The organism is Rhizobium mesosinicum (assembly GCF_019511345.1).
Lineage (GTDB): Bacteria > Pseudomonadota > Alphaproteobacteria > Rhizobiales > Rhizobiaceae > Rhizobium > Rhizobium mesosinicum.
Map to the genome: position 1 here is coordinate 335908 of NZ_JAEUAK010000004.1, position 221335 is coordinate 557242.

Here is a 221335-nt window from a genome sequence, read left to right on the forward strand (position 1 = left end):
CCGGAATGACAATCATCGCAATCAGAGCAGAAAGTGAGGAGTAGCGGCTGATAAAGGCCGTCCCTAGCCAGACGACCGCAAAGAGCAGCACCATGAGGGGCGCGACGCCGAGCAGCGTGCCGATATAGGTGGCAACACCCTTGCCCCCCTTGAAGCCGATCCAGACCGGGAACAGGTGGCCGATGAAGGCGAAGAAGCCGGCGATGATGCCCGCTTCCTCTCCCGCGAAATAGGCCATGATCCAGGCCGCCGCGGCAGCCTTCAGCGCATCGAGCAGAAGCGTAGCCGCCGCGAGCTTCTTGTTGCCGGTACGCAGGACATTGGTCGCGCCGATATTGCCGGAACCGATACTGCGCACGTCGCCGAGGCCGGCGGCGCGCGTGAGGATAAGACCGAATGGGATCGAGCCGAGCAGGTAGCCAACGGCGACGGCGGCAAGCGCCAGAGGCAGGGTAATCTGCCAGGTGACAAGATCAGATATCATTTTTGTTCCCCAAGTCTTTTGCCGAGAGAATGCCCCGGAAGGGCAGGGCAGCCCTCAGTCCTGCAATGCGTGAACCAGTGCGCCCCCGACATAGGTCGCAACGGCCCGCCCGCTGAAGCGTGCATCCTCGAACGGCGTATTCTTCGAGCGGGAGAGAAGCATGTCCTTGGAGACAAGCCAAGGTTCTTCGAGATCGATCAGCGCGATATCGGCCTTGACGCCGGGCTTCAACGTGCCGGCATCGAGGCCGAAGATCTGCGCCGGTCGCGTCGACATCGCATCGATCAGCCGCATCAGGCTGACCTGCTCGCTGTGATAAAGCCGTAGTGCTGCCGCAAGCATCGTCTCCAGTCCGACCGCACCATCTTCGGCCTCGGCGAAGGGCAGGCGCTTCGTATCGACATCCTGCGGGTCATGCGATGAGACGATGATATCGATCGCGCCTTTTGCCAGCGCATCCACCATTGCAACCCGGTCGTCTTCGGAGCGCAATGGCGGATAGAGCTTGAAAAAAGTGCGGTATTCGCCGATGTCATTCTCGTTCAGCGCCAGATTGTTGATCGAGACGCCACAGGTGACCCTCACGCCGCGCGAGCGGGCAAGCTCGATCGCCTCGACCGATTCCGGCACTGAGATCATCGCCGCGTGGTAATTGCCGCGCGTCAGCTGCGCGATGCGCAGGTCGCGTTCGAGCGGGATCAGCTCCGCTTCCTTGGGAATGCCGGATAGGCCGAGCCAGCTTGCAAGCAGGCCTTCATGCATGACGCCATTGGCGCCAAGATATTTGTCACGCGTGGCGCAGGAAATGACGGCGCCGAATTCGCGTGCATAGGTCATCACCCGGCGCAGCACCTGCGTATCGGAGATGGTGGAATGCGCGTCGGTGAAGGCGACGGCGCCCGCCTGCATCAAGAGACCGATTTCCGTCATCTCCTCGCCGGCAAGGCCCTTGGTGATGGCTGCTGCCGGGTAGACGTTGATGACGGCCGTATCCCGTGCCGTCTTCTTGACGAACTCGACGAGCGCGATGTCGTCGATGACGGGATGCGTATCTGGCATCATGATGATGGAGGTCACACCGCCCGCAGCCGCAGCCCGGCTTGCCGAAGCGATGGTTTCGCGATACTCGCCCCCCGGTTCGCCGATATGGACGCGCGCATCCACCAAGCCAGGCGTTGCGACGAGGCCGGTGCAATCGCGCACGGTAGCACCTTCTGGCGCGCCCTGGTTCTGTGCATCCTTGCCGGCCGCGACGACGAGGCCGTCCTTGACGATAACAGTGCCGATTTCATCGACATTGCGGGAAGGGTCGATGATGCGGACGTTCTTGAGGACGAGATTGCTCATGCGCCCACTCCTGCGGTGCGGGGACCCTGGTTCTGGGAAACGAGCAGTGCCTCCATGACGGCCATGCGTACGGCGACCCCCATTTCCACCTGTTCGGCGATCACGCTCTGCGGGCCATCGGCGACCTCGGAGGCGATCTCCACGCCGCGGTTCATCGGTCCCGGATGCATGACCAGCGCATCTTCCTTCGCTGCCTTCAGCGTTTCCGCGTCGAGGCCGTAGAAATGATAATATTCGCGCACCGATGGCACGAAGGCGCCGGACATGCGCTCGCGCTGCAGCCGCAGCATCATCACCACATCCGCGTCCCTCAGCCCTTCCTTCATCGAATGGAAGACCTCAACACCCATCTCGGCAATACCGGCCGGCAGCAGCGTGGCAGGAGCGACAACGCGCACCCTGGCGCCCATAGCGTTCAGAAGCAGGATGTTCGAGCGCGCCACGCGCGAATGCAGCACGTCGCCGCAGATCGCCACGATGATCCGCGAGAGCCGGCCCTTGGCACGACGGATCGTCAGCGCGTCAAGCAGCGCTTGCGTGGGATGTTCATGCTGGCCATCGCCGGCATTGACGACGGAACAGGAGACTTTCTGGGCGAGAAGCGCCGCGGCACCGGCGCTGGAGTGGCGGATGATTAAGACGTCCGGCCGCATCGCGTTCAGCGTCATCGCCGTGTCGATCAGCGTCTCGCCCTTCTTTACCGAGGAGTTGCCGACCGACATGTTCATCACGTCGGCGCCGAGGCGCTTGCCGGCGAGTTCGAAGGAGGCTTGCGTTCGTGTCGATGCCTCGAAGAAGAGGTTGATCTGCGTCAGTCCCCGAAGGGTCGACGTTTTCTTCTCTCTCTGCCGGCTGATCTTGACGGCTTCGTCGGCCTTGTCGAGAAGATAGGTAATATCCTGCTCGGTGAGGCCCTTGATGCCAATGAGGTGGCGGTGGGGGAAAAAGACCATGACCCTGCCTCTTATTGTCTTCGCGGGGTCTATAAAGAGTGCGGGGGGAAGGGGCAAGCTTGTGCTGCACGCAAATCCTATGTTCCCCATGCATTTTCCGTCGAATCCCGCTACTGCATGATTCATTAAATCGGAATCGATTTAAGGATAAAATTATGCAGCAATTAAAAGTGCTACAGCGTCTTTCGCACGTCTGAAAGACGCGCGGCGCTGCAGAGCAGAAATCTGCGAATCACTAACTTCCGGTTTCCCTTTGCCGGGTTCATGAAATAGAAGCGAACGATGACCTCCGCAAACCGGACTGAAGACAAACTCGCCGAACTCAACCAGCCGAGCCTCTGGTCGGGAATCAACGCCTATCGATCCGATCCGCTGATCGTCGATCTGACCGCAACGCTGCCGCGCACTATCCGTGAAGACCTTGAAAACATGGGCCGCTTCGCCACCTCCCCGGAAGCGCAGGAACTGGCGCGCATGGCAAACCAGGGCACGCCGCAGTTGCGCACCCACGGGCCGCGCGGCGAACGTCTCGATATCGTCGAATTCCACCCCGCCTGGCATGCGCTGATGCGTCGTTCCATGGCATCCGGCCTGCATTCTTCCGTCTGGGATCCGCAGGCCGATACGGAGGCCAAGGGCCAGGCCCACCACATTCGCGCGGCCCGTTTCTATCTGACGGCGCAACTCGAATCCGGCCATCTTTGCCCGTTGACGATGACAAGCGCATCCGTTGCCGCGCTCTCGGCTTCACCGGCCGTTCAGAAGGATTGGGCGCCGAAGATCCTGTCACGCAAATATGACTCGTCCAACCGTCCGGCCATGCAGAAATCGGCCGTGACGATCGGTATGGGCATGACGGAAAAGCAGGGCGGCACGGATGTCCGCGCCAACAAGACCGCGGCCGAAAAAATCAGCGAAGGCATTTACCGGCTGTCCGGCCACAAGTGGTTCATGTCCGCGCCGATGAGCGACGCCTTCATCATGCTGGCGCAGACCAAGGAGGGCATGGGTTGCTTCCTGGTGCCGCGCCTGCTTGAGGATGGTTCCGCCAATGGCCTGCAATTCCAGCGCCTGAAGGATAAGGTCGGCAACCGATCGAATGCTTCGTCCGAAGTGGAATTCACCGATACGTTCGGCTTCCTTCTCGGCGGCCCCGATGCCGGCATCCGCACCATTCTCGACATGGTAACGCTGACGCGGCTCGACTGTGCTCTGGCTTCTTCGGGCATCATGCGCGCCTCGCTCGCCGAGGCGGTGCATCATACGCGCGGTCGCAGCGTCTTCGGCAAGATGCTGGTCAACCAGCCGATCATGACGCGCGTACTCGCCGACATGGCGCTCGATGTGGCAGCCGCCACGGCTCTTTCTTTCCGTCTGGCCGACGCCTTCGACAAGGCGCGCGGCAATGCGGAAGATGCCGCCTATGCCCGCGTCATGACACCGGTCGCCAAGTACTGGTGCTGCAAGATCGCCCCGTCGCTGATCTACGAGGCGATGGAATGCATCGGCGGCAGCGGGTACATTGAAGAACGCCCGATCGCCCGCCACTATCGCGAAGCACCGGTCAATGCAATCTGGGAAGGATCGGGCAACGTCATGGCGCTCGATGTGCTGCGTGTGCTGAACCGCGGCAAGGATCTGTTCGAGACGGTGTTTGCCGGTTTTGCGCGTGATCTCGGTCCGGCCGGAAAGAAGACGATCGATGTGCTGCGCGCTGCTATCGCGCTTTGCGAACAGGATGAGGGCGCTGCCCGCCTGCTCGTCGAGCAGTTGGCTCTCGTTGCCGGTGCCGCCGAGCTCTATCGGCTCGGGGCAGGGCGCATTGCCGACGCCTTCATCGAGACCCGCCTCGCGGGCGGCTGGCGCTCGACTTACGGCATGCTCGATTCCCGCTTCGACGCGAGCTATATCGTCGACCTGCTTTACCCGCCAGCTGCCTGATGCAGGTGTTTCGGAACGCACGGCAGGGCGACCTCGATCAGATCTACGGTATTTCGCTAGCGACCGGCGATGGCGGTCAGGATGCGAGCCACCTCTACCGTGATGGCCGCCTTGTCGGCCATATCTATTCTGCGCCCTATGTCGTGCTCAACCCGGAAATGACCCTCATTGCGGGGGATGAACTGGGCATCGCCGGCTATATCGTCGGCACCTACGATACAGCCGCCTTCGAAAGGCGGCTTGAACGCGAATGGTGGTCCGCGCTGCGCGATCAATATGCCGATCCGGCTGGCGATCCCTCTGGATGGACGGCCGACGAGCGCCGCAGCTTTGCGATCCATCATCCGCACACGATGTGGGCCGAGATCGTCGAGGCCTATCCGGCCCATATCCACATGAACCTGATGCCGCGCCTGCAGGGGCAGGGTGTTGGAAGCCGTCTTCTGGAGCATTGGATATCTGAAGCGCGTCAGGCAGGTGTGCGCGGCGTTCACCTCGGCGTCAATGCCGACAACCAGGGTGGCTTGCGCTTCTGGTCCTCCCGCGGTTTCGAGCGTTTGCTCCCGCCTCTCGTCCCGGAAGCGGAAACCTCCGTCTGGTTCGGCCGCACGCTCTAACCTAGCCCTTGTTTGCCACGGGCTGAGCACCCCTCATTCGACGGCAAAAAAAACCGGCCGCGTTGCCGCAGCCGGATTATGTCATTTATCGCCGAAAATCAGCTTTCAGAAGAAGCCACGACGCTGCCACCAGCCAGCCTTTTTCGGCTTGCCTTCGCCCTCGGCTTCCGCACCCTCGGTGCGGGTGGAGGTGACCGTCGGTTCGGAGGACGAGATATTGGAGCCGCGGTTGGCGCGAACAGGCTTTGCCTCTTCCTGTGCCGGCGTCGCTAGATCCGCAGAAGCTTCCGCTGCTTCCGGCTCTGCCTCGACGACGAGCGCCTCAGTGACGGGCACTTCAACAACGGGCTCTTCGACGGGCGAGGGTGCTGCGGCCTTGCGACGACCACGGCCGCGGGCCGGTTTGACCTCCTCGGCTACGCTTTCGCTGCCTTCGATCGCAGCCATCGCAGACTGGCTCTCGACGGTTTCTGCCGCGATGACTTCGATCACGTCTGCTTCCGTTTCGGGCGCTTCACCGCCGGCGCTATCATCGCCTTCATCCGCCTCACCGTCTTCTGCAGCTGCACTGGTCTCAGCGCCTTCGTCACCACGATTGCGGCGACCGCCACGCTTGCCGCGACGGCGGCGCTTGCGGCGCTGGGAGTCTTCGCTGTCGGCGCGGGCCTCGGCCGGTGCCTCGGCGGTGTCGCTGTCGCCCTCGCTGCCTTCGTCCTCGCCCTCATCGCCATCGTCAGCCTCGCCGGAGACTGCGTCGACAGCAACCTGCTGCTCACCATTGCCGTTGCGGCCACGGCGGCGGCGGCGGCGCTTGCGCTTGCGACCACCTTCGCCTTCGCTCTCTGCGCGGGCGGCCGGACGCTCGGCGGCAACAGGCTTTTCTTCGAGCTCTTCGTCCTCCTCCTCGTCATGCTCGATGAGGACATCGTCATCATCGTCGTCGGGGATGGCGGCGAAGTTGAAGAGGCTTTCGATCTTGACCGGATTTTCGACCGGCTCGCCGCGATCGATCGCGAAGTGCTGAGCACCCACCGAGCCGTCCGCATCGATGATGATCGCCACACCGAAGCGGGCTTCATAATCGACGATCGTCTGACGCTTATGGTTGAGCAGATAGAGCGCGATATCGGGCGTCGTGCGCACGGTGATATTGTGCGTCGTGTTCTTAAGCAGATATTCCTCGATGCCGCGCAGCACATGCAGAGCGACCGAGGACTGCGAACGGACATGGCCGGTGCCGCCGCAATGCGAGCAGACCTGCGTCGTCGATTCGAGAACGGAAGCGCGGATGCGCTGGCGCGACATTTCCAGAAGGCCGAAATGTGAGATGCGGCCGACCTGGATGCGGGCGCGGTCGTTCTTCAGGCATTCCTTCAGCTTCTTCTCGACAGCGCGGTTGTTGCGCTTTTCTTCCATGTCGATGAAGTCGATGACGATAAGCCCGGCAAGGTCCCGAAGGCGAAGCTGACGGGCGACTTCGTCTGCAGCCTCGAGGTTTGTCTGGAGAGCCGTGTCCTCGATCGAGTGCTCGCGGGTCGAGCGGCCGGAATTGACGTCGATCGAAACCAGCGCCTCCGTCTGATTCATGATCAGATAGCCGCCGGATTTCAGCGTTACCTGCGGCTGCAGCATGCGATCGAGCTGCGCCTCGATGCCGGAGCGAGAGAAGATCGGATGGATGTCGCGATAGGGCTGGACCACCTTGGCATGGCTCGGCATCAGCATCTTCATGAAGTCTTTCGCTTCACGATAGCCTTCTTCGCCGGAGACGATGATCTCGCCGATATCCTTGTTGTAGAGGTCGCGGATCGAACGCTTGATGAGCGAGCCTTCCTCGTAGACGAGGCAGGGTGCCGTCGAGGCGAGCGTCAGCGTGCGGACGTTCTCCCACAGGCGCATCAGATACTCGAAGTCGCGCTTGACCTCGACCTTGGTGCGGTTCGCACCGGCCGTGCGCAGGATCACGCCCATGCCCTGCGGCACCTCGAGCATGCGGGCGATTTCTTTCAGCCGCTTGCGGTCCTGCGGGTTGGTGATCTTGCGGGAAATGCCGCCGCCGCGCGCCGTGTTCGGCATCAGAACCGAATAGCGGCCTGCGAGCGAAAGATAGGTGGTGAGAGCAGCGCCCTTGTTGCCGCGTTCTTCCTTGGCGACCTGCACCAGCAGGATCTGGCGGCGCTTGATGACCTCCTGGATGCGGTACTGCTTGCGCGGCTTGCGCTGCACGCGGTCCGGGACCTCTTCCATCGCGTCTTCGGCGCCGACCGATTCGATGACTTCCTCTTCGCCATGGTCGTCGTCATCGTCGTCGTCATCCTGACGGCGCTTAGAAACGTCGACATCCTCGGAGATGGTATCGGTTTCGACCATCGCGGCCATCTCGCCGCCCGTCGAACCTTCGTCATCGTTGTCTGCGACCGATGCTTCCGGCGCCGCCGCTTCTTCAGCAACCGGCTCGGCTGCCTTCTTGCGGCTGCGGCGGGCGCGAGGCTTCTTGGCCGGGGCTTCTTCAGCGACGGGCGCAGCCTCTTCGGTGTGTGCTGCTACATCTTCCGCAGCAGATGCCTCGGGCTGTTCGACCGGAACGATGCCGATATCGGGCTGTTCCTGTGTCGAGAGATCGACGACCGGAGCGGTCTCTACATGCTCGACATCCTCGTCGCGGCGATGCTCCTCGGCTTCGGCGCGAAGCAGGGCCTGACGATCGGCAAGCGGGATCTGGTAATAATCGGGATGGATTTCGGCAAAGGCCAGGAAGCCGTGCCGGTTGCCGCCATAATCGACGAAAGCGGCCTGCAGCGAGGGCTCGACCCTCGTTACTTTTGCAAGATAGATGTTGCCGCGAATCTGCTTCTTGTGCTGCGATTCGAAGTCAAATTCTTCTATGCGGTTCCCGCGAACGACAACGACGCGCGTCTCTTCCTCGTGAGACGCATCGATAAGCATTTTGTCTGCCATGTAAGCTGAGCTCCTCGGCGAGGCCGCGAGAGCGCATTCCCGACTGCTATTGACACAGGAAGAATGCGGTCCGCCGTGGCCGCGCCGGATAATGAAAGTCGCGATTGGTGCGAGGGAGAGGGCAGCAGCCAGACCGCAGCCGGAACCGTTTTGTTCCGGGGGCTGTACACTTCAGATAAAACCTGCTGCGAAACCATCAACAACCAAGCGTGATCGACAATGACGAAGACCCGTTTCGGGTCCGATGAGTTTGCTCCCTGAGAGCGTGGTGGCTGATCCACCGATGAAATCCCAGCATGAGGCCGGAAAATCAGGATCCAGTTCTCGGGTAAAAATGCATTAGACGGCGGACGATTACCGGTTGTAGCGCCAGGTCCGGGGTCGGCTGGCTGCCTCGCGGCGACTCTATCCCGTCAACACTTTTACCCTAAAATTCGTTGTATGTTTTCTCTGTCACAATAGCAAGGGAAAAGCCAAATGTGCCATAATATTGATGGATTTCGTATCGCATAAACTTGTCGGGGATAGGCGATCCCGATTCGCGGGTCGGTGCGCTCGCTCGCCTCTAGCGGGCGTTCGCAGGGACGATGTAAGGTCCATCGCAGGAATAAATAGGGTGTGGCGGGCTATTGTTTAAGAGGTTTCGAATCGCGGCGGAGTTGTCGGCAGGGCGAAAACTGGGGTTTGCGGGGTGGCTTTTCGCCTTCGCATCGCTTTGCGCGGTTCCTGGCAGCGCAGCCGGTACAAAGAATTCCTTGCTGGCTTACGGAGCGCGTATAGTCGGCGATGAAGCGAGAACCCGCATCGTCATCGATTTCGACCGTGAGCCTCGTTTTTCCGTCCACTACATCGCCAATCCCGAGCGCATCGTTGTCGACCTGCCCGCAACCGCTTTCGGCTTTCCCGCCAAAGACCTGGAGGCGCGCGGCCTCTTCAAGGACATCCGTTATGGCGCCATGGATGAAGGAAGCGCCCGCATCGTGTTGACGGCGGCGCGCCCTGTCCAGCTCGCCCTTGCCAAGGTGCAGACGGATGAGAGCGGCAATGGCCACCGGCTGGTGCTCGATGCCGAGATGATCGACAAGCAGAAGTTCGCCGAATTGGTGAAGACCCAGTCCTGGAACGACCAGTCCGGCGCGGCTGAGACGACGAGCGCCATTCCCCAGCCGGAAAAGGCAGCACCCGGGGATTTCGTCATTGCCGTCGATGCCGGCCACGGCGGTATCGACACGGGGGCCATCGGCGTCGATACGAAGACCGAGGAAAAACTGGTGACGCTCGCCTTCGCCAAGGCGCTGGCCGATCGCCTGAACAAGGAGCCGGGCATCAAGGCTTTCCTGACGCGCGACGATGACGAATTCCTGTCTTTGTCGCAGCGTGTGCTGATCGCCCGGCAGAACCATGCTGGGCTCTTAATTTCCCTGCACGCAGATACGCTGAAGCAGAAAGATATACGCGGCGCGACGGTCTATACGATTTCCGACAAGGCCTCGGACAAGCTCGCCGCCGATCTCGCAGAACGCGAAAACCTTTCGGACCAGATTGCCGGCAAGGAGACGGTAACCGAGCCGCCTGAAGTCGCAGATATCCTTCTCGACCTGACGCGGCGTGAGACGCAGGCGTTCTCGATCTCGCTTGCCGAAAGCGTACTCGCATCCTTCAAAGATCAAATCGGCACGATCAATAACCCGCATCGCCACGCCGGTTTTCGCGTATTGCAGGCGCCGGACGTTCCGTCGATCCTGCTCGAACTCGGGTTCCTCTCCAATGTCGAGGACGAAAAGCGTCTGCTTGATGATGCTTGGCGGTTGAAGATGGCTGATCTCTTGACCGATGCGGTGAAGCATTATCGCGCGAGTGTAATGGCGAACGGCGGTTAGGCTCTGCGTCTCCAGGGCGTTGCCCGGAAGTGACACCTCGGCCGAAACCCGCGTCCCTGCCCAAAGGGAGGCGAAAGTGGCAGACCAGGCCCTATTTTGCTCACATTCGCGCCGTTACTCCGCTCTATAAGTTTCGCGTAAGTGAGACGAAATCGGCTTGTAGCGCCCACGCGCATGGAGTAAGCCGCGCAGCGTGCAAAGAGACATGATCTGTGCGATTGTGCGGCTGCGCCGATCTAATGATTAGAAATACCGGTAGCTGAAAAATATGGTTAGACTTCTTGGATATTTCTTCGGGATAGCCTGCGTCCTGTTCCTGGGTGCTGCGGCTGTTATTGCCGTCTATCTTGCTAATGTCGCGAAGGATCTTCCTGACTATGCGGTGCTCAACAGCTATGCGCCCCCAGTTACCACCCGCGTTCACGCAGGTAACGGTGCGCTCATGGCCGAATACGCCAAGGAGAAGCGCCTTTTCCTGCCGATCCAGGCCATCCCGGACCGCGTCAAGGCTGCCTTCCTTTCGGCCGAAGACAAGAATTTTTACAACCATCCCGGCGTCGATCTCACCGGTCTTGGCCGTGCCATCCTCGTCAATCTTCAGAATTTCGGCTCCGGACGCCGGCCGGTCGGTGCATCCACGATTACCCAGCAGGTGGCGAAGAATTTTCTTCTGACCTCCGACCAGACGATTGACCGCAAGATCAAGGAAGCGATCCTGTCCTTCCGCATTGAACAGGCCTACAGCAAGGACAAGATTCTCGAGCTTTACCTCAATGAGATCTTTTTCGGCCTGAACTCCTACGGTATCGGCAGTGCCTCGCTCACTTATTTCAACAAGTCGGTCACTGAGCTGACGGTCGCCGAATCCGCCTATCTCGCATCGCTGCCGAAAGGCCCGGCCAACTACCATCCCTTTCGTCATCCGGAGGCTGCGCTCGAGCGCCGCAACTGGGTTATCGACCGCATGGTCGAGAACGGTTATGTGAGCCAGAGCGACGGCGAGGATGCCAAGAAGCAGCCGCTCGGCGTCACCGCCCGCAACAGCGGACCGTCTCTTTTCGCGTCTGATTATTTCGCCGAGGCCGTCCGCCGCCAGCTTATCGATCAGTATGGCGAGAAATCGCTTTATGAAGGCGGCCTTTCGGTGCGCACTTCGCTCGATCCGCAGATGCAGCTCTTTGCGCGGAAGGCACTGCAGGATGGCCTGACCAATTACGACGAGCGTCGTGGTTTCCACGGCCCGATCAAGCAGATCAGCACGTCTGGCGACTGGGGTCCGGCGCTCGCCGAAGTACCCGCTCTTTCCGACGTGCCGGAATGGCGACTGGCGGTCGTGCTCGCCGTTTCTAATGACAGCGTCGACATCGGCCTGCAGCCACCCAAGGATGGAGGCGGCAAAGTCGCAGCCGAACGCGAGCGCGGTTCGATTGCAGCCAAGGATATGCAGTGGGCATTCCGCTCCGCCGCCGGCGACCGCAAGACGACGAAGTCGCCGGTCGGCGCCCTCTCGGCAGGGGATGTCGTTTACGTCGAGCGCCTCGGCGGCGACAATTCGACCTCCTACCGCCTGCGCCAGCCGCCGAAGGTACAGGGTGGTCTCGTCGCCATGGACCCGAAGACCGGCCGCGTTCTCGCCATGGTCGGCGGCTTCTCCTATGCCCAGTCGGAATTCAACCGCGCCACGCAGGCCATGCGCCAGCCAGGCTCCTCCTTCAAGCCCTTCGTTTATGCCGCCGCCATGGATAACGGGTACACGCCCGCCTCCGTCATCATGGATGCCCCGATCGAAATCGTTTCGGGCGGTCAGGTCTGGAGGCCGGAAAACTACGGCGGCGAAGTCAGCGGTCCCTCGACGCTACGCTCCGGTATCGAAAATTCGCGCAACCTTATGACAGTGCGCCTCGCCAATGACCTCGGTATGAATATCGTTGCCGAATATGCCGAGCGCTTCGGCATTTATGACAAGATGCCGCCGCTGCTCGCCATGTCGCTCGGCTCGGGCGAAACAACGGTGCTGCGCATGGTTTCGGCTTACTCGGTCATCGCCAATGGCGGCAAGCAGATCAAGCCGACGCTGATCGACCGCATCCAGGACCGTTACGGCAAGACGATCTTCAGGCATGAAGAGCGTCTCTGCGAAGGCTGCAACGCTGGCGACTGGCAGAACCAGGAAGAACCCAACATCGTCGATAACCGCGAACAGGTTCTCGATCCGATGACCTCCTACCAGATCACCTCTATGATGCAGGGCGTCATCCAACGTGGTACGGCTGCCGGTAAGGTCGATCTCTCGGGCCGCGATGTTGCCGGCAAGACGGGTACGACCAACGATGAGAAGGACGCCTGGTTCGTCGGCTTCACGCCCGATCTGGTTGCGGGCCTTTACCTGGGCTTCGATACGCCGGCACCGCTTGGCCGCGGCGGTACGGGTGGCGTTCTCTCAGCGCCGATCTTCAATGAATTCATGCAGGCGGCCGTCAAGGACATGCCGGAATCCAAATTCGTGGTTCCGGCCGGCATGAATATGATCGCGATCAACCGCAAGACCGGCATGGCGGCTGTCGACGGCGAGCCGGGCACCATCATCGAGGCCTTCAAACCAGGCACCGGCCCGGCTGACAGCTTCTCTGTCATCGGCATGGACGGCACGATGGCGCCGGAAGAAATCCTGCGCACGTCGCCCCAGGCAAACCAGGCGGTCCAGACCAACACGCCCGGCCTGTTCTGATTGAGACGGATTTTCTTTGCGCCCGCCACGGCTCTTTACATCCGCGGCGGGCGTCTCTATGTCACGAGCCTTGCAGAATACCCCGGCACTCACAGAATACCGAAGCAAAGAAGCAGGAAAATGCGAGCGGAAATCCAGAACATAGTCGATGAAACCAAGCAGGCTATCACCCTGCTGAGGAGGCATCTTTGACTGGGATCAGGCGGTAAGACGACTGGACTGGTTGAACAACAAGGCAGAGGACCCCAACCTCTGGAATGATGCGCAGGAAGCCCAGAAGCTTATGCGCGAGCGCCAGCAGCTCGATGACGGCATCAACGGAGTCCGGGCACTGGAGCAGCAGCTTTCCGAGAATATCGAGCTTGTCGAACTCGGCGAGGAAGAAGGCGACGAGAGCATCGTTAAGGAAGCCGAAGACGCGCTGAAGAGCCTGAAGGCCGAGGCTGCCCGTCGGCAGGTCGAAGCCATGCTGTCGGGTGAGGCGGACGGCAACGACACCTATCTCGAAGTCCATTCCGGTGCCGGCGGTACGGAAAGCCAGGACTGGGCGAACATGCTTCTGCGCATGTACACCCGCTGGGCCGAGCGCCAGCGCTTCAAGGTCGAGCTTCTGGAAGTCCATGACGGGGAAGAAGCCGGCATCAAGTCCGCGACCCTGCTGATCAAGGGCCACAATGCTTATGGCTGGCTGAAGACGGAATCGGGCGTGCACCGGCTCGTGCGCATCTCGCCCTATGACAGCAATGCGCGCCGCCATACGTCCTTCTCGTCGATCTGGGTCTATCCGGTCGTTGACGACTCGATCAACATCGAGATCAACGAAAGCGATTGCCGCATCGATACCTACCGTTCGTCGGGCGCCGGCGGCCAGCACGTCAACACGACGGACTCGGCCGTGCGCATCACCCACATTCCGACCGGTATCGTCGTCGCCTGCCAGCAGGAGCGCTCGCAGCACAAGAACCGCGCCAAGGCGTGGGAAATGTTGCGTGCCCGCATGTATGAAGCCGAGTTGAAGAAACGCGAGGAGGCCGCTAACGCCGAAGCCGCTTCCAAGACGGATATCGGCTGGGGTCACCAGATCCGCTCCTACGTTCTGCAGCCCTACCAACTCGTGAAGGACCTGCGTACCGGCGTCGCGAGCACTGCTCCCGATGACGTACTCGATGGTGACCTGAACGAGTTCATGGAAGCGGCACTTGCTCACCGCATCAGTGGCGCAGCCGATGCTGTCGTCGACGACGTCGATTAAGCGGCAAGGACAGATTGAGATAGAAAGCCCTGGAAACGGGGCTTTTTCTTTTCAAACGCCCGCCGGAATGTCTATTCCGTAAAAGAATGCTCCCGATAGCTCGGCGATCTCATCGTGGACAGCCGCACGCTCGATGCCGGCAGGATCGGTGAAGAGGTGCTCCGCAAACGAAAGGCCCAACGGACTGCCCTCTGGCAGAAAGACATAGTGCCCAAGCCCGCCCGGAAGCATTCTGAAGGTGCTCCGATCAAGCCGCGCATGCAGCCATTTTGAACATTCTTCGACAGGGGCCGTGTCGTCGGCGTCGCCAACCAGAATGAGGGCGGGCCTATCGATCGCCTTCAGGCTCTCTTCGCTGAAGCCACGCACCGATCTTCCCGGCGCGCAGACCAGCGCAGCCTTGATCCTGTCGTCGCGATAGGATTGCGACATCCGCGACCATGAATCGCGAAATGCCGTGCTGGTGCGAAGCAGCGACGGAATATGATCGGCAAGGTCGGGAAATTCCCTTGGGCCGCGCGGCCCTCCAGGCTTCAACCTGGATTGCTCGAACTGCGAAAATTGCGCGACCGCGCCAAGAAGCAGCATCACCGTATAGGCTCCTGCTGAAAATCCGGCGGCAAATATGCTCCGGGTATCCATATGCCCGGCAAGATCACCTTGCCAGTCTTTTCGGTAATCGAGCGTGAGGCTCAGATCGGACGCTCGCTCCCAGAGGCAGGCAAAGCCCTCGGCGTGATAGGCTTCGCCGCCGGTATTGCCGTGGTGGTTGACGCCAAGCGCGATAAATCCACGATTGACCAGGCGGCGGGCGAGCCATTCCAGCCCTGCAGCCGAGCCGCCGGTGCCGTGCGACAGCAGGACCAGCGGGTAGGGCCTCGTCGCCGGCTGAACGGGTGCGTCGCAGGCGACCGCGGCCCTTCGGAACCAGCTTCGTCCCGGGATTTCGGTTTCGATCGATCCCTCGGCTGCCGGATACCAGAGAGACCAGCGGACAGGTCTTGGGCCGGTCTCGTTCCAGTCCGGCCGCGTCTCGTCGTGGAGAACGCCTTCGCGAAAGCCGAGTTTCATGGCTTAGCTCCAATGAATGGACCTGCGACGCTCAGTTGGTCGCCTTCTCCACGGTAATGTCCCCGAGTTCGTCGATCAGCACCGTCCAGCCATCGGATTCGGCTGCTGGATCGGACTTCAGATAGACCGTGGCAAAAAGGCCCGGTTCCTTGATGAGGCCGCTCGAATTTTCAGGTCTGATGTCGGTGACATAGGGTTTGAGGTCGCTGATTTCCTGGAGTTCGACCGTCGAGATGATCGCAGGACCGGCATCGCTCTGCGCGATCTGCTGCAGAAAGACCTTGGAGGTCTTGTCCGGCTGGCGGACAGCGAAAAGCTTGTAATAGCCGTGCCGCTGCTCTTGCTTGGCATTCCCCTTGCTTACATTTTGGGTGCCGACGCTCTGCATGGTTGTCGGGGCGCGCTCGACCGGCAGCGAATTGCCATCGTCTTCCCAATAGCCGGTGCTGGTCGCGAAGATGATCGAAGCCGGCAGAATATCCTCATGCACGGTCTGAGCTTCGGCGGCGATCGCCAACCCCGAAACAAGGAGGCCCGTCATAAATGCTTGCCGCATCGCCGTCATCTCAATCCTCGAATTGTTCTGCCAGAATCCTGTCTGACCAGGAGCGGTCAGGATCGGAAAGGATGCGTGCGGTCATGTCCTCGGACTGGGCGATGCGTACATGCAGTATGGATTTGATCTCCGTATTGTCGGCAACCGCATTCACCGGCCGTTTCTCGGCTTCCAATATATGAATGTCCACCGTGACCCGGTTGGGAAGCAGCGCTCCGCGCCAGCGCCGGGGGCGGAAGGCGCTGACCGGCGTCATGGCGAGCAGGGGGGCGTCAAGCGGCAGGATCGGACCGTGGGCCGAAAGATTGTAGGCGGTCGAGCCTGCAGGCGTTGCCACCATGAGGCCGTCGCAGATCAGCTCCTCCAGCCGTACGTGGCCGTCGATCTCTACCCTCAGTTTCGCTGCCTGATAGGACTGGCGGAAAAGATAGACTTCGTTGATTGCAAGCGCGGACGACTTGCTGCCGTCGGCATTGGATGTCGTCATTTTCAGCGGATGAAAGGCATTCTCGACAGCGGCGCAGATGCGGTCATGCAGGTCTGCGGTTTTGTAATCGTTCATCAGAAAGCCGACCGAGCCACAATTCATACCGTAGACGAGCTTGCCGCTGTTCATCGTGCTGTGCAGCGTCTGAAGCATGAAGCCGTCGCCGCCGAGTGCGACGATGACATCAGCCTGGTTTGCGGGCACGTCGCCGTAAAGGCGAATCAATTCGTCTCGCGCGGCGAGTGCTTCCGTGGTCGGCGAGGCGATGAAAGAAAGCGTCTGAAATGAACGGCCCATACAATGCCCTTTGTTATGCTGCTCTAGGTAAAGGATAAAGGGCTCGTACGACAAGACGTTTTGCATTGCGGGTCAAGTTCGGTGATCTTATCGCCCAGACAGATCGGCCGGTGATTTCGATGATGAACACGTCCACATGAGTCCAGCGGGCTTTCCCAACCGCGGCGTTGATCGAGAACCCGCTGTGGATAGCTTCGCAGGGCTGCCGGAAATGGCAAATTTTCTTTACAAAAGATCAGAATCTGCTACTTCGCAGCCATTGCCCTTGTAGCTCAGTTGGTAGAGCACCTGATTTGTAATCAGGGGGTCGCGGGTTCGAACCCTGCCGGGGGCACCAGATTTTCTCAGCCGTTCCATCAGATGAACAGAGACTGAAGGGTCGCTTCAGCGGCGATTCAGGAGCATCAGGCCATCCTCGCTTCATCAGAAACGAGGAAGTGAGCCATGAGGATCTCCAGCCTTCTCCTAGCAGCCGCCCTTTCGGCCGGTACTTTGTTTTCCGCCGTTGCTCCGGCTGCCGCCATCCCTCTCGACCGTCCGGCAGCCCCGCTGCAGAGCGATGTGGTCCAGGTTCGCGGCGGTGATCGAGATTGGGGCGACCGAGACCGGGACGACCGCGATTGGGGTGATCGCCGTGACTGGCGCGAGCGCCGCGAATGGCGTGAACGTCGCTATTGGGGTCCGGCCTGGGGCTATGAACGCCGCTGGAGCCCGTGGCGTGAAGAGCGTTGGCGCGAGCGTCATTATTGGCGTCGCCATCATGACGGACCCTATTGGCTCTACCGGAGCTGATCGCTCACCGAGGCAAGCTGTTTTCCAACTCTTCATAAAAACCCGCCGCAACCTTCGAGTTTGCGGCGGGATTTTTATCTGGCATTCACACACTTCAAATTTTATCGACTGACTACCAGTCAATAACTTAAGATATTATATTGTCAGTTGTCGCGACGGAGTTCGGCATGTCTGCAAAAGCACTCCTGACCTCTCTCTTTTACGAGCAACATCCTCATCGATAATCTCCAGCAATTGCTTGCAGCAGGAAGCCGTGAGCGAGCCTGGTCACTGCGGGATCCCGCATTACCGCCATATTCCTGTTCAACGCTCTGCGCGGTGTCGTAAATCGGAATGCCATCGGCGACGATAGTGCCGAGCGAACAGAACTGCTCCGCAATATCGAGGAAAGTGTTCTGCGCCTCTTCCGGTGAGGCGATTTGCAGTCACTTCCGTGCGAGCTCGTTCACGCTCGATCGGCTATTGCACGGATGGAGGTGGATTTGATGGCGTCGTCGACGGTGCCAGGGGATCCGGCTGGCGGATCGGGTGAGACTTGTCCACCCAGGTGATGCTCAAAATGACCATGACCAGGACCGCGATGAACAGCACGCCGAAGATCAGCGGTCGAAATGCCATAATGCGGATTTCCTTTTGCCTGCGCCCCAAAGGTGAATGCATTGCCGATGATAGTGACCGGCAAGCTCTCTCCAAGTTGGAATATGGACCAGGGGCGAGGGGGGTCAACCGCGATTGCGGTCATCATTCCCTCTCTCCGCGACATATCAATAGTGATCTGCCGGCTGTGGCCTACGCCTTCAGGTGCAGCCCTGCTGCATAAAGGGCAATCGCCGCAGCATTCGATACGTTCAACGATTTGATGGCGCCGGGCATATCGAGCCGAGCGAGCGCGCTGACGGTCTCCCGCGTCTTCTGACGCAGGCCTTTGCCTTCGGAGCCGAGCACCAGCGCGATTCGACCGCCTGAGAACGTGCCCTCCAGCGGCGCCGGTCCCTCCGAATCGAGCCCGATCGTGAAGAAGCCGAGCTTGTGCAATTCGCCGAGCGCATCCGAGAGATTGGTGATCTGTATATAAGGTATGAGTTCCAACGCGCCGGAAGCCGATTTGGCAAGCACGCCCGATTCGGTCGGGCTATGTCTCTGCGTTGTGATAACGGCGCCCGCATTGAAGGCGACGGCCGATCGCATGATGGCGCCGACATTGTGCGGATCGGTTACCTGGTCGAGCACGAGAAGCAAAGGGCTGTCCTTCAGTGCTTCCAGCCGTCGGACGGGCAGGGGGCGTGTCTCCAGCATCACGCCCTGATGGATCGCTTCGGGGCCGAGCACCTTGTCGATATCCTGCGGCGAAACCATTTCGACGGGAATGCCGATAGCATCAGGATCGATCTCCAATCGCGCAAGCGCGTTCTGCGTCACCGATAGCCTGATGTTCTTGCGCTCAGGATTTTCAAGCGCGGCACGAACGGTATGAAGGCCGTAGAGGAAGACCTGGTCGGGGGCGAGCGCCGGCGGCTTCCAATCGTCTCCGCCACGCTTGCGTTTCTGTGGCGCGGGTGCCGGGATTTCACCGCGTTCGCGTTTGGCGTCACGGTGCGCGCGCCTCAACGTTGCGTAATGCGTGTCCTTTGCGGACTTGTCGGTAACGGGCGTGCCGCCGGATTTCTTATCTTTGCTCATGCGGCTTTATAACGATGGCGCCTGTTGCCGCATAGGCTTTCTTTCATGTGCCGGCTTTCAACAGGCGATGAAATTTTTCCTGTCTTTTCCATTGTCATCGTGTTGACAGACTGAAATCGTCCGGTCATATACGCGGCGCAGACGACGGGGCGGCAACGCTTCAAGGTCTGACGAACTTGGTCTTTACGATCCGGACGATAACTGGAGAGATGCCCGAGTGGTTAAAGGGGACGGACTGTAAATCCGTTGGCTCAGCCTACGTTGGTTCAAATCCAACTCTCTCCACCATTCGTCATTGGATCGGACCAACCCCGCGGGTATAGCTCAATGGTAGAGCAGCAGCCTTCCAAGCTGAATACGCGGGTTCGATTCCCGCTACCCGCTCCACCTTTCTTGCCGTTCTTGACGAATCACTCTGGCTTTCAGAACTCGAAGACGAGATTCATGAAATTGCCGATGATCCAGTAGCCGAGCATCCCTATGGCGATACCGGCGATGAAGACCGAAGACTGACCCGTGTTCTTTTTGACGCTCGTATCATTATCGTCGTCGCGCGGATAACCGAATGCGCGATGGTCTTCGATGAATGCCGAATAGTGGTTGGTGTAGCTCTCCGATTGCATTGGGTCTCCCTCCGAATATTAGAGGGATATCATGCAAGTTTTCCTGTTTGGTGAAATCAATTAGTAAAATGTAATATAATGTTGTCGGCGGACGTTGCGTTGATGACATCGCCCAGCACCTGGGTCGCGACCGCAGAAATCGCAGTCGCGCCGGCATCAGCAAGGTCGGAAGCGGACTATCTTTCGATTCTGCCTGAGATTTCAGGTGTTTTGTGACAGATGCCGACGAATCATCTTGTGGGTTGCGAATTGTCTCCCATATGCGCTGACACGCCAAGAATGGCGTCTGCAATTAAGTCTTGCGCAATTTCGCCGAAAGCCTTAAACGGCGGCACTAAACCGGTTCGCCGGGGTCACCCATTTACGTCCACAGGAAGCATTCAAATGGCAAAGAGTAAGTTTGAGCGCAACAAGCCGCACGTCAACATCGGCACGATCGGCCACGTTGACCATGGCAAGACGTCTCTGACGGCAGCGATCACGAAGTACTTCGGTGAGTTCAAGGCGTATGACCAGATCGACGCTGCGCCGGAAGAAAAGGCGCGCGGCATCACCATTTCGACGGCTCACGTCGAGTATGAGACGCCGAACCGCCACTATGCGCACGTCGACTGCCCCGGCCACGCCGACTATGTGAAGAACATGATCACCGGTGCCGCGCAGATGGACGGCGCGATCCTGGTCTGCTCTGCTGCCGACGGCCCGATGCCGCAGACGCGCGAGCACATCCTGCTCGCCCGCCAGGTTGGCGTTCCGGCGATCGTCGTGTTCTTGAACAAGGTCGACCAGGTCGACGACGCCGAGCTTCTCGAGCTCGTCGAGCTTGAAGTTCGCGAACTTCTGTCGTCCTACGACTTCCCGGGCGACGACATCCCGGTCGTCAAGGGCTCGGCGCTTGCTGCGCTTGAAGATTCCGACAAGAAGATCGGCGAAGACGCGATCCGCGAGCTGATGGCTCAGGTCGACGCCTACATCCCGACGCCTGAGCGTCCGATCGACCAGCCGTTCCTGATGCCGATCGAAGACGTGTTCTCGATCTCGGGCCGTGGTACGGTTGTGACGGGCCGCGTCGAGCGCGGTATCGTCAAGGTTGGCGAAGAAGTCGAGATCGTCGGCATCCGTCCGACCTCGAAGACGACGGTGACCGGCGTTGAAATGTTCCGCAAGCTGCTCGACCAGGGCCAGGCTGGCGACAACATCGGCGCTCTGGTTCGCGGTGTGAACCGTGACGGCGTCGAGCGCGGCCAGATCCTGTGCAAGCCGGGCTCTGTCAAGCCGCACAAGAAGTTCAAGGCCGAAGCCTACATCCTGACGAAGGAAGAAGGCGGCCGTCATACGCCGTTCTTCACGAACTACCGTCCGCAGTTCTACTTCCGCACGACGGACGTGACCGGCATCGTCACGCTTCCGGAAGGCACGGAAATGGTTATGCCTGGCGACAACGTCACCGTTGACGTCGAGCTGATCGTTCCGATCGCGATGGAAGAAAAGCTTCGCTTCGCGATCCGCGAAGGCGGCCGCACCGTCGGTGCAGGCATCGTCGCTTCCATCATCGAGTAATCGGATTTATCCCCGATTTTAGGAAGGACCCCGCTGGAAACGGCGGGGTTTTTTCGTTTCTAATAGCCCTCCGGCCGTTCATGAGATGTTGTAAAAATATCGTTAAGATTGGCTCGTTCAGCATTTTATTCATCTCACGTTCAGAAAGCGTTTTGCGATCCGGACTTTTTGGTTCAGACTCTCCTCTATAGAAAGGAGAGTAGGATGATTCACAAAGCTACATTCGTTGCGACGATTTTCGCGATGTATGTTTTCACGATGTTTTTCATCGCTGCAATTCCGCAAGAAGTTGTTCAGGCAGCTGGCGTGCAGATCGACGAAGTAAGCATCGTCAAGTAATTGCGTAGCAAGCCGCCGGAGCGTCCGGCGGTGATTGTAAATGGCAGGGCAGGCGCTTCCAGTTGGAAGCCCCTGGCCGGAGTAGGTTTGAACCTGCTGGCGAGACGCTTGCTTGCTCTTCGCGCGGAAGAGTTTATCTATGCCTCCGATTTCATGACGCGGAGGACTTTCCATGAAAAAGCGCATTCTCTTCACCGGCGGTTCGGGCAAGGCGGGACGCCATGCTGTGCCATGGCTCGTCAACGCTGGTTATGAGGTCCACAACGTCGACCTCGTGCCCCTCGAAAGTCCTGGTGTCACCAATCTCATTGCGGATATCACCGACAGCGGACAGATGTTCAATGCGCTCTCCATGCATCGGGACTTTCCGGATATGGATGCAGGCAAAGGCGTGCAGCCGTTCGACGCCGTCGTGCATTTCGCCGCAGTGCCACGCATCCTGATCAAGCCAGATAACGAAACCTTCCGCATCAACACGATGGGCACCTATAATGTCATCGAGGCGGCGGTGAAGCTCGGCGTTAAAAAGATCATCGTCGCCTCGAGCGAGACGACCTATGGCGTCTGCTTCGCCGAAGGCCATCGCGATTTCCACCAGTTCCCGCTGGACGAGGACTATGATGTCAATCCGATGGATTCCTACGGCCTCTCCAAGGTCCTGAACGAGAAGACGGCCCGCGCTTTTGCCGAGCGTTCAGGCTTCGATATTTACGCCTTGCGCATCGGAAACGTCATCGAGCCGCACGAATACGAGAAGTTTCCGACCTATTTCGCCAGTCCGGAAATGCGCAAGCGCATCGCCTGGAGTTACATCGATGCGCGCGACCTCGGACAGATCGTCCACCGCTGCATTGAGAAGGACGGATTGGGCTTTCAAGTCTTCAATGCTGCCAATGACAGCGTCTCGGCCAATACGCCGTCGCGAGAGCTCGCCAAGCGATTCTACCCGAATGTGCCGTTCACCCGTGAGATCGGCGAATATGAGGGCCTGCTTTCCAACCGGAAGATTCGCGAGGTACTCGGCTTCAAGGAAGAGCACGACTGGCGCAAATACGTGAAAGTCTGAGATTCCGGCTGGAAAAATCTTGCGGTCGGGCGCACTTAATTTCGTGTCCGGCCGTCGGAAGCGTTGCTGTCGACCGCTTCTCCCGGTTGCCTGCGGAGGAATGGTTCTGAAAATCGAAAATCGCTCTTGCATATCCCGAGCCGCCGTCTTAAAGGGAGCGCCATGCTTTTCACCCGGCTCAAGACCGCAAGGTCAACAGGCTGAATGCAAAGTGTAAAGGGGTATAGCTCAGCTGGTAGAGCGGCGGTCTCCAAAACCGCAGGTCGGGGGTTCGAGCCCCTCTGCCCCTGCCATTTTCCTTGAACGGACAGCGCGATGTATCGCAGCTTTGGGCAAGGATTGAACACATGGCGACAAATTTCGTTAAACATCGCTTTGCCTCTTGTGTATTCGGAAATCGATGTTTATTTAGGGTTCAACAGACACGCGGTGCGTGGGGCTGATAGTTTCAGCTTTACGCGCCGTAATTGCGTGGGCAGTCGATGGCATCCAAATCCAATCCGTTTTCGTTTCTGCAGCAGGTTCGCACGGAGACGTCTAAAGTTACATGGCCGTCGCGCCGCGAGACGATGATCTCGACGGTCATGGTGCTGTTTATGGTTGTTTTTGCTGCGCTGTTTTTCTTTGCCGCTGACCAGCTCATTGGCTGGGCGCTGAGCTTCGTGCTCAATACCGGCAACTGATACGGGTGGAGATGAAAATGGCGGCACGTTGGTACATCGTCCACGCATATTCCAATTTTGAAAAGAAGGTGGCTGAAGACATCGAGAACAAGGCTCGCCAGAAGGGGCTTGAGCACCTGTTCGAGAAGATTCTCGTGCCGACCGAAAAGGTGGTCGAAGTACGTCGCGGCCGCAAGGTCGATTCTGAGCGCAAGTTCTTCCCGGGCTATGTCATGGTTCGCGCCAACCTGACGGACGAGGCCTATCACCTGATCAAGAATACGCCGAAGGTTACTGGCTTTCTCGGCTCGGACAACAAGCCTGTTCCGATTCCGGATTCTGAAGCCGAGCGCATCCTCGGTCAGGTTCAGGAAGGTGTCGAGCGGCCGAAGGCTTCCGTTACCTTCGAAATCGGTGAGCAGGTTCGCGTATCCGATGGTCCGTTCGCCTCGTTCAACGGTACGGTGCAGGATGTGGACGAAGAGCGTTCGCGCCTGAAGGTGGAAGTGTCGATTTTCGGCCGCGCGACCCCGGTCGAGCTGGAATACGCTCAGGTCGAGAAGGTCTGATTTTTGAGATCGAGGTTCGGTCGCTTGTGTCTGATCCTCGTGCGGCAAATGCCGCATCGCGTGGAAGGTGAGGGGTCTTAGCCGGGCCTCAAGGATCCGAACCACGCAACCGCAGCCGCCGGAGCGATCCGGCATCAGGGCCGGGTGACCGGCCTCCAGTGAAAGGCAGAGAGATATGGCTAAGAAAGTTGCAGGCCAGCTCAAGCTGCAGGTCAAGGCAGGATCGGCAAACCCGTCCCCGCCAATCGGCCCTGCACTTGGTCAGCGTGGCATTAACATTATGGAATTCTGCAAGTCGTTCAACGCGGCTACGCAGGAAATGGAAAAGGGTATGCCGATTCCGGTCGTCATCACCTATTACCAGGACAAGTCCTTCACCTTCGTCATGAAGCAGCCGCCGGTCAGCTACTTCCTGAAGAAGGAGGCCAAGATCCAGTCCGGTTCCAAAACCCCGGGCAAGGGCGCAAAGGCTGGTTCGCTCACCAAGGCTCAGATCAAGACGATCGCCGAAGCCAAGATGAAGGACCTGAACGCAGCAGATATCGAAGGTGCAATGGCGATGATCGAGGGCTCTGCCCGCGCCATGGGCCTGGAAGTGGTGGGTTAAGACCATGGCAGGCAAGCGCACTCAGAAGATCAACGAAGGTGTTGATCCGACCAAGCTCTACGCTCTGACGACCGCCATCGGCATGGTCAAGGAACGTGCCGTCGCCAAGTTCGACGAAACCGTAGAGATCTCGATGAACCTCGGTGTTGACCCGCGTCACGCAGACCAGATGGTCCGCGGCGTCGTCAACCTGCCGAACGGCACCGGCCGTACGGTTCGCGTTGCTGTTTTCGCCCGTGGCGCTAAGGCTGACGAAGCCAAGGCTGCAGGCGCAGACGTCGTTGGCGCAGAAGAACTCGTTGAAATCGTCCAGGGCGGCAAGATCGATTTCGATCGTTGCATCGCAACCCCGGACATGATGCCGCTCGTCGGCCGCCTGGGTAAGGTTCTCGGCCCGCGCGGCATGATGCCGAACCCGAAGGTTGGCACGGTTACGATGGATGTCGCTGGTGCCGTCAAGGCTTCCAAGGGCGGCGCTGTCGAGTTCCGCGTCGAGAAGGCTGGTATCGTTCACGCCGGCATCGGCAAGGCATCTTTCGATGCCAAGGCTCTGGAAGAAAACATCCGTGCCTTCGCTGACGCCGTCATCAAGGCAAAGCCGGCTGGCGCCAAAGGCAACTACGTCAAGCGCGTAGCGCTCTCCTCGACCATGGGTCCGGGCGTCAAGATCGAAGTCGGCTCGGTCACCGCAGCTCCGGCTGCTTAAGTTTCATCGGGCTCCGGCCCGATAGCAAGAATTCCGGCCTCGCAAGGGGCCGGGATATTCCGGAGAAATCCGGAATCCTGTCCGAGATTGCAGGTGGTTTTCCCTTAATCACTTGGCCTGCATGAGACGGGTAAGACCCGAATTGCATGAAGTTCTGCTTCTAGGAAATCGGTTCGAGCCTTGGATGCCTTGTGCCTTCCTTGCCTTAAGTGGCTCGGAGCGCGAGGGGACAGGATCCTCAAGCGTCGCTTGGGATCTCTTTTGATCCCGGGAGGCAAAGGCAACCCGGTGGGTCCGTTCTAACGGTCCCGCCAACTGGAGATAGGCAGTGGAAAGAGCGGAAAAGCGCGAATTCGTCACGGAACTGAACGATGTCTTCAAGGCATCGGGCTCGGTTGTCGTGGCCCACTATGCTGGTGCTACAGTCGCACAGATGAACGATTTTCGTTCGAAGATGCGCGCTGCTGGCGGCACCGTCAAAGTCGCGAAGAACCGCCTGGCCAAAATTGCCCTTCAGGGTACGGAAGCGGAAGGGATTTCGAATCTCTTCAAAGGTCAGACCCTCATTGCTTACAGCAATGATCCGATCACCGCTCCGAAGGTCGTCATGGATTTCGCCAAGACCAACGACAAGATCGTGGTTCTCGGCGGCGCCATGGGCACGACAACGCTGAACGCCGAAGGTGTGAAGTCGCTTGCGACCCTGCCTTCGCTGGACGAACTGCGTGCGAAGCTGCTGGGCATGATCCAGACTCCGGCTACCCGCATCGCAGGCGTTGTTGCAGCGCCGGCAAGTCAACTTGCTCGCGTGTTCTCGGCCTACGCCAAGAAGGACGAAGCCGCTTAAGGCGGTTTTTCGCTGTACATACTCAACAGTTCGAACCGAACAAAAGGAAACTAGAAAATGGCTGATCTCGCAAAGATCGTTGAAGACCTCTCCTCGCTGACCGTCCTGGAAGCCGCTGAGCTTTCCAAGCTGCTCGAAGAAAAGTGGGGCGTTTCCGCCGCTGCTCCGGTAGCTGTTGCTGCCGTTGCTGGTGGTGCAGGCGGTGCAGCTGCTCCGGCTGAAGAAGAAAAGACCGAGTTCGACGTCATCCTCACGGATGCCGGCGCAAACAAGATCAACGTCATCAAGGAAGTCCGCGCCATCACCGGTCTCGGCCTCAAGGAAGCCAAGGACCTCGTCGAAGGCGCTCCGAAGGCTGTCAAGGAAGGCGTTTCCAAGGCTGAAGCTGCTGACATCAAGAAGAAGCTTGAAGACGCTGGCGCAAAGGCCGACGTCAAGTAATCTTGAACTGCTTTTGGGAGGCGGTATTTGCCGTCTCCCATTTGCCGTTTTTTTGAACGAATTACCCAAAAGCCGCGTGAAAACGGCTTTTGGGTAATGGGTTCTTCAAGAGCATGGTCTCGAACCGAGGCGCCAAGGCAATCCGGCCTGGCTGTTTCGGGAGGTGGGACGAGGTTGAACTACTCATTGGTTGACGGGATCGACTGGCCATCGGTTCCCGTCCGTTGCAGGCCCGGATGCAATTTTGAAGGAGCGACGATGGCTCAGACCCTTTCGTTCAATGGTCGCAGGCGCGTACGCAAGTTTTTTGGTAAAATCCCTGAAGTCGCAGAAATGCCGAACCTCATCGAGGTTCAGAAGGCGTCCTACGACCAGTTTCTGATGGTTGAAGAGCCCAAGGGTGGTCGTCCCGACGAAGGCCTCCAGGCTGTCTTCAAGTCCGTTTTCCCGATCACCGATTTCTCCGGCGCTTCCATGCTGGAGTTCGTGTCCTATGAATTCGAGCCGCCGAAGTTCGACGTCGACGAATGCCGCCAGCGCGACCTGACCTATGCTGCGCCGCTGAAGGTTACTCTCCGTCTCATCGTGTTCGATATCGACGAGGATACCGGCGCAAAGTCGATCAAGGACATCAAGGAACAGTCCGTCTACATGGGCGACATGCCGCTCATGACGAACAACGGTACGTTCATCGTGAACGGCACCGAACGCGTGATCGTGTCCCAGATGCACCGTTCGCCGGGCGTCTTCTTCGATCATGACAAGGGCAAGAGCCATTCTTCCGGCAAGCTGCTCTTTGCTGCGCGTGTGATCCCCTATCGCGGTTCCTGGCTGGATATCGAATTTGACGCCAAGGACATCGTCTATGCCCGTATCGACCGCCGCCGCAAGATTCCGGTGACGTCGCTGCTGATGGCCCTCGGCATGGACGGCGAGGAAATCCTCGACACCTTCTACACGAAGTCGCTCTACAAGCGCGACGGCGAAGGCTGGCGCATTCCCTTCAAGCCGGAAACGCTGAAGGGCGCAAAGGCGATCACCGAGATGGTCGACGCCGATACCGGCGAAGTCGTCGTCGAAGCCGGCAAGAAGCTGACCCCGCGTCTGCTCCGCCAGCTCTCCGACAAGGGCCTGAAGGCCCTCAAGGCGACTGACGACGATCTCTATGGCAACTACCTTGCCGAAGACATCGTCAACTACTCGACGGGTGAGATCTATCTCGAAGCCGGCGACGAAATCGACGAGAAGACGCTTGGCATCATCCTCGCGAACCACTTCGACGAGATTCCTGTTCTCGGCATCGACCACATCAATGTCGGCGCCTACATCCGCAACACGCTCGCAGCAGACAAGAACGAGAACCGTCAGGACGCTCTGTTCGACATCTACCGCGTCATGCGTCCGGGTGAACCGCCGACCATGGAGTCGGCCGAAGCCATGTTCAACTCGCTGTTCTTCGATGCGGAGCGTTACGACCTCTCCGCCGTCGGCCGCGTGAAGATGAACATGCGTCTCGATCTAAGCGTCGAAGACACCGTTCGCATCCTGCGCAAGGACGACATCCTGGCCGTGGTCAAGATGCTTGTCGAACTGCGCGACGGCAAGGGCGAGATCGACGACATCGACAACCTCGGTAACCGCCGCGTCCGCTCGGTCGGCGAACTGATGGAAAACCAGTACCGTCTCGGCCTGCTGCGCATGGAGCGCGCGATCAAGGAACGTATGTCCTCGATCGAAATCGATACGGTCATGCCGCAGGATCTGATCAACGCCAAGCCGGCTGCTGCAGCCGTCCGCGAATTCTTCGGTTCCTCGCAGCTCTCGCAGTTCATGGACCAGGTCAACCCGCTCTCGGAGATCACCCACAAGCGCCGTCTCTCGGCTCTTGGCCCGGGTGGTCTGACCCGCGAGCGCGCCGGCTTCGAAGTCCGCGACGTTCATCCGACGCATTACGGTCGTATTTGCCCGATCGAAACGCCGGAAGGCCCGAACATCGGTCTCATCAACTCACTGGCGACCTTTGCGCGCGTCAACAAGTACGGCTTCATCGAAAGCCCGTACCGCCGCATCGTCGATGGCAAGGTGACCAATGACGTGCTTTACCTCTCCGCCATGGAAGAGGCGAAGTACTACGTTGCTCAGGCCAACGCCGAACTGACGTCGGACGGTTCCTTCGTCGATGAATTCGTCGTCTGCCGTCACGCCGGCGAAGTTATGCTCGCCCCGCGCGACAGCATGAACCTGATGGACGTTTCGCCGAAGCAGGTCGTTTCGGTCGCAGCCGCTCTCATCCCGTTCCTGGAAAACGACGATGCCAACCGCGCTCTCATGGGCTCGAACATGCAGCGTCAGGCCGTTCCGCTTCTGCGCGCTGAAGCGCCGTTCGTCGGCACAGGCATGGAACCGGTCGTCGCCCGCGACTCCGGTGCTGCCATCGGCGCACGCCGCGGCGGCGTGGTCGATCAGGTCGACGCGACGCGTATCGTTATCCGCGCCACGGAAGACCTCGAAGCCGGCAAGTCCGGCGTCGATATCTACCGCCTGCAGAAGTTCCAGCGTTCGAACCAGAACACCTGCGTCAACCAGCGTCCGCTGGTGACCGTCGGTGACGTGGTCAACCGCGGCGACATTCTCGCCGATGGCCCGTCCACGGATCTGGGCGATCTGGCTCTCGGCCGCAACGCGCTCGTCGCGTTCATGCCCTGGAACGGCTACAACTACGAAGACTCGATCCTGCTCTCCGAGCGTATCGTTGCCGACGACGTGTTCACCTCCATCCACATCGAAGAATTCGAAGTGATGGCGCGTGACACCAAGCTTGGTCCGGAAGAAATCACGCGCGATATCCCGAACGTTTCGGAAGAAGCGCTGAAGAACCTCGACGAAGCCGGTATCGTCTATATTGGTGCCGAAGTTCAGCCGGGTGATATCCTGGTCGGCAAAATCACACCGAAGGGCGAAAGCCCGATGACGCCGGAAGAAAAGCTCCTGCGCGCCATTTTCGGTGAAAAGGCATCGGACGTGCGCGACACATCCATGCGCATGCCGCCCGGCACCTACGGCACGATCGTCGAAGTGCGCGTCTTTAACCGCCACGGCGTTGAAAAGGACGAGCGCGCGATGGCAATCGAGCGCGAAGAGATCGAGCGTCTTGCGAAGGACCGCGACGACGAACAGGCGATCCTCGACCGTAACGTCTACGGCCGTCTGATCGACATGCTGCGCGGCCAGTCCTCTATTGCTGGCCCCAAGGGCTTCAAGAAGGGCACCGAGCTGTCAAACGCCGTCATCTCCGAGTATCCTCGCTCGCAGTGGTGGATGTTCGCCGTCGAAGACGAAAAGGTCCAGAGCGAGCTGGAAGCACTCCGCGGCCAGTACGACGAATCCAAGTCGCGCCTCGAACAGCGCTTCATGGACAAGGTCGAAAAGGTCCAGCGCGGCGACGAAATGCCTCCGGGCGTCATGAAGATGGTCAAGGTCTTCGTCGCTGTTAAGCGCAAGATCCAGCCGGGCGACAAGATGGCCGGCCGTCACGGCAACAAGGGTGTCGTTTCGCGCATCGTGCCTGTCGAAGACATGCCGTTCCTCGAAGACGGCACGCATGTCGACGTCGTTCTGAATCCGCTCGGCGTGCCCTCGCGCATGAACGTCGGCCAGATTCTCGAGACGCACCTTGGTTGGGCTTGCGCCGGCATGGGTCGTCAGATCGGCGAGATGCTGGAGGCCTACAAGGCCGGTGGCAACATCGAGCCGCTCCGCAAGACGATCGGCGACGTTGTCGGTGATGGTCCGAAGGCCGAGCAGGTCAAGGATTTCGACGATGAATCGGTCCTGCGTCTGGCCGACCAGTGGAAGCGTGGCGTGTCCATCGCGACTCCGGTCTTCGACGGTGCGAACGAAGAGAACGTCAACGAGATGCTGCGTCTGGCAGGTCTCAAGGATACTGGTCAGTCGACGCTGTACGACGGTCGTACCGGCGAGCAGTTCGACCGCCAGGTTACGGTTGGCTACATCTATATGCTGAAGCTCAACCACCTAGTCGACGACAAGATCCACGCTCGTTCGATCGGCCCGTACTCGCTCGTCACCCAGCAGCCGCTGGGCGGTAAGGCGCAGTTCGGCGGCCAGCGCTTCGGCGAAATGGAGGTCTGGGCGCTCGAAGCTTACGGTGCAGCCTACACGCTGCAGGAAATGCTGACGGTGAAGTCGGACGACGTTGCCGGCCGTACCAAGGTCTACGAAGCGATCGTCCGTGGCGACGACACCTTCGAGGCCGGCATTCCGGAAAGCTTCAACGTTCTCGTCAAGGAAATGCGCTCGCTGGGTCTCTCGGTCGAGCTCGAAAATTCCAAGGTCGAGGACCTGCAGGCTGCAAGCCAGCTGCCGGACGCTGCCGAGTAACCACTTGATAGGGTGTGCGCCTTAATGGGGCGCACACCGTTCCCGCCGAGGCCCCGTAACGTGTTGGCCGGGCAGGGACGCTTTCGCCGCATTCTGCGGTTATTGTCGTTTAAGCGATGGTGCGGCTCGCGGGAATTCGCCGCCAACCTCGCAAGCTAAGGGCGCTTTCGCCCATGAAGGAGACAGGCATGAACCAAGAGGTCATGAATCTTTTCAATCCGCAGGTGCCTGCACAGAACTTCGATTCCATCCGGATTTCGATCGCTTCTCCGGAGAAGATTCTTTCCTGGTCCTACGGTGAGATCAAGAAGCCGGAAACCATCAACTACCGCACGTTCAAGCCGGAGCGCGACGGTCTCTTCTGCGCGCGCATATTCGGGCCGATCAAGGACTACGAGTGCCTGTGCGGCAAGTACAAGCGCATGAAGTACAAGGGCATCATCTGCGAAAAGTGCGGCGTCGAAGTCACGCTGTCGCGCGTTCGCCGTGAGCGCATGGGCCATATCGAGCTCGCCGCTCCCGTTGCCCACATCTGGTTCCTGAAGTCTCTGCCGAGCCGCATTTCCACGCTGCTCGACATGACGCTGAAGGATGTCGAGCGCGTCCTCTACTTCGAAAACTACATCGTCACCGAGCCGGGCCTGACCGCGCTCAAGGAGCACCAGCTCCTGACGGAAGAAGAGTACATGCTCGCCGTCGACGAATATGGCGAAGACCAGTTCACGGCCATGATCGGTGCAGAGGCCATCTACGAGATGCTGGCATCGATGAACCTCGAAAAGATCGCTGGCGATCTGCGCTCGGAGCTTGCCGACACCACGTCGGATCTCAAGCAGAAGAAGCTGATGAAGCGCCTGAAGATCGTCGAGAACTTCATGGAATCCGGCAACCGCCCGGAATGGATGATCATGAAGGTCGTTCCGGTCATCCCGCCGGACCTGCGCCCGCTGGTTCCGCTTGATGGCGGCCGTTTCGCAACGTCGGATCTGAACGATCTCTACCGTCGCGTCATCAACCGTAACAACCGTCTGAAGCGCCTTATCGAACTGCGCGCTCCGGGTATCATCATCCGCAACGAAAAGCGCATGCTGCAGGAATCTGTCGACGCGCTCTTCGACAACGGCCGCCGTGGCCGCGTCATCACCGGCGCCAACAAGCGTCCGCTGAAGTCGCTGTCCGACATGCTCAAGGGCAAGCAGGGCCGCTTCCGTCAGAACCTGCTCGGCAAGCGCGTCGACTATTCCGGCCGTTCGGTCATCGTGACCGGTCCGGAACTGAAGCTGCACCAGTGCGGCCTTCCGAAGAAGATGGCGCTCGAGCTCTTCAAGCCGTTCATCTACGCCCGTCTCGACGCCAAGGGGTATTCCTCGACCGTCAAGCAGGCCAAGAAGTTGGTCGAAAAGGAAAAGCCGGAAGTCTGGGATATCCTCGACGAGGTTATCCGCGAGCATCCGGTTCTTCTGAACCGCGCACCGACGCTGCACCGCCTGGGCATCCAGGCCTTCGAGCCCACCCTGGTCGAAGGCAAGGCCATCCAGCTGCACCCGCTCGTCTGCACGGCCTTCAACGCCGACTTCGACGGTGACCAGATGGCCGTTCACGTGCCGCTGTCGCTCGAAGCTCAGCTCGAAGCTCGCGTTCTGATGATGTCGACGAACAACATCCTGCATCCGGCAAACGGTGCACCGATCATCGTTCCGTCGCAGGACATGGTTCTCGGCCTGTATTACCTGTCGATCATGAACCAGAACGAGCCGGGCGAGGGCATGGCCTTCTCCGATCTCGGCGAGCTGCACCACGCCCTCGAAACCAAGGTCGTGACGCTGCATACCAAGATCCGCGGTCGCTTCAAGTCGATCGGCGAAGACGGCAAGCCCTACTCGAAGATCTATGAAACGACGCCGGGCCGCCTGCTTATCGGCGAACTCCTGCCAAAGAACGGCAAGGTGACCTTCGATATCTGCAACCAGGAAATGACCAAGAAGAACATCTCCAGGATGATCGACGCGGTCTACCGCCATTGCGGCCAGAAGGACACGGTCATTTTCTGTGACCGCATCATGCAGCTCGGCTTCAGCCATGCCTGCCGCGCCGGCATTTCGTTCGGCAAGGACGACATGGTCATCCCGGACACCAAGGCCAAGATCGTCAACGACACCGAAAATCTGGTGAAGGAATACGAGCAGCAGTACAACGACGGTCTCATCACCCAGGGCGAGAAGTACAACAAGGTTGTCGACGCCTGGGGCAAGGCAACCGAAAAGGTCGCCGAAGAGATGATGGCCCGCATTAAGGCTGTCGAGTTCGATCCGGCTACCGGTCGTCAGAAGCCGATGAACTCGATCTACATGATGTCCCACTCGGGTGCTCGTGGTTCTCCGAACCAGATGCGCCAGCTGGGCGGCATGCGCGGCCTCATGGCCAAGCCGTCGGGCGAAATCATCGAGACGCCGATCATCTCGAACTTCAAGGAAGGCCTGACCGTCAACGAGTACTTCAACTCGACGCACGGCGCCCGTAAGGGTCTGGCAGACACCGCCTTGAAGACCGCGAACTCCGGTTACCTGACCCGCCGTCTCGTCGACGTCGCGCAGGATTGCATCGTGACGCACGTTGATTGCGGCACCGAAACCGGCCTCACCATGACCGCCATCGTAGATGCCGGTCAGGTCGTTGCCTCGCTCGGCGCCCGTATCCTCGGTCGTACGGCTCTCGATAACATCGACCATCCGGTCACCGGCGAGCGTATCGTCGATGCCGGCAAGATGATCCTCGAGCCCGATGTCGCGGAAATTGAAAAGGCTGGCATCCAGTCGATCCGCATTCGCTCGGCATTGACCTGCGAAATCCAGACGGGCGTCTGCTCGGTCTGCTATGGCCGCGACCTTGCTCGTGGTACGCCGGTTAACATGGGCGAAGCCGTCGGCGTCATTGCCGCTCAGTCGATCGGTGAACCGGGCACTCAGCTCACCATGCGTACGTTCCATCTCGGTGGTACGGCAACCGTGGTCGACCAGTCGTTCCTGGAAGCCTCGTACGAAGGTACGGTGCAGATCAAGAACCGCAATGTGCTGCGCAACTCCGAAGGCAACCTTGTTGCGATGGGCCGTAACATGACCGTCCAGATCCTGGACGAGCGTGGCGTGGAGCGATCCTCGCAGCGTGTCGCGTACGGTTCCAAGCTGCATGTCGACGAAGGTGACAAGGTCAAGCGCGGTCAGCGTCTGGCAGAGTGGGACCCCTACACCCGTCCGATGATGACGGAAGTAGCCGGTACCGTTCAGTTCGAAGATGTTGTCGACGGTCTCTCGGTTCTCGAAGCGACCGACGAATCCACGGGTATTACCAAGCGTCAGGTTATCGACTGGCGTTCGACCCCGCGCGGTTCGGATCTGAAGCCGGCCATCGTCATCAAGGACGCCAGCGGCAATGTCGCGAAGCTGTCTCGCGGTGGCGAAGCCCGCTTCCTGCTCTCGGTCGATGCGATCTTGTCCGTCGAGCCGGGCCAGAAGGTCTCGCAGGGTGACGTTCTTGCTCGTTCGCCGCTGGAAAGCGCCAAGACCAAGGACATCACCGGTGGTCTGCCGCGCGTCGCAGAACTGTTCGAAGCCCGTCGCCCGAAGGACCACGCCATCATCGCTGAGATCGATGGTACGATCCGCCTCGGCCGCGACTACAAGAACAAGCGTCGCGTCATCATCGAGCCGGCAGAAGACGGTGTGGAGCCTGTCGAATACCTGATCCCGAAGGGCAAGCCCTTCCACCTTCAGGAAGGCGACTATATCGAAAAGGGTGATTACATCCTCGACGGTAACCCAGCTCCGCACGACATCCTGGCGATCAAGGGCGTGGAAGCCTTGGCTTCCTACCTCGTCAACGAAATCCAGGAAGTCTATCGTCTGCAGGGCGTTGTCATCAACGACAAGCACATCGAAGTGATTGTCCGCCAGATGCTGCAGAAGGTGGAAATCACCGATGCAGGCGACTCGACCTATATCGTCGGCGACAACGTCGATCGTATCGAGCTCGAGGACGTCAACGACCAGCTCATCGAGGAAGGCAAGAAGCCTGCCAGCGGCGAACCGGTTCTGCTCGGTATCACCAAGGCATCGCTGCAGACTCCGTCCTTCATCTCGGCCGCTTCCTTCCAGGAAACGACCAAGGTGCTGACGGAAGCTGCGATCGCCGGCAAGACCGACGGCCTCCAGGGTCTGAAGGAAAACGTCATCGTCGGCCGCCTGATCCCGGCCGGTACCGGTGGCACCATGACCCAGATCCGCCGTATCGCGACGGCTCGCGACGACCTGATCCTGGAAGAGCGCCGCAAGGGCTCCGGGGCAGGGGCCGCAACGCCGATGCTGCAGGATCTGGCGAACGAAAGCGCTCCGGCTGCCGAGTAATCGGCAGTCACGCATCTTTGACATTCAAAGCCGCCTGGAGAAATCCGGGCGGCTTTTGCTTATTAAGATCGTTAGAGATATGGCATCCGTTGAGGAGTGTGGTGCCGACGATGGTTTGAATAGCGATATAAAGACGGAAAGGGTATCGGCGGGAAAGACGAAGCCTCCACCAGCGTGCAGGCTCCATTTCTTGTATATGGGCTCAGCTGAAACGGATGATCGAAACCTCGCCATCCAGCGCACCTTGATAGGCGGAGGCATGTGGCTCTTCGGAGGGCACTTCGGTCAACATGCCGATCTGGTCGAGGTCGGCCTCGATGAAGCCTTCCTCCGCAAGCGCGTTCAGGGCTTCGCGCACAGCGCTGTCGTCATCGGCGGCTTTCAGCATGACATGCAGATCCACGCCCTCGCTCGTATCCGATTCATAGCCCTTGCCGATGATGATGAAGATCATCGGTCCGTCGAAATTGTTGTCGTTGTCCGGTGTTCCGATCATCCCTTTGTCCTTCGGCTCTATGAGAATCGCATATGCAGACCCCATATAAGGGCTTGATGTCTGCCATACTGATTCCTATCTGTTTTTGCTGCGATGCCCAAGTTTATCTTGCCGGGTATCCTTAATCGCCCTAAAGAGCCTGTAAACAGCGCGCTCACAGGGCTTTTCAAGTCGTTGGGACGGAGATTATTTCTTAACCGGCCTTGACGAACAGGGTGGAAACCAGTAGTACGCCCGCCATCAGATCCCATGTGAGGTTTGGCTGTTTGGGGCGACGCGCCCTGAAGATCGCCTCAAACAAGGTTCTATACGCACGTTGAAGTCATGATGCTGCACGCATGACGCATCTCTTTTGCGTCCTCTGCTCTATGTGGTCCATCTGCGGAAGCGGATCGGGCCATATTTTGCGCATTGAGGGAAATATGTGTGGCAATGCCGGAAACGGCGAAGTTCGAGCCCGCAAGGGTACTGAGACAAACGTAAGGGATGGTTGAATGCCTACCGTAAACCAGCTGATCCGCAAGCCTCGCCAGGCGAACGTAAAGCGTAATAAGGTTCCCGCTCTTCAGGAGAACCCGCAGAAGCGCGGCGTTTGCACCCGCGTCTACACCACGACGCCGAAGAAGCCGAACTCGGCTCTGCGTAAGGTCGCAAAGATCCGCCTCACCAACGGCTTCGAAGTCATTGGCTACATTCCCGGCGAAGGTCACAACCTTCAGGAACACTCTGTCGTCATGATCCGTGGCGGCCGCGTCAAGGACCTTCCGGGTGTCCGTTACCACATCATCCGCGGCGTTCTCGATACCCAGGGTGTCAAGAACCGCAAGCAGCGCCGTTCCAAGTACGGTGCGAAGCGTCCGAAGTAATTTCGCCCGGGCGGCATCGCCCGGAAGGCTTGAAAGTGAGTTTCCGGCGCTGCGCGAGGTCCTCCGCGTGGTGAAGCGCCTTAACAGTTAAAGAGACGAGAAGTATGTCCAGACGTCATAAAGCAGAAAAGCGCGAGATCAATCCGGACCCGAAGTTCGGTGACCTCGTTGTTACGAAGTTCATGAATGCCATCATGCTGGACGGCAAGAAGTCCGTCGCTGAAAGCATCGTATACGGCGCATTTGACTCCGTGCAGAACAAGTCGAAGCAGGAGCCGCTGACGGTTTTCCATTCCGCGCTCGACAACATTGCTCCGCATGTTGAAGTCCGTTCGCGCCGCGTCGGTGGTGCGACCTACCAGGTTCCGGTCGATGTTCGTCCGGAGCGCCGCCAGGCTCTTGCTATCCGCTGGCTGATCGCTGCTGCTCGCAAGCGCAACGAGACCACCATGATCGATCGTCTTTCGGGCGAACTTCTCGATGCCTCCAACAACCGCGGCTCCGCGGTCAAGAAGCGCGAAGACACGCACAAGATGGCTGATGCCAACCGCGCGTTCTCGCATTATCGCTGGTAATCCCGAACGATATCGAAAGGCAGTCCATTATGGCTCGCGAATATAAGATCGAAGACTACCGCAATTTCGGTATCATGGCGCACATCGACGCCGGCAAGACCACGACCACCGAGCGTATCCTTTACTACACCGGCAAGTCGCACAAGATCGGCGAAGTCCACGATGGCGCAGCCACGATGGACTGGATGGAGCAGGAGCAGGAGCGTGGCATCACGATCACGTCCGCTGCGACCACGACCTTCTGGAAGGGCCGTGACGGCAAGATGCGCCGCTTCAACATCATCGACACCCCCGGCCACGTCGACTTCACGATCGAAGTCGAGCGTTCGCTTCGCGTTCTCGACGGCGCCATCGCGTTGCTCGATGCTAACGCCGGTGTCGAGCCGCAGACGGAAACCGTCTGGCGTCAGGCCGAGAAGTACAACGTTCCACGCATGATCTTCTGCAACAAGATGGACAAGACCGGCGCGGACTTCTACCGCTCGGTCGAGATGATCAAGACTCGTCTCGGTGCCACCGCCGTCGTCATGCAGCTGCCGATCGGCGCTGAAAGCGACTTCAAGGGCGTTGTCGACCTGGTCGAGATGAACGCTCTGATCTGGCGCGACGAATCTCTCGGCGCCCAGTGGGATGTCGTCGAGATCCCTGATGACCTGAAGGCCAAGGCTGAGGAATATCGCGAAAAGCTGATCGAGACGGTTGTCGAAATCGACGAAGCTGCGATGGAAGCCTACCTCGAAGGCGTCATGCCTGATAACGACAAGATCCGCGAGCTCGTTCGTCGCGGCACGATCGATGTCAAGTTCCATCCGATGTTCTGCGGCACCGCTTTCAAGAACAAGGGCGTTCAGCCGCTGCTCGACGCTGTCGTCGACTACCTGCCGTCGCCGCTCGACATTCCGGCGATCAAGGGCATCGACTTCAAGACCGAAGCCGAAATCGAGCGTCATGCTGACGATGCCGAGCCGCTGTCCATGCTCGCGTTCAAGATCATGAACGACCCCTTCGTCGGTTCGCTCACCTTCGCCCGCATCTACTCCGGCAAGCTGGAAAAAGGCTCGTCGGTCATGAACACGGTCAAGGACAAGCGCGAGCGCGTCGGCCGCATGCTGCAGATGCACTCCAACTCGCGTGAAGACATCGAAGAAGCCTTTGCCGGCGACATCGTTGCTCTTGCGGGTCTCAAAGAAACCACCACGGGTGACACGCTCTGCGACCCGCTGAAGCCGGTTATTCTTGAGCGCATGGAGTTCCCGGAGCCGGTCATCCAGATCGCTATCGAGCCGAAGTCCAAGGGCGACCAGGAAAAGATGGGCCTCGCGCTCAACCGCCTGGCTGCAGAAGATCCGTCCTTCCGCGTGAAGACGGATCAGGAATCCGGTCAGACGATCATCGCCGGCATGGGCGAACTGCATCTCGACATCATTGTCGACCGCATGCGTCGTGAGTTCAAGGTTGAAGCAAACGTCGGCGCGCCGCAGGTTGCTTACCGCGAAACCATCACGCGCCAGACCGAAGAAGACTACACGCACAAGAAGCAGACCGGTGGTACCGGCCAGTTCGCGCGCGTCAAGATCATCTTCGAACCGAACCCGGAAGGCGAAGACTTCAAGTTCGAATCCAAGATCGTCGGTGGTGCTGTTCCGAAGGAATACATCCCCGGTGTTCAGAAGGGTATCGAAAGCGTTCTGTCCTCCGGCCCGCTCGCTGGCTTTCCGATGCTGGGCGTCAAGGCGACGCTCGTCGATGGTGCCTTCCACGACGTCGATTCGTCTGTCCTGGCGTTCGAAATCGCTGCCCGCGCCTGCTTCCGTGAAGCGGCAAAGAAGGCTGGCGCTCAGCTCCTCGAGCCGATGATGAAGGTCGAAGTCGTCACCCCGGAAGATTACGTCGGTGACGTTATCGGCGACCTGAATTCCCGCCGCGGTCAGATCCAGGGTCAGGAAAGCCGCGGTATCGCTGTCGTCATCAGCGCCAACGTTCCGCTGGCGAACATGTTCAAGTACGTCGATAACCTGCGCTCCATGTCGCAGGGCCGCGCACAGTACACGATGACCTTCGATCACTACGCGCCGGTCCCGTCGAACGTCGCAACTGAAATCCAGGCAAAGTATTCCGGTCAGAAGTGACCGGAATACCAATTGTCCGATAACAAGAATTAGCGCCCCTCGGGGCCAAAGAATGGAGGCCGAAAATGGCAAAGAGTAAGTTTGAGCGCAACAAGCCGCACGTCAACATCGGCACGATCGGCCACGTTGACCATGGCAAGACGTCTCTGACGGCAGCGATCACGAAGTACTTCGGTGAGTTCAAGGCGTATGACCAGATCGACGCTGCGCCGGAAGAAAAGGCGCGCGGCATCACCATTTCGACGGCTCACGTCGAGTATGAGACGCCGAACCGCCACTATGCGCACGTCGACTGCCCCGGCCACGCCGACTATGTGAAGAACATGATCACCGGTGCCGCGCAGATGGACGGCGCGATCCTGGTCTGCTCTGCTGCCGACGGCCCGATGCCGCAGACGCGCGAGCACATCCTGCTCGCCCGCCAGGTTGGCGTTCCGGCGATCGTCGTGTTCTTGAACAAGGTCGACCAGGTCGACGACGCCGAGCTTCTCGAGCTCGTCGAGCTTGAAGTTCGCGAACTTCTGTCGTCCTACGACTTCCCGGGCGACGACATCCCGGTCGTCAAGGGCTCGGCGCTTGCTGCGCTTGAAGATTCCGACAAGAAGATCGGCGAAGACGCGATCCGCGAGCTGATGGCTCAGGTCGACGCCTACATCCCGACGCCTGAGCGTCCGATCGACCAGCCGTTCCTGATGCCGATCGAAGACGTGTTCTCGATCTCGGGCCGTGGTACGGTTGTGACGGGCCGCGTCGAGCGCGGTATCGTCAAGGTTGGCGAAGAAGTCGAGATCGTCGGCATCCGTCCGACCTCGAAGACGACGGTGACCGGCGTTGAAATGTTCCGCAAGCTGCTCGACCAGGGCCAGGCTGGCGACAACATCGGCGCTCTGGTTCGCGGTGTGAACCGTGACGGCGTCGAGCGCGGCCAGATCCTGTGCAAGCCGGGCTCTGTCAAGCCGCACAAGAAGTTCAAGGCCGAAGCCTACATCCTGACGAAGGAAGAAGGCGGCCGTCATACGCCGTTCTTCACGAACTACCGTCCGCAGTTCTACTTCCGCACGACGGACGTGACCGGCATCGTCACGCTTCCGGAAGGCACGGAAATGGTTATGCCTGGCGACAACGTCACCGTTGACGTCGAGCTGATCGTTCCGATCGCGATGGAAGAAAAGCTTCGCTTCGCGATCCGCGAAGGCGGCCGCACCGTCGGTGCAGGCATCGTCGCTTCCATCATCGAGTAATTCATTCGGCTGCCCCACTGGAGCGGCCGATTCGATGACATTATTATGATGCAAGCGGCGCAAGCCGCTTGCTTATTACACAGAAATGTTGCAAATGGCGCGCGAGCGCGATTTGCGTACCGCTTTGGATGACGAAGCGGCGACTAAAACAAACAATAAGGTGGGCTAAAAGGCCCTGAAGAATGGATAGGGATGCCGCACGCGGCGTCGCTCTCGATCTTTGAAACCGGTGGTCCGCCTTAGGAAGAAAGAAAAACCCGTGTCTTGTCCAAAGATACGTGGAAAACAAACACAAGGATAACGTCGAATGAACGGCCAAAATATCCGCATTCGCCTGAAGGCGTTCGATCACCGGATTCTCGATGCTTCCACGCGCGAGATCGTGTCGACGGCGAAGCGCACCGGTGCAAGCGTCCGGGGCCCCGTTCCGCTTCCGACCCGCATCGAGAAGTTTACGGTCAACCGGTCCCCGCACATCGACAAGAAGAGCCGCGAACAGTTCGAGATGCGCACGCATAAGCGCCTGCTCGACATCGTAGACCCGACCCCGCAGACGGTAGACGCGCTGATGAAGCTCGATCTCGCCGCCGGTGTCGATGTTGAGATCAAGCTCTGAGCTTGCTCGAGCTGAGTTGGAAGGATTGAACCGATGCGTTCAGGTGTGATTGCACAGAAGGTGGGAATGACCCGCGTCTACAACGACGCCGGCGAGCATGTCCCTGTAACGGTACTGCGTTTGGATGGCTGCCAGGTTGTGGCCCAGCGCACCGTAGAAAAGAACGGCTATACCGCGCTTCAGCTCGGTGCTGGCCAGGCCAAGGTAAAGAACACGTCTAAGGCCATGCGCGGTAACTTTGCTGTCGCTAACGTTGAGCCCAAGGCCAAGCTTCAGGAGTTCCGCGTTTCGGAAGACCATCTGCTTGATGTTGGTACCGAACTCAAGGCCGGCCACTTTGCTGCGGGCCAGCTCGTCGATGTTACCGGCACGACGATCGGTAAGGGCTTTGCCGGCGCCATGAAGCGCCATGGTTTCGGCGGTCTTCGCGCCACGCACGGTGTGTCCGTTTCGCACCGTTCGCACGGTTCGACGGGTTCGCGCCAGGATCCGGGCAAGGTTTTCAAGAATAAGAAGATGGCTGGTCACATGGGCCAGACGCGCGTGACGACGCAGAACCTTGAAGTGGTTTCGACCGATGAAGATCGCGGTCTGATCCTGATTAAGGGTGCAGTACCCGGTTCCAAGGGTGCCTGGATCATCGTGCGCGACGCCGTCAAGTCGGCAGCGAAGTAAGGGAGCCAGACCAATGGAATTGAACGTCAAGACCCTCGAGGGAAAAGACGCTGGGAAGGTTTCCCTTTCGGAAGCGATTTTCGGCCTTGAGCCCCGTGAAGATATTCTCGCCCGCGTTATCCGCTGGCAGCTTGCCAAGAAGCAGCAGGGCACGCACCAGGCAAAGGGCCGCGCAGACGTCTGGCGCACCGGCGCCAAGATGTACAAGCAGAAGGGTACGGGCCGCGCTCGTCACCATTCGGCTCGTGCTCCGCAGTTCCGCGGCGGTGGTAAGGCTCATGGCCCGGTTGCTCGCAGCCACGAACACGACCTTCCCAAGAAGGTTCGTGCACTCGGCCTGCGTCATGCGTTGTCCGCTAAGATCAAGGCAGACGAACTGATCATCATTGATGATCTGGTCGCCAACGAAGCAAAGACGAAGGCTCTGGCCGGCGTATTCGCAACGCTGGGCCTCACCAACGCCCTCTTCATCGGCGGCGCCGAGCTCGACGGTAACTTCAAGCTCGCTGCCCAGAACATCCCGAACATCGATGTTCTGCCGATCCAGGGCATCAACGTTTACGACATCGTCCGCCGCGGCAAGCTCGTGCTTTCCAAGGCTGCCGTTGAAGCGCTAGAGGAGCGATTCAAGTGACCGATCTCCGCCACTACGATGTGATCGTTTCTCCTGCGATCACCGAAAAGTCCACGCTGGTATCGGAAAACAACCAGGTTGTTTTCAATGTCGCCAAGAAGGCGACGAAGCCGGAAATCAAGGCTGCAGTCGAGGCGCTCTTCGGCGTCAAGGTTACGGCTGTCAACACTCTGCTGCGCAAGGGCAAGACCCGTCGTTTCCGCGGTTTTGTCGGCAAGCAGCAGGACGTGAAGAAGGCTGTCGTGACGTTGGCCGAAGGCCAGACGATCGACGTCTCCACCGGTCTCTGAGGAATAAAAAGATGGCATTGAAAACTTTCAATCCGACGACCCCGAGCCAGCGCCAGCTGGTCATCGTCGACCGTTCGGGCCTCTACAAGGGCAAGCCGGTCAAGGCGCTGACGGAAGGTCTGACCAAGAGCGGCGGCCGTAACAACCTCGGCCGCATCACGGCCCGCTTCATCGGCGGCGGTCACAAGCGTACCTATCGCATCATCGACTTCAAGCGTCGCAAGTTCGACGTTGAAGGCACGGTTGAGCGTATCGAATACGACCCGAACCGCACGGCTTACATCGCGCTCGTCCGCTACTCTGACGGCGAACAGGCCTACATCCTCGCTCCGCAGCGTCTTGCTGCCGGCGACAAGGTCATCGCTTCCGACAAGGCTGTCGACGTCAAGCCCGGCAATACGATGCCGCTGCAGTACATCCCGGTCGGCTCCATCATCCACAACGTGGAAATGAAGCCGGGCAAGGGCGGTCAGATTGCCCGCTCTGCCGGTTCCTACGCGCAGCTCGTCGGCCGTGACCAGGGCATGGCGATCCTTCGCCTGAACTCGGGCGAACAGCGCCTCGTGCACGGCACCTGCCTTGCTTCGATTGGTGCGGTGTCGAACCCTGACCATGCCAACATCAACGACGGTAAGGCCGGTCGTACTGTTTGGCGCGGCAAGCGTCCGCATAACCGCGGCGTCGTCATGAACCCGGTCGACCATCCGCATGGCGGTGGTGAAGGCCGCACTTCGGGCGGCCGTCATCCGGTTTCGCCGTGGGGCAAGCCGACCAAGGGCAAGCGCACCCGGTCGAACAAGTCGACCGACAAGATGATCATGCGCTCGCGTCATCAGCGTAAGAAGTAAGAGAGGAAGTCCTCAATGGCTCGTTCAGTATGGAAAGGTCCGTTTGTTGACGGCTATCTTCTCAAGAAGGCTGAGAAGGTTCGTGAAGGCGGACGTGCAGAAGTAATCAAGATCTGGAGCCGTCGCTCCACGATCCTGCCGCAGTTCGTTGGTCTCACCTTCGGCGTCTACAACGGCAGCAAGCATGTTCCGGTCAGTGTCAATGAAGACATGGTCGGTCATAAATTCGGTGAATTCTCTCCGACCCGTACCTACTACGGTCACGGCGCGGACAAGAAGGCAAAGAGGAAGTAACGATGGGTAAGGCTAAAGCCGAACGCCGGCTGAAGGACAACGAGGCGCAAGCAGTCGCCCGTACGCTCCGCGTCAGCCCACAGAAGCTCAACCTGGTTGCCGCAGCTATCCGCGGCAAGAAGGTCGAGCGTGCACTCGCTGAGCTGGAATTCTCCCGCAAGCGTATCGCAGGCGCCGTCAAGAAGACGCTTGAATCTGCGATCGCCAACGCTGAGAACAACCATGACCTCGACGTCGACGCTCTCGTCGTCGCCGAGGCCTATGTCGGCAAGTCGATCGTCATGAAGCGCTTCCACGCTCGCGGCCGCGGCCGCGCATCGCGGATCGAACGTCCGTTCGCTCACCTGACGATCGTCGTTCGTGAAGTGCAGGCACAAGAGGAGGCCGCATAATGGGTCAGAAAATCAATCCGATTGGTTTCCGTCTTGGCATCAACCGTACCTGGGATAGCCGCTGGTTTGCGGACAATGCCGAATACGGCCAGCTCCTGCACGAAGACCTGAAGATGCGGAAGTTCGTCATGAGCGAACTGAAGCAGGCCGGTATCTCCAAGGTGGTCATCGAGCGTCCGCACAAGAAGTGCCGCGTCACGATCCACTCGGCCCGTCCGGGCCTGATCATCGGCCGCAAGGGCGCCGACATCGACAAGCTCCGCAAGAAGCTGTCGGACATGACGAACTCCGAAACGCACCTCAACATCGTTGAAGTGCGCAAGCCGGAAATCGACGCAACGCTCGTTGCTCAGTCGATCGCCCAGCAGCTCGAGCGCCGCGTGGCTTTCCGCCGCGCCATGAAGCGCGCCGTCCAGTCCGCGATGCGTCTTGGCGCCGAAGGCATCAAGATCACCTGCGCAGGCCGTCTCGGCGGTGCGGAAATCGCTCGTACGGAATGGTACCGCGAAGGCCGCGTTCCGCTGCACACCCTGCGCGCTGACATCGACTACGGTACGGCTGAAGCCGAAACCGCGTTCGGTATCTGCGGCATCAAGGTCTGGATCTTCAAGGGCGAAATCCTTGAGCACGATCCGATGGCTTCCGAACGCCGCGCGCTGGAAGGCGACGCACAGGGCCCGGCAAGCCGCGAACGCGACCGTGGCGATCGTCGCCGCGAACGCGACAACGCGTAATTAGCGCTGGCGAAAGATAAGCTCGGAGAAGTAAGAAAATGTTGCAGCCAAAGCGTACTAAGTACCGCAAGCAGTTCAAGGGCCGCATCAAGGGCGTTGCCAAGGGCGGTTCCGACCTTGCCTTCGGCGAATTCGGCCTGAAGGCTCAGGAGCCGAACCGCGTTAACGCTCGCGAGATCGAGGCGGCCCGCCGCGCGATCACGCGTTACATGAAGCGCGCCGGCCGTGTTTGGATCCGCGTGTTCCCGGACGTTCCGGTAACCGCAAAGCCTACCGAAGTCCGTATGGGTAAGGGTAAGGGTTCCGTGGAATACTGGGCATGCAAGGTCAAGCCCGGTCGTATGATGTTCGAGATCGACGGTGTCTCCGAGGAAATCGCGCGTGAAGCGCTTCGCCTCGGCTCGGCCAAGCTCTCGGTCAAGACGCGCTTCGTACAGCGCATCGCAGAGTAAGGAGAAGGCACGATGAAAGCCGAAGAAGTACGCGGCCTCACGGCCGACCAGCTCAAGGACAAGCTTGCCGACCTGAAGAAGGAGCAGTTCAATCTGCGCTTCCAGAAGGCGACCGGCCAGCTCGAGAAGTCCTCGCGCATCAACGAAGTCCGCAAGGACATCGCCCGCGTCAAAACCATTGCCCGCCAGAAGGCGGCAGAAGCAAAGGCGTAAAGGAAGAAAAACATGCCGAAGCGCATTCTGCAGGGCGTCGTCGTTGGCGACAAGAACGAGAAGACTGTCGTAGTTCGCGTTGAGCGTCGTTTCGCTCATCCGCTGCTCCAGAAGACCGTTCGTCGTTCCAAGAAGTACAAGGCCCACGACGAAAACAATCAGTACAAGATCGGCGATATCGTCTCCATCGAGGAGTGCGCACCGATCTCGAAGGACAAGCGCTGGACGGTCGTTGCCGCCCAGGCCAAGTAAGAATTTTGCGCGAGGCCTTGCGTCTCGCGGAAATTTCTGTATGAAGCAGCGTCGGAACGCTCGAATGCCGGGCGTTCTTTTGCTTTAAGCGCACGGAAGGTCCCATCTGGGAAACCACCCTGGCAATGATCTACCCCGCGCTATTCAAGCTATTGCCGCGTTTTCGCTGTCCTCGTGACGAGCGGCCGGTAGACAATTTTCATAAGCCGGAAGAGGGGGCTTTGCCCAACCATTCCGGTAAGAACAAGAAGGCGACCTGATATGATTCAGATGCAAACAAACCTCGACGTCGCGGATAATTCCGGCGCACGTCGTGTCATGTGCATCAAGGTGCTGGGCGGCTCGAAGCGCAAGTATGCCTCGATCGGCGACGTCATCGTCGTTTCGATCAAGGAAGCTATTCCGCGCGGCCGTGTGAAGAAGGGTGACGTGATGAAGGCGGTTGTCGTTCGTACCGCCAAGGACATCCGTCGTCCGGATGGCTCTGTCATCCGCTTCGATACCAACGCAGCAGTCCTCATCGACAACAAGAAAGAGCCGATCGGCACCCGTATCTTCGGACCGGTTCCGCGCGAACTTCGCGCAAAGAACCACATGAAGATCATCTCGCTGGCTCCCGAAGTACTGTAAGGAGCGGGAACGATGCAGAAGATTCGTAAGGGCGACAAGGTCGTCATGCTCGCAGGTAAGGACAAGGGTCGCACTGGCGAAGTCATCCAGGTCCTGCCGAAGGAAGATCGCGCTGTGGTTCGCGGGATTAACGTTGTAAAGCGCCACCAGCGCCAGACGCAGACTCAGGAAGCCGGGATTATTTCGAAGGAAGCTTCGGTCCACCTGTCCAACGTCGCCATCGTCGACAAGGACGGCAAGCCGACCCGCGTTGGCTTCAAGGTTGTTGACGGCAAGAAGGTCCGCGTGGCCAAGCGTTCGGGAGAAGTGATCGATGGCTGAGGCAAAGTACGAGCCGCGGCTCAAGAAGGAATATGTCGAGCGGATTCGTAAGGCGATGCAGGAGAAGTTCTCCTACGCCAACGAAATGATGATCCCGAAGCTTGACAAGATCGTTATCAACATGGGTGTGGGCGAAGCCACGGCTGACTCCAAGAAGCCGACCGTTGCTGCTGCCGACCTGGCTGCCATCGCTGGCCAGAAGCCGGTCATCACCCGCGCACGTAACTCTATCGCTGGCTTCAAGGTCCGCGAAAACATGCCGATCGGCGCGAAGGTCACCTTGCGCGGCGCCCGCATGTACGAGTTCCTGGATCGCCTGGTCAACATCGCGCTTCCGCGCGTTCGCGACTTCCGCGGCCTGAACCCGAAGAGCTTTGACGGCCGTGGCAACTTCGCCATGGGCATCAAGGAGCACATTGTGTTCCCAGAAATCAACTACGACAAGGTTGATCAGATGTGGGGCATGGACATCATCGTTTGCACGACGGCAACGACCGACGACGAAGCTCGCGCGCTCCTCACGGAGTTCAGCTTCCCGTTCCGTCAGTAACCGTAACGACGAGCGTAGAAAAGGAACCTGACATGGCGAAGACAAGCGCAGTTGAAAAGAACAAGCGCCGCCGTAATACGGTCGCAAACCAGGCCGCCAAGCGCGCTGCTCTGAAGGCGATCATCATGAACCAGGCTCTTCCGATCGAAGAGCGGTTCAAGGCCTCGATCAAGCTGGCATCCCTGCCGCGCGACGGATCGAAGACCCGCATTCGCAACCGTTGCGAAGTGTCCGGTCGTCCGCGCGCTTACTACCGTAAACTGCGCATGTCGCGTATCGCGCTGCGCGAACTGGGCAATCTCGGCAAGGTGCCGGGCATCGTCAAGTCGAGCTGGTAAGGAGCAGGTTAGATGACAATGACTGATCCGTTGGGCGATATGCTCACCCGTATCCGCAACGGTGCTTCGCGTCGCAAGTCGTCGGTTTCGACGCCTGCTTCCAAGCTCCGTGCACGTGTTCTCGATGTTCTCCAGTCCGAAGGCTACATCCGTGGCTATTCCGTCGTCGATTTCGGCAACGGCAAGTCCGAGCTGAACATCGAACTCAAGTACTATGAAGGCGCATCGGTGATCCGTGAGATCGGCCGTGTGTCCAAGCCGGGCCGCCGGGTTTATGTCTCGGTCAAGTCCATTCCGCAGGTCGCGAACGGCCTCGGCATCACCATCCTTTCGACCCCGAAGGGCGTGATGGCCGATCACCAGGCTCGCGAACAGAACGTTGGTGGCGAGGTTCTCTGCTCGGTCTTCTAAGACTGCGCAGGGTCTCCATAGCGAACAGACAGGATTGAAACATGTCTCGTATCGGTAAGAAGCCCGTTCAGGTGCCTGCTGGGATCACGGCTACGGTCGATGGCCAGAAGGTTACCGCTAAGGGCCCGAAGGGCGAGCTGTTTTTCGTCGCAAACGACGAAATCAGCGTGAAGCTCGAAAACAATGCGGTCGTCGTAGCGCCGATCAGCCAGACGAAGGAAGCTCGTTCGAAGTGGGGCATGTCCCGCACGATGATCGAAAACATCTTCAAGGGCGTCAAGGACGGCTTCGAGCGCAAGCTTGAAATCAACGGCGTTGGTTACCGCGCTTCGCTGCAGGGCAAGAACCTGCAGCTGGCGCTCGGTTTCAGCCACGACGTGGTCTATGAGCCGCCGCAGGGCATCACGATCGCTGTGCCGAAGCCGACGGAAATCGTCGTCACCGGCATCAACAAGCAGCAGGTCGGCCAGGTCGCCGCCGAGATCCGCGAATACCGCGGTCCGGAGCCCTACAAGGGCAAGGGCGTCAAGTATGCCGAAGAGCGGATTGTCCGCAAAGAAGGCAAGAAGAAGTAAGGATCACGCGAAATGGCTAGCAGGAAAGAAGCACTTGCACGTCGTGCCAACCGCGTGCGCCGTCATCTCAAGTCGGTGGCCAATGGCCGTCCGCGCCTGTCGGTTCATCGCTCGTCGAAGAACATCTATGCACAGATCATCGACGATGTTGCCGGCAAGACGCTTGCCGCTGCATCGACCCTCGACAAGGATCTGCGCGGTTCTCTGAAGACCGGTGCCGACACAGCAGCAGCTGCCCTCGTTGGCAAGCTCGTTGCAGAGCGCGCATCGAAGGCAGGCGTTACCGAGGTCGTATTCGACCGTGGCGCCTTCATCTATCACGGCCGTATCAAGGCCCTGGCAGATGCAGCCCGCGAAGGCGGTCTGACCTTCTAATAGTTTCCGGCCGAAGCTTTCATAGTCTTCGGCCGGATTTCACCGGACCGCAAATCGTTCCCCAGAGGAAGCCGATGCGGTCCTCGTTTTGTTTGCCGATTGCACCCGGAAAAGAAAAAGGAAGAGGACAATGGCACAGGAAAGAAGGCCGCAGCGGGAAGACCGCCAGAGCCGCGAAGAGCGCGATAGCGAATTCGTCGACAAGCTTGTCGCAATCAACCGCGTCGCCAAGGTCGTCAAGGGCGGCCGTCGTTTTGGTTTCGCAGCACTCGTCGTCGTCGGCGACCAGAAGGGCCGCGTAGGTTTCGGCCATGGCAAGGCACGCGAAGTGCCGGAAGCCATCCGCAAGGCAACTGAAGCCGCCAAGCGCGAACTGATCTTCGTACCGCTCCGTGACGGCCGTACGCTGCATCACGACGTTCACGGCCGTCATGGCGCCGGCAAGGTTCTGCTGCGCTCGGCCAAGGTCGGTACCGGTATCATCGCCGGCGGTCCGATGCGCGCCGTTTTCGAAACGCTCGGCGTTCACGACGTCGTTGCCAAGTCGACCGGTTCGTCGAACCCCTACAACATGGTTCGCGCTACCTTCGACGCTCTGAAGCACCAGGTTCACCCGAAGGACATCGCAGCCCAGCGCGGCATCAAGTATGCTACGCTCCAGGCTCGCCGTGCCGCTTCTGGCAACGCCTCTGAAGAATAAGAGGAGCTGACCAATGGCCAAGGCTACCAAGAAGGCTGAAGCGAAGACTGTTACGATCGAACAGATCGGCAGCCCGATTCGCCGTCCGGACGTCCAGCAGCGCACGCTGATCGGTCTCGGACTGAACAAGATGCACCGTCGCCGCACGCTGGAGGATACTCCGGCCGTTCGTGGCATGATCCGTGCAGTCCAGCATCTCGTTCGCGTCGTCGACGAGAAGTGAGTCCGGAGTAACGCTCATGAAACTCAATGAAATCAAAGACAACGAAGGCTCTACCCACAGCCGCAAGCGCCTCGGCCGCGGTATCGGCTCGGGCTCCGGCAAGACCGGCGGTCGCGGTGTAAAGGGTCAGAAGTCCCGTTCGGGCGTCGCCATCAACGGCTTCGAAGGCGGTCAGATGCCCATCTACCGTCGCCTGCCGAAGCGCGGCTTCAACAACATCTTCGCAGCCGACTACGTCGTTGTGTCGCTGGCACGCATCCAGGCTGCCGTCGATGCCGGCAAGCTCGACGCGAAGGCAACCGTTGATGCAGCTGCTCTGAAGGCCGCTGGCGTCATCCGCCGCGCCAAGGATGGCGTTCGCGTTCTCGCCGACGGCGAGCTCAAGGCCAAGATCACCCTCGAAGTTGCAGGCGCTTCCAAGTCTGCCGTTGAGAAGATCGAAAAGGCTGGCGGCAAGGTGACGCTTCTTTCTGCCGCAGCTGCAGAATAATAAACTCATGATATATCGCCCGGGGTGCTTCACACCGGGCGATTTTGCTCCCATATGTGAGCCTCACAAGAACCTGCTTGGACGCATCCGCGTCGAGACGGTAAGACTGAAAACGAGGGTGGGGCATAGGGTTGCGCCAGCGATCCGTCCGAAGCCCGGTTTTTAAAAGAAATTCATACTGATTCCGGTGCCGGCCGACTCGAGAGCGCCCGGAATTGGTAGCGCGGAGAAACGCATGGCTTCTGCAGCGGAACAACTGGCTTCAAACCTCAATTTTTCGACCTTCGCCAAAGCCGAGGATCTTAAGAAGCGCCTGTGGTTCACACTGGCAGCTCTCCTCGTCTACCGGCTTGGTACCCATATTCCGCTTCCAGGCCTCAATCCACAGGCATACGCCCAGGCCTTCCAGGGTCAGGCTGGCGGCATTCTCGGCCTCTTCAACATGTTTTCGGGCGGCGCCGTGCAGCGCATGGCGATCTTCGCGCTCGGCATCATGCCCTACATCTCCGCTTCGATCATCGTGCAGCTCATGACCTCGGTCGTGCCGGCGCTCGAAAATCTGAAGAAGGAAGGTGAGCAGGGCCGCAAGATCATTAACCAGTACACCCGCTACGGCACGGTCATCCTCGGCGCGCTCCAGGCCTACGGCATTGCCGTCGGTCTCGAGAGCGGCAATGGCCTCGTCGTCGATCCGGGCTGGTTCTTCAAGATTTCGACCGTTCTGACGCTGCTCGGCGGCACCATGTTCCTGATGTGGCTCGGTGAGCAGATCACCTCGCGCGGCATCGGCAACGGCATTTCGCTCATCATCTTCGCAGGCATTGCTGCCGGTCTTCCGACCGCTCTTGCGGGTACTTTGGAACTCGGCCGTACTGGCGCGCTGTCGACGACGCTCATCCTGGCCGTCATTGTCGTCGCAATCGCGGTCATTGCCGTCATCGTCTTCGTCGAGCGTGCGCAGCGCCGTCTGCTCATCCAGTATCCGAAGCGTCAGGTCGGCAACCGCATGTTCCAGGGCGATACCTCGCACCTGCCGCTGAAGCTGAACACCTCGGGCGTCATCCCGGCTATCTTTGCATCTTCGCTGCTGCTTCTGCCGGCGACGCTCGCAGGCTTTGCCAGCACGACGGCGATGCCCGCCTGGGCCACCTCCATCGTTGCAGCGCTTGGCCACGGCCAGCCGCTCTACATGGTCCTCTATGCAGCTCTGATTGCCTTCTTCGCCTTCTTCTATACGGCCATCGTCTTCAATCCGAAGGACACGGCCGACAATCTGAAGAAGCATGGCGGCTTCATCCCCGGCATTCGTCCGGGTGACCGTACCGCTGAGTATATCGACTATGTGCTGACCCGTATCACGGTGATCGGCGCTATATATCTCGTCTTCGTCTGCATCCTGCCGGAGATTCTGGTGTCGCAAACCGGCATCCCATTATCCCTTGGTGGGACTTCGCTTTTGATCGTGGTTAGCGTAACTCTTGATACGGTGGCACAGATCCAGGGCCACCTGATCGCACAGCAGTACGAAGGCTTGATCAAGAAATCGAAGCTGCGTGGAGGAAAGAGGGGGCGATGAGACTTATACTTTTGGGGCCGCCGGGCGCGGGTAAGGGGACCCAGGCCCAGCGGATCGTGGAAAAGCATGGCATTCCGCAGCTTTCCACGGGTGACATGCTGCGCGCCGCCGTTCAGGCCGGTACTGAAGTCGGCAAGCGCGCCAAGGCTGTCATGGACGCCGGAAACCTGGTCTCGGACGAGATTGTCAATGCGATCGTCTCCGAACGGATCGATCAGCCCGATTGCGCCAACGGTTTCATCCTCGACGGCTTCCCGCGCACGCTCGTGCAGGCAGATGCAACAGAGGCGATGCTGAAGGCCAAGGGTCTTGATCTCTCTGTTGTCATCGAATTCCGTGTCGACGACAAAGAGCTGGTCCGCCGCGTGGCAGGCCGTTACTCTTGCGCCGAGTGCGGCACCGTCTATCACGACTCGGACAAGATCCCGGCCAAGGAAGGCGTCTGCGACAAGTGCGGTTCGACCCACTTCAAGCGTCGTCCCGACGATAATGCCGAGACCATGACAAAGCGTCTCGAGGTGTACTACAAGGAAACCTCGCCGCTGATCGGCTATTATTATGCCAAGGGCAAACTGAAGTCCGTGGATGGCATGGCCGAAATCGATCAGGTTACGACCGAGATCGAACGCATTCTTTCCAAGCTTTAAAGCTTTGAAAATAAACTTGCGGGAGCGGTTGCTTTTTTGCACTGATTCCGCTAAACCGCGCCAACTCGCGACATTCCCTGCGATCGGCGCGGATTTCCCGAAGGAAGTCCGGGTTCGATCGTTTTGTGATGTTGCGAACCCGAATTAATCGAGCGGCCCCTGGCTGCATAACGAAGCCCTATTGCCGGATGGCAACTGGAATGCAAGGAGAATAGGCGTGGCACGTATCGCTGGCGTCAACATCCCGACTGCAAAGCGCGTCGTCATCGCGCTGACCTACATTCACGGGATTGGATCGAAATTCGCGCAGGAAATCGTCGAGAAGGTCGGTATTCCGGCTGATCGCCGCGTTCATCAGCTGACGGATGCTGAAATCCTTCAGATCCGCGAAACCATTGACCGTGACTATCAGGTCGAAGGTGATCTTCGTCGCGAAACCGCGATGAACATCAAGCGTCTGATGGACCTCGGCTGCTACCGCGGCCTGCGTCACCGTCGTGGCCTTCCGGTCCGTGGTCAGCGCACGCACACCAATGCCCGCACCCGCAAGGGTCCCGCAAAGGCGATCGCTGGTAAGAAGAAGTAATTTCCGGGAGACCGGAGTGAGGAGGCTGGCGGTTTGCGCCGGCCTCTTTTGAGTTTGGAGTGGAGTCATATAGGCGCCGCTCCGGTGTAGCCGCTGGGATTACGGCGGTGAAGAGATCAACGAAAGGAATACCATGGCTAAGGAAGCCGTCCGCGTTCGCCGTCGCGAGCGTAAGAACATCTCGTCGGGTGTCGCTCACGTCAACTCGACCTTCAATAACACGATGATCACCATCACCGACGCGCAGGGCAATGCGATTGCCTGGTCGTCTGCTGGCGCCAAGGGCTTCAAGGGCTCGCGCAAGTCGACCCCGTTCGCTGCCCAGATCGCTGCCGAAGACTGCGCCAAGAAGGCTCAGGAACATGGCATGAAGTCGCTGGAAGTCGAAGTCTGCGGCCCGGGTTCAGGCCGTGAATCGGCTCTGCGCGCGCTCCAGGCTGCCGGTTTCATGATCACGTCCATCCGCGACGTGACCCCGATCCCGCACAATGGCTGCCGTCCGCGCAAGAAGCGCCGCGTCTGATCATCGCTATCGTCACTGGTGAGCGCCTCGGCGCTCCCGGTGGTTTTCAAGCTCGGTTGCCACGATTGGATGGTGGCAACGAACGGAAGGCAAAATTATGATTCAGAAGAACTGGCAGGAATTGATCAAGCCGAACAAGGTGGAGTTCTCTTCGAGTTCGCGCACCAAGGCAACTCTCGTTGCGGAGCCGCTTGAGCGCGGTTTCGGCCTCACCCTCGGCAACGCGCTGCGCCGCGTGCTGCTCTCCTCTCTGCGCGGTGCCGCTGTTACGGCCGTGCAGATCGACGGCGTGCTGCATGAATTTTCCTCGATCCCGGGCGTTCGCGAGGACGTTACGGACATCGTGCTCAACATCAAGGAAATCGCCATCAAGATGGATGGCGACGATGCCAAACGCATGGTCGTGCGCAAGCAGGGTCCGGGTGTTGTAACGGCTGGTGACATCCAGACGGTCGGCGATATCGAAATCCTCAACCCCGAGCATGTCATCTGCACGCTTGACGAGGGTGCCGAGATCCGCATGGAGTTCACCGTCAACAACGGCAAGGGCTACGTTCCGGCCGATCGCAATCGCGCGGAAGATGCTCCGATCGGCCTCATCCCGGTGGACAGCCTCTATTCGCCGGTCAAGAAAGTGTCCTACAAGGTTGAAAATACCCGCGAAGGACAGGTTCTCGACTACGACAAGCTGACCATGTCCATCGAAACCGATGGCTCTATTTCCGGCGAAGATGCCGTCGCTTTCGCGGCACGCATCCTGCAGGACCAGCTTGGCGTCTTCGTCAACTTCGACGAACCGCAGAAGGAAACCGAAGAGGAAGCAGTCACCGAACTCGCTTTCAACCCGGCTCTCCTCAAGAAGGTGGACGAGCTCGAATTGTCCGTTCGTTCGGCAAACTGCCTGAAGAACGACAATATCGTCTACATCGGCGACCTCATTCAGAAGACCGAAGCAGAAATGCTCCGAACCCCGAATTTTGGTCGCAAGTCGCTGAACGAAATCAAGGAAGTTCTCGCTTCCATGGGCCTGCACCTCGGCATGGAAGTGCCGGCATGGCCGCCCGAGAACATCGAAGATCTCGCCAAGCGCTACGAAGACCAATATTAAGAACCAAAAAGGCAGGCTCTTCACGGCTGCCTTTCCCCGTCAAACAGCAGGCCTATCGCCTGCATGTGCCAGGAAACGGCAGGCCCGGTAACGAAGTAAGGGCACTGCATTAAAGGAGAATAGCAATGCGCCATGGTAAAGCCGGCCGCAAGCTGAACAGAACTGCAAGCCACCGCAAGGCGATGTTCGCCAACATGGCGGCTTCGCTCATCACCCATGAGCAGATCGTCACGACGTTGCCGAAGGCCAAGGAAATCCGTCCGATCGTTGAAAAGCTCGTCACCCTCGGCAAGCGCGGCGACCTGCACGCTCGTCGTCAGGCGATCTCGCAAATCAAGGACGCCGCCGTCGTTTCGAAGCTCTTCGACACGATCGCTTCGCGTTACGCCACCCGCAACGGCGGCTACCTGCGTATCATGAAGGCCGGCTTCCGCCAGGGCGACAACGCTGCTCTCGCCGTCATCGAATTCGTTGACCGCGACACCTATGCAAAGGGCGCAGCCGACAAGGCCCGCGTCGCTGCTGAAGAGCAGTCTGTCGCTGCCTGAGATTTCAGGTTTCAGAAAGCAGAAAAGCCGGGTCTTGCGCCCGGCTTTTTCGTTTGTGATGGTTTCGGTGAAGAGGTAAGGGATCAGCGTTGATCGCCGTTCGTTCAATCAGGCACGTGAATGCTTCGTTTGATGTGCTTGAGATTGGCGACGATCGTAAAGGTCATAATCACCAGCAGGCACCATGAACTCCACTTGCCGATATGGACGGTTGACCATGCTCCGAGTTGATTGGGATATCGCCAGACACCGAAGAACGTGCTGATGTTCTCAGCAAGCCAGATGAAGAAGCCGATCAGGACGAAGGCGAGGAGCAGGGGCATCTTCCGGTCGTGATCATAGGGCCTGAAGATGATGGTTGCGCGCGCGTAGAGGCCGAGTGTACAGGCGGCAATGTACCAGCGGTAATCGCCTGTATAATGGTGAGTGAAGAAATTGGCATAAATCGCCAATGCCATAAGACCGGCCATCCAATAAGGCGGATGATGTTTCACCCGCAGATCGAACAGACGCCATGCTTGGATGATGTAGCTGCCGACGGCTGCGTACATGAAACCGGAGAAGAGCGGGACGCCGAACAGTTTCGTGTAGGCGAAATCCGGATAGCTCCATGACTGGATGTTGCCCGAGGTCTTGAAGACCTCCAGTGCAAATCCGACCAGATGGAAGATCGAAATCGCCTTCAATTCATCCAGGGTTTCGAGCTTTGCCCAGATCATCCAGACCTGAATAGTAAGGGCTATGATCAGCAGCAGATCATAACGCGGGACACCGACGATGCCCGTACGCGGGACCAGGAATACCGCCAGAAAAAACAGGCCCGCAAAGAGGCAGGCCCGAGCTTCTTTAAGACCGAAATAGAGGAGTTCGACAACGAAGCGCTCGATACCTCTGCGTTGCAGATCGGTCGGCCGGTCGATCAAATGCCTATCCAGGAGAGGCAGCAATTCCGGATGTGCGGCGACTTTTGGCATATGACGGTGAGCGATCTTTGTTACGAGGCAGGGCGAAGCTACAGCTCAAGTTATAAGGTGACAGTAACAGCTTGATAGCTTGATGTTTGGAAATTAGGCAGCTGAAATCGGTTAGGATTGTGGTGACCTTTTGAATTTGCGCAAAATTATCGAACACGTCCAGATCCAGCGCTTCGCAGCTCTCCTGCTCACTATCGTTTCCGGTTCGACACTCAGGCGCTTCGGCTACTCCGTCGATCTGCCCTTCGTCGTCGTTAAATATGGTGGTTCGCTGCTTTGGGGATCGATGGTGTATTTTCTGCTGGCATTTGCTGTCGAATGCCTCAGCGCAGGAATCCGACCTGCAGGAATTGCCACCACCGCATTCGCTATCGCCATATGCGTCGAGCTCTTCGGCTCTACCACACCCCTTGGCTTGATGCCTTCAGGCTGACGACCGCAGGCGCCTTGCTGCTTGGGCGGGTATTCTCGCTCTGGAATGTGGTCGCATACGCTTTCGGAATAGTGCCGCCTATGCGCCTGATCCGGCGCGTAGGCAATCATCGCCTTCTGGGTCTTAAACGCGCGGCTTTACGAAGCCGATGAAGCCACCGCACGGCCGCCACGTGCGCGTCCTTGCCCCTTCTTCCGGCTCCGTCCGATCGGCTTGTAGGAGCGGTAGAGGATCAGCGCGATGATCAGCCCGACATAGATATATTGTTCGAGGCTGAGGATCTTCGTCGATAGTGCGAAGTGCAGCGCCGCGCATGCGCCGATGATGTAGACGAGACGATGGAGCCAGATCCAGTTCTTGCCAAGCCTGCGGATCGAGAAATTGTTGGATGTGATGGCAAGCGGGACGAGCATCGCCAATGCACCCATGCCGAACATGATGAAGGGGCGCTTCACGACGTCGTCGATGACGGCAGCGATATCCAGCGCTTGATCGAGTACCATGTAAACGGTGAAATGCATCAGCGCGTAGTAGAAGGTCAGAAGACCGAGCGCGCGGCGATAGCGCAGATAATTCCAGCCGAGGAGATCGCGGGCAGGGGTGACGGCAAGCGTCAGGATCAGAAAACGGATCGTCCAGATGCCGAGACAGAGCTCGAATGTCTTCACCGGATCGGCACCGAGCTGATCCGTCGCGCCGAGGTAGAAATACCAGGCGGCGGGCACGAGCCCGACGACATAGAGCAGCCACACGGAGGCAGGCTGCCAGCGCTTCGGAATGGCGAGCGAAAACGCCGTCATCAGAAATTCACCCTCAGATCCATGCCGTCGTAGAGGCTGGCAACTTCGTCGGCATAGCCGTTGAAGGGCAGTGTAGGATGGCGGCTTGCGCCGAAGAAACCGCTTTCGCCGATGCGCCGCTCGGTCGCCTGGCTCCAGCGCGGATGGTCGACTGCAGGATTGACATTGGCATAGAAGCCGTATTCCTGCGGGTTAGTGACCTGCCAAGTGTTCTTCGGTTGCTGATCAGTCAGCGTTATGCGCACGATCGATTTGATGCCCTTGAAACCGTATTTCCACGGCACGACGAGGCGCACGGGCGCGCCATTCTGGTTCGGCAGCGTCTCGCCATAGAGTCCGACGGCGAGCAGCGCCAGCGGGTGACGCGCTTCGTCCATGCGCAGGCCCTCGACATAAGGCCAGTTCAGCGACTGGAAGAGGCCGGCCTGGCCGGGCATCTCCTCGGGACGCACGACGGTCTCGAAGGCGACATATTTGGCGCTGCCCTGCGGCTCCACCTTGTCGAGAAGTGAAGCAAGCGGAAAGCCGTTCCACGGAATGACCATCGACCAGGCTTCCACGCAGCGCATGCGATAGACGCGCTCCTCGATCGGGAATTCCTTCATCAGCGCCTCGATATCGAAGGTGCCGGGCTTGTTGACCATACCGTCGACCTTGATCGTCCACGGCAACGGCTTGAACTTGCCGGCAAGTGCTGCGGGATCACCTTTGTCGAGGCCGAATTCGTAGAAGTTGTTGTAGGTGGTGACATCCTTGATCGGCGTCAGCTTCTCATCGACCGTGTACTTGCTCCTGACGGTCGTAAGCGCTGCCGCACTCGCCTTGCCGGCGCCGTAGAGCGTCATCGCGCCAAACGTCGCAGCGCCAAGAAATTCCCGGCGCTTCAGGTAAACCTCGCGCGGCGTGATCTCCGAGGAGCGGATCTTGGGCGGACGATAGGCTGGCATATCGAATTCCTCCTGAGCGGGGCAACCCGTGAATCTTTAGACGCAGATAGCGCGTTTCTGGTCTGTGTGTATGCCTTGAATCTTAGGGACGAAAAGCCAATTTTTTGTGTTCGTCCGTGATGGAATAGACCGTAACAAAAGTGTCCTGGCATCCGTATATGCCAGATGGTGCCGCCCGTACCGCTTTGGGCATTCCCGGTAGTGACAGCTTGGGCCGATTGGATTAGGACAATTCCAAAAAGCAGCGACTGCCCGGCCTTCGCAAATCCCTTGCCGCCCGGCATCGCCAGACATTTCCTGGATATTGAGGAAGACACCGATGCCAGCTTATCGTTCCAGAACCACGACCCACGGCCGCAACATGGCTGGCGCGCGCGGCCTTTGGCGCGCCACGGGCATGAAGGATTCGGATTTCGGCAAGCCGATCATTGCTGTGGTCAACTCCTTCACGCAGTTCGTGCCCGGCCACGTTCACCTCAAGGATCTCGGCCAGCTCGTCGCCCGCGAAATCGAAGCGGCCGGCGGTGTAGCCAAGGAGTTTAACACGATCGCCGTCGACGACGGCATCGCCATGGGCCATGACGGCATGCTCTATTCGCTGCCCTCGCGCGAGCTGATCGCCGACAGCGTCGAATACATGGTCAACGCCCATTGCGCCGACGCCATGGTCTGCATCTCCAACTGCGACAAGATTACGCCAGGCATGCTGATGGCATCGCTGCGCCTCAACATACCCACCGTCTTCGTCTCCGGCGGCCCGATGGAAGCCGGCAAGGTCGTCCTGCACGGCAAGACGCATGCGCTCGATCTGGTCGACGCCATGGTTGCAGCAGCCGACGACAAGATTTCCGATGAAGACGTCAAGGTCATCGAACGTTCGGCCTGTCCGACCTGCGGTTCGTGCTCCGGCATGTTTACCGCAAACTCCATGAACTGCCTGACCGAAGCGCTTGGCCTGTCGCTGCCCGGCAACGGCTCGACGCTTGCAACGCACGCCGACCGCAAGCGCCTCTTCGTCGAAGCCGGCCACCTGATCGTCGACCTCGCTCGCCGCTATTACGAGCAGGAAGACGAGAAGACCCTGCCGCGCGTAATTGCCTCCAAGCAGGCTTTCGAGAATGCCATGGCGCTCGATATCGCCATGGGCGGCTCCACCAATACCGTTCTGCACATCCTGGCAGCTGCGCATGAAGGCGAGGTGGATTTCACCATGGCCGACATCGACGCGCTGTCGCGCCGCGTTCCCTGTCTTTCCAAGGTCGCACCCGCCAAGTCCGACGTGCACATGGAAGACGTTCACCGCGCCGGCGGCATCATGTCGATCCTCGGCGAGCTGGATAAGGGAGGCCTTCTCAACCGTGACTGCCCGACGGTTCACGCCGAAACGCTGGGTGACGCGATCGATCGCTGGGACATAACCCGTACCAACAGCGAAACAGTCCGCAAGTTCTATCGCGCGGCTCCCGGCGGCATCCCGACTCAGGTTGCCTTCAGCCAGGAAGCCCGCTGGGACGAACTCGATACCGACCGCGTCGGCGGCGTCATTCGCTCGGTTGAGCATCCTTTCTCCAAGGATGGCGGCCTTGCCGTTCTCAAGGGCAATCTGGCGGTCGACGGCTGCATCGTGAAGACGGCAGGTGTCGATGAATCGATCCTGAAATTCTCCGGCCCGGCCAAGGTCTTCGAAAGCCAGGACGCGGCCGTCAAGGGCATCCTTGGCAATGAAGTCGTTGCCGGTGATGTCGTCGTCATCCGCTACGAAGGCCCGAAGGGCGGCCCGGGCATGCAGGAAATGCTCTATCCGACGAGCTATCTGAAGTCGAAGGGCCTCGGCAAGGCCTGCGCCCTGATCACCGACGGCCGCTTCTCCGGCGGCACCTCGGGTCTCTCGATCGGCCATGCCTCGCCGGAAGCTGCCAATGGCGGCACGATCGGCCTCGTGCGCCAGGGCGACATGATCGATATCGATATCCCGAACCGTACGATCAGCCTGCGTGTCAGCGATGCGGAGCTTGCTACCCGCCGCGCCGAGCAGGATCAGAAGGGCTGGCATCCGGCCGAGCCGCGCAAGCGCAACGTCTCGACCGCGCTCAAGGCCTATGCTGCCTTCGCAACCAGCGCCGATCGCGGCGCGGTGCGCGATCTCAACGCGCGATAAGCCGACTTGTTGCAGATTAGTTGGAGCAGCTGATTAAGAGTCAGCTGCTCTTTCATTTTCAGAGATGTCTCGTCTCGGCCGGCACTGTCCACCAGCTGTTGTTCCTGCCGTCGAAATACCGCACCGGCGCCTCCACAAGCTCGACGGGATCGAGGTCGTCAAGGCAGGCGAGATTGATCGAGACATAGGCGCCGCCCATTGCCTCGATGTACCCGTCGCCATACGCTGGCACACCGCAATTGGCGCAGAAGCGATGATGGCCCGAGAAGGTTCCGAACTGGTAGTCGCTGATGCCTGTCTCCTCGCACAACAGGCGGAAATCCTCTGGCTTGATATTGGTGCCCCAGTAGCGGAGCTTCCAGCAGATCGAGCAATTGCACTTTCCCGTCCCGGCCTGAATATCGATATCGGCCTCATAGCGGATCCGGCCGCAGTGGCAGCTTCCGTGATAGGTCTTCTTCATGTGTTCCTCCTTGCGCATCGCTATGCGATATGACAACATATTGTCATTATCAATGAATGACAGTATGTTGTCAATATGATCAAGAAACGAACGCCTGACGGCGATGCCTTTGCCGCCCTCTCCATCGCCGTGATCCGCCTTTCCTCCCACTTACAGGCTGAAGGCGATGCGCTTGCTAAACCTGCCGGGCAGACCAGTGCGCGCTGGCAGGTGCTTGCTGCGGCCGACCACGCGCCGATGTCGGTTGCAGATGCTGCGCGTGCGCTTGGCCTCGCCCGTCAAGGTGTGCAGCGTATCGCCGACCTCCTGGAAGGCGAGGGGCTGATTGCCTATCGCGTCAATCCCGTCCACCAGCGCGCCAAACTCATGGAACTGACGGAGGCGGGCAAGAGAGTTTTTGCTGATATCGCCACGCGACAGACGGTCTGGGCAAACGAACATGGCGCCATCTACGGCGAGGACCGGCTTCGCCAGGCAGCCGGCCTCATCAACGAGATGATCGCCGATTTCCAGAGCAAAAGAGATCAGGGCTGAACATCCTCAGAGCGGACGATTGATGTTCTTGTAGGTCTCGCCGAGTTGCTTCAAGCGTTCCTGATAGGCAGCACCAATACAGGCGGCATCCGCGCCACAGGCCTGCCGCTTCTTCAGCCACGCCGTCTGCTTGTCCTGCAGCGTACCGCGCGCGCCCATGGCCAGCAGCCCCGACAGCAGCTCGAAAGTGGTCACCATCTTCACATCTGCATCGTTGAGCGACCGGTCCTCGCAGATCACCTTCTCATCCGGCTGTAGCTCCTTCGCATCGCAGTTGAAGCTTGCCGCCCGTGTGCCTTCCGGTGCAAGGGCGAGGAGTGTGGCGCAGATGACGGCGGTTGGGACAGTGGTCTTCATAATCTCTCCAATTGTAAGGGCACTCTGTTTCGGCCTCACGGCAAAGATGATGCAACTGCGTTTCACGGCAAGGATCAAACCCATCGGCCCACTTTCAAGCTGATGTCCCTGCTCGGTGACTGCGTCCTGCATTTGAGCTTAGATATCAGTAGCCTGCTTGATTTTGCTGATTCAAATTCCCAAATCCGCGATCCTCTACCTTCCATGCTTCCGCCCTCTTTCCTTTCTAGCGTCGGGCGCTACAACATTTTTCGTAAGAGCATTTCAAAAGGATTCCCATGCACGGCCTGTTCAAGCACGCCTCCGTTTCGTTTCTGGCACTGACGCTCCTGCTGCCCGCCTACGCTCAGGCGCAGACCAAGACAGTGCCGGAAAGCCAGATGCAGATGCAGCTTTCCTTCGCGCCGCTGGTCAAACAGACCACGGGCGCCGTCGTGAATGTCTATGCTGAAAAGACCATTCAGCGGCAGTCGCCCTTTGCCGGCGATCCCTTCTTCGAGCAGTTCTTCGGCCAGCAGATGCCGAACCGCTCCGAGAAGCAGTCTTCGCTCGGCTCCGGTGTCATCGTCGAGGCGAACGGCACCGTCGTCACCAACAACCATGTCATCGAGGGCGCCGACGATATCAAGGTCGCACTGTCAGATGGTCGTGAGTTCCCTTGCAAGGTCGTCCTGCGTGACGACCGCGTCGATCTCGCGGTGTTGAAGATCGACAGCAAGGCTGACTTCCCGGCGCTGCCGATCGGCAATTCCGATGCAGTGGAAGTGGGCGATCTCGTGCTGGCGATCGGCAATCCCTTCGGTGTCGGCCAGACGGTCACCAGCGGCATCGTTTCCGCGCTGGCCCGCAATCAGGTCGTCAGGAACGAGTTCGGCTTCTTCATCCAGACGGATGCCTCGATCAATCCCGGCAATTCCGGCGGCGCGCTGATGAACATGAAGGGGGAGCTGATCGGCATCAATACGGCGATCTTCTCGCGTGGCGGCGGGTCGAACGGTATCGGTTTTGCCATTCCCGCCAATCTCGTCAAGGTTTTTCTCGCCTCAGCCGATTCCGGCGTCAAATCCTTCGAACGGCCTTATATTGGCGCGAGCTTCGATCCAGTGACCTCCGAAGTCGCCGATGCGCTCGGCCTGGACAAGGCGCGTGGAGCATTGATCGCCAAGGTGACCCCAGACAGCCCGGCAGCCAAGGCAGGCCTCAAGGTGGGCGAGGTCATCACCGCCGTCGACGGCATCCCGGTCGAACATCCGGATGCGCTTCTCTATCGGTTGACGACGGCTGGCCTCGGCAAATCCGTCAACCTGACGGTCATGGAAAGCGGGCATGAACAGCAGTTGACGCTTGCCCTTGCTCGCGCACCGGAAACCCAGCCTCGAGACCAGCGCACGATTGGCGGACGCACGCCGTTTACCGGTGCGGTCGTGGAAAATCTCTCGCCGCGGGTGGCTGATGAGCTCAGGATGCCGCTCGATTCAACGGGTGTCGTTATATCCGACGTCGAGGGCGGGTCGCCCGCTTCTCGGCTGGGTTTCGAGCCGAAGGACATCATCGTCTCTGTCAATGGAGCGGAAGTGAAGACCAGCCGCGATCTGCAGGAGATTGCCGATTCAGATCCTGGGCTCTGGCGGGTCGAAATCGAGCGCGATGGCCAGCGTATCAGGCAGTTCTTCCGATGAGCGACGATCTCTTCGCGCCGCGTGTTCCGGAGGAGGTCGCCAGCCGGCGGCCGCTTGCCGATCGCCTGCGGCCGAAGACGCTTGGCGAAGTCACCGGTCAGGAACATCTGACCGGTGAGGATGGCGTTCTGCGCCGCATGATCGAGAGCGGCTCGCTCGGCTCCATGATCTTCTGGGGCCCGCCGGGCACCGGCAAGACGACGGTCGCCCGCCTGCTGTCGGGCGAGGCCGGTCTGGCATTCGAGCAGATCTCGGCGATCTTCTCCGGCGTTGCCGATCTGAAGAAGGTCTTCGAAGCCGCTCGCATGCGCCGCATGGACGGCCGCCAGACGCTGCTTTTTGTCGACGAGATCCACCGCTTCAATCGCGCCCAGCAGGACAGTTTCCTGCCGGTCATGGAGGATGGCACCGTCATCCTCGTCGGCGCGACGACGGAAAACCCGTCTTTCGAACTCAATGCCGCCCTTCTGTCGCGCGCCCGCGTGCTGACCTTCAGGTCGCATGATGAGCAGAGTCTCGAGGAACTGCTGAAGCGAGCAGAGACGGTCGAGAGCAGACCATTGCCCTTGACCGAAGATGCGCGCGCCAGCCTGATCCGTATGGCCGACGGCGACGGCCGCGCCGTGCTGACGCTGGCCGAGGAAGTCTGGCGCGCCGCCCGCGAGGGCGAAACCTTCGATACCGAGGGGCTGACGCGCATCGTCCAGCGCCGAGCTCCTGTCTACGACAAGGCGCAGGACGGTCACTACAATCTGATATCGGCACTTCACAAGTCCGTTCGCGGCTCCGATCCCGATGCCGCGCTCTATTATCTCGCCCGTATGTTCGATGCCGGCGAGGATCCGCTCTATCTTGGACGGCGGCTGGTGCGGATGGCGGTGGAGGACATCGGGCTTGCCGATCCGCAGGCGCTGGTGATCTGCAACGCCGCAAAGGATGCCTATGACTATCTCGGCTCGCCGGAAGGCGAACTGGCCTTGGCGGAAGCCTGCGTCTATCTCGCGACCGCACCGAAATCGAACGCGGTCTATACTGCCTTCAAGGCCGCGACGATCGCTGCCAAGCAGAATGGTTCGCTCCTGCCACCGAAGCATATCCTCAACGCACCGACGAAGCTGATGAAGGGCGAGGGATATGGCGAAGGCTACCGCTACGATCACGACGAGCCGGATGCTTTCTCAGGCCAGGACTATTTTCCCGAAAAGATGGGTCGCCAGACCTTCTACGATCCGCCGGAACGCGGTTTCGAACGCGAGATTCGCAAACGGCTGGACTGGTGGGAAAAACTTCGCAAGGAGCGCAATCCGCGCTGAAATCGGGCAGCGCTAATCTCAGGCGCGCTTCTGTGTGGCCGGAGCAGTAATCAGCTTGACGGAAGAATCCGCCAGCCCGTGATGGCCTTCCATGTCGACAACGATATGCCAGTGGCCGCTTTCGGGGATGGCCAGCCTGACCGGCGATTTGCGCGCGACGCCGCCGATATATTTGAAATCGAGCACTTCGGTGAAACGCTGAAAATTCGGAGCCGTCATCAGCCGCACATTGTTCACGGCGCTCAGCGACACCTCGACGATCGTTCCGGCGCGCTGTTCCTTGATATCGTAATGAGTGAAGCGGAAGTTCGGTTTCGGCATTGGTCTCGCGGCATATGTAGTCTCTGCAAGCGGGACTCTATCAGGATGGCAGTTAAGGAAAAGTTGGAAATCCTGGGTCTGATGCCGTTCCTGCTGTTTCAAAATGGCAGGAACGGCACGGTATTTAGTGGATACTGCCGGCGCTGCGCGCAGGAGGTGCAAAATCGAGCACGATGCAGAAGACCGTCAACGCCTGGGCCGTGCGCTTCTCGGGCAAGATATAGGAATCACATAAAGATGCGGCCTCAGCCGCCGCGCTGGTTTTCCTTGTCGAGCTGCGTCACCAGCGCCAGTACAACTTCAGAGACGGGTGTCGGCACTTTGGCAGTACGCCCGAGTGCCACGACCATACCGACGAGCGGCACGATTTCCAGCGCCTTGCCGGCGAGCAGATCCTGCAGCATCGAAGTGCGCACCGGGCCGATGTGACGCGATTGCTGCAGTCTCTCCTCGATGGTGATACTGAATTTTGCGCCAAGCGCACTGCCGACCGCGCGCACTTCGTTCATGATCTTCCCAACCATGTCAAAAAGCGCGGGATCGGCCATGATGTCGGTCATCAACGCCCGTGTCAGCGCGCTGATCGGGTTGAACGCTGCATTGCCCGTCAGTTTGTTCCAGATCTCGTCGCGAATGCGCGGCGTGGTCGAGACATTGAGGTCGGCCTCGGCAAAAAGGCCGGCAATGGATTCGAGATCGGTCGACATCTCTCCGGAGGGTTCGCCGAGCACGAAGCGGCCTTTGTTGGAAAGGCGGATTTCGCCCGGATTGACGACTTCCGCCCCTTGCATCGCCACGCAGCCGATCACTCGTTCCGGGCCGATCAGGCGCCATAGTTTTCCGTCAGGATCCAGTTCATCGAACTGCAGCTCGGCATGGCCGCTTTGCGTATCGCGATGAAAGTACCACCAGGGAATCCCGTTTAGCACCATGACAACGCGTGTATTACCCTTCAGCAGCGTGGCCATGCCCTCAGCCGCCGGTCCGAGCTGATGGCCCTTGAGGCCAGTGATGATGAGATCCTGCGGCGGGAGCGTGGTCGGATCATCGGTTGCTGTGATCCGCACGTTAATCGGTTTGTCTGCATCGGCTTCATGCAGGGAAAGGCCGTTCTTCTGGATCGCTTCAAGATGTGCGCCACGGGCGACGACGGAGACAGTCGCATTGTCGCCGAGCCGGCTTGCAAGCTTGACGGCGATCGCGCCTCCAAGAGCGCCTGCTCCGTAAATACAGATCGATGTGCTCGCCATTCCTGTCTCTTCCTATTGCTGATGACGCGGTAGACATAGGTCATCGAAGTGGCAGGACGAATGAAAATCTCGACCTTTCGAACACTCTTCACGTGGAAATGAAAACAAGCGCGCCGGCGCGCTTGTTGTCGTCGTCGTGAAAGGTCAGGCCGTCTGTTCGAAGTCCGTGGAGACCGCGAGCTGACGCCACTGAGCCAGTTCCTTCTCCACGTTGGCATGTTCCTCTTCGATCTTGGCGACCGTATCTCTGCCGAAAGGCATGCGCAGCGGCGGGTTGGCGGCGTTCACCATTTCGATAATGCCGGCGGTTAGCTTGGCCGGGTTGCCCGGTTGAGCGTGGTTGGCGCTCGCCGCAAAGTCGCGCATGTTGCCGGCGGGCGTACCGACATAATCGGGGATGGAAGCGGGGCTGATCGCCAGCGAGTTGTCATGCAGGAAGTCCGTGCGGAAGAAGCCGGGCTCGATGATAGTGACCTTGATGCCGAACGGTTCGACTTCGGTCGCCAGCGATTCCGACAGGCCTTCGACGGCGAATTTCGTGGAGCCATAGATGCCCCAGCCGGGGAAGCCGTAATAACCGCCAATCGAGGAAAAGTTCAGAATATGGCCCGAGCGCTGCCGGCGCATATAGGGCAGCACGGCGCGGGTAACCTTCAAGAGGCCGAAGACGTTGGTGGCGTAGATCTTCTCGATTTCCTCTGCCGTTGCTTCCTCGACGGCGCCGAGCAGGCCGTAACCGGCGTTGTTGGCGAGGACGTCGATGCGGCCGAAGCGGGCAACGGCAGCAGTGGTGGCCTCTTTGGCCTGACCTTCATTGGTGACATCGAGAGCGACGGCAAGCAGGTTCGGATGATCGCCGAACTGTTCGGTGATGGTCTTTGGATTGCGGGCGGTGGCAACGACGGCGTCACCGGCAGCAAGAGCGTCCTTGGTCATCAGCGCGCCGAAACCACGCGATGCACCCGTGATAAACCAGACTTTCATGGCAGTTCCCTTTCCTTGAGACTGTTTGCTTCAGCAGTTCATTGCTGACGGAGAGGAATTTGACGCAAATCCAGCTCGTGTATAAGATTCGTTATTCGCGGGACTATGATGAGTGAAATTCAGCAATGAGAGCGGCAGAACTTTCCGAAATGGCTGCCTTCGCCGCTGTCGCCAGGCACAAGAGCTTCCGCAAGGCGGGAGAGGAGAGGGGTGTCACTGCCTCCGCCATCAGCCACGCCGTTCTCAATCTCGAAGATCGCATCGGCATCCGCCTTCTGAACCGCACGACCCGCAGCGTCTCGCTGACGGAGGCCGGTGAACTGCTTCGCTCCCATCTCGATCCGGCTTTCGCTGAGATCAGCTCCGCGCTCGATGCGCTGAATCGCTTTCGCGATACGCCTTTCGGCCGGGTGCGCATCAACGTGGCGAATTCCATCGCGCCTTTCGTCGTCGGCCAGATCATCTGCCCGCTGCTGATGAAGAACCCAAATCTGCAGCTCGAAATCGCCGCGACGGACCGCCTGGTGGATATCGTCGAAGAGGGCTTCGATGCCGGCATCCGCTTCGGCGAGCGTGTGACGGACGGCATGATCGCAGTGCGCATCAAGCCGCGCATACGTCTCGTCGTTGTCGGTTCCCCCGCCTATTTCGAAAACCGGTCGAAGCCACAGACCCCGCATGATCTGAAGCGGCATATCTGCATCCAGAATATGTTTCCGTCAGGCGCCCGTTACCCCTGGGATTTCGAAAAGGACGGCCAGGCGATCACCTTCCACCCGACTGGGCCCCTCTCCCTCGACGACCATGAATTGATGACGTCTGCGGCACTTGGCGGCGTGGCACTCGCCTATGTCTGGGAGGGCAGGGTGGCGCCGCTGATTGCGAGCGGCCAGCTCATCCAGGTGCTCGACGAATGGTGCCAGCCGGAAGAGCCGCTTTATCTCTATTACCCCAGCCGGCGGCATATGTCGGCAGGATTCCGGACGGTGATCGATGCGATCCGCGGCGATTGAATATTCGGAGTTTGTGGAATTCCTGTCGGTAGAAGACATTCATCTCCGATGACCGGACCGGTGCCAGGCGCCACGGCCCTCGCTCGAGGGGGGGCGCCGCTTCGCTCGCCCTCTCATCGCTGTACATGGCAGCGGTCTGACTAGCCTTCAACTCAAGCGCGATCCGAAACAACGAGCACACGCCGTCGTTAAAGGAACGACGCTTTTCCGGATGGAGTTCATCGATACGGAGAGACCAAGATGGCCGTCCGTTTCAACCATACGATCCTGTCAGCACGCGACAGCAAGGCATCAGCCGGATTCCCGGCGGAAATGCTGGGGCTGCCCCCCGCCCCGGCACTGGGGCCCGTTCCACATAGTCACCACCGACAATGACGCCAATCTCGACTACATGGACGTTGATAGCGAAATCGTCCGGCAACACTACGCCTTCCTGGTCGGCAACGGCGAATTCGAGGCGATATTCAGGCGGATTCACGAGCGGAACCTGCCTTACTGGGCGAGGTCGGCAACGGAGGAACGAGACAAACGATCACGACGGCGGACGCGGTCTCCATTTCGAAGATCCGAACGGACATCTGCTCGAAATTATCACGCGGCCCTATGGCAGCGGCGGCTGGAATCCCTGACTGAGATGGGTGAACCTCGAAACGTCGCAACCCGATGACGATGGCTGGAATCTAAACTCTGGCACAACAAGAAAATGCGGACTGCGACCCTGCAGCCTTTCCCGGCCGGAATGTTCCTATCTGATTAGGAAGGGGCCCAGGGATCAGTGGAAACTCCCTTTTGACTCTCGGTGGCGAAGTGGTGAAGATGCGCCGCACGAAGGAAGATCAGCGCCGGAGGGGCGAATGGGAAAGCCGGTTTTTTCTGCTGGCAATTGGTGGAAAGCAGGATATCGTCGGGCGCTGTTATCGGCCTTCGCTGCTGCGGTTCTATTTGCTTTTCCCGCGGCTGCGCAGGAAAAGCTGACGCAGGATATGCCGGCACAGACGCCGGCCTCGCATGAGCAGGTCGAAAAACTGCTGTCCCGCTGGCAGGAGCATTTCAAAGGCGCTGCAAATCTACGCGACCGCCGCACCGCGTTTCGTAATTTCATGGAATCGCTGCCGGAGCCGACGCGCATCCAGATCCGGAATGTCGATGCCGATGGGGTCGATGCCGAACTTATCTGGCCGGCGCGCCTTCACCACCCGATCGGTCGGCGCGTGATCCTCTTCATTCATGGCGGCGGCTTCTACAGCGGCTCCATCCGTAGCCACAGCCTGCTCGCCGGATCGCTTGCCAAGGCCGCGTCAAGCGATGTGCTGCTCATCGATTATCGGCTGGCGCCGGAACATAGCTATCCTGCACAAGTCAATGATGCGCTGACCGCCTATCGTTGGCTGCTCGACGGTGGCTACAGCAACGGAAATATCGTGGTGATGGGCGATGGTGCCGGCGGGAACCTCGCGCTCGAGGCAGTGCTGCGCCAGATGCGCTCCCGCCAGCCCCTGCCGGCAGCCGTCGTGGCGCTGAGTCCCATAACGGATCTATCCGCCTCAGGCGCGTCGGTCACCGCGAACGCCGCCAACGATCCGGTGCTGGATAAGGATGCGCTGGACGTGCTGCGTAAAGCCTATCTCGGCAACAATTCCGCGACGGATCCCGACATTTCTCCACTTTACGCCAATCTCACCGGTTTTCCGCCACTCCTGTTGCAGGTCGGCTCCGACGAGCTGCTGCTCGACGATACGCTGCGGTTGGCCGACAAGGCGCGCAAGGCCGGCGTCGACGTGACGGCTGAGGTATGGCCGGGAGTGCCGCATCAATGGCAGCTTTTCCCCTCGGTGCTCGATGACGCTGACAAAGCTGGCCAGAAGATCGCCGAATTCGCGATCGCGCATTTTGCAGACCCGCCGGCACAGTAAGGGCCAATCTACAACCACACGATTGCGGCCGTTACGAATGGTTTGAGTTCAACCCCTCGATCGGTCGGCCGATGGCGAGATTCTGACGAAGCTTGGGATCGAGCCGTTCGGCATAAGCGTGATCGGGTGCCGCACCCAGCGCATCCAGCATCTTGGAGAAGAAACAGCGCGCGGCCGCTGCCGCGGTGACATCGAAGATTTCCGCGTCATCAAGCCCATGCCGCTTCAAGCTATCAATGTCCTGCTGCGTAACCGACGTCGCGTCACGCGCCACCTTGGCGGCAAAATCCATGATCGCCCGCTCGGTGGCATCGATGGGCGCTTTTTCGCTGCCATCGGCGACGGCCGAAAGACTGTCATTGGTGAAGCCGTCGCGCAGCAGCACGGAACCATGGGCCAGCATACAATAGGATGACTTGAGCTCCCTGGCCGCCGCCAGCGTCACCAGTTCATAACGCCGCTGGCTCATATGGCCGCGAATGCTGGCAAGCAGCGTCCCCCAGTGCTCCATCACCTCGGGCCGGTGGCCGAAAGCCCGGTACATATTCGGCAGATAGCCGTAGCTCGCTTCGGCCGAGGCGTACATCGAAGCCGTCTTCTCGCTGGCGGAAGCATCTGGGGTACGAATGAAAGCCATGGCACGATCCTCCCTTGATCCCTGGGAGAATAGAGCGGCATCCGGCGACATCAATCTGCTCGCTCCCCGCTTTCCACAAAACGGGTGCCCGATGCTTCAGCCGGCCACCCGGCTCTGCCGCTGGCGGTAGAATGGCAGGATATGGCGTTCCGTCAGCGGCGCCATGATGATCTCGCCTGGTTCAGACGGCGATATCCAGCGGACCTCCTCGATCTCCGCCGTCGCTTTGATATCGGCATCCTTCACGTGCAGCAGGAAAACCTCGGCGACAACGAGATGATCCGGCTCATTGGCCGCCGGCGCCTGAAATTGCCCAAGGAATTCGAGTTCGACAGCCGTCACGATGACGCTGATTTCTTCAAAGAGTTCCCGCATCAAGGCTTGCTCGGGCGTCTCTCCCGGCTCGATCTTGCCGCCCGGCTGCATGAAGGCCGTAGTGCCGTGCTTGCGCACCAGAAGCGTGTGGCCGTCGCCCCGCAACAGGAGGGCGGCCGATATTCTGATCGTTTTCATCATGCACAAATTTGGCCGGATTCGCGGCCGCAATTCAACTGCCGTAGTCGGATCGGCAATTTGTCGAAACCCGCTTGACCACCTATATCAACGGCTCGGAAACAGGAAGTGGATGTGACAATGTTCCAGGCGTTATCGATCGAAGCCGCCAACAAGGCTGAGTTCTATCGGGAGCTTGCCCAGCAGCTGCAGGGCTTGCTCACAGGCGAGCCGGATTTGATCGCCAACGCCGCCAACATGTCCGCTCTGATGTACCATATGATGCCCGATCTGAATTGGGCAGGCTTCTACCTGCTCAAGGGCGAGGAGCTCGTGCTCGGCCCGTTCCAGGGCAAGCCGGCCTGTGTGCGCATCCCGGTCGGCCGGGGTGTTTGCGGCACCGCGGTCAAGGAGCGCGCCTCCATTCTGGTGGAAGATGTCCATGCGTTTCCCGGCCACATCGCCTGCGATGCTGCATCCCGCTCCGAGCTCGTTGTTCCCATCAGAAGCGGCGACGAGATCGTCGGCGTCATCGACCTCGACAGCCCGCTTCCCGCCCGTTTCGATGCCGAAGACCAGGCAGGCATCGAGCGCCTGGCGGAGATATTTACTGCGGCAACCCGCTTCTGAGCCGACTGGCTTGGCGACGATCCGTCGCTGAATTTCAGGTCGCATTTGATCCTGTATTCACCTTCGGCGAAATCGTGCTAGGTCACTGATCGAACGACGTTTGCGTTCAGGCTGGGCTGGTTGTTGGGAGAGGACCATGAAAAAGCTGATCAACGATCCTTCCATCGTCGTACGGGAGATGCTGGAAGGGGTCGTCGCACTCAGCCCGGAAACCATACTGCTGGCCGACGAAAACGTCGTCATCCAGTCCGATCTTCCCGAACCTGCCAGGCGTAAGGTCGCCGTTCTCTCCGGCGGCGGCAGCGGTCACGAGCCTGCACATGCCGGCTATGTCGGCAGGGGCATGCTGACGGCGGCCGTTGCAGGCGATGTCTTCACCTCGCCGAGCACCGACGCCGTTCTTGCCGGCATCAGGGCCGCAAGCGGCCCGGCTGGTGCGCTGCTCATCGTCAAAAACTATACGGGCGATCGTCTGAATTTCGGACTTGCGGCGGAGCTGGCGCGTGCGGAAGGAATTCCCGTCGAGATCGTTGTTGTCGCCGACGACGTTGCGCTCCGGGAAACCGTTCCTGCCGATCGCCGCCGCGGCATAGCCGGCACGGTTCTGATCCACAAGCTTGCCGGTGCTGCCGCCGAGCAAGGCCTGCCGTTGGAGGAAGTGGCCCGTAGCGCCCGGTCGGCATCCGAACAGCTTTCATCCATGGGCATTTCGCTTGGGCCTTGCACCCTGCCGGTAGTCGGCAAACCCGGCTTCTCTCTCGGTGAACAGGAGATCGAAATTGGTCTCGGCATCCATGGTGAGCAGGGCGTTCGCCGCATGCCGATCGCACCGGTCGACCAGCTCGTCTCGCTCGTTCTCGAAACGATCGAGGCCGATGGAAGGCTCAAGAGCGGCGATCGCGTCGTCCTGTTGGTGAATGGTCTCGGCGCCACCCCGCCGATGGAACTGTCGATCGTCGCTCGTTCCGCACTCGCTGCACTCGAAAGCAAAGGCGTCTCGGTCGAAAGGGCTTGGGCCGGCACCCTCCTGTCAGCCCTGGATATGCCGGGTTTCTCGCTCTCCATCCTGCATGTCGATATCAGGTCTCTCGAGCTGATCGATGCACCGACCTCTGCCGATGCATGGCCAGGGGGCGGGGCGGTCAACCGCAACCGCGTGCTCCCATCGTTGGGATCAGCAGAAGGCCCCATCGAATCCCGGAGGATTAGCCCCGCCGGCAAGCGACTTCAGAGGACGGCGCAGGCTGTAGCGATCGCATTGATCGCTGCAGAAGCGCACCTGACCGAACTAGACAGCATCACCGGGGATGGCGATCTCGGCGCCAGCATGAAACGCGGTGCCGAAGCCGTGCTGGCACTTCCCGACGCTGCCTTTGCGGATGTCGCAGGCGGACTGATGGCGATGGGCGATGCTCTCAGACGTGCCATCGCCGGCAGCTCCGGACCGTTCTACGCCGCCGCCCTGCTGCGCGCTTCACGCCAGCTCGCAGGCATCGAGACCCCGACATCAGCCGAGATGGCCGGAGCCTTCTCCGCCGCCGTCCAGGCCGTCTCCGATCTCGGCGGCGCAAAGGCCGGTGACCGGACGATGATCGACGCTCTTCGTCCGGCCGCAGATGCCTTCGTCGCCAGCCTCGCTCAGGGTCAGCCAACCCGTGAGGCATGGCAGGAGGCCATTGCTGCCGGAATTTTGGGAGCGGAAGCCACGAAGGCGATGCGGCCGAGACTGGGCCGCGCCAGCTATCTCGGCGACCGCGCCATCGGCCATCCGGATGGCGGGGCCGTGGCGGTTACGGTTTGGCTTAAGGCAATCGGGGCGGCTTGACGGCGCTAGAAGGCCAAACGTCCGGCAAGCATCGCCAGAGGAAGAATTGCGGCCGAAAACAGCAGGATGATGTTGTAGCAACGCGAATATCACGGAAAAGGCGGGGCGGTCGATCTCAGCAGACTGCGCAAATGACGAAATCTTGATCGACGGCGCAGTTCTCGGAACTTCGGTCCGGCCTATTTCCTTAGCCGACGCCGATATGCGCTGCATTCCGGTGTCGCGGATTTTCGGTATGGGGTCGATCAAATGTCTCAATTTCTAAAACTGTTGGTCATTGGCTCAACTGTCATGATGGCGATTATCGCTTCGTCCTGTACCACCAGCTCAGATAGCTCGATACAAACCGGTTCGATAGGGTATGGAGCCGAAAGCGCTGACTTTGGGCTCCGACCGGCGTGCCTCGGCGGATTTGGCAACGATCGCCCTTGCAGTTACTAGCGAGAAGCGAACGTTCATGCAGGATTCGAGAGCGGCTCGCCCCCGGTGAAAGCGAAGCCTGGTATATTGTCGCCGATGCCGTAGATTGACCGAAATCGCTAATCGCTCGACCGAGAAAAACCGATCCTGTTATGGGGTCGGCACATTTTCATAACCTATGGGAGCTGCATGATGGAATATCGTCGTCTAGGGAAGTCGGGTCTGCAAGTCAGCGAATTCTCCTTCGGATCGTGGGTCACCTTCGGCAAGCAGGTCAACGGCGGCGATGCCGTCGACCTCATGAAGCTTGCCTATGACAATGGGGTGAATTTCTTCGACAATGCCGAAGGATATGAAAGCGGCAAGTCAGAGATCGTCATGGGCGAGGCGCTGAAGTCGCTCGGCTGGAGCCGCGACAGCTACATCGTGTCCAGCAAGGTCTTCTGGGGAGGTCAGAAGCCGACGCAGCGTGGCCTGTCGCGCAAGCATGTAACGGACGCCTGCCACGCAGCGCTCAAGCGGCTCCAGGTCGACTATCTCGACCTCTACTTCTGCCACCGTCCGGATATCGATACGCCGATCGAGGAAACGGTCCGCGCGATGCACGATCTCGTTGCCCAGGGCAAGGTGCTCTATTGGGGAACGTCGGAATGGTCAGCGCAGCAGCTGACGGAAGCCTATGCCGTCGCCCGGGATCTCCGCATCACGCCTCCGACGATGGAACAGCCCCAGTATAACATCTTCGAACGCCAGAAGGTCGAAGCCGACTACCTGCCGCTCTACGATCTGATCGGCCTCGGCACCACCATCTGGTCGCCGCTCGCCTCGGGCGTCCTGACCGGCAAATACAATGACGGCATACCCGCAGACAGCCGTATGAACCTGCCTGGCTACGAATGGCTGAAGGAACGGTGGTCCAACGATACCGCCCGCGCCCAGCTCGAACAGGTTCGCCAGCTTGCCAGGCTCTCGAATGAGATCGGCCTCTCGATCACCCATCTCGCCCTTCTGTGGTGCCTCGCCAACAAGAACGTCTCGACCGTCATACTTGGTGCGTCGCGCGCGAGCCAGCTGCAGGACAATCTCGCCGCTCTCTCCCACAAGAGCAAGCTGACGTCTGACGTGCTGGAGCGGATCGACAGCATCGTCGGCAACAAGCCGGAAGCACCGCGCCGCTTTTGATCCCTTGGACGAGACCAAGTCTATCCGGCTCAGGCCTCCTTGCTTTTTTCAGTATTCCAATGAAAACGGCCGGACTTTTTGGTCCGGCCGTTTAAATTTCTGCTGCATTTCATTGTCGCAGCGCTTCAAAATGAATGCGCGCATGCACTCGCATTGGTTGATGTTGAACTTAAACCGGCTTCATGGGCGGCGATGGAGCTTCCGGACCTGCCGGTAGGCCAAGCTCATTTCGCGCGACTTCAAACTGGTTGTCCAGGAACTCAAGTAATTTCTCTCCAAGAAGAGTAAGCTCACTATCCGCTTCCGACCACTTGTAGATTGACCCATCCTGCAATGACAGGACTGCAAAATCATCGGGTCTGTTTTCGAGCGGATAACGTGTCGCAACTGTACTGAGAGCCGCCCTGACTAACTGGCCACTTAGACGGTGTTGCGTGTTCCAAAGGTGCACTGCGGTGCGACGCCCCTCAATCTCTAGAAGAAAATTAGGCGTAAATTCCACCTTGTAGAGCCGTTTTGGACTAGGAAAAAGCAGACTCTCAGTGGTTTCAAGCGTGCCACGGTTTTGTAGCTTCCATTCAAAGAAACGCTTTAGCCCGCGTCGTGCTGACTCACGCTCCGAAAGTTTGGTGATCTGAGACGTCGAATCGAGTGCTTGTTGGAAAGAAAGCTCGCCGAATGCGACTTGCTGCACCCTTGATTTGAGGCTTTTATGATAGTCGTATCCACCTTTGCTAGGTCGATATCGATCGCGCACGAGGCGCTTCTGCGGTTTCGGATTCGCGTTGATGAGTTTCAGAAAGGCAGAAAAACCGAACTTAGGAATTGGAGCCATTGCCCATCCTTTTCGTTGATAACTGCCGAAACCCAACTCGACTCTTGTACCCGACTCTCCATATAGTGACCTTGCTACAGGGTGGAGAACGTTACTTCGCCTCACGAAAGGCTTCAGCTTATTCGTGATCGCAAAAGCCGGATCCGAGAGGGTTCGGCTTTTGTTTTTTCAGATCGCGCAAACGCGACGGTATTCAGTTTCACCTCATTTCCAGGGTTTCCGATTTGTTCCCCAGTTCACTTTCCGGGCGGGAGTCCGCCCGGATTTGTAATTCTATTGTTGCTTCTGTCAGCTAGTTGCCTCAGATCCCGTAGAGCCGTTGTGACGTCTCGTCCGGCGATCTGAGCTTCTCAGGAAATCAGCTGCAGCCGCTCGTCGCACCGCACGTGTCGCACTTCTCGCAGGTGCCGTTGCGGACCATCGTGAAGTTCTGGCACTCGCTGCACATGTTGCCGGTATAGCCCTGCATGATCGAGCGGGCGCGGCGTTCGGCTTCCATCTTCTTGGCCTCCGTCTTGGCTGATGCAGCGTCCGCTGCGGCCTTGTCGGAGAAGAGGGCGGTCGCGTCGGTGCCGGCTTCTTCGAGCACTTCTTCGGCAATCTCTTCTGCCAGCTCCTTCGCACGCTCTTCATAGTCACGCTTGAAGGCCACGATTTCGGAGGTGGAGATGGCCGTTACCGGCTCCAGCTTGCGGACTGCTGCACCTGCAAACGAGGTCACCGAGCCGGTTGAGGAGGCGCGGGCAGGGGCTGCCGTTGCCGCTCCCTTGGGCTCGCCGGCTTGGCGTTCGCCGCCGGTGCCGGAAACGAGGGTCGGCTTGTAGCCGCGGGTCCAGCCGGTGGAGAGCAGGTTCGTCTTGCCTTCCTGGATGCCCTTGCCAAGCGCGGTGTTGGAGAAGTCCGACGTATCGACATGGGCCAGATCGTGACGGCCGAGGTAGGAAACGGCAAGTTCGCGGAACACGTAGTCGAGGATCGACGTGGCATTCTTGATCGCGTCGTTGCCGATGACGATGCCGGCCGGCTCGAACTTGGTGAAGGTGAAAGCCTCCACATATTCTTCGAGCGGCACGCCATATTGCAGGCCGAGCGAGATGGCGATGGCGAAATTGTTCATCATCGCGCGGAAGGCAGCCCCTTCCTTGTGCATGTCGATGAAGATTTCGCCGAGGCGGCCATCGCCGAATTCGCCGGTGCGCAGATACACCTTGTGACCACCGACGGCAGCCTTCTGGGTATAGCCCTGGCGGCGGTTCGGCAGCTTCTCGCGTTCGCGGGACACACGCTCGATCACCTTCTCGATGATCTTTTCGGTGACCGTCACGGCCTGAGCGGCAAGCGGCTGCTGGATCAGATCCTCAAGCGCATCCTCGTCGCTCTCGTCTTCGATCAGCGAAGCGTTGAGCGGCTGCGACAGCTTTGAACCGTCGCGGTAGAGGGCGTTCGCCTTCAGGCCGAGCTTCCAGGAGAGCATATAGGCGTTCTTGCAATCCTCGACGGTTGCCTCGTTCGGCATGTTGATCGTCTTGGAGATCGCGCCCGAGATGAAGGGTTGGGCAGCTGCCATCATGCGGATATGGCTTTCGACCGAGAGGTAGCGCTTGCCGATCTTGCCGCATGGATTGGCGCAATCGAAGACCGGCAGGTGTTCCTTCTTCAGGAAAGGTGCGCCTTCCAGCGTCATCGCACCGCAGACGTGGATGTTGGCGGCCTCGATGTCCTTCTTCGAGAAGCCGATATGCTCGAGCAGGCTGAAGCTCATGTCGCTGAGCTGCTCGTCGGAGACTTTCAGAGTATTCTTCAGGAAGTCGGCGCCGAGCGTCCATTGATTGAAGACGAACTTGATGTCGAAGGCGCTCTTCAGAGCCGCGTTGACAGCTTCCACCTTCTCGTCGGTGAAGCCCTTGGCCTTCAGCGTCGAGGGGTTGATGGCCGGCGCTTGGTTCAGGTTGCCGTGGCCGACAGCGTAGGCTTCGATCTCGGCGATCTGGCTTTCGGAATAGCCGAGCGTGCGCAGCGCATCCGGAACGGCGCGGTTGATGATCTTGAAGTAGCCGCCGCCGGCGAGCTTCTTGAACTTCACGAGCGCGAAGTCAGGCTCGATGCCGGTCGTATCGCAATCCATGACGAGGCCGATCGTGCCGGTCGGGGCGATGACCGAGACCTGCGCGTTGCGGTAGCCGTGCTTCTCGCCGAGTTCGAGCGCCTTGTCCCAGGCCGACATGGCATGAGCCGCAAGATCCTGATCCGGGTTTTCCTGATGGATCAGCGCGACCGGGTTGACCGAGAGAGCCTCGTAACCGGTTGTTTCGCCATGAGCGGCGCGGCGATGATTGCGGATGACGCGCAGCATATGGTCGCGGTTCGGCTCGTAGTTCGGGAACGGGCCGAGCTCGGCAGCCATTTCGGCCGAAGTTGCGTAGCAGATACCGGTCATGATCGCCGTCAGCGAGCCTGCAATGGCGCGGCCTTCAGCGCTGTCATAGGGGATGCCCGTCGACATCAGCAGGCCGCCGATATTGGCGTAGCCGAGGCCGAGCGTGCGGTATTCATAGGAGAGTTCCGCGATGCGCTTGGAGGGGAACTGCGCCATCATGACGGAGATTTCGAGCACGACAGTCCACAGGCGAACGGCATGTTCGTAGTCGCCGATATTGATGCGCTTGGTGGCCTTGTCCTTGAACTGCAGAAGGTTCAGCGAAGCAAGGTTGCAGGCCGTGTCGTCGAGGAACATGTATTCCGAGCACGGATTCGAGCCGCGGATCGGGCCGCCGGCAGGCGACGTGTGCCAGTCATTCATCGTCGTGTTGAAGTGGATACCCGGGTCGGCCGATGCCCAGGCGGCATACGAAATCGTTTCCCAGAGGTCACGGGCCTTCAGCGTCTTCATCACCCTTCCGTCCTTGCGGGCAGTCAGGTTCCAATCGCCATCTTCCTCGACGGCGCGCAGGAAGTTGTCCTTGATCGAGACGGAGTTGTTGGAATTCTGGCCGGATACGGTGAGATAGGCTTCCGAATCCCAGTCCGTATCGTAGGTCTTGAACTCCATGTCCTTGTAGCCCTGACGGGCAAACTGGATGACGCGCTGGACGTAATTTTCCGGAACCTGGTCCTTCTTGGCAGCTCGGATCTCGCGCTTCAGCGCCGGGTTCTTGGCCGGGTCGAAGCAATCGCCATTGTCGCCTTCGCAATTGACGCAGGCCTTCATGATCGCCTTCAGATGCTGAGCGACGACTTTCGAGCCGGTCACGAGAGCGGCAACCTTCTGCTCTTCCTTGACCTTCCAGTTGATGTATTCCTCGATGTCCGGATGGTCGATGTCGACGACGACCATCTTGGCCGCACGGCGGGTCGTACCGCCAGACTTGATAGCACCGGCAGCGCGGTCGCCGATCTTCAGGAAGCTCATCAGGCCCGAGGAGCGGCCGCCGCCGGAAAGCTTTTCGCCTTCGCCGCGCAGCATAGAGAAGTTGGAACCGGTACCGGAGCCGTATTTGAAGAGGCGCGCTTCCCGCACCCAGAGGTCCATGATACCGCCTTCGTTGACGAGGTCGTCTTCAACGGACTGGATGAAGCAGGCATGCGGTTGCGGATGTTCGTAGGCCGACTTGGACTTGGTGATCTTGCCGGTGAAGGGATCGACATAGAAATGGCCCTGGCCGGGACCGTCGATGCCATAGGCCCAGTGCAGGCCGGTGTTAAACCACTGCGGGGAGTTCGGGGCGACGCGCTGCGTGGCGAGCATATAGGCAAGCTCGTCCTTGAACGCTGCTGCATCTTCTTCCGAAGAGAAATAGCCGCCCTTCCAGCCCCAATAGGTCCAGGTGCCGGCAAGACGATCGAAGACCTGGCGGGCGTCGGTTTCCGAGCCGGTCTGTTCGTCTTTCGGCAGCGCCTTCAGCGCCGCGTCGTCGGCAACGGAGCGCCATAGGAAGGAGGGGACATCGTTCTCTTCGACCTTCTTCAGGCGGGCGGGAACGCCAGCCTTGCGGAAATATTTCTGCGCCAGAACATCGGTGGCGACCTGGGAGAACTGCGCGGGCACGTCGATATTTTCGAGGCGGAAGACGATCGACCCATCCGGGTTTTTGATCTCGCTCGTCGCCTTGCGGAATTCGATATCCGCATAGGCGCCTTGACCAGCCTTCGTAAACCGACGTTCGATGCGCATGTCCTTAACCTCTTGTTGGCACCCATAAGGGCGCAAAATTCCCGTCCGGCTACACGGTGTCCCGTCGTGCAGCCAGTGCTCGTTCCGTCTTGTGACAGGATTGTCATCCGGAGATGATTTTCCTGTATCTTGTGGTGAGGCTGGCTGCAAACGCTAAATATAGTGTTAACAGCTTATTTCTACCAGTCCCCGATGTCGTTTTTTGAGGCTGGAAAAAGGCGCAAAAATTTCCTCGGGCGTTACCGCCTTTGACGGCACAACACCCTGACTTTGCGTTCAATTTTCCTGGGAGAACCGGGCTCGTTACTTCCGGTTCAGTCGCCGCCGCAACATCTGACACATTAAGTTTGAAACAGCTGATTCCGTCAAGGGGTGGAACGTAACCGTTTGCTAACCACAACATCTTGTGGATGCCCTTGTGGAGACTGGGGAAAATCCGGGTAAACCTGAAAATACAAAGACTTGCGAGAACGATTTGATGAAGGAACGCGCGAATTGTCAGAAAAATCGACTGCGGCAAAAGTTAGGATGGCTTTTGGGGCGTAAATGCGCATGGCGATTCGGCAACGGAAAGTACCCCAGTTTAGAGGGCGTCGATGGCGATCGTGACCGTTGCGGTGCCGATCGGAACGCCCTTCTCGTCTGTGATGACGAAGCTTGCCTGAGTCTCCAGAAGCTGCGTTGATTCATCGCGCTCCGCCCGGCCAATATAGATATCCTGCGAAGCGAGCGAGAACGTTTTCAAAAACTTGTCCTCGTCACCCTGCCAGTAGTCCGTGGTGACGGCGCTCTGGCCGACATTGAGCCCGTGGCAGTCGGTGACGAAGAATTCGAGGATCGTTCCCTGCGAATCGTCCTGCTTCGACTTGAGGTATTGCGAGACGGACTTCGCCATCAGTGCCTTGACCATCTGCGGGTCGCCCTGCGCGACCTCCGCCCGGTAGGTCTCGTCCAGCACCCGCATATCCATTTCGCTGACATCACCGAATTTGCTGTTCTGCTCTTCGATCGCCTTCACGACGAGCGGCATTTCGGCCATCGGCCGGACGCGTTTTTCGACATATTCGCGCACGACGCCGACATAAGCCGGTTCAGCCCCCGCCGGAGTATAAAGAAACAGGCAGCCGACCAGCCCGGAGGCCGATGACATTCGAAACCTGCCCCAGCGTGCCATTACGCTTCCCCAACCCACTCAGCCGTATTTCGATGCCCGATCTTTCTGCGGGCAGTTGCTTGACCTTATGCTAATAAAATAAAATGGATGTTACCGGCTGGGGGCAGGAAGTAGCTGTCGGGAAGACGAAATTTGGAACAATTTCCAATTGTAAATTGAAAGCTGCTCTTTCGAATACGCGTCCTAACAATGGCTAGTCGCGTGGACCTTTGGCGATCGGCTCCTGATAGGTGAAGCCCATGTCCCAAGGGAAGTAGATCCAAGTGTCCTGGCTGACTTCGGTGACGAAGGTATCGACGGTTGGTACGCCCTTCGGCTTGGCGTAGACGCAGGCGAAATGCGCCTTCGGCAGCATGCCGCGCACCTGAGCCGCGGTCTTGCCGGTATCGGTGAGGTCGTCGACGACGAGCACGCCTTCACCGTCGTTTTCTGCGAGCTCGGGTGCTATGCCCTTCAGCAGTACCATGTCGCCCTGGTTGACGTAATCGTGATAGGAGGCGATGCAGACGGTTTCGATGAGACGGATGTTCAACTCGCGCGAAATGATTGCCGCCGGAACGAGGCCGCCACGAGTGATACAGACGATCGCCTTGAATTCCTGGCCGAGGCCGGCGAGCCGCCAGGCAAGCGCACGCGCATCGCGGTGGAACTGATCCCAGGAAACGGGAAAGGCTTTATCGGGAAGGGACATCGGGCTGCTCCGCGGCATGAAGAAACGACACGCCGTTTGCCGGCGACCGGGCGGACATCGGCTGGCAAAACGCAAATCGCGCAGCCGGAACTGCGCGATGGATGCCGAGGCCTGATATCATCGGTCGCCGCAATTAGCGGGATTTGGAGGCAAAAGGCAAGAGCAGCCTCAACGCGAGAGCAATGTCAGCGCTGTCATGGACTGCAGAAGCGTCTTCGTCGTCCCACCGAATATCGCCTGCCACAGCCAGGAATGTGTGTAGGCGCCCATGACGAGAAGGTCGATGCTATCGTCCGAAAGCCGGTTCTCGATAATGTGCGAGGCGTTCTTGTCACCGCTTTCGGCCGTGGCAAGCGTCACATTCACGCCGTGGCGGGCGAGCGTTGCAGCGATCTCGGCGCCTGCAGTCGTCGCCGATTGGGTTGCGGTTTCTGCCGGATCGACGGAGAAGATTTCCACGGCTTCGGCAGCCTTCAGGATCGGCAGCGCATCGAATGTGGCGCGCGTTGCTTCCTTCGAGCCGTTCCAGGCAATCAGCACGCGCTTGATCGGCTTCGGCTGACGGATGATGTACGGGATCATCAGTACCGGGCGGCCGCTTTCGAACAGGAATTCATCGACATCCACGTGACTGTCGGAGGGTCTTGCGGGATCGGCCTGCGAGGCGATCAGTAGGTCGGCGCTGCGCGCGCTTTCGATCAGCGGCGCCGAGCCGTATCCCGTCGACGTCGCAAAGGCACGCCATTCAAAAGAAGCGCCGGCCGCCTCCGCACGGGCGCGGAAAATCCGCTCGACCTCGACGGTCTCTGAATGCGCCATGTCCTGAAGTGCCTGAACGGCGACCGGATCGGGAATTTCCATCGGCGCGACCAGCGGCACGGCGGCGATCGTTTCGGCGTGCAGGCCGATCACATGGGCGCCGGTTTCTGCGGCAATGGCAAAGGCGAAATCGGCGACGGCGGCACTATTGTCTGCTGTATCCAGAATGGCGAGAATAGTTTTATAAGACATATCAATTCTCCTTTGCGGCTGAAATGATGGTCCGCCAGGAAAGGAATGCGCCGGAATGCAGTGCAGTTCCTTGACCACGATCAAGACCGTATCCCGTCCTCACGCTTCCGCGGAATGGTTTTCTGCAATATCCTTCCCGCGTCTGATGTCCTCGATCATGGCTCGCACCTGCGCACCTGCAACCTCGATCACGGCCTGTGAGCGGCCGCGCACCACGATCTCGGTTGAAAATTTCTGCCCCACATAACGCGGATAGGAACCAATGCTTGTTTCCGGATGTGCCTTCTGGATCGCCGTCAGCGGCGTGCCGATCTCACCTTCGCCATAGGGGCAGGCGATAGCGAGCGAGAGGACGGGCGTGCCGGTCTTCAGCGTCGGCAGCACATTGTCGACCATGGCCTGGAAGACCTGCGGGACACCCGCCATGACATAGACATTACCGATGATGAAGCCGGGCGCGGTCGACACCGGGTTGGCGATATGGGCAGCACCACGCGGCATGCGGGCCATTCGCTGGCGGGCCTCGGTGAATTCCATCTCCCGGCGCTCATACATCTCGGCAAGCAGTACCATCGCCGCCGCGTCGTGTTCGCAGGGAACGCCAAAGGCCTTCGAGACAGCATCCGCGGTGATATCGTCATGCGTCGGTCCGATGCCGCCCGACGTGAAGACATAGTCGTATTTGCCGCGAATTGCATTCAGCGCTTCGACGATCGCATCTTCCTCGTCGGCGACGATGCGAACCTCTTTCAGGTCGATCCCCGAAATGGTCAGCATATCGGCGAGGTGACCGATATTCTTGTCCTTGGTCCGGCCGGAAAGAAGCTCGTCGCCGATGGCTAGCATGGCGGCGGTAACGACAGTCTCATTGCTCATGGGGAAATTTCCGTGGGGTGAAGCTTGGAAATAGGTAACGCCGTTTGGCCACTTTGCAAACGGCAAAGCGACGCGGCTCAAGTGTCGAAACGAAACGGCAAGTGAAATTTCGTCTACAGGCGGTGAACAGTGAGTTCTTGCGCGCAGGACTATGTTGAACCGGATGCGCTGGTAGAACGGTCGCGGTCACGAAATTCAACCAGTCCTCGTTGGAGATAACAATGGCGAAGATTCTCGTCCTTTACTATTCGGCTTATGGCCACATCGAAACTATGGCTTATGCCGTAGCGGAAGGCGCGAAGTCCGCCGGCGCTGACGTCGTCGTCAAGCGCGTTCCGGAACTGGTTTCCGAAGAAGTCGCAAAGGCTTCTTACTACAAGCTCGATCAGGCAGCGCCGATTGCGACCGTCGATGAATTGGCTGACTACGACGCGATCATCGTCGGCGCCGGCACGCGTTTCGGCACGGTCGCATCACAGATGCGCAATTTCTGGGACCAGACGGGCGGCTTATGGTTCACCGGCAAGCTGGTCGGCAAGGTCGGCTCGATGTTCACCTCGTCCGCGACCCAGCATGGTGGCCAGGAATCGACGATCCTCGGTTTCGTCCCGACCTTCCTGCATCATGGGATGGCCTATGTCGGCCTTCCCTATGCATTCCAGGGTCAGATGGGTACGGAAGAAGTCAAGGGCGGCTCGCCGTACGGCGCATCCACCATCACCAACGGTGACGGTTCTCGCCAGCCTTCGGCAATCGAGCTCGAAGCTGCCAGGTATCAGGGCGCGCACGTCGCCACGATTGCTGCGAAACTGGCTTGAGCTTCGACAAAATCAGTTTTGAGACGGCGGTCCCTTGGGCCGCCGTTTTATTTTTGGGGACAAAGTATCGGCAGGTTTCGCAAAACGCAGGGGGGTGTCCTGCAAACAAAACTTGACGAATCCGCCTAAGTCGTTGATCTGGACGGCGCGCGAGCGTGGCGAAATTGGTAGACGCAAGGGACTTAAAATCCCTCGGCCTTAGGCTATACGGGTTCGATCCCCGTCGCTCGCACCAAATTAGATTATCGTTTGAAAGCAGCTTATCCTCCCTCGAACAGAAATCCTGATATTTGCTGGGGCGGGGCAGCCGGGGCGTGGACGCGGAGACTGGGCCAAACAGGCATACCTTGTTGGATTTTCCGGCAAGCTCCCGGACTGCTTGTTGCCTTGCAGCCATGGTCGATTTTGCAAAGAAAGTATGGGCCTCATCTATGTTCACGGATGTCAAAGCGCTGGCTGCTTTGCCCGCCTCGTATCATCAGCAGACGCTAATTTAGATAGGCGATCACAACGGCCTGCGGTAGAATGGGTCGAGGCCGCCAATTCCGGTCTGGCCATGGCGAATCCGTTGTTGGCAAATCGATGAAACAAAGACTAGCAGCAGTCCTGGCGGCCGACATGGCAGGCTATAGCCGACTGATGGAGGCGGACGAAGCAGGCACGCTCGCCCGCCTCAGAACGCACCGGATAGAGTTGATCGACCCTGCCATCGCCAAGAACGAGGGCCGCATCATCAAGACGACGGGCGACGGCATGCTGGTCGAATTCCAAAGCGTGACGGACGCTGTGAGATGCGCCGTGGAAATCCAGCAGCGCATGAAGCGGCGCAATTCCGACGTGCCGCAGGGTCGACGGATAGAATTTCGGATCGGTATCAATGTCGGCGATATCATTTTCGACGACGATGACATTTTCGGCGATGGTGTGAACATTGCCGCGCGGGTCGAACAACTGGCCGATGTCGGAGGCATCTGCATCACGGCCGCGGTGGCGACGCAAATTGCCGATCGACTCGAAGTAGCCATCGAGGACCTTGGCGAGAAGGCACTGAAGAATATCAGCCGTCCGGTTCACCTTTACCGGGTCGGGGTGGACGACATCGTCCTCGCGCCCGCAGCGGATGCCGCGGACGGCAAGCGGACCGCTTCCAAACCCACGATCGTCGTTCTTCCCTTCAACAACATGAGCGGCGATCCCGAGCAGGAGTTCTTTGCAGACGGTCTGACCGAGGATATCCTCACCGAGCTGTCGCGCCGCCACGAGCTCTTCGTCATCTCGCGCAACTCCAGCTTCGTCTACAAGAACCAGCCCGTCAATGTGCGCGAGGTGGCCGAGAAGCTCGGCGCCCAGTACCTGGTCGAAGGCAGCGTACGGAAAATCGGTGACAGGGTGCGCGTCACGGTGCAGTTGATCGATGCGGTCAACGATGCCCATGTATGGGCGGACAAATACGACCGCAAACTCGACGACATATTTGCCATTCAGGACGAGGTGACGGCCGCGATCGCCGCCACGCTTCCCGGGCGCGTCGAGGCGGCCCAGCGAGACCAACTCGCCCGCACGAAGCCGGCAAACATGGCCGCCTACGAATGCGCGCTCGCGGCCAAGGTGCTGCACCATAGAAGCAGCCCCTCGGACAATGAGCAAGCCCAGGCGCTGATCGACAGGGCCATCGAACTCGACCCAGGCTATGCGCATGCCCATGCCTGGCGCGCTTGCATCCTCGGGCAGGCCTGGGTGAACGGCTGGTGCAGTGACAAGGATGCGGCTTGGGCGCAGGTCAATTCCGAGCTGGAGCGGGCGCTTGCGCTCGACGACAACGACGCCGACGTGCATCGCATTCTCGCCGCGGTCAATGTCAACAACAACCAGCTGACGACGGCACGCTATCATCAGGAGCGCGCCCTCTCGCTCAACCCCAATTACGACCTGGTGGTGGTTCAGCAGGGCGAGTTGCTGACCTGGCTCGGCCGGCCGGAAGAAGGAGTCGAGTGGATCTGCAAGGCCATGCGGCTCAACCCGCATCATCCGGCACGTTTTTGGAGTCACCTCGGAAAGGCCCATTTCACCGCCCGGCAATATGGCGAGGCGATCGAGGCCTTCATGCATCTTTCCGCCATGGACCAGGTACAGCACGCTTTCGTCGCGGCCTGCTATGGCTGGCTCGGCGACCATATTGCCGCATCCGCACATATGAAGCAGGTCAAATCGCTTGCGCCCGACTTCGGCATCGAGCCGTTCCTCGCTACGCTGCACTACGCCCAAGAAGCCGATATGCAGCATATCCGCGACGGGCTGATCAAGGCAGGTGCCGGCGAGTTCGTCTCAACGGCCAGCGACCTGGAAGAACGCAGGAACCTTGGCTGAATTCCACATCTCTCGACATTGGGTTATCTGGATCGAGGGCGGCGCCATCGAAACGCCCCAGCAGCTTTATGCTGAGCGCTGATTCCAGTAATGAAGAGGCGCAGCGGATTACGTCAGCGCACACCCCTCGGCCTTAGCCTATACGGGCTCAATCCCATCGCTCGCACTATCTTTATAAATCTGTTCGAATATGCTTGTATAAGGTGAACAAACCATGGGCAGCGCTTGTCTATGGCCTTAACGGTGCAAAAAATGTAGGCACTGTGCAGTTGAGTAAGTGTTGTCTTAGTGGGAGTAAGACGATGGTTTACGACTGGGATGGAGCAAGAACGCGGCGCATCAGGCTCTTCAAGATGAGTGCCTTTCTATTGTTGGGAACGACGATGGCGGTGGTGCCGCTGTTCTTTTGGGCGTTGCAACTGCGCGGGCTTTAACGTGCCGGACGCGTGTCAGCGTCCCGGCAAATTACGTGGCGGCATTCGCCCCGGTTTTCGTTTCACGCCATTTGTTGAAGCCCCAGCCGACGATTAGGCCGAGTGCCGCACCCATTGCCTTTACGCCCGCATCGTGAAGACGCGCGTGTCGGCTCGGCGACAAGTACTGCAGACATTCGATCGCACCCGCACCGAAAATCAGCAGCACGGCGACGGTTTTCCATTGCCTTGGATAGGCGAGAGCAAAAGCCAGCCCTGCCATCAGGTAAGCCACGGCACGGTCGATATCGGGTGTCTCGGTCGTGCGCGGACGCAATTCGATCGGCGAAACTGTTACAAACAGGATGAAGGCGAGAAGAAGCCAGGCCAGCGGCTTTGTGATCTTGGATGTCATCGTACTGTCATATTGGCGAGTGCTAGGCGCCATCAAGTTAAAAGCGCTTCATCTCAGCTCAATCTGAAGATCCGCTTAAGGAAGCCTTTCATCGGGCGAATCGCAAATGCGCCAACCGGGCTTCTTTCCGCACGCGGCTTGTGTCATAGCCGTTTATATTTTTGAAAAATGGACGAACCCCGTGACAAGACACGATGTCGAAGGCGCAGAAGAGGCAATGCGCAGCCTTTTCCCTGCTACGCCGCTGCAGCTCAATGATCACCTCTCCGCCCGCTACGGCGCGGATATCTGGCTGAAGCGCGAGGATCTTTCGCCCGTTCGTTCCTACAAGATCCGCGGCGCGTTCAATTTCTTCCGCAAGGCGATTGCCGAAGGTGCCGGCGGCAAGACCTTCGTTTGTGCTTCCGCCGGCAATCACGCTCAGGGCTTCGCCTTCGTCTGCCGCCACTTCGGCGTGCCGGGCGTCGTCTTCATGCCGGTCACCACGCCACAGCAGAAGATCGACAAGACCCGCATGTTCGGTGCCGGTTTCATTGCGATCGAGCTCATCGGCGATTTCTTCGATCAGTGCTATCAGGCCGCCCGCGATCACGTGGACGCGATCGGCGGGGTCATGGTGCCGCCCTTTGATCACGCTGATATTATCGAGGGCCAGGCGACAGTTGCCGCGGAAATCATGCAGCAGCTTCCCGAAGGCACGGTGCCCGACATGGTCGTCCTGCCGGTCGGCGGCGGTGGTCTTGCTGCCGGCATCACCGGTTATCTCGATGGCGTTGTCGCGAAATCCGATTTTGTCTTCGCCGAGCCTGCCGGTGCCCCGAGCCTTCGTCGTAGCCTTGAGGCGGGGCAGGTGGTGACGCTCCCCAAAGTCGACAATTTTGTCGATGGTGCAGCGGTTGCGCGCATCGGCGACCTGAATTTCGCGGCACTGAAGGCGTTTTCAGCCGAGCAGGTCAGGCTGATGCCGGAAAACGCCATCTGCGTCACCATCCAGGAAATGCTGAACGTCGAAGGTGTCGTGCTGGAGCCGGCCGGCGCGCTGTCGCTGACGGCAATCTCCGCCATGGATCGCGAGGCCATCAAGGGGAAGACGATCGTCGCCGTCGTCTCCGGTGGCAATTTCGATTTCGAGCGGTTGCCCGATGTCAAGGAAAGGGCCATGCGCTACGCCGGCCTGAAGAAATACTTCATCCTGCGTCTTGCTCAGCGCCCCGGCGCGCTGCGCGATTTCCTCAATCTTCTCGGACCGCATGACGATATCGCCCGCTTCGAATATCTCAAGAAATCGGCGCGCAATTTCGGTTCGATCCTCATCGGCATCGAAACGACGGCGCCTGAGAACTTCGTGACGCTGGTTGCCAATTTCGAAAGCGCGGGCATGGGTTTTGAGGATATTACCGAAAACGAGATCCTCGCAAACCTGATCATTTGACTTTGCGTCAACTGCACTGCGTGCTAAAGGCGGATTATGGCTTCGTTCCTTTCAAACATTCTTTCGGTCTTCTCCGGCGGCGGCAAATCCTCGAGCGATGCAACTGCGGGTCCTTCCGGTGAGCCTCAGCTCTATGGCGATTGCACCATCTATGCCGAGCCGCAGAAGGAAGGCGGCCAGTATCGTCTGGCCGGCCGCATCGAAAAGAAGGTCGGTGAGGACGTTCTCGTCCGCAAGTTCATCCGCGCGGATCTCTTTTCCTCGTCGGATGATGCGATCGAATGCACGGTGCGCAAGGCGCAACAGATTATCGATCAGCACGGGCCTTCTCTTTTCAGTGATGGCGAGAAGCTTCGTCAGGTCTAAGGGCCAGCGTGGTCCAAGCTGACATTTCCCGTTGTTTTTCAAAACTATGACACCATTTCCGTGATGGAAACTGCTGCTTTGCTCACCTAATCTTAAAGGATTATGGTGAAGGTGGCGCCTGCAGGTTTTGCAGGGCACCGCTTGTGTTTGAGCTTTCCGGACGATTGAACAGAAGATCCGCCGCGGCGGCTGCGGCTTGCACTCCTGTTGTCGGTGGAGGACTGTGATGGAGCTTTTCAACTCCGCGCTCTTCATCTTCGAAGCCGTCGGCTATTTCGTGCTGATGGTCAGTCTCCTGCATTTTCGCCATCGCCTCGGATTGGGCGTCTTTCTGACGGCGCTCGGCGTCATGCATTTCATGGAGACGTATCTCGCAGCAGTTTTCTATGTTTCCCTGCCGTTCGGGAACGTCTCGCCGGGGTCTTCGATCTTCTTTTCCGGCAAGCTGATGATGATCCTTATGCTCTACCTGCAGGAGGACGCGGCGACTGTTCGCCAGCCGATCTATGGTCTGTTTCTCGGCAATCTTCTGACCGTCGCCATAGCATGGGTGCTGCAGCTTCATCAGCCGCTGGAGCTGTCGCCCGGCCATCCCGCTGACGTCGACTTCCTGAAGGAGATGGGCTGGCTGATGGTCTGGGGCACGGCAATCCTCTATCTGGACTCGCTCGGAATCATCCTGCTCTACGAGAAACTCGGCGATTTCATGCGCCGGCGCGTGGTGCTGCGCTTCATGATCTCCGGCCTCGTGCTTTTGACCTTTGACCAGATCTGTTTCTTCAGCGGTCTTCATTATTTCGTGGGCGTTCCGATGGCTGCCTTCTGGGCGGGATGGGAAGCCAAAATGCTGGCTGTCTGCCTCTATTCTCTGATGTTTGCCGTCTACGAGTACTATGTCCGCCGGGACGGCGTTGCCGCCTCGGCCCGCTCGATCAGCGACCTCTTCGGCGATCTGACATTTCGCGAGCGCTACAACGATCTTCTGGAGCGCACCGGCCGCGACATCTTGACCGGCGTCTATGACCGCAGCCGCATGGAGCTGGAGGCGCCGCTGATGGTGCGCGAGGCGCTTCGGCAGGGCCAGTATGCGACCGTTCTCATCATCGATGCCGACCATTTCAAGGACGTCAATGACGGCTTCGGCCATCTGCAGGGCGACGAGGTTCTGAAGGCCATTGCCTCGAGGCTCGGAACGACGCTCCGCTCCAGCGATCGCATCTTCCGCTTCGGCGGCGAAGAGTTTGTCGCCGTCTGCCCTGGTACCAGCCATGAGGAGGCATTGCTGCTCGCCGAGCGCCTGCGCTGGACGATTGTGACCAGCGTGAAGACGCCTGACGACGCGTCCGTATCTGTGAGCATAGGTGTTGCAACCGCCGACGAGGATGGTGGAAGCTTCACGACTGTGCTTTCGGCGGCGGATAGTCGCCTCTACGAGGCAAAGAAAAGCGGCCGTAACTGTGTTGTGGGCCGCTCCGGTGTCGCAAAAGCCAGCTAGATCAGGTCCGCTCAGGCGGCGCGGAAGATCTTGGCGCCGGAGGGAGCGCTCGTCATGCCGCCATCGACAGTGATTTCTATCCCCGTGACATTGCTGGAATCATCGCAGGCGAGATAAAGCGCAGCCTTTGAAATCTCGTCTGCCTCGCTCATGCGGCCGAGCGCACTCATATTCCCGAGCTTTTCTTCGAGCGCCGTCATTGCATCTTCCGTCTGCGCGTAGGGCGACCAGATCGGCGTGCGCGTGCCGCCAGGCGTTACCTGATTGACCCGGATGCCGCGCGGTGCAAGTTCGGAGGCGAGGTTGCGGGTCATCGAACGTACGGCGCCCTTCGTAGCGGCGTAGGCAGACCAGCCCGGCGCACCGAGAACGGCGTGGACAGAACCGTTGAGAATGACCGAGGCGCCATCATTCAGATGCGGCAGCGCCGACTGGACCGTGAAGAAGACCGAGGTCAGGTTGGTGCTGATGATCTTCTCGAACTGTTCCAGCGACGTTTGGCCGAGCGGCGTTGCCCCACCGATGCCGGCATTGGCGAAGACGATATCGAATTTGCCGACATCGGAAGCAGCTTCGGCGAAGACCTTCGCCGCCGCCGGAACGTCGGTGAGGTCGATCTTCAGCGCCAGCACATCGCTGCCAAGGGCCTTCTTGGCCGCTGCGAGCGTTTCCGGGTTACGGCCGGTGATGATGACCTTCGCGCCTTCGGCGACGAAGACCTTGGCGGTGGCAAGCCCGATGCCGCTGTTGCCGCCGGTAATGAGTGCGACCTTGTTCTTGAGACGCATGGGAATGGCTCCTATTGGAAGATGCCTCGATCTGGATTATGATCGATATCTACAAGGATTATGATTGTAATCCAGATTAGTCAAGTCCGTATGTCGGGAGATTTTCAATGGGCCATTCGCAGCTGGAAAAGCAGAAGACGCACGACAGGATCGTTGAGATTGCTTCCAGGCGTCTGCGGGAAAAGGGACTTGAGGGAATCGGCGTCGCGGATCTGATGAAGGAGGCCGGGCTCACAGTCGGCGGCTTCTACAAGCATTTTTCATCACGCGATGACATGGTGGCGGAAGCAATGAAGCTGGCTTTCGGTTCCTGGGAAGCAAAAGTGCGCTCAGAGGGCAGGGCGCCGACAGATGTTCCGATGGCGGAATATTCCGCCAATTACCTGAGCGAGGTCCATCGCGATGACGTAAGCGGCGGCTGCCCTTTTGCTGCGCTGACCGCCGATCTTGCCCGCAGCGGGGAGAAATGCCGGTCGCTTGCGACCGAGCAACTGAAGACGAATCTCGGAAACATGACAGACCGTATGAGCGCGGCCGACGAGGTTGAGGCGCGCCGCAAGGCAATCATCGTCTGGTGCCTGATGACCGGTGCGCTCGGCCTTGCGCGCATCGCGGACGATGAAAAACTCTCCGACGAAATACTGGAAACGGCCCGCTCCTTCGTCAATGATTTCTCTGCAAAATGAAAGGGCCGGCTTGCGCCGACCCCGAGTAGGACTTTTTGAATTAAAGCTTAGGCAGCAAGAGCAAGCTCTTCGACGCGCGACTTGGCAGCGCCGATGGCTTTTTCTGCAGCTTCCGGGCCAAAGGCGAGGCCTTCGACATAGATGGTTTCAATGTCGGTGATGCCGAGGAAACCGAGAACCGACTTCAGGTAAGGGACCGCATGGTTCATGCCGGCAGCCGGACCCTGGGAATAGACGCCGCCCGAAGCGAGAACGACATAGACCTTCTTCCCTGTGGCGAGTCCGACCGGGCCGCTTTCGGTGTACTTGAACGTGAGGCCTGCGCGGGCAACGTTATCGATCCAGGTTTTCAGCGACGAATAAATGTTGAAGTTGATGAGGCCGGTGCCGATGACGATGCTGTCGGCGGCAAGAAGCTCGTTGACCAGCTCATCAGAGGTCTTCACGGCGGCAGCTTCCTCAGCCGTACGGGCTTCCGGCGGCTTGCGGATGGCGGCAGTGAACAGGTCGTCGATATGCGGCAGTGGATTTGCTGCGAGGTCGCGACGAACGACGACGCTACCGGAGTTCTGGCTCTTGAGCTTGTCGGCGAGCTCGACAGCGATCGACGTGGAAAGCGATTCCGAACGCGGGCTGGACGTCAGAAGAAGAATGGAAGACATGGTTGAGTTTCCTCTCGAATTGGGTTTCAGCGGCCGTTGGGAGCGGTAAACCGCTGTATTCGAGTGAAGAAATAAGGCTGGCCCGCTATCGAAAAAACTGGGATAATGTCGATCAAAACTATCGATGGATTGGATGGAAGATGCTTCCCAACCCGACACTGGATCAATTGCAGGTTTTCCTGACAGTCGCCGAAACCGGCAGCTTTTCGGCCGCTTCGCGCGTGCTGAACCGCGCGCAGTCGGTGATCAGCTATACGATCGCCAATCTGGAAGCCCAACTGGAAGTGCCTCTTTTCGAGCGCTCCGGCGCCCGCCAACCGAAACTGACGGATGCCGGCAAGGCGATGCTGGAAGATGCCCGCCGGCTGATGGCCGATCTCGAAGTTATGCGTGCACGTGTAAAAAGCATCAAGCAGGGGCTGGAGGCGGAGCTTTCTCTGGCGCTCAGCGTCATGGTGCCTGCCGATGCCGCCATGATGGTGTTGCGTGAGTTCCGCGAAAAATTCCCTGGTGTAGCCCTCAACCTCAATGTCGGCGAGCTCGGCATGGTGATGGACATGGTCATGAGCGACAAGGCCGATATTGGGATTGGCGGGGCGCTTGTGAGGCAGGACGATTCGCTTGTGGCCGAAAAGATCGGTTACTCGTTCATGGTCCCCGTGGTCGCACCCGATCATCCGTTGGCGAGCATTGGTCGTCCGCTGACGCTGGCTGATGTGCGCGAAGAGATCCAGCTTGTGGTTTCGGATGCCTCCGGTCTGACCAAGGGGCGGGACTTCAACGTCCTGTCTTACAGGACGTGGCGTGTCAGTGATATCGCGACCAAGCACCAGCTCATCAAGGGCGGTCTCGGCTGGGGTGGCCTACCGGTTTCGGTCGTCGGAGAGGACATCATGAACGGCAACTTGGTCGCCATCAAGCTGGAGGCTTACGAGCAGGGCGAATACCCGATCTACGCCATGCACAGGGCCGCCAATCCGCCAGGCCCCGCCGGGCAATGGCTGATCGAGGCCTTTCGCCGGCGGCTCTCCATGTGCCCGAGCCATGGCGAAATGATCAACATGCTGGGCATTGACGGGCTGCATGCCATTCCCGAAGCTGCCGAATAGCCGCACGGTTGACGAGTTTCCGGCCTTTGCTATAACGGCGTCACGGTCTGCAGTTCACCGAGGCGTCGCCGTCCTGCAAGGGAAGCTAAACCTGCTCCAGAAAGATCATCAGCACTTGTCCTGTGCCGAAGTCGAAAGCCGGCGACCACCGACACCTTTTGAGGAAACGGCGCGTTGAGGATAAGACGTGACCAGATCTATCTTTCCAATGGAAATCGCCGATCTTTCGGCTTTTGCCAAATCCCTCCGCAAGCAAATCGGAGCGCTCGCTGACAAGCCGAGCCATGTGGAGATGCTCAATCTGCTGACTCGTGCAGCGGGTTATCGCAACTACCAGCATTTCCGCAGCGTGGCCCACTCTGCCGAAGTCCTGAAGGAGTGGATCCTGAAGCCGGATCCTGAGCCTTTGCCGGACGAAGAGCGTGTGCAGAAGGCATCACGCCATTTCGACGGCAACGGTCGACTGATCCGCTGGCCGGGCAGAAGGACGCTGCAGGAGCTTTGCCTATGGTTCTTGTGGTCGGAAATACCAGCGGATACGGAACTGACGGAGCGTGAAATCAGCGACTTGGTGAGTCGCCTGCATCTCTTCGGCGATGCCGCGCTGCTGCGCCGCGAGCTTTTCGACTTCGGGCTTGTCCACCGCACTCGGGATGGCAGGCAATATCGCAGGATCGAAAAGGAGCCGCCGGCTGAACTCGGCCTGCTTCGTCGTCGCATCGAAGCTGCGGCAGAAACAGCCTGAGCGAAGAGGGCGCGGTTGAAGAAACCGCGCCCTGCGGGGTTTAAAGAATCAGCCTGAACTTCGCGAATCCTTCGGCGCCTTCGCCGGCATCCTCGATCTTCACGCTCTTGACGTCGGCGAGGTACTGCTTGGCCTTCGGGCCGCTTTCGAACACGACGGTCGTGCCGGGCAACGGCTTGAAGGTCCAGTTGCCGTCGGCGGACGGGTTGATCGTGCCCTGGTCATGGACATAGCGGACGATGACGTCGCGGTTGGTATCCGGCGCCTGGAAGATCACCTTGTCGGAGGCGATTCCCGGGAAGTTGCCGCCGCCGCCTGCACGGTAGTTGTTGGAGACGACCACGAATTTCTGTGCCGGATCGATCGCTTTGCCCCCGAAGGCGAGGTTCTGGATGCGGTTCGCGTCCGGATTGACCGCCTTGCCGGACGAATCATATTTCGGCTTCTGCGACAGGTCGATCTGATAGGTCACGCCGTCGATGACGTCGAAATTGTAGGACGGGAAGTCCTTGTTGAGGAGGACCGCGTCCTTCGCACCGGGTTCGATATGGTTGAACATGCCCGACGACATCTCCAGCCACTCCTTCACCTGCGCACCGGTAATGGCGACGGCCTGAACCGTATTCGGATAAAGGTAGAGGTCGGCGACGTTCTTGATGGCGATATCGCCGGCCGGAACGTCCGTATAGTAGTCGGCGCCGCCGCGGCCGCCGGCCTTGAAGGGGGCCGCCGCGGAGAGAACGGGCAGATCCTTGAACTGCGTATCCGCCAGCATCTGCTTGATGTACCAGGTCTGAGCCTGTGAAACGATCTGTACCGACGGATCGTCGGCGACGAGCGCAAAATAGGAATAGAGCGGCGCGGAGGTCTTGCCGACGGGCGTGCGGACATAGGCAAGCGTTGCCTCATGCTCTGCCTTGGCGGCCTCGACCACTTCCTTCTTGTCAGTGACGTCGGCAACGACCTTCTTCTTGTCGTCGCGATGGTAGATCGGCCGTGCTTCGGAGCTGAAGGCGACGATCTTCCAGCTGTTGCCGTCCTTCTCCAGCAGCAGGTCGATCAGGCCGAGATGCGAACCCCAGAAGCCGGCCATGACGGCGGGCTTGCCGTGCAGCGTACCCTTGACCGGATCGGCATTGGCTATGCCGTCCCAGGTTTTCGGGCCAGGGAAGACCAGATGCTGGTGGCCGGTGAAGATCGCGTCGATACCCTCGACAGCGGCAAGATGCAGCGAGGCGTTTTCCATCTTCTCGGATGGGCCGGAACCGTCGATGCCGGAGTGGGAAAGGGCGATGACGATATCGGCGCCGGCTTCCTTCATGGCCGGCACCCAGGCCTTGGCGGCCTGAACGATATCGCGCGTCTGCGCCTTGCCTTCGAGATTCTTGATGTCCCACAGCATGATCTGCGGCGGCACGAAACCAATGAAGCCGATTTTGACCGGGCTTTCATTGCCGGCTCCGTCCTTGATCTGCTTTTCGACGATGATGTACGGCTTGAAGAACAGATCATCCTGCTTCGGATCGGAAGCGAGCTGGCCCTTGGTCAGGTTGGCGCAGACGAACGGGAAGTTCGCGCCGTTCAGCACCTTGAACATGAAATCCAGGCCGTAGTTGAACTCGTGGTTTCCGAGCGTGCCGACCGTATAGCCGAGCGTGTTCATCGCCTTTATGACCGGATGCACGTCGCCATCCTTCATGCCATGCTGATAGGCCATGTAATCGCCCATCGGATTGCCCTGCAGCACGTCGCCATTGTCGATCAGCAGCGAGTTGACGGCTTCTGCGCGGATCGTATCGATGATCGTTGCCGTGCGTGACAGGCCCATCGTGTCGTTCGCCTTGTCGGCATAATAGTCGTAGGGGAAAACATTGACGTGAATGTCGGTCGTTTCCATGAGCCGCAGATGCGCCTGGTTGGCCGCTGCTCGAGCACTAAATGGATGCAGCAGCACCAGAGCGGAAGTGGCGGCAAGACCGCCGAGCAGGGAACGACGGCTCATTGCAGGCCCATCGAGAATGGAAGGCATGGAAACACTCCTTTTGACATCATGCATCACCCGGTTCGATGAACTTAGGATGATTGGCAAAGGAGTACATCGCGAAAATGACAGAATGGCAAAGACGATGCCGCCAAAACGGCACCATCCTGGAAAGCTTTATCGAACGCGTGGCACTTCGCGATGGAAGAAGCGGAAATAGGAGGCAATGAGCGCGCGGGCATTGGAGTTGGCGTCGAACTGGATGCCGACGCGACCATTATGTGTCCAGCGGATGACGCCTTCGAGCAGGCCGAGATTTTCGGCTTCGATGCGGACCTTGCTGCCCGAGGCCGCATAAAGTGGCGCCTTGACTTCGAGTGCTGCACCCGTAGCGGAAATATCAAGGATGCGGGCATCTACCTGGTTGTTCAGATAACGGATCTTGCCAAAAACGCGGCAACTCCTGCGGTCGGCCTTGCGGGCCGTGATCTTGAGATTGCGTACCATGCTTGTCCCCGTGACCAATTCGGGAGAAGCATAGGCAGCTAAGATTGAAATGCCTTTAGGCGCTTATTTAAAATTGCCGCGAAAGTCTCAATTCGGCACGACCGCTCTCCGCGCCACGATATGTTCGCGCCAGACGGTAAAGATGCCCGCCGCAACTACGATAAGCGAGCCGACAATCATGTTCAGCGTCAGCGTTTCCCCGTAGATCAGCACGCCGAGGATCGAAGCGTAGACGAGCTGGATATAGGTGAGCGGCTGCACGGCGGCCGCGTCGAGATTGTCATAGGCGCGGATCAGGAAATAGTGGCTCGACGTGCCGGTCAGGCAGACGGCGAGCATCCACATCCAGTCCCATCCGTGTATGGGTGTCCAGTAAAAAGGGCCAGCAAGCGTCATGACGGCAGCACCGACGACGCCCGTATAGAAGAAGCTCGTCATCGCCGAATCCTGTCGGCTGACGTAACGTGTGGCAATCACGTAGAATGCGAAGTTGACGCAGGAAACGACGGCCAGAAGCAGATTGACGTCGAAGAACCCGCCTTCTGGCTTGAGGATCAGCAGCACGCCGGAAAGCCCGGTGCCGATCGCCGTCCAGCGACGCCAGCCGACCCGCTCGCCGAGAAGCGGAATGGCGAGCAGCGCCACCAGGATGGGGGTTGCGGCAAAGATCGCCTGCGAATGCGCAAGGCCGATCAGTGCAAAGCAGGTGATTGCCAGAACGACCTGCACTGCGAGCAGAATGCCGCGCGAAACCTGAAGAAACGGATGTCTCGTGCGGGCGGTGGCGGCGATACCGCCGCGCATCTTTGCCGCCAGAACCACGGTGAACAGACCGAAGGCCCAGTAGCGCACCATCGTCACAAAGATGGGCGAATAGGCTGAACCGAGATGCTTCGAGATTGCGTCCTGCGCCGAAAAGATCGTGAGCGCGAGAAGCAGGAAGATATAGCCGTGGGTTTTGGATTTCATGTCTTGCCGTTAAAGCGGGAGATACCCGCTACGCTAAGCTAGGGCAGGATTCCAAGGGCTTTGCAAGGGCTCAAAGGCCGACATTCGGCCTGTCGATGATTTCGCGCAGCGCAAAGCTCGAGTTGATCTTTACGACATGCGGCAGCGCCGAAAGCCAGTCTCGATGGATGCGCTCATAATCTTCCAGGTCACGGGCGGCGACCCGCAGGATATAGTCGTACTCACCGGACATCAGGTAGCAGACGAGCACGTTCGGGCAACGTTTCACTGCTGCCTCGAATTCCGACAGCGTCTTGGCGAACTGGCCGGACAGCGAGATGTGCACGATCGCGATCATCTTGTAATCGAGCGCCTTGTGTGAAAGCCGCGCATGATAGCCGCTGATGACGTCGCTTTTTTCGAGAATGTCGAGCCGCCGCGAACAGGCCGAAGGCGACAGCCCGACCTTGTCGGCGAGCTCCGCATTGGTGATGCGAGCATTGATCTGCAATGCCTTCAGAATCGCAAGATCGATATTGTCGAGGTCTGACATTCGAAGAACTTTCGAAAATTGGCGCAATGACGCAACAATCTTCGAAACTTCTCGTTTATGCAAATCCTCTTTGCAAGGACATTTCGTTGCTGTGGTGGTTGGATTTAGGGGTGAGAAAACGCTCCGCGGATGCGGATATAAAATGAGAGGAACGCGTATGCGTGTCGGCTGCCCGAAGGAAATCAAGAACCATGAATACCGCGTCGGCCTGACGCCGGCTTCGGTGAGAGAGTACGTCGCCCACGGCCACGAGGTCTGGGTGGAAACCAAGGCGGGTTCTGGCATTGGTGCCGATGACGCCGCCTACGTGGCTGCTGGCGCGAAGATCGCCGCCTCCGCCAAGGATATTTTTGAAAAGTGCGACATGATCGTCAAGGTCAAGGAGCCCCAGCCGTCGGAATGGGCGCAGCTCCGCGACGGTCAGCTTCTTTACACCTATCTGCATCTCGCGCCCGATCCGGAACAGACCAAGGGTCTGCTCGCCTCCGGCGTTACGGCAATCGCCTATGAGACGGTGACCGACGATCGCGGCGGCCTGCCGCTTCTGGCGCCGATGTCCGAAGTCGCCGGTCGTCTGTCGATCCAGGCCGGCGCAACCGCGCTGCAAAAGGCCAATGGCGGCCTCGGCATCCTGCTCGGTGGCGTGCCCGGCGTTCTCCCGGCAAAGGTCGCGATCATCGGCGGCGGCGTCGTCGGCCTGCACGCAGCCAAGATGGCTGCCGGTCTCGGTGCTGATGTCAGCATCCTCGACAAGTCACTGCCGCGCCTGCGCCAGCTCGACGACATCTTCAACGGCCGTATCCATACGCGCTATTCGAGTATTCAGGCACTGGAAGAAGAGGTTTTCTCCGCCGATCTCGTTATTGGGGCGGTGCTGATCCCCGGCGCTGCCGCGCCGAAGCTCGTGACCCGCGAAATGCTCTCTGGCATGAAGAAGGGCTCCGTCATCGTCGACGTCGCTATCGACCAGGGCGGCTGCTTCGAAACCTCACATGCGACAACGCATTCCGAGCCAACCTATGTCGTTGACGGGGTTGTGCATTACTGTGTCGCCAACATGCCCGGCGCCGTTCCCGTCACGTCTGCCCACGCGCTGAACAATGCGACGCTCGTCCACGGCCTCGCACTCGCCGATCGCGGCCTACGCGCCATCGCCGAGGACAAGCACCTGCGCAACGGCTTGAACGTCCACAGGGGCCGCATCACCAACAAACCGGTCGCTGACGCGCTTGGTTATGAAGCCGTCGCGCCGGAAAGCGCCTTGAACGTAGCGTAAACCAGCTGACTCAAGGTCAGGTGAAGGCGCCGGCTTCCGCAAGGGCCGGCGCTTTTACTTTGTCGATCCGACACTGGTAGCAATTGTTACGCGCCGAGCGCACATGCACATAAGCGATATCGGGCCGAGCGAGCAGTTCCTCCGCATAGGCCGGAATCTTGTTGATCGCCGTCACCGCGCCAGTGCCATAAACGATCCTGTCGTTCTCATTATAACCTCGCACAATGAAGTCGCGGCTCGTGGTCAGGACGGGAGGCAGGATTTCGTCAGCGGAATAGCGTTGGCAGGGGTGCTTGTGCAGAAAGATCGGACCGGTTTCCGCATAGGGCTGCAGCTCTGGAAAAGGCCGATAGGCAAAGACGAAAAGCTCTTCGCCGTTATCGATATTCCTCAGGCAATGCCGACAGGGAAAACCCTCGCCATCGGAAACAAGCGTTTCCGGCAAACGATCATAGGCGTCGCGTCCGCCATTCCAGAGCGCTTCCGCTTCTGCTGTGGGCATGGCGGAAAATTGAATGCTGTTCATGGCAAATCTCCTCGTGAGCTTTGCCATAGTGTCTGCGCTTCAAGCCGTCTAAACCACCCGATTCTTGCCTGAACCAACGGGGCTCGGGACCAGCGCAATCAGCCTCTTCTGGCTAGTTCCAGCAATTCCTTGTCGCTCAGCGGACGAACGATCCCGGTTCCCGTAGAGACAGGAGAGAAGCCAAACATCTGATAGAGCTGCAGTGCGCGCGGATGATCAAGATTGTTGGTGGTCGTCGTGACCTTCTTCGGGTTCAAGGTCCAGATGGCGTAGAGCGCCTGAAGCAGGAACCATTTGCCGATACCGAGGCCGAGCGCGTGCTCGATGAGCCCGAAATGGGAAAGCTCGATCATATCCTCGTCCTCGCAAAGATATTCGTAGAAGCCGGCGGGGGCGCCGTTGACGTAGAGAACGCTGATATTGTTGCGCTTGTCGTGCAGCGTCGCTGCCAGTTCCTCGTCGCTCATCCGCAGCCGGTCGACCCATTGCCAGCGTGCGCCAACCTGCCGGTAGAGATAGCGGTAGAAGGCGAGCGGGATTCCTGGTGCCCGCATGATCGCCGTCTGGATGTTGACGGGTACAGGCAGACTTGCCTTCGGCGGCGCAACCATTTCAAGCCGCGTGATATGAGCCTTGAGCGAGGCGGGGGTCTTTCCCATGGCGTCAGGCTTTGACCGGTTCCGGCGGGCCGGTGACGACAGGCGTATCCTCGCGGCTGCCCCATTCGCTCCAGGAGCCGTCGTAGAGCTTGTTATCGGTATGCCCCAGCGATTCCAGCGCAAGCGTGATGATGGCAGCGGTAATGCCCGATCCGCAGGAGGTGACGACCGGCTTGGAGAGATCGATACCTGCATCCTCGATCGTCTGCTTCAGTTCCGGTAGCGATTTGAAGCGGCCTTGATTGGCAAAGACGCCTGATGGCAGGCTGCGGGCGCCAGGCATATGGCCGGAGCGCATGCCGGCACGCGGTTCTGGCTCGGTTGCTGCGAAACGGCCTGCGCTGCGAGCATCGGCGATCTGCAGCGCAGCGCTGGAAACGATATCGCGCATCTGCTCGAGATGGACGACGCGGCTGGCATCATAATTCGTCTTGAAGGTCGCCTGTGCATAGCGTGGCACTTCGGTTTCGAGCGGCCGTCCTTCGGCCTTCCAGCCGTCCAACCCGCCGTCGAGCACGAAGACGTTCTTTGCGCCCATCACCCGGAACAGCCACCAGACGCGCGGCGAGGCGAACATGCCGATACCGTCATAGACGACGATGCGGTCGTTCTCGCCGATGCCGAGCTTGCCAACTTCCGTGGCGAAATAATCGGGGGAGGGGATCGTGTGCGGCAGGTTCGTCGAGTGGTCGGCGATCTTGTCCTGATCGAAACGGATGGCGCCCGGAATATGGCCGGCGGCATATTCCGCATCGGCATCGCGTTTCTGCGCCGGAAGATAGAACGATGCGTCGAGCACCCGCAGATCGGGCTTGCCGAGTTCGGCCTGCAGCCAGTCTGCCGACACGACGAAACGGCTCTTGGTGTCGCTCATGATGATCTCCCCAAATATCGTCTATAAGGCTTCGCCGCCGGGCTGGCCGAAGCGAATGCGGAAGCGCCTGTTCTCTTTGCCCTTCTTCTCAATTTTGGCAATATGAATTTGGCCGACTTCCTGTGTTTCCGAAACATGCGTGCCGCCGCAGGGCTGGCTGTCGATGGCGGAGTTCTCGCCGATGCAGACGAGGCTGACGCGACCGAGTCCAACAGGCGGGCGCACATTTTTCGATTTGACGATGCCGGGATTGGCCGCAAGCTCCTCGTCCGTAATCCACTGAAGATAGACCGGATGGTTCTGGTTGACGAGGTCCATCAGCTTGGCCGTCACATCGTCCTTGTCGATCGTGTCGGTCATGTCGAAGTCGACGCGGCTTTCTTCCTCGCCGACGGCGGCCCCCGTGATCGGATAGGAACAGACGACGGACAGGAGATGGCAGGCCGTGTGCATGCGCATCAGCTTGTAGCGGCGCGGCCAATCGATGTGCAGCACCAGCTTTTCGCTGATCTGAGGCCGCGCCTGGCCTTCCAGCGGTACATGGATGATGATGTCCTTGGTCGCGCCGTGTTTTGCCTGGCCAAGCTCTATTTTGGAGCCGTCGGCCCGTTCGAAGAAGCCGGTATCGCCCGGCTGCCCGCCCGATGTCGCGTAGAAGCAGGTCTGATCCAGCTCGATGCCCCCGTCCTCGTGAACGGCCGTGACGACCGCTTCGCATGTGGAAAGATAGAAGTCGTCACGGTAGAGGGCATTGACTGGCATGGAGGCTCACGCTGCGGGTTCGTAGGGTATCTTGATATCCGTCGAGCCGACCATCCATGGAGGAATCGGCAGCCCCTTGGACGAAAGGAAATCCGGATTGAAGAGCTTGGACTGATAGCGGTTGCCATAGTCGCAGAGGATTGTCACGACCGTGTGGCCAGGGCCGAGATCCCTGGCGAGGCGAACCGCACCGGCAATATTGATCGCCGAGGAGCCACCCAAGCAAAGTCCCTCATGCTCGACCAGATCGAAGAGGTAGGGAAGCGCCTCGGCATCGGTGACGTGGTAAGAGAAATCCGGCGTGAAGCCTTCCAGATTGGCAGTAATGCGCCCCTGGCCGATACCTTCCGTGATCGATGATCCCTCCGACTTCAGCGCGCCGTTCGCGTAGAATTCGTAGAGCGCGGCACCCTCGGGATCGGCGATGCCGATCTTGATGTCCTTGTTGAAGCCCCTGAGGCCTGCCGCGACACCGGCAAGCGTGCCGCCCGAGCCGACCGAGCAGATGAAGCCGTCAATCATGCCTTCGGTATCGTTCCAGATCTCGGGTGCCGTCGTTTCGATATGCGCCTGGCGATTGGCGATATTGTCGAATTGGTTGGCCCAGATCGCGCCGTTCGGCTCGCTCTTGGCGAGCTGCTCGGCAAGGCGGCCGGAAACCTTCACGTAATTATTCGGGTTCTTGTAGGGAACAGCCGGAACTTCGACGAGCTCGGCGCCGAGCAGCCGCAGCGCATCCTTTTTTTCCTGGCTCTGTGTTTCCGGAATGACAATCACAGTGCGGTAACCGAGCGCCTTGGCGACGAGCGTCAGGCCGATCCCGGTATTTCCAGCCGTGCCTTCAACGATGACCCCGCCGGGCTTGAGCAGGCCCTTTCTCTCGGCGTCACGGATGATGTAGAGCGCCGCTCGGTCCTTCACGGACTGCCCGGGATTGAGAAACTCGGCTTTGCCGAGAATGGTGCAGCCGGTCGCCTCGGAAACACCCTTGAGCTTGATGAGGGGCGTGTGGCCGATAGCCTCGATGACGGAGGGGTGGAAGGTCATGGAATCTGCCTCGTTTCAGCATAGTTTAGGAACGGTCTTTTCCCTTCACAAGGCGGCATTGGCAAGAAATCCTATTCCATGCCTTTTAAGCCGACGATAAAATTAGTCTTCCGTTTCCGGCCTTTCGCTCAGTGGCAGTGGCGCCGGCTCCTTCCGGCAGGTCGTGGGGTTACCTCATCGGCCGAAAGCAGCCACAATGCTGTGATAGAGCCATTATCCCGGGAGAGATGAGGAGCTTCCGGGCCTGTATTCGCAAAAACTGGCAGACCGGAGGAAGTGTCATGCGTAATTTCATCGCCCGCCCGGAACATGGTATCGTCTGGATTTCCGGTGCGAGTTCCGGAATAGGCCGGGCACTTGCGCTGAAACTCGCAGGCGAGGGATACAAGGTCGCCGTCACCGCCCGCAATCACGATAAACTGGTGGAATTGCAGGTCGAGGCGGCTGGATTGTCTGGCAGCATCATCGTGCTCGATGGCGATGTGACCGATGCCGAAGACATGGAACATGTCATGGCCTCGATCGAATATGAGCATGGTGCGCTTGCCATGGCGATCCTGTGTGCAAGCGTCTATCAGCCCGTCCACGGCGAAGATCTGAACCGGGCCGATTTCGAGAAAACTTTTGCCGTTAACCTGTCAGGCGTCGTCAACTGTCTGCTGCCGGCGATCCGCCACATGAAGGCGAAGGGGCAGGGGCAAATTGCCGTCGTTTCCTCGGTAACGGGCTACACGGGATTGCCGACCAGTGCCGCTTACGGCGCGACCAAGGCTGCTCTGATCAACATGGCCGAAAGCCTGAAATTCGATCTCGACAAGATCGGCATCCGCATCCAACTCATCAATCCAGGTTTCGTCGATACGCCGGCAACGCGCAAAAATATTTTTCCCATGCAGGCGCTGGTTTCGCCCGAGGCTGCGGCAGAGCGTATTGCGGTGGGCCTCAAGTCGCAGGCTTTCGAGATTACCTTCCCGAAGCGCTTCACCTATATGCTGAAGTTCCTCCGGATCTTGCCCTATGGTCTTTATTTCACGCTGGTGAACCGCGTCACCGCTTGGGGTGAACGGCCCGTCGACGACAGTCACCGATCGGCGACCCCGCATCCGGCCGAGTGATCAGCGGTGCGAAAAGATCACCTACCGCACATTTGTTGTAGGCGCGGAAGCCTGCCTCGCAATAGAACAGGCTGCCCATTGTCTTGCCTGAGGGTCTTTTGTGCAGGCAATCGGATCGGTTTCATAAAACATACATGAAAAAGGCCGGTCGAGCCGGCCTCTCTCAATGATCTTTGACTGATCAGTTGTCGTATTCCCGGCAGGCTTCGCTGATCGAAGCGCCGCTTTGGCCGCCGCGTGTATCAACACCCGTGTTCTGCTGCGGCATTCCGGGGCAATCGATGGCCTGACCGCCGATGCTCTGCGTCGTCATCGGATCTACCGGGCTAACGGGAACCGGATGAATGCCGTTATCGTCATTCGTATAGTCCGACGAATAGTTACCCGAGCCCGGGTCCGTAGAGCCGCCATTGGTGGGGCCGATGCTATCGGGATTGGACTGGGCAAATGCCGACGAAGCCATGCCGATGGCAAGCAACGAAGCGGCGATAAGGGATTTACGCATGGGAGCTATCCTCCTTCGATTTTCATCTTTGGTGACCCTTTCCTAACCCCCGAAAAAACTCCTGGTTCCAAATTAAGGCTTCAAAATTTAAGCGGGCTGGTTGAGACAATCGCGCACGGTCACGCATATCTGGCAGCTGCTGACTATATCGCGGGCAGCAGTTTCTGATGCCGGCGATGGATTTTTCCAGCTTTCTAAGAAGTTTTGGAGCTTCATTTCTTTAGTTGATAAAATTTATGGATAATTCTGGCGGAGATGCGTCGCGCCAGTTTGCTGCTCATACGCCAGGAGATAGCAATGACAAAAATCCTGATCGTGCCGGGTCTGTTCGGTTCCGACGAGGGGCATTGGCAGCACTATTGGCTTGATGATGTGCCACAGAGCCGGATGGTCTGCCAAGACGACTGGAACCATGCTCGTCTGGACCGCTGGATGGAGCGGCTGGAACAGGCGCTGATGGAGGCGGGGGAAGCTTATGTCGTTGCCCATAGCCTCGGCTGCATTCTGACGGCGAGGCTCGCTGACCGGCCAATGGCCCGGCGGGTCAAGGGAGCGCTTCTGGTCGCCCCTTGCGATTTGCCGGCCACGGAAAGGCTGCATCCCGGTTCGCTCGCTTTCGGCCCAATGCCGACAAACCCGCTTCCCTTTCCGAGCCTCACCGTTGGCAGCCTCGACGACAAGTACATGTCGCTCGACCGTTTGAGCTTCTACACCCGCCTCTGGAAAACCGAAGTTCGCAATATCGGCCTCGCAGGCCATATCAATATCGCCAGCGGTTTCGGCCGGTGGACCGGCGGCTACTCGCTGTTCGATGCGGTCAAAGGCAAGGCGAAGGCAAAGAGACCGCAAATATCCACGCTTGCCGCTACTGCCGCATCAGCGTGACGCCTTATCTGGGCATGCGCAAGAAACGGGTTGAACTTAAGCTTCCGCGGTACGATTCTAATAGCCAACGGAATGCGAGGTTTCACGATGGCCCGGAAAGTTCATCAATACCTGATCTTCGAAACCGCCGGCGGCTTTTGCGGCATTGCCTGGAGCGATGCCGGCGTGACGCGGTTCCAGTTGCCGACGAAGAGCGCCGATTCGACGGAACGCTTGTTGCTGCGCCGTTTGCCGGCCGCAGAACCAGGCACGCCGACGCCGCAAATTCTGGAAGCGGTTGCTGCGGTAAAGCGCTACTTCGAAGGCGAGGAAGTCGACTTCTCCGGCGTGGCCGTCGATCTTGACGGCCAGGACGCATTTTTCCGCGATATCTATGCTGCCGCGCGCCGCGTCAGTTGGGGTCGCACGACGACCTACGGCACGCTGGCGAAGGAGCTTGGAGCAGGGCCGGAAGCCGCACGCGACGTCGGCCAGGCAATGGCGAAGAACCCTGTCGCGCTCATCATTCCCTGCCATCGCGTACTGGCCGCAGGCGGCAAGATCGGCGGCTTTTCGGCGCCCGGCGGTTCGACCTCCAAGCTTCGCATGCTGGAGCTCGAAGGCGTGCATGTCGGCCCGCCGCCGCCTACCCAGCAATCCCTCGATTTTTGAGAGCGCACCACAAGCAAGTGCTTGGAATGTGCAGAAAAACCTCGCTATAAAACTCTGTCTGTAGCGAGGTTTTTCATGAAGAAGATTTTCAACCCGCCGTCTGTCCGCCGCCCCTTCGGAAATTACAATCACGGCCTTCTCGTGCCGCCGGGCGCGTCCTTGCTTGTCACGTCAGGTCAGCTCGGCATCGGCCTCGACGAAGAGATTCCAGAGGATGTGACGGCCCAGGCCGAGCTCTGCTTCGAGGCAATCAGGGCGATTCTCGACGAGGCCGAGATGAGCTTTGCCGATGTCATCCGCATTTCCGGCTTCGTGACGAAACGGGAAGATTTTCCGGCCTATATGGCGGTGCGCGACCGCTTCACGCTCGACCCGAAACCTGTCTCGACCCTCATCGTCATCAACGGCTTTACCCGGCCGGAATTTCTGGTCGAGGTGGAAGTAACGGCCGCGAAGGTTTTCTAAGGTTCGATCGCAAGCTCCGCGCGATTACGACCGCGCAACTCAGCCGCGTAGCAGTTCGCATGAAAGCCGCTTCCTAAAGTGTCGCATCCTTCAGATTCGCTTGGGGCGCTTCAGGCGCTTGTTTCGCATGTCGCGCAAACCCGCTGCACATTCTTGCGCGGCTTTAGAAGCGCTCCATTGCGCTCTTCACCTTGGCAAGAAACGCTGCCCGCGTATCCGGGGTGCAATTGTTCATGTCGTAATGGGCGAGAAAGGTGACCGGCCTGAACGGGTCAATCTGCGCCCGCAGAACCCGTTTGACGATCTTCTTCGGCGGATTGCCGGCAACGAAGGCGCGGAAAGGTGTCGCGCCATAGGTGAGCACCGCGCCAAGCTTCTTGATATGCCTCAAGCGGGATTCGACCTTGCCGTCCACGAGCGCGAAGGAAACGCCGGGAAGCCAGACCCTGTCGAAATAACCTTTCAGGATCGCCGGGAAACCGAAATTCCAAACCGGTGTGCAGATGACCAGCGCCTCGGCCTGCTTCAGCCTCTCGACATAGGGTTTCACCAGCGAGGTATTGTCGGGATAGTCATGATAGACGAGCCGGTCGTGTTTCGACAGGACGGGGTCGAAATTCTCCGCATAGAGATCGCACGCATCCACCTCATGCCCGGCTTTAGCGAGGCTCTCCAGCGTCTGTCTGTAGAGCGCCTTGCCGTAGCTTTCCTCGACCGGGTGCGAGTGGAGGACGAGAACCCTCATGAAGCCTCCATGACGGCGGCAAGGCCCGGAAAGAGATAGTTCTTGCCGGCATTGAAATCGAAGTTGGGATTTTCCCAGGCGATCATCTTGCCGGGATTGAGCAGCCCCTTCGGATCGGTCTCATGCTTGAAGGCAAGCTGCACTTTGTCGGTGCGCTTCATGCCGCCTTCTTCCAACGTATAGCGGTGCGGGTTGAAGATCGGGCAGCCGTGGTCCTGATGGATCCTGATGATCTCTTCCAGCCGCTCCTCTGTCGTGTAGCGTACCAGCGGCAGCCCCGAGCACTGGATCTGCCCGTCGAACTTGATGAATTCGAGATGACCCGGCACCTCATCGCCGAAAATCTCCACCATCTTCTGCACCTTGGCGACATGGTCCGGCCCAGGATACTGCACCTGCAGATAGGTGAAATTGGGATCGACCTTGAGCGCACGCAGCGTCGTATGGTTCCAGGCAAGCTCGTAGGCATGCGGAATGCCGCGCATGCTTTCGACCTTGTCGGACCGGAACGTGATCTCGCCTTTCTGCGCAGCCGTAAAGGCCAGGAAGGCATCCATGGAATGCGGAGCGATCATCAGCACGACGATCGACTGGCCCTGGCGGATGTAAGGCTTATGGCGGGTGAAATAGTCATGCGGGATGGGGGCCGCGATCGGCGCAATTTCCTTGACGAGAATGCCGTTGCACTTCGCCAGCGCATCGGAAAAGCGCACCGCATCCATGAAGTCATCGTAGCCGACCAGCACATCCACCCAGTCATAGGCGGGTGCCAGCGGCATCTCGATTTCCGTGATGATGCCGTTGGTGCCGTAGGCGTGGCTGACTTTCTGCAGGTCCCAGCCGGTGAGGTCGAGCACACGCGGCTCTGCTTCCATGGTCACGACCCGCAGGCGCAGGATATTGCCGAGATCGCGCAACCCGCCCCAGGTGATCGAGCCGACACCGCCAGAGCCGCCGGCAATGAAGCCGCCGACCGTCGCCGTCTGGGCGGTCGAGGGATGGAAGCGCAGTTCCTGGCCGGAGTGCGCCTTGGTTTGCTTGTCGAGCTGAGCAATCACGATGCCGGGTTCGCAGATGACACGGCCCGGATGGATTTCCTTGATCTTGTCCATGGCCGCCAGATTGAGCACGATGCCGCCTGACAGAGGCATGGCCTGGCCGTAATTGCCGGTGCCGGCACCGCGCGGGGTGACGGGCACGCCGTGGGCGAAGGCGACTTTCAGCGTCTGGATGACTTCGGCCTCGTTCTTCGGCGTGACGATGAGATCGGCCGTCACGTTGTCGAGCTGCGCCTTGAGGATCGGCGAATACCAGTAGAAATCCCGGCTCTTTTGGCGAACGAGCGCCGGATTGTCTTCGATGGCAATGCCTTCGAGTTCTTTTTTGATCTTCTGATAATCGGCCATGTCAGGCTCCAACGACGCTATCGAGTTCACGGTAATCCGGCAGGCTGCGGTCGATCACCTTGCCGCGGCGAAGCACGACGCGGTCAGACTGCGGACGGGATAGGAATTCGCTCCAGCGCCTTGCGCTGAAGAGCACGAGATCGGCGGGGTTGCCGACGGCAATGCGGCTCGTCTGCGGCCTGCCGGCGATCCTGGCCGGTGACGTGGTGACGATACGCGCTGCGCTATCGAGCGGATGATCAAGATGCAGGATGCGCACCGCCTCGCGAAACACTTCCACCGGATCGAGATCGCCATAGGCATAAAAGGGATCGCGCGTATTGTCGGAGGCGACAGCCGTCTCGACGCCGGCAGCCGCCAGTTCCTTGAAGAGCGTGACACCGCGCCAGCGCGGCGTGCGGCCGGAGTAGCGGTCCTGCAGATACATATTGCACATCGGCAGCGAAATGATCGAGACCCCCGCCTTGTGAACCAGCTCCACCGTCCGCTGCGCCGTATCGTCATCCTGCCGGGCAAGCGAGCAGCAATGACCTGCCGTCACCTTGCCATCGAACCGGTTGCGCAGGACGGCCTCGGCGATCGCCTTCAATGTCTCGGCGCCCGGATCGTCGGTCTCGTCGACATGCAGATCGACATCGAGTCCGTTCTCCGCTGCCGCGCGCAGAAGCGTATCGAGCTGCCAGTCCAGCAATGGTCCCATCTTGGTGACACCGCCGAGCAGGCCACCCTTGTCTTTGACGACCGCGACGAGATCAGCGAAAAAGGCTTCATCGACCATATTGTCGAGCGGGAAAAGGGCAACCGCTTGCAGGGCGATCTTGTCCTTCCATTCGTCGCGTATTTCGGCAAAGACCTCAAAGGAAATACGGTGTTGCGGGGCAAGCGAGTCCAGATGCGTGCGGATCAGCCCGGTGCCATGCGCATAGGCCGAACGTAGCGAGAATTCCATGCGCTTGCGCACATCGGCTGCCGACCAGTTTGCCTCCCGGTCCTTGCCAACGGCTTCCAGTGCCCCCATGAAAGTTCCATCCGGATTTGGTTTGCGCGGCCAGATATGGCCCTTGTCCAGATGCGTGTGGATATCGGCAAAGCAAGGCCAGACCATGCCCTCTTTCATATCGGATTTGGCGAACTCCGCCGGAGCCGTGCCCGGCGGCAGGATCGCTGCAATCAAGCCGTCTGCAATCACGATGTCAGCTTTGACGAGTCCCTCGGATGCTGCTGCCGCATAGCCTGTGGCAACGGCCGGAAGCGTCGCATTGGCAAGCACGAAGCGGCCCGCATTGGGAGGAGACATGAAAGAATAGGTCATCAATTTTCCCGCTTCAGGCTGCTCTCGTGCCAGCGATGCAGGCTGAGCCATGAAATGAAGGAGGTAATGGCAAAGATCGCGACCCCGAGCATGGAGAGCATGAACAGCGCGGCAAAAAGGCGGGGAATGTTCATGCGATATTGCGCTTCGAGGAGCCGGAAGGCGAGGCCGGAGCCCGCACCCGCCGAACCGGCCGCAAACTCGGCCACAACCGCCGCAATCAGAGCCAGCCCGCCGCCGATGCGAAGCCCGGTCATGAAATAGGGCTGGGCTGCGGGCAGCTTCAGATAAAGCAGCGTTTGCCAGCGCGAGGCGCCGTAGAGCTCGAAGAGATTGATGAGGTTGTGATCGACGCTCTTCAATCCCTGCACCATGTTCGACAGGATGGGAAAGAAGGCGACGAGAAAGGCGCAGATCAGCAGCGCCACCTGCGTGGACGGCGCGTAGATCAGGATCAGCGGCGAGATCGCCACGATCGGCGTGACCTGCAGGATGACGGCAAGCGGATAGAAGGCGATCTCGATCCAGCGCGACTGCACCAGGAAGATCGCAAAACCCACGCCGCCGATCAGCGCAAGCGCCAGCGACATGAAGGTGATCTTGGTCGTAACCCAGAGCGCCGGCGAAAGCGTGCCCCAATCGCTGACAAACGCTCCGGCAACCGCAAGCGGGCTCGGAAGGATATAGGGCGGCACGCCCGAAACCCTGACATAGATCGCCCAGAACGCAATCAGCACGATGATGGCGAGAAAAGGCACGCTAATGCGGAGCGCCAGATCCCGGCGCTTCGCATTGAGCGGATTGGGCATGGCCGGCACGGAGTTTTCGACTGTCTCGATGCTCATCAGTCTTCCTTTGCCGCGTTGATCGCGCCAATCAGCGAATAGGAAACGGTCTCGCAGGCCTGCCGGTATTCCTCGGAAGTTCGATAGTGCGCGTCACGATCGATGCTCGTGGTTAGCGGGATATCGGCATGGACGCGGCCCGGCCGCGCCTTCATCACCACGATCCGATTGGAGAGGTACGCAGACTCAAAGACGGAATGCGTGACGAAAATCACCGTGATGCCGGTCGCCTTCCACAATCGCAAAACGTCGTCATTGAGCTTTTGGCGGGTGATCTCGTCGAGCGCCGCGAAGGGCTCGTCCATCAACAAGAGCTTCGGCTTGGTCACCAGCGCGCGGGCGATCGAAACACGCATTTTCATGCCGCCGGAGAGCTCGCGCGGATAGGCATTGGCGAAATCCTGCAGGCCGACGGTCGCCAGCACTTCCATGATCCGTCCGCTGGCCTCCGCCTTGGAAACGTCACGCAATTTGAGCGGCAGGTAGACATTGCCGAAGACCGTCTTCCAGGGCATCAGCGTCGGCTCCTGGAAAACGAAGCCGATATCGCCTTCCGGCAGGCCCTTCGAATTGATGCGCGAACTCGGCCAGTCGATTTTGCCGGACGTCGCGCCGCCAAGACCCGCGATGATGCGCAGTGCGGTGGATTTGCCGCAGCCGGAAGGGCCGAGGAGGCTGATGAACTCGCCGCTTTCGACCGTCAGCGACATGCCCGAAAGCGCGATCGTGCCGCTGGAAAAGACCTTCGAGACCGACTGCATGACGACCAGCGGCCGCTTGCGTGTCTCCTTCGAGGGCGCCGCTCTGGTTTCGGCTAGGGACATTCTCTCGCTCTTTTATCGAAGGGATGCGGCCCGCCGCCGTCAAGCGACGGGCCTGCCCTGGGAGGCTTATTTCTTCAGCGATGCGCCGACGTTCTTGCAGACGAATTTCGTCGTGAAGGCCTTGGTGTAGTCGGTCTCAGCCTTGACGACCTTGATCGCTACCATCTCGTCGAAGAATTTCTTGTAGTGAGCGTCGGTGATGCAGCCGATGCCTTTGTCCAGGCCTTCACCGGATTCGACAATTCCGTATTCCTTCATCTTGGCGATAGAATAAGCGATCTGGCCATCCGTCATTTCCGGATTGTCCTTCTTGATCAGCGCATTGGCCTTGCTGTTGTCGCCGTAGAGATAGTTGTACCAGCCTTCGATCGAGGCATCGACGAAGCGCTGCACGACGTCAGGCTTTGTATCGATCATCTGCTGCGTCGTGGTGATCATCGTCGAATAGGGCGAGTAACCGTTATCGGCGAGCAGGAAGACCTTTGGCTCCCAGCCGGTCTGCTTCTGGATTTCATAGGGCTCCGAAGTCAGATAGCCCTGCTGGGCCGATTGCTTGTCGGCAAGGAAAGGACCCGGGTTGAAGTTGTAGGGCTTGTACTGCTCGTCCTTGAAGCCCTTAAAATTCGCCTTCATCCATTCGAAATAGGTGAGGTAGCCATCCTTGCTGAGGAACAGGGTCTTCAGCTTGGCGAGATCCTCGAACTTGTCGATGCCGGCATCGGGATGAGCGATCAGGATCTGCGGATCCTTCTGGAAAATCGCTGCGACATCGACGAGCGGAATGCCTTGCTCTACGGCCGAGAGTTCACCCTGCGGTCCACCCATGTAGAAATCGATCTTGCCAGAGATCAGCAGCGCGTTGTTGGCGGCATTCGGGCCACCCTGAACGATGGAAACGTCGAGCCCGTATTTGGCATAGGTGCCGTCGGCCACGGCCTGATAGAAGCCGCCGTGCTCGGCCTGCGCCAGCCAGTTGGTACCATAGCTGACCTTATCGAGCGCATAGCCGGGCACGCTGGCGGCAAACATGCCGCCAAGTCCAAGAACCGCAGAAAATATGGATGTCTTCAATCTGTTGGACATGGCGGCGTTCCCCTTCTGGTGCCCTGGAGGCTCGTTTTCGGCTTCCGATTTTTTTCATTTGAGCGATTGCTTCGCTCTTTGAAAAGCAGCAAAATTCGTGCGCAGTGATGCCTTTTTGGCATCTCACCAGTCGTCTGTGCCTAAACCGGGCGCTGTGCTTAAAAATGGTGCAATGAGGTTGCGATGCTGCACTCCAGAAAGCTCCTTTACATCAACGAGATCGCCCGCACCGGCTCGATTAGGAAGGCAGCAGCGCGTCTCAACGTCGCCTCTTCGGCGATCAACCGGCAGATATTGGCACTCGAAGAGGAAATGGGCGCACCGCTCTTCGAGCGCCTGCCGCGCGGCCTCCGTCTGACGGCCGCGGGCGAACTCTGCATCGAGCATATTCGCGAGGTTCTGAAGAATTACGAGCGGCTGGAGGGGCGCATCAGGAGCCTGAAAATGCAGCAGGCCGGCAAGGTGCGGCTGGTAACGACAGTGGGCCTCGCCGCAGGGCCGTTGCCGGAAATCATCGCTCGCTTCCAGTCGGAGCATCCACGCGTTTTCATCCACCTGCGCAACGATGCCGGCACGATGACGGTCAATCCGGTGCTGTCGGGTGAGGTGGATATCGGCCTCGGCTTCAATATCCCGGCCACGCCCGGCATCCGCACGCTCGGCAATTTCGATATCCCGATCGGCGTCATCCTGCCGCCCGGCCATCCCCTGATCGGACCCGGACCGATCAGCCTTGCCGATGTCGTGCAGGAGCGGCTGGTGCTTGCGCAGCAGGGTACCAGCCTGCGTGAGGTCATCAACCTCGCAATGGCCAGGCTCGATATTCCTGTCGAGCCGGTTCTGGAGACTAACGCTTCGGAAATGCTGAAGAAACTGGTGAAATGCGGGGCAGGGCTATCCATGCTGAACCCGCTCGATGTCATCACCGAATGCCGCCAGGGCGAACTGGTGTTCCGCCCGATTGCCGAGCCGCACAGCCGCCATCAGCCGATGAAACTCTTCGCCCGCGCCCGTGCGCCGCTCGATTCAGCGTCCAGCCTCTTCGTCGAATACTTGCTGGCCGAGCTTGCCGGCCTCGTGCAGGAACTTCAAGCCAAGGGACACATCCCGCTTGAACGGCCTGTCGTTGCATAGTTACTGCGAATAGAGGTTGGAGAGCGGATAGCGCTTGAGGTCGTAGAGCAGCTCTATGAAGCCCTTCACCTGGTGGCGACAGATCGCTTCGCCCTTTTCGGCTGTGCCCTTCGAGGCATCGCCGACCACGCCATTGGGATTGAGATCGTGAGCGATCCAGGCCAGCGAATGCGGCGGCAGCGGCTGGATATAGCGCGATTGCTCGCGCATCCATTCGGCCTTTGATGTGAAATTCACAGCCTTTTCCATCCGCACCAGATCCGGCCGGAAATGCAGCATTAGCGATGTCTCCACTTCGCCGCCATGAATGCCGTAACGCGTTTCGTGCTCGCTGATCATGCCATCGGGATTGCCGAACCGGCCCCATTGCGTGGAGACGACAGCCATCTGGTAGCGGACCCTGAGCTCACGGGCGACGATGCTCATGATATCGACATTGCCGCCATGCGAATTGACGATGACGAGCTTACGCAGGCCGGCTTCGGCCACCTTCGCGCCGATCGCCGTCCAGACGGGGATCAGCAGTTCGGCACTGAGGGAAAGCGTGCCTGGACCGTAGACATGCTCATTGGCCTTGCCGATTTCCTGCGTCGGCAGAACGAGGATATCGAGGTCGTTGGGTCGTTGCCGGCGCAGTTCTGCCAGCATGCCGTTGGCGATCGCCACATCGGTTGCGACGGGCAGATGCGGACCGTGTTGTTCCGTCGAGGCGATCGGCAGGATGGCGATGGTAGTTTCGGCAGAGAGAGCGGCAAAATCATAAGTGTTCAGTTCATTCCAGTAGAATGGTATCGCCATCGCCGCTTCCCTCTTTGCTAATTCTCGTCAGTGAGTAGGGAATAATGCGGCATGCGAAAAGCATCGATTTGCGCGCGCGCCGCTGCCTTTTTGAGCGCATCATATCTTAGCGTGATGTCACGCCATCGTTGCCTGCGGGAAATAATATTCCGCCTCCGCCCTTTTCGCGGAAGGCTTTGATTTGACCGTGCTCGGTACAAGTCTGTAGATAGTCGCCAGCATGCGGGCACGTCTGAAAGTGTTCAAGATAAACGATTGGCAACAGGAGGGCCGACCATGAGCTTGCGTATCAACGATATTGCTCCCGATTTCACCGCCGACACCACCCAGGGTCCCATCCAGTTCCATGACTGGATCGGCAACGGCTGGGCCGTTCTCTTCTCGCATCCGAAGAACTTCACGCCAGTCTGCACGACCGAGCTTGGCACCATGGCTGGCCTCGAAGGCGAGTTCAAGAAGCGCGGCGTCAAGATCATCGGCATTTCCGTCGATCCGGTCGAAAGCCACGTCAAATGGAAAAACGATATCAGGACGGCGACCGGCTTCGATGTCGAATATCCGCTGATCGGCGACAAGGACCTCAAGGTCGCCAAGCTCTACGACATGCTGCCGGCCGGCGCCGGCGAAAGCTCCGAAGGCCGTACGCCCGCCGATAACGCGACCGTGCGTTCGGTCTTCGTCATCGGCCCGGATAAGAAGATCAAGCTGATCCTGACCTACCCGATGACGACGGGCCGCAATTTCAACGAGATCCTGCGCGCCATCGATTCTATCCAGCTCACCGCCAAGCACCAGGTCGCGACGCCGGCCAACTGGAACCAAGGCGACGACGTCATCATCACGGCTGCGGTCTCCAATGAAGACGCGATCGCCCGCTTCGGCTCCTTCGACACGGTTCTGCCTTATCTGAGAAAAACCAAGCAGCCGTCTGCTTGATCTGCGCCGGCGTGGCGAGCGATTCAAAAGACGCTCCGGTCGCCGGGGCGTCTTTCTTTTCTAGCTTGCGGAACACGTCTAATTTACGCAGGCCGCTTTCGGCGATGCCACCAAACTGCAGCGCGGCGGCGCCATCTGCGCGCAACCGCCATATCGTGGGAAAGGACAAGGAAGCCGAGCGGAAGCATCCAGAAGCCGAGGATTGGCAGAAAGCCGAGAATGCCACCAAAGATCAGCAATGCGCCGGTTGTCATTCTTGCGATGCGAGAGCGCGGCATTGGGATCCGCAACGAGCCAAGAACTAGCTTGCCGTCCTTGTGATCAATACCGAAACGCTTTTCTTCGGCCTTATTCGGTCTATTTTTCTTTTCAGTCATCCACAAGAGATGGGCGCAAGCGACGCAAATACAAGCTGATTTCATTTTTTTGAAAAAACCGCTTGGCAAATCGGGAAAGCATTTGTATTACCCCGCTCACGCCGCGGCCAAGCGGTGATCCCTGGTAGCTCAGCGGTAGAGCATTCGACTGTTAATCGACAGGTCGCCGGTTCGAATCCGGCCCGGGGAGCCAGTTTTAGAGAAGCGCCTGTTTTCGTTGAGAATTCCGAAGCAGGCGCTTTCTTCTCCACTTCTGAAACGCGTTTTCTCCGATTCGACGCCGGTGGATAACCATACTGGCGAAGCGATTTGCGCCGAGCTGGTAGCTCGGTGGACGCGCTCGCGGTTGCATGGTGATTGAGTTATGCCCCGGCCATTCTGTTACAGGAGCCGCACTTTCCTCCAGCGAAATAGTCGGCGGACATGTCCTCACGCCTCTTTCGCACTTGAGGAAGCCGAGCATCGAGGCGGCAAGTCGCTGGATCTGCCGTGGGCTCTGCTCGCCTCCTTCATCCGCAACGCACGCTCTCCGCCATTTGATCCGCACTGGAAGCCGGCGTCGAATTCTTTGAAGACCAGCGCGGTGATGGCTAGTGAAGCTGCGCGATCGGCAAAGTCACGACAGTCACGACACCTCCCTCAGCTAAGGGGGAACTAATAAGTCCGAAGCTGGTTACCTCAGACACTCGTCTCTAGCGGAGGCTACGATGTGGGCTATCTTGATCGGTGCCGCTCTTATAATTGGCGGAATGCTTATTTTCTTCTCATCGACGCTTCGTCGAAGATCGACTGATCCGCATCAAATGCCCCAAGGCGGCAGCACGCTGGAACCACGGCACCAAGGCATCAGGTTTCTCGGAGTATCCCAAAACTGGCAAGCCCTTACCATTATCGCGGTAGGCGCACTTCTTTTGGCTTTTGGTGCGTATTCATGACGCTGAACAGCAGTTAAGCGTACCAACTTGCCTCAACAGCTCCCAGCTGCGGCCCACCAAACCGCACACCGCCATACTGACATTGCCAAATCGACGTTCTCAATGTGGGCCGCCACCCACAAGATGCCGCAGACATTCCCGGAAACAGGACGTGGGCAAGGGCGCGATAGACGCGAAGCTGGACGAGATCAGCGGTCTAATACGATATGCGCCGGCGCGGCTAACCCAGGCGAAGTTATAAACCTCGGATTTTTTGCCGTCTTCTTCGCAATTACGTTTGGTACTCTAGGCTCCGATGGGCCGCAGCACCTCTATTGAGGTGAAACCGCGGACTTTTCGCCAGAGGTTGGAGCAATCGTTCCCGACTTGGCGATCTCCGACAGGTGAATTGGCAGCTCGCCATTTTCCTCAAGGGCCGTTGCCGTAATCACGAGTGCGCCGATGAAAAATATCAGCAGCTTCACCGTGTGAGAGCTGAGGCTGGCTTTCTGCCGCCAGCCGGCCTGGATACGCAAAGGCTCCAGATAATATTTATAGTAAAATTCCGGATCGCTGGTTTCGATGAGGTTGTCGTAGATATGCGGCAGCACCCCGGCATGCCGGACGGCACGACCGCCGGCGAATTTGGCATGAAGAACCTGGGTCTCCGGATCGTAGGATACAGCGCGGATCCGTTTCGAATTCAAAGGCACCCAATTCATTTCTGCTCCTATCTCTCCCTCCCGGACAGAGGATGGAATGGCGACGCTGGAAGTCAAGTTAAGATTTTTTTTTATATTGTCCTCAACTAATTTCCGTATGTTCTAATATAATAAAAGTCGAGGCGCTGCCGCCGTCATAGATGAGGCTTCTCGGACAAGTATAGGCGAGAGGCTGAAGGCCTGCTGAGTTCTCCTATTGCGCGATCTGGAGCGCGTGGAGGCCTGCTTGGGCAGCTGTTAGCCTAATTGTTGTTCAAATAGGGCTCGCTTTTTTGGCGGAGCGAGCTTTTTATCTTCAGGTGCGAGGGCGGATGCATCGCCGCCTTCCGCAGCTGGATTGACGCTTGTTCTGTACGAAGCAGATGTGGCCAGAGTTTGAAATTGCAGGAAATGTTTTTGGAAAGCCCCCTTGCGATTTCCTTACGATCATTCTAAACGCTCGCCACGGCTAGCATGACAGCCTGTGAGGCCTCGTGGCGGAGTGGTGACGCAGAGGACTGCAAATCCTTGTACCCCGGTTCAATTCCGGGCGAGGCCTCCAAACTTTTCACGACATGGAAATCCGATTCGCTTCATAAATGAGGCGGAGCATCGGTTCCGCAGTTTCTCATCACCAGATGCGGGAAACCCGGGTGAAATCGAACTGCGCCGGCTTGATGCCGGTCAGTGAATAAAGCGCCCGCAACCCGCCGTTGCGTAGCCCTGCCAGATAGTCGACATCATCAACAGTCATTTCGTTCTCAATCCTCGCATCGGCGCCGAGCAGCCGCTGCAGCGCCTGAGCCGAGATGCGTGTGAAATTGCAGATGGCGCCGCTCTTGAATTTCACAAGCAGCAACCGCGCTTCCGGATTGTAATGAAGCGCTTCGATGTCTGGCGATTGGATGGCGAATGTTTGCATGCGGCCAAACTAGCGGAAGCCGCGGCTGGTGCAACAATATGGTTGATATAGAGTTAACAGCGCAATCGATTGTGCCGGCTTGATCCGACTGGACGCGAAAATCCATTTCTCCGGCGCGCCGAGTAAGTCGCCAGGGAGCTTTTACTGGGAAGTACGATCTGTTCAGCTCATCTCGCGGTCCAACAGCCCGCAGCAGAGTATGCCGACGAGCGCTGCGCCGATGAAAAAGTCGAACAGCGTAAAATATTCCAGAATGGCAGACATGGCCTGCTCCTCCTCATTTCCTCCGGTTGGAACAGTATCATGAAATGGCAATTCGCTCCACGCGGAAGTTGCAGCTATTGTTTTTCACCCGTTGCATGGGGGAGGGGTTTCCGGGATTCTTCAAACGGGTCTCCGGCAAGCCTTGAAAGCATCCGTGCCGGAGATTAAGAGACGGAAGACAGAACCGCTTTCATCGGCGAGAGGATATGATGGATTTCGAAGCAGCACGCGTAAAGATGGTCGACAACCAGGTCCGCACGACGGACGTTACCTCGCATTCGGTGCTGACGGCCTTCCTCACGGTCCCGCGCGAGGCATTCGTGCCGGAGAGGGCGAAGGTTCTGGCTTATATCGACAATGATATCGAAATTGCTCCGGCAACCGCCGGCAATCCGGCCCGTTTCCTCATGGAAGCGTCGCCGCTCGCCAAGTTGCTGCAACTCGCTGCCGTCACCAAGGATGAGGCCGTTCTCGAAGTCGGCGCCGGTACGGGGTATGCCTCCGCGCTGCTATCGCTGATCGCCGGTTCCGTCGTGGCGCTCGAATCGGACGAGACCCTTGCTGCAGAAGCCAAGGCAAATCTCGCCGGGTATGCAAATGTGCAGGTGGCAACCGGCCCCCTTGAGAAGGGCAATGCCGCTGGCGCTCCCTATGATCTGATCTTCATCAACGGTTCGGTGGAAGAGGTTCCCGCGACACTTCTCGGCCAGCTGCGGGATGGCGGTCGTCTCGTTGCCGTTCAGGGTTATGGCAATGCTGCCCGCGCGAAGGTCTTCGTCAGCGAGCGCGGCGCTGTTTCCGAAAACGTCTTCTTCAATGCTTCGGTCAAGCCTTTGCCCGGTTTCGCTAAGGCCCGCGAATTTGTATTCTAAGGCGTTTTCAGTGCTGTTTTTTGAGCGGGCGCCATGGGCGCCCGTTTTAGTTTTCGGCTGTCTTAAAATCCTTCACAGACTTCGCTTACGCTTGGGTAACAAAACTGTGCATGGCTGCATTTGTTTGATTCGCGCTGATTTTTTTCCCCTTTAGGGTATTCTAAGGTCATGGTGATTCGGGTGCATGCTCCACGCCATCCGGTCGTTGTTAAGGGATAACGGGGATAGATATGGCTCAGCCAGGTGTAGTGCGTGAACCGTCCATGGAAGAGATCCTGGCCTCCATTCGACAGATCATCGAAAGCAATGAGCCGGGCGCCGGAAAGGCGATTTCCGCCTCGCTTCCTCCCGTTTACGGGGCGGAAGAAGAAAACGACTCCGAAATTCATCTGACGGTCGACGATACCTATGCCGGTGTCGAGTTCCCGGAGCCGGCTGCGCTGCGTCCCGATCCGCGTTTCGTCGCTGCAAATTCTGCCGGCACGGCGTCTGAACCGGAAATGCCGGCCCGCGCCATGTCGCTTGCCGATGTCGCAGCCCGCGTCCGTGCCGCTTCCGAGCGTAGCGGTGTTCAGCCCGTTCAAACGTTCCGTGATATTCCCCAACAATTCCATGAACCGCAGCCGGCTTACAGCGCGCCACGCGCGGCTGCCGCTCCGCGCCCGATCGAGCCGGCTCCGGCTCCCCGCGTTGCCCCCGTCGCCGATTATGCACCTGAACCTGCGCCGGTCTTTGCCGAGCAACGCCTGCCCGATGTCCCGCAGCCCGCGCTCGACGAAGAGGCGCCCGTGTTTCCCGCTGTGGAGCAGCGCGTCGAGCCGCTGGCCTTCCAGCCGGCCGAAGTTGCGTCCGAGCGTGTAGCGGAAGACGGTCAGCCGTCACTTCTGTCGCAGAACACGGGCCTGAAGGTTGCCCGTTCCTTCGAAGAGCTTGCCGCTGCCATCGATGGCGCCGCCGAGCGCCGCTCGCTGGATGAGATCGCCGAAGACATGCTGCGGCCGATGCTGCGCGAGTGGCTGGATGACAACCTGCCGACGCTCGTTGAGCGTCTCGTGCGCGAAGAAATCGAACGCGTGGCGCGCGGCCCTCGCCGCTGATCGGACCGCTTTTCCAGACAGAGCCGCTCCGGTCTCCGGGGCGGCTTTTTTATTGACTTGGCCGTAGCCATCCTATTTACAAAACGCCCATCCTCGAACCTCGAATTGGTCAGAAAATGCTCGAAAAGACCTACGATTCCGCCGCCGTAGAACCGAAGATCGCCGCGAAATGGGATGAGGCGGATGCCTTCCGTGCCGGCGCCAACGCAAAGCCGGGTGCTGAGAGCTTCACCATCGTCATCCCGCCGCCGAACGTTACCGGCTCGCTGCACATGGGCCATGCGCTGAACAATACGCTGCAGGACGTCATGGTGCGGTTCGAACGCATGCGCGGTAAGGATGTGCTCTGGCAGCCGGGCATGGACCATGCCGGCATCGCCACGCAGATGGTTGTCGAGCGCAAGCTGATGGAGCAGCAGCTTCCCGGCCGCCGCGAGATGGGCCGCGATGCCTTCATCGAAAAGGTCTGGGAATGGAAGAGTGAATCGGGCGGCCTGATCTTCAACCAGTTGAAGCGCCTCGGCGCTTCCTGCGACTGGTCGCGTGAGCGCTTCACCATGGACGAGGGCCTGTCGCAGGCTGTTCTTGAAGTCTTCGTCACGCTTTACAAGGAAGGCCTGATTTACAAGGACAAGCGCCTCGTCAACTGGGATCCGAAGTTGCTGACGGCGATTTCCGACATGGAAGTCGAGCAGATCGAGCTCAAAGGCAATCTGTGGCATCTTCGCTATCCGTTGGAAGAGGGCGTCACCTATCAGTACCCAATCGCTTTTGATGACGAGGGCAAGCCCACCGAATTCGAAACGCGCGACTACCTCGTGGTTGCGACGACGCGGCCGGAGACGATGCTTGGCGATACCGGCGTTGCGGTCAATCCCAAGGACGAGCGCTACAAGTTGATCGTCGGCAAACACGTCATCCTGCCGATCGTTGGCCGCAGGATTCCGATTGTTGCCGACGACTATGCCGATCCGACAGCCGGCACGGGCGCGGTCAAGATCACGCCTGCACACGATTTCAACGACTTTGAAGTCGGCAAGCGGGCTGGCCTGCGTGCAATCAACATCATGAACATCGACGGCACGATCACGATCAAGGACAACGAGGATTTCCTCGAAGGGCTTGATCATCCGGCCGCCCTGCACGGCGCCTGGGATCGCCTCGAAGGTCAGGATCGTTTCCATGCGCGCAAGATCATCGTCGAGATCTTCGAAGAGGCCGGCCTGCTCGACAAGATCGAGCCGCACAAGCACATGGTTCCGCATGGCGACCGCGGTGGCGTGCCGATCGAGCCGCGTCTGACCGAGCAATGGTGGGTCGATAACAAGACGCTTGCCAAGCCGGCCATTGCCTCCGTTCGCGAGGGCCGGACAAAGTTCGTGCCGAAGAACTGGGAAAATACCTACTTCCAATGGATGGAGAATATCCAGCCGTGGTGCATATCCCGTCAACTCTGGTGGGGTCACCAGATTCCGGCCTGGTACGGTCCGGATGGTCAGGTTTTCGTCGAGAAGACCGAAGAAGAGGCGCTGCAGGCCGCCATCCAGCACTACTTGTCGCATGAAGGACCGATGAAGGCCTATGTCGAGGACCTGCTTGAGAATTTCAGGCCGGGCGAGATTTTGACGCGTGACGAAGACGTGCTCGACACATGGTTCTCCTCGGCACTCTGGCCGTTCTCGACGCTTGGCTGGCCGGACAAGACGCCCGAGCTGGAGCGATATTATCCGACCAGTGTTCTGGTCACCGGTTTCGATATCATCCCGTTCTGGGTTGTTCGCATGATGCAGATGGGCCTTCATTTCATGAAGGACGAGGACGACAACCCGGTTGAGCCGTTCCATACCGTCTATATTCACGCTCTCGTCCGCGACAAGAACGGGCAGAAGATGTCGAAGTCCAAGGGCAACGTCATCGACCCTCTCGAACTGATCGACGAATACGGTGCAGACGCGCTGCGCTTCACGCTGGCGATCATGGCTGCACAGGGCCGTGACGTGAAGCTCGACCCGGCCCGCATCGCCGGTTACCGCAATTTCGGTACCAAGCTCTGGAACGCCACGCGCTTTGCCGAAATGAACGGCGCCAAGAGTGATCCGCATTTCGTACCGGAAGCGGCCGAACTCACCATCAACCGCTGGATCCTGACCGAGCTTGCCCGAACGGAACGTGACGTAACGGAAGCTCTTGAAGCCTACCGCTTCAACGACGCCGCCGGCGCGCTCTATCGCTTCGTCTGGAACCAGTTCTGCGATTGGTATCTCGAACTTCTGAAACCGGTCTTCGGCGGTGAAGACGAGGGCGCGAAGGCCGAAGCTCAAGCCTGCAGCGCTTATGTTCTGGAAGAGATCTACAAGCTGCTGCATCCATTCATGCCCTTCATGACCGAAGAACTGTGGGCACACACGGCGGGTGAGGGCCAGGAACGTGACGGATTGCTCTGCCACGCCGAATGGCCGTCGCCGTCTTATGTCGACAATGCCGCGGCCGATGAGATCAACTGGCTGATCGACCTTGTTTCCGGCATCCGCTCGGTGCGCTCGGAAATGAACGTGCCGCCGTCGGCCACCGCCCCACTCGTCGTAGTCGGCGCCAACAGCCTGACGCGTGAACGGCTGTTCCGTCATGACGCGGCCATCAAGCGCCTGGCGCGTGTCGAGGGTATTTCGCTGGCGGAATCTGCGCCGAAGGGTGCCGCTCAGATCGTCGTCGCAGAAGCGACCGCCTGCCTGCCGCTCGGCAATCTGATCGATCTTTCTGCGGAAAAGAACCGCCTCGAAAAGGCGATTGCGAAGGCCGAGAGCGAAGTCGCGCGCATTGATGGAAAGCTCTCGAATGAGAAGTTCGTCGCCAATGCAAACCCGGAAGTGGTGGAGGGCGAACGCGAGCGTCATGCAGAACTGACGAGCCAGCTCGAAAGCCTGAGGACTGCTCTCGCGCGAGTTAGCGAAGCGGGATAATCGCGGCTAACGAGTATAATTTTTCTGAAGGCGCGTTCCCTTGGAGCGCGCCTCTTACGTTAAAGAGCACGACGATTCGTAAGGAATTGGGCGCTTTTGCCGATTCTGCCTGTGGATATAACCTGTTTGAGGGATATCGCGCGCGAAAACCAGCACTGTTGTCAGTTTGATACAGCCGCCACGCTTGGTGGAATGAATATCTAATAGAACCCTAAAAACTGACGGATAGAAGAATGGAATTTTATATATCTGATTTTTTGACGTGCCCGTCAATTAGTTACGTAAATTAGTCATAACGCAACTTCGCGGCGCAGCGGAACGCTTCGTTGCCAATTATTAAGTTCACTAGCACAGTGTGATTACATCAATTGCTTGAGTGGGGGAGACACAATGGCAGCGCGTATGTTTTCCAGGAGCGTAACATCGCTCATCATCCTTTCGGCAGTCGCCTCACCGTCCTTTGCAGGTGGTCTGGAGCGCGGCGGCTATAATATCGATCAGTTGTTCGATACGTCGCAGTTCAGCGTGCAGACAGGGATGATTTACGTTAATCCGCAACGGAAGCTGAATAATGCCCGCGACGTGGACCCGACAGATGGTACGGTTCGCGGTTCGACGTCCGCTGATGAGACCGAGCCTTACTACATTCCGTATGCCGGTCTTAAGGCGGGCGTTGGCGACGCCGACTGTTTGCTCGATTATTCCGAACCGTTTGGTGCGCATACCAATCCAGGTGCGAATTGGGTTGGTGCCCAGAGCCAGATTGAGACTGAGATCAAGAGCAGGAACTATGGAGCAACTTGCTCTTACAGGTTCGATGTCGGCCCGGGTCAGTTTCGCGTCATCGGCGGCGGCTTTTACCAACATATCGAAGGCTTTCGTACGCGCCTCGTCGCTCCGCTGCCGTTTCCGCTTTCGGCCGCTTTCGACGGTACCGGTCGTCTTGATCTCGAGGATAACGGCTGGGGTTGGCGTGCAGGCGTCGCCTACGAAATCCCGGAATATGCTTTTCGCGCGAGCCTCGTCTATAATAGCCGCGTAGATTACGACAACCTGACGGGCACTGTTGACCTGACTCAGGTTCCTGGTGCTGTTTCGCCAGGAAATCCTTTTTTTGGGCGCGTGACACCGGTTAAGGGAAGTGCAGAGGCACCGGACTCCCTCGAGTTGAAGTTGCAGTCGGGTATCGCTCCGGATTGGCTGGCTTTCGGCTCCGTCAAGTGGATGAACTGGAGCCTTCTGCAGTCGGTGCAATTCTGCCCCACCAATGGACTGCCTTGCCCTGCTGGCGGTCTAACCTCGCTTGATCTGCACTATCGCGACGGCTGGACGATCACGGGTGGTCTTGGTCACAAGTTTACCGATAAGTGGGCGGGTGCAGTCAGCCTCACCTGGGATCGCGGCACCAGCCAGGGTTACGGCTCGCAAACGGATAGCTGGACAGTCGGTGTCGGTGCCGCCTACACGCCGACTGAGAATATAGAATGGCGTGTTGCAGGTGCGGTTGGTGTGTTGACTAGCGGCTCATCTGGTACGGTCACCTCCGGTGGCATTACCTATGGCAATGACGTTACTTATTCCTTTGGCAACGATCTGGTTGCCGCGCTATCGACCAGCCTAAAGGTCAAGTTTTAATTCTCCGATTTGAAGAATTGAAGAGCCTGGCGGTGCCGGGCTCTTCTTCGTTTGCCGCCATTAATCATCCCATCTTCTCGTTTCGTTTTGTGACGATTCAGCAACACTTTTTTACGACGGTTCGCGTATGATGTCGGCGGGGCGAATTTGTCCATTTCCCGCCACAAAGAGGGCGCAGCGCTATTAGCGGGCGAGGAGATGACAAGCGTAGGTGTGCGTAAGCAGTAGCATGGGTCGAATTTTTTCCGGTAACGCCAGACATCGAGATAGCAGCGGCAAGAAGCCAGCGGCAACGACCGTTTTGCTTTTCGCCAAAGGCATTTTCCGCCGAAAATCCCCCCTTTCGATAGTGTTGCAGATTTGCTCGTTCCGATCATTTTCATTCCCCCGGCATGAAGCTTCGTTCTCTGGGCACGATGGCGATACCGGTTTGGTCACATTTGCTGTTTACGAAGACGATAGAGGCGGACGGGCAGGGTCTTGGATCGCAAAGGAAATACCGCAGGCATCACATGCGAACCGTGCCGGAAGCCGGATGGCTCGCAAGGATGTGCTGGTTTTGACAGAGGGGCATGGGGCTGGAAGCGACGCGGGTAAAGGAGCCTTGGAGCCCGCCGCGGGATCGCTCGCCTGGAAAGAATGCATCTACGCGGGCAGAACGGCAGAGAAAGCCGCCGCCAGGCGTCTGTGATGAACGAAAGAAACCGGTAAAGATGGTAACGTCCGAGTTCAGATTGTTCAAATTCATGCTGCTCAGCATGTCGATAGCAGTTTCGCTGGCCTTGGCCTGTCCGGTCCTGGCATTCGACATTAAGACGGGCGTGACGAAGGAATCGGGACCCTTCGATCTCTTCAAGTTTGGTTTCAAAGCTTACAAAAACGGTCAGAAGGAAGAGGCGGTAGAAGCCTATAAATACGCCGCCGAGAAGGGACATACCGGTTCTCGTTGGGCGCTCGCCAACATGTATGCCGATGGCGATGGCGTGGCGCAGGACGATTTCGAAGCCTTCAAGATCTATAGCGAGATTGCACAGCAGGGCGTAGAGCCCGGCTCGGAGGATACCGGCTTCTTCATCAATGCGCTGCTGTCGCTTGCCAATTATTACAGGCACGGCATTTCTGGCAGCCCGGTGAAGATCGATCTCAACCAGGCCCGGCAGCTCTATTTCCAGGTCGCTTCTACCTTCGGTGTTCCAGAGGCTCAGTTCCAGCTTGCGCAGATGATGCTCGCGGGTGAGGGCGGCAGCGCCAATATCAACCAGGCCAAAAAATGGCTCAATCAGGCCCGCAAGAGCGGCCATCCCGGTGCCATGGCGGTCTTCGGCAACATCCTCTTCGATGAAGGCCAGTCTGCCCGCGGTCTGGCGCTCATGACGGCCGCTCTCGACCGCTGCAAGCCGAAGGATTGCAGCTGGATGCAATCGCTTCAGGAGGATGCATTCTCGGTCGCCAGTGAAACGGATCGACGTACGGCCATATCCCTGTCACATACGATTGCGAGCGGCTCGGACAACTAAGCTTTCGAGCAATTCCGGCAAAAGTGCGCAGCGATTTTGCGTCCGGAATCGCGTAAAACGAAAATGCTTTAAATCTCAGGCAGCGAAATCGAAGTAAGCGACGACGGGCACGTGATCGGAGGGCTTTTCCCAGGCACGCACATGCTTTTCGATGGCTGTCGACGTCATGCAGTCGGCTGCTTCCGGGGACAGCATCAAATGGTCGATACGGATGCCGTTGTTCTTCGGCCAGGCGCCGGCCTGATAATCCCAGAAGGAATAGAGTGCCGTCGCATCGGTTGCAGAACGCACCGCATCGACGAGACCTAAATTTTCCAGCCGGCGGAAGGCTTCGCGTGTCTGCGGCAGGAAGAGTGCATCGCTTGCCCAGACCTTCGGGTCGAAACAATCATGCGGCTCGGGAATGACATTGTAGTCGCCGGCGAGAATGAAAATTTCCTCGTATTCCAGGCGTTCGACAGCGAATTTGCGCAGGCGCTCCATCCAGGCGAGTTTGTACGGATATTTTTCCGTTTCCGGCGGGTTGCCGTTCGGCAGGTAGAGACAGCAGACACGCGCCACCTTGTTGCCCGGCAGGGAGAAGACGGTCTCGAGGAATCGCGCCTGCTCATCGAGCGGATCGCCCGGCAGGCCGCGATTGACTTCGGAAGGCGAGCTCTTGGAAAGAATGGCAACGCCGTTGAAGCCCTTCTGACCATGCGTTTCGACATGGTAGCCGAGCGCTTCGATCTCCAGCCGTGGGAAACCTTCGTCGATCGTCTTGATTTCCTGCAGGCAGACAATGTCCGGACTGGAATCCTTCAGCCATTGCGTCAGGTTGTCGATACGCGCCTTGACGCCGTTGATGTTCCAGGTCGCGATCTTCATGGCTTTTATCCTGCTCTCTGTCCTGAGCGCTCTTTTATCGCGCTCCGGCGTCTGCGGACAAGACAAGAAACCGGCCGGAAGAAAATCTTCGGCCGGTTATCAATGGAAAGCAATTCTTGAATCAGATCGCGAAGCTGGTGCCGCAGCCGCAGCTTGCCACTGCATTCGGATTGTTGATCTGGAAGGACTGGCCGAGCAGGTTGTCGACGAAATCGATCTCGGAACCCGCCATATAGACCAGCGATAGACTGTCGATCAGTACCTTGGCATCATTCTTCTCGACGACGATATCGTCGTCGGCTGCGCCGTCCACGAGATCGAATTTGTAGGAAAAGCCGGAACAGCCGCCGCCTTCGACGGAGACGCGCAACGCGCTCTTGCCGGGATCGCTGCCGACGATAGCGGCAATACGCTTTGCCGCGGCGTCGGAAAGGGTTACATTCGCTTCAGTCATTCTTCCTCCTGCCGGGGTCAAGATCCGGAGAGAATCCTATTTGGACGTTTCATGTTCAAACGCATGATATCAAAGAAACTTATCATAATCCTTCCTTAAAGGGCAGGATCTGGCGAAGCGGTCGACAAAGCGCCTCTTTGCCGTTTCTGTAAGCTATAGGTATGAAGAGCGGAAAGCGGCGTCAATGGGCAATGTCGCAACGCGTTGGTGACGGTGAAGAATGAGCTTCGACAGGCATGCATTGGGTTTCGGTTACGGGGAACGGGCGGATTATGCGGCAGATCCATGGAACTCGCGCGGGCGTCTCTATCCGGAGAGCGGCAGTCCGACGCGTTCCGATTTTCAACGCGACCGCGACCGTATCATTCATACAACGGCCTTTCGCCGGCTGAAGCACAAAACGCAGGTTTTCATTGCCCAGGACGGCGACCATTACCGTACGCGCCTGACGCATACGATAGAGGTAGCGCAGATCGCACGCGCGCTTGCCCGCGCCCTGAAGGCTGACGAGGATCTGGCCGAGGGCGTGGCGCTCGTCCATGATTTCGGCCATACGCCTTTCGGCCATACGGGCGAGGATGCGCTGCATGAAGAATTGCTGCCCTATGGCGGCTTCGACCACAATGCCCAATCCCTGCGCATCGTGACCAAACTCGAGCGGCGTTATGCCGAATTCGACGGCATCAATCTGACCTGGGAAAGCCTCGAAGGTCTCGTCAAGCACAACGGTCCGCTGCTGACGTCCGACGGTGTCGGCACCCGCGGACCGGTGCCGCAACCGATTCTCGACTATTGCGAGCTGCACGATCTGGAATTGGCGAGCTATGCGAGCCTTGAAGCCCAGGCAGCAGCGATCGCCGACGACATCGCCTACAATACCCATGACATCGATGATGGCTTGCGCTCGGGCTACCTGAATTTCGAGATGCTGGAAGAAATTCCGTTTCTTGCCGGTCTGATGGCCGAGGTCAGGGAGCGTTACCCGCATCTGGAACCGAGCCGCTTCACGCATGAGATCATGCGCCGCCAGATCACACGCATGGTCGAGGACGTCATCGGCGTGGCGCAGAAGCGCCTCGCAGAGCTGAAACCGCACAGCGCCGATGATATCCGTAAGGCTGATCACGTGATCGCAACCTTTTCGGATGAGATGGCCGAGACCGACAGGCAGATCAAGGCGATGCTCTTCAAGCGCATCTACCGGAATACCGATATTATGCGCATCCGCGCCGGCGCCGCCCAGATCGTCAAGGATCTCTTCAGCGCCTACATGGCCAATCCCAAGGAGATGCAGAGCCACTATTGGGTAGACCATATCGCCGGTCTCTCCGATGCGCCGAAAGCCCGCCATGTCGGCGATTATTTGGCGGGCATGACGGATACCTATGCCATCAGTGCCCACAGGCGATTGTTTGACCATACTCCGGATTTGCGATAGGCAGCGGGCGCCCGGCAGCCGCCGGCAAACCTGTTGGCACAGCCTGTGCATGGAAGAGTGCGATGAACCTTTTTACCGATTTTGAAGCCAGGATTAAAAACGCCCTTGAACAGCTCGATCTGGTCAAGGAAAAGCGATCCGAGCTCGATTTCGGTCGCATTGCCGTCGAGCCGCCGCGTGATGCGACCCACGGTGATGTCGCGACCAACGCTGCCATGGTGCTTGCCAAGCCGCTCGGCACCAATCCGCGTGCACTCGCCGAAATCATCATCGCCAAGCTGCAGGAAGACATCGACGTCGCCGAGGTTTCGGTCGCCGGCCCGGGTTTCATCAATATCCGGCTCTCGGTCGGCTATTGGCAGCGCCTGCTTGCCTCGATGATCCAATCGGGCACCGGCTATGGCCGCTCGGGACTGGGGCAGGGCAAGAAGGTCAATGTCGAATATGTCTCGGCAAATCCGACCGGCCCGATGCATGTCGGTCATTGCCGCGGGGCCGTCGTCGGCGATGCGCTGGCAAATCTGCTTGCCTTTGCCGGCTATGACGTCGTCAAAGAATATTACATCAACGACGCCGGCTCACAGATTGATGTGCTCGCCCGATCTGTCTTCCTTCGCTACCGCGAAGCGCTCGGCGAGAAGATCGGCGAGATTCCATCCGGTCTCTACCCCGGCGACTATCTGGTCCCGGTCGGAGAATCGCTCGCTGCCGAATATGGTGTGCGCCTGCACAACATGCCGGAAGAGCAATGGATGCCGATCGTCAAGGATCGCGCCATCGAGATGATGATGGTGATGATCCGCGAGGATCTGGCCGCCCTCAACGTCCATCACGACATCTTCTTCTCGGAGCGTACGCTGCATGCTAATGGCGCGGCCGCGATCCGCACCGCCATCAACGACCTGACCTTCAAAGGCTATGTCTACAAGGGCACGCTGCCGCCGCCGAAGGGCCAACTGCCCGAGGACTGGGAAGACCGCGAGCAGACGCTTTTCCGCTCGACCGAGGTCGGCGACGATATCGACCGTGCGCTGATCAAGTCGGACGGTTCCTACACCTATTTCGCTGCCGACCTTGCCTACTTCAAGAACAAGTTCGACCGCGGCTTCAATGAAATGATCTATGTGCTCGGCGCCGACCACGGCGGTTACGTCAAGCGCCTCGAGGCAGTCGCCCGTGGCGTCTCTGACGGTAAGGCGAAGCTGACGGTGCTGCTCTGCCAGCTCGTCAAGCTCTACCGCGATGGTGAGCCGGTTAAGATGTCGAAGCGTTCGGGCGATTTTGTCACATTGCGCGATGTCGTCGAAGAAGTCGGACGTGATTCGGTTCGCTTCATGATGCTTTACCGCAAGAATTCGGAGCCGTTGGACTTCGATTTCGCCAAAGTAACGGAGCAATCCAAAGATAATCCAGTCTTTTACGTGCAGTATGCGCATGCCCGCTGCATGTCCGTATTCCGGCAGGCGAAGGAAGCCTTCCCCGATCTCGCACCGACGCCAGAGCTTCTGGCGCAATCCGTTGCAGGCATTACGGATTCCGCCGAATTGCAGCTGATTGCCAAGGCTGCAGAATTCCCGCGTATCGTGGAAAGTGCAGCCCAGTCTCAGGAGCCGCATCGCATCGCTTTTTACCTCTATGATCTTGCCAGCGCCTTCCATGCCCACTGGAACAAAGGTAAAGATCAGACGGAATTACGATTTGTTAACGATAAGAACCGAGAATCAAGTATTGCCAGACTTGGGCTGGTGTACGCCGTCGCGTCGGTTTTGAAGTCGGGACTTGCCATTACAGGCACTGCCGCACCGGACGAAATGCGATAACGTCACCATTTCCCCACAATGCGCTGGCATTTGAGTGTTTGCGTTTCTGAGTGGGATGGGCATGGCTGATAAACGACTTGCGTATGACACGCGTGGTAAAGACGATATGTTTGCCGACGACGATCCGTTGGCAGAACTCGCTCGTATTGTTGGCTTTGAACCTCGCGTCGCGGCCAATACCGTAAGCGAACCGTCACGGCAGGAGCCGGCTCTCAATCTCGAGGACGAGCTTCTCCGTGAGTTCGAGCGCTATGACGCGCCGCGTCCTTTGGCTGCTCTCGATCATCCGGCCGAGCCAGTCGTTCAGGACGTCGAAACCTACGACTATGTCGAGCCGGTCCACGAGGACGTGCCCTCCATCGGCGAAGAGCTTGCCCCGTCGGTTGTGTCCGATTTCGAGGCACCTGTCGTCGAGCCCGAATTTTCTCAGGAAGCTTCCGTAGCTCCCGAAGTAGCTGCGCCTGAACCGGTCGCAGCCGAATGGGAAGCGCCTGTCGCTACCGATTGGGCTCCCACTCCGTCGAAGCCGGTCGCCGTTCCCGCAGAACCTCCTGTTACCTTCACGGCCTACGGTGGCGCCCGCGATCTGATCGAGGAGCTTGAGCTTTCGATCGGCGGCTCCGTCGCTCCGGCCGTTCAGCCGCCGGCGAAGGCGCCGCAGTGGTCGGCTGCCAGTATTCGTCTGCCGCTCGCCAATTTTCACGCACCGCGTCGCGAAGAGCCGGTTTTATCCGAGCCGGTCATCGAGGCGCCTGTCGTCGATTCACCCGTTCTTGAGCCGGCTCAGGCTTCGGTCGATGCCTTCGCTGTCGAACCCGAATTTGCGGCCGAGCCTGAATTGACGGTTAAACCCGAAGTGGTTGAGCCCGAGGTAGCTGAAGAGACTTTGCCGGTCACCGGGGTTGAAGCCGCGGACTTCGAGCCGGTTGCGGCATCCTTTGGTTTTCCGGCCGAGATCGATCGCCATGAAGAAATCGCCCTTCCTGAAGGGCCTGTCGCAACGGTTGAAGATGTTGCAGCCTTCGAAGAGCCGGCCGAACCCGACAATGCCGGTTTCGATCTGATTGCCGCTACAGCCGAAGGCGACGTTCACGCCGATGCTGCCCTGACGGAAGCGCCGCCGGAGCCAGCCTTCGATTCGGGTGCTTTCGATCTCGACGATCTCTTGGCGGATGTCTCTCGTTATCCAGTGCCTCAGCGCGCTGCGCCCGAACTTGTTGCCGCGCCGGTGGCGCCGCAACCGGTCGAGGTACCTGCCGCGCCTGTTTTCGAGGCTCCCGTCCTTGAGGCTCCTGTCTTCGAAGCGCCCGTTGCTCGCGCACCTGCGCAGCCGATGGTGATCGCGCCCGTGCCGATGAGCCGTGCGACGCCCGTTCTTCGCCAGCCCGAAGCGCCGAAGCCGGCGGTTCGGGAGCCGGTAGAGCCGGTCTCGCAGCCTGTCGCGCCCGCGCCGGTCGCACGTCAGCCGGAAATGGAAGCCGAAGATCCCTTTGCCGGCCACGATTTCGAGTTGGATCTCGCCGGCATCGAGCTGGAGCTCGCTGATCTCGATTTCTCCGAGCCGCCGGCTCCTCAGCCGAAGCCCGAGCCTGTGCGTGCAGCGCCTTTGGTCGCAGCTCAGCCTACGGCACGTTTGCAGCCGCAATCCGCACCGGTTTTCGTGCCGGAGCCGCAGCCGGCACCGGTGAACTACGCCAAGCCAGCGCCGGCAAGTGAATCCACCGAGGATCTGCCCTTCGATCCCTCGATGATCTCCGATCCGGAAGATCGTCCCGAGACGGTCGAGGATATGCATGTTCCGACGCTGCCGCCTGTGGAGCATCCGGAACCGATCGCCAAGACCGCCGACTTCGATTTCGATCTCGATGCCGAGATCGCGAGCTTCTTTGAACCTGCCAAGCGCCACGAAAAGGCGCCGGTTTCCACTGCCTGGGCGCCTCCGGCAGCTGCCGCAACGGTCGCCGCTGCCGCCAAGCCGGCAAGCACCGCCTTTGCTGACGGTCTTGATGATTTCGAACGCGCGCTGGAAGAGGACTTCCGCCGCAGCGTGCGCGAGCCGGTCGAGCGCCGCGAGAACGTTTCCGAAGTCCATATCGAATCAGCAAGCCAGACCGCGGATTTCAACCGCGCTCGCTCCATGCGCCGCCTGCTGGCTGCAGCCGCCATGCTGGTCGTTTTTGTTGGCGGCGCATATGGCGTCTACAATTGGGTATCCAACGGTTCCGGCCTCAGCATCGCCGGTTCCGGCGAGCCGCGCGTCATTACCGCCGACAAGAATCCGGTAAAGGTCGCTCCCGAAAATCCGGGCGGCAAGACCGTGCCGAACCAGGACAAGGCCGTCTATGATCGTGTCGCGGGTGCCGCCGAAGAGCCGAAACAGAAGGCTCTGGTCTCCTCCGACGAGCAGCCGGTCGATGTCGTCCAGCGCACACTGACGCCTGAAGTCTCGCCTGATGACGACGAGGGTACTGGCGATTCGGTCCTGCCGACTGCCGTCGGCGAGACGCAGGATCCGCGGCTGCTGCCGGACCATAACGCGACTGCGGATGCCTCCACGGCCAATGACGATGCAACGCCGTCCGTCTCGCCACGCAAGGTCCGCACGATGATCGTCAAGCCGGACGGTACCCTCGTTGCCCGCGAAGAGCCGGCACCTGCCGAGCAGTCCGCGCCGGCAAAGGAAGTTGTATCGGCAACGCCTGCAGCCCAGCCGGCCGCGACGCCGTCTGCTGCAAGTTTCCCGGCCAGCACCGGCAATCAGGTTGCGTCCGCCGCCCTTCCGCCCGTCGGTGCAGCGCCTGCAGCCCAGCCGGTTCAGACCACCGCCAAGATGGCCGAAGTGAACGCCGCAAACGCAAATCAGGTCGACCCGCCGGTTCGCCCGGTCAAGACGACACCGATTACCGATGCAGCATCCGCGCCTTCGACTGATACGGCGCCTGTACCGACGGCCCGCCCGGCCGAACAGCCGGTCAATGTCGTTAGTACGGTAACGGAAAACGGTAATGTCCGCCCGACGGCTCAGCAGAAGCCGACGCAAGTCGCCTCAGCCCCGGCAGCAGCCGCTGCTCAGCCGGCACAGCAGGCTCCGGCCGCTGCAAGCGGTGGCTACGGTATCCAGATCGCATCGCTGCCATCAGAGGATGAGGCAAAGAAGTCCTACGCCAGCCTGTCGAAGAAGTTCGCCGGCGTGCTTGGTGGCCGCGCCTACGAAATCCGCAAGGCCGATATTGCCGGGAAGGGTACTTTCTACCGCGTCCGCATCCCGGCCGGCTCCAAGGATGAGGCTGCCGTCCTTTGCGAGCAGTATCGTTCGGCTGGCGGAAGCTGCCTGATCTCCAAGTAAGCTTTCGGGTTTTCTCTGTCGCAACGGCGGGCTTGTCCCGCCGTTCTTTTTTTGTGGGATGGCGCTTGACCTCGCTCGCAATTCGCGGGGCGGCCCTTATGATTCGAGTATGACCGAATCAAAAGCAATGATCCTCGGCTGCAGCGGCCTCAAGCTGACCGACGAAGAGAAGGCCTTCTATAAGGCTGAACGCCCCTGGGGCTTTATCCTCTTCGGGCGAAATATTTCCGAAGCCCAGCAGATCATCGATCTCGTTGCCGAACTGCGCGAATGCGTCGGTTGGCATGCACCGGTGCTGATCGACCAGGAGGGCGGCCGCGTTCAGCGCATCCGCCCGCCGATACTCCAGCACTATCCGCCGGGACAGGCGCTTGGCGATCTCTATCGCCGCGACCGGGCGCTTGGGCTGCGCGCCGCCTGGCTGATGTCGCGCCTGCATGCTTTCGATCTCCAGAGGTTCGGCATCAATGTCGATTGCCTGCCGGTGCTGGACGTGCCGGTCGAAGGCAGCAGCAATGTGATCGGCAACAGGGCCTATGGCGGGGATCCCGTCACTGTTACGGAAATGGGCCGGGCTGCCGCCGAGGGGCTGAAAGCAGGCGGCCTGCTGCCGGTTATGAAGCACATGCCGGGGCATGGGCGCGGTTTTGCGGATTCACATCTGGAGCTGCCCGTTGTAACGGTGTCGCGCGAGGAGCTGGAAACCCACGACTTCCCGCCCTTCGTTGGCATGAAGGACGAGCTGATGGCGATGACCTGCCATGTCGTCTTCACGGCCATCGACCCGGATAATCCGGCGACCACCTCCCATAAAGTGATCGATGAGGTGATCCGCACCGAGATCGGCTTCAACGGACTGCTGCTATCGGACGATACCTCGATGAACGCCCTTGCCGGCACGATCGGGGAACGAGCGGCGAATATCATTGCAGGCGGCTGCGATATCGTGCTGCACTGCAACGGTCATATGGACGAGATGCGTCAGGTCGTGGCAAATGTACCGCCGCTGGCAGGCCCTGCGCGTGAACGGACGAAGGCCGTCGAGGACGGCTTCCCCACGCCGGATTCTGCGGAAGAGGTGGTGTTAAGGGCGGAATTCGACGCCATGTTCGCGATAGCATGAGGGACGGCCGGAAAGGCAGGGTAGGGTGAACACGATCAAGGGTACAGAGCGGTCTCAGATGGCATCGACGCCGATGGACAAGCTGTGGCAGGAGAATGGCGCTGAGCGCGCCACGCATGAGCCGGCCCTTGTGATCGACGTCGCGGGCTTCGAAGGCCCGCTCGACCTGCTGCTTTACCTGGCCCGCAACCAGAAGGTCGATCTGTCGCGGATTTCCGTTCTCGCCCTTGCTGAACAATATCTGCAGTTCATCGAAACCGCGCGCCGTATTCGTATCGAGCTGGCTGCCGATTATCTCGTCATGGCGGCCTGGCTCGCTTACCTGAAATCGCGGCTGCTGATCCCGCAGCAGGTCAAGGACGACGGCCCCTCGGGTGAGGAGATGGCTGCAACGCTCGCCTTCCGTCTCAAGCGATTGGAAGCGATGCGCCAGGTGGCCGACGGTCTCGTCAATCGCAACCGGCTCGGCCGAGATATCTTCGCCCGCGGCGCGCCGGAGCATATTCCCGCTCGCCATCAGTCCGATTATGATGCCAATCTCTACGATCTGCTGAGCGCTTATGCGTCATTGCGGCAGCGTCACGCGATCACACAGGTGACGATCGAGCGCCGCAACGTCTGGTCGCTGACTGATGCCCGCGAACTGCTGACCCAGATGATCGGCGATATCGTCGACTGGACGGCGCTCGAGCAATATCTGCTGCGTTACCTCACAAGCCCTGCTGAGCGTGTCACCGCTGTCGCCAGCGCCTTCGCCGCCTCGCTGGAGCTGGTGCGCGAGGGCAAGCTGGAAATCCGCCAGGATGGCGCCTTCCAGCCGATCTATATGCGCCGCGGCCCGAAACATGCCACCCTGCAGGTGGTCGAACAGGAGCAGTCGGATTGATCGGCGCGCAGGACGAGGACTTTGAAGGTGAAGATGGGGAAGGCGAAGACGCTTCCCGCAATCTGCAGGCGGAGATCGAAGCGGAGCGTATAGCCGAAGCGCTGGTCTTCGCTTCCGCCCAGCCGGTATCCGAAGGCTTCATCACCGAGCGTCTGCCGAAGGGATTCAATGCGCGCGAGATCATGCTGCGCCTGAAGGACCACTACGCGCCGCGGGGCGTCAATCTCGTGCAGGTCGATGATGCCTGGGCCTTCCGCACTGCCGCCGATCTGTCCTTCTTCATTCGCCGCGATGAGAACGAAGTCCGCAAACTCTCCCGCGCGGCCCTTGAGGTGCTGGCGATCATTGCCTATCACCAGCCGGTGACGCGCGCCGAGATCGAGGATATCAGAGGTGTTCAGACCTCGCGCGGCACACTAGACGTGCTGATGGAGGCGGGCTGGGTGCGTTTCCGCGGCCGCCGCCGCACGCCGGGCCGGCCGGTGACGCTCGGCACGACGCGTGATTTCCTCGATCATTTCGGCCTTGAGGAACTGCGCGACCTGCCGGGTCTCGAAGAACTGAAGGGCGCCGGTCTTCTCTCTGGCCGCATCCCAGCCAATTTCAACATTCCGTCACCCCTCATGAACGATGAACTGACCGAGGACGAGGATCCAATTACACAACTGGACCTTGAAGAGCTTGGACTGCTCGCGCCGGGTGGCGCCTCCGAGGAATGATGAAGCTTGGTCTTGCTTTTGCCACGCCCGCGCAAAACAATGTCAATCACGACTTTTCGATGGATGAATGGCTTGTCACAAAGGCTGATACCGTGACATTAAGCTCAATCCAAAAGGATTGATGTTGGAAACCGGATCGGAAATTCTTACATCGAGGGACACCGAAACAGGGAGTATGCGTAATGGGTTCTTTTAGCATGTGGCACTGGCTTATCGTTCTGGCCATCGTGCTTTTGTTGTTCGGTCGCGGCAAGATTCCGGAACTGATGGGTGACGTTGCCAAGGGCATCAAGAGCTTCAAGAAGGGCATGACGGACGAAGACGCGCCGGAAACAGCAAAGACCGTCGATCACAAGGCCGACGAAACGAAGTAATCACGTACGGGAAAGGGCGCTGCCCCCGCGCCGCCCGTTCAGGAGCCTTGCATGTTCGATATTGGCTGGACCGAACTCTTGGTTATCGCGGTCGTTCTGATCGTGGTTGTCGGTCCCAAGGATCTGCCGCCGATGCTGCGCGCTTTCGGCAAGATGACGGCACGTGCCCGCAAGGTCGCGGGCGAGTTTCGTGCCCAGTTCGACGAAGCGCTGCGCGAAGCCGAGCTTGATGACGTGCGTAGCACGATCAGCGACGCCCGGAAGCTCAACCCGGTCAACAGCCTGCGCGAGGCGATGAACCCGCTGCGCCAGATGGGTAACGAGATCAAGGCCGACCTGCAGAATTCGACGAAGGTCGACAAGCCGGCAGAACAACGCTCGCTGGAGCAGGGTGCCGGGACTGCGACGGAAGTGCCGCCTGCGGAAGTTTCCGCGCCGGCGCCGTCCATGAGCCTGCCGGAAACGCCGCCGGTCGTTCCTGCGCCGCAGCCGGTCGCTGCCGCCACCGCTGCTCCGGTCGCCGTGGCCGAAAAGCCGAAGGCCGTGCGCAAGCCCCGGGTGAAGGCTGCAGACAAGGCTGATGCGGTTGCGTTGGTCGCAGCACCGGTCGAGAAGCCGAAGCGCGCTGCCGCGGCAAAGAAGCCGACCGCTGTCGCAAAGCCTGCCGCCAAAAAGAAGAAGGATGAGGCATGAGCGGTGATATACAAGACAAACCGCAGCCGTTGATCGAGCACTTGATGGAGCTGCGCACGCGGCTGATCTGGTCGATCGCCGCCTTCTTCATCGCCTTCATCGCGTGCTTCATCTTCGCCAAGCACATCTTCAATTACCTCGTCTATCCCTACAAGCTTGCTGTCAGTTGGGCCAATCTCGACGTCGAGAAAGCGCAGCTGATCTATACGGCGCCGCAGGAGTTCTTCTTCACACAGGTCAAGGTCGCCATGTTCGGCGGCCTCGTGATCGCCTTCCCGATCATAGCAGCGCAGATCTACAAGTTCGTGGCCCCCGGCCTCTACAAGAACGAACGCCAGGCTTTCCTGCCGTTCCTGATCGCATCGCCTATCCTGTTCCTCATGGGTGGCGCGCTGGTTTATTTCTTCTTCACGCCGATGGTCATGTGGTTCTTCCTGTCGATGCAGCAGGCACCGGGCCATGACGAGGTGGCGATCTCGCTCCTGCCAAAGGTTTCGGAATATCTGAGCCTCATCATGACGCTCGTCTTTTCTTTCGGCCTCGTCTTCCAGCTTCCGGTCATCACGACGCTGCTGGCCCGGGTCGGTCTGCTGACGTCGCAATGGCTCGCCGAAAAGCGCAAGTTCGCGATCGTTCTGGCCTTCGTCGTGGCCGCGGTGCTGACGCCCCCCGATCCCATGTCCCAGATCGGTCTTGCGCTGCCGACGATCCTTCTCTACGAGATTTCCATCTACGCGGCACGACTCGTGGAGCGTCAGCGTACCAAGCAGGCGCTTGAAGAGGGCAGCGAATCCTCTGACGTCGCCAAGACGGACAGCGTCTAAGCGGTTCGCGACATTTCTCGGAGTTCTGCCGTTTCCCATCCGGTCGGGGGTTTTCTCCCGCCGGTTCATTTCTGTTGAAACGATCTGGAACGACGATGCTCGATATCAAATGGATCCGTGAGAATCCCGAGGCTCTCGATGCCGCCCTTGCAAAGCGCGGAGCGGAACCTCTGTCGCAATCTCTCATCGCCGTTGACGAGAAGCGTCGCTCCGCCGTGCAGAAGGCGCAGGATCTGCTCTCCCGCCGCAACGCCGCCTCCAAGGAGATCGGCGCAGCCCTGGCGCAGAAGAATACCGACCTCGCAGACCAACTGAAGGCCGAGGTCGCCGAGATCAAGGAAACGCTGCCGGCTGCCGAAGAGGAAGAGCGTGCGCTTTCCGCCGAACTCAACGACCAGCTCTCGCGTATTCCGAACGTGCCACTTGACGACGTACCTGTCGGGAAGGACGAGCAAGACAATGTCGTCACCCGCATCGTCGGCGAAAAGCCACGCTGGAACCATACGCCGAAAGAGCATTTCGAAATCGGCGAAGCTCTCGGCTACATGGATTTCGAGCGCGCCGCCAAGCTCTCCGGCTCGCGTTTCACGGTCCTTACAGGCCCGCTTGCGAAGCTTGAGCGTGCGCTCGGTCAGTTCATGATCGATCTTCATACGACTGAGCATGGTTATACCGAGGTGTCTTCACCGTTGATGGTTCGGGGCGAGGCGGTGTTCGGTACCGGCAGTCTGCCAAAGTTCGAAGAAGACCTCTTCAAGACAACGGACGGCCGTTACTTGATCCCGACTGCGGAAGTCACACTAACCAACCTGGTGCGCGAGGAAATCCTCGATCAGGAAAAGCTACCGCTGCGCTTCACTGCGCTTACCCCGTCCTTCCGTTCGGAGGCTGGCTCTGCCGGTCGCGATACCCGCGGCATGCTGCGCCAGCATCAGTTCTGGAAGTGCGAGCTGGTCTCGATCACCGATGCAGAAAGCTCGATTGCCGAACACGAGCGCATGACGGCTTGCGCAGAGGAAGTACTGAAGCGTCTCGGCCTGCATTTCCGCACCATGACGCTCTGCACCGGCGACATGGGCTTCGGTTCGCGCAAGACCTATGATCTCGAAGTCTGGCTGCCGGGACAGAATGCCTTCCGCGAGATCTCGTCCTGCTCGGTCTGCGGCGATTTTCAGGCACGGCGCATGAACGCCCGTTATCGCGGCAAGGACGACAAGGCGGCGAAGTTCGTTCACACGCTGAACGGCTCCGGGACCGCTGTCGGCCGTTGCCTGATCGCGGTCTTGGAAAATTATCTGAACGAGGATGGTTCCGTCACGATTCCGGACGCTTTGCTGCCCTATATGGGCGGTCTGACGAAGATCGAACGGGCGGCTTGAGACAATGCGCATCCTGCTGACGAATGACGACGGTATTCATGCCGAAGGTCTGGGTGCGCTGGAACGGATCGCGAGGGCGCTCTCCGACGATGTCTGGATCGTCGCGCCCGAAACCGACCAGAGCGGCCTTGCGCATTCGCTCAGCCTTTCGGAGCCGCTCAGGCTCCGGAAGATTTCCGACAAGCACTATGCGCTGCGCGGCACGCCGACCGATTGCGTTATCATGGGCGTAAAGCAGGTGCTGGATTTCAAGCCTGACCTCGTTCTGTCCGGCGTCAACTCCGGCTCCAACGTCGCCGACGACGTGACTTATTCCGGCACCATCGCCGGCGCCATCGAAGGCACGATGCAGGGCGTGCGCTCCTTCGCCCTCAGTCAGGCCTATATCTATGATGACGGTGCCCGCATCCTGCCCTGGGAGGTGTGCGAGGCGCACGCGCCCGCGCTGCTCGAAAGCCTGATGACCGTCGATCTTCCTGAAGGCACCTTCCTAAATCTCAACTTCCCGAACTGCCGCCCTGATGAAGTCGAGGGCGTCGAAGTGACGGCGCAGGGCAAACTCGCCTTCAATCTGCAGGTCGATGCGCGCACGGATGGCCGCGGCTTTCCCTATTACTGGCTGAAATTCGGCGAGCGTGCCGGCGCCTTTACCGAGGGCAGCGATATTCACGCTCTCAGGCATAATAGGATTTCGGTAACACCTTTGAAACTTGATCTGACCGATTATTCCGTGACGGACCGCGTGGCGCGGGCGCTCGGACACGGAGTAAAGGGTTGACGGCAAAACTGGCCGAGAAGGAAGGCTTCGCAGCGCTGGTCTTGAGATTGCGCGCGGAAGGCATTTCCGACATCGATCTGCTGACAGCGGTCGAGCAGACGCCGCGCTCGCTTTTCGTACCGCCGCAATTTGCCGAGAACGCCTATTCCAGCCGCACGATCCCGATCGAGTGCGGGGCCTTTCTTGAGGGCGTAGATTTCGCCGTCCGACTTCTGCATCACCTGAAGGTCCGTCCCGGCCAGCGGGTGCTCGAAATCGGTACAGGCAGCGGCTTTACTGCGGCGGTCATCGGTCGCATTGCGGAACGCGTGCTGACGGTCGATCGTTACAAGACCCTGACGCTTTCGGCCCAGCGCCGCATGGAAGCCCTCAGTCTGCGCAGTGTCATTGTCCGTCAGGCCGATGGCAGTAACGGCATGCAGGGTGAAGGTACCTTCGACCGCATCGTCGTTACCGCTGCTTTCAACTCCATGCCGCGCTTTTATGCCGATCAGCTGGTGTCCGGCGGTTCCATGATTGCGCCGCTGATGACCTCCGAGAACGAATGCCGCATGGTGCGGCTGACGAAGACCGGCAGCCGCTTCGAGCGCGAAGAGCTTTTCGACGCTCCCTATCTGCCGATTGTTCCACGGCTTGCTTCACAGCTTTAGACAAGCGGAGCGCAAAGCCCGCCGGGCTATGATTTTTCGCCCGCAAACTTATGGTTATCAAGTTCTCAAAAATAAAGCACTGATTCCAGCGCCTTAACCGCATGGTAACACTAACGCGCTTTAATAGACTCACAAATGGTTGCGTTCTAAGTGGGTCGAGTCATGCGTTTCAGTCTTTCGCCGAAGTTCGGGAAGTCGGCCGGCAATTTTCTGGTCGTCGCCTTGCTGGCGAGTGCAGCAACAGGCTGCAGCTCCGATGTAACACGTTTCGGCAGTCTGTTTTCCTCCTCCGGTCAGGATCAGATGACGACGAATTCGATCCCGCGCAGGAGTTTCAACGGGCCGCAGGGCGACCCGGTGCCGCGCGCCGATCTCGGTGGTTCGGCCATGCAGCCGTCCTACGCTCAGAATGACGCGGTCAACCAGCCCTATCCGGGCCGCCCGAGCTACAATCCGGTCGCCGCCTCAGGCTCCCCTGCACGGATGGCATCCGCACCGGTTTCCGTTCAACGCACCGAACTCGCGCCGCCGAGCGCAGGGTCCGTTTCTCCTCGGCAGCGGGAAAGGGATGTCGCTCTCGCTCAACCGTTCCCGTCCGCCCCGAAGCCTGATCGCATCGCTCCGGTAGGCGTGAATGCTTCGAAGGTTGCTCCCGATACGCTGACGACGGGCACGACGCCGAAGGTTTCAGGCTGGTCGGGGATCAATGCGCCGTCGGTGACGCTGCGGCCGGGTGAAAACATCGCTGTCCTTTCCCGCCGCTATGGCGTTCCGGAAAAGGAAATCCTGCGCGTCAACAATCTGAAGACGGCTTCCGCGGCGCAGCCCGGCCAAGCGATCCTCATTCCGACCTTTAACGGCGGCAACAATGCCGCCAAGGCCGCTGCCCAGTCCGCCGATCTTTCCAAGCCCGGCAACCTGCCGCAGCCGACGAAGGGCCAGGAGCAGAAGGTTGCTGTCATTCCCGGTGCTAATTCGGCTCGCGACAAGACCGTCGCAAGCGCAGACCCGACAGGCAAGGCGCCTCCCGCAGGCGGCAAGAATCCAAATGGTGCTACGGGCACCTACACGGTCAAGCAGGGGGACTCGCTTGCCAAGATCGCCAAGGCGACGGGCGCCAATATCGACGATATCAAGGCAGCCAACAATCTGTCGGCGAGCTCGATCCGCATCGGTCAGGAACTGAAGATTCCGAACGGCGGAGTTTCCGCCGACGCGATCAAGACGGCCTCCATCCCGGCCCAGAAGGTCGAGCAGGCCAAGCCCGCCCAGCCGGCTGCAGCTCCGGTCCAGACGGCCTCCGCACAGCCGGCGCCTTACAAGGCTCCCGCCGCGACACAGACGGTCGATGATGTCGAGAAGAAGTCCGATGTCAGCGCTGCCGCTCCGGAAGCAACCGGCATCGGCAAATATCGCTGGCCGGTTCGCGGCCAGGTGATCGCGGCCTATGGCGCCAACGTCAACGGCAGCCGCAACGACGGTATCGACATCTCGGTTCCGCAAGGCACCGCGATCAAGGCTGCTGAAAACGGCGTGGTCATCTATGCCGGCAACGGCCTGAAGGAGCTCGGCAATACGGTACTTGTTCGTCACGACGACGGCACCGTCACCGTCTACGGCAACGCCGACACACTGAGCGTCACGCGCGGCCAGAAAATCCAGCGCGGCCAGACGGTCGCCATGTCGGGCATGAGTGGCAACGTCAAGCAGCCGCAAGTGCACTTCGAGGTTCGCAAGGATGCGTCCCCGGTCAACCCGATGACGTTCCTTGAATAGAGAACATTCCTGAGCAGGTAGAGCGTTTCAGGAAAGTGCAAAAGCCCGGCCAGCAGCCGGGCTTTTGTCGATTTAGGGAACCTCAAGCGCCGCCGAGATGGATGCGCATTCGGCCGGCCAGATCCTGGATATATTGCCATGCGACACGGCCGGAGCGGGCGCCACGGGTGGTCGCCCATTCCAGCGCCTCGGCATGCATCTTCTCGCGCTCGAGTCCGAGCTTGAAGTGTTCGGCGTAGCCGTCGATCATCGTCAGGTAGTCTTCCTGGCTGCATTTATGGAAGCCGAGCCACAAGCCGAAGCGGTCAGAGAGCGAAACCTTCTCCTCGACGGCTTCGGACGGATTGATTGCCGTCGATTGCTCATTCTCCATCATGTGACGCGGCAGCAGGTGGCGCCGGTTGGACGTCGCATAGAACAGCACGTTATCCGGACGTCCTTCCACGCCACCATCGAGCGCCGCCTTGAGCGACTTATACGCGGTATCGTCATGGTCGAAGGAAAGGTCGTCGCAGAAGACAATCACACGATGTGGTATATCTTTGAGGAGGTCGAGGAGCATCGGCAGGCTGGCAATATCTTCGCGGTGCACTTCGACGAGTTTCAACGATACGCTGCTCTCGCGGCGCACATCTTCATGCACGGCCTTGACCAGCGAGGACTTGCCCATGCCACGTGCGCCCCAGAGCAGCACGTTGTTGGCTGCATAACCCTCGGCAAAACGCACGGTGTTTTCGTGCAGGATGTCGCGCACATGATCGACGCCGCGGATGAGCTTCAGCGCCACGCGATTGGGGCGCTTGACGGGCTGTAGATAAAGGCGGGTAGGGGACCAGACGAAACAGTCGGCGGCGTTCCAGTCGTTGGCAGCAGGCGCCGGTCCCGCCAGCCGTTCGACTGCATCCGCAAGCCTCTTCAGCTCCTGCAGCAGAACGCTATTGATTTCTTCGGCCATCGGGTGCCTCCTTCATAGATTGCAGCGATAATCTGCTTTCGCTTTTTTGATGCCGGGTAGCATGGCGTTTCCACAGCGGAAAGGTTATGAGGCAGCGGAATCGGTACGCTTTCCGGCTGTTTTTGTTGCATTCATAAAGGCTGCAACTATAGTCCGGCGACTTGAAAAGAGAGGCGGGGGTCCGCCGCCCATAGCCTGAGGAGCTTAGCATGTTTATCACCCCGGCATTTGCCCAGAGCGCAACTGACGCCACGAGCGCTTTCGGCGGCTCAGGCCTCGAAATGATCATCCTGTTCGTGCCGCTGATGGTGGTCTGGTATTTCCTGCTCATCCGCCCGCAGCGCGCGCAGGCCAAGAAGCGCGAGGAAACCTTGAAGGCGATCCGTCGCGGCGATCAGATCGTTACCGGCGGCGGCCTCGTCGGCAAGGTCACGAAGGTTGTCGACGAGAAGGAAGTCGAAGTCGAAATCGCCGAAGGCGTGCGCGTGCGCATCGTCCGCACCGGCATTTCCGAGGTCCGCGTCAAGGGCGAACCGGTCAAGGCCGACGCTGCATAACATGCGATAGCAACACCCGCCGGATCGGAAGATAGTCGAGAGAATGCACCATTTTTCCCGCTTGAAAACACTTCTGATCTGGTTGGTTGCGATTGCCGCTATTGTCGTCGCTGCGCCCAATCTCCTGAGCCAGGCGCAGCTTTCCTCTCTGCCCAGCTGGATCCGTCAGGACCGCGCCACCCTCGGGCTCGATCTGCAGGGCGGTTCTCGTATCGTCCTCCGCCTCGAACGCTCCGACATTATCCGGGACCGGCTCGAGGCTACGGTTGCCAGCGTTCGTGACAAGCTCCGCGGCGCCGGTATCCGCTATACGGGGCTCGCCGGAACCGCGCAGACGGTGACGGTCAAGGTCACCGATATGGCCCAGCTGCAGGCCGCAGCCGATCTCCTGAAGTCACTGACATCAGCCGACGTCTCATTGCAGCAGAGCAACGATGGTCAGTTGACGCTGCAGATCTCCGACAAGGCGATCGATGCCGACACGATTGCTGCGCAGACGCGCTCGCTCGACATTGTCGCCCGCCGTATCGCCGGTTTCGGCAAAGAGAATTTCACCGTTCGTCCTGACGGGAACGATCGGATTGCAGTGCAGGTTCTGGGCTTAGTCGATGCCGAGCGGCTGAAGAACCTGCTGAACGAACCTGCAGCACTCTCGTTTCACCTCATTGATGAGAGCATGACCGGCCAGCAGGCGCTTGCCGGCCGTTGGCCCGCGACCTCGCAGGTGCTGTATTCCCTGGATGATCCGCCGGTTCCCTATCTCGTCGATCGCACGGTGATCGCGACAAGTGCCGATTTCGCCGAAGTCGATACCAAGACCGATCCGCAGACGCAGGACAGCGCGATCGTCTATCGGCTGAATGCCGAGGCGGCAAAACGTCTGGCGCAGGCAACGAGCGCCAATGTCGGGAAACACCTTGCTATTGTCTTTGACGATCAGGTCATGGCTGACCCAGTCATCGAAGCGCCAATGTCGGATGGAAGTGGCGAGATATCAGCCAATTTCTCCGAAGAGGGTGTTGAGGATCTGGCCGTTATGTTGCGGGCAGGCGCGCTGCCTGCGACGCTGACATCGGTGGAAGAGCGGACCGTCAGCCCGGTCTTCGGCTCCGAATCCGTCTTCTCCGGTCTAATTGCCGGCATTGTCGCGGTCGTGCTCGTCGCAACACTGATGATCACGCTCTACCGCATACTCGGTATCATCGCCGTCGTTTCGCTGGCCTTCAATCTGGTGTTGATCGTCGCGGTGCTGAGCCTTGCGGGTGCGATATTGACGCTTCCGGGCATTGCCGGCCTCGTGCTGATCGTCGGCATGGCCGTGGATTCCAATGTGCTGATCTATGAGCGTATCCGTGAAGAGGAGAGGGTGCCGCATACCACCTTCGCCCAGGCGGTCGAGCGTGGCTTCTCGCGTGCCTTTGCTACGATCGTCGACGCTAACGTTACGATCTTCATCGCTGCCGTCATTCTGTTCTTTGTCGGCAGCGAATCCATCCGTGGCTTTGCGGTGACGCTGGCCATCGGCATCCTCACGACCATCCTGACGGCCTTCACGCTGACGCGCAGCTTCGTGGCCGCGTGGCTTGCAAGACGTCATCCGCGCCACCTGCCGAAGAGTGCGCTGACCGGACTGTTCGAGCATGCCAACATTCGTTTCATGGGCATCCGCCGTTACGTTTTCACGGCATCGGCGGCGCTTTGCATCGCCGCCATGCTGGCCTTCGCCACGGTCGGTCTGCAGCTCGGCATCGACTTTACGGGCGGTTCGCTGATCGAGGTCAAGGCGAAGCAGGGCAATGCCGATATTGCCGATCTGAGCGCCCGTCTGAACGAACTGAACCTCGGGCCGGTGCGTGTCGAGCGCATCGGCGATGCCACCAACGCCCTGATCCGTGTCGGCTCGCAGGATGGCGGCGAAAATGCCGAGCAGTCGGTCGCGACGTTCATTCGTGGCGAATTGGCCGAGGACTATGATTTCCGCCGTGTAGAAGTCGTGGGACCGGCCGTCTCGGGCGAGCTGACGATGCTGGCGACGATCGGCATCCTCGCCTCGCTATTCGCCATCCTCCTCTATATCTGGATCCGCTTCGAATGGCAGTTTGCGGTTGGCGCAATTGTCGCGACGTTGCACGATGTCATTATCATGCTTGGCCTTTTCGTGCTCAGTGGCATGGAGTTCAATCTGACGAGTGTGGCAGCGCTTCTGACCGTCGTCGGCTATTCGCTGAACGATACCGTTGTTGTGTACGACCGTATGCGCGAAAATCTAAAGCGCTACCGGAAGATGCCGTTGCCGATCCTGATCGATGCCGCGATCAATCAAACGCTCTCGCGCACCATTCTTACGGCCGCCACGACTCTGCTGGCGCTGCTTGCACTCTACATCTTCGGCGGCGCCGTCATCCGCTCCTTCACATTCACCATGCTCTTCGGCGTTGCGCTGGGGACATTCTCCTCCATCTATATAGCAGCGCCCGTTCTCATCATCTTCCGGCTGCGCCGGGAGAGCGGTGGCGAGGACGAGGGCGATATCAGCATGAAACCCGGCAAGCCGGCGGTATAGTTACATGGCAAAAGGCATTGAAATCCGCGACGCCCATTTCCCGGGTCGCGCTCCCATCGACACCTATGGCAATGGCGGCTTCCGCTTTGCGGATATGTCGCATCGCGGCTCGATCCTCTGCCTGCCTTCGGGCATTCACGGCTGGGATATGGACATGACGAAGCCGCTATCGGTGGAGAATTTTCGCCGTGTAATCGATGAGGCCGCCGATATCGAAGTGCTCCTCGTCGGCACTGGTACAGAGCTTCGCCGCCTGCCTGCAGAGTTGCGTGCCGCCCTCAAGGCCCGCGGTATCTCTTCCGATCCGATGAGCACGGGCGCTGCTGTGCGCACCTTTAATATCATGCTCTCCGAACAGCGTGCCGTCGCCGCCGCCCTCATCGCGGTCTGAACATGGCCGATCCAAAGACGAACCAGGATATCAGCCTGGCGATGCTGCGCGATATCGACCGTGACCGCTACCTCGCCTGCCTGCTGTCGCCTGATGACAAGCGAGGCGCGCTCGCTGCTCTCTACGCTTTCAATGGTGAGCTCGCCCGCATCCGCGACCTCGTGCACGAGCCGTTGCCCGGCGAGATCCGCATGCAATATTGGCGCGATCTTCTGGAAGGCAATGCGCACGGCTCGACCGAGGGCAATCCGCTCGCGGCAGCCCTTCTTTCGGCCGTCGAGACGCATCGGCTTCCACGCCAGACGCTCGTCAACATGATCGAGGCGCGGATCTTCGATCTCTACGACAACCCGATGGAAAGCCGAACCGCGCTAGAAGGCTATGCGGGCGAAACAGCCTCTGCACTCATTCAGCTTGCTAGCCTCATCCTTTACCCTGATGAGGCGATGATATCCGCCGATGCCGCAGGCCATGCCGGCGTGGCGCAGGCTATATCTGGCATGCTACTGCTGATGCCACTCCATCAACGTCGCGGCCAGGTCTATATCCCGCTCGAAATTCTCTCGGCCACAGGCCTTGACCGGGAAAGCTTCCTGGCTGGTGCGGATAGGTCGCGCATCTCTGCAGCCATCGAAGCTTTTGCCGGGCTCGGTCGCGATCACCTGGCCAAGGCGAGAGCGTCTGCGCTGCCGTCATCGGTGCTGCCCGCCTTCCTGCCGGTTGCGCTCGCGGAACCGGTGCTGGTGAAGGCGCAGAAGCGCGGTGCAGCCGTTCTGGAAGTATCGCTGCAGGAGCCGCAATGGCGCCGTCAGATGCGCATGGCTTTTGCCGGTATGCGCAAGAAAATCTGAACAACGGTCAAACTCGCGCAAGTCTCGTGCGTTAGGTCAGGTACACCCATTCTAAACGGAGAATCCGCATGGGCATTATCGTCTGGTGCGTTCTTTTCGCCATCGTCATCTTCATCGCCTACGTGGCGACGCGCATGGCTGCTCAGAACAAGGAAGATGGCCTGCACGACACGGGCCTTGCCATCATCGAATTCGGCCGCGCATTCCCCAATGAGGCGATCCGTCAGCTTCAGGCGACAGCCGATGGGCAGGCCGTCTTCGTGCGTCTGCATGACAACAAGGCGGGCTTCATGCGCAACATGTCGCGCCATTTCGCTTGCCATCTGATCGAGCCGGGCACGGTGCGCGTTCTGGCGTCTGAAACGGGCAAGGGGCTGAGCATCGAATTTGCCAACGCCCCCAATCACAGCGGCACCTACGAGTTCGCTTCTGCCAAGGAAGCGTCAGAAGTCTCGCTCTGGCTGCTCGGCAATTATGTTGCAGAGCAGGACAAGGAACTGCCTGTGCCGAATACCTCGACGGTGAACGGCCACTAAACTCAGGCGCTTTCGGCGCGTTCGACATCCTGCCCGAGCCACGCGGCGCAATCTGAAAGTGCCCGCTTGGCGATCAGCTGACGCTTCATGATCGTCTTATCCTTGCCCCGGAAGCGCTTAACGCCTTCAGGCTTGACGATGGAACCTGCCTGAAGCTCCGGAAACAACCCGAAATTGATATTCATTGGCTGGAAGGAGCGCTTACCCGGCTCCTCGTCAGTGACCAGATGGCCGCCAGTGATATGGCCAAGAAGCGACCCGAGCGCTGTTGTTGCGGGGGGAAGCGAAACTGGTTCTCCCTTACGTTCCGCAGCGGCAAAGCGGCCGGCCAGCAGACCCACGCTTGCGCTTTCGACATAACCTTCGCAGCCGGTGATCTGGCCGGCAAAGCGCAGGCCCGGCCGCGATTTCAAGGTTAGCGACGGATCGAGCAGGGTGGGCGAATTGATGTAGGTATTGCGGTGCAGACCGCCGAGCCGGGCAAATTCGGCATTCTCAAGCCCTGGGATCATGCGGAAGATATCGGCCTGGGCGCCATATTTCAGCTTCGTTTGGAAGCCGACCATGTTGTAGAGCGTGCCAAGCGCATTGTCCTGGCGAAGCTGTACGACGGCATAGGCTTTCACGGTCGGATTATGCGCGTTGGTGAGGCCCATCGGCTTCATGGGCCCATGGCGCAGCGTTTCGCGTCCGCGCTCGGCCATCACCTCGATTGGCAGGCACCCGTCGAAATAGGGCGTGCCCTCCCATTCCTTGAAGCCGACCGTATCGCCAGCCGTGAGGGCATCGACGAAGGCATTGTATTGCTCCTCGGTCATCGGGCAGTTGATATAGTCCTTGCCCGTGCCGCCGGGACCGATCTTGTCGTAGCGGGACTGATACCAGCAGATATCCATGTCGATGCTGTCGCGGTAGACGATCGGCGCGATGGCATCGAAGAAGGCAAGAGAATCCTCACCCGTTTCCGCCTGGATCGCGCCTGCTAGTGACGGCGCGGTCAGGGGACCGGTGGCGATAATGGCCAAATCCCAGTCCTTCGGCGGCAGGCCGGAAATCTCCTCGCGCACGACCGTGATCATCGGATGCTCGTGGATCGCCTTGGTTACGGCGTCAGAAAAGCCATCGCGGTCGACGGCCAGTGCGCCGCCTGCCGGCACCTGATGTTTGTCGGCCGACGCCATGATCAATGAACCAGCCATGCGCATTTCTGCATGGATGACGCCAACGGCGTTGCTGGTAGCATCATCCGAGCGGAAGGAGTTGGAGCAGACGAGCTCGGCAAGCCCATCGGTCTTGTGCGCATCCGTGCCGCGAACGCCGCGCATTTCATGCAAGATTACGGGAACGCCGGCATTGGCGATCTGCCACGCAGCTTCGGAGCCGGCCAGTCCGCCGCCGATGACATGAATAGGGGAGTAGGAGGAATTATCGGTCATTGGCGGCTGATATCACGCCAGCACATGCGATCCAACAATAGAATCAAAAACGGCGCCTGCTGGCGCCGCAACGTGATCAACTCTGCTCTCGCGTTCCGGGCGATGCTTCGCGCTGGTCAGCATCTTCGAGATCGGCATCGACAATGTAGGCATCCCCATGTTCGCGTGCTGCTTCGCGTTGTGCAGCAAGTTTCGGAAGATCGTCGGGAGTCGTTTCTTCCGTATGTTCGTTGAACGTGTCTATTTCACCCTTTGTGGATGGAGCGTCCTTACGTCGGGCATTCAGCGCCCGGGAGGTTTCGTCCATAATTTCGCGCCGACGCGCATCGGCAGCTGGGCTGTCTTCCGCCCGTGCATCGTCAGTTGCTTTTTCGGAAATGGTTCTCGCCATGATGTTACCTCCAGAAACGGCTGGTCTCGACGGACTGGCGGCCCAGCAGATAGCCGATGCTGAAAGCGAGAACCCCAATGCCGACAACTACAGAGCTGGCGGTATGGGAATGATCGGCCGCACCCGTTGCGACCGCTCGCACCTCGCGTTTGACCGCAGAGGCGGTGTTCGATGCAGTCTTTCTGATGCCTTCGCGCTTGTTCACCGGCTGCCCGGTAAAACCGGCATTGAGTTGGTTTGCCATGGGTGGTCTCCTTTCATGAAGGAGAACTGACGGAAGGCTGTCGGGTTCCGCTAAACAACGAGTAAAGCTCAAAAACGAAAACGGCGCCTGATGGCGCCGTTTTGGAGAATGGTCGCTTACTACTAGCGGAACGAGCGGGACGCGATGCCGCGGATGTCGTAGCGGCTGACGCCGATATCGGCGAGCGTCTGGTTGGACAGGTTGCCAAGTTCGTTGAGCGTACGGCGGTAGCTAATCCAGCTCTTTGCAATGCGAATCGGGTTCATGGTCTCTTCCTCAGATGTCTTGTGCAGGCAGCGGGATCGCTGTCTCTGCGGTTGACATCTATATAATCGAGGCCCTGGAGATTGTGCAGTGCAAATAAAAGGCGTCTGCTATGCAATTGTGCACTCTGGTGCCCGCTAATTATGCAACGCGCGATTTTTGAGCGGGCCAGGAATTAACTCTTTCGCAACCTTACGGCAGCGAGTGCATGCGCAAAAAGAAAACGCCCGCTGCGGGAGCAGCAGGCGTTTTAGAAAGGCAATCTGCTTGGGAGGAGCAGCGATTACCTGTACTTAGCGGGCGGCAGCTTCGCGGGCAACGCGATGTATGTCCGAACGGTCGATACCGAGGTCATGCAATTCGCGGTTGGTCATGCGGCCGAGTTCAGTAACGGTCTGACGATACTTGCGCCAGTTATTGAAAGAGCGAGAGAAGTTCATGTTAATCCCCTTTCCTAGGGCTTGATCCTGCCAGCAGCCCGTCTCCGGCGCTGACCTCTATCTGATGACCAGAATATATGTTGCGCCGCGAAGAACTAACAGAGCCAAGATTTCAGGTCACCTATGCGCAAATCGCAAAGCTTAGGCCATGATTCTCCCGCTTTGACCATTTTTTTATCAATGAATAGGCTGAACGATTTTTTCTTAGGCTGCCGTGTTCTCGGAAGGATATTCGACCTGCAGCGGCGCCCGCGACGGTCTTCTCTGTAGCCGCATGTCCGAATGGATATCCGGAACGGGCCTCCGCGCGCCGAAGCGCTCTCCCGACTGTCCGATGCGGCTTAACGGTTGCTTTACCTTGATTCACGCGAAAGCCCGAAAAGGTAGGATACTAATCGTTTAATCACTTGTTAAGAAAAACGCCCACCGGGGGAGGATCCGGTGGGCGTCATGATGGTGACTGGCAACTGGGAGGAGGAGTGTTGCCAGTCTATCGCAGGGCGCTGGGAGGAGGAGTGCGCATCTGCGAATCTCGTCACGGGCATACGTCCGCGGGCGTCCGGAAAACCGGGCCGGGGCGCCATCCCCGTACTTCGATATACGGTAAATAGTATGACTTTTGATTGTTTTGCAGTGCAATATAATCATGGTGGCTATGCGGCTCATGCATGCCTTGCGCGTAATGATCATATATTAGCAATGATGCGGTTAGCGCTTGGTTAATGGCTGCCCCAATTAAGACCAATGAGGAATTTGAGTATTTTAAATGCCGGCATTTCCGCGTGCCGATCTTGCGCTATAAATGCAGAAGCAAAAATGACGGATCAATGCGGGGCAGGGCATGTATCGCGGCAGATTGGGGCGGGATCTCTCGCTCTGGGTGGAGAAGGGACTTCTTGAGGAAGTGACGGCAAAGACGCTGCTTGCCGAATACGATACGCGTCCGGCCAGCTTCAGCGTCGGCCGCGTGCTGATGGGATTGGCGGCCGTGCTGCTCGGGGCGGCCCTTCTGCTTCTCGTCGCTTCGAACTGGGAGTATATCCCCCGCCTCGTCCGCGTCGGCCTGATGCTGGCGCTCATCTGGGCGGTTCACATCGGCGCTGCACTTCTTCTTATGCGTAGTGCGGTCGCCAGCGCCGGCGGTCTGCTCATCGTCGGTGCGCTGAGCTTCGGCGGTGCCATCTCGCTCATCGGCCAGATGTATCACCTCTCGGGCGACGAACAGACGGTGATGTACCTCTGGTTTGCCGTAGCAACCGTTTCAGCAACCCTTTTCCGCTCGGCTGCAGTGACCGTTGTCGCAGGCTTCCTCTCTTGGGCCTCCTTTGCAGTCTATCTTGAGAGTTTCGACACGCGCTGGGTCGGCTTTGGCCCCTATGCGCCGCTTGTCATGGCGACTGTCGTCATCGGGCTGGTGCGCTTTACCGGCGCCGAGCGGGCGCGTCATCTCGCCTATCTGCTGGTGGTCGGCTGGCTCGCTTGGCTCTATGTGCTGACTGAAGAGATATCCGTGGCGATCGCCTTCGCCGTGCTCGGCATGGTGGCTTTCCTGTTGACAGCCTTGCCCATCCGCCCGATTTCTACGCTCGTCAAAACTGCCGGCGCCGCTCCGGCATTTTATAGTTTCCTTGTCGCCATCATGGGATTGCTCCTGCTTCATGCCGAAATGGATGAGGGCGGGCGTATGGTCGTGATCGGCCTGCTGACGCTTGCTGCCGCCGTTGCGGCGATCGCGCTGCATGGGCGGGACAATGGAGCGGTACGTTATCTGGCCTATGGCGCCTTCGCTGCCGAGATGCTCTATCTGGCCTCGGTGACGGTCGGCACGATCTTGGGCACGTCGAGCCTCTTCCTGTTCTCGGGACTGATGGTCGCTGCCGTCGCCTGGGTCGTCATCCGCCTCGAAAGACGCTTCGCGGCCGGACCGGAATCAATAGAGGCAGGGGAGGAACGCGCATGAGCTTTGCCTTCGCAAAACCGCAGACCGGCCGCTTCTATATTGTTGCCGCGATCCTCGTTGCTGGCCTGCAGACGCTGATCCTCGGTTACATCATCCAGAGCCGCGCTTCTATCCTGGCAAGCGGCACCGAAGTACTGCTGAAGACGGCTCCGGTTGATCCGCGGGATTTCCTGCGTGGCGACTACGTGGTGCTGAATTACGATATATCGTCGGTCCCTGTCTCGACAGTCATCGGCGGCATTCCGGCAGAAGCCGGCGAGCAGACCCTCTGGGTGCGCCTCAAGCGCCAGCAGGATGGGTTCTGGGGTATTGTCGAATCGTCCTTTGGGGAACTGCCGGTCACCTCAGATACGGTCGTACTGCGCAGCCTGCCTTTCTACAGCTATGGTCCCGACAACGGCGAAACCATCCGGGTCGAATACGGGATAGAGCGCTATTACGTGCCGGAAGGCGAGGGCAAGCCATTGGAGGAGGCCCGTAACGAGGGCGTCGTTTCGATTGCCGCCAGCGTTTCATCATCCGGTGCCGCGCAGATCCGCAGCCTCGTTGTGGACGGCAAGCCGACCTATGAAGAGCCTCTCTATTGAGAGCCGGCATGACTGATGGGAACGGTGGGCTTTTGCCGCAAATCCCTGTCATTTGCCGTTCATTTTTCCTTTGCCTGTTCTAAATCGGGTGATATAGAGACGCCGCGCTCCGGAAGGCCTCATGCGCAGGCATATGCATGCGGTTTTGCGAACGCGGGTATGGTGAAATTGGTAGACACGCCAGATTTAGGTTCTGGTGCCGCAAGGCGTGGGAGTTCAAGTCTCTCTACCCGCACCAAGCTGCCTTGCAGGGCGGGAGGACTGGAACTTAGTTGTCCCGGATACCCGGAAAGCGAGTGCTGTTCCGCTTAAAGCGGAACGAACAGGAATTGAGAAAAAGCCACGCGCGGCAGTTGGCCGGCGTCGTGCTCACCGAAACGAACGGCGTCTGGGCACGGCCGCCACGGAAATGAAGGTAGGAAGACATGCAGGTTATCGAAACGCTCGCTGAAGGGCTGAAGCGCGAAATCAAGGTCGTTATCCCGGCCAAGGACATGGAAAGCAAGCTGAACGAACGCCTCGCAGACGTGAAGGACAAGGTTCGCATCAACGGTTTCCGTCCGGGCAAAGTTCCGCCCGCTCACCTCAAGAAGGTCTATGGCAAGTCCATCATGGCAGATCTGGTCAACGAGATCGTTCGCGACCAACCGACCCAGATCCTGTCCAGCCGTGGCGAAAAGTCGGCTACCCAGCCGGAAATCAACATGACCGAAGACAAGGACGAGGCGGAAAAGATTCTCGCTGCCCAGCAGGATTTCGAATTCACCCTGTCCTATGAAGTTCTTCCGCCGATCGAACTGAAGTCCAACAAGGGCATCAAGGTCACGCGCGAAGTCGTCGATATCTCGGACGACGAAGTCAACGAGCAGGTTCTCAAGGTCGCTGAAAGCGCCCGCGACTACGCCGAAAAGAAGGGCAAGGCTGCCAACGGCGACCGCGTCAAGATGGACTATGTCGGCAAGGTCGACGGCGTTGCCTTCGATGGCGGCACCGATCAGGACGCTGAACTGGTTCTCGGTTCCGGCCGTTTCATCCCGGGCTTCGAAGACCAACTCGTCGGCGTCAAGGCCGGCGACGAGAAGACCATCACCGTGACCTTCCCGGCCGACTATCCGGCCAAGAACCTCGCCGGCAAGGAAGCCACCTTCGACGTTACCGTCAAGGAAGTCGCTGCTCCGGCTGATGTTGAGATCAACGACGAACTTGCCAAGAAACTCGGCCTCGAATCCGCCGATCGTCTAAAGGAAATCGTCCGCGGCCAGATCGAATCCCAGTACGGTTCGCTGACGCGCCAGAAGCTGAAGCGCCAGATCCTCGACCAGCTCGACGAGATGTACAAGTTCGAAACCCCGTCCAAGCTCGTCGAAGCCGAATATAACGGCATCTGGAACCAGGTCAGCAACGACCTCGCCCAGTCCGGCAAGACCTTCGAAGACGAAGACACGACCGAAGAAAAGGCACGCGAAGAATACCAGAAGCTCGCCGAGCGTCGCGTCCGCCTCGGCCTCGTTCTCTCCGAAATCGGCGAAAAGGCCGGTGTCGAAGTCAGCGAAGACGAAATGCAGCGCGCAATCTACGAACAGCTGCGCCAGTATCCGGGCCAGGAGAAGCAGATCCTCGAGTTCTTCCGCAGCCAGCCGGGTGCCGCCGCTTCGATCCGCGCTCCGATCTTCGAAGAAAAGGTCATCGACCACCTGCTGACCGAAATCGCCGTCACCGACAAGAAGGTGACCAAGGAAGAATTGCTCGCCGATGAAGAAGGCGAAGGCGCTGAAAAGGCCGACGCCAAGAAGGCTGCTCCGAAGAAGAAGGCTGCGGCCAAGGCCGAATCTTCTCCAGACGCTGCTGAAGGCGAAGAAGCTGCGCCGAAGAAGAAGGCCGCTCCGAAGAAGAAGGCTTCCGAAGACAGCGCCGAATAATCGGCTTTTCTGCACTGAAGTCAAAAGCCCTGCCGCTCGCGGCAGGGCTTTTTTGTTGAAGCCTTTTGTATGGGGCAGGCGATGTGCCTGTCCGGAGTCCGTGTCAGACGGCCTTTCGAGCGTGGGTTAGTTCCGCGACCTTTTTGATGTGGCTGACGGCGGCGGTGCCACCAGCAGTCTTGGTGAAAAGATCGAGAACGTCTTCGTCATCATCGGCAACCGGCGTCAATGCCTTGTCCATATAGCTCTTCGCATCTGCCTGGCGTGCAATCAGGAAAGCCGAGACACTGAGCTTGATGATCGTGCCGGCAAGCGAGAGATGCTTGCGGGCGGTATCGAAGGCAAAGCGTGGCCAGAAGAGCAGCGGGTGCTCGCGCTTAAGGCCAGGGCGCCGCTCCGAAGGATGTTTCAGGCGCAAAAGGCCGCTCTGCAGAGGATGAACGTTCTCAAGCGGCACGGTGGTCGCAAACGAGACCAGCACCTTGACAAGGCTGGAGAGCTTGATGCCGGTTGCCGCGCCACGGCGCAGCAGGGTCTTTGTATGCTCAGGCGAGTAATAGAGCGACCAGGCCTCCTGGTAGATATCTTCCCACTCCTTCTTGCTCATCTTCGGATGAGCTGTGCAGACATGCTCGACGTCGTAGATGTTGAGATCGGCGTCCATTTCGACGCCCTTCTTCCAGAGAACCTGATGGTCCTCGGAACCAGGCAGCGGTGTCAGAACGAAGAATTCGATGACATCGAGCGGCAGCTCTTCCTGAATGATTTTGATGTCGCGACGGATCGATTCCGGCGTGTCTGCCGGGAAGCCCAGAATATAGCCGGCGAGCGTCATGATGCCCTGTGCCTTCCAGGCCAGCAGCATCTTGCGATATTCGGTGATCTTGTTCTGGTTTTTCTTGGCGGCGGTGAGATTGTCCGGATTGACGTTTTCAAGGCCGATGAAGACACGGGTGACGCCGGCGCGTTTGGATTTTTCGATGAAGTTCGGGATCTTGTGGCAGAGCGTGTCCACCTGGATCATCAGGCCGAGCGGAATGCCGTCCTTTTCCCTGAGCTCGATCAGCCGGTCGAAAATCGCTTCCCAATCCTTGTTGCGGGCGAAATTGTCATCGGTGATGAAGAATTTATGGATGCCCTGCGCCCAGTTCATACGCACCAGCTTCTCGACATCGTCGGCCGAGCGGAAGCGGGATTTACGGCCCTGGACGTTGATAATCGTGCAGAACGAGCACTGATAGGGACACCCGCGGCCGGCATCGAAACTGGTGCTCAGACCAAGCGTGCGCTGAATATTGTCTTTCGGCAGAAAAGGCACCGGCGTGCCGCCGATGCCAGGAAGGTCGTTCATGAAATTGTAGAGCGGCTTCAGTTCGCCGGCGGCTGCGTCGCGCAGCACCATCTCCAGCCGCCCTTCGGCCTCGCCGGCAAACATCGAAACGCCCATCTTGCGGCATTCCTCGAGGCCGATCGCGTCGCCGTCGAGCATCGACAGGCATCCCGAGATATGAAAGCCGCCCATCGTGACCGGCAGTCCGGCATCGCGCAAGGGGCGGGCAATATCGAGTGCGCGGGGGTATTGATTGGATTGCACGCCAATAAGCGCGACCATTCCGAAATTATTGTTGCGTTTGAACTGGGAAATCAGCGCCGCAAAATCGATTCGCGTATTAGTCTCATCAATGACGGTGATGTCGATGGCTGTGTCGGCCCCGAGCACCCGCCGCTCCGCACATTCAGCGGCAATCCCATAGATCGCCGCCAGTGAGTTGGAGGGGATCATTGCCCGCCACCATCGGATCACATAGCCGTCATCGTCATAGTGCGACGGCTTTATCAGGATGAGCTGAAACCGTCTGCGAGCAGCCTCTGAAATATCGGGCAAAATATCTATCTTTCGTTGTGGTCTGCATTGTTGGACTTACTGGTACCGCAGGCCGGTCGAATACATGGATTTCAGGTTGTCGAAAGGGGCACCCCATACTTGGGAAGACGATGAGCAAAACGCAACACGACAATGCAAGGTGTGGACACACTGACCTTACCAATATCTTTTGACATAGGATATAGGTAGTTGGCGCAGGGGCGCAGGGCAATCAGCAGTAGCGTGCAACGAGACGCCTTGTGGAAAAATAGAAATTAAATTTCAGAGGCTTACGTTCTGGCCGTCTGGAGAGGCGAGGGCGTTCCCCCCGCGTCCTCAAAGTTCGGACTTTATATCGCCCATGCGGTTCCACGCATCGAGGCCCGCGATTTTATAGGCTTCGGCAAGCGTCGGGTAGTTGAAGGTATTTTCAACGAAATATTCGACTGTGCCCTTCAGGTTGAGCACAGCCTGGCCGATATGCACGAGCTCGGTGGCACCCTCGCCGACAATGTGCACGCCGAGCAGGCGACGCGTCTTCAGCGAGAAGATGAGCTTCAGAAGACCGGTATCGAGGCCCATGATGTGGCCGCGCGATGTCTCCCGGAAACGGGCGATACCGCACTCATAGGGAATGCCACGATCCTTCATTTCCTCTTCGGTCAGGCCACAGGTGGAGATTTCCGGCACGGCATAAATACCGTAGGGAAAATACTTCTGCGGCTCCTTGGCGACGGCGCCGATTGCGACGCGCGCAGCAATGCGACCCTGTTCCATGGACGTCGAGGCAAGGCTTGGAAAGCCGACGACATCGCCGGCGGCGTAGACATTAGGCACGGAAGTCTGGAAGGTCTCGGGATTGACCTTCAGGCGTCCACGGCTGTCAGCCTCGAGACCGATGGCGTCTAAGTTGAGCGAATCGGTGGCACCCATGCGCCCCGCGGCAAAAAGCACCATGTCGGTCATGAGATGTCGGCCGCTGTCGAGCGTCAGCTGGACCTTGCCGTTATCAAGCCGCTCGACCTTATCCGCCTTCGTGCCAAGCAGCAGCTTCATGTTGCGGTCGCGTAGCTGATAGGTGAAATCCTCGACAATTTCCTTATCGATGAAATCGAGCATGGTCGATTTCGGATCGATGACGGTCACGGCCGTATCCAGCGCCGAAAAGATCGTCGCATATTCGATGCCGATGACGCCGGCGCCGATGACGACCATCGTGCGCGGCAATTCCTCGATGTCGAGCAGTTCGTCGCTGTCGAGCACGGTCTTGTGGTCGAAGGGGATGTAGTCGGGCCGGAAGGGCTTGGTGCCGACCGCAAGAAGAATGCTGGCGCCGGTCACCGTCATCGTGTCGCCATCGTCCTTGATGACCTGCAGGGTATTGGCGTCGACGAAGCTGGCCTTGCCGCGGATATGTTGGACGCGGTTGCGGGCGAACTGATGTTCGAGCACTTCCACTTCATGATTGAGCGTGATCAGCAGGCGGCGGCGCAGATCTTCAGCGCTGATCTCCTGCTTTACGCGGTAGCTGCGGCCGTAGAATCCGCGTTCGCGCCAGCCGGAAAGGTTGAGTGCGGTTTCGCGCAGCGTCTTGGAAGGGATCGTGCCGGTATGGACGGACACGCCCCCGACACGTTTTCCCTGCTCGATGACCAGCACTTTCTTGCCAAGTTTTGCAGCCTGGATTGCGCCGCGGCGCCCTGCCGGACCGCTGCCCACTACCACGAGATCGTACTGGAACATCTTTAGCCCCGACTGGAATTGGAATCATATTGCGACGCGAAATGTCGCGCGTTCATCGGTAGCCGGTCAATATTACAGTTTGTATTCCGGCCCAGTTTAGGAGTTCAAAAAGCCGAACATTGGCTCAAGCCGCTCGAATGTGCGATCCATAGCATAGGCGCCGATGAAGAAAAGCGACAGATGGCCGTATGTGAGTGATATCTGTGATTCCGCCGCCATCTCTCCTTCCTTGGCAACGCCGGCGACGTAGATGGCCGAAGCCAGTCCCGTCCGGTCGGCGCCGGCCTTGCAGTGAATGAGCATCGGCTTGGGTGCTGCGGCCATGATCGCCATCAGCTGGCGTCCTTCTTCGATGGAAAGTTCTTTCGTCGCCGACATGCGGAAGTCGATATGCTGGACATTCAGTCCCTTTGCTGCGGCGACCTCGTTATCGTACCAGGCCTCGCCGCTGCTGTCGCCGCGCAGGTTCAGTACGGTTTTGATGCCGTACTCCTTGACGAGTTCGCCAAGCTTTGCAGGAGAGGGCTGGGCAGAGCGATAGACCTGACCATCGACGACCGCATGCACATTGGTCGAAAGCTGCAGGTAGCCGAGATAGATACCGGTCACGACGAGCAGCAAAAGCGTCAGGCGTATCAGCGATCGAAGGCTCGGCGGAGCGTATAAACGACTAGGAGAAATGCCCATATTTCCCATCCTGTTATCAGTCATTCAGCTTGGAGAACGCCATAATGGCTTTTTCATGCCTTAGCCGAAGTCTTATATCAAGCGCAGCCCCTTGAGGCTTGCTTGTCCGTCTTTGCCGATGATGATGTGATCGTGGATGGCGATACCGAGCGGCTTTGCCGCGTCGATGATCATTTTCGTCATGTCGATATCGGCGCGTGATGGAGTGGGATCGCCCGAAGGATGGTTGTGGACCAGAATCAGCGCCGTTGCCGAAAGCTCGAGCGCCCGCCTCACTACCTCACGCGGATAGACGGGCGTGTGGTCCACCGTGCCATGCCCCTGCACCTCGTCGGCGATCAGCGCGTTGCGTTTGTCGAGAAAGAGAATGCGGAACTGCTCGCGTGTCTCATGCGCCATGGCCGCATGACAATACTGAATGACCGAAGACCAGGACGAAAGCACCTGCTTGCCCTTGAGCTCGCTCTTCAGCGTTCGATGGCCGATAGTCGATACCAGCTTCAGATCCAGTGCCACTGCCTCTCCGACGCCTTTGACCTCCTGCAGCAGTGCCGCCGGTGCGCCGAAGACGCCGGCAAGAGACCCGAAGCGATCGATCAGCGCCTTGGCGATCGGTTTGGTGTCGCAGCGCGGGATCAGCCGGAAAAGCAGAAGTTCGAGGATTTCGTAATCGGCAAGCGCCGTATCGCCGTGGTCGCGGAAGCGATTGCGCAGCCTCTCGCGATGGCCGTGATAATGCTCTCCCTTGGCGGGGAGGGCCGCCTTGGGGGCTGAAGTCTTTGCTGGCTGTCCAAAAAACGCCCGTTCGTCCACAGCGATCTCTTCGTCCATGTCGAAAGGCAGTTCGTCATCGCTGGCCTGCGGAACGGGACCTTTCGCCATGGATGATGTCACCCGTTCAGTGGTGGCAGGCCTGGCCGGTCGAGACCGGCAGGCGACAGCGTGAATATCTCGCAGCCATTGGCGGTCACACCGACCGTATGTTCGTACTGCGCCGACAGCGAGCGATCACGCGTCACGGCGGTCCAGCCGTCCGCCAGCACCTTCACGTGCGGGCGTCCGAGATTGATCATCGGTTCGATGGTGAAGATCATGCCCTCGCGCAGCTCCGGCCCTTCATTGGCGCGGCCGTAATGCAGGATGTTCGGCGAGTCGTGGAAGAGGCGGCCGACACCGTGGCCGCAGAAATCACGCACGACGGAGCAACGCTCGGCTTCGGCATAGGTCTGGATCGCTTCGCCAATCGCGCCGGTGCGTGCGCCGGGATGAACAGCGGCAATGCCGCGCATCAGCGATTCATAGGTCACTTCCAGCAGCCGCTCAGCAGCGCGCTTGATCTGGCCGACCGGGTACATGCGGCTCGAATCCCCATGCCAGCCATCGACGACGAAGGTCACGTCGATATTGACGATATCGCCCTCGCGCAGCAGCTTGTCATCGGGAATACCGTGGCAGACCACATGGTTGATCGACGTGCAGGTGGACTTCGTATAGCCGCGATAGTTCAGCGTCGCCGGATAGGCGCCGTTATCCATGCCGAACTCGAAAACGAAGCGGTCGATTTCATTGGTTGCAAGACCTGGCTTGACGATATCGGCAAGCGCATCGAGACAGCGCGCGGTCAGCTGGCACGCATTGCGCATTCCCTCGAATGCTTCAGGGCCATAAAGCCTGATGGCGCCGGTGTTCTTCGGCGGCGCGGAGGAGGCTTCGATATAATTCACCATTGCAAGGCCTTAGCAGAAATTGTCGTCTCTTTTCATAATGCAGCAATGCCGGCTTCGTCCATCGCGATCAACCGCATGGGAAAGATTTCTCGGGCGCGTTGTACCGGGTGAAAGAAAGCGCCAGGCCGCCCACCAGCATCAGCAGAGCTGCCGACCATCAATATCCACAGTCTTCTCAATAAGATAGGATTGTGGACGGAAAATTCCACTGTTACTCACCGATTGGTGACAGACCGGGGTTGACCGAATGCTGAATGAAACTGCCATGGCCGTGCTCGAACAGGCGGGTGCCACTGAGCCTGAAAAGCGTATCCGCGACAGAAGCGCTACGGAACGCGCTATCGTGAAAGCCGCCAAGAACCTGCTGGCGGAAGAGGGTTTTCAGAATTTCGGCATCAACGCTGTCGCGCGCCGCGCCGGCTGCGACAAGCAACTCATCTATCGGTATTATGGCGGCCTCAACGGTCTTGTCGAGGCGATCGGTGCCGATCTCGGCAACTGGGTCAAGGACCGCATCCCTGAAGATGCTGGAGGCATGTTCTTGCTGACCTACGGTGACTTGATGGAGCGCTTGTCCTTGCTTTTCCTTGAGGCACTGCGCGAGGATCCCCTGATGCGCCGGATCGTCGCCTGGGAAGTGTCGGAAAATACCGAGCAGGTGAAGCGCCTTTCAGAAGCGCGCTCGAAGGCACTCGGCCAGTGGCTTGACCGCATGCGCGGTTCGCTGGCACCGCCGAAGGGCGTCGATGTTGCCGCCGTCAATGCGCTCATCTTTGCCTCCATTCAGCATCTCGTGCTTGCTGCCGCGGCCGGCGGGCAGTGCGCAGGACTGGCTTTAAAGAACGGCAAGGACTGGGAGAAGGCTGCCACCGCGCTAAAGCGGCTGGTGCGCGGCGTCTACGGCTAAACAATCCACAGCCTCTGTTCGGCGGTTAACCTTAACAGTTGGTTTACGTTGCGTGACGCTGGTTAACCCGCCAGTGTGATCCACATTAGAAATGGAACGAGTGTGGACCCGAGTTCGGCCATGGAAACCAAAATCGCCAGAACCGCATTGCTTCTCGCGGCGATGATGTTTTTCGCCGTGCTGGCGTTGGATATCGCCGTGCCCACGCTCGTACTCTGCATCATGGCATCGTCGGTCTGGCTCGTTTCCCTTGATATGCCGGTCCTGCGCAAGCACGAAGGAGAGGCCGCATGAAGTGGTTTCTGATCTTCTGGGCCGGTCCGATCGTCTTCCTGGCGGGATGGTACTGGCTTTCTTATTACGATCTGAACTTCGGCATCTTCATGCTGACGCGGCAGGTCCATGACCTGACCTTCCAGATTTACGGCAAGGCGCTCGGCCTGCCGCCACAGGAAATCCCGCCGCTCGTCGCCCGCGCGATAGCCGTCGATAGTCTAGTCGTCTTTGCCATCATGGGATTCCGGAAGCGCCGCCAGATCGCTGCCTGGTGGAGGGCGCGTCACACCTCCGTGTCGTCCGCCGATCTCGCCAGCAAAGAAAGCCTGTCGAGCGCTCCTTGAAGGATAAAGCTCGCCGCAGCCGAATCGATCCGCTCGGCGCGTTTTGCCCGCGACACGTCCATTTCCAGTAAGGCGCGTTCGGCAGCCACTGTCGATAGCCGCTCATCCCAGTAGATGAAGGGAATGGCGGTCTTCTGCTCCATGTTGCGCACGAAAGCCCGTGTCGCCTGCACGCGCGGACCGGCCGATCCGTCCATATTCATCGGCAGGCCGATGACGAAGGCTGCGACCTTCTCTTTTGCGGCGAAACCCAGCAGCGTCTCGGCATCGATGGTGAATTTCTCGCGCTTGAGCACCGGGCGTGGCGTCGCAAAGCGGCGTCCGAGATCGGACATGGCAAGACCGATCGTCTTGGTGCCGAGATCGATGCCGGCAATTGCCTGTCCGGGACCGAGCGTTCCGGCCAGTTCCTCGATCGTAAGCACCGTCATTGCCATGTCATCCCGTCAAAAGAAATTGAAGCTCCTGCCGCTTTTCTTTGCGGCCATATCGGCTATGTCCTTAGAGCAATTCCAAAAAAAGTGCGAAGCGGTTTTCCGGCCGGAATAGTCTCAACCCATTCTGGCCCCCGAAATCGTTGTTCGCACCACGTAATAAAGGAGACTTTTCATGAAGATCACCTGGCTCGGCCATTCTGCTTTCCGTATCGAGACGAAAGCCGCCAAAATCCTGATCGATCCCTTCCTGACCCACAATTCGTCCTTTACCGGCCAGGACATCAAGGATGTGAGCAACGGCATCACCCATATCTTGCTGACCCACGGCCATGGCGACCATGTCGGCGATACCGTAGCGATCGCCAAGGAAACCGGCGCGGTGGTTCTCGCCAATGCCGATCTTGCCTCCTGGCTTGGCATGAGGGGCGTTGAAAAGCTGGAAATGGGCAATACCGGCGGCACGGTCTCACTTGGCGGCTTCACCGCCACGTTCACCAATGCGCTTCATTCTTCCGCCCAGACGACGGAAGACGGTGTTTCCCATTCGCTCGGCAGCGCGAACGGCCTCATGCTGCATTTCGACGACGAGCCGAGCCTGTTCCACATGGGCGACACGGACATTTTCTCCGACATGGGGCTGATCAACGAACTGCATCAGCCGGATATCGGCATCGTACCAATCGGTGACCGCTTTACCATGGGCGGCGCAGTGGCCGCACTTGCCTGCCAGCGTTACTTCAACTTCAAGACGGCCATTCCCTGCCACTACGGCACCTTCCCGATTATCGACCAGACGCCGGAAAAGTTCATTGCCGGCATGGAAGGCTCGCGGACGGACGTGAAGGCGCCGAAGCCCGGCGAAAGCCTGTCGCTCTGATGCGTTTGCCCTCAAATCCTCGGCGGATTTGAGGGCTGGAATTCTGCATAGCCGAAAAGGCAAACCCGTTGCACAGGACGGACATGGTCTTTATAGCGATAGGAAAATTCCTATCCGGAGAATGCCATGTCCGTCGATCTTGCCACCGTCAAGCGCGTTGCGCGCCTTGCCCGTATTGCCGTCTCGGAAGAAGAGGCAAATCGCATGGTCGGCGAATTGAATGGTATCCTTGGCTTCGTCGAGCAGCTTTCCGAAGTTGATGTTAGTGGCGTCGAGGCCATGACATCCGTGACGCCGATGGACATGAAGAAGCGCGCCGATGTCGTCAATGACGGCAACAAGGCCGCCGATGTCGTTGCCAATGCCCCGATCACCGACCACAATTTCTTTCTGGTGCCAAAAGTCGTCGAATAAGGCTTTGCCCGCCTCTTTCCGACCCTGTTGCCATTTTCAGACCTGAAGCGAAAACATGATGAGCGAACTCACCAGCCTGACCATTGCCGAAGCCCGCCAGAAGCTGCGCGCCAAGGAAATCACCGCGACCGAACTGACCGAAGCCTATATCTCGGCGATCGACGCGGCTAATGGCCAGCTCAACGCGTTTGTCAAGGTCACGCCGGATCTCGCGCGCCTGATGGCGAAGAATTCCGACGAGCGCATCGCTTCCGGCAAGGCGGGTGATCTCGAAGGCATCCCGCTTGGCATCAAGGATCTGTTCGCCACCGTTGGCGTGCACACTCAGGCCTGCAGCCACATTCTCGACGGTTTCGAGCCGCGGTATGAATCGACGGTCACCCAGAACCTCTGGGACGACGGCGCCGTCATGCTCGGCAAGCTGAACATGGATGAGTTCGCGATGGGCTCTTCCAATGAGACCTCGCACTACGGCGCAGTCATCAACCCCTGGCGGGCCGCAGGCTCCAACCAGCAGCTCGTTCCCGGCGGTTCATCCGGTGGCTCGGCCGCAGCCGTTGCCGCCCATCTCTGCGCAGGTGCCACTGCAACCGACACAGGCGGTTCCATCCGCCAACCGGCTGCCTTCACCGGTACGGTCGGCATCAAGCCGACCTATGGGCGCTGCTCACGCTGGGGAACGGTTGCCTTCGCCTCTTCGCTCGATCAGGCCGGCCCGATCGCCCGCGACGTGCGCGATGCCGCGATCCTCCTGAAGTCGATGGCGAGCGTCGATGCCAAGGACACTACTTCCGTCGACCTGCCGGTCCCGGATTACGAAGCTGCCATCGGCCAGTCGCTGAAGGGCATGAAGATCGGCATTCCGAACGAATATCGCGTCGATGGCATGCCCGATGAGATCGAAGCTATCTGGCAGCAGGGCATCGCCTGGCTCAAGGATGCAGGTGCGGAGATCGTCAACATCTCGCTGCCCCATACCAAATATGCCCTGCCTGCCTATTATATCGTAGCGCCAGCCGAAGCCTCTTCGAACCTTGCCCGCTACGATGGCGTACGCTACGGCCTGCGTGTCGACGGCAAGGATATCGTTGACATGTACGAAAAGACGCGCGCCGCCGGCTTCGGCCAGGAGGTCAAGCGCCGCATCATGATCGGCACCTACGTGCTGTCGGCCGGCTACTACGATGCCTACTACCTGCGCGCCCAGAAGGTCCGCACGCTCATCAAGCGCGACTTCGAACTCGCTTTCGATGCCGGCGTCGATGCCATCCTGACGCCCGCCACCCCGTCGTCCGCCTTCGGCGTTGCCGACGAGAACCTCGCTGCCGATCCGGTGAAGATGTACCTGAACGACATCTTCACGGTCACGGTGAACATGGCCGGCCTGCCGGGCATCGCCGTTCCCGCCGGCCTCGACCACAAGGGCCTGCCGCTTGGCCTGCAGCTCATTGGCAAGGCCTTCGACGAGGAAACCCTCTTCAAGACCGCCCATGTCATCGAACAGGCGGCCGGCAAGTTTACGCCGGCCAAGTGGTGGTGAGAGATTTAACGATACGAAAGATTGCGGACGCCGACCACAAAATGGTCGGCGTTGTTGGTTTTGCCGCATGGGCGGCAAGCAATGCCTTTGAAGCCAGCTATCGGGATCCCGCTGTCATAGACCGGGTGAAGCAGGAATTTGCGATTTTTCCGGATGAGACGGCGGGCGAGATCTTCGTTGCTGAGCTTGATAGAGGAATCGTCGGCTGGGGCGCACGGGAGAATAACCCAAACTATATTTCCGACCTTTGGGTCCATCCCGATCATCAGGGCAAAGGCATCGGCAAAGCGCTGCTGCTTTATCTCTGCGAGCTGATGAAAGGCCAGGGCCTGGAAACGGCGCGGCTCGACACGCATGCGAAGAACAGCAGTGCAATCCGTCTTTACGAGCGCTGCGGTTTCAAGATCATCTGGCACGATATCGAGTTTGCTAAGAGCATGGGCGTCCCGCTCGAAAAGGTGCATTTGCAGAAGCAATTGGTCGAGGACTAGCGCGACAAGCCTGAAGAAAGGCAGGCGCCGTCTCGGATTTCGAGCCGGCGCCTGATATAGGGAGGACTTTGTGAGGAGGGTCTCATGCCGAAACAGGATCTTGCACGGTTGATTGAGGCCTTTGATCGCCTCGCTGTCAGTGGCTTCAAATTGGGCGCAGAGTGGGAGGCGGTTCACGAAATCTGCCAGAACCACGAGGGTGAACAGGTTTTCGACTGGGGCCATGCCCTTTGCCATCGCGTCGAAGGCGACGATTGGAACGCAGGCTACTGGTATCGCCGCGCCGGCAAGGCGATGGGAGCAGGCACGATTGCCGAAGAATGGGCGGCGATGCGCCCGGAGCTTTCTGGAAAGCTCTGAACATTCCTGGCCGCAGGACGACGGCGCCGCACGGCCAGGCTTTGTCAGACCTATCTGTTATCGAGCTGTGACCTGACGAGCTTCAGTCCCCTTTCGGTGATCCGATAGGGCTGGCCGGCGGAAGATTTGATTGCCTTCAGCCGTTTCAGCTTGCGGAAAAGCTCCATGCCGAAGCCGGGATAGACCCAGCCGTCGCGGGTGAAGCAACTTACCGTTTCGATCTTTTTGTTGTCGTCTCGGATGATTTCGATACGACCGCCCTGAGCCATAAGGTGCAGGATGCGCTGTTCTGCGCGCGAGATGTCCATTGCTGTTGATCCGGAAACGCGCCTTTTGGAAGGCGCACGAAAACGATTTGGCGCTCGGATTTACACGATACGCCGCGGCTTCGTTTTTCTGGCCCATGCGCGCGAGGCTATGCTTGCGGGCAGGGGCCTTTACCGGGTCTCAGGCAGGTTAGACATAAAACACCTCTGACGGGCTTTTTATCAGCAACCACAATTCGGTCAAGCAGGCGCAGCGGAACAAAAAAGCCGCCGATAATATTGCTTTCGCTTCTTCATCTCCTTGTAGGCACTGGAAAATTGCCCGACTCAATGGTCTACTCTCTGCAGTAACGCGGAGGTGCCATTGATCCACATTCGCAATGCCCGCGAAGGCGACACGGCGCTCTTGAGCGAAATCGGCTTGCGAGCCTGGCAAAGAGCGATGGCATTGATCGGCGAATCTGACGTCATGACGGATGGAGCCCGCACCGCCTTCCGAACGTTCGTGGATAATAACTGGCTGACCATCACTGTCGTCGAACAGAACGGGCAGGTGGCCGGCTGGGCCGCGCGCGAAGGACTGGACGAGACCATTTCTGACTTCTGGATCGATCCCAGCTTCAATCGTCAGGGGCTCGGCACCGCACTTCTGGAGCATATCGAGTCTGATATTTTCGAACAGGGCTTCGAGGAGGCGGCGATGCAGACCCATTCTGGAAATACAGAGGCGATCTCCTTCTTCCAGAAGCACGGCTACGCGATCCACTGGCTTTCGGTCGCCTATAATCCGAAGCTCGACCGCGACGTGCCGTCAGTCGGTCTCAGCAAGCATCTCGGCCCGCAGGAGCCGGAAGGCTACGGCCCGGGTTTCTAGGCTGCCGAAAGCCTTGCACCGGCAGGCCATTTCCTTTACCTCACCAGATGAAAAGAACAGCCTTCGAAGAGCATCTCATGACCATTGTCGACGTTCGCACGCCTGATCCGAAACGTTATATCCCCGGCGCCACCGGCGATTGGGAAGTCATCATCGGCATGGAAGTCCATGCCCAGGTGCTTTCCAATTCCAAGCTTTTTTCCGGTGCGTCCACGGAGTTCGGCAAGCCGCAGAATTCGAACGTCTCGCTCGTCGATGCGGCCATGCCCGGCATGCTGCCGGTCATCAACGAGGAATGTGTCAAGCAGGCCGTTCGCACCGGCCTCGGCCTAAAGGCTCAGATCAACAAGCGCTCGGTTTTCGATCGCAAGAACTATTTCTATCCGGACCTGCCGCAGGGCTATCAGATCTCCCAGTACAAGGACCCGATCGTCGGGGAGGGCAAGATCGTCATCTCACTCGGTCCGGATCGTCAGGGCCAGTTCGAGGATATCGAGATCGGCATCGAGCGTCTGCACCTGGAGCAGGACGCCGGCAAATCGCTTCACGATCAGCACGCAACCATGTCCTATGTGGATCTCAACCGGTCCGGCGTGGCGCTGATGGAGATCGTCTCCAAGCCGGATATGCGCACGTCGGATGAGGCCAAGGCCTACATGACGAAGCTGCGCTCGATCGTGCGCTACCTCGGTACCTGCGACGGCAACATGGACGAGGGCTCCATGCGCGCCGACGTCAACGTATCGGTGCGCCGTCCGGGCGAGCCTTTCGGCACGCGCTGTGAAATCAAGAACGTCAACTCCATCCGCTTCATCGGCCAGGCAATCGAATACGAAGCTCGCCGGCAGATTGGCATTCTCGAAGACGGCGGCACGATCGACCAGGAAACCCGGCTATTCGATGCGAACAAGGGCGAGACTCGTTCCATGCGCACCAAGGAAGATGCGCATGACTATCGCTATTTCCCTGATCCGGACCTTCTGCCGCTCGAATTCGACGATGCCTTCATCAGAGAATTGGCTGATCACCTGCCGGAATTGCCCGACGACAAGAAGGAGCGCTTCGTGCGCGAACTTGGCCTGTCGATCTACGATGCCTCGGTTCTCGTCTCGGAAAAGGCGATCGCCGATTATTTCGAAGCCGTTGCGGAAGGCCGTGACGGCAAGGCGGCCGCCAACTGGGTCATTAACGACTTGCTTGGCGCCTTGAACCGCACCGGCAAGGATATCGAAGAAACGCCAGTCTCTCCGGCCCAGCTCGGCGGCATCATCGACCTCATCAAGGCCGAGACCATCTCCGGCAAGATCGCCAAGGATGTTTTCGAGATCATCTTGAACGAAGGCGGCGATCCTGCCGAGATCGTTGAAAGCCGTGGTCTGAAGCAGGTGACGGACACCGGCGCGATCGAGAAGGCTGTCGATGAGATCATCGCTGCCAACCCGGATCAGGTCGCCAAGGTCAAGGCAAAGCCCACACTTGCAGGCTGGTTCGTCGGTCAGGTCATGAAGGCGACCGGCGGCAAGGCCAATCCGCAAGCTGTTCAGGCCCTCGTCAAGGCAAAGCTCGGCATCGAGGAAGAATAAGCCAACGGTCTTAGCCAAACAGCGTGGAGCGGTGTTCGGAAGACCGATACCGCAAGGAGAAGGCCTTGGTTTATTTCGTCCGCACCGCTAGCGAGCGCGATCTGGAGAAGGTCCGCGCCCTCCTGATCGAGAGTTTCCATGCGGCATATGATGCAAGCCATGGCATTGCGAAGGTCAACGAACTGATTGCTCATCTCTTTTCGCCGGCTGCGCTGAAGGCGTGGCTGACGAAGAAGAATGCCGAATTCTTGGTCGCCGATGACGGCCGGGACATCGGCGGCATGGGCTATGCAGCCATGTCATCCGAGATGACGAAGACCGTCATGCTGCACCTTCTCTATGTAAAGCCGGACCTGCAGCGCCAGGGAATCGGCCGCGATCTCTTCGCCGAACTCGAAACCTGCTTTCCGGATGCCGAGATCATGCGGCTGGAAGTCGAGGTTCAGAACCACGAAGCTATCCATTTCTATACACGGCTCGGTTTCGTCGAAGCCGGCCGCAATGAGAACAGTGGTCCTGGCCAGCCCGGCATTCCGACGCTGGTTTTTGAGAAAATGCTCGAGCTTCACTGACATGGCATCCGGCGAGATTATCATCCGCGAAGCACGTGAAGCGGATCTGCCGGCTTTGATCGCTATGTTTGCTGCCGATCCGCTCGGCGGACATGGGGATACAAATGACCCCGAGGCCTATCCGGATTATATCAGTGCCTTTACGACGATCGCCGCCTCGTCCCACCAGACGCTTTATGTCGCCGAACGGGAAGGCGATGTCGTCGGCACCTTTCAGATGATGATCACCACCTCGCTCAATGCACGCGGCTCATCCGCCATGATCATCGAGGCGGTGCAGACGCGCGCCGATATGCGCGGGCAGGGCATCGGCGCGCGGATGATCGAATTTGCCATCGCCGAGGCGAAAGGTCGCGGCGTACGGCTCGTCCAACTGACGTCGAATGCGGCACGCAAGGATGCCCATCGTTTCTACGAAAGACTGGGCTTCGAGCCGTCGCATATCGGTTTCAAGATGGCTCTGAAATGACCGCAGTTTCGGCGGGAATCACTGGACAATTCGGCTCGGCGGCGGCATAAGCGAAAAGCCTATCTGCTTTCGTCCGCGTCCTGCGGCCACGAGGAAAAGACATGATCAAGTTCCTGCTGCACACCTTCACCTGGTGGAACAATTACACTTTCGGCACGCTGTTCGCCCTTCGCGGCTTCAAACGTGTTGGTGAAGACGAGTTCGGCAATGTCTATTACGAAGGCGGTCTTTCCTCCTACGGCCTGCCGAAGCGCTGGGTGATCTACAAGGGTTACGCCGAAGCGTCCGCCATTCCTCCGGGCTGGCACGGCTGGATGCACCACCGGACCGACGTTCCGCCGTCCAAGGAAAACTACGTCGCCAAGGAATGGCAGAAGCCGCACCGCGCCAACCCCACGGGTTCGCCGCAGGCCTACCGTCCGCCGGGTTCGCTCTCGGCTGCTGGCGAACGTCCGCGCGTGACCGGCGACTACGACGCATGGACACCTGGCAACTGAGCGTCGAGCATCCGACGGCGGGTCCTGCCTCGCGCTTTGGCCACAATTGACCTTTACCCGCAGGTTGGCCGCAATCGCTGCGGCCATGAACCTGATATGTGCTGGAGACGGGTAGATATGAAGCTTTCCCTGCGAAACACGGTCCTGCCGGCTGCGGGAGCTGTATCGCTATTGGCGCTGTCCGCCGGGCTTCTTTCCAATCAGGCACAGGCTGCTCGCATCGACAATCCGGTCGCCGTCTTCTCTGGCCTCGACAAGATCACCGGCCGCATCACCACTTTCGATGTTTATGTCAACGAAACGGTCCAGTTCGGCGCCCTGCAGGTGACGCCGAAGGCCTGTTATTCGCGCGATCAGGCGGAAGCCCAGAAGATCGATGGTTTCGTCGAAGTCGACGAGATCACACTGGACCGCAAGATCCGCCGCATCTTCACCGGCTGGATGTTTGCCGACAGCCCCGGCCTAAACGCCGTGGAGCATCCGATCTACGACGTCTGGCTCAAGGACTGCAAGCAGAATTCGGACGTCCCGCCTCCGGACAGCGCCGGCGCCAAGTAAGGACACGCGCCTGATCGACCGGACTTTCAGCTGCAAATAACTATCTACAGCAAGATGACGTTGGCGCCGGGTGCGTGCCGCATACAATCCGTTTGATGTGACACGTCTGCTGATGCTGGTCACTATGCGCTGGGCGTTTTGTTGCCGGTGAAGAGCTTCTTCACGAAACCGACCGCCCCGCCAAATACCACAAAGACAAGGATCCAGGCCTTCTTGAGGAAGGCAGCGGCGATTGCCAGCAGCCCGATCTTCGCGGCAACCTTGGCTCCAGCGCCTGCAGCGATCATGCCTGCCATCCCGTAGGCAGCGATCTTGTCGCCATCCACGTGATCGCTATAGGCCATTCCCTTGTCGAACTGGACGAGCTTGGTCACGGTCGGGACGGCGGTCTCGATTTCCTTCAACTGTTCGAGACCGGCAACGAAGTCGAACTGAAAGACACCCTCACGGCCCAGCGTGCGCACGGAATAGTTCAGTGTATGCTGCGTGTTTCCATTCTCGTTGAACACCAAATCGCGTGCCCAGTGCAGGGCGTGTGCGGATTGGTCGTAATGCGGGGCAGAGGCCCAGCCGACGAGTGTCACCGTCGGAAAGCCCTGCTTCTGTCGCTCGGTATTGCTCTCCGAAATGGAGTCCTTGATGTTCTGCAGCAGTTCATCGTAGTCGATCGTCGCTGCGTCGGCATCCGATACATAGCCATCCGCGCTGAATTCGACGACCGAACCCCATGACCCGACATCGGTCGGGGAATATTGTGCAGGAAATAACATGCCCAACGCGTCAGCCGCCGCGCCCGGAGGGTTGCCCCAGATATCGACGAGCACGGTCTTCGTATCTTCGGGGCTGAGATAGTAGAACCCCTCCGGTACATTCAGCGTAGCCTTCGCAGCCGGCAGCCTGATCGCCCCTTGCTGGAAGTCGAGCTTCTGCAGAACCGGCTTTTCTTGCTCGGAGAAATCCGTTCTGGTCGGAAACATGTCCTGATAGGGGCGGGCATCGGCTGCTCCGGCAGCCATGGCGAGCAGGATCGCTGCCGCAAAATATCGCTTCAAGATTTCACCCTCCGTTGCAGCCCGACCTTAAACCGGTTGGCCGAAAAATCAACGCTGAGATGAAAAATTCAACCTTAAAACTTAAGGTGGGGCGATTCCATCGCCGCGGCAAGCATCAGCGCGTAGTCCGCTTTCGGCACGTCGAGCGCCCCGAATGTTTTGAGATGCTCTGTCGTGAATTGCGTGTCGAGCAAGGTGAAGTGCTGCCGCCTCAGATGCTCGACGAGATGGACGAGACAGATTTTCGAAGCATCGGTGCGTCGCGAGAACATACTTTCCCCAAAGAAGGCGGAGCCGAGAGAAACACCATAGAGGCCGCCGACGAGTTCATTGCCATCCCAGGCCTCGACAGAATGGGCATGGCCCATGCGGTGCAGGGCGGAGTAGAGCGTTCGAATCGTCTCATTGATCCAGGTACTCGGACGATCAGCCGTCTCCTGCGCGCAAGCGGTCATGACGGCATCGAAAGCGCTGTTGAAGCGGATCTCGAAGGGCTTTTGCCGAATTGTCTTTCGAAGACTTTTGGAAACGTGGAAACGATCGTCGAGCGGCAGGACGCCGCGGACATCGGGTTCGACCCAGAAAATTTCCGGATCGTCGGCGGATTCGGCCATGGGGAAGAGGCCGATCGAATAGGCGCGCAGGAGGATCTCCGGGGTAATACCTGGTGATTTCCTGCGCGCTCCTGCCATTCTGTCCTATGTTGCCGGCTTGCTGTTGGCGAGATACTTTTCCAGCCAATGGATATCATAATCGCCATTGGCGATATCCTGGTTGGAAACGAGATCCTGGAACAGTGGCAGCGTTGTCTTGATGCCGTCAACGACAAATTCATCGAGCGCACGGCGCAGGCGCATCATGCATTCGACGCGCGTACGGCCGTGAACGATCAGCTTGCCGATGAGGCTGTCGTAATAAGGCGGGATCCTATAGCCCTGATAGGCGCCGGAATCGATACGTACGCCAAGACCGCCCGGTGCATGGAAATGCGTAATCGTGCCGGGTGACGGTACGAAGGTGCGTGCGTCCTCGGCATTGATGCGGCATTCGATGGCATGGCCCTGGAAGTGCACTTCATCCTGCGTGACCGAGAGACCGCCGCCGGAGGCAACGCGGATCTGTTCGTGCACGAGGTCGATGCCGGTGATGGCTTCGGTGACCGGATGCTCCACCTGCAGGCGAGTGTTCATTTCGATGAAATAGAACTCGCCATTTTCGTATAAGAACTCGATCGTTCCGGCGCCGTGATATTTCAGCTTCTTCATCGCGTCGGCGCAAATCTGGCCGATCTTCATGCGCTGTTCGACGTTGAGCGCCGGAGAATTGGCTTCTTCCCAGACCTTCTGGTGACGACGCTGAAGCGAGCAGTCGCGTTCGCCGAGATGGATCGCGTTTCCCTCGCCATCACCGAATACCTGGATTTCGATGTGGCGCGGCTTTTCGAGGTACTTTTCCATATAGACGGCGTCGTTGCCGAAGGCGGCGGCGGCCTCGGTGCGGGCCGTTGACCAGGCTTCGATCAGATCGGCTTCGGTCTTGGCGACCTTCATGCCGCGTCCGCCGCCGCCGGCCGTTGCCTTGATCAGCACCGGATAGCCGATATAGGCAGCCGTCTTCAGTGCGTCCTCTTCGGTCTTCACTTCGCCGTCGGAGCCGGGAACGACGGGAATGCCGAGTTCCTGCGCCGTCGTCTTGGCGGTGATCTTGTCGCCCATGATGCGGATATGTTCCGCCGTAGGGCCGATGAAGGTAATGCCGTGCGCTTCGAGAATATCGGCGAACTTGGCGTTTTCCGACAGGAAGCCATAGCCCGGATGCACGGCATCAGCCCCTGTGATCTCGCAGGCAGCGACGATCTGGTGGATGTTAAGATAGCTTTCGCGCGACGGTGGCGGGCCGATACACACACTCTCATCAGCGAGGCGCACATGCATGGCGTCGGCATCCGCCGTCGAATGCACGGCCACACTTGCGATGCCGAGTTCCTTGCAGGCGCGCAGCACGCGAAGGGCGATCTCGCCGCGATTGGCTATGAGGATCTTGGAGATCATTGGCAAAGCCTTATTCGATGACGACGAGCGCCTGACCATATTCGACGGGCGACCCGTCTTCGACAAGGATTTCCGTGACCTTGCCGGACTTCGGCGAGGGGATCTGGTTCATCGTCTTCATCGCTTCGATGATGAGGAGCGTCTGGCCTTCCTTGACTGTCGTACCGATTTCGATGAAGGCGCGTGCGCCCGGTGCCGGCGCCATGTAGGCCGTGCCGACCATCGGCGCGTTGACCGTATTTGCCGGGTTGCGGCCTGCAACGGCAGCCGGGGCAGTTGCTGCCGCGACGGGGGCTGCTGCGGCGGGGGCCGGTGCCGCATAGGCAGGGGCTGCGATCGGCGCCTGGATATACTGGGTCGTGCCTGCGCGCGAAACGCGGATCCGCAGATCTTCCTGTTCGACTTCGATCTCGGTCAGATCCGTGTCCTTGAGGATATTGGCGAGATCGCGGATCAGTGCCTGATCGATACCGGATTTCTTGTCAGCCATGAGTGTTGCCCTGTCTTCTTCTTATGCCGTGATGTTCTTCAGCGCGTGCAGCGCCAGGATGTAGCTGTGAGGCCCGAAGCCGCAGATCACGCCCTTGCATGCGGGTGCGATCATCGACTTGTGGCGGAATTCTTCCCGTGCATGCACGTTGGATATGTGGAGCTCGATGACGGGAATGGAAATGGCACGGATCGCATCGTGCAGCGCGACCGACGTATGCGTATAGGCGCCTGCATTGATGGCGACGCCGGCGGCCTTTTCGTCCGCCTCGTGAAACCAGTCCACCAGCGTGCCTTCGTGATTGCTTTGACGGAAGTCGATGTCGAAACCGAGTTCTCGGCCTGCAGCCTTGCAGTCCGCCTCGATGTCCTTGAGCGTCTTGCCGCCATAGATGCCAGGTTCTCGCTTGCCCAGCATATTCAGGTTCGGCCCGTTCAGGACAAAAATCGTTTGCGTCATCGAATGTTCCGTTTGGCGCATCGGCTCTTGATCCTCTCGGGATCAAGCGACCGCTACGCGGTTCAATGTATTCATCGCGTCCGACGCCCAGCTGTTGGCAGCAAAGGCACGGGAATGCGCGAGCGCCACCTATAGACTCCACGCAGACTTATTGAAAGCCCTTACAGAATCGGCAGAGGACCTCGCGCCATGTTTGTCCACATGGCTGAAACGCTTCGATTTAGGCGATTTGATGGGCGCAGGTTCAGCAACTCGTCTTGCCGCAGGCCCGCATGTTCTTCACCTTGGCTTCGAGATCGTCGATGCCGACGGCGCCGGGCACCATTTCGTTTCCGATCACATAAGATGGCGTACCGCTGATGCCGAGATTGGCGGCGAGCTGATAAGTCGCCTGCACGATGTCATCGTTTGGGCTCTTTTTCATCTCCGCACGAATCTTGTCTTCGCCGACGCCGAGAGAGGAGGCGACCTGGATTGCGGTGTCCTCGGAGGCGCGGCCGTCGCTGCCGAGCAGCGCCACGTGGAAATCGCCGTACTTTTCCGGCGCAAGCCGGCGGAAGGCATCCGCCACGCGATGTGCCGCGACCGAATCCGGCCCGAGAATCGGAAACTCCTTCAGCACAAAGCGGACATTCTTGTCCTTCTTCAGGAGCGCCTGCATGTCGGGCAGGGCGTGGCGGCAATAAGTGCAGTTATAGTCGAAGAATTCGACGACGGTGACATCGCCTTTGGGGTTGCCAAGCGTCACATCATTTTTGGAATCGAAGATGCCGTCGGTATTGTTCTCGATAGCCATGGTGGCCTTCACCTGCTGGGCCATCTGTTGCTTCTTCTGCAGCGCGTCCTGCACTTCAAGCATGATCTCCGGATTTTCGATCAGATACTGCTTGATGAATTCACCCAGTTCCTTCTTCTGCTGATCGTCGAATGCAAATGCCTGAGCCGGAAGGGCGATGGAGGCTGCAAGCGCCAGCGCGGTGAGCGTTTTGGAGAAGAAGGCCATGGTATCCTCGTCATCGGCTGATGGATTTTCGAAGCGAAATTACCATTGCCGGGTTAATGGGCTTGGATGCGTCTGCACCAAATTACGGCGCGTCGGGCCGCCATCAAACAGGAATTTTCCTCCGATCCAAGCCCTCGCGGGATTGTGATGAGCCGATTATTGCGGCAATTGTCTGGCCTTTATCTAAAGCCAGGCAGGAAGTGATCGTGTTTTCTATATCGAAACGCAGCGAAGTCGAACCATTCCACGCCATGGATGTTCTGGCCGAAGCGACGAAGAGGCGGGCAGGCGGTCACCCCGTTATTTCCATGGCTGTCGGCCAGCCCTCGCATCCCGCACCCCGGGCAGCCCTTGACGCGGCCCGCACAGCGCTCGCGGAAGGGCGCCTCGGCTATACGGACGCGCTCGGCACAGCACGGCTGAAACATGCGCTCGCCTGGCACTATCGCAATCGCCACGGCTTGGAGATCGATCCTGCGCGCATTGCCGTCACGACAGGCTCGTCGGCCGCCTTCAATCTCGCTTTCCTGTCGCTTTTTGATGCCGGCGATGCGGTCGCCATCGCCCGGCCAGGCTACCCGGCCTACCGCAACATCCTTGGCGCTCTTGGCCTCCATGTGGTCGAAGTGCCTGTCACGGCGGACACGCATTTCACGCTAACGCCCGAGAGCCTCGAAGCGATCCGGCTGGAAAAGGGCGTGAAACTGAAGGGCGTGCTGCTGGCAAGTCCTGCTAATCCAACCGGCACAGTCACCGGCCGCGAAGGCCTGAAGGCGCTTGCCGCTTATTGCGATGCCAATGACATCGCCTTCATCTCCGACGAGATCTATCATGGCCTCACTTTTGCGGGCGAAGAGACGAGCGCGCTGGAACTGACGGACGAGGCAATCGTCATCAATTCCTTCTCCAAATATTACTGCATGACCGGCTGGCGTATCGGCTGGATGGTACTGCCCGAGCGGCTGGTGCGCCCGATCGAGCGCGTCGCCCAGAGCCTCTATATCTCGCCGCCGGAACTCTCCCAAATCGCTGCTACGGCTGCTCTGAACGCCAACGAAGAATTGGATCGCGTCAAGGCAAGCTATGCCGCCAATCGTGAACTGCTGCTCGATCGGTTGCCGAAGATCGGCCTTGCGCCGGCGTCGCCGATGGATGGCGCCTTTTACGCTTATGTGGATGTTTCGCGCTTCACCAATGACAGCATGGGTTTCGCGCGGCGCATGCTGGCGGAGATCAATGTCGCCACCACCCCCGGCCTCGATTTCGACCCGGTTGAAGGACCACGCACCCTGCGCATGTCCTATGCCGGTTCGGAGGCCGAGATCGCCGAGGCTCTGGAGCGCATCGGCGCCTGGCTGAAATAGGCGGGATTTAGTTCCTGTATTCCGGCGCCTGCCGGTCGAGAACACGCCTGACGCTTTCAAGATGCAGGCGCGCACTTTCCGGATCGCCTTCCCGCATCTGCTTTGCGGCCTGTTCAGCGATATCGGTCGGCACAGCAATCAATTGCCGCCCGGTGCTCATCGCCTTGAGCTGAACTTCAGCGGCGCGCTCAAGATAATAGAGATCGTCCCAGGCTTCGGCGATGTTCGGTGCGCAGACCATGACGCCATGGTTCTTCATGAACAGGATGTCCTTGTCGCCAAGCACGGCTGCGATCCTGTCGCCCTCGCGCTCATCGAGTGCCAGTCCGTTATAGTTTTCATCGACCGCGACGCGGCCATAGAATTTCAGCGACGTCTGACCGGCCCAAACGAAGGGATCACCCTCGACCATGCTGAGCGCGGTCGCGTTCGGCATATGCGTATGGAAGGCGGCACCCACGCGCGGCGACATCTTGTGCAGTCGGGCATGGATGAAGAAGGCGGTCGCCTCCGGCACGCCGTCGCCGGCGATGACATTGCCATCGTAATCGCAGATCAGCAGAGACGAGGCGGTGGCCTCCTGAAAGGCCCAGCCGAGCCTGTTGACCAGGAAGAGATCGGGGTGGCCGGGCACGACGGCGGAGAAGTGATTGCAGATGTCTTCCTCGAGCCCGAGCCGCGCGGCCATTCTCAGGCAGGCCGCCAGATCGATACGCGCCTGCAAGATCTCGTCCGTATCGAGCGGCAAATTGCGCAGTATCGCGGGCTGTCCTTTCGCAAGGTTCAGTTCATGAGCCATGTCTTGTCTCCAATCGCGTCAATCGCATCCAGCCGTTGGCGGCAAATAGGCCGGGCACCTTGTCGAGCGTCGGCACGATCTCGTTGGGACGATAATCGCTGAGCGGCTTCCGTCCCGTGCCGCGATCCACCCAGATCGCACGAAAACCGAGTTCGCGCGCGGCCGCAAGGTCAAGATGTGGGCTGGCGCAGATATGCACGAGATCATCCATGCCGATGTCGAGTGTTTTCCAGGCATGCCGGAAAATCTCCGGTGACGGCTTATAGGCTTCCGCCTGTTCCGCGGTAATCACCCGATCGACGAAACCGCCGAGCTGCGCGACATTGCCCGCAATGATCGCGTCGTCCGTATTGGAGATGATGGCGAGCCGGAAACCGGCAGCTTTCAGCTTGCCGAGCGTCTCGACCACTTCGGGGAAGGGTGGCATCCGGCCGATCGACGAGGTCAGCAGATCGGCATCGGCAATGTCAAACGGCAGGCCGAACTCCTTCATCGCCAATTGCAATGCGAGAGCCGTGACCTGTTTGAAACATCGGTGCGGCTTCTGCTGTTCCAGTTCGTGCTCATGGCGATCATAGACGGCAATGAAGCTCGCCCGGTCGATATCTTTGCCCTTGGCCGACAATATCGCATCCATGGCGGCAAGCAGGCCCTCATCCCATTGGATCAGCGTCCCGTAGCAATCGAAGGTCAGCCAGGTTGGTTGGTTTCCGGAAAGGGTCATCTATCACCTCCATGATTTGCCTCATGTTGACAAAGAACACGGCCATTGAGAAATTAAATGTGATAATTACAGATAGTGGAAAATCGAATGAGCTTCGCCTTCGACCTCGATCTTCTCCGGACCTTCGCAGCGGTCGTCGATGCCGGCGGCTTCACGCGGGCGGCTGAGCGTGTTCACCTTACCCAGTCCACCGTCAGCCAGCAGATCAAGAAGCTCGAGGCCAACATCGGCCACACCCTGCTTCTGCGCGACAAGTCGACAGGCGGCATCCAGACGACGGAGGAGGGCGAGGTACTCCTAAGTTATGCGCGGCGTCTCCTGGCGACAGCAGAAGAGGCAATGGATGTGATGCGCAAGCCTGCTGCTCCCAAAACCGTCAGGCTCGGTGTGCCCGAGGATTTTGCCGGCCGCAGACTGATTGATCTCCTGTCGGGTTTTTCCGCCGCCTCTCCGCATATAAGGCTCGATACGGTGAGCGGCTGGAGTGTCGAGCTTCGCCGCCTTCTGGAGGTCGGCGAGATCGATCTTGCGCTGATCAAGCGCGAACCCGGAGACGGTGCTTGTCTGGCGAGTTGGAAAGAAGAATTGGTCTGGGTGGAGAGCATGAGGCCTTCGGGGAGGGACGAAACGGTGCCGCTTGCCGTCTTTCCGGTTGGGTGTATCTACCGTGAAAGGGCGATCCGCTTCATCGAGCGCAGCGGACGGCGCTGGCGCATAGCCTATACGAGCCAAGGCTTGATGGGCGTACAGGCGGCAGTCGCATCCGGCCTCGGCATCAGCCTGCTGCCGTCGGATGCGGTTCTGCCGGAGCACAGGAAGCTCGGAAGCGCCGACGGCTTCGATCCGCAGCCGGCATCGGAACTCGCCCTTGTCAAAGGGCGGTTGCGCCTGTCGGCGGAAAGCCGCTCGCTCGCCGATTTCCTAGTGGCGAATCTTTAGGTCCGTGAGGAGAACAGCGAAGCGAGCGTCGAAGCCGGCTTGTTGTTCATCCGCGGCACGACGACAAGCTGGCGGATTTCACCGCGTTTGTAGGCGGCGAGGAAGCGCTTGTAATCCTTGAACGAAATGCAGCCGTTGGAATCGCCGTTCTTGCCAAGCATGTAGGTATGCGCCAGCAGACCAACGCGGTTGAAGATCGCGTCGGAACCTTGCACCGGCGTCAGGCGAATGGCCGCCACGCCATGGAACAGGGCTTCGCGCATCGTCAAGTTATAGGTGTGCGGCGGCGTCGGTCCGCGCATCTTCTGATCAATGTAACGCGGGTTGTCGCGCATCTTTCCGAGGCCGGAATGAGCCTCCAGCCGCTCGCCGTTCGGCAGGTAGACCGTCGCGTTTTCGATATCGTAGATCGCGACACCGGCGCGCAGGCGCGGTGTAAAGCCCCGTTTGTCGTAGCGCGGCACCGCATCGTCGTCGTCATCTTCGATCGGTGAATTCGGCTTGGCATAGGCGAGCACAGGCTCGGCAGCTCGCTGCGACTCCTTGGTGGCCGGCGCCGGCTTGCCGACGAGGCCGTCGGGCCGCGCCATCGGCAGCGGTACGGAGTCCTCGTCGGGCGCAAGAACCAGATCGAAAGGCGGTGCGCCATCCTCCGCTTCGGCGACTTCGATCTCTGCCCGGCTATCGGCGGCAGGAGCGGCAGCGCGGTTGGCCGGCGGTGGCTCGACTGGAACAGGTGTTACGCGCGGCCCGGCTTCGGCAAGCGCGAGCATAGCCGGCATTTCGGCCTCGGCGATTGCTTCCTTCGACGGAATGATGATCCGGTCGGCGTCATCTTCGGCGGGCGCGGCGGCAGCGGTTTCGACGGCCGGCCCGGAGGTCTGGATGGTGTCTTCCTTGCTGAAGCGCGGATTGTCGGAAAGGGCGACCGGCTGAAGTTGCGCGACGGCAACGGCGAGGCGATTGGTCTTGGAGAGAGCCAGCTTTGCATTCGAGGCAGCAGATGTGCTTTCCGCATATGACTGGATCAACTGTGCCGTCAAAGGCACTGTCGGCTTGGCATCGAATGCAGCAAGGCGTGACGCCTTGTTCACGTGGATGAGCCGCTCATGCGTAACGGCAGCAGGTGTCGCCCTTAACGCGGCGGCAACCGGGGAAATCTCCTTCTGCGAAGATAACGGCATCGACACGGATTGCATCGTTGCAACAGCGCCTATAAGCCATGTGGAGGTCAAAAGTCCGGCGATTGCGATGCCGGTGAGTAAACCGCGAGACCTGCCTGAACGAACAGGGGATCCACCAAAAGGGGCGACGTCATTGAACGTCCCTACCGCAAACGCCATACTCAACTCGTCTTCCAAAACGCCCTACGCAGGCCGGCAGCCTGACTGACTGATCTTTGCCGGAGGCGCTAGCTGCCCAAAAAGGCCAAATTTTGGCCTATCCGCGACATGCGACCGTTTCTTAAGGATGACGAACTATGGTTTCCAATTGGTTTACAGGCGAAGCGCTCTGTTTGGATTGTCGCGAAAAGATGCGTAATATTTTAGGGAAAGCTATTTTTCAAAGGCTTGCTGTTCATCGCGTGCCATCACTCGGTGATTGTTGCTCTGATGGCCATAAAAATTCTGCCATCAGCTGCGCGCCATCACATAGCTGCCCGGAGCTTCCTCGATCGCGTTGAGTGCTGCTCCGCCGACCTTGCGGGCAGCCACACGCTCGCCGGCCTGCGACTCGATCCACGCATGCCAGTGCGGCCACCAGGAACCCTTCGTCTCCTTTGCCTTGGCAAGCCATGCATCATAGTCGCCCTTGGCCGGTCCGCCGGTCCAGAACTGATACTTATGCTTGTCCGGCGGATTGACGACGCCGGCAATATGGCCGGAGCCCGCAACGACGAACTGCACCTTGCCGCCGAAGAACTGGCTGCCGAGGAAGACAGACTTTGCTGGTGCGATATGGTCCTCGCGCGTCGCGAGATTATAGATCGGGATCTTGACGTCCTTCAGCGACACGGTCTTACCGTCCAGAACCATCTCATCCTTTGTCAGCGCATTCCGCAGATAGCAGTTGCGCAGGTAAAAGGCATGGTTGGCTGCGGCCATCCGCGTCGAATCGGCATTCCAGAACAACAGGTCGAAGGGCAGGGGCTCCTGGCCCTTCAGGTAGTTGTTGACGAAGTAGGGCCAGATGAGCTCGCTCGCCCTGAGCATGTTGAACGCCGTCGACATGCGCGAGCCGTCGAGATAGCCGAGCTCCTGCATATGCGCTTCCAGCGCCTGAAGCTGCTCCTCGTCGACAAAGACCTTCAGGTCGCCGGCATGGGTGAAGTCGACCTGGGTGGTGAAGAGCGTCGCACTCTTGATGCGCTTGTTCTTCTCCTTGGCATGCAGGGCAAGGGTTGCGGCAAGCAGCGTGCCGCCGACGCAATAGCCGATGGCGTTGACGTCCTGCTCGCCAGTCGCCTTCTCGACTGTTTCGAGTGCGAAATCGATGCCTTCCCTTGCGTAAGCCGTCCAGTCCTTCAGCGCATGGCGGCTATCCGGATTGACCCAGGAGATGACGAAGACGGTATGTCCCTGGTCCACGCACCATTTGATGAAGGATTTCTGCGGGTTGAGATCGAGGATGTAGAATTTGTTGATCCACGGTGGACAAATCAGCAATGGCCGTTTGAGCACGGTTTCCGTCGATGGCTCATACTGGATGATCTGGCAGATTTCGTTCTGGGCGATCACCTTGCCCGGCGTCAGCGCCATGTCCCGGCCGACAGCGAATTTGGTCATGTCGGTCTGGCGAAGACGCAGTTCGCCGCGACCGGCGATGATATCCTCGGTCAGCATCTTCATGCCGCGCACGAGGTTTTCGCCACTGGTCGCAATCGTTTCCCGGTAGACCTGCGGATTGGTGAGCGCGAAATTGGTGGGTGAGAGCGCCGCGGTGATCTGCTTCACATAAAAGCCGGCTTTGTGTTTCGTGTGCTCGTCGAGTCCTTCGGTCTCGGCCACCAGCTTTTCGGCCCAGTCGGCGGTCACGAAATAGACCTGCTTTAAAAATTCGAAGAAGGGATTCTTCTGCCAGTCTTCGTCGGCGAAACGCTTATCCACGCGAGCGGTCGGTTCCGCCGCCGCCGGGCTGCCCTGCATCCTCTGCATGGAGTTCATCCAGATGCCGAAGAACGAGCCCATCAGCTGCGTCTGCGCTTCGAAGGTTCGGCGCGGATCTGAAATCCAGTATTCAGTCACCTTGGAGAGCGTCTTCACTATATCGGTGACGGGTTCGACGACCGTGTCGGAGATTTCGCCGCGCTCGCGCGGGCCAAGCCATGCCGAAGCTGCCTTGCCGAGATTTTCGAGCGCACGGGCGAGGTTCATCGCCATGGCCTCGGGATCCTTCAGAAGATAGGGGTCGAGATCCTTGGCTTCGAAATCCACCTTGGCACCATTCTCCCGCTTGCTGTCGGTCACGCACTTCCTCCGGCGGCAGCATCCACTGTTTGTTCGTTGTACATCTGCTGTATCGAAGAAAACAAGTTCCGCCCGCCCGCTCTCATGCTATTGCTTTGTCGCTGCGACGAATTTAACAGTCGAAGCAGGCAGGATTGGATCATTAGGCATGACGACGACAGGCATTGGGCATATCGCGACCTTCACCCGCACCGCAGCGATCTGCGCGGCGGCCGCGGCCATGGCCTTTGCGCTTGCCGGATGCAACAAGACAGCCGAGGAGAAGAAGGCCTTCGCCCAGCGCATGGCAGCGCCGACGGCTGTCGTGATGCCGGCCTCCAAGGGCGAACCCGTTGAAGGCGGTCTGACCAAAAGCCGGGATGGCTACCCGTCGTTCGGTGCGCCACTGACGGCCGCCAACGTGCAGATGAGCGACGAACAGGCGGCTGAGCTTCAGCATCAGCTGACGGCCCTCAGCGCCAAGCGCCAGTCGGGTGCGATCTCGGAAGCGGAGTATCAGCGCCGCGTAGCAGAGATGCGGGAACTGGCGGCCCGGCACGGGGCTGAAACGCTCTCCGAAATCACCAAATAAGCCTTGCCTTTAGGGCGATTTGGACGCAAAGCCTTCCGGATGGATCGGAAGATGCAATTTTCCCGATAATGCGCGTCGTGCGCGGCTTCTCCGTCAAAGATTTGCCGCGCAGTTAAGCTGAAGAGGAATACGGCGCTGCGAGTCTGAAGCTCGTATCGCAGATGCCGGGAGACGGAACGAGCTTCGACAGCGGTCAGGTTGGCCGCATTTCCATGGGGAAAGAGATGGAAGAGTTTCACAAAGTCCGGCGTTTGCCGCCTTACGTTTTCGAACAGGTCAACCGTTTGAAAGCGAGCGCGCGAGCGGGCGGAGCCGATATCATCGATCTCGGCATGGGAAACCCTGACCTTCCGACCCCCCAAGCGATCGTCGACAAGCTCTGCGAAGTCGTTCAGGACCCGCGCACCCACCGCTATTCGTCCTCCAAGGGCATTCCCGGTCTGCGCCGCGCCCAGGCGGCCTACTATGCACGCCGATTCGGCGTGAAGCTGAATCCTGACACGCAGGTGGTCGCCACCCTCGGCTCCAAGGAAGGCTTCGCCAATATGGCGCAGGCCATCACCGCGCCGGGCGACGTCATTCTCTGCCCGAACCCGACCTACCCGATCCATGCTTTCGGCTTCCTGATGGCAGGCGGCGTGATCCGTTCTATGTCGGTCGAGCCGGATGAAAGTTTCTTTCCGCCGCTCGAACGCGCCGTGCGCCATTCGATCCCGAAGCCGCTGGCGCTGATCCTGAATTACCCGTCGAACCCGACGGCCTTCGTAGCGACCCTCGACTTCTACAAGGACGTCATCGCCTTCGCGAAGAAGCACGACATCATCGTCCTTTCGGACCTTGCCTATTCGGAAATCTATTTCGATGGTGAGCCGCCACCGTCGGTTCTGCAGGTTCCGGGCGCAATGGATGTGACGGTTGAATTCACTTCCATGTCCAAGACATTCTCCATGCCTGGCTGGCGCATGGGCTTTGCGGTCGGCAACGAGCGGCTGATAGCGGCGCTGACGCGTGTTAAGTCCTACCTCGATTACGGCGCCTTCACGCCGATCCAGGTTGCCGCAACCCATGCCCTGAATGGCGACGGCTCCGACATCGCGGAAGTCCGCAACGTCTACAAGCGTCGCCGCGATGTCATGGTCGAAAGCTTCAGCAAGGCCGGTTTCGAAGTGCCGCCCCCGGCCGCCACCATGTTTGCCTGGGCCAAAATCCCGGAAAAGTTCCGGCATCTTGGCTCGCTGGAATTCTCCAAGCTCCTGGTCGAGAAGGCCGATGTCGCCGTTGCCCCGGGCATCGGCTTCGGTGAGATGGGCGACGACTACGTGCGTCTGGCCCTCGTCGAGAACGAGCACCGAATTCGCCAGGCTGCGCGCAATATCAAGAAGTTCATGTCGACGGCCGACGAGACGATGCATAACGTCATCTCGCTCAACGCCCACCGTTAATTCCAACCTCGAAGACAGCCGCAAAATTGCGGCTGTCTCTCACCAGACATTTCAGGATCGATCCATGGCAGATGCCCTTAAAATCGGCATTGCGGGCTTGGGCACCGTTGGCGCCTCGCTTGTTCGCATCATCAAGCAGAAGAGCAACGAACTTGCAGTCACCTGCGGCCGCCCGATTGCGATCACGGCAGTTTCCGCTCGTAACCGCGCGAAAGACCGTGGCATCGATCTGACCGGCATCACTTGGTACGAGCGCCCGGAAGAAATGGCCGAAAAGGCCGACATCGATGTTTTCGTCGAGCTGATCGGTGGCGCAGAAGGTATTGCTAACATCGCTGTTCGCACGGCTCTCGCTCGTGGTCTCCATGTGGTGACTGCCAACAAGGCGCTGCTTGCCTATCATGGTGTGGAGCTTGCGACGATCGCGGAAGAAAAGGGCTCGCTCTTGAATTTCGAAGCGGCCGTTGCCGGCGGCATCCCTGTCATCAAGGCGCTGCGTGAATCGCTGACGGGCAACACGATCTCCCGCATCTACGGCATCATGAACGGCACTTGCAACTACATCCTCACAAAGATGGAGAAAGAGGGCCTGTCCTTTGCCGATTGCCTGAAGGAAGCCCAGCGCCTCGGTTATGCCGAGGCCGATCCGGCCTTTGACATCGAAGGCAACGACACCGCCCACAAGCTCTCGATCCTGACGACGCTTGCCTTCGGCAACAGGATCGCTGCTGACGACATCTATCTCGAGGGCATCACCAATATCTCGATCGAGGATATTCGCGCCGCAGCCGATCTCGGCTACCGCATCAAGCTGCTCGGCGTCGCCCAGCGCACGGACACCGGCATCGAACAGCGGGTGCATCCGACCATGGTACCGGTCGATTCCGTCATCGCCCAGGTCGATGGTGTCACCAACGCGGTCGCAATCGAATCCGATATTCTCGGCGAACTGCTGATGGTCGGCCCAGGTGCCGGCGGTAGTGCCACGGCCTCTTCTGTGCTTGGCGATATCGCCGACATCGCCAAGAGCCAGCCGGGCGCCCAGCGCGTTCCCGTTCTCGGCCATCCCGCCAAGTCGCTGGAGACTTACCGCAAGGCGCAGATCCAGAGCCACGAGGGTGGTTATTTCATCCGCCTGACCGTTCTCGACCGCACCGGCGTTTTTGCGAGCGTCGCAACCCGCATGGCCGAAAACCAGATTTCGCTGGAATCGATCGTCCAGCGTTCCAAGCAGCACCTGGCGCCCTCGCATCATCAGACGATCATCCTCGTCACCCATGCGACGATGGAGGATTCGGTGCGCAAGGCGGTCGCGGCGATCAAGGAAGAGGGCTATCTCGTCGGCGAACCACAGGTGATCCGCATCGAGCGTCCCAAGGAAGAATCCTGACCCTTTGTGCCAATTGGAACGACTGAGCCGGCCGGGTCGTTCGGACGGATTTTCTGTTGGCAATCACAGCATTTCACCAAAGTCTATATTAACAGATATGAAGATGTCGATATAATTGATCCCTGAGCTGTTGGAGTCGTGGGTTGAGGAATATTGAGCATACGGATGATCATGCTCACACCGAGCTTGAGAATCCTCGGGGGGAATTACAGAGATATGATCCGACGACGCCGGCAGCGGCCCTTGAATGCGAGGGGCCGCCAAGGCGGAATTGGGCCACGCTCCTGATCCTGCTTTCGATCCTCTTCGTCCAGCTGCTTGTTATCGGCTTGGTTATTCGGGCAATTTTCTGGTAATCCACAGGCTTGAAATCACCGCTTTGCTATCTGCCATGCATCTGTAAAAAGGGCAGATGATGAAAGCGGAGTTTGGCATGGCAGATCAGGTCGATCCGGTACCGCGTGCCTTCCTGGGCGTCGAAAAATCGGTTCTCCACAATCGCTGGGTTTCACGTCTCGATCAGGCGGGGCAGAACCGAGCGCTCGCCATGTCGCAGATGCACGGCCTGCCGGATTTGATCGCACGTGTGCTAGCCGGGCGCGGCGTGACGGTGGACGAGGCCGTCGAATTCCTGGACCCGACGATCCGCAGCCTCATGCCAGACCCCTACAAGCTGACGGACTGCGAGAAAGCAGCCAAGCGTCTTGCTGTTGCGATCCGGAATAGTGAGCCTGTCGCGATCTTCGGCGACTACGACGTCGATGGCGCTGCGTCCTCCGCGCTCATGTATCGCTTCCTGACCCATTTCGGCGTCAAGGCGCATATCTACATTCCCGATCGCATCTTCGAAGGTTACGGCCCCAACCCGACGGCCATCAATCAGTTGATCGATAACGGTGCTAGCCTGATCGTCACGGTCGACTGCGGTTCCACCAGTCATGAGGCGCTTGCGACTGCCGCGAACCGCAACATCGATGTCGTTGTCATCGATCACCATCAGGTGACACACGATCTGCCGCCCTGCCACTCCCTCGTCAATCCAAATCGCGAAGACGATCTGTCCGGGCTAGGACATCTTTGTGCGGCGGGTGTCGTTTTCATGGTGCTCGTGGCAACACTGCGCCTGCTGCGCGAGTCCGGAGACAAGCGCATTCTCGCGATCGATCTCCTGCAATGGCTGGATATCGTGGCACTCGCGACCGTCTGCGATGTCGTACCCCTCAAGGGCCTCAACCGCGCCTATGTGGTCAAAGGATTGGTTGCCGCGCGCCACCAGAGCAATGCCGGTCTTGCGGCACTATTCCGCAAGGCGGGCCTGGCTGGGCCTGTTACGCCCTATCATTTCGGCTTCCTGATCGGCCCGCGCATCAATGCGGGCGGGCGAATCGGTGATGCAGCGCTCGGAAGCCGCCTGTTGACGCTCGACGATGCCGTCGAGGCCGAAGCCATCGCCCAGCGGCTGGACGAGCTCAACCGCGAACGGCAAGCGATGGAAGCGGTCATGCTGCAGGAGGCCGAGGCCGAAGCGCTCGCCGAGTATGGAGATGGCGAGGGGGCTTCCGTCATCGTCACCGCGCATGAGAAATGGCACCCTGGTATTGTCGGCCTCATTGCCGCGCGCCTGAAGGAGAGGTTCAAACGACCCGCCTTCGCCATCGCCTTCGATCCATCAGGCAAAGGTACGGGATCTGGCCGTTCGATCAGCGGCTTCGACATGGGCAGGATGGTTCGTGCTGCGGTCGATGAGGGACTGCTCATCAAGGGCGGTGGTCACGCCATGGCGGCCGGTCTTACCGTTGAGCGCGGCAAGCTTGGCCTGCTGAGAGCCTTCTTCACGGAGAAGGCACAGAAGACGGTGTCGGCCCTTGTCGCCAATGAAACGCTGAAGATCGATGGCGCTATCGCTGCAAGTGGCGCAACGATCGATCTCATCGACCGTCTGGAAACGGCAGGCCCATATGGCTCTGGACATTCGCAACCAATTTTTGCCGTGCCGGCGCATCGTGTGCGCGATTCTCGCCTGGTCGGCGAGCGGCATGTGAAGGTGACGCTGGAAGCCATGGACGGTGCTCGCCTCGACGGCATCGCCTTCAGGGCTGCGGAAACGCCCCTCGGCAATCTGCTTCTCAACTCTCGCGGCGCCAACCTGCATGTCGCAGGTTCGCTCGGCGCCGAACATTATCAGAGCTCGCGCAGAATCCAGCTGCGCATCAGCGACGGCGCGCCTGCCAAATGACCGCATAAAAAGCAATTGGCCAGGAGAAAGGCAGGTTGCTACGGCCGGGGAGGGGGTGCTTTTCCGCGAGGGCGAGTGACGGGCATAACAAGCAGCACGCCGCCCTCAATTCGCACATCGCGGCTCAGCGACTGTACCGAGATAATTCTATAAAAATAAAAGGAAATAATGGAGGAGAGTGGCACGCCCTAGGGGAGTCGAACCCCTCTTTACAGAATGAAAATCTGTCGTCCTAACCGATAGACGAAGGGCGCGTGCTCTGTGGTGGCGCCCTTATAGTCAGCACCTTTCTGTACCGCAAGCGGCAAAATGAGAATTTTTCGCCGGATTATGCAGATTTTTGCTGGGCTTGTGGAAAAGTGGAGAAGGGGCGGGAATGATTGTCTTCGCCGGATCTGTCACTGCATGAATTGTTGGCGTGCAGCCGTCGGTCACCACGTGCAGGGGCGATTTCGTTCTTTGTGAAACTTCCGTCGACGGCTCTTTTTGGTGCGCCCTAGGGGAGTCGAACCCCTCTTTACAGAATGAGAATCTGTCGTCCTAACCGATAGACGAAGGGCGCAGGCCTTCAGCTCAAATAGGAAAGTGCAACGCGTTCCGCAAGCGGTAGGTATAATGTCGAATTGGAAGAAGAAGTGGCACGCCCTAGGGGAGTCGAACCCCTCTTTACAGAATGAAAATCTGTCGTCCTAACCGATAGACGAAGGGCGCGTGCTGTGGTGGCGCCCTTATAGTCAGGCACTTCCGATCCCGCAAGCGGCAAATTCGAAATTTTTCAAAAAAATGACAGGCCATTTCCGCTTGGGTAAAACGAATATTATTGCAGCCGAATCAAAGAGCTGCAGCGGTCGCCGGAAATCCTGTGCTGTCAGCGTCCCCCACGTGACTCTTTCAAAAGTTGGACGTTCAGATGGCCCTTGCTGAAGCAATCGGCGCCCTCTTGCGGCCGCAGCCCCAGTTCCAGTCGCGGGTATTGCCCGTGTCCAGATGGACCGAATCCGTGTGGCAGTAGGTACCGACGCCGCCGCGGTTCGGGAGCGATCGGATATATTCGGCGATATCCCATTTGCTGACGCCATTGATCTGGATATCGGCAGCCTCACAACTCTTGTGCATCGATTCCTCGGCGCCTCCGACTTCACGGTTATGCTGCGGATCGCGGTAGCCTGACGTGACGACGACTGGCTTGCCGAAATGAGTTTCGACTGTCTTGATGACCCGCATGAGATCAGGCTTGAAGCAGCCGACCTCTACGCTGTCGTTCTGCACATGCAGGCCGTTCGGCGCGCTGCGCGTCATGCCGGGCAGCGATGCCTTCTGCAGGAGCCCGGAGAGGCTGCTGAGCAGATTCTGCTTCGGCGCGCTGTAGAGCGCATTCATCGTCGATCCCGGAATGCTTCCGCCGGCAAGTGAGGCGGTTTGGTCGGGTGCGAGCTTCGTGCTGGTATCCTGTGACGACTGCTGCGGCAGCATCTCGCCTTGCTGGGGCTCGGGCGGCGCGCTGAACACGCTCGACCTTGGGCCGGCATTCTCGGGTGCGTAGGCGTTCACGCCCTGCGGCTGGACGATCGTGGAGGTCGAGTTATTTTGCGGCAGCGCCTGATGATCGGAAAAGATGCTCATCGCCTGCGCATTGATTCGCGTCGATTGCATGACGAGACCGCCGATATTGGCCGGCTGCTGCCGTTGCGTGGCAGGATCGACGGTCGGGGCCGTTAACGCATTCGAATCCTGAGCCGCAACCTGCGGATCGACACCGGAGACATTGGTCAGCATCGGATCGCGATAGGGCTGTTTCGAAGCAGTGGACGATGCGGCGGGCATTGCCGCTGCAAGCCTCGGCGCCGGCTGTCCCTCCGCGGCCGGTGTGGCGACGGCGGCCGAATCAAGCGCCTTCTTGTCGGAGACGCAGCCGGAAAGCGCCAGGATGGAGCTGGCGATCAGCACAGCACCGACAGCCTGCCGGCTCGAGGGGGCAATCAGCTTGTTGTTTCTTGTCAACCGAGAATTCTCCGGTGAATGCGGAAGGCGCCCGAAAGCGCGCTTCCGTTACGATAGAACCGGAGAGTGCCTCGTGAAGCTTGCCTGCAGCTTGGCTTACCAGGCGCCGGTATTGCCCATCGACAGCCAGGGTTCGGCCGGGGCCAGTTTTTCGCCCTTTTGCAGGATCTCGATGGAGATACCATCGGGCGATCGTACGAAGGCCATGTTGCCGTCGCGCGGCGGGCGATTAATCGTAATGCCGTTGTCCATCAATTTCTGGCAGATCGCGTAGATGTCATCCACCTCATAGGCGAGGTGACCGAAATTGCGTCCTCCAGTATAATCCTCCGTGTCCCAGTTATAAGTAAGCTCCAGACAAGGGGCTTTTTCGCTGCGGGCGCGGTCGAGATCATCGCGAGCGGCCAGGAAAACGAGCGTGAAGCGGCCCTTCTCGTTCTCATGGCGGCGGATTTCCTCGAGTCCGAAGAGTGTGGTGTAAAAATGGAGGGAAGCGTCGAGGTCTTTGACGCGAACCATCGTGTGGAGATAACGCATTGTGTTTCCTCTCTCTATTTAGGCTAGCCCGTCTGGGTAACAGACGTCAGTTTCGGGCAAGTCATCTCTATAGAATGTACAGTTGGGAATAACCGAAAACTAGGACTTGCGCTTATCCGTTACCAAGATGTTAATCTTGATCTCAAGAATCAGTTAACCGTAACAGTGTGACGCGTATTGAGGGGCTGGCGATATGGCTGACAGGATTTCATCGAATGGCTTTACCGACCTTGAAGAGTTGTCGGCGGAGCCGGTTGACCTCGTTGAAATCACCGGCGTGGTGAAATGGTTCGACGTGGCCAAGGGCTTCGGCTTCATCGTTCCCGACAATGGTATGCAGGATGTACTGCTGCACGTGACCTGCCTGCGCCGTGACGGCTACCAGACCATTCTCGAAGGCACCCGCATCGTCGCTCTCATCCAGCGCCGTGAGCGTGGCTTCCAGGCCTTCAAGATCCTTTCCATGGACCAGTCGACTGCGGTCCATCCCTCGCAGCTGCCGCCGGTTCGCACCCATGTGCAGGTCACGGCAACGAGTGGCCTCGAGCGCGCGCTGGTAAAGTGGTTCAACCGTACCAAGGGCTTCGGCTTCCTGACGCGCGGTGAGGGCACGGAAGACATCTTCGTGCATATGGAAACGCTGCGCCGCTTCGGCCTCACCGAACTGCGTCCCGGACAGGTGGTGCTGGTGCGCTTTGGCGACGGCGAGAAGGGCCTCATGGCTGCCGAGATTCATCCTGACGTTCCGAGCCCGGTTGGCCGGTCTCATTGATGGGAGGCCTGTTTTCCGTCGAGATGATAAGGAGCGCCTTCATGGCGCTTTTTTTCTTAGTCGCCCTGCCGGCATGTGCGCAGCAGGATATGCACTTCGAGAGAGAGCCGCTAATCATCCAGACGGCTGCTGGCAAGATGCTGCACTTCACCGTAGAGATCGCCGCTACCGGCGACCAGCGCGCCTATGGTCTGATGTTCCGCAAGGCGATGGCCGAGGACGCCGGCATGATCTTCGATTTCGGCGTATCGCGCCGTGTCACCATGTGGATGGAAAATACCATCCTGCCTCTCGACATGCTCTTTGCTGACGACAGGGGCGTGATCACTCATATCAAGGAAGATGCCACGCCCTATTCCCGCGAGGTCATCGATTCGATGGGCGAGGTCCGCTACGTGGTTGAGGTCAATGCCGGCACCGCCCGCAAGCTCAATATTCGCCCCGGTGATCGCCTCGTCAGCGCCACCACGACAAAGAACGCGAAATAAGCCTGTGAAATCTGCCGGTACCGGTGGATTTATGGGGTTGCTAGGGCAGGGGGAAGCGTGTATTCCCGCTGCCATCAACGGCTCGGAGTGTAGCGCAGTCTGGTAGCGCATCTGGTTTGGGACCAGAGGGTCGGGAGTTCGAATCTCTCCACTCCGACCATTATTCGCCCATATATCCCTTAGATTTGAGATCGGCTTTGCGGCTTGTCGATGCCTTGTAGCGACAAGGCCGATTTTTTAGGACGTTTCTTCGGTCAGAAATCGGTGACGATGCCGATCACGTCGTAAGGCACGCATGCTCAGGCGTACCTAGATTCAGCCTTGAGCAAGCAAGCCGACATATTGGGCATAGCTGATCGCTGCGTAGAAAAATGCAGTGATGCTTGCTCCAATCATGATGGCATGGAATTCTGCAGAGGTTCTCATAGCTCATACCCGTGTTACAACGGTTGGTAGACACCCTAGTCGCCTGCGCCGGACATAACAATTAGAAAGCGATCAAAACATGCAACAATCCGAAACATTTCGGATCATGTTACAGCATGCCCGCTTACTCACGCCGAGTAGGCATGGGGCTGCGTTCAAGCGTTCCATGCAATAAACGCATTACGAGGAATTCGGTTTCACCGGTCTGCCAGTGCGGTGGCAACGGCGCTTTTTCCTTGAAAAAACTAGGATTCGCGGATAAGCAAAGTTCACTTCTTCCGGCCGTGTTCGGTGCGGAAGCAGCTATCCTGGCTGAGTTATGAAAGCGGGCATTGCCCGCATATCGGAGGCGCCGCAGTCATGTCTGCTAAGATCTATCGTCCGGCCAAGACCGCAATGCAGTCCGGCAAGGCAAAGACCCATCTCTGGGTGCTTGAGTTCGATCAGGAGCAGCCGCGCAAGATCGATCCGATCATGGGCTACACGTCTTCAGGCGATATGCGCCAGCAGCTGAAGCTAACCTTCGAAACGCAGGAACTTGCCGAAGCCTATGCCAAGCGCAACGGCATCGAATACCGCGTGATCGCGCCCAAGGAACCCGCACGCCAGGTCGTCGCTTACCCGGACAATTTCCGCTATACCCGTACCCAGCCCTGGACGCACTGATCCGTCCGCTGCTTGAGACAGAAATGCCGATGTCGCGGCTAGCGACATGCAGACGGCCCCTTAGCTCAACTGGATAGAGCAGCTGCCTTCTAAGCAGCAGGTCGCAGGTTCGAGTCCTGCAGGGGTCGCCATCATTTCAATGACTTAGTAGATCGCCTTTCTTGACCGTTCGCTTTGGGGTAACGCCTGGGGTAACGGCGGCAGCAAGCGATGCTTTTGCAATCGCGGTCCCCGATCCATCGAAGCCCTGGCTCCATTCGCCTTCATCAAAATCGAAATCCTGGATCTGTGAGGCCTCTGCAGGAACCTGGACCCGTAAGCCCTCCGGGTTAGACCAACCCATCGAAGGCTCTTCGTCGCCACCTTCCTCGTCGTCGCAGTCATCAAGTTCCAAATCTTCCAGACAATCATCGCCAATGCATTTCGCGGTGCTGCCGAGGGAAGGCTCGTCGTCGGCGTTGTCTTCAAGATCAGGGTCGCCGTCCGCTGCATCAAGTAATGCGATAAGCTCCTCTATCAGCGCTTCGAGTGCGGCTCGGCGCAATTGACCAAGGGCAGTCGCTGGCGCCACCGCTCTTGGCGACGAGGCGATAGCGGTTTCAGCAGTGGCTATTATCATGCCCGCGCCTCCGACAAATCGCGCACGGACTGAGCGAGACGAATAAATTGGCCGATCGGTCCTTTGTCTTCAGCGCACTCCTTGATTATCCGATGCGCGCTGACGCTGAGGGCGGCGGCCTTCAGGCCCACGCCGGCTACGGTATATGCAGGAAATAGCGAAACCTCCGCGGCCGCAGCATCAACCGCACGGTCTGCTTCTTCCACTCGCAGCATGGCCGCGTCAGCGCCGGCCTCCTTCCGTATGCGCGCTGTCTCAGCCTCGTACTGTTCAGCGATGTCGATATCGCGCTTACAGTCAGCAATCGCTTCCCTTCGGAACGCAATGTTGCGTGACAGCGATTTCTCAGTGCGTCCTCTCGGCTCGCTCTGCTCCCAGCGAGACAAGAGTTCGCGCGCTTTATCTGCCGTCAACAGGGTAAAGCAGGTCTTCCGAGTGCGCTCCCGGAAATTACGCGAGAGACGCTTCGTTATGGGGCTTGTCTCCCGAAGCAATGGGCGACCAATGATGTCCCGCTCGATGAGTGCTCCGGCGGTGTAAGGATGCTGTGCTCCTGCATTGAGCAGCAACTCCTCAGGAGCCAGCGGCCAGCGGTGACGCCATTCGTCCGCCAACCATTCGGCGTCGCTTAGAGCGTTCTTCAGTTCCGTGCAGGCAGAATAGAATGTGTCATAGGCTGCGATAAGCTCTGGATTTTCGGCCTGTGCTTCGGGTGCGGCTTCGACGGCATGTGCCTTTGATGCGACGGCTACTGCAGCCGCGGTGGAAGCCGTAGCAAGGCCGATCAAGAGGTTGCGGCGTGTGGTGTTTGGCATGCCTTCGGCGGCTGCCTGAATCGTTGCGTTCGGCATCTTCGGTTTCCTTTTATGGTTAATACCAAGATTACTTGGTACCTTAACCATAATACGCGAATTGGCTTGCAGTCAACAATTATGTGGGTATGATACCAAAAATATTTATTATGGAACGCAAATGGCAATCACAGGAAATCAAATGCGGGCGGCCCGGTCTCTCGTTGGTCTAGACCAGATCGCCCTTGCCGAGATGGCTGGCGTTAGTGCCAATACTATCCGGAACATGGAGGGCGCGGGAGCCGGTCGGATAAATGTCCGGACAGTGACCCTCGATGCGGTGACGGACGCATTAAAGGCGGCTGGGGTCGTTTTTGTGGAAGAGGGCATGAACGACGGTGGGCCTGGCGTGCGGCTTACGGCTCGTAGCGAGGATAAATAATGGAAGACGATGGAAAAAAGACGCCTCCTGGGCATAGTGGATTCTTCGCTGTCGATCCGAAAAGATGGACGGAAGCTTGCGCCGACGGGATGAATTCAGCCGTCTCCTACCTGATCCTTTGCCGTGGAACCGGTGGCGACAACCGGACTACGTCTTGGTCTGTTACGGCGATTGAGAGATCGACCGGCATTTCGAGACCTCGCGCTCAAGCGGCAATCGATCTCCACATCAAGAAGGGAAGGGTGGAGTTGCTCCGAGGTGGAAGAACCCCGCAGTATCGGATCGTGGCGTTTGAGAATGAGGGAATAGACGACGATCGGAGGATATGGCTTCCCAACACGCTGATCGATGGCGCTGCTGATGAGGCGCCCGCAATCGAACTCATTCGCCAGAACGGCAATGTAAAGGCTCTCGAATTACTGGTTGACCTGTACGAACAGCACTTTCTAGCCACTGAGGGCGGGATTGAGTGGCGTCAAGGCCAAGGCATTCGCGTAGCCTACGACCGCGAAAAGGTGGTTGATTGGGGAGAGTTCTCGATTTGGACATTCACAGCCAATTCGAATGAGACAGCCTGGAGAGATTTCCCGCCGTTTGCCAAGTTCTCGGACCCTTCCAGCTTCTGGGAAGCCTGGCATCTTCTCCGACATCTGGGCTTAGTCACCTGTGTTGCGCATCTAGTGGAGAGTGACAGCGAAGAAGGCGAAGTGATGCACCCACTTCCATACGATACCGATGGAATGCCCCATGAAAAAGAGATAGCGGACGCAGCACACGACGCAGCTTTTTCGATGATGGCAGAATGGAGACAGGAGCATCCGGACTTTTATTACGGGGATCCGCTTGTGCCAGTGCGGCGGCATTTTCAGAAAGTCGAACTCGTCGGGATATTTCGTCTCCGTTACTTGCCGCACACGAGGGCGACGGCCGACTGGATGAGGAAGCAATCTGAGTGGGCCGGCATAGCTGATGACTTCCGAGAGCTTGAGGCCGTGGCGACTGGGAAATCTGTTAGAAATCAGCGACATGCAATATCAAGGATAGATCAACGATGATCAAGGATGATCAATGCTGGTCAAGGTAGCTGAATGGTAGATCAACGCCAGTCAAGAGCCGAAGGCGTTTACTATCAGACCCTTAAAGCAGAACCAGAGCGGTAGCGTCGCGTGACGGAAGAGTGACAGCAGGAGGGGGTATGATAGACGTTCAGCTGTATCGAAATCTAATCAGGCAAGCGATCGACGGCGAGCGTCGAGCAAGCGGCACAGGAGCATTGGCTCTGGAAAACGGAGTATGCCGCGACGCCACGCCTCGATCTAACGTTGTGTGGATTGATTTCCGTAGATCAACGATCGAGCATGAGGAGATACCTGCCCCAACGAATTAGTCGGACGACCATTGCCAAAGCCCACCGTTAATTTCCTTGTCGAATAGGCGGCCCACCAAGGCGACGGCCAACAAAGACGAAAAGTTTGCGCCCGCATTCACGACAGACATTGCTGCGGCTACCGGCCACTCCGCTCTCATCGTCTCGCAGCCTGCAAAAAGCTCGGCCTTGCAGATGTCGATTGCATTGTCGTGACCGACGATGATCTGCACGCCGAACTGTCGATGATCGACGAGAACCTTTGCCGCAACGAGCTGTCGCCATCCGAGCGTGCGGTTCAGACGGCGCGGCGGAAGGCAATATACGAAGAACTGCATCCGGAGACGGCGCACGGCGGTGATCGTCATTCTTCTCAACTCGCAAACATTGCGACTTGAAAAAGATGTAGAGCGCTTCACTGCCAACACGGCTTCCGCTACCGGCCAATCCGAACGTCTTGTTCAGCTCAATGTTGAGCGAGGCACCAAGGTCATTGCCGAAGTCATCGACCATGATCACCGGCACCAAGCTCGACACCGGGGCATATCTCGACAAGCTCAAGCGCCTTTCCCCGAATGATCAAGTTACGGCCGCCAAGCGCGACCTCGCTATCCAGCGCCAGCGGCAACGTCCGGTAGCCCGCGCTCCGGAGCCGGTTCTTCCGGTATCCCTTAAAGGTGCAAATTTGCACCTTCGTCTTCGGCTGGTCGCCCCTGCTCCATCTTCGCCAACTTAGTCGCCACCATGGCACGTGTGACGTCGATTTGGAAAAATAATCTCATCGAATGTTGACCCCGTCATAGCCGATAAACAGAACAAAAATTGAACAAAATTCCTTGTGGATTAGGCAGAGCTGGATTAACAGGCGGAATCGTAAAATGGTATAATCTGTGCGGAAAAGTGGTCTCAAGTGACGAGTCAAGCAACGAGGTTCTAAAACGTGACTTACTTAACAGCAAAGCAGGTGCAGGAGCGGTACCAGATAAGCTCAATGTCTCTCTTCAGGTGGCTTAAGAGCGATACCCTCAATTTCCCACGCCCGATGGTAATCAACCGGCGCCGGCTCTTCGACGAGCAGGATATCGCTGAGTGGGAACGCAAACGCGCGAAAGATGCTGCGTGACGTTCGCAGCGAAGCAGCACAGGCGCTCCAGTCGCCAAACTCAAAACGCCCGTGCCGCAGATCATCGATAACGAAAGGATCGCTTTCAATGACAAGGAAAACCAAAGCACAGGTCTTTGGCCGAATCCAGCTTTATGACGGCGACGCGCCGAAGGGACCGCCAATCACCATAGTCGGACGGGAATGGTGGGCTCTTCAGCAGCTGATCGAAGCCGGCGATAGGGGCTGCACCCCGATCGACAATCCGGCGCCACGGTGGGCACATTATGTTTGGCTCCTACGCGGTAACGGGATCGACGTGGAAACGATCCACGAAAGCCATGGGGGGCAGTTCCCGGGGACGCATGCCAGGTACACACTAAAAAGTCGCCTCTCCATCGTAGGTGACGTGGAGGGCGTTGCCGCATGACGACGGAACCCGATGCAGCGAGGATTTCCGCTGCCGCTGAGTGGCTTGCGGTTCAAACTGAACCGCATCCCAACGTCATCCACAAGCTTCGGGAACAGTTCGACATCACGGCAGTGCAGGCGGCAAAGGCATGCACTCTCGCCAATGACATCCGGCGCAATGTCTCAGACAGGAAGGGCAGCGATTGACACGGCGTTCAAAAGCAAATGGCCCCACTCGATATGTCATCGATCATGGCGCTTACCTCGTTGGCCTGCATGTTTTCTGCGATGGAGCTTGCGAGCCTAACCCTGGCCCCGGCGGGTGGGCTTTCGTCGCGTACGACGATGGCGCGGAAATTTTCTCAGCACATGGCAATGCATCGCAGACCACGAACAACGTTATGGAGATGACTGGAGCCCTCCAGGCCATCCTTTGGATATCCGCCAATGCTGCCGATCGCCAGGCTCGCCTTCACTGCGACAGCCAGTATGTCGTGAAGGGCTGCAACGAGTGGCGCCATAGCTGGAAGCGAAAGAACTGGATGCGTGGTGTCAATGCTCCCGTCAAGAACCTGGAACTCTGGCAGGAGCTTGATGCAGCATTGCTGGCGTTCCCGCTCACGCTCTCGTGGGTAAAGGGGCATGCCGGCGTCATGGGCAACGAGCGCGCCGACGAACTGTCGTTTGCCGCTGCACGCGCGGCCGGTTCCTCTGAAATAGCCGTGGACCACCTTACCGCGGCATATCGGCAGATTATGGCCCGCAATTAAGGAAGGAAATCGATGTCTGAGATCGAATTGCAGCTCTTCCCGAAGTTTGATCGTCGTCCCAGTCCCGAGTTCATTGACGGTTGGCGGAAGCATATCGCAGCTACCGGCTCGCCCGAGACTTACATCGACATATCGACCACGAAGCCGCCTCGAGATGGCCCGGTTATCCTCCTGTCAGAGGACATCCATGTGCCAACGGCATTACGGCTGGGCGGCGACCGTGTTCCGTGCCCCTTGTGCTCGCCAAAATCACCGAAATTCGAGAACGGCCGTCTCGCATATTTTCCCCAAGAAAGTGCCGTCCGCTGCATCGGGATAACCTGCGCACGAAAGTTCTTTGGCTCTGACTACACCGAAGCTGACAGGCTCTTCCGGATCGAAGCTGAGTGCGCTGCCTATGTTGCGAAGTGGCCTGCCGTTCAGGCGAAGATGAGATCGGTGGAGCCGATCGTCCAGCGTCTGTTAGCTGCCGGCACGAAGATGGAGCAAATGCGCTTAATTATCGACGCGCAGGCCCCAGGATTTGCTAAGTTTCTTTTCAATGACCTCAACGCCAGGGATATGCTCATTGTGACTTCCAGGACCCCTGGCGCCCGAAGCTATGAAGTCAAAGGGTTGTCGTTCTTTTCCTCTGGTTTTGATCCCAGACCGACTTTGGAGAAGATAATTGCGGCTTCCCGCGATGTTCGCAAGCCATTGCCGAATTGGTCTCCTGAAGACAATCATGCAGATTCGACAAAGGAAATCATGCGGCGGGGTAGGGCGGCGCTTGGTGCCATTGAGTCGATACCGGTGATGGCGGAGCTTCTAGGAGGTGCCATATCGTTCTTCGAAAGGATGAACCTACGCAAACTGGAACAATGGATGGAAACAGGATCTTCCCCTTTTGCTTCCCTCAGCTTCAAGGTTTCAGGCCAATCGGTGCAGGCTATCGCAACGAGTTTCGAAGGCCGACATGAATGGTCGGTTATGGTGCCGGAAAACCTCGGCTCACAGATCCCAACTAGCGATGAGATTGTGTCCTTAAACCTATCGGAGATTCAGAAGTGAATTTCATTCATCGACAGAGGCTGAAGCAAGAGCGCGAAGACGCGCGAGACTACCAGATCCCCGCTACCGTTGCCGGATGGTCCGCAGAGACGTGGTTTGCCATCCGGACGACACCGGGGGCGCAGCGGTCACCATCTATTGTCGATCGGACCGTAGATCGCCGCGAAGACGAACGAGACCTGAGCCTCCTGGAGCGTAATCTCAAGCGCAAGGGTGTGGAAGTGTTCATGCCGTGCGTTCGACGCGAGGTGATCCACCACCGGACAAAGAAATGGATCGACAAGCGCTTCCCGGTCCTGATCGGCTATGCGTTCGTCAATCTGCCGAAGCGCAATTTCGCCGAGGTCGAGGCGATCGAAGGCGTTGCCGGCATCCTGCGCCCCGGCAACAATCGCTTCGAGGCTCCGCTCCGCTTCCCGGAGGGGCTGATCGGCAAACTGCGCTTCATGGAATTTGAGGAGGAGCAATCGTTTCTACTCGGACGTGCCCGCCGCATTCGCCGTCAAGAGCTGTGGCAGGAGACCAACGAGAGACCGCCGTCTCGCGCTGAGATGAAGAGCCTCTTTCAGCGTGGCGCCTCGCTGCACCTGAAGCCGGGTTCGCCATTCAGCCAATATGCGGCGAAGGTCGTGAGCGTCACATCCAAGGGAACCATCCTTGCGGCGATCGAAGCTCTGGATAAACTCGTGCAAGTGAATGTGGCTCTTGAACAAATCGCGGATGTGGAATAAATTCCCATCGTGATTTGGGACGTTCAGCGCTATGTCGCGGTCCTGGCTGGTTGGAACACATGCTTCCAATGCAAGGGCGGAACTCGTCTTTCAAGCAGGTTCCCAAAATAGGCTGGCTAATTTTTGGGCACCGACTAGGAATGCCAGAACAAGCCTTTCGCCCTCCACACCTCTTTTAGCTTCTGTTCGATTTCTTCGACAGACCGGTGCTCGAACTTTCGGCCGAGAACGGACGCAAGCCCGTGCAGATCCATAGCCTGAGGATTGTTCGCTTCTGCTTTCTCGGCTTGTGCCGCAATTTCGGCAAACAACTCATCGTCTTCGGTCATTTTATCCTCAGATTTCAAGGTTCAAGGTATTGCCTCGCAGTCTGCTGCGCGGTGCTGATCTCTGCCACGATGGCATTGATGCGGGCTGTGTCGTCGTCGACATGGGGTAGTGGCTCTCCGTCACTGTCCCCTGGGCAAACATTTGGATCTGATATATGCTTGGTGAGCGCCTTTATGGGATCGGACGTGCGTCCGAGGGCTTCAATTAGACCTTTCATGTTGTTGCCGACTGCACTTTTCTGACTGTTCGCCTGCTCGCGCATAACCTCAACCTGCTTTGAGAGCGCAGCAATTTGCTGGTCCTTAATGGCGATTTCGGATGTGTCGTCCCCAGCGTAGAACTGCAGTGCGGCGCCGATAACCACAAGCACAAGGCAGAACAACATAAATATGTAGATCGGACGTTCCCTAGGTTTCTCCCCGCTAAGAAGACGAAATGCCAGAAAAGCCAGCAAAAAACCTAGACCAACTGTTCCTAAGCTCAGAATCGAGACAATATCCATGCGTACATCCCCCTATAGGCGTTGGGAACAACCGGAGATCCCAAACAAAAAGCTGCGATGTCGATGACGGTGAACATTACAGAAAAATTATACTTCGGCGTCCCAGAAGTGTGTCTTGTGTGACTTTATTGGAACCAGATCGCCGCCAGCCTTCTCTAGCACATCGTAGACGACCTCCGGGCTGTTTCCGACATATTGGAGGCTGTTGCCGATATATAGCGACGAAACGACCCCATCCGTCTGCCACTCTTTGGGAACGGGGATTGGCCCCTGGGATTTTGGGCCACTAAACCAGACCGGGCCTAAGCCGGGAGTATCCAGTTTGGCAAGGGTTGCCGGATTCGAGAGCTCATCTCTAACTAGATCGGCCACTTCCCCAGGTTCTTCCATCACGTAACTTACTATTTTCCAATCAATTCGAGTAACTCCGTGTGGACTTTCAATCGGGCCGGTACGCCGAATACGAACAACGCGTTCGCCTTCAATCTGCATCTTGGTGCCATCGGTCAGTGTCACTTCGACCATTGCCTGCCTCCATCTGAGTAGGTGTGGTTACTACGCTACAGCGTCAGGTTGAGCGCGTCGAGTTACTCAAAGTTGGTAGTTAACACCCCTTCAGCCGCCAGACCGGCGCAGGTGATCAATGGCAGGTAGACCTACGAAGTTCACGCCCTCGCTGGCACACAGCATCTGCGCACGCATTGCAGACGGGGAAAGCCTCCGCTCGATCTGCCGCGATGACACGATGCCAGCCAAGTCGACCGTTATGGCTTGGCTTGCTGACGATGCGCATCAAGAATTCCGGACCAAGTACGCACTCGCGCGCGAAATCCAGGCAGACGGTTTTGTCGATGAAATGGTCGAGATTGCCGACGACGGCACGAACGACTGGATGGAAAAGAAGAACGCCGATGGCGGTGTGACCGGATGGGCGGAGAATGGCGAAGCGCTTCGTCGATCGCAGCTGCGCATCCTCACCCGCCAATGGATCGCCGAAAAGCTGAAGCCGAAGAAGTACGGTAACAAGGTCGACCTTAACCTCGACGGCAAGGTCGCGCTGGTCCCGCAGATATCCATCAATGGCAAGTCAGACTGACGCGCTGCTCGACTTCCATCTGCATCCCAAGCAGATGTCGGCCTTTCTCAGCATTGCTACGGAGATCCTGTACGGCGGCGCGGCCGGCGGCGGCAAGAGCCATCTCATGCGCGTTGCCGCAATTACATGGTGCGCGGAGATCCCCGGCCTGCAGGTCTACCTGTTCCGCCGTATCCGTGACGACCTGGTCAAGAACCATGTCGAGGGACCAAACGGATTTCGCGCACTGCTCGCCGGGTGGGTGGAATGCGGCTTCTGCACCATCGTCGAGGATGAGATCCGCTTCTGGAACGGCAGCAAGATCTACCTTTGCCACTGCAAGGATGAGAAGGACCGCTTCAAGTACCAGGGTGCCGAAATCCACGTCCTGCTGATCGACGAGCTCACGCATTTCACCGATGTCATCTATCGCTTCCTACGCAACCGCGTCCGCATGGTCGGCATCAAGTTGCCGGAGAAGTACCGCAAGACGTTCCCGCGCATCATCTGCGGCGCCAACCCTGGCGGTATCGGTCACTCGTTCGTCAAGGCGACGTTCATCGACGGTGTCCGACCGATGCAGAGCTACTTCACGCCGAAATCGGAAGGGGGGATGCTCCGGCAGTACATTCCGGCCAGGCTGGAAGACAACCCGAGCATGGCGGCCAACGACCCCGGCTATGATGCTCGCCTTCACGGCCTCGGATCGGAAAGCCTGGTCCGAGCAATGCGCTACGGTGACTGGGACATCGTCGACGGAGCGTTCTTCGACAACTTCCGCGCCGATCGGCATGTCATTAAGCCGTTCCAGATCCCGAAAGACTGGCTGCGCTTCAGGGCAGGGGACTGGGGCTCTGCAAAGCCGTTCTCGTTCGGCTGGTACGCTGTGGCCTCGGAACCGTACATCGCCGCTCCTGGCCTGCTGATCCCGCGTGGCGCACTGGTACGCTACAAGGAATGGTACGGGGTTGCGACTGACAGTGACGGCAGGTTCGTGCCGAACAAGGGCTTGAAGATGACGGCCGAGAAGGTCGGTTCGCAGGTCCGCATCCGTGATGGCGCCGACAAGATGTCGTACGGCGTGCTCGACCCCGCCGCATTTGCCGAAGATGGCGGCCCGTCGATCGCCGAGCGCATGATGAATGGCACGAACGGGAAGAACGGCAGCACATTCCGAGCAGCCGATAACAAGCGCGTCACTGCCCGCGGCGCCATGGGCGGCTGGGACCAGATGCGGTCAAGACTCGACGGCGACGAGGATGGCCGGCCGATGCTGTACTTCTTCGAAACCTGCGTACACGCGATCCGGACCATCCCGGCGCTGATGCATGACGAGAACCGGCCAGAGGATCTGAACTCCGACATGGAAGATCATGCGGCCGACGAGGTTCGTTACGCCTGCATGTCGCGCCCGTGGATCAAGGCAGTAGCGGAAGAACCGCAGGCCAAGGCGAAGAAAGGCGTGCCGTTGCCGCCGCCGCCTACCGATGCCGGCACAAGAAGGATTGCAGTCTGATGGGTGCCAAGGGCGTCGACCTTATCCAGTTCGCACGTACGTTCGCTTTCGCCATGCCGCGCTCAATGGTCGTGCAGGGTCTACTGCGGGTCTATCCGCCGGATCTGGAACCGATGATCCGCCGTGTATGCTTCAAGCATGGCTTTGAAAACCGTCAGTGGCTCGCCGACCGGCTTGAACTTCACTATTCGAAAATCGCTATTGGCCCTCGCACGCAGAAAGCGCCAAGGAAGTTCGTATGACCGATGACGTCGAAGAGAGCGTCGAGAACGGCGAATTCGATCCGAAGAAGCCGCTCAAGAAGTCCGCGCCATACCTGAAGCTGATCGCCCGTTACAACAAGGCCGGCTTCAAGGACTATGGCGATCGGGCCGATAACATCGACAAGAAGTTTGCCGACCTTGAGCGCCTGGCGAATACCGCCCGTGACCGCGAGTTCTCGATCTTCTGGGCGAATATCCAGGTGCTCGGCCCGTCGATCTACTCACGGCCGCCGGTGCCAGTCGTCATTCCCCGCTTCCGTGGCGATCGAAAGCCTATCCCGCGCGTTGCTTCGGAGCTGCTGGAGCGCTGCTCCATCGTCGCCTTCGAAATGGAGGACATCGACGGCATCATGCGCGCCACCCGCGATGACCTGTCTATCCTGTCCCGCGGTGTGCCGTGGGTGCGCTATGAGGCGAAGAGCAAGGACAACAAGTTCGTCGAGCGCATTTGCATCGACCATGTGAACCGCAAGGACTTTGCCCATGATCCCGCACGGGAATGGAAGGAAGTCGATTGGGTTGGCAAGCGCTCGTGGATGACGAAATCGGAAATGCGCAAGCGCTTCCGCTCGACGTCCGGCAATGCCTACATGAACGCCGTCTTTGCGATCCGTCGGGATGAGCAGAACAACACCGACGGCATGCAGAAGGCCGGCGTGTGGGAAATCTGGTCGAAGTCCGCAAACCGCGTTGTCTGGGTGACCGAAGGTGTCGAGGTCCTGCTCGATGACGACGAGCCGCACCTGACGCTTGACGGGTTCTTCCCGTGCCCGAAGCCTGCCTATGGCACGACGCAGCGAAACAGCCTGATCCCGGTGCCCGATTACGTCCAGTACAAGGACCAGATCGAGGAGGTGAACGAGCTGACGGCTCGCATTTCGTCGCTGACGGAATCGGTCAAGGTCAAAGGCTTCTATCCTGCCGGCGCCAGCGACATCGGTGAGGCGATCGAGGCGGCCATCAAGTCGACGGACAATCGCTCCGTTCTTGTTCCGGTGTCGAACTGGGCAGCGTTCGGGGATCTGGGTACCGGCGAGCCGATTATCTGGCTGCCGCTGGAGATGATCGGCAATGTCATCGTGCAGCTGGTCAATCTGCGTCGCCAGCTCATTCAGGACATTTACGAGATTTCCGGCCTTAGCGACATCATGCGCGGCTCGACCGATCCGAATGAGACGTTGGGCGCACAGGAACTGAAGAGCCAGTACGGCTCGGTGCGCATCCGCGATCGACAGGACGAAATGGTTCGCGTTGCTCGGGACTTGACGCGCATCACCTGCGAGATCATGTCCGAGAACTTCCAGAAGGACACGCTTCTGGAGATGTCGCAGATGGAAATTCCATCCAACGCGGACATCAAGAAGCAGATCGTCGCGCTCGAAAAGCAAATGAAGGGGATCGAAGCCCAGATCAGGGAAGCGCAGGCAGATCCGGAGATCCAGGCGAAGGCAAAAGAAAAGCCCGAGATTGCCCAGCAGATCATCCAGCAGGCTCAAGGCAAGGTCCAGGAGCTCGCCGGCCAGATCAACGAGCTGAACGAGACGGTGACGATCGAGAAGGTGATGAAGCTGCTCCGCGAACAGCGTGTGCGGCCTTATACACTCGACATCGAGACGGACTCCACCATCACGCCGGATGAAAACCAGCAGAAGAAGCGGGCGACCGAATTCACCGCTGCCGTCGGCGGCATTCTTCAGCAGGCCGTGCCGGCAGTGCAGCAGGTTCCGCAGATCGCGCCGCTGATGGCCGAAACCTTGAAATACGTCGCCAGCCAGTTCCGCGCCGGCCGTCAGCTCGACGCCACGATCGACGAGTTTGCTGAGGCGATGAAGCAGATCGCTGCGCAACCGAAGGCCAATCCCGAAGCCGATGCGGCTGCAAAGCAAGCCGAAGCCGATATGCAGGCTAAGGCTCTCGACGCGAAGCTGAAGCAGGACGGGTACGCCCGCGATACACAGATCAAGGGCCAGTTGGCCGACCACGAAGCCAAGATGCGGGCATACGAGGCTACCGAGAAGGTTAAGGCCATCCAGCTCGAAAGCCAGCAGAAGGCGGAGAAGCACGCCCAAGATATGGAGCTCGGCGCGCTCGATGTTCGCAAGAAGGAACTCGAGGTGCAGAAGCTAGGTGCTGAAATCGGAGCGGCCGCGCAGAAGGCTGACATTCACGCAGCGGAAGCGGGTCAGCGCATGGCGGAACGAGCGGCAGCAACTGAAGCTGCTGAGATGGAGACCGCTTCCGAATGAGCCAGAAGTTCTGCCGCAAATGCTCGAATTGGCATGACAACGATGAGTGGCCAATCCAGTGCTATTCGCTGCCGCCACAAGGCCAATCCGACGCGCTGCCGGTCCCGAACGTCATCACCGACACGATGGAGCCGGTGCAATCGATGCTCGACGGGCAGATGTACACGAGCAAGTCGGCATTGCGCGCCACGTATAAGGCGGCCGGTGTGATTGAGGTCGGCAATGATCCTGCCCGCCTTCGGCCGAAGCCAAAACGGAAACCCGATCGGAAGGCTATTCGAACTTCGATCGAGAAAGCGACCGCGCGCTTCAACCGCGGTGAACGCGTAAACCCGCAATAAGCATTCCCTCAGACGGAGACTACCATGTCGGATATCGATACCGGCGCAGCATTTGCTGCCGCTGAACCCTCTGCTGCATCCAACGAACAGGTCGTTCAGACCCCGAACCCCATCCGGACCGATCCGCAGCCGGCGCTGAAGGAAGAGGCACCGAAGCCGTCCGCTCGTGATGCCATTGCGAAGGCTCGGGAAAAAGTCGCCGAGCAGGAAAAAGCCGAAGCTGTCAGCAAGCCGGTGAAGAGCGAGCCGGCGAAAACAGATCCGGCAAAGGCCGGCGCCAAGGAGACGGAAAAGCCAGCCTCGAAGCCGTCCAATGAAAACCGGGACGAGGGCGGCCGCTATAAGCCGAAGGACGGCGGCGCAGAGACGCAACAGCAGCAGCCGAAAGCCGGCGAGGGCAATGAAGCGCAGACGGCGCCGAAGCCGCGCTATGAGGCTCCCAAGCGTTTTTCGTCCGATGTCGCCGCCAGTGCCGATTGGGCAAAGACGCCGGAATCCGTCCAGGCAGCCGTTCACCGCGTACAGCGCGAAATGGAAGACGGCATTACGAAGTACAAAGCCTCGCACGACCGATACGAGAACCTGCGCCAGTTCGATGAAATCGCCCGTGGCAATGGCCACGATCTGCGTCAGTCGCTCGAAAAGGTCGTCGCGATCGAGCAGGCCTTTGCACGCAACCCGGTCGAAGGCTTCCAGCGCATCTGTGACCATTTCGGCCTGAACATGCGCCAGCTCGCCGCCCATATTGCGGGCCAAAAGCCGGAAGACGTGCAGGTTCAGCAGGAAGGCACGATCAACGAACTGCGGCGTGAACTCGCCGACCTGAAACAGCAGATTTCCGGTGTCAGCACCGGTTTCCAGCAGCAGCAGACAGCAGCGACCTCCAAGGAGGTCGAAGCCTTTGCCAGCCAGCCGGAATATGCCCGCTTCTACGACCTCATGGACGATATCGCCTTCTTCCTGAAGAGCGACAAGGTGGACCCCGCTCTGCCGCCCATAGATCGTTTGAAGGCAGCCTATCAGCTTGCGGACCGGCTCAATCCCGACCCGACTGCCAAGCCTGCCACGACTACCGCACCGGCCTCAGACGCCGTCGCAGCAACGGCCTCAGACGCCACCTCCGAAGCTCTCGCGGCTCAGACCCGCAAGGGCGGCAAGTCCATCACTGGCGCTCCGAATGCCGGCGAAGATGTCGCCGATCGCGAGCCCTCCACCTCAGTCAGGGACAGCATCAAGCGAGCCTTTGCACAGGCCGGCTGACCCTATTCCCATAGGAGTGGCGTATGCCTCTTACTTCTGTCGAAAAGAACCAGGAGATCCTGTCCCTGGCTCTCGAAGACCGTTCTTCGGGATATCAGGATCTGGTCTCCAACTCGAAAGCCCTTCTCGCCGTCCTGCGGCGCAAGGGCAACTGGAAGCCCTATAGCGGCCCGCGTATCCGCGAGCGTCTGCTTTATGCCAAGACCGGCTCGGCCGTCTGGTATAACGGCTTCGACTTCCTGAACCCGGTTCCGGCCGAGCTCTTCAATGATGCCGAATGGACGCCCAAGATGTGCGCCGTTGCGGTCACGCTCTCGAACGAGGAAATCCTCAACAACGAGGGCGAAAACCAGCTCATGGATGTGATGGAATCGCACATCCTGGCGGCCGAGTCCGAACTGGAAGACGAAGTCGATCTGTCGCTGCATGGCAACGGCACGCGCTTCGGCGGCAAGGAGCTCGGCGGCTTGCAGCTCGCAGTTCCGACGGTGGTCAACTCCGGCATCTATGGCGGTATCGACCGTACCAACGCTGTCTGGCGCACATCGGCATTCGACGCGAATTCCTTCGCAACGGACATCGGCACGCAGGTTAATAGCGTGACGATCCGCCCGATGCTCAACCGCATCATGACGCAGCGCTCCCGCAACAAGCAGGCGGCCGACCTCCTGCTGATGTCGCCGGAGCACTATGCGGCCTATGACGCGGCCACCATCGCGATCCAGCGCATCAACGACGAGACCGGCCTCGGCAAGCTCGGCTTCCAGACGCTGAAATACTTCGGCGCCGGCCGCTCTGCCGAAATCGTGCAGGAAGGCGGTATCGGTTCGAACATGCCAGCCAACACCACGTACGGCCTCGACACATCGAACCTGCGCATGCGCTACCACCCGGAGCGCAACTTCAACAAGATCGGCCGTGCGATGATGCCGATCAACCAGGACGCCGTTGTCCAGTACATCGGCTTCATGGGCGAACTCACGCAGACCAATCCGCTGTTCCAGTGGAAGCTCTACGACTCCAACCCGGCCGCATAAGGAGAACCCTGATATGGCTTATGTTCCCCAGACGCCGAACCTCGGCTTTCCTCCGATTGCGTCGCATCTTGCAGCGTTTTCGGGCGCCGGCCGGTCCACGCCGTGGAAGCTCGGCGATATTATCCGTGCTGTCGATCCGACCTATGGCGTCGGCGAATTCATCTATCTCAAGGGCGTCGCCAGCACGGCCATCGGCTCGTGGGTTACCTACAATGCCGATGACTTTTCGACGACTCTGCTCGCTGCCAATGCCATCGGCCCCGTAGCCGTTGCTATGGCGGCGACGGTAGCCAACGAGTTCGGCTGGTACCAGATCAGCGGCAAAGCCATCGGCCTATGCCTGGCCGGCTTCGTCGATGATGCCAATGTCTACGCGACGGCCACCGCCGGCTCGGTTGACGACGCTGTCGTTGCCGGTGACCGCGTGAAGAATGCGAAGGGTGCGTCGGCGATCGGCGTTCCCTCCGGCAGCTTCGCCGAGTTCGAAATCTCGCGCCCGTTCATGGATGACGGTCTCGCGGCCTAAGCGCTGAACAATCGAAAGGGAGAAAGGCGGGCTCTCGGGTCCGCCTTTTTCTATGCAACCTCTCAGACAGGAGTGCTCGACGATGAGCGAGAACAATTCATCCCTGACATATCCGGTCTTCAAGATGCTCAGCACCTTGAACGAACCGGCGAGCCGCAAGGAAGGCCGCCCGATCTACGACGATCAGGAAGTGGTCGAAATCCGCTTCTCAGGCAACAAGCAGACCGTGGGCGTGTTTCCGGCGCACGAGCAGTGCGAATGGGGCAACGATCCTGTTACCCAGGAGCGCGTGCGGCTCACGTACGCCCAGAAGTACAATGAGCAATATAAGAAATTCAAAGCCGGCGAAGCCCAGGCCGCTCATGGCACGCCGCTCGAAGAACTGACCTTCCTCACACAGGGCAAGCGCCTCGAACTGAAGGCACTCAACATCTACACCGTTGAATCTCTTGCTGCGCTCGATGGCAACAATCTGCGCATGCTAGGTATGGGCGGGCGCGAGCTGAAAACTCAGGCTCAATTCTACCTCGACAGCGCTAGCCGCAACCACGACTCCAGCGAACTCGCTGCCGAGAACGCCGCGTTGCGCAAGCGTCTGGCTGAACTGGAGCAGGGCAAGCCTGCTGCTTCCAAGAAAGGCGGCAAGAAGGCTTCCGAGCCCAAGCCGGAACCCGAAGTCGAAGACACGACCGACACCGGCGAAGATGCCGGCGCCGATGAAGGGGCCGGTGAGGTAGATGCTGACAACCCGTTCGCCGACTGGGAGCCGGAAGATATCGCAAACTGGATCCGAGATACCGATCCGGAATTCGAGATCGATGGCCGATGGAAAAAGGCAACGCTTGCCGAGAAGGCCAAAGAGCTGAACGACAAGATTGCCGCCGCGAAAGCCAAGGGCTGATCAATGACCATCCTGAGCGCCTGCCAGTCTGCCGCGATCCGTCTCGTCGGCCGCAAACCCACGACCATCTTCAGTTCGCAGAAAAAGCTCGAGCTACAGTTGGCCGATCTGGTGCAGGAAGCTGCCGTTGATATCGCAAAGGCATTCGAATGGCAGGCGCTCCTGGTTCTGGCCGAGCACCAAGGCGATGGCTCGACAATCGCATTCGATTTCCCGGCCGGCTTCGATCGGATGCCGGTCAAGGGAAACATTCACTCCGCCACCTGGCAGCAGAGCGGTTATCGGCCGGCTCGCGACCGTGACCACTGGATTTACCTGCAGACTTATCTCGCCGCCGGCACGCCCGGCTGGTGGATCGTGCTCGACAACCAGATGCAGATTTATCCACCGATGGGGCCGAGCGAGAAAGCGCAGTACTATTTCATCACCAACGAGATTGCCCGCGGCGCAGATAGCGCGGGCAAGGCGGTCATCACCAAGGATGACGACACGTTCAAGCTCGACGAACGGCTGCTCACCTTGTCGCTGATCTGGCGCTATCGCGAACAGAACGGTCTGGAATACTCCGAATCCATGGCGAACTACGAACGCGCGCTGGCGCAGATCGGTGGGGCCGATAAGGGCAAGCGCATTCTGGCGGTTGGCGCGCAGCGTATCCCGAACGGTGCCGACATTGCGTTTCCTGGGGTGATTGTCCCATGAGGCGGCCGGCTCCGAAGATCAAGCCACGCAAGGCAAAGCCGAAAAGCTGGCCGGCCGCCGTTGCTGGCTGGATTGCGAACCAGAACATCGCCAGGCCAAACCCGGATGCACCGCAGGGCGCGTGGATCTACGAGAACATCCTGCCGACGGCGACAGGTGGCGAGATCCGCCGTGGGCTCGATCTCTTTGCCACGATGCCGACCACCACAAAGCCGGTCTTGTCACTGTTCTCGTACAAGAACGGCAACCAGCGGAACCTCTTTGCTGCGAACGAAAACGAGATTGCTGACATCACCGCGGCTCCGGCAAACGTACTCACGGGACAGCATGGCGGTGACTGGAGCGTCGTTCAGTTCGTCAATACAGACGGCAATGCGTTTCTGCGCGGCGTAAATGGTGTCGACACGCCGTTTGTCTATGACGGCGTTTCCTTCTCGACATCGCCAGCCCTGACTTTCGCCGTAGGCGTGACAGTGACTGCGAACCAGATGTCGCGGGTTTGGTCGTACAAGAAGCGTCTGTTCTTCATCCAGAAGGAAAGCATGGACGCCTGGTACCTGCCGGTGAACGTCATGGGCGGCGAACTTACCCGCCTTCCGCTCGCCGGCGAATTCGCTCGCGGCGGTTCGCTCCTGTTCGGCGCCAGCTGGTCGATCGAAAGCGGCGATGGTCCGAACGAATATTGCGCGTTCGTTTCGACGGAAGGAGAGGTCGCAGTCTTTGCGGGATCCAACCCTGGCGATGCCGACGACTGGCACAAGATCGGCACATACCGTATCGGCAATCCGCTCGGTCCCAAGGCTTTCTTCCGCGCCGGCGGTGATCTCGTCATAGCAACGGCGATCGGCCTCGTACCTTTGTCTCAGGCCATGCAGCGCGACTATGCGGCTCTGTCGTCGTCGGCCATCTCGTACAACATCGAGACCGCCTGGAACGCGATGGTTGCCGAGCGCAGCAGCGCCGCCTGGCATTGTGAGATTTGGCCTGAGAAGCAGATTGCGGTCATCAGCCTGCCGACGCTGTCCGGGACGACTGCCCAAATGTTCGTGGTGAATACCAGAACGGCCGCCTGGTCGAACTGGACCGGCTGGGAAGGCAACTGTCTCGAAGTCTTCAATGGACGTCTATTTTTCGGATCGAAGAACGGCAAGATCATCGAGGGCTACACCGGGGGCTCTGATCTCGGAATGCCGTACACCTGCTGCTACCTGCCGCTCTTCGAGGATCTGGGAAATCCGCTGTCGACGAAGATAGCCAGGATGGCGCGAGCGGTCTTGCGCACTGCCATTCCGGTGGAAGCACAGATCACGATCCAGACCGACTATATCGTCGATTTGCCGGCCGTGCCTTCTGCGCCCTCCATTCCGAGCCAGAATGAATGGGGCTCAGCAATCTGGGGGCAGAGCATCTGGGGCGCCGGCAGAGTGAAGGAAATCCAGCAGGATTGGGACAATGCGGACGGGCAGGGGAATGCAATCGCTCCGGCGCTTCGCGTCACCAGTGGCGCTACAATCCCGCTCGATAGTGAGATTGTCCGCATCGATATCACCTACGAAGAGACGGACATCGTCACGTGAAGATAGTCACGGATGAACGGGTCGCGCTGCTGGTCTCCAGACTTGTCGGCAAGGCTTTCGTCGCGCCCTTCACGGCCATGGGGATCGAGCGTGACGGCGAGGTCATTGGCGGCGTTGTGTTCAACGTCTTCGAAGGCACCGACCTTCATGTGACTGTGGCGGGCAGGGGCTTCAACCGCAGCTTTCTTGCCGATCTCGGCGCTTACGTGTTCCAGCAGCTGGGCTGCGAAAGAATGACGGTCCTGACCGAGCAGGTCCGGATTGTCCGCATCGCGGAAAAGCTCGGCGGCGAAATCGAAGGGCTTCTCCGCAATCATTTCGGCCGGGACCGAGACGCATATCTCGTCGGCATTCTCAAAGACGATTGGAAGTATTGATGGTCAGCACTCCCAAGGCTCCCGACCCAGCAAAGACGGCTGAAGCGCAGTCGGGCATGAACCGCGATACGGCGCAGACGCAGCAGCTGACGAACATGATCAACCAGGTTGGCCCGGATGGTTCGCTGACCTATCGCCAGACGGGCAACAACACCTTCGTCGACTCGACCGGGAAAACGGTCACCATCCCGCAGTTCACCGCCTACACAGACCTCTCGCCGACGCAGAAGGCGATCAAGACGCAGACTGACGCAGCGAGTTTGAACCTCGGCACGATTGCCAATGACCAATCCGCTTTCCTGAAAGACTATCTCGGCAAGCCGATCGACCTGAATAACGAGGAGGTCGAGGCAAGGCTTTATGACCTCGGGTCGAAGCGCCTCGATCCCGGCTTTGCCCGTCAGGAAGAAGCGCTGCGCACTCGTCTTGCCAACCAGGGCATCCAGGAAGGATCTGAGGCGTGGAAAGCAGCGTTCGACAATTTCAGCCAGGGCAAGAACGACGCCTACAACAGTCTGGTTCTGAATGGCCGCCAGCAGGCGGTGCAGGAGGCCCTGACAGAGCGAAACCAGCCGCTGAACGAGATCATAGGCCTTCTCAGCGGTTCGCAGGTGCAGACGCCCCAGTTCGTAAGCACGCCGCAGACCAACGTTGCCGGCGTCGATTATGCCGGCCTCGTTTCCGACAAATACAAGGCCGACACGGCGAGGGCGCAGTCAAATATGGGTGGCCTCTTCGGTCTTCTCTCCGCGCCCTTTGGCATGTTCAGCTTCGGAGCTTGATAGATGGCAATCTCGAATGCTTTTGTCTGGGGCAATGGCGGCGCTCAGCTTACGCCGGAGCAGATCGCTCGCCAGCGTGAGATCGAAGACGCACTCCTGCAGCGTGGTATCGATTCTTCGCCCGTAGCCAGTCCTCTCGAAGGCTTGGCACGTGTTGCCAACGCTGCAGCGGGTTCGTTCCGTCGTGGCCGGCTGATCCGCGCCGAGCGGGAGAACAAGGCCTATGACGACGAGGCATTCGGAAAGCTCGTCGGCATCCTGAACGGCGGCAGCACGGTATCTTCGTCCGTTCCCATGACGGGTGCTGCCAACGAAGTCGGCGCGGTTGATCCGGCCAAGGTCGATATGACCGACAACCAAGTTTACAGCGACTTCATGGACACGGTGAAGACCGGCGTTACAAATCCGTTTGGTCTGGCGGCAATCGCTGCGACGGGAAAGGCTGAAAGCGGCTATTCACCGGGCAACGTCAACCGTACCTGGTCGGACCCAAGCGCCAGTGGTCAGCCCGGTACCGCGGGCGGCATCATGTCCTGGCGCGGCCCACGGTTGGCTGCGCTTCAGGCTGCCGGCGATATGTCACCTGCCGGCCAGGCCAAATTCTTCCTTCAGGAAGATCCGGCGCTGATCACCGCACTCAACAACGCGAAGTCGCTCGAAGAGGCGCAGCGGCTCATGAATAACGCGTGGGCTTTCCGCGGCTACGATCAGCCGGGCGGCGAAAGCGCGCGGCGTTTGAGCCTAGCGAGTGGTTTCCTGCCGTCGTTTCAGGGGCAGGTTAAGCCGACGCAGGTGGCAAGCCTCGATCCGTCGGCAGGTATGCCGAAACCTGAGGCCGCTGCTGCGATCGAAGCAACTGCGCCCGGTTCGGGCTATGTGGATCCGATGGTCACAACCGACTATCGCCGGCCACCTTCCGCGTCGGCAGAGGCGGCTTCCCTTCCGCCGTTGCCGGCCCGCGAGGTTGCGCCTGCGCCGGTGGTTGCTGCCGTCCCTCCGGTTCAGGTTGCCCAGAATGCACCGGTGGTGACAGCGCCGAACGGTGCGCCTATTCCTCCGGAAGTGCTGAAGGTACTGAGCGATCCGCGCATCAGCCAGCGCACGCGCGGCATTGCGGAGCTGCTCATCAAACAGCAGCAGGCACGGCAGCAGGCCATTCTGGAACAGCAGATCAAGCAGGCTGATCCGGCATATCAGGCTGACCTGCGGCTGAAGAACCTGCAGGCCGACCAGATCGTCAACCCGAAGATTTCGCCGGCTGATCAGGCCCGTATCGAATTCGACAAGACTAAGTTCGATACCGAGCAGAAGAACAGGGGAACTTTGACTGCGGCCGAGCAAGCCAACGTTGATGCACAGAATGAGCGCCTCAAGCTCGATCGTGACAAGTTCGAGCGGGAGATACAGCAGGGCCAGTGGGAGAAGATGACTGACGGACGGCTCTACAACAGGAACACCGGCGAATTCCGTGATGCGCCGCCGGCTCTCCCTGGCACCGTGCCCCCGAAGTTCGATGATATTTCCGGCTTGCGTAAGGAGATCCAGCAGCTTCCCAGCTACAAGAACCTGTCGCAGGCGCTGCCGATCTACCGTTCAATGGCCGAGACGGCCGGCCGCAACAGCAAGGCGTCCGACCTCAATCTCGTTTACGGTCTCGGCAAGATCATGGACCCGACCTCCGTTGTTCGCGAGGGCGAAATGGTCATGGTCAAAAACACGGCTTCTCTGCCTGACTGGTTCCAGGGCGCGATTGCTTCGCTAAACGGCGGCGCAGCACTCACACCCGAGACCCGCGAGGCGATCATGCGCGAAGCCTATGGCCGCGTGCAGGGCTATGACAGCGCCTTCAAGCAGGACACGACTCAGTATCAGGGCATCGTCGCGCGCAACAACTTCAACCCAGCCGATGTCATCCCGGATTTTGGTACGTATGAGCCTTGGAAGCCTGCAGACACATCTGCCGGTCCGACGCAGATCAAATCGGTAG

Annotated in this window: 228 protein-coding genes, 13 tRNA genes and 2 pseudogenes (2 of these 243 running past the window's edge); 156 read left to right on the plus strand and 87 right to left on the minus strand. The window is 59.1% G+C overall.

Going from position 1 to position 221335, the window contains the following annotated elements; genetic code table 11:
* The 3 genes in view from plsY to JNB85_RS12510 are tightly spaced (at most 54 nt apart) and all read right to left on the minus strand, a layout consistent with a single transcriptional unit that may run on beyond the window.
* Nucleotides 1–484: the 5' portion of a glycerol-3-phosphate 1-O-acyltransferase PlsY gene (gene plsY, locus JNB85_RS12500; RefSeq protein ID WP_220334656.1), read on the minus strand. It extends 137 nt beyond the left edge of the window; only the first 484 of its 621 coding nucleotides appear in the window; the start codon lies at nt 482–484; its stop codon lies beyond the left edge, outside the window.
* A gap of 54 nt (nt 485–538) precedes the next feature.
* The gene (locus JNB85_RS12505; protein WP_220334657.1) at nt 539–1831 is read right to left on the minus strand and encodes a dihydroorotase; all 1293 of its coding nucleotides are present in this window, start codon (nt 1829–1831) and stop codon (nt 539–541) included.
* Nucleotides 1828–2784, minus strand: a complete 957-nt coding sequence (locus JNB85_RS12510) for an aspartate carbamoyltransferase catalytic subunit (RefSeq protein WP_220334658.1) — start codon at nt 2782–2784, stop codon at nt 1828–1830. The genes JNB85_RS12505 and JNB85_RS12510 overlap by 4 nt, the downstream gene beginning before the upstream one ends.
* Nucleotides 2785–3066: 282 nt before the next feature.
* On the opposite strand from JNB85_RS12510, the gene JNB85_RS12515 reads away from it, so the two are divergent.
* Together JNB85_RS12515 and JNB85_RS12520 are read left to right on the plus strand one after the other, a co-directional pair.
* Nucleotides 3067–4725 (plus strand): acyl-CoA dehydrogenase family protein, encoded by a 1659-nt coding sequence (locus JNB85_RS12515; protein ID WP_220334659.1) that lies wholly within the window; start codon nt 3067–3069, stop codon nt 4723–4725.
* Nucleotides 4725–5342: a GNAT family N-acetyltransferase gene (locus tag JNB85_RS12520; RefSeq protein ID WP_220334660.1), complete on the plus strand. Its 618-nt coding sequence runs from the start codon at nt 4725–4727 to the stop codon at nt 5340–5342. Before JNB85_RS12515 ends, JNB85_RS12520 begins: the two co-directional genes overlap by 1 nt.
* A gap of 105 nt (nt 5343–5447) precedes the next feature.
* On the opposite strand, the gene JNB85_RS12525 is transcribed toward JNB85_RS12520, so the two are convergent.
* The gene (locus JNB85_RS12525) at nt 5448–8300 is read right to left on the minus strand and encodes an Rne/Rng family ribonuclease (RefSeq protein ID WP_220334661.1); all 2853 of its coding nucleotides are present in this window, start codon (nt 8298–8300) and stop codon (nt 5448–5450) included.
* A 755-nt stretch (nt 8301–9055) separates the two neighbouring features.
* On the opposite strand from JNB85_RS12525, the gene JNB85_RS12530 reads away from it, so the two are divergent.
* The 3 genes from JNB85_RS12530 to prfB all read left to right on the plus strand — a co-directional run bounded on the left by JNB85_RS12530 (nt 9056) and on the right by prfB (nt 14160).
* Entirely contained in the window at nt 9056–10180 is a 1125-nt protein-coding gene (locus tag JNB85_RS12530) for an N-acetylmuramoyl-L-alanine amidase (RefSeq protein WP_420852267.1), read from the plus strand.
* A 268-nt stretch (nt 10181–10448) separates the two neighbouring features.
* Entirely contained in the window at nt 10449–12908 is a 2460-nt protein-coding gene (locus tag JNB85_RS12535) for a penicillin-binding protein 1A (RefSeq protein WP_220334663.1), read from the plus strand.
* A gap of 120 nt (nt 12909–13028) precedes the next feature.
* Nucleotides 13029–14160, plus strand: a protein-coding gene (prfB, locus tag JNB85_RS12540) for a peptide chain release factor 2 (protein ID WP_220334664.1) whose coding sequence is annotated in 2 segments (ribosomal slippage) — nt 13029–13097 and nt 13099–14160 — 1131 coding nt in all. Because the reading frame shifts where the segments join, the coding sequence is not laid out codon by codon here.
* 51 nt (nt 14161–14211) lie between these two features.
* Here prfB and JNB85_RS12545 read toward each other — a convergent pair.
* Genes JNB85_RS12545 through JNB85_RS12555 form a run of 3 tightly spaced genes read right to left on the minus strand, consistent with a single transcriptional unit; the run spans nt 14212 to nt 16571 of the window.
* Nucleotides 14212–15231, minus strand: coding sequence for an alpha/beta hydrolase family protein (locus JNB85_RS12545; RefSeq protein WP_220334665.1), 1020 nt, complete (start codon nt 15229–15231; stop codon nt 14212–14214).
* A gap of 31 nt (nt 15232–15262) precedes the next feature.
* Entirely contained in the window at nt 15263–15772 is a 510-nt protein-coding gene (locus tag JNB85_RS12550) for a hypothetical protein (protein WP_223216487.1), read from the minus strand.
* Nucleotides 15773–15797: 25 nt separating this feature from the next.
* Entirely contained in the window at nt 15798–16571 is a 774-nt protein-coding gene (locus tag JNB85_RS12555) for an NAD kinase (protein ID WP_220334667.1), read from the minus strand.
* A 261-nt stretch (nt 16572–16832) separates the two neighbouring features.
* Between JNB85_RS12555 and JNB85_RS12560 the strand changes: the two genes are divergently transcribed.
* Nucleotides 16833–16908: transfer RNA gene (locus JNB85_RS12560), tRNA-Thr, on the plus strand.
* Nucleotides 16909–17015: 107 nt separating this feature from the next.
* On the plus strand, nt 17016–17363 hold the full coding sequence (locus JNB85_RS12565; protein ID WP_220334668.1) for a hypothetical protein: 348 nt from the start codon (nt 17016–17018) through the stop codon (nt 17361–17363).
* A 459-nt stretch (nt 17364–17822) separates the two neighbouring features.
* On the opposite strand, the gene JNB85_RS12570 is transcribed toward JNB85_RS12565, so the two are convergent.
* Entirely contained in the window at nt 17823–17981 is a 159-nt protein-coding gene (locus JNB85_RS12570; protein WP_007823983.1) for a hypothetical protein, read from the minus strand.
* A 171-nt stretch (nt 17982–18152) separates the two neighbouring features.
* A complete protein-coding gene (gene rlmB, locus JNB85_RS12575; RefSeq protein ID WP_220334669.1) occupies nt 18153–19043 on the minus strand; it encodes a 23S rRNA (guanosine(2251)-2'-O)-methyltransferase RlmB in 891 nt (296 codons plus the stop codon).
* A gap of 203 nt (nt 19044–19246) precedes the next feature.
* On the opposite strand from rlmB, the gene JNB85_RS12580 reads away from it, so the two are divergent.
* Together JNB85_RS12580 and JNB85_RS12585 are read left to right on the plus strand one after the other, a co-directional pair.
* Nucleotides 19247–19331 (plus strand) — tRNA-Tyr (locus JNB85_RS12580).
* Between the two features lie 25 nt (nt 19332–19356).
* A tRNA-Gly gene (locus tag JNB85_RS12585) sits at nt 19357–19430 on the plus strand.
* A gap of 35 nt (nt 19431–19465) precedes the next feature.
* Here JNB85_RS12585 and JNB85_RS12590 read toward each other — a convergent pair.
* Nucleotides 19466–19666, minus strand: coding sequence for a hypothetical protein (locus JNB85_RS12590; RefSeq protein WP_220334670.1), 201 nt, complete (start codon nt 19664–19666; stop codon nt 19466–19468).
* 384 nt (nt 19667–20050) lie between these two features.
* On the opposite strand from JNB85_RS12590, the gene tuf (JNB85_RS12595) reads away from it, so the two are divergent.
* Complete coding sequence (gene tuf / locus JNB85_RS12595) at nt 20051–21226, plus strand: elongation factor Tu (RefSeq protein ID WP_183743778.1); 1176 nt, start codon at nt 20051–20053, stop codon at nt 21224–21226.
* 129 nt (nt 21227–21355) lie between these two features.
* On the opposite strand, the gene JNB85_RS12600 is transcribed toward tuf (JNB85_RS12595), so the two are convergent.
* The gene (locus JNB85_RS12600; RefSeq protein WP_220334975.1) at nt 21356–21751 is read right to left on the minus strand and encodes a hypothetical protein; all 396 of its coding nucleotides are present in this window, start codon (nt 21749–21751) and stop codon (nt 21356–21358) included.
* On the opposite strand from JNB85_RS12600, the gene JNB85_RS12605 reads away from it, so the two are divergent.
* The 10 genes from JNB85_RS12605 (at nt 21738) to rpoC (ending at nt 35264) form a co-directional block, all read left to right on the plus strand.
* Nucleotides 21738–22631, plus strand: a complete 894-nt coding sequence (locus JNB85_RS12605; protein WP_220334671.1) for an NAD-dependent epimerase/dehydratase family protein — start codon at nt 21738–21740, stop codon at nt 22629–22631. The genes JNB85_RS12600 and JNB85_RS12605 overlap by 14 nt on opposite strands.
* A gap of 217 nt (nt 22632–22848) precedes the next feature.
* Nucleotides 22849–22924 (plus strand) — tRNA-Trp (locus JNB85_RS12610).
* 189 nt (nt 22925–23113) lie between these two features.
* The gene (gene secE, locus JNB85_RS12615) at nt 23114–23314 is read left to right on the plus strand and encodes a preprotein translocase subunit SecE (protein ID WP_220334672.1); all 201 of its coding nucleotides are present in this window, start codon (nt 23114–23116) and stop codon (nt 23312–23314) included.
* A gap of 17 nt (nt 23315–23331) precedes the next feature.
* Nucleotides 23332–23862, plus strand: coding sequence for a transcription termination/antitermination protein NusG (gene nusG / locus JNB85_RS12620; protein ID WP_007817111.1), 531 nt, complete (start codon nt 23332–23334; stop codon nt 23860–23862).
* 175 nt (nt 23863–24037) lie between these two features.
* Nucleotides 24038–24469, plus strand: a complete 432-nt coding sequence (gene rplK / locus JNB85_RS12625) for a 50S ribosomal protein L11 (RefSeq protein ID WP_037110089.1) — start codon at nt 24038–24040, stop codon at nt 24467–24469.
* A gap of 4 nt (nt 24470–24473) precedes the next feature.
* Nucleotides 24474–25175, plus strand: a complete 702-nt coding sequence (gene rplA / locus JNB85_RS12630) for a 50S ribosomal protein L1 (RefSeq protein WP_220334673.1) — start codon at nt 24474–24476, stop codon at nt 25173–25175.
* A gap of 328 nt (nt 25176–25503) precedes the next feature.
* The gene (gene rplJ, locus JNB85_RS12635) at nt 25504–26022 is read left to right on the plus strand and encodes a 50S ribosomal protein L10 (protein WP_183730074.1); all 519 of its coding nucleotides are present in this window, start codon (nt 25504–25506) and stop codon (nt 26020–26022) included.
* Between the two features lie 57 nt (nt 26023–26079).
* On the plus strand, nt 26080–26463 hold the full coding sequence (rplL, locus tag JNB85_RS12640; RefSeq protein ID WP_004669074.1) for a 50S ribosomal protein L7/L12: 384 nt from the start codon (nt 26080–26082) through the stop codon (nt 26461–26463).
* Between the two features lie 258 nt (nt 26464–26721).
* On the plus strand, nt 26722–30864 hold the full coding sequence (gene rpoB, locus JNB85_RS12645; protein ID WP_183743784.1) for a DNA-directed RNA polymerase subunit beta: 4143 nt from the start codon (nt 26722–26724) through the stop codon (nt 30862–30864).
* Between the two features lie 188 nt (nt 30865–31052).
* Entirely contained in the window at nt 31053–35264 is a 4212-nt protein-coding gene (rpoC, locus tag JNB85_RS12650) for a DNA-directed RNA polymerase subunit beta' (RefSeq protein WP_183743782.1), read from the plus strand.
* 202 nt (nt 35265–35466) lie between these two features.
* Here rpoC and JNB85_RS12655 read toward each other — a convergent pair whose 3' ends face one another.
* Complete coding sequence (locus JNB85_RS12655) at nt 35467–35760, minus strand: transcriptional regulator (protein WP_112547859.1); 294 nt, start codon at nt 35758–35760, stop codon at nt 35467–35469.
* 494 nt (nt 35761–36254) lie between these two features.
* Here JNB85_RS12655 and rpsL point away from each other — a divergent pair, with 494 nt between their 5' ends.
* The 31 genes from rpsL (at nt 36255) to rplQ (ending at nt 55572) form a co-directional block, all read left to right on the plus strand.
* Nucleotides 36255–36626 (plus strand): 30S ribosomal protein S12, encoded by a 372-nt coding sequence (rpsL, locus tag JNB85_RS12660; protein WP_003547537.1) that lies wholly within the window; start codon nt 36255–36257, stop codon nt 36624–36626.
* Between the two features lie 104 nt (nt 36627–36730).
* Entirely contained in the window at nt 36731–37201 is a 471-nt protein-coding gene (gene rpsG, locus JNB85_RS12665) for a 30S ribosomal protein S7 (RefSeq protein WP_112571934.1), read from the plus strand.
* 29 nt (nt 37202–37230) lie between these two features.
* A complete protein-coding gene (gene fusA, locus JNB85_RS12670; protein WP_220334674.1) occupies nt 37231–39330 on the plus strand; it encodes an elongation factor G in 2100 nt (699 codons plus the stop codon).
* A 65-nt stretch (nt 39331–39395) separates the two neighbouring features.
* On the plus strand, nt 39396–40571 hold the full coding sequence (gene tuf / locus JNB85_RS12675) for an elongation factor Tu (RefSeq protein ID WP_183743778.1): 1176 nt from the start codon (nt 39396–39398) through the stop codon (nt 40569–40571).
* Between the two features lie 307 nt (nt 40572–40878).
* Nucleotides 40879–41187 (plus strand): 30S ribosomal protein S10, encoded by a 309-nt coding sequence (gene rpsJ / locus JNB85_RS12680; protein ID WP_003547547.1) that lies wholly within the window; start codon nt 40879–40881, stop codon nt 41185–41187.
* 33 nt (nt 41188–41220) lie between these two features.
* Nucleotides 41221–41862 (plus strand): 50S ribosomal protein L3, encoded by a 642-nt coding sequence (gene rplC / locus JNB85_RS12685; protein ID WP_183743776.1) that lies wholly within the window; start codon nt 41221–41223, stop codon nt 41860–41862.
* Nucleotides 41863–41875: 13 nt separating this feature from the next.
* Nucleotides 41876–42496, plus strand: a complete 621-nt coding sequence (rplD, locus tag JNB85_RS12690) for a 50S ribosomal protein L4 (RefSeq protein ID WP_007812861.1) — start codon at nt 41876–41878, stop codon at nt 42494–42496.
* Nucleotides 42493–42786: a 50S ribosomal protein L23 gene (locus JNB85_RS12695; protein WP_007812862.1), complete on the plus strand. Its 294-nt coding sequence runs from the start codon at nt 42493–42495 to the stop codon at nt 42784–42786. The genes rplD and JNB85_RS12695 overlap by 4 nt, the downstream gene beginning before the upstream one ends.
* 11 nt (nt 42787–42797) lie before the next feature.
* The gene (gene rplB, locus JNB85_RS12700) at nt 42798–43634 is read left to right on the plus strand and encodes a 50S ribosomal protein L2 (RefSeq protein WP_183743774.1); all 837 of its coding nucleotides are present in this window, start codon (nt 42798–42800) and stop codon (nt 43632–43634) included.
* A gap of 15 nt (nt 43635–43649) precedes the next feature.
* Nucleotides 43650–43928, plus strand: a complete 279-nt coding sequence (gene rpsS / locus JNB85_RS12705; protein WP_007531666.1) for a 30S ribosomal protein S19 — start codon at nt 43650–43652, stop codon at nt 43926–43928.
* 2 nt (nt 43929–43930) lie between these two features.
* Complete coding sequence (gene rplV / locus JNB85_RS12710) at nt 43931–44320, plus strand: 50S ribosomal protein L22 (RefSeq protein WP_007812866.1); 390 nt, start codon at nt 43931–43933, stop codon at nt 44318–44320.
* Nucleotides 44320–45054 (plus strand): 30S ribosomal protein S3, encoded by a 735-nt coding sequence (rpsC, locus tag JNB85_RS12715; RefSeq protein ID WP_112572305.1) that lies wholly within the window; start codon nt 44320–44322, stop codon nt 45052–45054. Before rplV ends, rpsC begins: the two co-directional genes overlap by 1 nt.
* 38 nt (nt 45055–45092) lie before the next feature.
* Nucleotides 45093–45506, plus strand: a complete 414-nt coding sequence (gene rplP / locus JNB85_RS12720; RefSeq protein WP_003573792.1) for a 50S ribosomal protein L16 — start codon at nt 45093–45095, stop codon at nt 45504–45506.
* A 12-nt stretch (nt 45507–45518) separates the two neighbouring features.
* Nucleotides 45519–45719, plus strand: coding sequence for a 50S ribosomal protein L29 (gene rpmC, locus JNB85_RS12725; RefSeq protein ID WP_007531673.1), 201 nt, complete (start codon nt 45519–45521; stop codon nt 45717–45719).
* A gap of 12 nt (nt 45720–45731) precedes the next feature.
* Nucleotides 45732–45971 carry a 30S ribosomal protein S17 gene (rpsQ, locus tag JNB85_RS12730; protein ID WP_018115517.1) on the plus strand — a complete coding sequence of 80 codons (240 nt, stop codon included), beginning with the start codon at nt 45732–45734 and terminating at the stop codon, nt 45969–45971.
* A gap of 261 nt (nt 45972–46232) precedes the next feature.
* A complete protein-coding gene (gene rplN, locus JNB85_RS12735) occupies nt 46233–46601 on the plus strand; it encodes a 50S ribosomal protein L14 (protein ID WP_003573790.1) in 369 nt (122 codons plus the stop codon).
* A 12-nt stretch (nt 46602–46613) separates the two neighbouring features.
* Nucleotides 46614–46922 carry a 50S ribosomal protein L24 gene (rplX, locus tag JNB85_RS12740; RefSeq protein WP_220334675.1) on the plus strand — a complete coding sequence of 103 codons (309 nt, stop codon included), beginning with the start codon at nt 46614–46616 and terminating at the stop codon, nt 46920–46922.
* Nucleotides 46915–47472, plus strand: coding sequence for a 50S ribosomal protein L5 (gene rplE / locus JNB85_RS12745; RefSeq protein WP_007812878.1), 558 nt, complete (start codon nt 46915–46917; stop codon nt 47470–47472). Before rplX ends, rplE begins: the two co-directional genes overlap by 8 nt.
* A 32-nt stretch (nt 47473–47504) precedes the next feature.
* Nucleotides 47505–47810, plus strand: coding sequence for a 30S ribosomal protein S14 (gene rpsN / locus JNB85_RS12750; protein ID WP_018115514.1), 306 nt, complete (start codon nt 47505–47507; stop codon nt 47808–47810).
* 12 nt (nt 47811–47822) lie between these two features.
* Nucleotides 47823–48221, plus strand: a complete 399-nt coding sequence (gene rpsH, locus JNB85_RS12755; protein WP_004674934.1) for a 30S ribosomal protein S8 — start codon at nt 47823–47825, stop codon at nt 48219–48221.
* Nucleotides 48222–48262: 41 nt separating this feature from the next.
* Nucleotides 48263–48796, plus strand: coding sequence for a 50S ribosomal protein L6 (gene rplF, locus JNB85_RS12760; protein ID WP_018115513.1), 534 nt, complete (start codon nt 48263–48265; stop codon nt 48794–48796).
* Nucleotides 48797–48808: 12 nt separating this feature from the next.
* On the plus strand, nt 48809–49171 hold the full coding sequence (gene rplR / locus JNB85_RS12765) for a 50S ribosomal protein L18 (protein ID WP_097593488.1): 363 nt from the start codon (nt 48809–48811) through the stop codon (nt 49169–49171).
* Nucleotides 49172–49301: 130 nt separating this feature from the next.
* Nucleotides 49302–49871 carry a 30S ribosomal protein S5 gene (rpsE, locus tag JNB85_RS12770; protein WP_007812885.1) on the plus strand — a complete coding sequence of 190 codons (570 nt, stop codon included), beginning with the start codon at nt 49302–49304 and terminating at the stop codon, nt 49869–49871.
* Between the two features lie 13 nt (nt 49872–49884).
* Entirely contained in the window at nt 49885–50094 is a 210-nt protein-coding gene (gene rpmD / locus JNB85_RS12775) for a 50S ribosomal protein L30 (RefSeq protein ID WP_007812887.1), read from the plus strand.
* Between the two features lie 16 nt (nt 50095–50110).
* Nucleotides 50111–50584, plus strand: a complete 474-nt coding sequence (gene rplO, locus JNB85_RS12780) for a 50S ribosomal protein L15 (protein WP_112572293.1) — start codon at nt 50111–50113, stop codon at nt 50582–50584.
* A gap of 235 nt (nt 50585–50819) precedes the next feature.
* Entirely contained in the window at nt 50820–52160 is a 1341-nt protein-coding gene (gene secY / locus JNB85_RS12785) for a preprotein translocase subunit SecY (RefSeq protein WP_183743766.1), read from the plus strand.
* A complete protein-coding gene (locus JNB85_RS12790) occupies nt 52157–52807 on the plus strand; it encodes an adenylate kinase (RefSeq protein ID WP_220334676.1) in 651 nt (216 codons plus the stop codon). The genes secY and JNB85_RS12790 overlap by 4 nt, the downstream gene beginning before the upstream one ends.
* A gap of 217 nt (nt 52808–53024) precedes the next feature.
* Nucleotides 53025–53393 carry a 30S ribosomal protein S13 gene (gene rpsM, locus JNB85_RS12795; RefSeq protein WP_183743762.1) on the plus strand — a complete coding sequence of 123 codons (369 nt, stop codon included), beginning with the start codon at nt 53025–53027 and terminating at the stop codon, nt 53391–53393.
* Nucleotides 53394–53526: 133 nt separating this feature from the next.
* Nucleotides 53527–53916 carry a 30S ribosomal protein S11 gene (gene rpsK / locus JNB85_RS12800; RefSeq protein ID WP_003547577.1) on the plus strand — a complete coding sequence of 130 codons (390 nt, stop codon included), beginning with the start codon at nt 53527–53529 and terminating at the stop codon, nt 53914–53916.
* 97 nt (nt 53917–54013) lie between these two features.
* Nucleotides 54014–55024 (plus strand): DNA-directed RNA polymerase subunit alpha, encoded by a 1011-nt coding sequence (locus JNB85_RS12805; RefSeq protein ID WP_183743760.1) that lies wholly within the window; start codon nt 54014–54016, stop codon nt 55022–55024.
* 125 nt (nt 55025–55149) lie between these two features.
* Nucleotides 55150–55572, plus strand: a complete 423-nt coding sequence (rplQ, locus tag JNB85_RS12810) for a 50S ribosomal protein L17 (RefSeq protein ID WP_216757746.1) — start codon at nt 55150–55152, stop codon at nt 55570–55572.
* Nucleotides 55573–55676: 104 nt separating this feature from the next.
* Here the strand turns inward: rplQ and JNB85_RS12815 are convergent, their stop codons facing one another.
* Complete coding sequence (locus JNB85_RS12815) at nt 55677–56546, minus strand: DUF817 domain-containing protein (protein ID WP_220334677.1); 870 nt, start codon at nt 56544–56546, stop codon at nt 55677–55679.
* 136 nt (nt 56547–56682) lie between these two features.
* On the opposite strand from JNB85_RS12815, the pseudogene JNB85_RS12820 reads away from it, so the two are divergent.
* Nucleotides 56683–57106 (plus strand): annotated as a pseudogene (locus JNB85_RS12820) (ribosomal maturation YjgA family protein).
* A 10-nt stretch (nt 57107–57116) separates the two neighbouring features.
* Here JNB85_RS12820 and msrQ read toward each other — a convergent pair.
* Nucleotides 57117–57779, minus strand: coding sequence for a protein-methionine-sulfoxide reductase heme-binding subunit MsrQ (gene msrQ / locus JNB85_RS12825; RefSeq protein ID WP_220334678.1), 663 nt, complete (start codon nt 57777–57779; stop codon nt 57117–57119).
* Nucleotides 57779–58726 carry a protein-methionine-sulfoxide reductase catalytic subunit MsrP gene (gene msrP / locus JNB85_RS12830; protein ID WP_220334679.1) on the minus strand — a complete coding sequence of 316 codons (948 nt, stop codon included), beginning with the start codon at nt 58724–58726 and terminating at the stop codon, nt 57779–57781. Before msrP ends, msrQ begins: the two co-directional genes overlap by 1 nt.
* 319 nt (nt 58727–59045) lie before the next feature.
* On the opposite strand from msrP, the gene ilvD reads away from it, so the two are divergent.
* Complete coding sequence (gene ilvD, locus JNB85_RS12835) at nt 59046–60884, plus strand: dihydroxy-acid dehydratase (protein WP_220334680.1); 1839 nt, start codon at nt 59046–59048, stop codon at nt 60882–60884.
* Nucleotides 60885–60942: 58 nt separating this feature from the next.
* Here the strand turns inward: ilvD and JNB85_RS12840 are convergent, their stop codons facing one another.
* The gene (locus JNB85_RS12840; protein ID WP_220334681.1) at nt 60943–61347 is read right to left on the minus strand and encodes a GFA family protein; all 405 of its coding nucleotides are present in this window, start codon (nt 61345–61347) and stop codon (nt 60943–60945) included.
* A gap of 75 nt (nt 61348–61422) precedes the next feature.
* Between JNB85_RS12840 and JNB85_RS12845 the strand changes: the two genes are divergently transcribed.
* The gene (locus JNB85_RS12845) at nt 61423–61881 is read left to right on the plus strand and encodes a MarR family winged helix-turn-helix transcriptional regulator (RefSeq protein WP_220334682.1); all 459 of its coding nucleotides are present in this window, start codon (nt 61423–61425) and stop codon (nt 61879–61881) included.
* Nucleotides 61882–61887: 6 nt separating this feature from the next.
* On the opposite strand, the gene JNB85_RS12850 is transcribed toward JNB85_RS12845, so the two are convergent.
* Nucleotides 61888–62238, minus strand: coding sequence for a lysozyme inhibitor LprI family protein (locus JNB85_RS12850; RefSeq protein ID WP_220334683.1), 351 nt, complete (start codon nt 62236–62238; stop codon nt 61888–61890).
* Between the two features lie 278 nt (nt 62239–62516).
* Here JNB85_RS12850 and JNB85_RS12855 point away from each other — a divergent pair, with 278 nt between their 5' ends.
* Both JNB85_RS12855 and JNB85_RS12860 read left to right on the plus strand, forming a co-directional pair.
* The gene (locus JNB85_RS12855) at nt 62517–63917 is read left to right on the plus strand and encodes a DegQ family serine endoprotease (protein ID WP_220334684.1); all 1401 of its coding nucleotides are present in this window, start codon (nt 62517–62519) and stop codon (nt 63915–63917) included.
* Nucleotides 63914–65230 (plus strand): replication-associated recombination protein A, encoded by a 1317-nt coding sequence (locus tag JNB85_RS12860; protein ID WP_220334685.1) that lies wholly within the window; start codon nt 63914–63916, stop codon nt 65228–65230. The genes JNB85_RS12855 and JNB85_RS12860 overlap by 4 nt, the downstream gene beginning before the upstream one ends.
* 18 nt (nt 65231–65248) lie before the next feature.
* Here the strand turns inward: JNB85_RS12860 and JNB85_RS12865 are convergent, their stop codons facing one another.
* The 3 genes from JNB85_RS12865 to JNB85_RS12875 form a co-directional block, all read right to left on the minus strand.
* Nucleotides 65249–65551: a DUF1883 domain-containing protein gene (locus tag JNB85_RS12865; RefSeq protein WP_220334686.1), complete on the minus strand. Its 303-nt coding sequence runs from the start codon at nt 65549–65551 to the stop codon at nt 65249–65251.
* Between the two features lie 245 nt (nt 65552–65796).
* The gene (locus JNB85_RS12870; protein WP_220334687.1) at nt 65797–66801 is read right to left on the minus strand and encodes a ketopantoate reductase family protein; all 1005 of its coding nucleotides are present in this window, start codon (nt 66799–66801) and stop codon (nt 65797–65799) included.
* 144 nt (nt 66802–66945) lie between these two features.
* Complete coding sequence (locus JNB85_RS12875; protein ID WP_220334688.1) at nt 66946–67785, minus strand: oxidoreductase; 840 nt, start codon at nt 67783–67785, stop codon at nt 66946–66948.
* A 125-nt stretch (nt 67786–67910) separates the two neighbouring features.
* Here JNB85_RS12875 and JNB85_RS12880 point away from each other — a divergent pair, with 125 nt between their 5' ends.
* A complete protein-coding gene (locus JNB85_RS12880; RefSeq protein ID WP_220334689.1) occupies nt 67911–68798 on the plus strand; it encodes a LysR family transcriptional regulator in 888 nt (295 codons plus the stop codon).
* Nucleotides 68799–69781: 983 nt separating this feature from the next.
* Nucleotides 69782–70711 (plus strand): alpha/beta hydrolase, encoded by a 930-nt coding sequence (locus JNB85_RS12885; RefSeq protein ID WP_220334963.1) that lies wholly within the window; start codon nt 69782–69784, stop codon nt 70709–70711.
* 31 nt (nt 70712–70742) lie between these two features.
* On the opposite strand, the gene JNB85_RS12890 is transcribed toward JNB85_RS12885, so the two are convergent.
* Both JNB85_RS12890 and JNB85_RS12895 read right to left on the minus strand, forming a co-directional pair.
* Entirely contained in the window at nt 70743–71348 is a 606-nt protein-coding gene (locus JNB85_RS12890; RefSeq protein ID WP_220334690.1) for a carboxymuconolactone decarboxylase family protein, read from the minus strand.
* Between the two features lie 96 nt (nt 71349–71444).
* Entirely contained in the window at nt 71445–71864 is a 420-nt protein-coding gene (locus JNB85_RS12895; RefSeq protein ID WP_220334691.1) for an NUDIX hydrolase, read from the minus strand.
* 117 nt (nt 71865–71981) lie between these two features.
* Here JNB85_RS12895 and JNB85_RS12900 point away from each other — a divergent pair, with 117 nt between their 5' ends.
* The 4 genes from JNB85_RS12900 to JNB85_RS12910 all read left to right on the plus strand — a co-directional run bounded on the left by JNB85_RS12900 (nt 71982) and on the right by JNB85_RS12910 (nt 75897).
* Entirely contained in the window at nt 71982–72470 is a 489-nt protein-coding gene (locus JNB85_RS12900) for a GAF domain-containing protein (protein WP_220334692.1), read from the plus strand.
* Between the two features lie 136 nt (nt 72471–72606).
* Nucleotides 72607–74295, plus strand: coding sequence for a dihydroxyacetone kinase family protein (locus JNB85_RS12905; RefSeq protein WP_220334693.1), 1689 nt, complete (start codon nt 72607–72609; stop codon nt 74293–74295).
* A 249-nt stretch (nt 74296–74544) separates the two neighbouring features.
* Nucleotides 74545–74736 (plus strand): hypothetical protein, encoded by a 192-nt coding sequence (locus tag JNB85_RS30675; protein WP_223216488.1) that lies wholly within the window; start codon nt 74545–74547, stop codon nt 74734–74736.
* A 171-nt stretch (nt 74737–74907) separates the two neighbouring features.
* Nucleotides 74908–75897: a potassium channel beta subunit family protein gene (locus tag JNB85_RS12910; protein ID WP_220334694.1), complete on the plus strand. Its 990-nt coding sequence runs from the start codon at nt 74908–74910 to the stop codon at nt 75895–75897.
* A gap of 169 nt (nt 75898–76066) precedes the next feature.
* Here the strand turns inward: JNB85_RS12910 and JNB85_RS12915 are convergent, their stop codons facing one another.
* The 6 genes from JNB85_RS12915 to JNB85_RS12940 form a co-directional block, all read right to left on the minus strand.
* Nucleotides 76067–76732 (minus strand): hypothetical protein, encoded by a 666-nt coding sequence (locus JNB85_RS12915; RefSeq protein ID WP_220334695.1) that lies wholly within the window; start codon nt 76730–76732, stop codon nt 76067–76069.
* A gap of 358 nt (nt 76733–77090) precedes the next feature.
* Complete coding sequence (locus JNB85_RS12920; RefSeq protein WP_220334696.1) at nt 77091–80903, minus strand: vitamin B12-dependent ribonucleotide reductase; 3813 nt, start codon at nt 80901–80903, stop codon at nt 77091–77093.
* Between the two features lie 583 nt (nt 80904–81486).
* Nucleotides 81487–82077 carry a hypothetical protein gene (locus tag JNB85_RS12925; RefSeq protein ID WP_220334697.1) on the minus strand — a complete coding sequence of 197 codons (591 nt, stop codon included), beginning with the start codon at nt 82075–82077 and terminating at the stop codon, nt 81487–81489.
* Between the two features lie 193 nt (nt 82078–82270).
* Entirely contained in the window at nt 82271–82768 is a 498-nt protein-coding gene (gene gpt, locus JNB85_RS12930) for a xanthine phosphoribosyltransferase (protein WP_183743719.1), read from the minus strand.
* 168 nt (nt 82769–82936) lie between these two features.
* Nucleotides 82937–83779, minus strand: a complete 843-nt coding sequence (locus tag JNB85_RS12935; protein WP_220334698.1) for a universal stress protein — start codon at nt 83777–83779, stop codon at nt 82937–82939.
* Nucleotides 83780–83878: 99 nt separating this feature from the next.
* Nucleotides 83879–84655, minus strand: a complete 777-nt coding sequence (locus JNB85_RS12940; RefSeq protein WP_220334699.1) for a competence/damage-inducible protein A — start codon at nt 84653–84655, stop codon at nt 83879–83881.
* Nucleotides 84656–84876: 221 nt separating this feature from the next.
* On the opposite strand from JNB85_RS12940, the gene wrbA reads away from it, so the two are divergent.
* From wrbA to JNB85_RS30940, 4 genes are all read left to right on the plus strand, one after another.
* Nucleotides 84877–85473, plus strand: a complete 597-nt coding sequence (gene wrbA / locus JNB85_RS12945) for an NAD(P)H:quinone oxidoreductase type IV (RefSeq protein ID WP_220334700.1) — start codon at nt 84877–84879, stop codon at nt 85471–85473.
* 149 nt (nt 85474–85622) lie between these two features.
* A tRNA-Leu gene (locus JNB85_RS12950) sits at nt 85623–85708 on the plus strand.
* Nucleotides 85709–86055: 347 nt separating this feature from the next.
* Nucleotides 86056–87840, plus strand: a complete 1785-nt coding sequence (locus tag JNB85_RS12955) for an adenylate/guanylate cyclase domain-containing protein (RefSeq protein WP_220334701.1) — start codon at nt 86056–86058, stop codon at nt 87838–87840.
* A 302-nt stretch (nt 87841–88142) separates the two neighbouring features.
* The gene (locus JNB85_RS30940) at nt 88143–88274 is read left to right on the plus strand and encodes a hypothetical protein (RefSeq protein WP_262928181.1); all 132 of its coding nucleotides are present in this window, start codon (nt 88143–88145) and stop codon (nt 88272–88274) included.
* A 31-nt stretch (nt 88275–88305) separates the two neighbouring features.
* Here the strand turns inward: JNB85_RS30940 and JNB85_RS12960 are convergent, their stop codons facing one another.
* Nucleotides 88306–88668, minus strand: a complete 363-nt coding sequence (locus tag JNB85_RS12960; RefSeq protein WP_223216490.1) for a VanZ family protein — start codon at nt 88666–88668, stop codon at nt 88306–88308.
* A 181-nt stretch (nt 88669–88849) separates the two neighbouring features.
* On the opposite strand from JNB85_RS12960, the gene ilvA reads away from it, so the two are divergent.
* The 3 genes from ilvA (at nt 88850) to JNB85_RS12975 (ending at nt 91961) form a co-directional block, all read left to right on the plus strand.
* Nucleotides 88850–90100, plus strand: coding sequence for a threonine ammonia-lyase (gene ilvA / locus JNB85_RS12965; RefSeq protein ID WP_220334703.1), 1251 nt, complete (start codon nt 88850–88852; stop codon nt 90098–90100).
* Between the two features lie 36 nt (nt 90101–90136).
* Nucleotides 90137–90466 carry an HlyU family transcriptional regulator gene (locus JNB85_RS12970; RefSeq protein ID WP_220334704.1) on the plus strand — a complete coding sequence of 110 codons (330 nt, stop codon included), beginning with the start codon at nt 90137–90139 and terminating at the stop codon, nt 90464–90466.
* 223 nt (nt 90467–90689) lie between these two features.
* A complete protein-coding gene (locus JNB85_RS12975) occupies nt 90690–91961 on the plus strand; it encodes a GGDEF domain-containing protein (RefSeq protein ID WP_220334705.1) in 1272 nt (423 codons plus the stop codon).
* An 11-nt stretch (nt 91962–91972) separates the two neighbouring features.
* Here the strand turns inward: JNB85_RS12975 and JNB85_RS12980 are convergent, their stop codons facing one another.
* A complete protein-coding gene (locus JNB85_RS12980; protein WP_220334706.1) occupies nt 91973–92749 on the minus strand; it encodes an SDR family oxidoreductase in 777 nt (258 codons plus the stop codon).
* A gap of 107 nt (nt 92750–92856) precedes the next feature.
* Between JNB85_RS12980 and JNB85_RS12985 the strand changes: the two genes are divergently transcribed.
* Complete coding sequence (locus JNB85_RS12985; protein WP_220334707.1) at nt 92857–93435, plus strand: TetR/AcrR family transcriptional regulator; 579 nt, start codon at nt 92857–92859, stop codon at nt 93433–93435.
* Between the two features lie 47 nt (nt 93436–93482).
* Here JNB85_RS12985 and JNB85_RS12990 read toward each other — a convergent pair whose 3' ends face one another.
* Nucleotides 93483–94097: an FMN-dependent NADH-azoreductase gene (locus JNB85_RS12990; protein ID WP_220334708.1), complete on the minus strand. Its 615-nt coding sequence runs from the start codon at nt 94095–94097 to the stop codon at nt 93483–93485.
* A 140-nt stretch (nt 94098–94237) separates the two neighbouring features.
* Between JNB85_RS12990 and JNB85_RS12995 the strand changes: the two genes are divergently transcribed.
* Entirely contained in the window at nt 94238–95206 is a 969-nt protein-coding gene (locus JNB85_RS12995; RefSeq protein WP_220334709.1) for a LysR family transcriptional regulator, read from the plus strand.
* Nucleotides 95207–95393: 187 nt separating this feature from the next.
* The gene (locus JNB85_RS13000) at nt 95394–95951 is read left to right on the plus strand and encodes a DUF2087 domain-containing protein (protein WP_220334710.1); all 558 of its coding nucleotides are present in this window, start codon (nt 95394–95396) and stop codon (nt 95949–95951) included.
* A gap of 40 nt (nt 95952–95991) precedes the next feature.
* Here JNB85_RS13000 and JNB85_RS13005 read toward each other — a convergent pair whose 3' ends face one another.
* The 4 genes and pseudogenes from JNB85_RS13005 to JNB85_RS13020 all read right to left on the minus strand — a co-directional run bounded on the left by JNB85_RS13005 (nt 95992) and on the right by JNB85_RS13020 (nt 99940).
* Nucleotides 95992–97980, minus strand: coding sequence for a bifunctional 2',3'-cyclic-nucleotide 2'-phosphodiesterase/3'-nucleotidase (locus tag JNB85_RS13005; protein ID WP_220334711.1), 1989 nt, complete (start codon nt 97978–97980; stop codon nt 95992–95994).
* 144 nt (nt 97981–98124) lie between these two features.
* Nucleotides 98125–98439: pseudogene (locus tag JNB85_RS13010) on the minus strand (PilZ domain-containing protein); the annotation flags it as partial.
* A gap of 87 nt (nt 98440–98526) precedes the next feature.
* A complete protein-coding gene (locus JNB85_RS13015) occupies nt 98527–99408 on the minus strand; it encodes a DMT family transporter (protein ID WP_220334713.1) in 882 nt (293 codons plus the stop codon).
* 70 nt (nt 99409–99478) lie between these two features.
* A complete protein-coding gene (locus JNB85_RS13020) occupies nt 99479–99940 on the minus strand; it encodes an Lrp/AsnC family transcriptional regulator (protein ID WP_220334714.1) in 462 nt (153 codons plus the stop codon).
* Nucleotides 99941–100097: 157 nt separating this feature from the next.
* On the opposite strand from JNB85_RS13020, the gene ald reads away from it, so the two are divergent.
* Complete coding sequence (ald, locus tag JNB85_RS13025) at nt 100098–101216, plus strand: alanine dehydrogenase (RefSeq protein ID WP_220334964.1); 1119 nt, start codon at nt 100098–100100, stop codon at nt 101214–101216.
* A gap of 16 nt (nt 101217–101232) precedes the next feature.
* Here ald and JNB85_RS13030 read toward each other — a convergent pair whose 3' ends face one another.
* The 5 genes from JNB85_RS13030 to JNB85_RS13050 form a co-directional block, all read right to left on the minus strand.
* Nucleotides 101233–101742 carry a DUF1203 domain-containing protein gene (locus JNB85_RS13030; protein ID WP_220334715.1) on the minus strand — a complete coding sequence of 170 codons (510 nt, stop codon included), beginning with the start codon at nt 101740–101742 and terminating at the stop codon, nt 101233–101235.
* Nucleotides 101743–101840: 98 nt separating this feature from the next.
* Entirely contained in the window at nt 101841–102401 is a 561-nt protein-coding gene (locus JNB85_RS13035; RefSeq protein ID WP_220334716.1) for a GNAT family N-acetyltransferase, read from the minus strand.
* A gap of 4 nt (nt 102402–102405) precedes the next feature.
* Nucleotides 102406–103275, minus strand: a complete 870-nt coding sequence (gene sseA / locus JNB85_RS13040) for a 3-mercaptopyruvate sulfurtransferase (protein WP_220334717.1) — start codon at nt 103273–103275, stop codon at nt 102406–102408.
* A 21-nt stretch (nt 103276–103296) separates the two neighbouring features.
* On the minus strand, nt 103297–104037 hold the full coding sequence (locus tag JNB85_RS13045) for an alanyl-tRNA editing protein (protein WP_220334718.1): 741 nt from the start codon (nt 104035–104037) through the stop codon (nt 103297–103299).
* Between the two features lie 6 nt (nt 104038–104043).
* On the minus strand, nt 104044–105084 hold the full coding sequence (locus JNB85_RS13050; RefSeq protein ID WP_220334719.1) for a cysteine synthase A: 1041 nt from the start codon (nt 105082–105084) through the stop codon (nt 104044–104046).
* Nucleotides 105085–105365: 281 nt separating this feature from the next.
* Here JNB85_RS13050 and JNB85_RS13055 point away from each other — a divergent pair, with 281 nt between their 5' ends.
* A complete protein-coding gene (locus tag JNB85_RS13055; protein WP_220334720.1) occupies nt 105366–106199 on the plus strand; it encodes an SDR family NAD(P)-dependent oxidoreductase in 834 nt (277 codons plus the stop codon).
* A gap of 181 nt (nt 106200–106380) precedes the next feature.
* On the opposite strand, the gene JNB85_RS13060 is transcribed toward JNB85_RS13055, so the two are convergent.
* Complete coding sequence (locus JNB85_RS13060; protein WP_220334721.1) at nt 106381–106704, minus strand: hypothetical protein; 324 nt, start codon at nt 106702–106704, stop codon at nt 106381–106383.
* A 297-nt stretch (nt 106705–107001) separates the two neighbouring features.
* Between JNB85_RS13060 and JNB85_RS13065 the strand changes: the two genes are divergently transcribed.
* The 3 genes from JNB85_RS13065 (at nt 107002) to JNB85_RS13075 (ending at nt 108705) form a co-directional block, all read left to right on the plus strand.
* Nucleotides 107002–107589, plus strand: coding sequence for an RBBP9/YdeN family alpha/beta hydrolase (locus JNB85_RS13065; protein WP_220334722.1), 588 nt, complete (start codon nt 107002–107004; stop codon nt 107587–107589).
* An 87-nt stretch (nt 107590–107676) separates the two neighbouring features.
* Nucleotides 107677–108240, plus strand: coding sequence for a methylated-DNA--[protein]-cysteine S-methyltransferase (locus JNB85_RS13070; protein ID WP_220334723.1), 564 nt, complete (start codon nt 107677–107679; stop codon nt 108238–108240).
* Between the two features lie 75 nt (nt 108241–108315).
* Nucleotides 108316–108705 carry a RidA family protein gene (locus JNB85_RS13075; protein ID WP_220334724.1) on the plus strand — a complete coding sequence of 130 codons (390 nt, stop codon included), beginning with the start codon at nt 108316–108318 and terminating at the stop codon, nt 108703–108705.
* Between the two features lie 163 nt (nt 108706–108868).
* Here the strand turns inward: JNB85_RS13075 and JNB85_RS13080 are convergent, their stop codons facing one another.
* The 6 genes from JNB85_RS13080 to JNB85_RS13105 all read right to left on the minus strand — a co-directional run bounded on the left by JNB85_RS13080 (nt 108869) and on the right by JNB85_RS13105 (nt 114920).
* Nucleotides 108869–109450, minus strand: coding sequence for an NAD(P)H-dependent oxidoreductase (locus JNB85_RS13080; RefSeq protein WP_220334725.1), 582 nt, complete (start codon nt 109448–109450; stop codon nt 108869–108871).
* Nucleotides 109447–110856 carry an FAD-binding oxidoreductase gene (locus JNB85_RS13085; protein WP_220334726.1) on the minus strand — a complete coding sequence of 470 codons (1410 nt, stop codon included), beginning with the start codon at nt 110854–110856 and terminating at the stop codon, nt 109447–109449. Before JNB85_RS13085 ends, JNB85_RS13080 begins: the two co-directional genes overlap by 4 nt.
* Before the next feature lies 1 nt (nt 110857).
* Nucleotides 110858–112168 (minus strand): cytosine deaminase, encoded by a 1311-nt coding sequence (locus JNB85_RS13090; protein ID WP_220334727.1) that lies wholly within the window; start codon nt 112166–112168, stop codon nt 110858–110860.
* Nucleotides 112168–113013, minus strand: coding sequence for an ABC transporter permease (locus JNB85_RS13095; protein ID WP_220334728.1), 846 nt, complete (start codon nt 113011–113013; stop codon nt 112168–112170). Before JNB85_RS13095 ends, JNB85_RS13090 begins: the two co-directional genes overlap by 1 nt.
* Nucleotides 113013–113837 carry an ABC transporter ATP-binding protein gene (locus JNB85_RS13100; RefSeq protein WP_220334729.1) on the minus strand — a complete coding sequence of 275 codons (825 nt, stop codon included), beginning with the start codon at nt 113835–113837 and terminating at the stop codon, nt 113013–113015. The genes JNB85_RS13095 and JNB85_RS13100 overlap by 1 nt, the downstream gene beginning before the upstream one ends.
* A 66-nt stretch (nt 113838–113903) precedes the next feature.
* The gene (locus tag JNB85_RS13105; RefSeq protein ID WP_220334730.1) at nt 113904–114920 is read right to left on the minus strand and encodes an ABC transporter substrate-binding protein; all 1017 of its coding nucleotides are present in this window, start codon (nt 114918–114920) and stop codon (nt 113904–113906) included.
* Nucleotides 114921–115103: 183 nt separating this feature from the next.
* Between JNB85_RS13105 and JNB85_RS13110 the strand changes: the two genes are divergently transcribed.
* A complete protein-coding gene (locus JNB85_RS13110) occupies nt 115104–116054 on the plus strand; it encodes a LysR family transcriptional regulator (protein WP_220334731.1) in 951 nt (316 codons plus the stop codon).
* On the opposite strand, the gene JNB85_RS13115 is transcribed toward JNB85_RS13110, so the two are convergent.
* Nucleotides 116055–116852 carry a creatininase family protein gene (locus JNB85_RS13115; RefSeq protein ID WP_220334732.1) on the minus strand — a complete coding sequence of 266 codons (798 nt, stop codon included), beginning with the start codon at nt 116850–116852 and terminating at the stop codon, nt 116055–116057. It lies immediately after the preceding gene.
* Between the two features lie 276 nt (nt 116853–117128).
* Here JNB85_RS13115 and JNB85_RS13120 point away from each other — a divergent pair, with 276 nt between their 5' ends.
* Nucleotides 117129–117788: a peroxiredoxin gene (locus tag JNB85_RS13120; protein ID WP_220334733.1), complete on the plus strand. Its 660-nt coding sequence runs from the start codon at nt 117129–117131 to the stop codon at nt 117786–117788.
* Between the two features lie 83 nt (nt 117789–117871).
* Here JNB85_RS13120 and JNB85_RS13125 read toward each other — a convergent pair whose 3' ends face one another.
* Nucleotides 117872–118165 (minus strand): hypothetical protein, encoded by a 294-nt coding sequence (locus JNB85_RS13125; RefSeq protein WP_220334965.1) that lies wholly within the window; start codon nt 118163–118165, stop codon nt 117872–117874.
* A 118-nt stretch (nt 118166–118283) separates the two neighbouring features.
* Between JNB85_RS13125 and JNB85_RS13130 the strand changes: the two genes are divergently transcribed.
* A tRNA-Asn gene (locus JNB85_RS13130) sits at nt 118284–118358 on the plus strand.
* A 514-nt stretch (nt 118359–118872) separates the two neighbouring features.
* Nucleotides 118873–119100, plus strand: a complete 228-nt coding sequence (locus JNB85_RS30680) for a hypothetical protein (RefSeq protein ID WP_223216491.1) — start codon at nt 118873–118875, stop codon at nt 119098–119100.
* Nucleotides 119101–119411: 311 nt separating this feature from the next.
* Here JNB85_RS30680 and JNB85_RS13135 read toward each other — a convergent pair whose 3' ends face one another.
* Nucleotides 119412–119801, minus strand: coding sequence for a KTSC domain-containing protein (locus JNB85_RS13135; protein ID WP_220334734.1), 390 nt, complete (start codon nt 119799–119801; stop codon nt 119412–119414).
* 467 nt (nt 119802–120268) lie between these two features.
* Here JNB85_RS13135 and JNB85_RS13140 point away from each other — a divergent pair.
* Nucleotides 120269–120342: transfer RNA gene (locus tag JNB85_RS13140), tRNA-Cys, on the plus strand.
* Nucleotides 120343–120411: 69 nt separating this feature from the next.
* Here the strand turns inward: JNB85_RS13140 and JNB85_RS13145 are convergent.
* Nucleotides 120412–120639 (minus strand): hypothetical protein, encoded by a 228-nt coding sequence (locus JNB85_RS13145; protein ID WP_338050328.1) that lies wholly within the window; start codon nt 120637–120639, stop codon nt 120412–120414.
* A gap of 533 nt (nt 120640–121172) precedes the next feature.
* Between JNB85_RS13145 and JNB85_RS13150 the strand changes: the two genes are divergently transcribed.
* From JNB85_RS13150 to exoR, 5 genes are all read left to right on the plus strand, one after another.
* Nucleotides 121173–121838 (plus strand): protein-L-isoaspartate O-methyltransferase family protein, encoded by a 666-nt coding sequence (locus JNB85_RS13150; protein WP_220334736.1) that lies wholly within the window; start codon nt 121173–121175, stop codon nt 121836–121838.
* A gap of 230 nt (nt 121839–122068) precedes the next feature.
* The gene (locus JNB85_RS13155) at nt 122069–122935 is read left to right on the plus strand and encodes a PopZ family protein (protein ID WP_220334737.1); all 867 of its coding nucleotides are present in this window, start codon (nt 122069–122071) and stop codon (nt 122933–122935) included.
* A 116-nt stretch (nt 122936–123051) separates the two neighbouring features.
* Entirely contained in the window at nt 123052–125895 is a 2844-nt protein-coding gene (locus JNB85_RS13160) for a valine--tRNA ligase (RefSeq protein WP_220334738.1), read from the plus strand.
* A 390-nt stretch (nt 125896–126285) separates the two neighbouring features.
* On the plus strand, nt 126286–127530 hold the full coding sequence (locus tag JNB85_RS13165) for an OmpP1/FadL family transporter (protein ID WP_220334739.1): 1245 nt from the start codon (nt 126286–126288) through the stop codon (nt 127528–127530).
* Between the two features lie 713 nt (nt 127531–128243).
* Nucleotides 128244–129047 carry an exopolysaccharide production regulator ExoR gene (gene exoR / locus JNB85_RS13170; RefSeq protein WP_220334740.1) on the plus strand — a complete coding sequence of 268 codons (804 nt, stop codon included), beginning with the start codon at nt 128244–128246 and terminating at the stop codon, nt 129045–129047.
* Between the two features lie 75 nt (nt 129048–129122).
* On the opposite strand, the gene xth is transcribed toward exoR, so the two are convergent.
* Together xth and erpA are read right to left on the minus strand one after the other, a co-directional pair.
* A complete protein-coding gene (gene xth / locus JNB85_RS13175; protein ID WP_220334741.1) occupies nt 129123–129914 on the minus strand; it encodes an exodeoxyribonuclease III in 792 nt (263 codons plus the stop codon).
* 121 nt (nt 129915–130035) lie between these two features.
* A complete protein-coding gene (gene erpA / locus JNB85_RS13180; protein ID WP_220334742.1) occupies nt 130036–130368 on the minus strand; it encodes an iron-sulfur cluster insertion protein ErpA in 333 nt (110 codons plus the stop codon).
* Between the two features lie 220 nt (nt 130369–130588).
* Between erpA and JNB85_RS13185 the strand changes: the two genes are divergently transcribed.
* The 13 genes from JNB85_RS13185 to JNB85_RS13245 all read left to right on the plus strand — a co-directional run bounded on the left by JNB85_RS13185 (nt 130589) and on the right by JNB85_RS13245 (nt 146174).
* Entirely contained in the window at nt 130589–131806 is a 1218-nt protein-coding gene (locus tag JNB85_RS13185; RefSeq protein WP_220334743.1) for a deoxyguanosinetriphosphate triphosphohydrolase, read from the plus strand.
* A 62-nt stretch (nt 131807–131868) separates the two neighbouring features.
* Nucleotides 131869–133626 (plus strand): arginine--tRNA ligase, encoded by a 1758-nt coding sequence (gene argS / locus JNB85_RS13190; protein WP_220334744.1) that lies wholly within the window; start codon nt 131869–131871, stop codon nt 133624–133626.
* Nucleotides 133627–133687: 61 nt separating this feature from the next.
* A complete protein-coding gene (locus JNB85_RS13195; protein WP_220334745.1) occupies nt 133688–136972 on the plus strand; it encodes an SPOR domain-containing protein in 3285 nt (1094 codons plus the stop codon).
* A 109-nt stretch (nt 136973–137081) separates the two neighbouring features.
* A complete protein-coding gene (nagZ, locus tag JNB85_RS13200) occupies nt 137082–138095 on the plus strand; it encodes a beta-N-acetylhexosaminidase (RefSeq protein ID WP_220334746.1) in 1014 nt (337 codons plus the stop codon).
* Nucleotides 138096–138120: 25 nt separating this feature from the next.
* Complete coding sequence (locus JNB85_RS13205; RefSeq protein ID WP_220334747.1) at nt 138121–138981, plus strand: segregation and condensation protein A; 861 nt, start codon at nt 138121–138123, stop codon at nt 138979–138981.
* On the plus strand, nt 138978–139700 hold the full coding sequence (gene scpB, locus JNB85_RS13210) for an SMC-Scp complex subunit ScpB (protein ID WP_220334748.1): 723 nt from the start codon (nt 138978–138980) through the stop codon (nt 139698–139700). The genes JNB85_RS13205 and scpB overlap by 4 nt, the downstream gene beginning before the upstream one ends.
* Before the next feature lie 182 nt (nt 139701–139882).
* Nucleotides 139883–140074 (plus strand): twin-arginine translocase TatA/TatE family subunit, encoded by a 192-nt coding sequence (locus JNB85_RS13215; RefSeq protein ID WP_183743626.1) that lies wholly within the window; start codon nt 139883–139885, stop codon nt 140072–140074.
* Between the two features lie 51 nt (nt 140075–140125).
* Nucleotides 140126–140767 carry a Sec-independent protein translocase protein TatB gene (gene tatB, locus JNB85_RS13220; RefSeq protein ID WP_220334749.1) on the plus strand — a complete coding sequence of 214 codons (642 nt, stop codon included), beginning with the start codon at nt 140126–140128 and terminating at the stop codon, nt 140765–140767.
* On the plus strand, nt 140764–141591 hold the full coding sequence (gene tatC / locus JNB85_RS13225) for a twin-arginine translocase subunit TatC (protein ID WP_220334750.1): 828 nt from the start codon (nt 140764–140766) through the stop codon (nt 141589–141591). Before tatB ends, tatC begins: the two co-directional genes overlap by 4 nt.
* Before the next feature lie 95 nt (nt 141592–141686).
* Entirely contained in the window at nt 141687–142970 is a 1284-nt protein-coding gene (gene serS / locus JNB85_RS13230) for a serine--tRNA ligase (protein ID WP_220334751.1), read from the plus strand.
* Between the two features lie 4 nt (nt 142971–142974).
* Entirely contained in the window at nt 142975–143748 is a 774-nt protein-coding gene (gene surE, locus JNB85_RS13235; protein WP_220334752.1) for a 5'/3'-nucleotidase SurE, read from the plus strand.
* Nucleotides 143745–144398 (plus strand): protein-L-isoaspartate(D-aspartate) O-methyltransferase, encoded by a 654-nt coding sequence (locus JNB85_RS13240; protein ID WP_220334753.1) that lies wholly within the window; start codon nt 143745–143747, stop codon nt 144396–144398. The genes surE and JNB85_RS13240 overlap by 4 nt, the downstream gene beginning before the upstream one ends.
* Nucleotides 144399–144560: 162 nt before the next feature.
* On the plus strand, nt 144561–146174 hold the full coding sequence (locus JNB85_RS13245; RefSeq protein ID WP_220334754.1) for a peptidoglycan DD-metalloendopeptidase family protein: 1614 nt from the start codon (nt 144561–144563) through the stop codon (nt 146172–146174).
* A gap of 82 nt (nt 146175–146256) precedes the next feature.
* Here the strand turns inward: JNB85_RS13245 and JNB85_RS13250 are convergent, their stop codons facing one another.
* Nucleotides 146257–147129: an ATP-binding protein gene (locus JNB85_RS13250; RefSeq protein ID WP_220334755.1), complete on the minus strand. Its 873-nt coding sequence runs from the start codon at nt 147127–147129 to the stop codon at nt 146257–146259.
* Nucleotides 147130–147338: 209 nt separating this feature from the next.
* Between JNB85_RS13250 and yajC the strand changes: the two genes are divergently transcribed.
* The 5 genes from yajC (at nt 147339) to JNB85_RS13275 (ending at nt 152027) form a co-directional block, all read left to right on the plus strand.
* Nucleotides 147339–147686: a preprotein translocase subunit YajC gene (gene yajC / locus JNB85_RS13255; protein ID WP_007813582.1), complete on the plus strand. Its 348-nt coding sequence runs from the start codon at nt 147339–147341 to the stop codon at nt 147684–147686.
* Between the two features lie 43 nt (nt 147687–147729).
* Nucleotides 147730–150249, plus strand: coding sequence for a protein translocase subunit SecDF (gene secDF / locus JNB85_RS13260; protein ID WP_220334756.1), 2520 nt, complete (start codon nt 147730–147732; stop codon nt 150247–150249).
* Between the two features lie 4 nt (nt 150250–150253).
* Nucleotides 150254–150640: an Mth938-like domain-containing protein gene (locus JNB85_RS13265; RefSeq protein ID WP_220334757.1), complete on the plus strand. Its 387-nt coding sequence runs from the start codon at nt 150254–150256 to the stop codon at nt 150638–150640.
* Nucleotides 150637–151491 (plus strand): phytoene/squalene synthase family protein, encoded by an 855-nt coding sequence (locus JNB85_RS13270; RefSeq protein WP_420852268.1) that lies wholly within the window; start codon nt 150637–150639, stop codon nt 151489–151491. The genes JNB85_RS13265 and JNB85_RS13270 overlap by 4 nt, the downstream gene beginning before the upstream one ends.
* A gap of 68 nt (nt 151492–151559) precedes the next feature.
* The gene (locus JNB85_RS13275; protein ID WP_220334759.1) at nt 151560–152027 is read left to right on the plus strand and encodes a hypothetical protein; all 468 of its coding nucleotides are present in this window, start codon (nt 151560–151562) and stop codon (nt 152025–152027) included.
* 2 nt (nt 152028–152029) lie between these two features.
* On the opposite strand, the gene trmFO is transcribed toward JNB85_RS13275, so the two are convergent.
* From trmFO to JNB85_RS13300, 5 genes are all read right to left on the minus strand, one after another.
* Entirely contained in the window at nt 152030–153463 is a 1434-nt protein-coding gene (gene trmFO / locus JNB85_RS13280) for a methylenetetrahydrofolate--tRNA-(uracil(54)-C(5))-methyltransferase (FADH(2)-oxidizing) TrmFO (RefSeq protein ID WP_220334760.1), read from the minus strand.
* A gap of 76 nt (nt 153464–153539) precedes the next feature.
* On the minus strand, nt 153540–153854 hold the full coding sequence (locus JNB85_RS13285; RefSeq protein ID WP_220334761.1) for a hypothetical protein: 315 nt from the start codon (nt 153852–153854) through the stop codon (nt 153540–153542).
* Between the two features lie 4 nt (nt 153855–153858).
* A complete protein-coding gene (locus tag JNB85_RS13290) occupies nt 153859–154098 on the minus strand; it encodes a hypothetical protein (RefSeq protein WP_220334762.1) in 240 nt (79 codons plus the stop codon).
* A gap of 122 nt (nt 154099–154220) precedes the next feature.
* Nucleotides 154221–154364, minus strand: a complete 144-nt coding sequence (locus JNB85_RS31230; protein ID WP_112545790.1) for a DUF1127 domain-containing protein — start codon at nt 154362–154364, stop codon at nt 154221–154223.
* A gap of 291 nt (nt 154365–154655) precedes the next feature.
* Nucleotides 154656–154802, minus strand: a complete 147-nt coding sequence (locus JNB85_RS13300) for a DUF1127 domain-containing protein (protein WP_112568189.1) — start codon at nt 154800–154802, stop codon at nt 154656–154658.
* A gap of 841 nt (nt 154803–155643) precedes the next feature.
* On the opposite strand from JNB85_RS13300, the gene JNB85_RS13305 reads away from it, so the two are divergent.
* From JNB85_RS13305 to tig, 4 genes are all read left to right on the plus strand, one after another.
* Nucleotides 155644–156762: a DUF2157 domain-containing protein gene (locus tag JNB85_RS13305; RefSeq protein ID WP_220334763.1), complete on the plus strand. Its 1119-nt coding sequence runs from the start codon at nt 155644–155646 to the stop codon at nt 156760–156762.
* Nucleotides 156759–157349: a GDYXXLXY domain-containing protein gene (locus JNB85_RS13310; RefSeq protein ID WP_220334764.1), complete on the plus strand. Its 591-nt coding sequence runs from the start codon at nt 156759–156761 to the stop codon at nt 157347–157349. The genes JNB85_RS13305 and JNB85_RS13310 overlap by 4 nt, the downstream gene beginning before the upstream one ends.
* Before the next feature lie 153 nt (nt 157350–157502).
* Nucleotides 157503–157587 (plus strand) — tRNA-Leu (locus tag JNB85_RS13315).
* Between the two features lie 187 nt (nt 157588–157774).
* A complete protein-coding gene (gene tig, locus JNB85_RS13320; protein WP_220334765.1) occupies nt 157775–159268 on the plus strand; it encodes a trigger factor in 1494 nt (497 codons plus the stop codon).
* A 103-nt stretch (nt 159269–159371) separates the two neighbouring features.
* Here tig and JNB85_RS13325 read toward each other — a convergent pair whose 3' ends face one another.
* The 5 genes from JNB85_RS13325 to map form a co-directional block, all read right to left on the minus strand.
* Entirely contained in the window at nt 159372–161153 is a 1782-nt protein-coding gene (locus JNB85_RS13325; RefSeq protein ID WP_220334766.1) for a B12-binding domain-containing radical SAM protein, read from the minus strand.
* 315 nt (nt 161154–161468) lie between these two features.
* On the minus strand, nt 161469–162875 hold the full coding sequence (sthA, locus tag JNB85_RS13330; protein ID WP_220334767.1) for a Si-specific NAD(P)(+) transhydrogenase: 1407 nt from the start codon (nt 162873–162875) through the stop codon (nt 161469–161471).
* 96 nt (nt 162876–162971) lie between these two features.
* Nucleotides 162972–163562 carry a dual specificity protein phosphatase family protein gene (locus tag JNB85_RS13335; protein WP_220334768.1) on the minus strand — a complete coding sequence of 197 codons (591 nt, stop codon included), beginning with the start codon at nt 163560–163562 and terminating at the stop codon, nt 162972–162974.
* 72 nt (nt 163563–163634) lie between these two features.
* Nucleotides 163635–164444 (minus strand): RadC family protein, encoded by an 810-nt coding sequence (gene radC / locus JNB85_RS13340; protein WP_220334769.1) that lies wholly within the window; start codon nt 164442–164444, stop codon nt 163635–163637.
* 8 nt (nt 164445–164452) lie between these two features.
* Nucleotides 164453–165289 (minus strand): type I methionyl aminopeptidase, encoded by an 837-nt coding sequence (gene map / locus JNB85_RS13345; RefSeq protein ID WP_220334770.1) that lies wholly within the window; start codon nt 165287–165289, stop codon nt 164453–164455.
* 247 nt (nt 165290–165536) lie between these two features.
* Here map and JNB85_RS13350 point away from each other — a divergent pair, with 247 nt between their 5' ends.
* The 3 genes from JNB85_RS13350 (at nt 165537) to JNB85_RS13360 (ending at nt 166816) form a co-directional block, all read left to right on the plus strand.
* Nucleotides 165537–166196 (plus strand): TetR/AcrR family transcriptional regulator, encoded by a 660-nt coding sequence (locus JNB85_RS13350; RefSeq protein ID WP_220334771.1) that lies wholly within the window; start codon nt 165537–165539, stop codon nt 166194–166196.
* A 120-nt stretch (nt 166197–166316) separates the two neighbouring features.
* Complete coding sequence (locus JNB85_RS13355) at nt 166317–166490, plus strand: hypothetical protein (RefSeq protein WP_220334772.1); 174 nt, start codon at nt 166317–166319, stop codon at nt 166488–166490.
* The gene (locus JNB85_RS13360) at nt 166487–166816 is read left to right on the plus strand and encodes a DUF6105 family protein (RefSeq protein ID WP_220334773.1); all 330 of its coding nucleotides are present in this window, start codon (nt 166487–166489) and stop codon (nt 166814–166816) included. Before JNB85_RS13355 ends, JNB85_RS13360 begins: the two co-directional genes overlap by 4 nt.
* On the opposite strand, the gene ruvX is transcribed toward JNB85_RS13360, so the two are convergent.
* Complete coding sequence (gene ruvX / locus JNB85_RS13365) at nt 166756–167247, minus strand: Holliday junction resolvase RuvX (protein ID WP_220334774.1); 492 nt, start codon at nt 167245–167247, stop codon at nt 166756–166758. The two genes, JNB85_RS13360 and ruvX, sit on opposite strands and share 61 nt — an antisense overlap.
* A gap of 178 nt (nt 167248–167425) precedes the next feature.
* On the opposite strand from ruvX, the gene JNB85_RS13370 reads away from it, so the two are divergent.
* From JNB85_RS13370 to JNB85_RS13390, 5 genes are all read left to right on the plus strand, one after another.
* Nucleotides 167426–168130, plus strand: coding sequence for a metal-dependent hydrolase (locus JNB85_RS13370; protein WP_220334775.1), 705 nt, complete (start codon nt 167426–167428; stop codon nt 168128–168130).
* Nucleotides 168131–168256: 126 nt separating this feature from the next.
* Nucleotides 168257–168544 carry an Asp-tRNA(Asn)/Glu-tRNA(Gln) amidotransferase subunit GatC gene (gatC, locus tag JNB85_RS13375; RefSeq protein WP_183821965.1) on the plus strand — a complete coding sequence of 96 codons (288 nt, stop codon included), beginning with the start codon at nt 168257–168259 and terminating at the stop codon, nt 168542–168544.
* A gap of 58 nt (nt 168545–168602) precedes the next feature.
* Nucleotides 168603–170084: an Asp-tRNA(Asn)/Glu-tRNA(Gln) amidotransferase subunit GatA gene (gatA, locus tag JNB85_RS13380; protein WP_220334967.1), complete on the plus strand. Its 1482-nt coding sequence runs from the start codon at nt 168603–168605 to the stop codon at nt 170082–170084.
* Nucleotides 170075–170575, plus strand: coding sequence for a GNAT family N-acetyltransferase (locus JNB85_RS13385; protein WP_338050329.1), 501 nt, complete (start codon nt 170075–170077; stop codon nt 170573–170575). The genes gatA and JNB85_RS13385 overlap by 10 nt, the downstream gene beginning before the upstream one ends.
* 84 nt (nt 170576–170659) lie before the next feature.
* On the plus strand, nt 170660–170935 hold the full coding sequence (locus JNB85_RS13390; protein ID WP_220334776.1) for a hypothetical protein: 276 nt from the start codon (nt 170660–170662) through the stop codon (nt 170933–170935).
* A gap of 50 nt (nt 170936–170985) precedes the next feature.
* Here the strand turns inward: JNB85_RS13390 and JNB85_RS13395 are convergent, their stop codons facing one another.
* A complete protein-coding gene (locus tag JNB85_RS13395; RefSeq protein WP_220334777.1) occupies nt 170986–171243 on the minus strand; it encodes a YjhX family toxin in 258 nt (85 codons plus the stop codon).
* A gap of 322 nt (nt 171244–171565) precedes the next feature.
* On the opposite strand from JNB85_RS13395, the gene JNB85_RS13400 reads away from it, so the two are divergent.
* The 6 genes from JNB85_RS13400 to JNB85_RS13425 all read left to right on the plus strand — a co-directional run bounded on the left by JNB85_RS13400 (nt 171566) and on the right by JNB85_RS13425 (nt 175754).
* Entirely contained in the window at nt 171566–172075 is a 510-nt protein-coding gene (locus tag JNB85_RS13400; protein WP_220334778.1) for a GNAT family N-acetyltransferase, read from the plus strand.
* Between the two features lie 77 nt (nt 172076–172152).
* On the plus strand, nt 172153–173658 hold the full coding sequence (gene gatB / locus JNB85_RS13405) for an Asp-tRNA(Asn)/Glu-tRNA(Gln) amidotransferase subunit GatB (protein WP_220334779.1): 1506 nt from the start codon (nt 172153–172155) through the stop codon (nt 173656–173658).
* A gap of 65 nt (nt 173659–173723) precedes the next feature.
* Entirely contained in the window at nt 173724–174230 is a 507-nt protein-coding gene (locus JNB85_RS13410) for a GNAT family N-acetyltransferase (protein ID WP_220334780.1), read from the plus strand.
* Nucleotide 174231: 1 nt separating this feature from the next.
* Entirely contained in the window at nt 174232–174699 is a 468-nt protein-coding gene (locus tag JNB85_RS13415; RefSeq protein WP_220334781.1) for a GNAT family N-acetyltransferase, read from the plus strand.
* Nucleotides 174700–174800: 101 nt separating this feature from the next.
* On the plus strand, nt 174801–175196 hold the full coding sequence (locus JNB85_RS13420; protein ID WP_220334782.1) for an NADH:ubiquinone oxidoreductase subunit NDUFA12: 396 nt from the start codon (nt 174801–174803) through the stop codon (nt 175194–175196).
* Nucleotides 175197–175313: 117 nt separating this feature from the next.
* Entirely contained in the window at nt 175314–175754 is a 441-nt protein-coding gene (locus JNB85_RS13425) for a DUF2155 domain-containing protein (protein WP_220334783.1), read from the plus strand.
* Between the two features lie 122 nt (nt 175755–175876).
* Here the strand turns inward: JNB85_RS13425 and JNB85_RS13430 are convergent, their stop codons facing one another.
* From JNB85_RS13430 to JNB85_RS13455, 6 genes are all read right to left on the minus strand, one after another.
* Nucleotides 175877–176806 (minus strand): DUF2167 domain-containing protein, encoded by a 930-nt coding sequence (locus JNB85_RS13430; protein WP_220334784.1) that lies wholly within the window; start codon nt 176804–176806, stop codon nt 175877–175879.
* Between the two features lie 74 nt (nt 176807–176880).
* Nucleotides 176881–177498, minus strand: coding sequence for a leucyl/phenylalanyl-tRNA--protein transferase (aat, locus tag JNB85_RS13435; protein WP_220334785.1), 618 nt, complete (start codon nt 177496–177498; stop codon nt 176881–176883).
* Between the two features lie 6 nt (nt 177499–177504).
* Nucleotides 177505–178857 (minus strand): acetyl-CoA carboxylase biotin carboxylase subunit, encoded by a 1353-nt coding sequence (accC, locus tag JNB85_RS13440; protein WP_220334786.1) that lies wholly within the window; start codon nt 178855–178857, stop codon nt 177505–177507.
* 10 nt (nt 178858–178867) lie between these two features.
* Nucleotides 178868–179347 (minus strand): acetyl-CoA carboxylase biotin carboxyl carrier protein, encoded by a 480-nt coding sequence (gene accB / locus JNB85_RS13445; protein WP_220334787.1) that lies wholly within the window; start codon nt 179345–179347, stop codon nt 178868–178870.
* 21 nt (nt 179348–179368) lie between these two features.
* Nucleotides 179369–179806, minus strand: a complete 438-nt coding sequence (gene aroQ, locus JNB85_RS13450; RefSeq protein WP_088394296.1) for a type II 3-dehydroquinate dehydratase — start codon at nt 179804–179806, stop codon at nt 179369–179371.
* A 244-nt stretch (nt 179807–180050) separates the two neighbouring features.
* Nucleotides 180051–180809, minus strand: a complete 759-nt coding sequence (locus JNB85_RS13455; RefSeq protein WP_183743542.1) for a DsbA family protein — start codon at nt 180807–180809, stop codon at nt 180051–180053.
* A gap of 206 nt (nt 180810–181015) precedes the next feature.
* On the opposite strand from JNB85_RS13455, the gene JNB85_RS13460 reads away from it, so the two are divergent.
* Complete coding sequence (locus JNB85_RS13460) at nt 181016–182173, plus strand: pyridoxal phosphate-dependent aminotransferase (RefSeq protein WP_220334788.1); 1158 nt, start codon at nt 181016–181018, stop codon at nt 182171–182173.
* Nucleotides 182174–182180: 7 nt separating this feature from the next.
* Here JNB85_RS13460 and JNB85_RS13465 read toward each other — a convergent pair whose 3' ends face one another.
* A complete protein-coding gene (locus JNB85_RS13465) occupies nt 182181–182972 on the minus strand; it encodes an aldolase (RefSeq protein WP_220334789.1) in 792 nt (263 codons plus the stop codon).
* Nucleotides 182962–183696 carry a haloacid dehalogenase type II gene (locus tag JNB85_RS13470; RefSeq protein WP_220334790.1) on the minus strand — a complete coding sequence of 245 codons (735 nt, stop codon included), beginning with the start codon at nt 183694–183696 and terminating at the stop codon, nt 182962–182964. Before JNB85_RS13470 ends, JNB85_RS13465 begins: the two co-directional genes overlap by 11 nt.
* A gap of 87 nt (nt 183697–183783) precedes the next feature.
* Between JNB85_RS13470 and JNB85_RS13475 the strand changes: the two genes are divergently transcribed.
* Nucleotides 183784–184635 carry a LysR family transcriptional regulator gene (locus JNB85_RS13475; protein ID WP_220334791.1) on the plus strand — a complete coding sequence of 284 codons (852 nt, stop codon included), beginning with the start codon at nt 183784–183786 and terminating at the stop codon, nt 184633–184635.
* Here JNB85_RS13475 and JNB85_RS13480 read toward each other — a convergent pair.
* Nucleotides 184632–185978 (minus strand): DUF2778 domain-containing protein, encoded by a 1347-nt coding sequence (locus JNB85_RS13480; RefSeq protein ID WP_220334792.1) that lies wholly within the window; start codon nt 185976–185978, stop codon nt 184632–184634. The genes JNB85_RS13475 and JNB85_RS13480 overlap by 4 nt on opposite strands.
* A gap of 291 nt (nt 185979–186269) precedes the next feature.
* On the minus strand, nt 186270–188102 hold the full coding sequence (locus JNB85_RS13485; protein ID WP_220334793.1) for a PHA/PHB synthase family protein: 1833 nt from the start codon (nt 188100–188102) through the stop codon (nt 186270–186272).
* A 148-nt stretch (nt 188103–188250) separates the two neighbouring features.
* Between JNB85_RS13485 and JNB85_RS13490 the strand changes: the two genes are divergently transcribed.
* The 4 genes from JNB85_RS13490 (at nt 188251) to recJ (ending at nt 193741) form a co-directional block, all read left to right on the plus strand.
* Nucleotides 188251–188673: a hypothetical protein gene (locus tag JNB85_RS13490; RefSeq protein WP_220334794.1), complete on the plus strand. Its 423-nt coding sequence runs from the start codon at nt 188251–188253 to the stop codon at nt 188671–188673.
* Nucleotides 188674–188897: 224 nt separating this feature from the next.
* Nucleotides 188898–190115, plus strand: coding sequence for an LL-diaminopimelate aminotransferase (locus JNB85_RS13495; protein WP_220334795.1), 1218 nt, complete (start codon nt 188898–188900; stop codon nt 190113–190115).
* 64 nt (nt 190116–190179) lie between these two features.
* Nucleotides 190180–191505, plus strand: a complete 1326-nt coding sequence (locus tag JNB85_RS13500; protein WP_220334796.1) for a homoserine dehydrogenase — start codon at nt 190180–190182, stop codon at nt 191503–191505.
* 433 nt (nt 191506–191938) lie between these two features.
* On the plus strand, nt 191939–193741 hold the full coding sequence (recJ, locus tag JNB85_RS13505) for a single-stranded-DNA-specific exonuclease RecJ (RefSeq protein WP_220334797.1): 1803 nt from the start codon (nt 191939–191941) through the stop codon (nt 193739–193741).
* Between the two features lie 179 nt (nt 193742–193920).
* Here the strand turns inward: recJ and JNB85_RS13510 are convergent.
* The 5 genes from JNB85_RS13510 to gloA form a co-directional block, all read right to left on the minus strand.
* Nucleotides 193921–193995, minus strand: a tRNA-Glu gene (locus JNB85_RS13510).
* Nucleotides 193996–194228: 233 nt separating this feature from the next.
* A tRNA-Glu gene (locus JNB85_RS13515) sits at nt 194229–194303 on the minus strand.
* A 74-nt stretch (nt 194304–194377) separates the two neighbouring features.
* A tRNA-Glu gene (locus tag JNB85_RS13520) sits at nt 194378–194452 on the minus strand.
* A gap of 195 nt (nt 194453–194647) precedes the next feature.
* Nucleotides 194648–195742, minus strand: coding sequence for a YcbK family protein (locus JNB85_RS13525; protein ID WP_220334798.1), 1095 nt, complete (start codon nt 195740–195742; stop codon nt 194648–194650).
* A gap of 96 nt (nt 195743–195838) precedes the next feature.
* On the minus strand, nt 195839–196279 hold the full coding sequence (gloA, locus tag JNB85_RS13530; protein WP_112545722.1) for a lactoylglutathione lyase: 441 nt from the start codon (nt 196277–196279) through the stop codon (nt 195839–195841).
* Between the two features lie 193 nt (nt 196280–196472).
* On the opposite strand from gloA, the gene JNB85_RS13535 reads away from it, so the two are divergent.
* From JNB85_RS13535 to JNB85_RS13555, 5 genes are all read left to right on the plus strand, one after another.
* The gene (locus JNB85_RS13535) at nt 196473–197051 is read left to right on the plus strand and encodes a cold-shock protein (RefSeq protein WP_220334799.1); all 579 of its coding nucleotides are present in this window, start codon (nt 196473–196475) and stop codon (nt 197049–197051) included.
* Nucleotides 197051–197539 (plus strand): DUF192 domain-containing protein, encoded by a 489-nt coding sequence (locus JNB85_RS13540; protein ID WP_220334800.1) that lies wholly within the window; start codon nt 197051–197053, stop codon nt 197537–197539. Before JNB85_RS13535 ends, JNB85_RS13540 begins: the two co-directional genes overlap by 1 nt.
* Nucleotides 197540–197622: 83 nt before the next feature.
* Nucleotides 197623–197699: transfer RNA gene (locus JNB85_RS13545), tRNA-Pro, on the plus strand.
* A 626-nt stretch (nt 197700–198325) separates the two neighbouring features.
* A complete protein-coding gene (locus JNB85_RS13550) occupies nt 198326–198631 on the plus strand; it encodes an ETC complex I subunit (protein WP_183747555.1) in 306 nt (101 codons plus the stop codon).
* Between the two features lie 54 nt (nt 198632–198685).
* Nucleotides 198686–198762: transfer RNA gene (locus tag JNB85_RS13555), tRNA-Arg, on the plus strand.
* Nucleotides 198763–198767: 5 nt separating this feature from the next.
* Here the strand turns inward: JNB85_RS13555 and JNB85_RS13560 are convergent.
* Nucleotides 198768–199250 (minus strand): hypothetical protein, encoded by a 483-nt coding sequence (locus JNB85_RS13560; RefSeq protein ID WP_220334976.1) that lies wholly within the window; start codon nt 199248–199250, stop codon nt 198768–198770.
* On the minus strand, nt 199247–200152 hold the full coding sequence (locus tag JNB85_RS13565; RefSeq protein ID WP_223216492.1) for a hypothetical protein: 906 nt from the start codon (nt 200150–200152) through the stop codon (nt 199247–199249). Before JNB85_RS13565 ends, JNB85_RS13560 begins: the two co-directional genes overlap by 4 nt.
* Before the next feature lie 330 nt (nt 200153–200482).
* Here JNB85_RS13565 and JNB85_RS13575 point away from each other — a divergent pair, with 330 nt between their 5' ends.
* On the plus strand, nt 200483–201538 hold the full coding sequence (locus tag JNB85_RS13575) for a hypothetical protein (protein WP_220334802.1): 1056 nt from the start codon (nt 200483–200485) through the stop codon (nt 201536–201538).
* 328 nt (nt 201539–201866) lie between these two features.
* Here JNB85_RS13575 and JNB85_RS13580 read toward each other — a convergent pair whose 3' ends face one another.
* Nucleotides 201867–202217, minus strand: a complete 351-nt coding sequence (locus JNB85_RS13580) for a hypothetical protein (protein WP_220334803.1) — start codon at nt 202215–202217, stop codon at nt 201867–201869.
* Between JNB85_RS13580 and JNB85_RS13585 the strand changes: the two genes are divergently transcribed.
* From JNB85_RS13585 to JNB85_RS13605, 7 genes are all read left to right on the plus strand, one after another.
* Nucleotides 202207–202428, plus strand: a complete 222-nt coding sequence (locus tag JNB85_RS13585; RefSeq protein ID WP_220334804.1) for a hypothetical protein — start codon at nt 202207–202209, stop codon at nt 202426–202428. The genes JNB85_RS13580 and JNB85_RS13585 overlap by 11 nt on opposite strands.
* Before the next feature lie 361 nt (nt 202429–202789).
* Nucleotides 202790–202972 (plus strand): helix-turn-helix transcriptional regulator, encoded by a 183-nt coding sequence (locus tag JNB85_RS31110; protein ID WP_338050330.1) that lies wholly within the window; start codon nt 202790–202792, stop codon nt 202970–202972.
* 88 nt (nt 202973–203060) lie between these two features.
* Nucleotides 203061–203381: a winged helix domain-containing protein gene (locus tag JNB85_RS30685; RefSeq protein ID WP_223216493.1), complete on the plus strand. Its 321-nt coding sequence runs from the start codon at nt 203061–203063 to the stop codon at nt 203379–203381.
* A complete protein-coding gene (locus JNB85_RS13590; protein WP_220334805.1) occupies nt 203378–203569 on the plus strand; it encodes a hypothetical protein in 192 nt (63 codons plus the stop codon). The genes JNB85_RS30685 and JNB85_RS13590 overlap by 4 nt, the downstream gene beginning before the upstream one ends.
* A complete protein-coding gene (locus JNB85_RS13595) occupies nt 203566–204132 on the plus strand; it encodes a ribonuclease H family protein (protein WP_223216494.1) in 567 nt (188 codons plus the stop codon). Before JNB85_RS13590 ends, JNB85_RS13595 begins: the two co-directional genes overlap by 4 nt.
* A gap of 12 nt (nt 204133–204144) precedes the next feature.
* Nucleotides 204145–205182 carry a hypothetical protein gene (locus tag JNB85_RS13600; RefSeq protein WP_220334806.1) on the plus strand — a complete coding sequence of 346 codons (1038 nt, stop codon included), beginning with the start codon at nt 204145–204147 and terminating at the stop codon, nt 205180–205182.
* On the plus strand, nt 205179–205913 hold the full coding sequence (locus JNB85_RS13605; RefSeq protein ID WP_220334807.1) for a transcription termination/antitermination NusG family protein: 735 nt from the start codon (nt 205179–205181) through the stop codon (nt 205911–205913). The genes JNB85_RS13600 and JNB85_RS13605 overlap by 4 nt, the downstream gene beginning before the upstream one ends.
* A 134-nt stretch (nt 205914–206047) precedes the next feature.
* Here JNB85_RS13605 and JNB85_RS13610 read toward each other — a convergent pair whose 3' ends face one another.
* From JNB85_RS13610 to JNB85_RS13620, 3 genes are all read right to left on the minus strand, one after another.
* Nucleotides 206048–206242: a hypothetical protein gene (locus JNB85_RS13610; RefSeq protein WP_220334808.1), complete on the minus strand. Its 195-nt coding sequence runs from the start codon at nt 206240–206242 to the stop codon at nt 206048–206050.
* Between the two features lie 14 nt (nt 206243–206256).
* Entirely contained in the window at nt 206257–206745 is a 489-nt protein-coding gene (locus JNB85_RS13615) for a hypothetical protein (RefSeq protein ID WP_220334809.1), read from the minus strand.
* A gap of 87 nt (nt 206746–206832) precedes the next feature.
* Nucleotides 206833–207270, minus strand: a complete 438-nt coding sequence (locus tag JNB85_RS13620) for a hypothetical protein (RefSeq protein WP_220334810.1) — start codon at nt 207268–207270, stop codon at nt 206833–206835.
* A 118-nt stretch (nt 207271–207388) separates the two neighbouring features.
* Between JNB85_RS13620 and JNB85_RS13625 the strand changes: the two genes are divergently transcribed.
* The 14 genes from JNB85_RS13625 to JNB85_RS13690 form a co-directional block, all read left to right on the plus strand.
* Entirely contained in the window at nt 207389–207841 is a 453-nt protein-coding gene (locus JNB85_RS13625; RefSeq protein ID WP_220334811.1) for a terminase small subunit-like protein, read from the plus strand.
* Nucleotides 207825–209336: a terminase family protein gene (locus JNB85_RS13630; RefSeq protein ID WP_220334812.1), complete on the plus strand. Its 1512-nt coding sequence runs from the start codon at nt 207825–207827 to the stop codon at nt 209334–209336. Before JNB85_RS13625 ends, JNB85_RS13630 begins: the two co-directional genes overlap by 17 nt.
* Complete coding sequence (locus JNB85_RS13635) at nt 209336–209578, plus strand: hypothetical protein (RefSeq protein WP_220334813.1); 243 nt, start codon at nt 209336–209338, stop codon at nt 209576–209578. Before JNB85_RS13630 ends, JNB85_RS13635 begins: the two co-directional genes overlap by 1 nt.
* Nucleotides 209575–211845 carry a hypothetical protein gene (locus JNB85_RS13640; protein WP_220334814.1) on the plus strand — a complete coding sequence of 757 codons (2271 nt, stop codon included), beginning with the start codon at nt 209575–209577 and terminating at the stop codon, nt 211843–211845. The genes JNB85_RS13635 and JNB85_RS13640 overlap by 4 nt, the downstream gene beginning before the upstream one ends.
* Complete coding sequence (locus tag JNB85_RS13645) at nt 211842–212186, plus strand: hypothetical protein (protein ID WP_220334815.1); 345 nt, start codon at nt 211842–211844, stop codon at nt 212184–212186. The genes JNB85_RS13640 and JNB85_RS13645 overlap by 4 nt, the downstream gene beginning before the upstream one ends.
* 24 nt (nt 212187–212210) lie before the next feature.
* Entirely contained in the window at nt 212211–213446 is a 1236-nt protein-coding gene (locus JNB85_RS13650; RefSeq protein ID WP_220334816.1) for a hypothetical protein, read from the plus strand.
* Nucleotides 213447–213469: 23 nt separating this feature from the next.
* Entirely contained in the window at nt 213470–214483 is a 1014-nt protein-coding gene (locus JNB85_RS13655) for a phage major capsid protein (protein ID WP_220334817.1), read from the plus strand.
* Between the two features lie 13 nt (nt 214484–214496).
* Nucleotides 214497–215009 (plus strand): hypothetical protein, encoded by a 513-nt coding sequence (locus JNB85_RS13660; RefSeq protein WP_220334818.1) that lies wholly within the window; start codon nt 214497–214499, stop codon nt 215007–215009.
* A gap of 82 nt (nt 215010–215091) precedes the next feature.
* Nucleotides 215092–215910 carry a hypothetical protein gene (locus JNB85_RS13665; protein ID WP_220334819.1) on the plus strand — a complete coding sequence of 273 codons (819 nt, stop codon included), beginning with the start codon at nt 215092–215094 and terminating at the stop codon, nt 215908–215910.
* Nucleotides 215911–215913: 3 nt separating this feature from the next.
* Nucleotides 215914–216612: a phage adaptor protein gene (locus tag JNB85_RS13670; RefSeq protein ID WP_220334820.1), complete on the plus strand. Its 699-nt coding sequence runs from the start codon at nt 215914–215916 to the stop codon at nt 216610–216612.
* Nucleotides 216609–218189, plus strand: a complete 1581-nt coding sequence (locus tag JNB85_RS13675; RefSeq protein WP_220334821.1) for a hypothetical protein — start codon at nt 216609–216611, stop codon at nt 218187–218189. Before JNB85_RS13670 ends, JNB85_RS13675 begins: the two co-directional genes overlap by 4 nt.
* Nucleotides 218186–218566 (plus strand): GNAT family N-acetyltransferase, encoded by a 381-nt coding sequence (locus tag JNB85_RS13680; RefSeq protein ID WP_220334822.1) that lies wholly within the window; start codon nt 218186–218188, stop codon nt 218564–218566. Before JNB85_RS13675 ends, JNB85_RS13680 begins: the two co-directional genes overlap by 4 nt.
* Nucleotides 218566–219348, plus strand: coding sequence for a tail fiber domain-containing protein (locus JNB85_RS13685; RefSeq protein WP_220334823.1), 783 nt, complete (start codon nt 218566–218568; stop codon nt 219346–219348). Before JNB85_RS13680 ends, JNB85_RS13685 begins: the two co-directional genes overlap by 1 nt.
* Before the next feature lie 3 nt (nt 219349–219351).
* Nucleotides 219352–221335 carry the 5' portion of a hypothetical protein gene (locus tag JNB85_RS13690; RefSeq protein WP_220334824.1) on the plus strand. It continues 71 nt past the right edge of the window, so only the first 1984 of its 2055 coding nucleotides appear in the window; it begins with the start codon at nt 219352–219354; the stop codon falls past the right edge of the window.

What these genes read in the sequence shown, in the direction of transcription:
- exoR (WP_220334740.1), top strand. Translation starts at nt 128,244, where the DNA reads ATGGTAACGTCCGAGTTCAGATTGTTCAAATTCATGCTGCTCAGCATG.
- JNB85_RS12570 (WP_007823983.1), bottom strand. Translation starts at nt 17,981, where the DNA reads ATGGCATTTCGACCGCTGATCTTCGGCGTGCTGTTCATCGCGGTCCTG.
- JNB85_RS13115 (WP_220334732.1), bottom strand. Translation starts at nt 116,852, where the DNA reads ATGGCGATACCATTCTACTGGAATGAACTGAACACTTATGATTTTGCC.
- rpsL (WP_003547537.1), top strand. Translation starts at nt 36,255, where the DNA reads ATGCCTACCGTAAACCAGCTGATCCGCAAGCCTCGCCAGGCGAACGTA.
- JNB85_RS12845 (WP_220334682.1), top strand. Translation starts at nt 61,423, where the DNA reads ATGATCAAGAAACGAACGCCTGACGGCGATGCCTTTGCCGCCCTCTCC.
- JNB85_RS12815 (WP_220334677.1), bottom strand. Translation starts at nt 56,546, where the DNA reads ATGCCAAAAGTCGCCGCACATCCGGAATTGCTGCCTCTCCTGGATAGG.
- ruvX (WP_220334774.1), bottom strand. Translation starts at nt 167,247, where the DNA reads ATGACGGTGCTTACGATCGAGGAACTGGCCGGAACGCTCGGTCCCGGA.
- tuf (WP_183743778.1), top strand. Translation starts at nt 20,051, where the DNA reads ATGGCAAAGAGTAAGTTTGAGCGCAACAAGCCGCACGTCAACATCGGC.
- accC (WP_220334786.1), bottom strand. Translation starts at nt 178,857, where the DNA reads ATGATCTCCAAGATCCTCATAGCCAATCGCGGCGAGATCGCCCTTCGC.
- JNB85_RS13065 (WP_220334722.1), top strand. Translation starts at nt 107,002, where the DNA reads ATGACAAAAATCCTGATCGTGCCGGGTCTGTTCGGTTCCGACGAGGGG.
- JNB85_RS13615 (WP_220334809.1), bottom strand. Translation starts at nt 206,745, where the DNA reads ATGGATATTGTCTCGATTCTGAGCTTAGGAACAGTTGGTCTAGGTTTT.
- JNB85_RS12510 (WP_220334658.1), bottom strand. Translation starts at nt 2,784, where the DNA reads ATGGTCTTTTTCCCCCACCGCCACCTCATTGGCATCAAGGGCCTCACC.
- JNB85_RS13600 (WP_220334806.1), top strand. Translation starts at nt 204,145, where the DNA reads ATGTCTGAGATCGAATTGCAGCTCTTCCCGAAGTTTGATCGTCGTCCC.
- JNB85_RS13215 (WP_183743626.1), top strand. Translation starts at nt 139,883, where the DNA reads ATGGGTTCTTTTAGCATGTGGCACTGGCTTATCGTTCTGGCCATCGTG.
- JNB85_RS13590 (WP_220334805.1), top strand. Translation starts at nt 203,378, where the DNA reads ATGACGACGGAACCCGATGCAGCGAGGATTTCCGCTGCCGCTGAGTGG.
- trmFO (WP_220334760.1), bottom strand. Translation starts at nt 153,463, where the DNA reads ATGACCGATAATTCCTCCTACTCCCCTATTCATGTCATCGGCGGCGGA.
- JNB85_RS13630 (WP_220334812.1), top strand. Translation starts at nt 207,825, where the DNA reads ATGGCAAGTCAGACTGACGCGCTGCTCGACTTCCATCTGCATCCCAAG.
- rpmC (WP_007531673.1), top strand. Translation starts at nt 45,519, where the DNA reads ATGAAAGCCGAAGAAGTACGCGGCCTCACGGCCGACCAGCTCAAGGAC.
- JNB85_RS12520 (WP_220334660.1), top strand. Translation starts at nt 4,725, where the DNA reads ATGCAGGTGTTTCGGAACGCACGGCAGGGCGACCTCGATCAGATCTAC.
- JNB85_RS13335 (WP_220334768.1), bottom strand. Translation starts at nt 163,562, where the DNA reads ATGGGCATTTCTCCTAGTCGTTTATACGCTCCGCCGAGCCTTCGATCG.
- rplQ (WP_216757746.1), top strand. Translation starts at nt 55,150, where the DNA reads ATGCGCCATGGTAAAGCCGGCCGCAAGCTGAACAGAACTGCAAGCCAC.
- rplO (WP_112572293.1), top strand. Translation starts at nt 50,111, where the DNA reads ATGAAACTCAATGAAATCAAAGACAACGAAGGCTCTACCCACAGCCGC.
- tuf (WP_183743778.1), top strand. Translation starts at nt 39,396, where the DNA reads ATGGCAAAGAGTAAGTTTGAGCGCAACAAGCCGCACGTCAACATCGGC.
- rplX (WP_220334675.1), top strand. Translation starts at nt 46,614, where the DNA reads ATGCAGAAGATTCGTAAGGGCGACAAGGTCGTCATGCTCGCAGGTAAG.
- rlmB (WP_220334669.1), bottom strand. Translation starts at nt 19,043, where the DNA reads ATGAGCAAAGATAAGAAATCCGGCGGCACGCCCGTTACCGACAAGTCC.
- JNB85_RS12870 (WP_220334687.1), bottom strand. Translation starts at nt 66,801, where the DNA reads ATGGCGAGCACATCGATCTGTATTTACGGAGCAGGCGCTCTTGGAGGC.
- sseA (WP_220334717.1), bottom strand. Translation starts at nt 103,275, where the DNA reads ATGAGCGACACCAAGAGCCGTTTCGTCGTGTCGGCAGACTGGCTGCAG.
- JNB85_RS13415 (WP_220334781.1), top strand. Translation starts at nt 174,232, where the DNA reads ATGGCATCCGGCGAGATTATCATCCGCGAAGCACGTGAAGCGGATCTG.
- radC (WP_220334769.1), bottom strand. Translation starts at nt 164,444, where the DNA reads ATGGCGAAAGGTCCCGTTCCGCAGGCCAGCGATGACGAACTGCCTTTC.
- JNB85_RS12910 (WP_220334694.1), top strand. Translation starts at nt 74,908, where the DNA reads ATGGAATATCGTCGTCTAGGGAAGTCGGGTCTGCAAGTCAGCGAATTC.
- JNB85_RS12995 (WP_220334709.1), top strand. Translation starts at nt 94,238, where the DNA reads ATGCTTCCCAACCCGACACTGGATCAATTGCAGGTTTTCCTGACAGTC.
- JNB85_RS13250 (WP_220334755.1), bottom strand. Translation starts at nt 147,129, where the DNA reads ATGGCCGAAGAAATCAATAGCGTTCTGCTGCAGGAGCTGAAGAGGCTT.
- JNB85_RS12565 (WP_220334668.1), top strand. Translation starts at nt 17,016, where the DNA reads ATGAGGATCTCCAGCCTTCTCCTAGCAGCCGCCCTTTCGGCCGGTACT.
- JNB85_RS12970 (WP_220334704.1), top strand. Translation starts at nt 90,137, where the DNA reads ATGGCTTCGTTCCTTTCAAACATTCTTTCGGTCTTCTCCGGCGGCGGC.
- JNB85_RS12850 (WP_220334683.1), bottom strand. Translation starts at nt 62,238, where the DNA reads ATGAAGACCACTGTCCCAACCGCCGTCATCTGCGCCACACTCCTCGCC.
- JNB85_RS13475 (WP_220334791.1), top strand. Translation starts at nt 183,784, where the DNA reads ATGAGCTTCGCCTTCGACCTCGATCTTCTCCGGACCTTCGCAGCGGTC.
- JNB85_RS12905 (WP_220334693.1), top strand. Translation starts at nt 72,607, where the DNA reads ATGAAAAAGCTGATCAACGATCCTTCCATCGTCGTACGGGAGATGCTG.
- tatB (WP_220334749.1), top strand. Translation starts at nt 140,126, where the DNA reads ATGTTCGATATTGGCTGGACCGAACTCTTGGTTATCGCGGTCGTTCTG.
- JNB85_RS13035 (WP_220334716.1), bottom strand. Translation starts at nt 102,401, where the DNA reads ATGGGAAAGACCCCCGCCTCGCTCAAGGCTCATATCACGCGGCTTGAA.
- JNB85_RS13470 (WP_220334790.1), bottom strand. Translation starts at nt 183,696, where the DNA reads ATGACCCTTTCCGGAAACCAACCAACCTGGCTGACCTTCGATTGCTAC.
- JNB85_RS12605 (WP_220334671.1), top strand. Translation starts at nt 21,738, where the DNA reads ATGAAAAAGCGCATTCTCTTCACCGGCGGTTCGGGCAAGGCGGGACGC.
- JNB85_RS13685 (WP_220334823.1), top strand. Translation starts at nt 218,566, where the DNA reads ATGGTCAGCACTCCCAAGGCTCCCGACCCAGCAAAGACGGCTGAAGCG.
- JNB85_RS13465 (WP_220334789.1), bottom strand. Translation starts at nt 182,972, where the DNA reads ATGGCTCATGAACTGAACCTTGCGAAAGGACAGCCCGCGATACTGCGC.
- JNB85_RS13060 (WP_220334721.1), bottom strand. Translation starts at nt 106,704, where the DNA reads ATGCGTAAATCCCTTATCGCCGCTTCGTTGCTTGCCATCGGCATGGCT.
- gatB (WP_220334779.1), top strand. Translation starts at nt 172,153, where the DNA reads ATGACCATTGTCGACGTTCGCACGCCTGATCCGAAACGTTATATCCCC.
- JNB85_RS12545 (WP_220334665.1), bottom strand. Translation starts at nt 15,231, where the DNA reads ATGAAACTCGGCTTTCGCGAAGGCGTTCTCCACGACGAGACGCGGCCG.
- secE (WP_220334672.1), top strand. Translation starts at nt 23,114, where the DNA reads ATGGCATCCAAATCCAATCCGTTTTCGTTTCTGCAGCAGGTTCGCACG.
- JNB85_RS12790 (WP_220334676.1), top strand. Translation starts at nt 52,157, where the DNA reads ATGAGACTTATACTTTTGGGGCCGCCGGGCGCGGGTAAGGGGACCCAG.
- JNB85_RS13020 (WP_220334714.1), bottom strand. Translation starts at nt 99,940, where the DNA reads ATGTCAGACCTCGACAATATCGATCTTGCGATTCTGAAGGCATTGCAG.
- JNB85_RS13565 (WP_223216492.1), bottom strand. Translation starts at nt 200,152, where the DNA reads ATGGTTAAGGTACCAAGTAATCTTGGTATTAACCATAAAAGGAAACCG.
- JNB85_RS13195 (WP_220334745.1), top strand. Translation starts at nt 133,688, where the DNA reads ATGGCTGATAAACGACTTGCGTATGACACGCGTGGTAAAGACGATATG.
- secDF (WP_220334756.1), top strand. Translation starts at nt 147,730, where the DNA reads ATGCACCATTTTTCCCGCTTGAAAACACTTCTGATCTGGTTGGTTGCG.
- JNB85_RS13030 (WP_220334715.1), bottom strand. Translation starts at nt 101,742, where the DNA reads ATGAACAGCATTCAATTTTCCGCCATGCCCACAGCAGAAGCGGAAGCG.
- JNB85_RS30675 (WP_223216488.1), top strand. Translation starts at nt 74,545, where the DNA reads ATGTCTCAATTTCTAAAACTGTTGGTCATTGGCTCAACTGTCATGATG.
- JNB85_RS13560 (WP_220334976.1), bottom strand. Translation starts at nt 199,250, where the DNA reads ATGATAATAGCCACTGCTGAAACCGCTATCGCCTCGTCGCCAAGAGCG.
- aroQ (WP_088394296.1), bottom strand. Translation starts at nt 179,806, where the DNA reads ATGACGCAAACGATTTTTGTCCTGAACGGGCCGAACCTGAATATGCTG.
- serS (WP_220334751.1), top strand. Translation starts at nt 141,687, where the DNA reads ATGCTCGATATCAAATGGATCCGTGAGAATCCCGAGGCTCTCGATGCC.
- recJ (WP_220334797.1), top strand. Translation starts at nt 191,939, where the DNA reads ATGGCAGATCAGGTCGATCCGGTACCGCGTGCCTTCCTGGGCGTCGAA.
- rplD (WP_007812861.1), top strand. Translation starts at nt 41,876, where the DNA reads ATGGAATTGAACGTCAAGACCCTCGAGGGAAAAGACGCTGGGAAGGTT.
- rpsJ (WP_003547547.1), top strand. Translation starts at nt 40,879, where the DNA reads ATGAACGGCCAAAATATCCGCATTCGCCTGAAGGCGTTCGATCACCGG.
- argS (WP_220334744.1), top strand. Translation starts at nt 131,869, where the DNA reads ATGAACCTTTTTACCGATTTTGAAGCCAGGATTAAAAACGCCCTTGAA.
- JNB85_RS13500 (WP_220334796.1), top strand. Translation starts at nt 190,180, where the DNA reads ATGGCAGATGCCCTTAAAATCGGCATTGCGGGCTTGGGCACCGTTGGC.
- rplF (WP_018115513.1), top strand. Translation starts at nt 48,263, where the DNA reads ATGTCTCGTATCGGTAAGAAGCCCGTTCAGGTGCCTGCTGGGATCACG.
- JNB85_RS13580 (WP_220334803.1), bottom strand. Translation starts at nt 202,217, where the DNA reads ATGACGATCACCGCCGTGCGCCGTCTCCGGATGCAGTTCTTCGTATAT.
- rplC (WP_183743776.1), top strand. Translation starts at nt 41,221, where the DNA reads ATGCGTTCAGGTGTGATTGCACAGAAGGTGGGAATGACCCGCGTCTAC.
- JNB85_RS13675 (WP_220334821.1), top strand. Translation starts at nt 216,609, where the DNA reads ATGAGGCGGCCGGCTCCGAAGATCAAGCCACGCAAGGCAAAGCCGAAA.
- rpsK (WP_003547577.1), top strand. Translation starts at nt 53,527, where the DNA reads ATGGCTAAGGAAGCCGTCCGCGTTCGCCGTCGCGAGCGTAAGAACATC.
- JNB85_RS12550 (WP_223216487.1), bottom strand. Translation starts at nt 15,772, where the DNA reads ATGACGGGCCTCCTTGTTTCGGGGTTGGCGATCGCCGCCGAAGCTCAG.
- JNB85_RS13575 (WP_220334802.1), top strand. Translation starts at nt 200,483, where the DNA reads ATGGAAGACGATGGAAAAAAGACGCCTCCTGGGCATAGTGGATTCTTC.
- rplR (WP_097593488.1), top strand. Translation starts at nt 48,809, where the DNA reads ATGGCTAGCAGGAAAGAAGCACTTGCACGTCGTGCCAACCGCGTGCGC.
- JNB85_RS13395 (WP_220334777.1), bottom strand. Translation starts at nt 171,243, where the DNA reads ATGGACATCTCGCGCGCAGAACAGCGCATCCTGCACCTTATGGCTCAG.
- JNB85_RS30685 (WP_223216493.1), top strand. Translation starts at nt 203,061, where the DNA reads ATGACAAGGAAAACCAAAGCACAGGTCTTTGGCCGAATCCAGCTTTAT.
- JNB85_RS13185 (WP_220334743.1), top strand. Translation starts at nt 130,589, where the DNA reads ATGAGCTTCGACAGGCATGCATTGGGTTTCGGTTACGGGGAACGGGCG.
- JNB85_RS13265 (WP_220334757.1), top strand. Translation starts at nt 150,254, where the DNA reads ATGGCAAAAGGCATTGAAATCCGCGACGCCCATTTCCCGGGTCGCGCT.
- JNB85_RS12915 (WP_220334695.1), bottom strand. Translation starts at nt 76,732, where the DNA reads ATGGCTCCAATTCCTAAGTTCGGTTTTTCTGCCTTTCTGAAACTCATC.
- rplE (WP_007812878.1), top strand. Translation starts at nt 46,915, where the DNA reads ATGGCTGAGGCAAAGTACGAGCCGCGGCTCAAGAAGGAATATGTCGAG.
- surE (WP_220334752.1), top strand. Translation starts at nt 142,975, where the DNA reads ATGCGCATCCTGCTGACGAATGACGACGGTATTCATGCCGAAGGTCTG.
- JNB85_RS12925 (WP_220334697.1), bottom strand. Translation starts at nt 82,077, where the DNA reads ATGGCACGCTGGGGCAGGTTTCGAATGTCATCGGCCTCCGGGCTGGTC.
- rplN (WP_003573790.1), top strand. Translation starts at nt 46,233, where the DNA reads ATGATTCAGATGCAAACAAACCTCGACGTCGCGGATAATTCCGGCGCA.
- JNB85_RS12555 (WP_220334667.1), bottom strand. Translation starts at nt 16,571, where the DNA reads ATGGGCCGTTCATTTCAGACGCTTTCTTTCATCGCCTCGCCGACCACG.
- JNB85_RS13620 (WP_220334810.1), bottom strand. Translation starts at nt 207,270, where the DNA reads ATGGTCGAAGTGACACTGACCGATGGCACCAAGATGCAGATTGAAGGC.
- JNB85_RS12985 (WP_220334707.1), top strand. Translation starts at nt 92,857, where the DNA reads ATGGGCCATTCGCAGCTGGAAAAGCAGAAGACGCACGACAGGATCGTT.
- JNB85_RS13540 (WP_220334800.1), top strand. Translation starts at nt 197,051, where the DNA reads ATGGGAGGCCTGTTTTCCGTCGAGATGATAAGGAGCGCCTTCATGGCG.
- JNB85_RS13665 (WP_220334819.1), top strand. Translation starts at nt 215,092, where the DNA reads ATGAGCGAGAACAATTCATCCCTGACATATCCGGTCTTCAAGATGCTC.
- JNB85_RS13095 (WP_220334728.1), bottom strand. Translation starts at nt 113,013, where the DNA reads ATGAGCATCGAGACAGTCGAAAACTCCGTGCCGGCCATGCCCAATCCG.
- gatA (WP_220334967.1), top strand. Translation starts at nt 168,603, where the DNA reads ATGAGCGAACTCACCAGCCTGACCATTGCCGAAGCCCGCCAGAAGCTG.
- JNB85_RS12655 (WP_112547859.1), bottom strand. Translation starts at nt 35,760, where the DNA reads ATGATCGGAACACCGGACAACGACAACAATTTCGACGGACCGATGATC.
- JNB85_RS13075 (WP_220334724.1), top strand. Translation starts at nt 108,316, where the DNA reads ATGAAGAAGATTTTCAACCCGCCGTCTGTCCGCCGCCCCTTCGGAAAT.
- JNB85_RS13495 (WP_220334795.1), top strand. Translation starts at nt 188,898, where the DNA reads ATGGAAGAGTTTCACAAAGTCCGGCGTTTGCCGCCTTACGTTTTCGAA.
- JNB85_RS13490 (WP_220334794.1), top strand. Translation starts at nt 188,251, where the DNA reads ATGACGACGACAGGCATTGGGCATATCGCGACCTTCACCCGCACCGCA.
- nusG (WP_007817111.1), top strand. Translation starts at nt 23,332, where the DNA reads ATGGCGGCACGTTGGTACATCGTCCACGCATATTCCAATTTTGAAAAG.
- wrbA (WP_220334700.1), top strand. Translation starts at nt 84,877, where the DNA reads ATGGCGAAGATTCTCGTCCTTTACTATTCGGCTTATGGCCACATCGAA.
- map (WP_220334770.1), bottom strand. Translation starts at nt 165,289, where the DNA reads ATGGTGAATTATATCGAAGCCTCCTCCGCGCCGCCGAAGAACACCGGC.
- JNB85_RS12535 (WP_220334663.1), top strand. Translation starts at nt 10,449, where the DNA reads ATGGTTAGACTTCTTGGATATTTCTTCGGGATAGCCTGCGTCCTGTTC.
- JNB85_RS13110 (WP_220334731.1), top strand. Translation starts at nt 115,104, where the DNA reads ATGCTGCACTCCAGAAAGCTCCTTTACATCAACGAGATCGCCCGCACC.
- tatC (WP_220334750.1), top strand. Translation starts at nt 140,764, where the DNA reads ATGAGCGGTGATATACAAGACAAACCGCAGCCGTTGATCGAGCACTTG.
- sthA (WP_220334767.1), bottom strand. Translation starts at nt 162,875, where the DNA reads ATGTTCCAGTACGATCTCGTGGTAGTGGGCAGCGGTCCGGCAGGGCGC.
- ilvD (WP_220334680.1), top strand. Translation starts at nt 59,046, where the DNA reads ATGCCAGCTTATCGTTCCAGAACCACGACCCACGGCCGCAACATGGCT.
- JNB85_RS13285 (WP_220334761.1), bottom strand. Translation starts at nt 153,854, where the DNA reads ATGGCGAGAACCATTTCCGAAAAAGCAACTGACGATGCACGGGCGGAA.
- JNB85_RS13165 (WP_220334739.1), top strand. Translation starts at nt 126,286, where the DNA reads ATGGCAGCGCGTATGTTTTCCAGGAGCGTAACATCGCTCATCATCCTT.
- tig (WP_220334765.1), top strand. Translation starts at nt 157,775, where the DNA reads ATGCAGGTTATCGAAACGCTCGCTGAAGGGCTGAAGCGCGAAATCAAG.
- JNB85_RS12960 (WP_223216490.1), bottom strand. Translation starts at nt 88,668, where the DNA reads ATGACATCCAAGATCACAAAGCCGCTGGCCTGGCTTCTTCTCGCCTTC.
- rpoC (WP_183743782.1), top strand. Translation starts at nt 31,053, where the DNA reads ATGAACCAAGAGGTCATGAATCTTTTCAATCCGCAGGTGCCTGCACAG.
- nagZ (WP_220334746.1), top strand. Translation starts at nt 137,082, where the DNA reads ATGACCGAATCAAAAGCAATGATCCTCGGCTGCAGCGGCCTCAAGCTG.
- JNB85_RS13425 (WP_220334783.1), top strand. Translation starts at nt 175,314, where the DNA reads ATGAAGCTTTCCCTGCGAAACACGGTCCTGCCGGCTGCGGGAGCTGTA.
- JNB85_RS12805 (WP_183743760.1), top strand. Translation starts at nt 54,014, where the DNA reads ATGATTCAGAAGAACTGGCAGGAATTGATCAAGCCGAACAAGGTGGAG.
- JNB85_RS12895 (WP_220334691.1), bottom strand. Translation starts at nt 71,864, where the DNA reads ATGATGAAAACGATCAGAATATCGGCCGCCCTCCTGTTGCGGGGCGAC.
- JNB85_RS12955 (WP_220334701.1), top strand. Translation starts at nt 86,056, where the DNA reads ATGAAACAAAGACTAGCAGCAGTCCTGGCGGCCGACATGGCAGGCTAT.
- JNB85_RS13635 (WP_220334813.1), top strand. Translation starts at nt 209,336, where the DNA reads ATGGGTGCCAAGGGCGTCGACCTTATCCAGTTCGCACGTACGTTCGCT.
- gpt (WP_183743719.1), bottom strand. Translation starts at nt 82,768, where the DNA reads ATGTCCCTTCCCGATAAAGCCTTTCCCGTTTCCTGGGATCAGTTCCAC.
- JNB85_RS13290 (WP_220334762.1), bottom strand. Translation starts at nt 154,098, where the DNA reads ATGGCAAACCAACTCAATGCCGGTTTTACCGGGCAGCCGGTGAACAAG.
- JNB85_RS13005 (WP_220334711.1), bottom strand. Translation starts at nt 97,980, where the DNA reads ATGCCTTCCATTCTCGATGGGCCTGCAATGAGCCGTCGTTCCCTGCTC.
- ald (WP_220334964.1), top strand. Translation starts at nt 100,098, where the DNA reads ATGCGTGTCGGCTGCCCGAAGGAAATCAAGAACCATGAATACCGCGTC.
- rpmD (WP_007812887.1), top strand. Translation starts at nt 49,885, where the DNA reads ATGGCCAAGGCTACCAAGAAGGCTGAAGCGAAGACTGTTACGATCGAA.
- JNB85_RS13455 (WP_183743542.1), bottom strand. Translation starts at nt 180,809, where the DNA reads ATGGCCTTCTTCTCCAAAACGCTCACCGCGCTGGCGCTTGCAGCCTCC.
- erpA (WP_220334742.1), bottom strand. Translation starts at nt 130,368, where the DNA reads ATGACTGAAGCGAATGTAACCCTTTCCGACGCCGCGGCAAAGCGTATT.
- JNB85_RS13135 (WP_220334734.1), bottom strand. Translation starts at nt 119,801, where the DNA reads ATGAATTGGGTGCCTTTGAATTCGAAACGGATCCGCGCTGTATCCTAC.
- JNB85_RS13310 (WP_220334764.1), top strand. Translation starts at nt 156,759, where the DNA reads ATGAGCTTTGCCTTCGCAAAACCGCAGACCGGCCGCTTCTATATTGTT.
- JNB85_RS13120 (WP_220334733.1), top strand. Translation starts at nt 117,129, where the DNA reads ATGAGCTTGCGTATCAACGATATTGCTCCCGATTTCACCGCCGACACC.
- JNB85_RS13550 (WP_183747555.1), top strand. Translation starts at nt 198,326, where the DNA reads ATGTCTGCTAAGATCTATCGTCCGGCCAAGACCGCAATGCAGTCCGGC.
- JNB85_RS12855 (WP_220334684.1), top strand. Translation starts at nt 62,517, where the DNA reads ATGCACGGCCTGTTCAAGCACGCCTCCGTTTCGTTTCTGGCACTGACG.
- JNB85_RS13625 (WP_220334811.1), top strand. Translation starts at nt 207,389, where the DNA reads ATGGCAGGTAGACCTACGAAGTTCACGCCCTCGCTGGCACACAGCATC.
- JNB85_RS13055 (WP_220334720.1), top strand. Translation starts at nt 105,366, where the DNA reads ATGCGTAATTTCATCGCCCGCCCGGAACATGGTATCGTCTGGATTTCC.
- rplK (WP_037110089.1), top strand. Translation starts at nt 24,038, where the DNA reads ATGGCTAAGAAAGTTGCAGGCCAGCTCAAGCTGCAGGTCAAGGCAGGA.
- JNB85_RS12505 (WP_220334657.1), bottom strand. Translation starts at nt 1,831, where the DNA reads ATGAGCAATCTCGTCCTCAAGAACGTCCGCATCATCGACCCTTCCCGC.
- JNB85_RS13390 (WP_220334776.1), top strand. Translation starts at nt 170,660, where the DNA reads ATGCCGAAACAGGATCTTGCACGGTTGATTGAGGCCTTTGATCGCCTC.
- msrP (WP_220334679.1), bottom strand. Translation starts at nt 58,726, where the DNA reads ATGCCAGCCTATCGTCCGCCCAAGATCCGCTCCTCGGAGATCACGCCG.
- JNB85_RS13355 (WP_220334772.1), top strand. Translation starts at nt 166,317, where the DNA reads ATGGAAACCAAAATCGCCAGAACCGCATTGCTTCTCGCGGCGATGATG.
- JNB85_RS13070 (WP_220334723.1), top strand. Translation starts at nt 107,677, where the DNA reads ATGGCCCGGAAAGTTCATCAATACCTGATCTTCGAAACCGCCGGCGGC.
- msrQ (WP_220334678.1), bottom strand. Translation starts at nt 57,779, where the DNA reads ATGACGGCGTTTTCGCTCGCCATTCCGAAGCGCTGGCAGCCTGCCTCC.
- JNB85_RS13480 (WP_220334792.1), bottom strand. Translation starts at nt 185,978, where the DNA reads ATGGCGTTTGCGGTAGGGACGTTCAATGACGTCGCCCCTTTTGGTGGA.
- JNB85_RS13610 (WP_220334808.1), bottom strand. Translation starts at nt 206,242, where the DNA reads ATGACCGAAGACGATGAGTTGTTTGCCGAAATTGCGGCACAAGCCGAG.
- aat (WP_220334785.1), bottom strand. Translation starts at nt 177,498, where the DNA reads ATGGCAGGAGCGCGCAGGAAATCACCAGGTATTACCCCGGAGATCCTC.
- rpsE (WP_007812885.1), top strand. Translation starts at nt 49,302, where the DNA reads ATGGCACAGGAAAGAAGGCCGCAGCGGGAAGACCGCCAGAGCCGCGAA.
- xth (WP_220334741.1), bottom strand. Translation starts at nt 129,914, where the DNA reads ATGAAGATCGCGACCTGGAACATCAACGGCGTCAAGGCGCGTATCGAC.
- JNB85_RS12515 (WP_220334659.1), top strand. Translation starts at nt 3,067, where the DNA reads ATGACCTCCGCAAACCGGACTGAAGACAAACTCGCCGAACTCAACCAG.
- JNB85_RS13015 (WP_220334713.1), bottom strand. Translation starts at nt 99,408, where the DNA reads ATGAAATCCAAAACCCACGGCTATATCTTCCTGCTTCTCGCGCTCACG.
- JNB85_RS12840 (WP_220334681.1), bottom strand. Translation starts at nt 61,347, where the DNA reads ATGAAGAAGACCTATCACGGAAGCTGCCACTGCGGCCGGATCCGCTAT.
- JNB85_RS12880 (WP_220334689.1), top strand. Translation starts at nt 67,911, where the DNA reads ATGAGAGCGGCAGAACTTTCCGAAATGGCTGCCTTCGCCGCTGTCGCC.
- JNB85_RS13420 (WP_220334782.1), top strand. Translation starts at nt 174,801, where the DNA reads ATGATCAAGTTCCTGCTGCACACCTTCACCTGGTGGAACAATTACACT.
- fusA (WP_220334674.1), top strand. Translation starts at nt 37,231, where the DNA reads ATGGCTCGCGAATATAAGATCGAAGACTACCGCAATTTCGGTATCATG.
- rpsC (WP_112572305.1), top strand. Translation starts at nt 44,320, where the DNA reads ATGGGTCAGAAAATCAATCCGATTGGTTTCCGTCTTGGCATCAACCGT.
- rplL (WP_004669074.1), top strand. Translation starts at nt 26,080, where the DNA reads ATGGCTGATCTCGCAAAGATCGTTGAAGACCTCTCCTCGCTGACCGTC.
- JNB85_RS13650 (WP_220334816.1), top strand. Translation starts at nt 212,211, where the DNA reads ATGTCGGATATCGATACCGGCGCAGCATTTGCTGCCGCTGAACCCTCT.
- accB (WP_220334787.1), bottom strand. Translation starts at nt 179,347, where the DNA reads ATGGCTGACAAGAAATCCGGTATCGATCAGGCACTGATCCGCGATCTC.
- JNB85_RS12920 (WP_220334696.1), bottom strand. Translation starts at nt 80,903, where the DNA reads ATGCGCATCGAACGTCGGTTTACGAAGGCTGGTCAAGGCGCCTATGCG.
- JNB85_RS13300 (WP_112568189.1), bottom strand. Translation starts at nt 154,802, where the DNA reads ATGAACTTCTCTCGCTCTTTCAATAACTGGCGCAAGTATCGTCAGACC.
- JNB85_RS12865 (WP_220334686.1), bottom strand. Translation starts at nt 65,551, where the DNA reads ATGCCGAAACCGAACTTCCGCTTCACTCATTACGATATCAAGGAACAG.
- JNB85_RS12900 (WP_220334692.1), top strand. Translation starts at nt 71,982, where the DNA reads ATGTTCCAGGCGTTATCGATCGAAGCCGCCAACAAGGCTGAGTTCTAT.
- rplV (WP_007812866.1), top strand. Translation starts at nt 43,931, where the DNA reads ATGGGTAAGGCTAAAGCCGAACGCCGGCTGAAGGACAACGAGGCGCAA.
- JNB85_RS13080 (WP_220334725.1), bottom strand. Translation starts at nt 109,450, where the DNA reads ATGAGGGTTCTCGTCCTCCACTCGCACCCGGTCGAGGAAAGCTACGGC.
- JNB85_RS13105 (WP_220334730.1), bottom strand. Translation starts at nt 114,920, where the DNA reads ATGTCCAACAGATTGAAGACATCCATATTTTCTGCGGTTCTTGGACTT.
- JNB85_RS12875 (WP_220334688.1), bottom strand. Translation starts at nt 67,785, where the DNA reads ATGAAAGTCTGGTTTATCACGGGTGCATCGCGTGGTTTCGGCGCGCTG.
- JNB85_RS13100 (WP_220334729.1), bottom strand. Translation starts at nt 113,837, where the DNA reads ATGTCCCTAGCCGAAACCAGAGCGGCGCCCTCGAAGGAGACACGCAAG.
- JNB85_RS13535 (WP_220334799.1), top strand. Translation starts at nt 196,473, where the DNA reads ATGGCTGACAGGATTTCATCGAATGGCTTTACCGACCTTGAAGAGTTG.
- rplP (WP_003573792.1), top strand. Translation starts at nt 45,093, where the DNA reads ATGTTGCAGCCAAAGCGTACTAAGTACCGCAAGCAGTTCAAGGGCCGC.
- JNB85_RS12590 (WP_220334670.1), bottom strand. Translation starts at nt 19,666, where the DNA reads ATGCAATCGGAGAGCTACACCAACCACTATTCGGCATTCATCGAAGAC.
- JNB85_RS13090 (WP_220334727.1), bottom strand. Translation starts at nt 112,168, where the DNA reads ATGACCTATTCTTTCATGTCTCCTCCCAATGCGGGCCGCTTCGTGCTT.
- JNB85_RS13045 (WP_220334718.1), bottom strand. Translation starts at nt 104,037, where the DNA reads ATGCCAGTCAATGCCCTCTACCGTGACGACTTCTATCTTTCCACATGC.
- JNB85_RS12860 (WP_220334685.1), top strand. Translation starts at nt 63,914, where the DNA reads ATGAGCGACGATCTCTTCGCGCCGCGTGTTCCGGAGGAGGTCGCCAGC.
- JNB85_RS31230 (WP_112545790.1), bottom strand. Translation starts at nt 154,364, where the DNA reads ATGAACCCGATTCGCATTGCAAAGAGCTGGATTAGCTACCGCCGTACG.
- JNB85_RS13305 (WP_220334763.1), top strand. Translation starts at nt 155,644, where the DNA reads ATGTATCGCGGCAGATTGGGGCGGGATCTCTCGCTCTGGGTGGAGAAG.
- JNB85_RS12990 (WP_220334708.1), bottom strand. Translation starts at nt 94,097, where the DNA reads ATGTCTTCCATTCTTCTTCTGACGTCCAGCCCGCGTTCGGAATCGCTT.
- rpsH (WP_004674934.1), top strand. Translation starts at nt 47,823, where the DNA reads ATGACAATGACTGATCCGTTGGGCGATATGCTCACCCGTATCCGCAAC.
- JNB85_RS13350 (WP_220334771.1), top strand. Translation starts at nt 165,537, where the DNA reads ATGCTGAATGAAACTGCCATGGCCGTGCTCGAACAGGCGGGTGCCACT.
- gatC (WP_183821965.1), top strand. Translation starts at nt 168,257, where the DNA reads ATGTCCGTCGATCTTGCCACCGTCAAGCGCGTTGCGCGCCTTGCCCGT.
- rplA (WP_220334673.1), top strand. Translation starts at nt 24,474, where the DNA reads ATGGCAGGCAAGCGCACTCAGAAGATCAACGAAGGTGTTGATCCGACC.
- JNB85_RS13640 (WP_220334814.1), top strand. Translation starts at nt 209,575, where the DNA reads ATGACCGATGACGTCGAAGAGAGCGTCGAGAACGGCGAATTCGATCCG.
- JNB85_RS12525 (WP_220334661.1), bottom strand. Translation starts at nt 8,300, where the DNA reads ATGGCAGACAAAATGCTTATCGATGCGTCTCACGAGGAAGAGACGCGC.
- JNB85_RS13050 (WP_220334719.1), bottom strand. Translation starts at nt 105,084, where the DNA reads ATGACCTTCCACCCCTCCGTCATCGAGGCTATCGGCCACACGCCCCTC.
- gloA (WP_112545722.1), bottom strand. Translation starts at nt 196,279, where the DNA reads ATGCGTTATCTCCACACGATGGTTCGCGTCAAAGACCTCGACGCTTCC.
- JNB85_RS12885 (WP_220334963.1), top strand. Translation starts at nt 69,782, where the DNA reads ATGCCGGCACAGACGCCGGCCTCGCATGAGCAGGTCGAAAAACTGCTG.
- JNB85_RS13125 (WP_220334965.1), bottom strand. Translation starts at nt 118,165, where the DNA reads ATGACTGAAAAGAAAAATAGACCGAATAAGGCCGAAGAAAAGCGTTTC.
- secY (WP_183743766.1), top strand. Translation starts at nt 50,820, where the DNA reads ATGGCTTCTGCAGCGGAACAACTGGCTTCAAACCTCAATTTTTCGACC.
- JNB85_RS13155 (WP_220334737.1), top strand. Translation starts at nt 122,069, where the DNA reads ATGGCTCAGCCAGGTGTAGTGCGTGAACCGTCCATGGAAGAGATCCTG.
- JNB85_RS13160 (WP_220334738.1), top strand. Translation starts at nt 123,052, where the DNA reads ATGCTCGAAAAGACCTACGATTCCGCCGCCGTAGAACCGAAGATCGCC.
- rpsQ (WP_018115517.1), top strand. Translation starts at nt 45,732, where the DNA reads ATGCCGAAGCGCATTCTGCAGGGCGTCGTCGTTGGCGACAAGAACGAG.
- rpsS (WP_007531666.1), top strand. Translation starts at nt 43,650, where the DNA reads ATGGCTCGTTCAGTATGGAAAGGTCCGTTTGTTGACGGCTATCTTCTC.
- JNB85_RS13645 (WP_220334815.1), top strand. Translation starts at nt 211,842, where the DNA reads ATGAGCCAGAAGTTCTGCCGCAAATGCTCGAATTGGCATGACAACGAT.
- rpsN (WP_018115514.1), top strand. Translation starts at nt 47,505, where the DNA reads ATGGCGAAGACAAGCGCAGTTGAAAAGAACAAGCGCCGCCGTAATACG.
- JNB85_RS13655 (WP_220334817.1), top strand. Translation starts at nt 213,470, where the DNA reads ATGCCTCTTACTTCTGTCGAAAAGAACCAGGAGATCCTGTCCCTGGCT.
- JNB85_RS13360 (WP_220334773.1), top strand. Translation starts at nt 166,487, where the DNA reads ATGAAGTGGTTTCTGATCTTCTGGGCCGGTCCGATCGTCTTCCTGGCG.
- JNB85_RS13370 (WP_220334775.1), top strand. Translation starts at nt 167,426, where the DNA reads ATGAAGATCACCTGGCTCGGCCATTCTGCTTTCCGTATCGAGACGAAA.
- JNB85_RS12600 (WP_220334975.1), bottom strand. Translation starts at nt 21,751, where the DNA reads ATGCGCTTTTTCATGGAAAGTCCTCCGCGTCATGAAATCGGAGGCATA.
- JNB85_RS13670 (WP_220334820.1), top strand. Translation starts at nt 215,914, where the DNA reads ATGACCATCCTGAGCGCCTGCCAGTCTGCCGCGATCCGTCTCGTCGGC.
- JNB85_RS30680 (WP_223216491.1), top strand. Translation starts at nt 118,873, where the DNA reads ATGTGGGCTATCTTGATCGGTGCCGCTCTTATAATTGGCGGAATGCTT.
- JNB85_RS12890 (WP_220334690.1), bottom strand. Translation starts at nt 71,348, where the DNA reads ATGGCTTTCATTCGTACCCCAGATGCTTCCGCCAGCGAGAAGACGGCT.
- JNB85_RS12980 (WP_220334706.1), bottom strand. Translation starts at nt 92,749, where the DNA reads ATGCGTCTCAAGAACAAGGTCGCACTCATTACCGGCGGCAACAGCGGC.
- rplB (WP_183743774.1), top strand. Translation starts at nt 42,798, where the DNA reads ATGGCATTGAAAACTTTCAATCCGACGACCCCGAGCCAGCGCCAGCTG.
- JNB85_RS13085 (WP_220334726.1), bottom strand. Translation starts at nt 110,856, where the DNA reads ATGGCCGATTATCAGAAGATCAAAAAAGAACTCGAAGGCATTGCCATC.
- JNB85_RS12940 (WP_220334699.1), bottom strand. Translation starts at nt 84,655, where the DNA reads ATGAGCAATGAGACTGTCGTTACCGCCGCCATGCTAGCCATCGGCGAC.
- JNB85_RS30940 (WP_262928181.1), top strand. Translation starts at nt 88,143, where the DNA reads ATGGTTTACGACTGGGATGGAGCAAGAACGCGGCGCATCAGGCTCTTC.
- rpoB (WP_183743784.1), top strand. Translation starts at nt 26,722, where the DNA reads ATGGCTCAGACCCTTTCGTTCAATGGTCGCAGGCGCGTACGCAAGTTT.
- JNB85_RS12935 (WP_220334698.1), bottom strand. Translation starts at nt 83,779, where the DNA reads ATGTCTTATAAAACTATTCTCGCCATTCTGGATACAGCAGACAATAGT.
- yajC (WP_007813582.1), top strand. Translation starts at nt 147,339, where the DNA reads ATGTTTATCACCCCGGCATTTGCCCAGAGCGCAACTGACGCCACGAGC.
- JNB85_RS13150 (WP_220334736.1), top strand. Translation starts at nt 121,173, where the DNA reads ATGATGGATTTCGAAGCAGCACGCGTAAAGATGGTCGACAACCAGGTC.
- JNB85_RS13275 (WP_220334759.1), top strand. Translation starts at nt 151,560, where the DNA reads ATGGGCATTATCGTCTGGTGCGTTCTTTTCGCCATCGTCATCTTCATC.
- JNB85_RS13660 (WP_220334818.1), top strand. Translation starts at nt 214,497, where the DNA reads ATGGCTTATGTTCCCCAGACGCCGAACCTCGGCTTTCCTCCGATTGCG.
- rpsG (WP_112571934.1), top strand. Translation starts at nt 36,731, where the DNA reads ATGTCCAGACGTCATAAAGCAGAAAAGCGCGAGATCAATCCGGACCCG.
- JNB85_RS13245 (WP_220334754.1), top strand. Translation starts at nt 144,561, where the DNA reads ATGCGTTTCAGTCTTTCGCCGAAGTTCGGGAAGTCGGCCGGCAATTTT.